This is a genomic window from Pseudomonas sp. P8_229 (assembly GCF_034008635.1).
Lineage (GTDB): Bacteria > Pseudomonadota > Gammaproteobacteria > Pseudomonadales > Pseudomonadaceae > Aquipseudomonas.
This window is the reverse complement of record NZ_CP125378.1, coordinates 3,270,515-3,501,200: the sequence shown is the minus strand read 5'-3', so window position 1 is coordinate 3,501,200 and position 230,686 is coordinate 3,270,515. Positions and strand designations below refer to the sequence as shown.

The following is a 230,686-nucleotide window of genomic DNA, read 5'->3' as shown; positions in this document are numbered from 1 at the left end:
GGCTCCAGCTGCGGCTGCTGCTCCAAGTGCTTCAGCCGCTGCTGCTCCGGCTGCCGCTGCGCCTGCACCTGCTGCCGCTCCAGCCGCCGCACCGGCTGCTACGCCAGCGAAACCGGGCGCAAAAGTTCACGCCGGCCCAGCCGTGCGTCAACTGGCCCGTGAGTTCGGCGTCGAGCTGAACGCTGTCGGCGCCAGCGGCCCGCACGGTCGTATCTTGAAAGAAGACGTGCAGGTTTACGTCAAAGCGATGATGCAGAAGGCCAAGGAAGCACCGGCCGCTGCTGCTGGCGCAACCGGTGGCGCGGGCATCCCGCCGATTCCGGTCGTCGATTTCAGCCGTTTCGGCGAAATCGAAGAAGTGCCGATGACTCGCCTGATGCAAATCGGCGCGTCGAGCCTGCACCGCAGCTGGCTGAACATCCCGCACGTGACTCAGTTCGACTCGGCTGATATCACCGAGCTGGAAGCGTTCCGCGTGGCCCAGAAAGCCGTTGCAGAGAAGGCCGGCGTCAAGCTGACCATCCTGCCGCTGCTGCTCAAGTCGTGCGCACACATGCTCAAGGAGCTGCCGGACTTCAACAGTTCGCTGGCGCCAAGCGGCAAAGCGATTATCCGCAAGAAGTACGTCAACATCGGCTTCGCCGTCGACACTCCAGATGGCCTGCTGGTACCGGTCATCAAGAACGTCGACCAGAAGAGCCTGTTGCAACTGGCAGCCGAAGCCGCTGCGCTGGCTGCCAAAGCCCGCGACAAGAAGCTCACCGCTGACGACATGCAAGGCGCCTGCTTCACCATTTCCAGCCTCGGCCACATTGGCGGCACCGGCTTCACGCCGATCGTCAACGCGCCGGAAGTGGCGATCCTCGGTGTATCCAAGGCAACCATCCAGCCAGTCTGGGACGGCAAAGCCTTCCAGCCGAAACTGATGCTGCCGCTGTCGTTGTCCTACGATCACCGTGTGATCAACGGCGCCGCTGCCGCACGCTTCACCCAGCGTCTGGGCAGCCTGCTGGCGGACATCCGCACCATCCTGCTGTAATCCCAAGCGGCCCTCCGGCAACGGAGGGCCGCTTGTGTTTCACGTTTTCGAGCGCCACACGCTCGTACCTCAACCCCGTCAGTTTGACGGGGCTTTTTTTGCCTGAAACCAAAAGCAGCGCCCCTTCCTACACGTTCGGCTTACTTAAGCTACGAACGCAGTCCACTTCGCCTCGATATTTTTTGCCGGCAGGCAACTAACCTTCGGCCCTCTAGTTAAATAACAAATCCCCCATGTTATTAACAAAACATAAAACTTACTCGAATGGATTCGAATATGTTCAAACCGACTATTGGCCCGATCATCGGCCACACTACAACTAACCATGCACGAATATTTATGCGCGCAGACAATCAGGGCCCTGCGCGGGTATTTGCGGCGATCCGTTACCGGGCAGCAGGCACACAGCAGTGGTCAGCCAGTATTTTTGCCGAACTCGGTTCATTGCGCGACATGACGCAAGTGTTCGCGCTTAACAACCTGAGCAGCGACACCGAATACGAATACCAGACCGGCTGGTTCAGCCCGATGAATCCGGTGCATACCGTGAACAGTGTGGCCGAGCTGCCGCTACAGTGGCCCCGGGAAATCTACCGCCTGCGCACTCGCTCCAGCCAGGCCCTGCAGCCTCGGGCTTACATCGTCGGCTCTTGCCGCTATTTGCGCATGACCGCCGGCATCCCGACCCTGCCCCACCTCGGTGACCGGATCTTCGCTTCCATCAACCAGTTGATTGAAGGTGCGCAACCGCCGATCAGCGCCACGCTGATGACTGGCGATCAGATTTATGTCGACGACCTTAATCGGTTCGCACCCGATCGCGAATACAAGGAGATCCTCAGTAAGTACCGTGCGGCATTCTCGCAGCCCAATATTCAGCGATTGATGGCTGGTACCTCGACTTACATGATTCTTGATGATCACGAAATCGAAGATAACTGGCCGGCGAATGCCGAAAGATCAGACAACGAGTTATATTCCAACGCCATGGCGGCTTATGAGATTTATCAAGCCAGCCACAGTCCTGCGCATCAACTGACAACTAACGACACAGTGAACCGGGCAAAACTCGAGCACTACTGGTATCAATTCAACGACGGTGATGTTGAATGGTTCGTGACCGACAGTCGCACCCGGCGCAACTTGTCCGCCGCTGATCGCCGCGTACTCGATGTTGAGCAGGAGCAGGCGCTACTCACATGGCTGACCAACAGTGCGGCACGGGTCAAATTCGTCGTGACCAGCGTGATGTTCTACCCGGATCGCAAACGGCTGGGTGACGACGCCTGGCAAGCCTTCCCCGAACAGCGTCTGCGCCTGCTGGAAACCATCCGCACCCAACGGATCAGGAATGTCGTGTTTGTTTCCGGCGACGTGCACGGCTCGCTGACCGCGCGCCTGACCCACAGCGAAGACCCGGACTTCGAAGTCCACACCATCGTTTCCTCGCCGTTTTGCAACAGCAAGCTGCTGCCCTACGCCACGGCGTCGACGTTCATTCTCGATCAGCCGCTGGTGCGCACCGCAGCGGGCGACTATCAGCATGAGTTGACCAGCGCAGTGGTCAGCGAAGACAACTTCGCCCATCTGCTGGTCGACGCTGGAGCCATTCAGGTCAATTACCATGATCGTGATGGCAAACGCCTGCAATCGACCGAAATCACCCTGCGCTGAAGCTATGAAAAAATGCCGTTCCCGCGCACAAACCGCTCTGGAATGGTACTTCAGGAGTTCAATCGCATTACTTTGCAACGCGCGCTGGAGAAATGCCTTGGGCGGCCGACATATTCTTATAGCACTTGGCCTTCATCTCTCTTGTCAGTCGGTGCCGCAATGATGCAACCTTGCCGCAGGCAACAGTAAAGAGGGCGAGAGCCCGGCGCGTTCAGCATATTTCCAAGCGAGTTCCTTCATGAAGAGCCAACCCGATGCCGCCAGCCGTATGGCGGCCGAGGTAGTGACGCAGTTGCCTGTGCCCTCGCGGCTCGGCATGCTGCGTTTCGAGCGCTTGAATGAAGCCAGTTGGGCGATGCTGTTTCTCGATCCCAATTGCGAGCGCCAGTTCGGCCAGCCAGCCGTCGAACTCTGCGCGCTGGTCGGCTCGCCCTACGCCAGCCTGATGGAGCCCGAAGCGCGCTATCAACTGCACGACGCGATCCAGCAGCAACTGCGCGACAGCCCGCATTATCTGGTGCGCTACACCCTGCACACCGCCGCCGGTGCCTTGAGCATCCTCGAACTCGGTGAGGCCTACAAACAGCACAATCGGCATCTGTTACGCGGCTATCTGCTGGCCGTCGACAACGTGTTCGACGAAGCGCCGACGCTACCGTCCGTCGACCTCGAAACCCAGAATTCCCGCCTGCAGATCGCCCTGGAACTGAACCAGCGCGCCCAGCAGGAACAACTGCTGCACCTTGAGCGAGTGCGCGCCCAACAGGATCTGATCCTGCTGCTGGCCCGCCAGCGCTACAGCAGCCACAACTCGCTGCAGGAAGCCGCCGAGCTGATCACCCGCTGCGCCTGCGACATCTATGAAATCGATTGCGCCAGCCTGTGGAACCTCGAAGGTAATCTGCTGGTGCCGATTTCGGCGTATCACCGCGCGACCCAGGAATACCTACTGCCGGAGGTAATCGACATCAGCGGTTTCCCCGACTACATGGAAGCCCTGCATGGCAGCCGCGCCATCGACGCGCACAATGCGATGCGCGACCCGCGCACCCGCGAGATGGCCGAAGCCCTGCGCCCGCGCGACGTCAATGCGATGCTCGACGCCAGCATCCGCGTCGATGGCCAAGTGGTCGGCGTGCTGTGCCTGGAGCAGACCGGCGTTACCCGCGCCTGGCAGTCCGATGAAATCGCCTTTGCCGGTGAGCTGGCCGACCAGTTCGCGCAGGTCATCAACAACCATAACCGTCGCACCGCCACCAGCGCCCTGCACCTGTTCCAGCGCGCGGTAGAGCAAAGCGCCAACGCCTTTTTGCTGGTCAATTGCGACGGCGTGGTCGAGTACGTCAACCCGAGCTTCACCGCGATCACCCAGTACACCACCGAGGAAGTCCACGGCCAGCGCCTGTCCGAGTTGCCGGCGCTGGAGAATCTCAGCGAACTGCTGTTCGACGCCCCCTCGGCGCTGGCCAAGAGCAACAGCTGGCAGGGCGAATTCAAGAGCCGCCGCAAAAACCTCGAACCGTACTGGGGCCAGTTGTCGATCTCCAAGGTGTATGGCGACAACCGCGAGCTGACGCACTACATCGGCATCTACGAAGACATCACCCAGACCAAACTGGCGCAGCAGCGCATCGAGCGTCTGGCGTACACCGACAACCTGACCAACCTTGGCAACCGTCCTGCCTTTATCCGCAATCTGGACGAACGCTTTGCCCGCGATAGCGATACCCCGATCAGCCTGTTGCTGGTGGACATCGACAACTTCAAGCGGATCAACGACAGCCTCGGCCACCAGACCGGCGACAAACTGTTGATCAGCCTCGCTCGGCGTCTGCGTAATAGCCTGAGCCCGAGCGGTAGCCTGGCGCGTTTCGCCAGTAACGAATTTGCCGTGCTGCTGGACGACACTGATCTCGCCACCGGCCAGCAGATCGCCAATCAATTGCTGGCGACCCTCGACAAACCGATGTTCGTCGACAACCAGTTGATCAGCGTCACCGGCTCCGTAGGCCTGGCCTGCGCGCCGCTGCACGGGCGCGATCCGCAAACCCTGATGCGCAACGCCGGCCTTGCCCTGCACAAGGCCAAGGCCAACGGCAAACATCAGGTGCAAGTCTTCACCGAAGCGTTGAACGCCGAGGCCAGCTACAAACTGTTCGTCGAAAACAACCTGCGCCGCGCGCTGACGCAAAATGAGCTGGACGTGTTCTACCAGCCCAAGCTGTGCCTGCGCAGCGGTCGTCTGCTGGGGATGGAAGCGCTGCTGCGCTGGAACCATCCGGAGCGCGGGATGATCCGCCCGGATCAGTTCATCAGCGTTGCCGAAGAGACCGGCCTGATCATTCCGATCGGCAAGTGGATCGCGCGTCAGGCCTGCCGCATGAGCAAAGCCCTGACTGCCGCCGGCATGGGCAATTTGCAGGTGGCGATCAACCTGTCGCCGAAACAGTTCTCTGACCCGGATCTGGTGGCCTCGATCGCCAACATCCTCAAGGAAGAAGCGCTGCCAGCCAATCTGCTGGAGCTGGAACTGACCGAAGGCCTGCTGCTGGAAGCCACCGAAGACACGCACTTGCAGCTCGATCAGCTCAAGCGCCTCGGGCTGACACTGGCCATGGACGACTTCGGCACCGGGTACTCATCGCTGAGTTATCTGAAGAAATTCCCGATCGACATCATCAAGATCGATCGCAGCTTCATCCACGAAATCCCCGACAACCAGGACGACATGGAAATCACCTCGGCGGTGATCGCCATGGCGCACAACCTGAAACTCAAGGTTGTGGCCGAAGGCATCGAGACTGCCGAGCAACTGGCGTTTCTGCGTCGCCACCGCTGCGACGTCGGCCAGGGCTACCTGTTCGACCGGCCGATCCCCGGCGCCGAGCTGATCCAGGCACTCAAGCGCTACCCGCGCGGCCCGCTCTGCCTCTAAATCCCATCTGTCGAAGATCCCCTGTGGGAGCGAGCCTGCTCGCGAAGGTGATAAAACCGTCGAACATCATCGTCGCCTGACACACCGCTTTCGCGAGCAGGCTCGCTCCCACATTTGGATAGTGCGAAGTCGGGCATCATTGGGCACACTGGCGGTCTGACTTTTCACATCCAACCTGACTGAGAGGAACGATCATGGTTCTGCGCTCGGAAATTCTGGTGAACAAAAACGTGCTACCGACTAAAGACCAAGCTCTGCCCGGCCGCGAAACCGCGATGACCCTGCCTGAAAAGCATTTCGTCTTCGAAGAAACCCCGCTGCTCGGCCCGTTTTTCCAGGACGTCGACTTTGCGATTTTCGGTCTGGGCTGCTTCTGGGGCGCCGAGCGCCGCTTTTGGCAGCGTGAAGGTGTGGTCAGCACCGTGGTCGGCTACGCCGGCGGCTACACGCCGAACCCGACTTATGAAGAAGTCTGCTCGGGCCTGACCGGCCACGCCGAAGTGGTGCTGGTGGTGTATGACAAGGCCAAGGTCAGCTACGAAGAGCTGCTGGCGATGTTCTGGGAACTGCACAACCCGACGCAGGGGATGCGCCAGGGCAACGACATCGGCACCCAGTACCGCTCTGTGATCTACGCGACCTCGCCAGAGCAACTGGATGCGGCGCTGAAGAGCAAAGCGGTGTATCAGGCTGAACTGTCGAAGGCCGGTCTGGGCGAAATCAGCACCGATATCGAACAGGCGCCGACCGTGTACTTCGCCGAGGCGTATCACCAGCAGTATCTGGCGAAGAACCCTGAAGGCTATTGCGGGATTGGCGGCACCGGCGTTTGCATGCCACCGAGTCTGGCGGGTAACTGACCCCGTCGACGGATCGTTCCCACGCTCTGCGTGGGAATGCAGCCCGGGACGCTCCGCGTCCCAACAGCAGACGCAGAGCGTCCATTGAGGCATTCCCACGCAGAGCGTGGGGACGATCGCCCTACTGATCAACTCTCGGCAATCAACCAATCCATCTGCCACCCACCCTGGGTCTGCCCAAGCTTCTTCGACAACCACGGCAACAGCTCACGCAATTCTTCCTCCAGCCCCCACGGCGGATTGGCTATCGCCATGCCCGAACCGTTCAGGCTGTTCGGCGTGTCCAGCGGATGCACCAGCAACTCCACGCGCAGCAGTTTCGGCGCGCCAGTACCGGCCAGATCCTGATAGAAACGACGCAGCGCACGCTGGTCCTTCACCGGGTACCAGATCGCCGCCACTGTTTGGCGCATCCGGCTAATCGCTTCTTTCAACGACGCCGCACAACGCTGCATCTCATCGAGCTGTTCAAACGGCGGATCAATCAACATCACCGCACGCTTCTCCTGCACCGGCAGCATTGCCCGCGCCACATGCCAGCCCTCGCCCAGATGCACTTTCACCCGACGGTCACCGGCCATGTTGTCCTTGAGCAGCACGCCGTCTTCCGGGTGCTTCTCGTTGAGCATCACCCGGTCCTGCGGCCGGGTCAGACGCCGCGCCAGCTCCGGCGAGCCCGGGTAGTAACGCAACTGGCCATCCGGGTTCATCTGGTGCAGCACCTTCATGTAGTCGGCGGTCAGCGCTGGCAGATCCGGCTGATCCCACAAACGCGCGATGCCTTCCAGGTACTCGCCGGTACGGTTGGCCTGATCGCCCTGCAAGTCATACAGACCAATACCGGCGTGCGTGTCGAGATAGGCAAACGGCTGCTCCTTGCGCGACATCAGGGCGATGAGGCGGGTCAAGGTCAGGTGTTTGAACACATCGGCGTGATTGCCGGCATGGAAGGCGTGACGATAATTCATGGCTGCTCCTGCGAAGGGCGCAAAGTTTACCTTTTACCGGGCGGCAAGTCAGGGGTTCGCAGCCGAGCGGCCTCTTACACATCAAGAATCTGGCCCAATACCCGTGGCGAGGGGATTTATCCCCGATGGGCTGCGCAGCGGCCCCGATTCTGCCAACGTGGTGTGTCTGGTGCATCGCGATGACAGGTCATAGGGCCGCTTCGCTGCCCATCGGGGATAAACCCCCTCGCCACAGGTCATTTATCTCGCTTAACTGGCAGGTAACCTCGACAGGAAGTCAAACCCATGCGTCGCCCACTTATTTTCTCTCTGTCCCTGATCTGCTCAATGCACGCCCTTTCGGGTGAAAGTCACAGAGCGCAGGCTCGCCAAATGCTCAAAAACTACGGTTTGAGTCACTGCATCCTGAAGCCATTCAATGAAAATTCAGCGTTGGAAAAAGACATCGGCCTGTCCGCTGGCGCCTACTCGTTCATGGGCAAAGGCATGCACACCGTCCTGCAAAATGAAGACACGCTGCAGGTGCTGCACGATCCATATAAAGAAACCAGAAACTATGTGTATGCGGCCTATGAGCAGACACCGTCGATCAGCAAGCACTCGAAAAGCAATGTCGTTTTTTATGGCTGCCTGGAGGTCTACAACTCAGAGGCTTTCGACAGATTTATCAAGACTCAGGATCGCTACATCGCAGACTGACTGCCGCACCCTCAACGTCAAAAGATCGCAGCCTTCGGCAGCCCCTACAGATGATCCCGTGCAGGAGCTGCCGAAGGCTGCGATCTTTTGATCTTGCGGTATCAGGAAGGCGTGGCGCCCAAGCGTCGACCGATGACGTCTAGCAAATCACAGCCGTCGCGCAAGGGGATGGCGCAGAGTTTGGCGAAGTCGCTGAGGATGATGGAGTCGCACTCGATCGAACCGCGCATGCACAGGTTTTCCAGCACTTGGACAACGGTGCGGATGCGGTAGTTGGCGGCGTCCATCAGGACGCTGGAAGGGGCATGGGTGTCGACGAACAGCGTGGGCATGTCGTTGCAGTTGCCGGTCAATGCCATGTAGCGGTTGTCGGGATGGGGGATGTGTTTTACGTAGGGAGGATCGGGTTTGAGCGTCGTCATTTCAGTTGCACCTCAATAGGTTAAGAGGGGCTGCCAATGACCTTCCTACAGGTTTGGGTGGCAGCCGTACGCGAGAGTAGGAAACTGAGAAACCCACCAAACTCAGCTACGCCGAAGCGTTCCCGCGCACAGCCGCCGCAAAGATATCAGGGGCACGAATTAAGTCCCGCAATCAAACGACAGCGCTGATGCGCGGTGAATTTCTCAGGGTTCCTACACCCTGTCACCACTCTCGTAGCGACAACGAAAAGACTATCCCTGCAACCCATCGCCCACCAGTTCATGCAATCCGCCGCAACTCGAAGGAATCGTCCGAGACCTTCGCCCCGAAAACTCACTCTGACTCTGCCAGCAAATACGCCAACAACGCCGATAGCGACGATTCTTCCGACATGGAAACCTGAAAAAACTGCCTGACCTTGCAGCGCAACACCGACGCGGGAAATGCTTCAAACAACGCCGGATGCTCCTCGCTCAGCCACTGCACGACATTGCCGAGCCGCGTCTCTGCACTTCCTTGCGCCAGTGATTCGGGAACGCGCCACCAAGGAAACACCCGCCCCGACACCAGCGCCCTACCCCCGACCGTAACCGCCTGACCATTGATCAAGCCTCGTCCGATCACTGGGAACAATTGCGCCGTTTCCACCTGCCCGGATTGCAAAATGGGCAGCAAAAACCGCCCATCCCAAAAGCGGAAAAACACCGCTTTACCGTCCGGCATCAACACCTGCGTCAAACTGCGCAGGTGCTCGACCAGCACGTCCAGGTCCGCCGAAGACACCGCCAGCCAACCCCAATCGCGGGACTCAGTGGTCGCCACCCAATGCAGAAACTCACTGTCGACAGCGACAATTCCCACGAACGGCATCACCGCATCCCACTCGGCGTAGATCGTGTCCGCCCAAATCGGCCTCGGCGCCACCGGCCAGGCGTTGAACGGCTCGACATCACTGGCATTACTGAAAATCGCGAACAGTTGCTCCGAAGGTTTCAGCGGTTCAAGCGCCAACCACTCAGCAGGTGTAAGGCGCTCAGGCTGCACAAACACCGTCCTTGCAACGCTCACATTCTTCGCAGAATGGCGCATCACCTTTAAAGCTCATGATTTGTGCAGCGGTGAGCATGGCCGCCGGCGCTGCTGCGAGTTTTGCCGGCAGTCCCGGCACATTCGGCGCAGCGCTCATCGCCGCCATCGGCGCACCACCGACCTGAATCGGTACGCTGCTGAAAATCCCGCCGGGGCCGATGTTGATCCACTGCCCGCCCGCCTGAATCGTCGCGCTCGCGCCGCCGTCGATGACCACTTGTTGCCCGGCGCTGACGTGGAATTGTCCGCTGGCGCTGAGCGCCTGATTGCTCACCCGAATGTGCCGATCACCAACAACCGTCAAATGGTCGTCCCTCTTCACCTCGGCCTGACGCTGGCCGTGGGTGATACGCTGTTCGTCGGCCCTCAACTCATGCTTGGCGGTGCCAGTGACGACGATGCTGCGCTGGTTGTCGACCTGCACCTGTTGGTCATGCAGTACATGCTGGGTCCAGTTGCGCTGGGCGCGCAGGTAGATTTCCTCGGCGCCTTTTTTATCCTCGATGCGCAGTTCGTTGTAACCCCCGCCACCGGGGCTGCTCTGGCTGCGGAAGATGCTGCGGGTCTGCTCGGCCGGCAAGTCCAGCGGAATCGGAGTTGCCGCGTTCGGCAGACAACCCATGACCAACGGTTTGTCGGCATCGGCGTCGATGAACCCGACCAGCACCTCCATGCCGACCCGCGGGATCAGCACGCTGCCGTAATGGTCATGCGCCCAGCCCGTAGCGACGCGCAGCCAGCAACTGGAATGCTCGTTGAGTTCGCCGTCACGATCCCAGGCCAGTTGCACCTTGACCCGACCGTACTCGTCGCAGTGGATTTCCGCGTCTTTCGGCCCAGTGACCACTGCAGGTTGATAGCCGAGCATCCGTGGTTTTTCCGGGCCAAGGGCCGGGCGGAAGAACACGTCCCACGGCGTGGCGAGAAAGGTATTACGGTAGCCCTGGAATGTTTCCCCATCACTGGTCACCGACTCCTCCAGCACTTGCGGCTGTCGCCCACGGTGCTCGAGGGTGGTGAGCAGCCAAAGGTCATTCCAGTCCTGTCGCGGGTGCTCGCTCAGTTGCAGGAAATGTCCGCACACCAGCGAGGATTCGTCGCTAAGGCCCTCGGCCTGACGGTAATCGGCGACATGTCTTTCGAGTGCGCGCTGGGCCAGATGCTTGCCGGTTTCACGATCGTTGAATTGGCCAGGAAAGTGATAATCCTCCAGCACCGGCCGTTGCTCGCCGTCGATACGGCTCTCCAACTGCAGACGCGGCTTTTCAAAGTTGTAGTCGCGGCGAGTGACCACGCTGGTGCGGGTTTCCACCCGGACATTGAAGCGCTGGATCGCCGGCGCGCCGGCCGACATGCCGCTGCCCGGCAGGTACAGCGTTGGCGTAGCCAAACGCGGGAACACCGTCTGATCGTCGCCGAACACCAATACGTGGCCTTCGGAACTGTGTTGAAAGTGGTAGTGAATGCCGACCTCGGCACACAGGCGCTGGATGAACGCCAGATCGCTCTCGGCGTACTGCACGCAGTACTCACGCACCGGGTAGTCGCTGCCGAGACGAAACGCGAAGGCATCACGCAGGATCGCGTGATCCTTGAGGATCCGCGCAACGATTTGCGGAACCGTCTGATGCTGGAAAATCCGCTGATTGATGCGGTGACCAAGGTACGTCAGACGCGGCACCAGGCTCAGGTGATAGCGCGTCAGACGTTTCCCGGAATCCCCCTGCCCAACCTGATAAATCTGACCATGGACACCGGAACCGTCTGCATCAAGGCTCAGAAACGCCTGACGGTGCAGCAGGCTTTCGAGGTCCAGATCCGGCCGCTCACTGACCAGTTCCAGTTCGAAGCGATAGGGTTGGCTAATGGCTTCCTTGCCCGTGAACTCAAGGACCTTGAGGTCAAGTTGGGCGCCTTCGAGGGTCAACGTGAAACGCGGTTGATTGGCAGGCGCGAACATCCGATGTGTCTCTGCAGAATGAGGGCGGGCGATTCTGCATGAGGGGCAAGGGGGGTTGGGTGGGTGACGGAAAAATCAGATTTGCCCTACTTTTTTTGTCGAAAAAGCCTTCGAATATCGACGCATCCGACTACAGACAACCCTCTCAAACCCACCACCGAACAACTGTGGGAGCGGGCTTGCTCCGGGCGGCGTTCCGACGAAGGGGCCGTGTCAGCCGACATCGATTTCATTTGACCCACCGCATTCGCGAGCAAGCCCGCTCCCACAGGGGATCGATGCTGAGTCAGGGATATTGCAGGCATAAAAAACGGCCCGCCTCCTGTAGGAAACGGGCCGTTTTCTGGTGAGCCGAAGCTCAGTGCATCACTTGTTCAGGTGGAAATCTTTTTCCGCCGCTTCGAAGCGCTGCACCATGCCAGTGGTCGGCGAGCCGAGCTTGCTGACGATGTAGATCGCCAGGCTGGCGAAGATGAAGCCCGGGATGATTTCGTACAGCCCCATCACTTCCCAGTGTTTCCACGCCACAACGGTGATCGCACCGACGAGGATGCCGGCCAGTGCACCATCGCGAGTCATGCCTTTCCAGACAACCGAGATCAGCACCACCGGACCGAACGCAGCACCGAAACCGGCCCACGCGTAGCTGACCAGACCCAGTACATGGTTTTTCGGGTTGGCTGCCAGTGCAATGGCGATCAGCGCGACCACCAGCACCATGGCGCGACCGATCCAGACCAGTTCTTTCTGAGAAGCTGTCTTGCGGATGAACGCTTTGTAGAAGTCTTCAGTCAGGGCGCTCGAGCACACTAGCAACTGGCAGCTCAGGGTGCTCATCACCGCAGCCAGAATGGCCGACAGCAGAACACCGGCAACCCATGGGTTGAACAGCAGTTTTGCCAGTTCGATGAACACGCGCTCGTGGTTCTCAGTCACCGGGCCTGCAACGTCCGGGTGCGCCGAGAAGTAGGCAATACCGAAGAAGCCCACAGCCACAGTGCCGCCCAGGCACAGGATCATCCAGGTCATGGAGATGCGACGGGCATTGGCAATCGATTTCACCGAGTCCGCCGCCATGAAACGCGCCAGGATGTGCGGTTGACCGAAGTAGCCCAGACCCCAGCCCATCAGCGAAATGACGCCAATGAAAGTGGTGCCCTTGAGCATGTCAAAGTTGCTTGGGTCCTGTGCTTCGATCGCCAGGAACGTGGTGTCGACGCCGCCAGTGGCCAGCAGCACGATGATCGGCGTGAGGATCAGCGCGAAAATCATCAGCGTGGCTTGTACGGTGTCCGTCCAGCTCACCGCGAGGAAACCGCCGACGAAGGTGTAGGCAATCGTCGCCGCAGCACCGGCCCACAACGCCGTCTCGTAGGACATGCCGAAGGTGCTTTCGAACAGACGGGCACCGGCCACGATGCCAGATGCGCAATAGACCGTGAAAAACACCAGAATCACGATTGCCGAGATGATGCGCAGCAGGCCGCTTTTGTCTTCGAAACGGCTGGAGAAGTAGTCCGGCAGCGTCAGGGCATCGCCGTTGTGCTCGGTCTGCACGCGCAGACGGCCGGCGACGAACAGCCAGTTCAGGTAGGCGCCGACGATCAGGCCGATGGCGATCCAGCTTTCAGACAGGCCGGACATGTAGATGGCGCCCGGCAGGCCCATCAACAACCAGCCGCTCATGTCGGAAGCACCGGCGGACAGAGCCGTCACGACGCTGCCCAGGCTGCGGCCGCCAAGAATGTAGTCAGAGAGGTTGTTGGTGGAGCGATAGGCCATGAAGCCGATCAGCACCATTGCTGCGATGTAGATCACGAACGTGATCAGTGTTGGATTGCTTACGCTCATTAAGTTACGCCCTGGCTTTGTTTTTATGTAGCAGCGGTGATGAATCGCACACAAACGACGACGTTTTGCAGACGAATCGGAATCCCGCGCATTTAGGACTGATGTTTCCCCAGGAAAGCCACCAGCCGATGCACCGGACACTCCCGGTTGCACCTTGGGCGCGAATGCTATGCAACAAAGTAAAAAAGGTGCAACCAGTTTCTTGAGAATAAGTTGCACCTAGTCGGATATACCGATAAATACGCCGTTTTTGCTCCCTTTTAGCGCAGTCAAGCAGCTCTGCTAGAAGCAAAAGCACCAAGCAGGAGCGGCACTTCGGTACCAGAAAATAATTCCTGACGAAGCGTTTATTTTTCCGACAAAAAAGGGTTGCACCCGGTTGCACCTCTTTCAGCGCACGGCTAATCTTGCCGCCAGCTGATGCCACGCAACTGTGGCAACCATGAGGATAAAAATATGGCTACCACCACCCTTGGGGTCAAACTCGATGACCCGACCCGCGAGCGCCTGAAGGCTGCCGCGACCTCGATTGATCGCACACCGCACTGGCTGATCAAGCAGGCAATTTTCAATTACCTGGAAAAACTCGAGGGTGGTGCAACCCTGACCGAGCTGAACGGTTTGACCGCCAAGGACGCCGACGAGGCGGGCGAAGTCCACACCGATCACGCCCACCAGTGCTTCCTCGAATTCGCTGAAAGCATCCTGCCGCAGTCCGTTCTGCGCGCCTCGATCACCGCCGCTTACCGTCGCCCTGAGCCGGAAGTGGTGCCAATGCTGATCGAGCAGGCTCGCCTGCCAGCACCAATGGCTGAAGCCACCAACAAGCTCGCCGCTTCCATTGCGGAAAAACTGCGTAACCAGAAAAGTGCCGGCGGTCGTGCAGGCATTGTTCAGGGTCTGTTGCAGGAATTTTCCCTGTCGTCCCAGGAAGGCGTAGCACTGATGTGCCTGGCCGAAGCGCTACTGCGCATCCCGGACAAAGGCACTCGCGATGCACTGATCCGCGACAAGATCAGCACCGGCAACTGGCACCCGCATCTGGGCAACAGCCCGTCGCTGTTCGTCAACGCCGCCACTTGGGGTCTGCTGCTGACCGGCAAACTGGTGTCGACGCACAACGAAGCCGGCCTGACGTCGTCGCTGAGCCGCATCATCGGCAAGAGCGGCGAGCCGATGATCCGCAAGGGCGTCGACATGGCCATGCGCCTGATGGGCGAGCAGTTCGTCACCGGCGAAACCATCGCCGAAGCGCTGGCCAACGCGAGCAAGTTCGAAGCCAAGGGCTTCCGTTACTCCTACGACATGCTCGGTGAAGCCGCGCTGACCGAACACGACGCACAGAAGTACCTGGCGTCGTACGAACAAGCCATCCACTCGATCGGCAAAGCCTCCCATGGTCGTGGGATTTATGAAGGCCCGGGCATTTCCATCAAACTGTCGGCCCTGCACCCGCGTTACAGCCGTGCGCAGTACGAGCGCGTGATGGACGAGCTGTACCCGCGCCTGCTGTCGCTGACCCTGCTGGCCAAGCAATACGACATCGGCCTGAACATCGACGCTGAAGAAGCCGACCGTCTCGAACTGTCGCTGGATCTGCTCGAGCGCCTGTGCTTCGAACCGCAACTGACCGGCTGGAACGGCATCGGTTTCGTGATCCAGGCTTATCAGAAGCGTTGCCCGTACGTGATCGACTACGTAATCGACCTGGCGCGCCGCAGCCGTCATCGCCTGATGATCCGTCTGGTGAAAGGCGCGTACTGGGACAGCGAGATCAAGCGCGCTCAGGTCGAAGGTCTGGAAGGCTATCCGGTCTACACCCGCAAGGTGTACACCGACGTTTCCTACATCGCCTGCGCACGCAAACTGCTGTCGGTGCCAGAAGTCATCTACCCGCAGTTCGCCACGCACAATGCCCACACCCTGTCGGCCATCTACCACATCGCCGGTCAGAACTATTACCCGGGCCAGTACGAATTCCAGTGCCTGCACGGCATGGGCGAACCGCTCTACGAGCAGGTTGTAGGCAAAGTTTCCGAAGGCAAGCTGAACCGTCCGTGCCGCGTGTACGCACCGGTCGGCACCCACGAAACCCTGCTGGCGTACCTCGTGCGTCGTCTGCTGGAAAACGGCGCGAACACTTCATTCGTCAACCGCATCGCCGACCAGTCGATTTCGATTCAGGAACTGGTGGCCGATCCGGTGGCGCAGATCGAGCAGATGGCGACCGTGGAAGGTGGTTTCGGCCTGCCTCACCCGCGTATTCCACTGCCGCGTGACCTGTACGGCTCCGAGCGCGCCAACTCCGCTGGCATCGACATGGCCAACGAACATCGTCTGGCCTCGCTGTCCTGCGCCCTGCTCGCCACCGCACACAACAACTGGAAAGCCGCGCCGATGCTCGGTTGCGCCTCCAGCAACGAAGCGCCAGCGCCAGTCCTGAACCCGGCGGATCACCGTGATGTGGTCGGCCACGTGCAGGAAGCCACCGTCGAAGACGTCGACAACGCGATCCAGTGCGCCCTGAACGCCGCACCGATCTGGCAGGCGACCCCGCCCGCCGAACGTGCGGCGATTCTGGAACGTGCCGCTGACCTGATGGAAGGCGAGATTCAGCCGCTGATGGGCCTGTTGGCCCGTGAAGCCGGCAAGACCTTCGCCAACGCTATCGCCGAAGTCCGCGAAGCGGTCGATTTCCTGCGTTACTACGCGGTGCAGGCGCGCAACGATTTCAGTAACGACGCCCACCGCCCACTGGGTCCGGTGGTGTGCATCAGCCCGTGGAACTTCCCGCTGGCGATTTTCAGCGGCCAGGTCGCTGCGGCACTGGCTGCCGGTAACCCGGTACTGGCCAAACCGGCTGAGCAGACTCCGCTGGTCGCCGCACAAGCCGTACGTCTGTTGCTCGAAGCGGGTATTCCGCAAGGCGTGCTGCAACTGCTGCCGGGTCGCGGTGAAACCGTCGGCGCTGGTCTGGTCGGTGATGAGCGCGTCAAAGGCGTGATGTTCACCGGTTCCACCGAAGTCGCGCGTCTGCTGCAACGCAACATTGCTGGCCGTCTCGACAGCCAAGGTCGTCCGATTCCGCTGATCGCCGAAACCGGTGGCCAGAACGCAATGATCGTCGACTCCTCGGCATTGACCGAACAAGTGGTGATCGACGTGGTGTCCTCGGCCTTCGACAGCGCCGGTCAGCGTTGCTCGGCGCTGCGGGTACTGTGCCTGCAGGAAGATTCCGCTGATCGCGTCATCGAAATGCTCAAAGGTGCCATGGCCGAAAGCCGTCTCGGCAACCCGGAGCGCCTGTCCGTGGACATCGGCCCGGTGATCGACGCCGAAGCCAAGGCCGGTATCGACAAGCACATCCAGGGCATGCGCGATAAAGGTCGCAACGTCTACCAGGTGGCTATCGCCGATACCGAAGAAGTCAAACGCGGCACCTTCGTCATGCCGACCCTGATCGAGCTGGAAAGCTTCGACGAGCTGCAACGCGAGATCTTCGGCCCGGTGCTGCACGTGGTGCGCTACAAGCGCAAAGAGATCGATCAACTGATCGCTCAGATCAACGCTTCCGGTTACGGCCTGACGCTGGGCGTACACACGCGCATCGACGAGACCATCGCCAAGGTGATCGACAACGTCAATGCCGGTAACGTTTACGTCAACCGCAACATCGTCGGTGCTGTGGTCGGCGTGCAGCCGTTCGGCGGCGAAGGCCTGTCGGGCACTGGCCCGAAAGCCGGTGGTCCGCTGTATCTGTACCGCCTGCTGTCGACCCGTCCTGCTGACGCCATCGAACAATCCTTCACTCGCGGTGATGCCGTCGTCGCCCCGGACGTGCGTTTGCGCGATGCCATGAGCAAACCGCTGAACGCCTTCAAGGCCTGGGCTGAAAGCAACAAATACGCCGACCTGAGCACCCTGTGCGCGCAGTACGCCACCCAGTCGCAAAGCGGTATTACCCGTGTGCTGGCCGGCCCGACCGGCGAGAAGAACAGCTACGCGATCCTGCCGCGTGAGCACGTGCTGTGCCTGGCAGACGTCGAAGGCGACCTGCTGACCCAACTGGCAGCAGTGCTGGCTGTCGGCGGTTCGGCGGTATGGCCGGAGTCCGACATCAGCAAGGCATTGTTCGCACGTCTGCCGAAGGAGATTCAGGCGCGGATCAAGCTGATCTCCGACTGGAACAAGGACGAAGTGGTGTTCGATGCGGTTCTGCACCACGGTCATTCCGATCAACTGCGTGGTGTCTGCCAGCAGATTGCCAAGCGGGCCGGTGCGATTGTTGGCGTTCAGGGCTTGTCCCAGGGCGAGACCAACATTGCGCTGGAGCGCCTGGTGATCGAGCGCGCGTTGAGTGTTAACACTGCGGCGGCGGGTGGTAATGCGAGCTTGATGACCATCGGTTAAACCGCTGTAACTCCAGGCGACCGCAATGGTCGCCTGGGGTGCGATTCCCTGTAGGAGTGAGCCTGCTCGCGATAGCGGTCTGTCAGTTAAATAAATGTGTCTGATAGATCGCTATCGCGAGCAGGCTCACTCCTACAAAAGATCAAAAGATCAAAAGATCAAAAGATCGCAGCCTTCGGCAGCTCCTACAGAAGGCTGCGATCTTTTGCTTCTGTATCACGCCCATCAATCATCCTGTTCAGCCTTTATCAGCACGCCTAGACTCGGACCAACCCAAAATTTCAGGTAGGCCGCCATGTCCGAGACGCTGCTCAGTTCCCGCAATCTGGCTTTCGAGCTGTATGAAGTCCTCGATGCCGAGGGCCTGACCCGGCGCGAGCGGTTTGCCGAGCACAACCGCGAGACGTTCGATGCGGCCATTGGCACGGCGCGCAGCATCGCCGAGAAATACTTCGCCCCGCACAACCGCAAGGGCGACGAAAACGAGCCGCGCTACGAGAGCGGTCAGGCGATTCTGATTCCAGAAGTGAAACCGGCGGTAGACGCCTTCCTTGAGGCAGGATTTCTCAACGCCGCGAGAAGTTTCGAGGCCGGCGGCATGCAGTTGCCGACATTGCTGTCGCAAGCCTGCTTTGCGCACTTTCAGTCGGCGAACGCGGCAACCACTTCGTACCCGTTCCTGACCATGGGCGCAGCGAACCTGATCGAAAGCTTCGGCACTGACGAGCAGAAACAGCGCTTCCTGCAACCGATGATCGACGGTCGTTTCTTCGGCACCATGGCCCTGACCGAACCGCATGCCGGCTCTTCGCTGTCGGATATTCGTACCCGCGCGGAACCTGCGTCCGACGGCACTTATCGGCTCAAGGGCAACAAGATCTTCATTTCCGGCGGCGATCACCCACTGTCGGAAAACATCGTGCACATGGTGCTGGCCAAGCTGCCGGACGCGCCGCCGGGAGTGAAGGGTATTTCGCTGTTCATCGTGCCGAAATTCCTCGTCAACGATGACGGCAGCCTCGGCGCGCGCAACGATGTGCTGCTGGCCGGCCTGTTCCACAAGATGGGCTGGCGCGGCACCACCTCCACCGCGCTGAACTTCGGCGATAACGGCGAGTGTGTCGGCTATTTGGTGGGCAAACCACACCATGGCTTGAGCTACATGTTCCAGATGATGAACGAGGCGCGGATCGGCGTCGGCATGGGCGCAGTGATGCTCGGTTACGCCGGTTACCTGTACTCGCTGGAGTACGCCCGGGAACGCCCGCAGGGTCGCGTGCCGGACAGCAAGGACCCAAGCACCGCGCCGGTGGCGATCATTCAGCACGCAGATGTCAGACGCATGCTGTTGACGCAAAAATCCTACGTCGAAGGCGCGTTTGACCTCGGCCTGTACGCGGCGCGGCTGTTCGATGACACGACGACGCTGGAGACCGAAGCCGAGCGCAAACAGGCCCACGAGTTGCTGGATCTGCTGACGCCGATCGTCAAATCATGGCCCTCGGAGTTCTGCCTGAAGGCCAACGAACTGGCGATCCAGATCCTCGGCGGCCACGGTTACACCCGCGAATACCCGGTGGAGCAGTATTACCGCGACAACCGTCTGAATCCGATCCATGAAGGCACCCACGGCATCCAGTCGCTGGACTTGCTCGGACGCAAACTGGCGCAGAACGGCGGTGCCGGGCTCAAGCAACTGATCCGCCTGATCGCCAACACCGCCGAGCGCGCTACCGCGTACGAATCCCTGAGCGCACTGCGTGAGCCGCTGGAGAAACTGGTGGCACGCCTGCAAACAGTAACCATCGGTTTGCTGACCGATCTGGCGCAGGGCAAGGTCAACAGCAGCCTGGCGAATTCGGCGCTGTACCTGAAAGTGTTCGGGCACACAGTGATCGGCTGGCGCTGGCTGGAACAGGCAATTCGCGCCGAGGAAGGGCTGGCCAAGGGCAATGCGGCGGATGCCGACTTCTATAACGGCAAGTTGCAGGCGGCGCGGTATTTCCTGACATGGGAAGTGCCGGGTTGCCAGCATGAACTGGCGCTGTTGGAGGCGCGGGATGATACGTGCCTGGCGATGCAGGATACCTGGTTCTGAAAAGCTACCCTCACCCCAGCCCTCTCCCGGAGGGAGAGGGGGCCGACCGGGGGATGCTTGAATACTCCATCGACCTGAAAGAGGCTCACCGAATCCATAATCGACTGGCGTTTTCAGGTCGATGTATAGCAAAAGACACCTCGGTCAGTCCCCTCTCCCTCCGGGAGAGGGCTAGGGTGAGGGGCTTTTCTGGCTCAACACTCAACTCAACCTGAACCCACCCATCTGCCGCGCCAGATCATCCGCCAACTTCTGCAACATCTGACAATCCTCGCGACAGGCCCGAACCTCTCCCGCCGTCGCCCGTGCCAGATCGGAAATCCCCTGCACGTTACGGTTGATCTCCTCGGTCACCGCCGACTGCTCTTCAGTCGCCGTCGCCACCTGATGGTTCATGTCGCTGATACGTTCGACCTGCCCGGTAATCGCGGTCAGCGAAGCGCCGGTGCGCTGGCTTGACTCAACGCCCGTGCCGGTCGCGGCCTGACCGGTGCGCATCGATGACACCGCATTCTCGGCGCCCTGCTTGAGGCTGCCGATCATTTGCTGAATCTCGTCGGTGGATGCCTGCGTCCTGCGCGCCAAGGTGCGCACTTCATCGGCCACCACCGCAAAACCACGCCCCATGTCTCCGGCCCGCGCCGCTTCGATGGCGGCGTTGAGTGCGAGCAGGTTGGTCTGCTCGGACACCCCGCGAATCACCGCCAGCACCGAGTCAATCGACGCCACCTGATGCGCCAGCTCACCGACCGCGCCGGCCGCTAAGCCAATCTCGTCGGACATGCTTTCTATATGACGGATCGAGCCACCGACCACTTCCCGCGCCTGCAGCGCTTCGTCCCGCGCGGTTTGCGACGCGAGCGCAGCATTGCCGGCGTTCTGCGCGATCTCCTGTACGGTCAGGCCCATTTCATGCACCGCCGTGGCGACCATATCGGTCATTTCCTGCTGGCGGCCGGAGCGCTCGGCGGTGTTTTCCACCACCTTGGCCACTTGGCCGACAGCCGTGCGCAAGCGCTCGCTGGTGGTCAGCACTTCGCCGATCATCCCGCGCTGACTGTCGAGGAAACTGTTGAAGCCGCGAGCGAGGTCGCCCAGCTCATCGGCGCGACTGGAATCTAACCGATGGGTCAAATCTCCACCGCCGCTACCGATTGCTACCAGTGCGGCTGTTACCTGACGAATCGGCCGCACCAATCCCTGGGCCAACCACACCACCAGCGCCAGACACACCAATGCCACCGCCAGGCCAATACCGCCGCTCATCCACATGGCTTTACGGGCCTCGGCGTAGATCTGCGACTGCGGCACTTCGGCCACCAGAGTCCAGCCGAGATCACGCAGGGGCAGGCTGAAGGCAAGGAAGTCTTCGCCATCGCGTTGAAAGGAGCTGTTGGTGGCGACTTTCTGACCCAAGACGGCTTGTGCAGCAGGGGCACCGATCTGCTCGCTCAAGGTGCGTTTGCCGCTGAACTGCGCTTCAGGATGAACCTGGATCAAACCGTCGGAACGCACGAGATAGACCTTGCCGCGCTCGCCAAAGCTGAAGTTGTGGATCAGCTCCGACAGCTCTTTCATGCTCAAGCCAAGCCCGGCCACGCCGACCACTTTGCCCGCCTGCTCGACCTTCAGGTCGATGAACAACGCCAATTCTCCGGTGGCGCCGTCGTTGTCGATATTCAGGGTGCGCGGCTGATTGCTGTCGAGGAAGGAATAGAACCAGGCATCGGCCGGTTTGGTGCGACTGAGAGTCCGATCCAGGCCTTTTTCGGTGATGTAGTGATTGGACTCGGTGCCGATGATCAGCGCGGTGAAGGCTTTGTGTTCGGCGCGGATGCCTTCCAGATACTGCGCGAAGGCCGCCGTTTTGCCGCTGTCTTCACCCGAGGCCAGCCAGTCGCGCACCATGCTGTTGCTGGCGATGTCCTTGGCGGCGGTCAGTGGCTGAACGAGGATGCGTTCGATGTCATTGCGCGTCGCTTCAATGCTCGACGGCAGCGCTTGTTCGACCAGATAGCTCTGGGCGAGGCGGTTGACCACCAGGGTATATATGCCAACCACGATCAGGATGCTGACCAGCAGGGCGGTGCCCATGCTGAGAATCAGCTGCCATTGAATACTGCGTCGCCACAACTGCATGGAGCACCCCCAAAGAATAAGTGGCCGTAACAATGCAACAGCCGTGCCGATTGTATACAACCCAATCGACAATCTATTCTTTGGTTGTGCGCAACCCCATCAGCCCTGATTGATGGTCTTGGCGATGGTTTCGACCGTGGCGCTGACTTGCTCTTGGTAACGGTCGAGTTCTTCCTGGTGCAGCTTCTTCATTTCGATCTGCTGCGAGCACAGATTCATGGCTGCCAGCACCAGCAAGCGGTCACCGATCAGCGTCGGGTATTTGCGTTTGGTGTCGGCCAGTGCGGCCTTGAGCATCAGTGCGGCGTCCAGCAGGGTCTGTTCTTCCCCGGCCGGTGCCTTGATCGAATAGTCCTCCCCGAGAATGGAGATGACTTTTACCCCTGCGGTGCCGTGGTTCATGCGCTGACAGGACCTGCGTTGACGCGATCAACCAGTGCCTGGATGCGCGCTGCGGTGGCGCCGTGCTTTTCTTCCTGTTCCATCAGGCTCAGTTGCAGGCTTTCGTTTTCATCCTTGGCCTGGGCCAGTTCCGTGGACAGGGTCTGGTTGGTTTGCGTGAGGGTCTGGTTCTGTTGCACCAGGTCGCTGACGAGCTGTTCCAATTGGCTGAGGGATGCTTCCAACATTTTGATCTTCCAGGCGTTTTTCAAAGGGCGCGTACGATAAAGAAAAGTCACTGCGGATGCCAGGGTTAAACCGGCGCAAGGCCTTGATTTTCCTGGTGGCCGACCGTTCTCGCGAGTTTAAAAGACTGTGATCTGCCGATCTGGTTCCTGCACTTCGTCGCCCAAGGCCATCTGCAACAAATACGCACACAGGCTCAAGACTTTAGTCGCATGACCGATAAGTCATCCATACAGCAGTCTCAGCCCGCATGGATGCGGCCCTTATTGGTATCGCACCATGTCCCTTCGCAATATGAATATCGCCCCCCGGGCGTTCACCGGTTTTGCCTTGATCGGCGGCCTGATGTTGATCCTCGGCGTGTTCGCCCTGAATCAGATGAGCAAAATCCGCGGCGCTGCCGAGAACATCACCACCAACAGCGTGCCGAGCATCAAGAACCTCGACGAGTTCACGCAGCTGACCCTGCGCCTGCGGGTACTGTCGTACCGCTTGCTGGTCAACCGTGAAGCGGACGTGCAGCAAAAAACCGTCGAGTTGCTGGAGATGCGCAACCAGCAGATCCGTACGGCTCAAACGGCTTATGAGCCGCTGATCAGCAGCCCGCCGGAGCGTGCCGCCTACGATCAGTACGTGCAGTTGCTCGGCCAGTACCACCAGATCGAAGACCGGATGAAAAGCCTGTCGCGCAACAATCAGGTGGACGAGTTGCGTAACCTGCTCAACACCGAGTTGCTCGACAACTCCGAAGCGATGAACAGCGTGCTCAACCGCCTGATGCAGATCAATGGCGAGCAGATCAGCCGAACCAATCAAGAGGCCGCCGAACAGTATTCCTCGGCGTTCAATCTGGTGGTCACCTTGCTGGTCGTTGCCACTGGCCTGACGTTCCTGTTCGCCTGGCTGCTGACGATCAGCATCACCAAGCCGATTTCGAAGGCGCTGGATGCGGCAGAAACCATTGCCGAAGGCAACCTGACCCAGCCGATCCACGTTGACGGCACCGACGAAGCCGGGCGCCTGCTGGCCGCCATGACCAAAATGCAATCGAAGTTGCGCGACACCTTGCAGCGCATCTCCGGCTCCGCCACTCAGTTGGCTTCGGCTGCCGAAGAGCTGAACAGCGTCACCGACGAAAGTGCCCGTGGCCTGACCCAGCAGAACAACGAAATCGAACAGGCCGCCACTGCGGTTAACGAGATGACCAGCGCTGTGGAAGAAGTCGCGCGCAATGCAGTCAGCACTTCGGAAGCCTCGAAGAACGCCACCACTTCAGCGGGCGACGGCCGTGACCTGGTACAGGAAACTGTCAGCGCCATCGAACGCATGAGCACCGATGTGCAGAGCACTGCGACCCTGATCGGTGATCTGGCGAACGAATCCCGTGACATCGGCAAGGTGCTCGACGTGATTCGTGGCCTGGCCGATCAGACCAACCTGCTGGCGCTCAACGCGGCCATCGAAGCGGCCCGCGCCGGTGAAGCCGGGCGTGGTTTTGCCGTGGTGGCCGACGAGGTCCGTGCCTTGGCGCACCGCACCCAGCAGTCGACCAGCGAAATCGAACGGATGATCGGCAGCATTCAGAGCGGCACCGAACACGCCGTGGATTCGATGCGCAACAGCACCGAACGCGCCGAGTCGACGCTGAACATCGCCCGTGGCGCCGGTCTGTCGCTGGACACCATCAACACCGCGATCGTCGAAATCAACGAACGCAACCTGGTGATCGCCAGCGCGGCCGAAGAGCAGGCGCAAGTGGCCCGCGAAGTGGATCGCAACCTGGTGAACATCCGCGACCTGTCGGTGCAGTCGGCGACCGGCGCGAATCAGACCAGTGCGGCGAGCAACGAGCTGTCGCGCCTGGCGCTGGATCTGAACAATATGGTTGGGCGGTTCAGCCTTTGATCTAAAAGCAAGATCAAGAGCGCCCCCTCACCCCAACCCTCTCCCCCTAAAGGGGGCGAGGGGGAAAGGGAGCCGATCTTCGTGCTTTTCAAAACCTGAGTTCGGCTCAATATTTCAGGTCGATGTACCTCGCAAGAACTGCTCGGTCAGTCCCCTCTCCCTCCGGGAGAGGGCCAGGGTGAGGGTAGCAATCGCAAGCCGAACCCAAATCCCGAATACCCCACTGAAAAACCTTTTTGACAGCATCACATTTCAACAGGTTAGAATCGCTGGCACGCAGACTGCATGGTCAGTTTGTGCCCGTCTTTACGCTTCTGGAGTACTGCCTTTGAATGCGACGACCATCAACAGCCTGTTCTTGATCGGCGCGTTGCTGGTAGGTGCGAGTATTCTTGTCAGCTCACTTTCTTCCCGTCTCGGCATCCCCATTCTGGTAATCATTCTCGCGGTCGGCATGACCGCCGGGGTCGATGGCGGCGGGATCATTTTCGATAACTACCCGACGGCCTATCTGGTCGGCAACCTTGCACTGGCGGTGATCCTGCTCGACGGCGGTTTGCGCACCCGAGTCTCGAGTTTCCGCGTGGCCTTGTGGCCGGCGCTGTCACTGGCGACGGTCGGAGTGTTGATCACTACCGGGCTGACCGGCATGGCGGCGGCGTGGCTGTTCGACCTGAATCTGATTCAGGGCCTGCTGATCGGCGCCATCGTCGGCTCCACCGACGCCGCGGCGGTGTTCTCGCTGCTCGGCGGCAAAGGCCTCAACGAACGGGTGACCGCCAGCCTGGAAATCGAATCCGGCAGCAACGACCCGATGGCGGTGTTCCTCACCGTGACCCTGATCGACATGCTCGCCAGCGGCCAGACCGGCCTGCACTGGAGTCTGTTGACCCACTTGATCCGCGAGTTCGGCATCGGTGGCGTGATCGGCCTGGGTGGCGGCTGGCTGATGCTGCAACTGGTCAACCGGATCAACCTCGCCACCGGCCTGTACCCGATTCTGGTGATCGCCGGCGGCCTCGTGGTGTTCGCCCTCACCAACGCCCTGCACGGCAGCGGCTTCCTTGCGGTGTACCTGTGCGGTCTGGTGATCGGCAACCGCCCGGTGCGCAGCCGTCACGGCATTCTGCACATGCTCGACGGCATGGCGTGGCTGGCGCAGATCGGCATGTTCCTCGTGCTGGGGCTGCTGGTCACCCCGCATGATTTGCTGCCCATCGCCCTGCCCGCCCTCGGCCTGGCGCTGTGGATGATCCTGTTCGCGCGCCCGTTGTCGGTGCTGGTCAGCTTGCTGCCGTTCAAAGCGTTCCATGGCCGCGAGAAAGCGTTTATTTCCTGGGTCGGCCTGCGCGGTGCGGTGCCGATCATTCTGGCGGTGTTTCCCTTGATGGCCGGGCTGCCGAATGCGCAGCTGTACTTCAACCTCGCGTTCTTTATCGTATTGGTCTCGCTGCTGGTGCAGGGCACCAGCCTGCCGTGGGTCGCCAAACTGTTGAAGGTGACGGTACCACCAGAGCCGGCGCCGATCTCCCGTTCCGCGCTGGAAGTGCACATCACTAGCGAGTGGGAACTGTTCGTTTACAAGCTCGGCGCCGAGAAATGGTGCATCGGTTCACCCCTGCGCGAGCTGAAAATGCCCGAAGGCACACGCATCGCCGCGCTGTTTCGCGGTCAGCAACTGCTCCATCCGTCGGGTAGTACGGTGCTGGAAGTCGATGATTTGCTGTGTGTTATCGGCCACGAACACAACTTGCCAGCCCTCGGCAAACTGTTCAGCCAGGCGCCGCAACGCGGTCTGGATCTGCGCTTCTTCGGCGACTTCGTACTCGAAGGAGACGCCCAGCTTAAAGCGGTTGCAGCCCTTTACGGGTTGCCGGCCGAGGGTATTGATCCGGACATGACCCTGGGTGCATTCATTGCCCACAAGGTGGGTGGTGCACCCATCGTTGGCGACCAGGTGGAGTGGAACAACACCCACTGGACCGTCGCGGTCATGGACGGGAACAAGATCGGCAAAGTGGGCGTCAGATTCCCCGAAGGAAGTCGCCCGGGTCCTGGTCTCTTCCTCTAAACTGCGTCCACTCTCACTTGCTTGACCGGTCTCTATGCCTACCCTGCGCTCCTTCTTTTTCGCGGCCCTGCTGGGCCTGAGTCTTTCCGTCGGCCCGCTGTACGCCGCCGAACCGCCGTCCAGCGATGCCGTGCAGGCCAGCCTGGACAAACTCGCCGACAGCAAACTGCCGGATGCCGATAAAAAGACTCTGCAAACGGTTCTGCAAAGCACGCTCAATCAGCTCAACAACCGGCGTGATTACGACCAGAAGCTGATCGATCTCAAGCAGCAACTGGCCACCGCACCCCGGCAGACCATCGAGAACACCCGCGAACTGACACGCCTCAAGGCCACAGCCGTGGTGCCGGTGGCGCAGCGTTTCCCCAAAGAGCCGATCCAGCAATTGGAGCAGATCCTCACCGATCGCTCGACCCAGCAAAGCGATCTGCAAAAAGCCCTGGCCGATGCCAACAGCCTGATCATCACCGCCCAGACTCGCCCCGAGCGTGCGCAGGCGGAGATTTCCAGCAGCCAGACGCGCATCCAGCAGATCAACAACATCCTCAAGACCGGCAAGGACAGCGGCAAGACCCTGAGCGCCGAGCAGCGCGACCAGTTAAATGCCGAACTCGCAGCGCTGAACGCCTTGATTCCCTTGCGCCGCCAGGAGCTGGCGGGCAACAGCCAGTTGCAGGACCTGGGCAACAGTCAGCATGACCTGCTCTCGGAGAAGTCCGACCGCCTCGACCGCGAGATTCAGGAACTGCAGACCCTGATCAACCAGAAGCGACTGGCACAGTCCCAGGAAACCGTCACTCAGCAGTCGATCGAGGCGCAAAAGGCCGGCGGCAGCAGCCTGCTCGCCACCGAGAGCGCAGCCAACCTCAAGCTCTCCGACTACCTGCTCAAAAGCACCGACCGCCTCAACGAAGTCACCCAGCAAAACCTGCAGACCAAACAGCAACTCGACAGTCTGACCCAAAGCGACTCGGCTCTCGACGAGCAGATCAACGTGCTCAAGGGCAGCCTGCTGCTGTCGAAGATTCTCTATAAGCAGAAACAGGCACTGCCGCGTCTGAAGGTAGATCGCGATCTGGCGGACCAGATCGCCGACATTCGCCTGTATCAGTTCGAAGTCAGCCAGCAGCGCGAACTGCTGAGCAATCCGGCGACCTACGTCGACAACCTGCTCTCCACCCAGCCACCGGAGCAAGTCACCCCGCAACTGCGCAAGAGCCTGCTGGATCTGGCCAACACCCGCACCGACCTGCTGGAGCGTCTGAACCGCGAACTGAGCGCGATGCTCAACGAGTCGATCACCCTGCAACTCAACCAGAAACAACTGCTGAGCACCGCGCAAAGCCTGCGCGCCACCCTCGATGAGCAGATGTTCTGGATTCCCAGCAACAAGCCGCTGGACACGGAATGGATTCATGGCGTGCCAGAGCGCCTCAAACGCCAGGTCGACACCCTGCCGCTGGCCTCGAGCCTGAGCGAGCTGACCGACGGTCTGACCCAGCGTCCGCTGCTGTTCCTGCCTCTGGCGTTGCTGATCGGCGCGCTGCTGTGGCGACGCAAGGCGCTGTACGCGCGACTGAACAAGGTTCACCAGGACATCGGTCACTTCAAACGTGACAGCCAGTGGCACACGCCGCAGGCGATCCTGATCAACATTCTGCTGGCGATGCCGGTCGCCCTTGGCCTGGCGCTGTGCGGTCTGGCCTTGCAGATCGACGCCCGAGGACAGAACGCCAACATGGGCGCGGCGCTGCTGCAAATGGGTCAGGCGTGGCTGGTGTTCTACACCGCCTACCGGATCCTCTCGCCGGGCGGTGTGGCGGAATTGCACTTTCGCTGGGACAAGCCGCAGGTCGAGTTCCTTCAGGGTTGGATCCGTCGCCTCGGGCTGGTGGTGATGGCGCTGGTGACCGTGGTGGCCGTCGCCGAACTGCAACCGGCGGCGTTGGCCGACGACGTCATCGGAATGCCGGTGGTGCTGACCTGCTACGCCCTGATGGCGTGGCTGCTCAGCCGCCTGCTGATCAGCAGCCCGGCCCACGAAAACACCTCATTGTTCCGCAAGGCCGTGGGCGTGATGTTCACCCTGCTGCCGATCGCCTTGTTCGTCGCAGTGTGCTTCGGCTACTACTACACCGCGCTGAAACTCAGTGACCGGTTGATCAACACCCTGTACCTGCTGATGTTCTGGCTGGTGATCGAAGCCACCTTCGTCCGTGGCCTGGCGGTCGCCGCACGACGTCTGGCTTACCAGCGCGCCCTGGCCAAACGTCAGGCGGCCAGAGAGGCCGGCGACGGCGAGGCAGTGATCGAAGAGCCGACGCTGGACATTGAAAAGGTCAACGAACAGTCCCTGCGCCTGATCCGTCTGGCACTGCTCGGCGGCTTCATCGCCGCGCTGTACTGGGTCTGGGCCGACCTGATCTCGGTGTTCTCGTACCTCGACAACATCACCCTCTACGAATACACCAGCGGCACCGGCGCCAACATGAGCATGGTGCCGATCAGCATCGGCGACATGCTCGGCGCGCTGATCATCATCGGCATCACCTTCGCCCTGGCGCGCAACCTGCCGGGGCTGCTGGAAGTGTTCGTGCTGTCGAAACTCAACCTGGCCCAGGGCAGTGCGTACGCGACCACGACGTTGCTCTCCTACGTGATCGCCGGCGTCGGTTTCGTCTCCACCCTGTCGACCCTCGGCGTGAGCTGGGACAAGTTGCAATGGCTGGTGGCGGCGCTGTCGGTAGGCCTCGGTTTCGGTATGCAGGAGATTTTCGCGAACTTCATCTCCGGCATCATGATCCTGTTCGAACGCCCGGTGCGGATCGGCGACACCATCACCATCGGCAACCTCTCGGGCACGGTGAGCAAGATCCGCATCCGCGCCACGACCATCACCGACTTCGACCGCAAAGACATCATTGTCCCGAACAAGACGTTCATCACCGGACAACTGATCAACTGGTCGCTGACCGACACCATCACCCGGGTAACGCTGAAACTCGGCGTCGACTACGGTTCGGACCTGGATCTGGTGAAAGAACTACTGCTCAAGGCCGCCCGCGAGAACCCGCGCGTACTCAAGGAGCCCGAGCCGCACGTGTACTTTCTCAACTTCGGCGAAAGCACCCTCGATCACGAATTGCGCATGCACGTGCGTGACCTCGGCGACCGCAACCCGGTGATCGACGAAGTGAACCGCTTCATCAATCGCGAGTTCAAGAAGCAGCACATCAACATCTCGTTCCGCCAGATGGAGGTTTACCTGAAGAACCTCCACGGTCAGGAATACAAGTTGGTGCCGGTCGAGGACGACAGCAAAACCATCGTCCCGATCAGCGGCGAACAAAAACCGCTGCAAGAGCCGCCGCCAGCCAAACTCGACTAACCGGTCTAATCCCAGCAGAATGCTCGGACATTCTGCTGGAGCCGGCCCTTGAAAGCCCTCGACGAACTGACCTTCGACAATCGCTTCGCTCGCCTGGGCGATGCGTTCTCCGCCCACGTGCTGCCCGAGCCGATCGACAATCCGCGTCTGGTCGTCGCCAGCCCGGCAGCCCTGGCTTTGCTCGATCTCGACCCGGCAACCGCTGAGACCCAGGAATTCGCCGAGTTGTTCGGCGGCCACAAGTTGTGGGCCGATGCCGAGCCACGGGCGATGGTCTATTCCGGCCACCAGTTTGGCGGCTATACGCCGCAACTGGGCGATGGCCGAGGCTTGCTGCTCGGCGAGGTCTACAACAACGCCGGCGAGCACTGGGACCTGCACCTCAAGGGCGCCGGGCAGACGCCGTTTTCGCGCATGGGCGATGGCCGTGCGGTGCTGCGTTCGTCGATCCGCGAGTTCCTCGCCTCCGAAGCGCTGCACGCGCTGAACATTCCGTCTTCGCGAGCGGCCTGCGTGATCGGCTCCGACACCCCGGTGTGGCGCGAGAAGCAGGAACGCGCGGCGATGGTGCTGCGTCTGGCGCCGAGCCATATCCGCTTCGGCCACTTCGAGTATTTCTATTACACCAAGCGTCCCGAGCAGCAGAAGCAGCTCGGCGAGCACCTGCTGGCGATGCATTTTCCCGAGTGCCTGGAACAACCGGAACCGTATCTGGCGATGTTCCGCGAAGTCGTCGAACGCAATGCCGAGTTGATCGCCAAGTGGCAGGCCTACGGCTTCTGCCATGGGGTGATGAACACCGACAACATGTCGATCCTCGGCATCACTTTCGACTTCGGCCCGTTCGCCTTCCTCGACGATTTCGACGCCAACTTCATCTGCAACCACTCCGACGATCAGGGCCGCTACTCGTTCAGCAATCAAGTGCCGATCGGCCAGTGGAACCTTAGCGCCCTGGCCCAGGCCCTGACGCCGTTCATCAGCGTCGAAGCCCTGCGCGAAACCCTCGGCCTGTACCTGCCGCTGTTCCAGGCGCACTACCTGGACCTGATGCGCCGCCGCCTCGGTTTCACCACCGCCGAAGATGACGATCAATTGCTGCTGGAAAACCTGCTGCAACTGATGCAGAACAGCGGCGTGGATTACACGCTGTTCTTCCGTCGCCTGGGCGAAGAGTCAGCAGAACAAGCCGTTGCGCGACTGCGCGATGACTTCGTCGACATCAAAGGCTTCGATGCCTGGGGCGAGCGTTATGTGGCCCGGGTTGCACGCGATGGGGAGAGCGATCAGGAACAACGCCGCACGCGGATGCATGCGGTCAACCCGCTGTACATCCTGCGCAACTATTTGGCGCAAAAGGCTATCGACGCCGCCGAACAAGGCGACTACTCAGAGGTCCGCCGCCTGCATGCAGTACTGAGCAAACCGTTCGACGAGCAGCCGGGGATGGAAGGTTATGCCGAGCGGCCGCCGGAGTGGGGCAAGCATCTGGAGATCAGTTGTTCGTCTTGAGGCACAGGATTCAACCTTGATAAATGCCTCGTAGGACTCCAGATCAGTCGTACGAGTTATCTACGTTCACCGAGCCCATTATGACCAACCCACTCCTCATCCCCTGCCCCGCCTGCAACGGCCTCAACCGCATCCCCGCCGAACGCCTGGGTGATCAGCCGAAGTGCGGGCGCTGCAAATCCACTGTGCTGCTGAGCAAGCCATTCGAACTCAAGCAAGGCGACTACACCAGCCAGATCAAGGGTGATCTGGCGCTGTTGGTGGACGTGTGGGCGGACTGGTGCGGGCCGTGCAAGTCGTTCGCACCGGTGTTCGAACAGGCTGCTGCGCAGTTGGCGGGCAAGTGCCGACTGGCCAAGCTCGACAGCGAAGCCAATCAGCAGTTGTCGGCGCAGTTGGGGATTCGTTCGATTCCGAGCCTGATTCTGTTCAGAAATGGCCGCGAAGTGGCGCGCCAGAGCGGGGCGTTTCCGTTGCCGCAGTTGATGACGTGGCTGCGCAGCCAAGGTATCTAACACACCCCAAAACCCAAAGTGGGAGCGGGCTTGCTCACGAAGAGGGAGTGTCAGTCAGCCGATTTATCAACTGACAGAATGCCTTCGCGAGCAAGCCCGCTCCCACAGGGGGGCCAGGGTATCTGACACACCCGAACCCGCTAATGTAGGAGTGAGCCTGCTCGCGAAGAGGGAGTGTCACTCAGCCGATTTATCAACTGACAGAATGCCTTCGCGAGCAAGCCCGCTCCCACAGGGGAGCTATGCGTAATTCGAGGTATCAGGCGTCTTCGAGCAGATTGTGCAGTTCAACAAATTGCTGCGTCAGCTTGTGCCGTGGGTCGAGGTGGATCAGCGGCGTGCTGGCCTGGTGAGACTCACGCATGCGCACCGAACTGCTCAGATACACCGGCAGCACCGGCAAGCCCTCGGCAATCAATTCATCAAGCATCTGCTGCGGCAGGCTGGCCCGGGCCTGGAACTGGTTGACCACGATGCCTTCGACTTCCAGGCCTTCGTTGTGGTCTTCCTTCAACTCTTCGATCTCTGCCAGCAGCCCGTACAGCGCCTGCCGTGAGAAACTGTCGCAATCGAAGGGAATCAGTACACGATCAGCGGCAATCAATGCCGACACCGCATAGAAATTCAGCGCTGGCGGGGTATCGAGGTAGATTCGGTCGTAATCTTCGGCCAACTCGTCCAGCAACTTACGCAGCTTGTTGATCTTGTGCTTGGCCTCAAGCTTGGGCTGCAGATCGGCCAGTTCAGCAGTTGCGGTGATGATGTGCAGATTGTCGAACGGGGTTTCGTAGATATCGGCCTGATTTTTCTTCGAGAACGGCCCTGAAGACAGGGTCTGCTTGAAGAAATCGGCGATGCCCATCGGTATGTCATCCCCGGTGAGCCCCGTCAGATACTGAGTGGAGTTGGCCTGGGCATCGAGATCCACCAACAGCGTGCGATAGCCCTCGCTGGCGCTGACCGCCGCCAGATTGCAGGCAATGCTGGACTTGCCTACGCCACCTTTCTGATTGAACACCACGCGCCGCATGACAAAACCTCCGTGTATCAAAGAATGACCGAGTGTAGATGCGCGTGGCTTGGCTTCGCTACCTCCATGGACGCGGACTACAGAGTCAGGTGCAAATATCCCCATGGCGATGGAGCAAAAACGGCCATTGATCGTCGGGATGCCCGACAGACAAACCGCTGACGACCCGGATAATGGCCAAGTGACATTTTTTCCACGAACCATTCGGTACATTCAGCTGCGCAAAATGTAACCAGCATTTGCTACACACTCGTCGCACCGGGATAATGCGCGCCACCCGAACGTCAGGCGCCACGCCGCGTCCGGTAACGTCAGCACAGCCCGGCTGCGGCTTTGGCGACTCAACGCGTCAATACAAGCCCGCAGGGGCGGGATAAATGTCCGTGATCAACTTCAACATCGCCCAATGGCGCGCGTGGGCCCCCGGGCTCGACAGCGTGGACGCCTGGCAGGCCTGGAGCCGACAACCGGTCGTGCTCCAGAGCAGCGATGCCGCGCCCGATGTGTCGTTCCTGCCGGCCATGCAGCGCCGGCGCCTCAGCCGTCTGGCGCGGATGGCGTTCAGTGTCGGCTGGCCGCTGGCCGACGGACGGGAAAACCTGCCGCTGGTGTTTGTTTCACGGCACGGCGAAACCCCGCGCACCTTCGAGATCCTCAGCGATCTGGCCAAGGACGAACCGTTGTCTCCGACCCAGTTCAGCCTGTCGGTGCACAACGCAATCATCGGCCTGTGGTCGATCATGCGCGGCGAAACCAGCGAAATGACCGCCCTCGCGGCAGCTGGCGATGGTCTGGAACATGGCATGCTCGAAGCTGCGGCCCTGCTCGAGGAAGGCGCTCCGGCAGTGCTGCTGATCATCACCGAAGAGCAGCCGCCCCAGGCCTACTTGCAGTGGATCGACGACGTGCCTTTTCCCTATGCGCTCGGTTTGTTGATCACCCCCGGTACCGACTGGCGGCTGACCCTGAACAGCGGCACAGAAGCAGTGTCCAAAGCGCACTGGCCACACGCGCTGAATCTGTTGCAAACCCTGCTTGGCCAGCAAACCCATTGCCAACATGCCTGGAAAAATCGTGTATGGACCTGGCAACGCAACCCGTGACCGAGAAAAACCGCGACGCCTACTACTGGCGCCTGCTGGCCACTGCCGCAAGTTTCGCTCTGTTCGGGCTGGGCGGACTGTGTCTGCGTCTGCTGGTGTTTCCGTTGCTCGGCTGCCTGCCTGGGGATGCGCTGAAACATCGCCACCGCGCACGGCAGACCGTCAGTCGGTTGTTCTGGTTTTTTGTGCGGTTCATGGCCCGTACTGGCGTGCTGACCTACGACATTCAAGGCGCTGAACGCCTCGGCCGCCCGGGGCAGATGATCATCGCCAACCACCCGTCGCTGATCGATGTGGTGTTCCTGATCGGCCTGGTGCGCCAGGCCAATTGCGTGGTGAAGAAAAGTCTGTGGGAAAACCCCTTCACCCGTGGCCCACTGCGCAGCACAGAGTACATCAGCAATGACGGCAGCATGGACATGCTCGATGCCGCCGCGCAGTCCCTGCAAAACGGCCAGACCCTGATCATTTTTCCCGAGGGCACGCGCACCCAGCCAGGGCAGGCACCGGCCTTTCATCGGGGGGCCGCGGCGATTGCCCTGCGCGGTGCGAAAATCCTGACTCCGGTGGTTATCAAGGTCAGCCCGACCACCCTGACCAAGGCCGAACCCTGGTATCGGATCCCCAGCCGCCGCGTGCACTTCAGTTTTCGTGTCGGGGCCGATATAGACCCACAGACTTTCGCCACGCAGGGGCCGGCACCGCAGGCCTCGCGCAAGCTCAACGACTATTTGCACACCTACTTCATCAAGGAGCTCGCCGAAGATGAGCGATCTGCACCGTGAGATAAAACTGCTGATCATCGACGCCCTCGGCCTCGAAGACATCAGCGCCGACGATATCGGCGACGACTTGACGCTGTTCGGCGAAGGCCTGGGCCTGGATTCCGTCGACGCGCTGGAACTGGGTCTGGCGATCCAGAAAAAGTACGGCATCAAGATCGACGCCGACGCCAAAGACACCCGCAACCACTTCACCAACGTGGCGAGCCTTGCGGCGTTCGTTACGGCAAAACAGGCAGCTTGAGACCGGACCATGCAAACTCGTGACGATATTTTCAACACCCTGCGCGATGCCTTGGTCGAGCTGTTCGAACTGGATCCGGCGCGCATCAGTCTGGAGTCCAACCTGTATCAGGATCTGGAAATCGACAGCATCGACGCGGTCGATCTGATCGATCACATCAAACGCCAGACCGGCAAGAAAATCGCCGCCGAAGAATTCAAGTCGGTGCGCACCGTCGGTGACGTGGTCGAGGCGGTCTACCGTCTGGTTCAACCGGCCGCATGAGCCGATTGATCGGCCTCGGCCTGCTGCTGGCGGGCCTGCTGTACCCCTTTGCGGTGTATTTCGGCATGGAGCACTTCGCCCCGTGGCAGTTCGGGCTGCTGCTGGGCAGCCTGTGGCTGGCCCGCGCGCTGACGGGCGAGCGCAAGCCCGGCAGCCTGTGGATGGCCGGCGTGGCGATCGGGTTCTGCCTGTTGCTGGCACTGTTCGACAGCCCGCTGTTACTGCGCTGGTACCCGGTGCTGATCAGCGGCTTCATGTTGGTGCTGTTCAGCCTGAGCCTGAAATACGGCCCGCCGATGGTCGAGCGCCTGGCGCGGATCCGTGAGCCGCAACTGCCGCCCGAGGCGATCCGCTACACCCGCCAGGTCACCATGGCCTGGAGCGTGTTTTTCTTCTGCAACGGTTTGTGCGCCGCCCTCCTGACCCTGTGGGCGCCGCTGCATTGGTGGATGTTGTACACCGGCCTGATCTCCTATGGATTGATCGGCCTGATGTTTGCCATTGAATGGCTGATACGACAACGGGTAAGAGGCCGTAAATGAACTGGATAAAACTTGAGCACCTGTTGCTCAAGGCTGCGCCGGCGCGGGCAATCAGCCACGCACCGGCACTCGATCACGCGCAACTGTGCGAACAGGCGTTGAGCGTTGCCGCCGGTCTGCAAGCGCAGGGCGTGAAGCGCCTGGCTGTGCATCTGGAAGATGCCGCCGAACTGGCCATCGCTTTGCTGGGCGCATGGCGCGCTGGCGTCAGCGTTCTGCTGCCTGCGGATCTGCAGCCACAAACCCGCCAGCGCTGGTCCGCTGAAGTCGATCTGTGGCTGACGGATCAAGCCGGTGACACGCAACTGAACGACGTTCAGCAACCGCCACTGCCCGGCGCCGAACTGGATCTCGACCAGTGCCGTCTGAGCCTGTGCACGTCCGGCTCCAGCGGCGAGCCCAAGCGCATCGACAAATCCCTGCGCCAACTGGCCAACGAAGTCGAAGCGCTGGAGCAGTTGTGGGGCGCGGACCTCGGCGAGGCCTGCATCATCGGCAGCGTTGCCACCCAGCATATCTATGGCTTGCTGTTTCGCGTGCTGTGGCCTTTGTGCGCCGGGCGCCCGTTTGTGCGCAAACAGCTGGCGTTTCCCGAAGACTTGCAGCGTGCCAGCCGCGAGTATCCGGCCTTTGCCTGGGTCGCCAGCCCGGCGCTGCTCAAGCGTATGGGTGACAACCTCGACTGGCCGGCCCTCAGTGCCGTGCGCCGGGTGTTTTCCTCCGGCGGCGCGTTGCCGCTTGAAGCCGCGCACAGCCTGCAGCAACGTTTGCAGCAGTGGCCGACGGAAATCCTCGGCAGTTCGGAAACCGGTGGCATCGCCTGGCGTCAAGGTGCCAGCCTGTGGCAGCCATTCGCCGGGGTTGAGCTGAGCCAGGACAGCGACGGCGCGCTGCTGATCGCATCTCCCTATCTGCCGACCGGGCATGTCGAACACACCGCCGATGCCGCACGCATCGCCGCCGACGGCCGTTTCGAATTGCTGGGGCGGCTGGACCGCATCGTCAAGCTCGAAGAAAAGCGCATTTCCCTGCCGATGCTGGAGCAGGCGCTGGTCGCTCACGACTGGGTCGCCGAAGCACGGCTGGGCGTGGTTCAGGAAAACCGCGCGGTCCTTGGGGCACTGCTGGTGCTCAGCGAGGAAGGTCTGTTCGCCTTGCGCGAACAGGGCCGCCGCAACCTGACTGAAGCCCTGCGCAAACACTTGAGCGAGCATTGCGAAGCCCTGGCCTTGCCTCGGCGCTGGCGTCTGGTGCGGCAACTGCCGCTGAACAGCCAGGGCAAGCTGCCGCAGGCTGACATCGAAGCACTGCTGCTGGCGCCACGGCCTAAGGCCCCGGAAGTGCTGGAGAAGGTCGAAACCGATGGCGAGTGGAGCCTGCAACTGGCGGTGCCAGCGGATCTGGCCTATTTCAGCGGCCACTTTCCCAAGGCCCCGGTGCTGCCGGGTGTGGTGCAAGTCGAATGGGCGCTGAAACTTGGTCAGCAATTGCTGAACCTGCCCGGCAAATTTGCCGGCATGGAAGTGCTGAAATTCCAGCAACTGGTGCGCCCCGGCGATGAAATCCAGCTGCACCTGCGCTTCGACTCTGAGCGCGGCAAGCTGTATTTCGCTTATCGCAATGACACGGCGACGTGCTCAAGTGGCCGGATTCTTTTGGGTGTAGAGCATGATTGACCCTGGTGAGTGCTGCGCACTCAATCGCGAGCAGGCTCACTCCCACAGGAACCGCGATCTCATGTGGGAGCGAGCCTGCTCGCGAAGCAGTCACTGCAGTCTTCCTGTGGAGAATCGGTATGCATAACCCTTGCGCCGTGATTCCGGTCTACAACCACGAAACCGCGATCACTACCGTGGTCGATGCCCTGCTCACCCAAAACCTGCCGTGCATTCTGGTAGACGATGCCAGCACACCCTCCTGCGCGAAGGTGCTGGATGCGCTGGCCGAGCGCGATAACGTGCACTTGGTGCGCCTGACCCTCAATCAGGGCAAGGGCGGTGCGGTGATGACCGGCCTGCGTGAAGCGGCGCGCCTGGGGTTCAGCCATGCCTTGCAGGTCGACGCCGATGGCCAGCACGACTTGCACGACGTCGCCCGCTTCGTCGAAGAATCCCGCGCCCATCCGGACGCGTTGATCTGCGGTTATCCACTGTTCGACGACAGCGTGCCCAAGGGTCGTCTGTATGCGCGCTACCTGACCCACGTGATGGTCTGGATCAACACGCTGTCGCTGCAGATCCGCGATTCGATGTGCGGCTTTCGCGTGTATCCGCTGGCGCCGACCCTGGCGCTGATCGACTCGGCTCGGGTCGGCAAGCGCATGGATTTCGACTCGGACATTCTGGTGCGCCTGTCGTGGCGCAATCAGCCGATGCGCTGGCGGCAAACCAGCGTGCATTACCCGCTGGACGGCGTGTCGCACTTCCGTCTGTTCCATGACAACGCGCTGATTTCCAGCATGCACACCCGGTTGTTCTTCGGCATGCTGCTGCGCCTGCCGCTGATCCTCTGGCGCCGGTGGCGAACATGAGCGTCGAGACCGACAAGAAGCACTGGGCCGACCGCGAAGAACGCGGCAGTTTCCTGCTGATGAAATTCACCGCATTCGCCGCCAAGGTTCTTGGCCGGCGCCTGCTCAGTCCGTTGCTGTACGGCATCGTCCTGTATTTTTTCCTGTTCGGCCGCACTGCTCGGCGCAGTGCCTGGCAATACCAGCAACGTCTGGCCGACTGGAGCCAGCGCGTCGATCTGCGCCCAAGCCTCTGGCGGGTGTTCGCTCAATTCATGGCGTTCGCCGATTCGCTGCTCGACAAGCTCGACGTATGGAACGGCAAGATCCGCATCGAGCAGATCGAAATCATCGACCCGGCACTCCTGCGCAATCAGTTGCGTGGCAGTCGCGGGCAACTGCTGGTCGGCGCGCACCTGGGCAACCTTGAAGTCTGTCGAGCGCTGGCGGAGATCGGTGAAAAGGTCACCATGAACGTGCTGGTGCACACCAAGCATGCCGAGCAGTTCAACCGTCTGCTGGGCGAGGCCGGGGCGACCAATCTGCGCCTGATTCAGGTCAGCGAACTGGACCCGGTGATCATGTTGCAACTGCACGAACGCCTGGAACGCGGCGAGTGGCTGGCGATTGCCGGCGACCGCGTGCCACTGCACGGAGGGCGCAGCGTCACCGTCGACTTTCTCGGCCACCCGGCACCGTTCCCGCAGGGGCCGTGGCTGCTGGCCGGTTTGCTGAAATGCCCGGTCAATCTGCTGATGTGCCTGAAGCAACCGGACGGTCACTATCGCCTGACCCTCGAACCGTTCGCCGACAGCGTGGTGTGGACACGCCGCGAGCGCGAGCAGGTCATTCATCAGTGGGCCACCCGCTATGCGCAGCGTCTGAGTCACTATTGCCTCGAAGCCCCGCACCAATGGTTCAACTTTTACCCTTTCTGGAAGACCGATGACGACGCCAACCCATGAGCCGGTAACCTTCGGCGAACGCCCTTTGCGCATCGAAGACGTGCTGGCCCTGGCCAACCGTCAGGCGCCCGTGCAGTTGCAGAGCGACGCCGATTACCGCGAGCGCATCGCCAAGGGCGCGCGGTTTCTCGACTCGCTGCTGGACAAGGAAGGCGTGATCTATGGCGTGACCACCGGTTACGGCGACTCCTGCGTGGTCGCGGTGCCGCTGCATCACGTCGAGGCGCTGCCGCGTCATCTGTACACCTTCCACGGTTGCGGACTGGGCAAACTGCTCGACGCCCAGGCCACCCGCGCCGTGCTGGCCGCGCGTTTGCAGTCGCTGTGCCACGGCGTGTCCGGGGTGCGCATTGAACTGCTGGAGCGCCTGCACGCGTTCCTCGAACACGACATCCTGCCGCTGATCCCCGAAGAAGGCTCGGTCGGCGCCAGCGGCGATCTGACGCCGCTGTCCTACGTCGCCGCGACCCTGTCGGGCGAGCGCGAAGTGATGTTCCGCGGCGAACGCCGGCAAGCGGCCGACGTGCATCGCGAACTCGGCTGGACGCCGCTGGTGCTGCGCCCGAAAGAAGCGCTGGCCTTGATGAACGGCACGGCGGTAATGACCGGCCTCGCCTGCCTCGCCTACGCTCGGGCCGACTATCTGCTGCAACTGGCCACACGCATCACCGCGCTCAACGTGGTCGCGCTACAAGGCAATCCGGAACACTTCGACGAGCGCCTGTTCGCTGCCAAACCGCACCCGGGGCAGATGCAAGTCGCCGCGTGGCTGCGCAAGGATCTGGCGATCGACGCCCCGACCGCACCGCTGCATCGCCTACAGGATCGCTACTCGCTGCGTTGTGCCCCGCACGTGCTCGGTGTGCTGGCCGACAGCCTGAACTGGCTGCGCTCGTTCATCGAAACCGAACTCAACAGCGCCAATGACAACCCGATCATCGACGCCGAAGCCGAGCGCGTGCTGCACGGCGGACACTTCTACGGCGGCCACATCGCGTTCGCCATGGACAGCCTGAAAAACCTCGTGGCCAACGTCGCCGACCTGCTCGACCGGCAACTCGCGCTGCTGGTCGACGAGCGCTACAACCACGGTTTGCCGAGCAACCTGTCCGGTGCCCCGGCGGATCGCGCGATGATCAACCACGGCTTCAAGGCCGTGCAAATCGGCACCAGCGCCTGGACCGCCGAAGCGTTGAAAAACACCATGCCCGCCAGCGTGTTCTCACGCTCGACCGAATGCCACAACCAGGACAAGGTGAGCATGGGCACCATCGCCGCCCGCGATGCGATCCGCGTGCTGGAGCTGACCGAACAGGTTGCTGCCGCCACGTTGCTCGCGGCCAATCAGGGCGTCTGGTTGCGGGGTCGCGATGAAGACGCGCGTGCGCTGCCGCCTTCGCTGGCCGCCATGCACGAAGAGCTGGCCAAGGACTTCCCGCCAGTCATCGAAGACCGGGCACTGGAAGGCGAACTGCGCCTGTGCCTGCAACGTATCGCCGAGCAACACTGGAGGCTGCATGCGTAGCGCCGGAGTGCTGCACGCCGACACGGAAATCCTCGTGCCGTTCTTCGACGTCGACACAATGCATGTGGTCTGGCACGGGCACTACGTCAAATACCTGGAAGTCGCGCGTTGCGCGCTGCTCGACCAGATCGGCCACAACTACACGCAGATGTCCGAGTCCGGCTATGCGTGGCCGATCATCGACCTGCAACTGCGGTACGTGCGTAGCGCGGTGTTCGGCCAACGCTTGAACGTGCGCGCCAGTCTGGTGGAGTGGGAGAACCGGTTGAAGATCAATTATCTGATCACTGACCTGCAGAGCGGCGAACGCCTGACTCGCGCCAGCTCGGTGCAAGTGGCGGTCGAGATCAGCAGTCGCGAGATGCAACTGGCCTCACCCAAAGTGTTCACCGATGCGGTGGAAAGGATGCTGCGATGAACCTGTTCTGCAAATGCCTTGGCGCGATGGCGCTGCTCGCTGTATCCAGCCTGGCCAACGCCTTCGACCTGCAACAGCTGAGCGAACAACTGGCGAAACCGGACGTGATCCACGGCCAGTTCATCCAGGAAAAACACCTGCGTGCCCTGCCCCAGCCGCTGCTGAGCAAGGGCAGCTTCGTCCTGGCGAAAAATCACGGCCTGCTCTGGCTGCTCAAGACCCCGCTGCAACAGGACTACCGCATCACCGCCAACGGCATTGCCCGTCGTGACAGCACCGGCTGGCAGTTGCTGCCGAACAAGAGCGCCGGAGCCGAGCAGAACCGCTTGTTTCTTGCCGTGCTGCAAGGTGACAGCAGCGGCCTGCAACGGGATTTCGAACTGGCCCTGAGCGGCGATGCGCAACAATGGAAACTGACCCTGACCCCGCGTTCGGTGCTGCTCAAGCAAGTGTTCAACCGGATCAACATCGACGGCGGTGAGCTGGTGCAGACCATCGAACTGCTGGAAACCCAGGGCGACAGCACTGTGCTGCGCATGCAGGACAGCACGGCACAGCAGCCGTTGAGCGACACGGAGCAGCATGACTTTGCCGAGTGAACGCAGGCTGCCGTGGCTGTTCCTGATCCTGCTGCTGGCGGTCGTCGCGCTGGCCGGTTGGCAGTGGCGTGACGGTGCACCGCTGTCGGCCAACCTCATGGAACTGGTGCCCGGCACCAACCCTGATGCACTCGAACTGCGCGCCGAACAGCGCATGCAGGAACCGCTCAATCGGGAAATGCTGGTGCTGGTCGGCCATGCCGATCGTCAACAAGCCGTGGCCATGGCGCAAACCTTGGGCGAGCAATGGCAGGCCAGCGGCCTGTTCGAAAAGGTTCAGTGGAATCTGCAAGCCGACCTTCCGGCCCTGCGCACGCAATTGCTGCAAGGACGATTGGCGATGCTCTCGGCGGATGACCGGCAACTGCTGACCGAGCACCCTGACGCGTTTATTCAGCAACGGGTGCAGGCACTGTTCGACCCGTTCAACGGCTTCACTCTGGTGCCGAGCCAGGATGACTGGCTGGGCCTCACCGGACGCATCCAGAACAGCCAGCCGAAGCACGGCGCGGTGCAACTGGACATTGGCAGCGGCGCACTGGTCGCCGATGCCGACGGCAAAAGCTGGGTGCTGCTGCGCGCGCGCACCACCGGCAATGCCTTCGACATGAACCTGCCGCTGAAAGTCGCGGATTTGCTCCAGCACAGTCGCGAGCAGGCGGCGAAAGCCGACGTGCAACTGCTGGCCGCCAGCGGCCTGCTCTACGCCGCCAACGGTCAGCAACAAGCCACCCGCGAAATGACCTGGGTCGGCGGCGGTGCCACCCTCGGCATTCTGCTGTTGCTGCTGTTGGCGTTTCGCCGCTGGCGGGTATTGCTGGCGTTCGTGCCGGTGCTGGTGGGCATGCTGTTCGGCGCGGTGGCCTGTGTGGCGCTGTTCGGCCACATGCACGTGATGACGCTGGTGCTTGGTTCCAGCCTGATCGGCGTGGCGGTGGATTACCCACTGCACTATCTGTCGAAAAGCTGGAGCCTCAAGCCGTGGCGCAGTTGGCCGGCCTTGCGCCTGACGCTCTCCGGGCTGACCTTGAGCCTGATCACCAGCGCCATCGGTTATCTGGCGCTGGCCTGGACGCCCTTCCCGGCCCTGACGCAGATCGCGGTGTTCTCCGCCGCCGGCTTGCTCGGCGCCTACCTGTCGGCGGTGTGCCTGTTGCCGGCCCTGCTGAAAAACGTTGAGCTGCTTCCGGCGCAATGGCCGCTACGCCTGGCCGAACGCTTGGTGACGCTGCGCGAAACCCTGCTCGAACACGTGCGCACGCCGGTGCTGCTGGCGCTGTTGATCGCGTTCTGCGCCGGCGGTCTGGTGCAGTTGCAAAGCAAGAACGACATCCGCCAGTGGGTCGGTGCGCCACAACGTCTGACCGATGAAGCGCAGACCATCGCGCGCATCACCGGCTATCAGCCGACCAGCCAGTTCTTCCTGGTGCGCGGGGCCAATCAGCAGCAATTACTGGAGCGTCAGGCCGCGTTGAGCGAGCGCCTGCAACAACTGGTCAACCTCGAAAAACTGCAAGGCTATCTGGCCCTCGATCAACTGCTCAGCCCGCCGAGCCAGCAACAGCAGGTTCGCGAGGCACTGAGCAAACTGCCGCAATTCTGGCAGCCATTGCTCGACCTCGGTGTACCGCTCGCCGCGCTGCAAAGCGAACTGCAACAGTTGCAAAACCTGCCCGCCGAGGACATCGATGCCGCGCTGGCCGGCCCCTTGGGCGAGCCTTACCGCACGCTATGGCTCGGCCCGACCGCTGACGGCGTGGCGGCGATGACCAGCCTGCAAGGCCTGAACAATCCGTCGCTGCTGCGAGTGCAGGCGCTGGACCTGCCGGGGGTGATGCTGGTCGATCGGCTCGGCGAGTTGAACGCGGTGTTCGCCGCCACCCAGATCAGCGCCGCCGAACTGAAACTCGCCTCCTGCGTGTTGATCGTGCTGGTACTGATCGTGCCGTTCGGCTTCGGTGGCGCACTGCGCATCGTCGCCCTGCCGCTGCTGGCGGCACTGTGCAGCCTCGCCAGCCTCGGCTGGCTCGGCCAGCCGCTGACCCTGTTCAGCCTGTTCGGCCTGCTACTGGTGACGGCGATCAGCGTCGATTACGCGATCCTTATGCGCGAGCAGGTCGGCGGTGCCGCTGTCAGCCTGCTGGGCACCTTGCTGGCGGCGCTGACGACGTGGCTGTCATTCGGTCTGCTGGCGGTCTCCAGCACGCCGGCGGTGAGCAACTTCGGCCTGGCGGTGAGCCTCGGACTGGCCTTCAGCTTCATCCTCGCACCGTGGGCCGGACGTCACGCCCACAGCGCCACCGTCGCGGAACCGGCAGCGTGATGGTCGTCGGCTTCTGGCTGATGGCGCTGGCGTTGTTCGCCGTAGCGACCCGCGTCGGAAGGTATTTTGGCCTGATCCCGATCGTCAGCCAGTTGCTGCTGGCAAGCTTCGGCTTGCCGCTGCTGATGTACTTCTGGATCGAACCGGGCTGGCAACTCAGCGGCGCCGAACTGATTGCGCCGGGGTGGCTGAAAGACCTCTACAGCCTGAGCTTCGCGTTGTTGCTCGGGCACATCCTCAGCGATGTGATCGATCTGCGTCTCGACCGCCAGAGCGTGAAAATCGCCGTACCGAGTTTTGCCGTGCCGTTCGCCTGTGGTCTGGCAGCCGCCACCTGGCTGCTGCCGGCGCAACCGTGGCTGAACTCGCTGGCGATCGGCCTGGTGTTCGCGATCACGGCGATCCCGGTGCTGTACCTGTATTTGCGCCACATCGACTACCCGCACGCTGCCACCCGGCGTCTGGTGCAGACGGCGATCCTGATCGACCTGACCTGCTGGACGCTGTTCGGTCTCGCTCAGGGCAGTCTGCATTTGAGCAGCCTGTTGCTGCCGCTCGGGTTGGCCTGCGTGCCGGTGCTGCTGCATCTGTTGCGCGTGCGTCGCCCGCTGACCTACAGCCTCGGCTTCTTCGCGCTGCTGGTGCTCGCCGAGCACTACAAACTCAACGCATTGATTTTCGGCATCGGCTACCTGTTGTGCATGGCGCTGCTGAAGGTGCCGCTGGTGTTGCCATTGCCGGCGCGGTGGATGAGCCGCTTGCAGACGTGGATCGCGATCCCGCTGATCCTCACGTTCGGCATCGTGCAGATTGACGTGCACAGCGCCCTCGCCAGCCTTGGCACGGTGCAATGGATGGCGCTGCTGCTATTGCCGATTGCCAGTAAACTGCTCGGCAACTGGCTCGGCCTGGGCTGGGCCGGCACCTCGTTCGAAGGTGCCAGCCGCTGGCGCGAAAGCGTGCTGCTGAACATCCGCGGCCTGAGCGAAATCGTCTTTCTCAACCTGTTGCTGCAACAACAGCTGATCAGCCCGGCGCTGTACCTCGCGCTGATGCTGATGGGCCTGATCGCGACGTTGTTGCCGGCCCTGATCGGCCTGCATCGCACGCCTCTGAAACACACCGCCACCGCGCCCGGGAGCTCACGTGCCAATCGTTGAAATGGAATCCCGTCAGGTCGTGATCATCGGTGCCGGCCCGTCCGGCGCCATCGCCGCCGCACTGCTCACGCGCAAGGGCCACGACGTGCTGGTGATCGAGCGCCAGCACTTCCCTCGTTTTTCCATCGGCGAAAGCCTGCTGTGTCATTGCCTGGATTTCGTCGAAGAGGCCGGCATGCTCGACGCTGTCAACGCCGCCGGCTTCCAGCGCAAGACCGGTGCTGCATTCGCCTGGGGCGAGCGCTACAGCGCCTTCGACTTCGGCGACACCTTCACCGGTGGCAAGCCGACCACGTTCCAGGTGCAACGCGCCGATTTCGATAAGCTGCTGGCTGATCAGGCGGCGCTGCAAGGTGTCGAGATCCGTTATGGCGACGCCATCGTCCGCGTTGATTTCGAGCGGGCCAAACCGCAGCTCGACGTGCTGCGCGAAGACGGCAGCGAGTACCGCATCGAAGCAGATTTCGTGCTCGACGCCAGCGGTTACGGTCGCGTGTTGTCGCGCCTGCTCGATCTGGAAGCACCGTCGAACTTCCCGCTGCGCCAGGCGGTGTTCACCCACGTCGAAGATCACATCGACAACCCGGCCTTCGACCGCGAGAAAATCCTCGTCACCACCCATCCAGAGCACCGCGACATCTGGTTCTGGACCATCCCGTTCAGCAACGGTCGCTGCTCGGTGGGCGTAGTCGCCGCCGCCGAACACTTCAAGGGTCGCGACTGCGATCTGGATGCCTGCCTGCGCAGCTTCATCGCCGAGACTCCGAGCCTCGCCGGCGTGCTGAACAACGCCGTGTGGGACACCCCGGCGCGCACCCTCGGCGGTTATGCGGCCAACGTCAAAACCCTGCACGGTCAGGGCTTTGCCCTGCTTGGCAATGCGGCGGAATTTCTCGACCCGGTGTTCTCCTCCGGCGTGACCATCGCCATGCGCTCGGCGAGCATGGCCGCCGCCGTCCTGCACCGGCAGTTGCAGGGCGAAACCGTCGACTGGCAGCGCGAGTTCGCCGAGCCGCTCAAACGCGGGGTCGATACTTTCCGCTGCTACGTCGAGGGCTGGTACGCCGGCACCTTTCAGGACGTGATTTTTTATCAAGACAGCCAGGCGGACATTCGCCGGATGATCTGCTCGATCCTCGCCGGTTACGCCTGGGATGAACGCAACCCGTTCGTCAGCGAAGCGCGCCGCCGGTTGAAGATGATTTCCGAACTCTGTGCAAAGGACGCCCCATGAATTACTTGAGCGACAGCTACGTCGAGGAAACCCGCTTCGGTTTCTGGTTCCTGCGCAGCCACACCTGGCAGCACCATGTGCTGCGCGTGGCGATCAACGACCTGCGCGGGCTGTTCAGCGAGTCGCTGCCGGCCAATCCGGTGCTGCTGGATGCCGGTTGTGGCCAGGGCAAGTCGTTCCGGCATCTGCGCCAGACCTTCGCCCCACAGCGTTTGATTGGCGTCGATGCGGATCCACACAGCCTTGAGTTGAGTGCAGCGGAAGCGGCGCGCCAGGGTGTCGACGTCGAACTGATCGGCAGCGACTGCGCGACGCTCAACGTGGCGGACGCCAGTGTCGACCTGCTGTTCTGCCACCAGACCTTTCATCATCTGGTCGAACAGGAAAAGGCCCTCGCCGAGTTCTACCGTGTGCTCAAACCGGGCGGTTATCTGCTGTTCGCCGAGTCCACCGAGGCCTACATTGATACTTGGGTGATCCGCTGGCTGTTCCGCCATCCGATGCATGTGCAGAGGAGCGCCGCGCAGTACCTGGAGATGATTCGCCAGCAGGGCTTCGAGTTCACCCAGCGCAATGTCTCGTACCCGTATCTGTGGTGGAGCCGGTCGAAGGATTTCGGCTTGCTGGAGCGGTTTGGGTTGCGCCGGCCGAAGCCGTTTGGCGAGCGCGAGGAAACGTTGGTGAATGTCGTGGCGCGCAAGCCGCTTGAAGGTGTTCTTTGATGCCACACATAACCTGTAGGAGTGAGCCTGCTCGCGAAAGCGGTGGGTCAGCCGACATGTTTTTCGAATGTGTCACCGTCATCGCGAGCAGGCTCACTCCTACAAGGTTTGGGGCGTGGCTGATGTTGGTGATATTTGCCCTGCTCAGTGCCTGCGCCAGCCAGGCCCCGCTGCCCACGAGCAATCCGACGCTGCCGCTACCGCTGCAACTGCACATCGAACGCCAGCAAGCCGAGCAACGTCAGGACTGGCTGCTGGTGATCCAGCGTGAAGGCCAAGGCATCCGCTGGTCGATGATGGACCCGCTGGGCATCCCCCAGGCGCGTCAGCAACTGATCGACGGTCGCTGGCAGGCCGACGGGCTGCTGCCGCCGAACCCGGAAGCCCGGGAGCTGTTTGCCGCGCTGCTGTTCGCCCTGACCCCCACCGGCGAGCTGCTGCGCAACTATCCCGCCGCGCAGCAACACGGTGAGCAACGCTCGCTGCCGCCGCGCTGGGCGATCCGTTATACACAACCGTTGAGTTTCGAATTGAACCTGCCCCAAGGCCCGCACTATCGGGTTTCTCCCCTCGGTGAACCGACGCCATGACCGCCTACCTCAATGCCCTCGGCGTGATTTGCGCGCTGGGCCGCGACAAGCATCAAGTCGCGCACAACCTGTTTGCCGGTGACTGCTCGGGCATGCGCCTTGAGTCCGGCTGGGTCGCCGGGCGCGAGTTGCCCGTGGCGGCGGTGCTCGGTGAGCTGGCGGCGATTCCGGCCGAACTGGCCGACCAGAGCAGCCGCAACAATCAACTGCTGCTGGAAGCCGCGCTGCAGATTCGCGCTGACATCGGCCGGGCAATCGAGACGTATGGTCGCGAGCGCATCGGCGTGGTGCTCGGCACCAGCACCTCGGGCATCGACGAAGCCAGCCGTGGTCTGGCGCACTACCTTCGCGAGCAACAGTTCCCCGTCGAGTACGACTACCGGCAACAGGAACTCGGCGCACCGGCGAATTTTCTTGCCGACTGGCTACAGCTCAGCGGCCCGGCCTACGTGATCTCCACCGCCTGCACCTCCAGCGCCCGGGCGCTGATGAGCGCGCAGCGCCTGCTCGATCTGGGTCTGTGCGATGCCGTGCTGTGCGGCGGGGTCGACAGCCTGTGCAAGCTGACGCTCAACGGTTTCAGCGCACTGGAGGCGGTGTCCGATGAGCGCTGCAATCCGTTCTCGGCCAACCGCAACGGCATCAACATCGGCGAAGCGGCGGTGTTGTTCCTGATGAGCAAGCAGCGCGGCGAGGGTCCGGCCATCGCCCTGCTCGGCGCCGGGGCCAGCTGCGACGCGCACCACATTTCCGCCCCGGAGCCGAGCGGCCGCGGCGCCCTGCAAGCAATGCACAAAGCCTTGAGCCGCGCACAGCTGCAAGCTACGCAAATCAGTTACCTGAACCTGCACGGCACGGCGACCCAGCACAACGACGCGATGGAAAGCCTGGCGGTCGCCACGCTGTTCCCGGACGGTGTGGCCTGCTCGTCGACCAAGCCGATGACCGGTCACACCCTCGGCGCGGCAGGTGCGCTGGAAGCGGCGTTCTGCTGGCTGAGCCTGAGCGCCGACAATCCGCAGCAGGCCTTGCCGCCGCACGTCTGGGACGCACAGCCCGATCCCGACCTGCCAGCCCTGCACTGGGTGACCGCGAACGAACGCCTGTCGTCCATTGCACCGCGCTACCTGATGAGCAACTCGTTTGCCTTCGGGGGCAACAACGTCAGCCTGATTATCGGAGACGCCCCATGACCGACTGGCCGCTCGCCGAACTGCTGCCGCACGCTGGCGACATGATTCTGATCGATCGCATCCTCAGTTTCGACGATGAGCAGATCCATACCCGCCTCACGATCAAGCCCGACGGCTTGTTCAGCCTGCCCGATGGCAGCCTGCCGGCGTGGGTCGGCGTTGAGCTGATGGCGCAAAGCGTCGCCGCGTTCGCCGGTTGCCACGCGCGGCAGAAGGGCAACCCGGTGGAGCTGGGTTTCCTGCTCGGCACACGTAAATTCGAGTGCAACGTCGAGGCCTTCCCTGCCGGCTGCGAACTGACCATCCACGGCATCCGCTCGCTGGAAGACGACAACGGCATGGGCGTGTTCGAATGTCACATCCACGGGCCCGGCATCGAGGCCAGCGCCCGGTTGAATGTCTTTCGCCCGCCCCAGCCCAGCCAATATCTTGAACAAAACAAGGAGTCGAACGATGACTGAATCCGTACTGGTCACCGGCTCCAGCCGTGGCATCGGCCGCGCCATCGCCTTGCGCCTGGCGCAGGCCGGACATGACATCGTCCTGCATTGCCGCAGCGGCTTGACTGAAGCGCAAGCCGTTCAGGCCGAAATCGAAGCGCTGGGCCGCAACGCACGCATTCTGCAATTCGACGTCGCCGACCGCGAAACCTGCAAAACCATCCTCGAAGCCGACGTCGAAACCCACGGTGCCTATTACGGCGTGGTGCTCAACGCCGGACTGACCCGCGACGGTGCGTTTCCGGCGCTGAGCGATGACGATTGGGACGTGGTGCTGCGCACCAACCTCGACGGTTTCTACAACGTCCTGCACCCGGTGATGATGCCGATGATCCGTCGTCGCGCCGCTGGTCGGATCGTCTGTATCACCTCGGTGTCGGGGTTGATCGGCAACCGTGGCCAAGTCAACTACAGCGCCTCCAAGGCCGGCGTGATCGGCGCCGCGAAAGCGTTGGCGATCGAGCTGGGCAAGCGCAAAATCACGGTTAACTGCGTCGCACCGGGCCTGATCGACACGGCGATGCTGGATGAAAACGTGCCGGTGGAAGAACTGATGAAAATGATCCCCGCACAACGCATGGGCACCCCGGAAGAGGTGGCCAGTGCGGTGAATTTCCTGATGTCGGCGGAAGCCTCGTACATCACCCGCCAGGTCCTGGCGGTCAACGGAGGCCTGTGCTGATGAAGCGCGTCGTCGTCACCGGCATGGCCGGCATCACCTCGCTGGGCAGCGACTGGCAGACCATCGCCGGCAACTTCGCGGCCAACCGCAGCGGCATCCGCCGGATGGACGAGTGGGACCGCTTCAGCGAACTCAACACCCGTCTGGCCGGGCCGATCGATGACTTCGTCGTCCCGGCGCACTGGACCCGCAAGCAACTGCGCAGCATGGGCCGGGTCTCGCGGCTGGCCGTAGGTGCGGCAGAACAGGCACTGGCCGACGCCGGCCTGCTTGGCGACGCAATGATCAAGGACGGGCGCATGGGCGTGGCCTGCGGCTCATCCACCGGCAGCACCGACGAGATCAAGGCATTCGGCAACATGCTGCTCAATTCGGTGGCCGAGGGCCTCAACGCCAACTCCTACGTGCGAATGATGCCGCACACCACCGCCGCCAACATCAGCATCTTCTTCGGCCTCACCGGGCGTCTGATCCCGACGTCCAGCGCCTGCACCAGCGGCAGCCAGGGCATCGGTTATGCCTATGAGGCGATCAAGTTCGGACGGCTGCCGCTGATGCTCGCCGGCGGCGCCGAAGAGCTGTGCCCGACCGAAGCGATGGTCTTCGACGCGCTCTACGCCACCAGCCTGAAAAACGACGCGCCGCAAACCAGCCCACGCCCGTACGACAAGGGCCGCGACGGCCTGGTGATCGGCGAAGGCGGCGGCATGCTGGTGCTTGAAGAGCTGGAACACGCTCTGGCTCGCGGGGCGCGGATCCATGCGGAAATTGTCGGCTTCGGCAGCAACGCCGACGGCCAACACACCACCCGCCCCGAACAGATCACCATGCGCCGCGCCATGGAGCTGGCGCTGGAAGACGCCGGGCTCACGCCGGATGCAATCGGTTACGTAAATGGTCACGGCACCGCTACAGAACAGGGCGACATTGCCGAAACACTGGCAACCAGCAGCTTGTTCGGCGAACGTATGCCGATCAGCTCGCAGAAGAGTTTCCTCGGCCACACGCTCGGGGCCTGCGGCGCGCTGGAGTCGTGGTTCAGCATCGAAATGCTCAACCGTGACCTGTACGTGCACACGCTCAACCTCGACGAGGTCGATCCGCACTGCGGCAAACTCGATTACCTGCGCGGCGAATTCCGCCAGATGCATCACGAGTATGTGATGAACAACAATTTCGCTTTTGGTGGCGTCAACACCTCGTTGATTTTCCGCCGCTGGCACTGACCGCAATACGTTTGGAGTGAAGGGAATGACTCAGTTTCACCGCATCGCCGCCCTGCTGGCCCTGGCCTTGGTGCTCGGCGGTTGCACCAGCAAACCGGTTTACAACGCCAAGGAACAGTTCTCGCCCAACCTCGGTTTCACCCAGCAACAGATGAGCCGCGCCATTGTCACCGCGCTCAACGACCGCCAATGGGTCGTGCAATCGGTACGTCCGGGCATGATCAAGGCAGCGATCACCGTACGCGGCCGCCACCACGCCGAAGTCGACATTCCGTTCAGCCCGACCTCGTTCGAAATCGACTACCGCAGCAGCTATGGCCTGGACGCCAAGGACGGCAAGATCCACGGCAACTACAACCGCTGGGTCAACCGCCTGCGTGACAACGTGCTCAAGGAACTGTCGATCAACCCGGACATCGAGTTCGTCAACGACCTGGGCATCGTCAAGCAAGGCGCCGACGAGCCGACCTACCTGAGCTTTCGCGAAGGCGTCAAACGCGCCACCGACGCCGGCCTGCTGGACGGCAGCGTGAAGTTCTACCTGGCCGGCGAAACCCTGCCCAAACAGGTGCGCACACTCGACACCGTGAGCAGCAGCCGCAAAACCAACGGCGCAAATAAATCCGACGCCGACGCCTGCTTCTGGGCCCTGCAATCGGCCCTCGCTACCCTGCAGAACGCCGCGAAAAAAGCCGACGCCAACGCCGTGATCAACATCGCCAGCGTCGACCAGCGCGATTTGTACAAAGACACCGAAAAATTCCAGTGCCGTGCCGGGCTGGTGGTGTCGAGCGTGGCGTTGCGCGGGGATTTGGCGCACGTGGATTGATGGGATTGTAGAAACGACAAAGGGCGCCAATTGGCGCCCTTTCACAAACAGGTTGGCTTGTCATCGCCGATCACCTGTCTGGCTCTGCGATGGCTGGTCGCCCAGGATCCTCAGAGTCTCACAAGCCCCTTGCGGGAACGCTCGCAGTATTGCCCGAATCATCAATCAGGACAACGGCTGGCGTTTGGCCTCACTGCGCCACTTCTGTTGCCATTACAGCCCAAGCGCCCGCCTGACTGCGGCTTTAACGGCGCAGAACTCTTCTGTTTCAAGGTGTGAGATCAAATAGACGCGCCGTCCTTCACGATCTCTGCTTTTGATCCGGTCCAGTCGGGAAAGGCTGACAGTGGCCACCATATCGCACTTCGCCCAACAGATCGGGCTGGCGCCTTGAAGATGGCTGGAGAGTTCGAAATGGTGATCAAGTAAACAATCCGGTGCAGTGGTACTGAGCGGTACGACCGTCACCAACATACTGTTGGTTCTGTGTTTTCGTATCACGACAACGGGTCTGACCTTGACCATCTCAGGTACTTCATAACCTCTGAAGTCGCAGATCAGAACACTACCTTCCTTGGGCTGGTATCGAAGTGGCATCCATGGCACTCACTTAAAGAAATCGATTCTGCGCAAGAAAACAAACACTCGCTAAAACAGTTCGTAACCGCAAATGTGGTGAACACGGCTCCACAAGCTGAATACTCGCCACACAGCATCTACACTCGCTCATGCAGGCCATCAATACGCCTGTCAGAACGGCGAGCCCGGTCGGTCGAGCACTCGCGGTTCTCTTTCACAGTCAAGGAGATGACCATGCAAGTGAAAGCCCTGATCGCCGCTGCGTTTTTCGCGCTACTGCCCAGCGCCAGCCACGCCACCAACCTCATGTACATGCCCTTCGAAACTGTGCTGTCGGATGCGATTCGCGCCGGGCGGCTGGATGGCAGTGTGAAGTTCTATCTGCTCGGTAATGGGCCGCAGGGCACGCAGCAGTTGCTGCGCCGAGGGGTGGTCAGTGATTTGAAGACCAATGGTTTCAACAAGAGTGACCACAACTCCTGCGAGTGGGTGTTGCAGTCGAATCTGATCAAGTTGCAGGCCGATGCCAAACGGGTCGGGGCGAATGCGGTGGTCAATATCGTCAGTTATTACGACCAGCATGTACGCAAGGATTTGAACACCTATGAGTGCCGGGCGGGGATATTCGTGACGCGGGTGGCGTTGAAGGGGGATTTGGTGCGGTTGCCCTGAAATCTGTGATGTTTGGGCCGACGCCTTCGCGAGCAGGCTCGCTCCCACCTTGGAATGCGTTCCCCTGTGGGAGCGAGCCTGCTCGCGATTTGATTGCGCAGCAATCACGCCTTTGAAGGTTCAACCTTGCGCGTGAGCAGGTCGACAAACGCCTTGGCCATCGGCGATTTCTGATCCTTGCGCTGCACCAGCCACACCGCAGACACCGCTTCCGGATCGAGCAACGGGCGATAGACCACGCCGTCGATGCGCATCCGCTGATAAGACGCCGGCAGTACCGAAACTCCAAGCCCCGCTGCGACCAGACCGATGATGGTCATCGCCTCCCCCGCTTCTTGAGCGAAGTGCGGGCTGAACCCGGCATCGCGCGCCAGACTCAGCAATTGCGCATACAGCCCGCTGCCGTAACTGCGCGGAAAGAACACGAACGGCTCCAGTGCCAGCGCCGAGAGGAACAGCCCTTCTTCACTGCCTTGCGCCAACGGATGCTTGGAACCGAGTACCGCGACCAGCGGCTCACGCATCAACTCCACCACACTCAGCGAATCCGGCAGGCCCAGCGGGCGCATGATGCCGACCTCGATCGACTCGTCCACCAGGCCCTCGGCAACCTGCGTGCTACTCATCTCGCGAAGGTTCAGGTGCACGGCCGGGAAACGCTGGCGAAAGGCAAAGATCGCCTGGGGAATGGTCGAGTTGAACGGTGCCGACGAGGTGAAGCCGATCTTCAGTTCACCCAGCTCACCGAGTTGCGCACGCCGGGCGACATCTGCCGCTTTGTCGACTTGCGCCAGCACCAGCCGCGCCTCTTCGAGAAACAATCGGCCAGCCTCGCTCAGTTCGACCCGACGATTAGTTCTTTCAAATAACCGCGCGCCGACCTCTTGCTCCAGCGCCTGAATCTGCTGGCTCAGCGGTGGCTGGGAGATCCCCAGCACCTGTGCGGCGCGGCCGAAATGCAGTTCTTCGGCGACGGCGATGAAGTAGCGCAGATGACGCAATTCCATGGACACCCCATTAGGTCGTTAAAGCTATCAAACAGGTCGAACAATATATTGGATAGAAACATTAGCCAGCTATATGATTTTTTCATTGCCTGCCTGGCCGTGCCCTCCGAGGTCTGATGTGAAAACCGCCGCCGCCCCTCTTGCCCATGAAGTTCCGCCTGCCGCGGCGGACGATGTCGTTGCCGAGCTGCAAGAGATCTACATCGAAAAAGGCACGCCGATGTTCATGCGCACGGTGCTGGCGCTGTTCAGCGGCGGATTCGCGACGTTTGCCCTGCTCTACTGCGTGCAGCCGATGATGCCGCTGTTGTCCCATGAGTACGGAATCAACGCGGCGCAGAGCAGCCTGATCCTCTCGGTGGCCACCGGCATGCTCGCTATCGGCCTGTTGATCACCGGGCCGATTTCCGACCGCATCGGACGCAAACCGGTGATGGTCGCGGCGCTGTTCGCCGCAGCGCTGTGCACCATCGCCAGTTCGATGATGCCGAGCTGGCAAGGTGTGCTGATCATGCGTGCGCTGATCGGGCTGTCGCTGAGCGGCCTGGCGGCAGTGGCGATGACCTACCTGAGCGAAGAGATCCACCCGCAGCACATCGGTCTGGCGATGGGGCTTTATATCGGCGGCAACGCCATTGGCGGGATGAGTGGGCGGTTGATCACCGGCGTGCTGATCGACTTCGTCAGCTGGCACACGGCGATGCTGGTGATCGGCGGTCTGGCGCTGATTGCGGCAGCGGTGTTCTGCAAGATCCTTCCCGAGTCGCGCAACTTCCGCTCGCGCTCGCTGCACCCGCGCAGCCTGCTCGACGGCTTCACCATGCACTTTCGCGATGCCGGTCTGCCGCTGTTGTTTCTCGAAGCGTTCGTGCTGATGGGCGCGTTCGTTACGCTGTTCAACTACATCGGTTATCGCCTGCTCGCCGCGCCGTACAACCTTGATCAGGTGTTCGTCGGGTTGCTCTCGGTGGTGTACCTGTCAGGTATCTACAGTTCGGCGAAGATCGGTTCGCTGGCGGACAAGCTGGGGCGACGCAAAGTATTGTGGGCGACCATTGCGCTGATGTTTGCCGGCCTTGCCTTGACGATGTTTACGCCGCTGTTGCTGGTGATCGTCGGCATGCTGATCTTCACTTTTGGCTTCTTCGCTGCGCACTCGGTGGCGAGTAGCTGGATTGGCCGGCGGGCGACCAAGGCCAAGGGGCAGGCGTCGTCGTTGTACCTGTTCAGTTATTACGCCGGCTCCAGCATTGCCGGGACGGCGGGTGGGGTGTTCTGGCATTTGGGCGGGTGGAACGGGATTGGCTTGTTTATTGGTGCACTGTTGTTGGTGGCGCTGCTGGTTGCGTTGAAGCTGGCGAAGTTGCCGCCGCTGGGCGGTGTAAAAGCCTGACAAGAATCCCATGTAGGAGTGAGCCTGCTCGCGATAGCGGTGTATCAGCCAACATATTAGGCGACTGACTCACCGCTATCGCGAGCAGGCTCACTCCTACAATTTATCCGCGTCCGACTTTGGATCATCGAAACAAAAACGCCCGGCATATGCCGGGCGTTTTTTATCGGGCGAAGATCACTCGTGATACTGCGCCGACAACTCATGCACCGCACGCAGGAACGCACCGGCGTGCTCCGGATCAACCTCAGGGGTGATGCCGTGACCCAGGTTGAACACATGCCCGCTGCCCTTGCCGTAGCTGGCCAGAATACGGCCCACCTCAGTGCGGATCGCTTCCGGTTTGGCGTAGAGCACGGTCGGGTCCATGTTGCCTTGCAGGGCAACCTTGTCACCAACACGGGCGCGGGCGTTGCCGATGTCGCAGGTCCAGTCCAGGCCCAGTGCGTCGGCGCCAGCCTCGGCGATGCTTTCCAGCCACAGGCCGCCGTTTTTGGTGAACAGGATCACCGGCACCTTGCGACCGTCGTGCTCGCGGATCAGGCCGCTGACGATTTTCTTCATGTAGGCCAGGGAGAATTCCTGGTACGCCGCGGCCGACAGGTTGCCGCCCCAGGTATCGAAGATCTGCACCGCTTGTGCGCCGGCCTGGATCTGACCGTTGAGGTACGAGGTCACCGACTGCGCCAGTTTATCCAGCAGCAGGTGCATGGCTTGCGGGTTGTCGTAGAGCATCGCCTTGGTTTTGCGGAAGTCTTTCGACGAGCCGCCTTCGACCATGTAAGTCGCCAGGGTCCACGGGCTGCCAGAGAAGCCGATCAGCGGCACGCGGCCGTTCAGCTCGCGGCGGATGGTGCTGACCGCGTCCATCACGTAACCGAGATCCTTGTGCGGATCAGGGATCGGCAAGGCTTCGATATCCGCCAGAGTGCTGACGACTTTCTTGAAGCGCGGACCTTCACCGGTCTCGAAGTACAAACCCTGGCCCATGGCATCGGGGATGGTGAGGATGTCGGAAAACAGGATCGCCGCATCCAGTTGCGGAAAGCGGTCGAGCGGTTGCAACGTGACTTCGCAGGCGAACTCCGGATTCATGCACAGGCTCATGAAATCACCGGCGTGGGCACGGCTGGCGCGGTACTCCGGCAGGTAGCGGCCGGCCTGGCGCATCATCCACACAGGGGTGACGTCAACGGGTTGCTTGAGCAGGGCGCGGAGGAAACGGTCGTTCTTCAGGGCAGTCATGTCGGCATCCGGAAAAAAAGTGCGGGCATTTTCTCAGAGCGCGACGCAAAAGGCACGGATGCAGGTCAGCCTTTTGTCTATCGGGTCAATTTATTGCGCAATGATCGTTCCCACGCTCTGCGTGGTAACGCCTCCTGTGACGCTCTGCGTCAAGCTTTTTGGGACGCAGAGCGTCCCCGGCTGCATTCCCACGCAGAGCGTGGGAACGATCAATGCGCTATCAGCAACACCGAGAAACAACTGTGGGAGCGAGCCTGCTCGCGAAGAGGTCGGCACATCCAACATTTAAGTTGGCTGACAGACCGCTTTCGCGAGCAGGCTCGCTCCCACAGATTTATTGCGTTTGGCTCAGGAGCCGGGATCAGACGCCCAGGTAATCGAGGATCCCTTCGGCGGCATTGCGGCCTTCGAAGATCGCCGTCACCACCAGGTCGGAACCGCGCACCATATCGCCACCGGCGAAGATTTTCGGGTTGCTGGTCTGGTGCTTGTACTGACCTTGCTCAGGCGCGACGACGCGGCCCTGGCTGTCGGTCTGAATTTCGAACTGTTCGAACCACGGCGCCGGGCTCGGGCGGAAACCGAAAGCGATGACCACGGCGTCGGCCGGGATAATCTCTTCGGAACCCGGGATCGGCTCAGGGCTGCGACGGCCACGGGCGTCCGGTTCGCCGAGACGGGTCTCGACCACTTTGACGCCTTCAACCTTGTCTTCACCGACGATCGCGATCGGCTGGCGGTTATAGAGAAATTTCACGCCTTCTTCCTTGGCGTTCTTCACCTCTTTGCGCGAGCCGGGCATGTTCGCTTCGTCACGACGATAAGCGCAGGTCACCGACTTGGCGCCCTGGCGAATCGAGGTGCGGTTGCAGTCCATCGCGGTGTCACCACCGCCGAGTACCACGACCTTCTTGCCTTTCATGTCGACGAAATCTTCCGGCGACTTTTCAAAGCCCAGGTTACGGTTGACGTTGGCGATCAGGAAGTCCAACGCGTCGTAGACGCCCGGCAGATCCTCACCGGCAAAACCACCCTTCATGTAGGTGTAGGTGCCCATGCCCATGAACACCGCATCGTATTCGGCGAGCAGTTGTTCCATGGTCACGTCTTTGCCGACCTCGGTATTGAGGCGGAACTCGATGCCCATGCCGGTGAAGACTTCGCGACGATTGCTCAGCACGGTCTTTTCCAGCTTGAACTCGGGGATACCGAACGTCAGCAGACCGCCGATTTCCGGGTTCTTGTCGAACACCACCGGGGTCACGCCGCCGCGTACCAGCACGTCGGCACAGCCCAGACCCGCCGGGCCCGCACCGATGATCGCGACACGCTTGCCGGTTGGCTTGACCTTGGACATGTCCGGGCGCCAGCCCATGGCAAACGCGGTGTCAGTGATGTACTTCTCGACCGAACCGATGGTCACGGCGCCGAAACCGTCGTTGAGGGTGCAGGCACCCTCGCACAGACGATCCTGGGGACAAACCCTGCCGCAGACTTCCGGCAGGGTGTTGGTCTGGTGCGACAGTTCGGCGGCCTGGAGGATGTTGCCCTCGGCCACCAGCTTCAGCCAGTTCGGAATGAAGTTGTGCACCGGGCACTTCCATTCGCAATACGGGTTGCCGCAACCCAGGCAGCGGTGGGCCTGATCGGCCGACTGCTGGGGTTTGAACGGTTCGTAGATTTCGACGAACTCTTTCTTGCGTTGACGCAACAGTTTCTTCTTCGGATCTTTGCGCCCGACATCGATGAATTGAAAGTCGTTACTGAGACGTTCGGCCATCTTCAAAACCTCTTACACGACAGCTCCAAGCTACAAGCTTCAAGCTGCAAGAAAATCACATTAGTCCGTTACAGCGCGCACTGGCTTCAGCTTGCCGCTTGAAGCCAGTGGCTTGCAGCTGCGCCGTTATTGCGGACTCGCACGAGTACTGGAGAGCAGAGATTTCAGACTCGCCGCCTTCGGTTTGACCAGCCAGAAACGGCGCAGGTAGTCATCGAGGTTTTCGGCGAGTTCACGACCCCACTCGCTGTCGGTTTCCGCGACGTACTCGTTCAGCACGTTTTGCAGGTGGCTGCGATAGGCTTCCATCGCCTCGCCGCTGATCCGCTGGATTTCCACCAGTTCGTGGTTGACCCGGTCAACGAAGGTGTTGTCCTGATCGAGCACATAGGCGAAACCACCGGTCATGCCAGAGCCGAAGTTGTAACCGGTCTTGCCCAGAACGCAGACGAAACCACCGGTCATGTACTCGCAGCAGTGATCGCCAGTGCCTTCCACAACCGTGTGGGCACCGGAGTTACGCACGGCGAAACGCTCACCTGCAGTGCCGGCGGCGAACAGCTTGCCGCCCGTGGCGCCGTACAGGCAGGTGTTGCCGATGATGGCGCTTTCCTGAGTCTTATAAACGCTGCCTTTCGGCGGCACGATGGTCAGCTTGCCACCGGTCATGCCTTTGCCGACGTAGTCGTTGGCGTCGCCTTCCAGGTACAGGTTCAGACCGCCGGCGTTCCACACGCCGAAGCTCTGACCGGCAGTGCCCTTGAAGCGGAAGGTGATCGGCGCTTTCGCCATCCCCTGGTTGCCGTGCTTGCGGGCGATTTCGCCGGAGATCCGCGCGCCGATCGAACGGTCGCAGTTGCAGATGTCCAGATCGAACTCGGCGCCGCTCATGTCGTTGATCGCCGGCGAAGCCATCTCGACCATTTTCTCGGCCAGCAGGCCTTGGTCGAACGGCGGGTTGCGCTCAACGCCGCAGAACTGTGGCTTGTCCGCCGGAATGTGATCGCTACCCAGCAGCGGGGTCAGATCCAGGTGGTGTTGCTTGGCGGTCTGGCCCTCGAGGATTTCCAGCAGATCGGTGCGACCGATCAGTTCTTCGAGGGAGCGCACGCCGAGTTTGGCCAGCCACTCACGGGTTTCTTCGGCGACGTAGGTGAAGAAATTCACCACCATGTCGACGGTACCGATGTAGTGATCCTTGCGCAGCTTCTCGTTCTGCGTCGCAACGCCGGTGGCGCAGTTGTTCAGGTGGCAGATACGCAGGTATTTGCAGCCCAGCGCGATCATCGGCGCGGTACCGAAGCCGAAGCTTTCAGCGCCGAGGATTGCAGCCTTGATCACGTCGAGGCCGGTTTTCAGGCCGCCGTCGGTCTGCACCCGGACTTTGCCGCGCAGGTCGTTGCCGCGCAGGGTCTGGTGGGTTTCGGCGAGGCCGAGTTCCCACGGTGCGCCCGCGTATTTGATCGAAGTCAGCGGCGAAGCACCGGTGCCACCGTCGTAGCCGGAGATGGTGATCAAGTCCGCGTAGGCCTTGGCTACACCGGCGGCGATGGTGCCGACGCCTGCTTCAGCCACCAGCTTCACCGAAACCAGTGCCTTCGGGTTGACCTGCTTCAGGTCGAAAATCAGCTGCGACAAGTCTTCGATCGAATAGATGTCGTGGTGCGGCGGTGGCGAAATCAGGGTCACGCCCGGTACTGCGTAACGCAACTTGGCGATCAGCCCGTTCACTTTACCGCCCGGCAGTTGTCCGCCCTCGCCCGGCTTGGCGCCCTGGGCGACCTTGATCTGCAGCACTTCGGCGTTGACCAGGTATTCCGGGGTTACGCCGAAGCGGCCAGTCGCAACCTGCTTGATTTTCGAGCTCTTGATGGTGCCGTAACGCGCCGGATCTTCACCACCTTCACCGGAGTTGGAACGCGCACCGAGGCGGTTCATGGCTTCGGCCAGGGCTTCGTGAGCTTCCGGCGACAAGGCGCCCAGCGAGATACCGGCGGAGTCGAAGCGCTTGAGCACCGATTCCAGCGGTTCGATTTCACTGATGTCCAGCGGTGTGTCGAGAGTCTTGACCTTGAACAGGTCGCGGATCATCGACACCGGACGGTTGTCCACCAGCGAGGTGTATTCCTTGAACTTGGCGTAGTCGCCCTGCTGCACGGCGGCTTGCAGGGTGTTGACCACGTCCGGGTTGTAGGCGTGATATTCGCCACCGTGGACGAACTTCAGCAAACCGCCCTGCTGGATCGGCTTGCGCGGACTCCAGGCTTCGGTGGCGAGTGCTTTCTGCTCGGCTTCGATGTCGACGAAGCGCGCGCCCTTGATTCGGCTCGGCACGCCACGGAAGCTCAGCTCGCAGACTTCTTCGGACAGGCCGATGGCTTCGAACAACTGCGCACCGCGATAGGAGGCGATGGTCGAGATGCCCATCTTCGACAGGATCTTCAGCAGGCCTTTGGTGATGCCTTTACGGTAGTTCTTGAACACCTCATAGAGGTCGCCCAGCACTTCACCGGTACGGATCAGGTCACCCAGCACTTCGTAGGCCAGGAACGGATAGACCGCCGAGGCGCCGAAACCGATCAGCACCGCGAAGTGATGCGGATCGCGTGCGGTCGCGGTTTCCACGAGGATGTTGGAATCGCAGCGCAGGCCTTTTTCGGTCAGGCGGTGGTGCACTGCACCGGTCGCCAGGGATGCGTGGATCGGCAGTTTGCCCGGCGCGATATGGCGGTCGCTGAGGACGATCTGGGTACGACCGGCACGCACGGCTTCTTCAGCCTGATCGGCGACGTTGCGGATCGCCGCTTCGAGGCCGACGCTTTCGTCGTAGTTGAGGTCGATGATCTGCCGCTCGAAACCCGGGCGGTCGAGGTTCATCAGCGAGCGCCACTTGGCCGGGGAAATGACCGGCGAGCTGAGGATCACGCGCGAGGCGTGTTCCGGCGACTCCTGGAAAATGTTGCGCTCGGCACCGAGGCAGATTTCCAGCGACATCACGATTGCCTCACGCAGCGGGTCGATCGGCGGGTTGGTGACCTGCGCGAATTGCTGGCGGAAATAATCGTAAGGCGTGCGTACACGCTGCGACAGCACGGCCATCGGCGTGTCATCGCCCATCGAACCGACGGCTTCGTAGCCCTGTTCGCCGAGCGGACGCAGCACCTGATCACGCTCTTCGAACGTGACCTGATACATCTTCATGTATTGCTTGAGCTGATCGACGTCGTAGAACGCCGAACCGTGGTCGTTGTCTTCCATGGTCGCCTGAATGCGCAGGGCATTCTTGCGCAGCCATTGCTTGTACGGATGACGGGACTTCAGACGGTTGTCGATCGCGTCGGTGTCGAGGATCTGCCCGGTTTCGGTGTCCACGGCGAGGATCTGGCCCGGACCGACACGGCCCTTGGCGATCACGTCTTGCGGCTGGTAGTTCCAGACGCCGATTTCCGAAGCAACGGTAATGAAACCGTTGGTGGTGGTGACCCAGCGCGCCGGACGCAGACCGTTACGGTCAAGCAGGCACACCGCGTAACGACCGTCGGTCATGACCACGCCGGCCGGGCCATCCCACGGTTCCATGTGCATCGAGTTGTACTCGTAGAACGCACGCAGATCCGGGTCCATGGTTTCGACGTTCTGCCACGCAGGCGGAATAATCATCCGCACACCACGGAACAGGTCGATGCCGCCGGTGACCATCAGTTCAAGCATGTTGTCCATGCTCGATGAGTCAGAACCGACACGGTTGACCAGCGGGCCGAGTTCTTCCAGATCCATCAGATCGTTGGTGAACTTGGTCCGACGGGCCTGTGCCCAGTTACGGTTGCCGGTGATGGTGTTGATCTCGCCGTTGTGGGCGAGGAAGCGGAATGGCTGAGCCAGCGGCCATTTCGGCAGGGTGTTGGTGGAAAAGCGCTGGTGAAATACGCAGATCGCGGTTTGCAGGCGCTGATCACCGAGGTCCGGATAGAACGCGGCCAGGTCGGCCGGCATCATCAGGCCTTTATAGATGATGGTCTTGTGCGAAAAGCTGCAGATGTAGTGGTCGGTATCGGCGGCGTTGGCCACCGACGAGCGACGACGGGCGCTGAACAGCTTGACCGCCATGTCCTGATCGCTCAGGCCTTCACCGCCGATGTACACCTGCTCGATCTGCGGCAGGCGCTCAAGGGCCAGGCGGCCGAGGACGCTGGTGTCGATCGGCACTTTGCGCCAGCCGATCAGTTGCAGGCCTTCAGCGAGGATCTCGCGGTTCATGTTCTCGCGAGCGGCTTCGGCCTTGGCCGGATCCTGGTTGAAGAAGACCATGCCCACGGCATATTGCTTGGGCAGCTCGACGCTGAAGGTTTCCTGGGCAATGGCACGCAGGAAGGCATCGGGTTTTTGAATCAGCAGACCGCAACCGTCACCGGTCTTGCCGTCGGCATTAATCCCACCGCGGTGGGTCATGCAGGTCAGGGCCTCAATGGCCGTTTGCAAAAGGGTATGACTGGGCTCGCCCTGCATATGGGCTATCAGGCCGAAACCGCAGTTATCCTTGAATTCATCTGGTTGGTACAGACCTGCTTTCATAGACACTTTCTCACCAGGCTGCCTCTTTTCGAGGCAAATTTCTTTTCAATTCAACCACTTGCATTCCGCGCCGAACGTACGCCGGCTTAGCGGGGCAAAAGGGTGGTCATTGTACACAGCGACACAGACGCTCACAAATTTGACGACGAAATGTCGCAAATCCATGTCGCATTTGTGAAAGGTTTAAAGCGATCTGCTGTGCTAGTCAAAACTTTTTTAATTCTGACTGCAACGACTCAAAGACTACTGTGACGCAGACACCACAAGGCACGCGACCTGGAAGGAAGCGCGCACGTGTAGAAATTTTGAGGTGCTTGGAGAGGCGGCCTGGGTAAGGCCGCCGAATCTTCAGCGAGTTGTTGCCAGTTCCTGTTGGACGCTGGCGACAGTGCGAGGCCAAGGTTTACCAGCCTGAACCTTCGCTGGCAAGGCCTTGATGGCAGAAACGGCTGCATCACGATTGGCGAAGTTGCCGTAGGTGATCACGTAGAGAGGTTTGCCGTTGAGGACTTTCTTGAAATAACGGTACTCGCCGCCCTGCTCCTTGACGAAATTCTGTGCGGCGGCTTCGGAGCTGGTGCCGAGGATCTGCACCACGTAGTTACTGGTCGGCTGACCGGCGTACCAGCTGCCACCGGCGGCTTTGGCGACGGTAACCGGTTTCTCGGCCGGTTTGGCTGCTACAGCGGGTTTGGCCGGCGCAGGAGCAGGTTTTGCCGCTGGAGCCGGAGCGGGTTTGGCCGTAGCGATCTGAGTCGGCGCTGGAGTCGGCTTGGCTGCTGGCACCGGAACCGGGGTCGGTGCCGGACCGGCCGGAACACCTGCCGGCGGTGCGGAGGTGGTGACGGTCGGCGGCGTAGCGCTGGAGCCTTCAAGCGGCACGCCGTCGTCACCTTCGGTGATGCCACCAGCGGCTTCAGCCAACGGGCCACGCATGACCGGCTGCGAGTTGCCGACCAACGGCAGCGGCATTGGCTGGGTATTGCCGGCGAACTCGACGTTCGGCGCGCCACCCTTGGCGCCCTGACCCAACGGCAGTTGTGCCTGTTCGTTGGCGGGTGCGCCGGTGGTTGGTGCCTTGTTGCGACCCGGCATCAGCCAGGCAGCGGCGACCGCGACCACAACGACAGCGGAAATCGCCAATACGTGTTTCTTCGGCATGTTGAACCCCATACTTGGACGCTTCACCGCAGAGCGGCTGGCAATCATGACTTCGATCAGTGCATCGCGAGCAACCTGGTTGATGTTGCCAGGCCAACCCTCGGCGCTTTCGTGAATATCAGAGATCTGATCCGCGGTGAAAAGTTCGACACCCCGGCCCGCACCTTCGAGCCGCTGGTCGAGGTATTCGCGGGTTTCCTCTTCGGTATACGGCTGCAATTCGATGACGTGGAAGCGCTCTTCCTCGAGATGCAGAGCCTCCAGCTGAGCGATCAGCGACGACTCACCGAACAGGAACACGTGCGGACGACCTTCCGGTGCACCGGCGCCCAGCGCCATCAGCGCTTCTAACGCAGATTCATCAAGTTGCTCGGCGTCGTCCACCAGCAGATAGACTTCCTGACCCGTGAGAGCAAGCTGTACCACTTGCGCCAGAATCGCACCGACCTCGGCCTGCGCCACGTTCAGCGCCTGGGCGACCTGCCGCAGGATGCCGGCGGCATCGCCTGCACCACGGGCCGACACTACAACGCTCTGCACCGATTGCTTGTTGGTACTGGCCACCAGTGCCTGGCGCAACAGGGTCTTGCCGCTGCCTTGCGGGCCGGTGACCACCAGCAGCAACTGGCTGTAACGCGCCAGGTGGTGCAGTTGACCCAGCACCGGCTTGCGCTGGGCCGGGAAGAATTTGAAGCCCGGCACCCGCGGCGCGAACGGGTCGTGACTTAACTGGAAATGGCCGAGGAACGCCTCGTCGGCATGCAAACTAGTCATCGGAATCTTATTAACCTTTAAGCTGAGCCAGAGCGCGGTAATCCGCTCCCAGCGTGGCCTGTAGAACCTCTTTCGGATAATCGGCGGTCACCACCGCTTCGCCCATCCGGCGCAGCAGCACCAGGCGCAGACGACCGTCGATCACTTTTTTATCAACTGCCATATGTTCGAGAAAATCGGCTTCGGTCATTTCTTCCGGCGGAATCACCGGCAGACCGGCACGCTGGAACAGACGAATGCCGCGATCACGTTCCTGCTCGCTGATCCAGCCCAGGCGCGCGGACATCTCCAGCGCCATCACGGTGCCAGCAGCGACCGCCTCACCATGCAACCAGACACCATAGCCCATGTGGGTCTCGATGGCGTGGCCGAAGGTGTGGCCGAGGTTGAGCGTGGCGCGTACGCCAGTTTCCTTCTCATCGGCGCCGACCACGGCAGCCTTGGCTGCGCAGGAGCGCTCGATGGCGTAAGTCAGGACTTTCTGGTCCAGCGCACGCAGGGCGTCGACATTGTCTTCGAGCCAGGTCAGGAACGGTTCATCGCAGATCAGCCCGTACTTGATGACTTCCGCCAGGCCTGCCGACAGTTCACGCGCCGGCAGGGTTTTCAGGGACGCGGTATCGATCAGCACCACGTTCGGCTGGTAGAACGCGCCGACCATGTTCTTGCCCAGCGGATGGTTGATGCCGGTCTTGCCGCCCACCGACGAGTCGACCTGAGACAGCAGCGTGGTAGGAATCTGGATGAAATCGACGCCGCGCTGGTAGCAGGCGGCGGCGAAACCGGCCATGTCACCGATGACCCCGCCACCGAGGGCGATGATCGTGGTGCGGCGGTCATGACGGGCGGTCAGCAGGCCGTCGAAGATCAGTTGCAGGGTTTCCCAGTTCTTGAAGGCTTCGCCGTCCGGCAGCACCACGGAAATCACCGAGAACGATGCAAGGCTTTGGGTCAGACGTTCGAGATAGAGCGGCGCAACGGTCTCGTTGGAGATGATTGCTACTTGCCGCCCATGGATATGCGGCGCCAGCAACTCGGGCTGATCCAACAAACCTTCGCCAATATGAATCGGGTAGCTGCGCTCGCCTAAATCGACCTTGAGTGTCTGCATGTGTCCCCACAGTGAAGATGGAAGCAGGCGTCCTGCCTTGAATTATTGGATGTCCGCGACCTTTAGCTGATGTGACGCCGCTCGCACGCCATCCGCCACAACCTCGACGGAGGTGGCAGGACGCCGAGGATAACGCATTTACGGCGGCGCTTTAACGGGGTGGAAGCTGTGCCAGACGGTCGAGAATGTCGAGCACCACCATGCGCGGCGGCCGTTCGTCGGTTTCCACCACCAGATCGGCGATCTCCCGATAGAGCGGATCGCGAATCTCGAGCAAGTCACGCAGAGTCTTCGCCGGATCGGCGGTGCGCAGCAAAGGACGGTTGCGATCACGCGACGTACGGCCGACCTGCTGCTCGACGGAGGCGTGCAGATACACCACCCGCCCGCCTTCGTGCAGGGCCTTGCGGTTGGCGTCGCGCATCACCGCACCGCCGCCGGTCGCCAGCACCACGCCGTCGAACGCGCACAGCTCGGCGATCATCGCCTGCTCACGGTCACGAAAGCCGGGCTCGCCTTCCTTGTCGAAGATCCACGGGATATTGGCGCCCGTGCGCAGTTCAATTTCCTTGTCGGAATCTTTGAACGGCAGGCGCAGCTCTTTGGCCAGCAACCGGCCGATGGTGCTTTTTCCAGCGCCCATCGGTCCTACAAGAATCAAATTTCGCACAGAATCAACGACTCACAGCAATCGCCTGGTTATTCATGATACGCGGAGTGAGAAATACCAGCAGCTCGGATTTTTTCTCCGAAACCACATCACGCCGGAAAAGGCGGCCAAGATACGGCACATCGCCAAGAAATGGCACCTTATCTACGACCTTGCTTTGAGTATTTGAGAAAACACCGCCAATCACGATGGTCTCGCCGTCGTTCACCAGCACTTTGGCGTTGACCTCGTTCTTCTTGATCGGCGGCACATCCTGCACCTTGTTCAGGTAGTCCGGCTCGTCCTTGGTGACCTTGACCTCCATGATAATGCGGTTGTCGGGGGTGATCTGCGGCGTCACTTCCAGCGACAGCGACGCCTCCTTGAATGACACCGAAGTCGCGCCGCTGGAACTGGCTTCCTGATACGGAATCTCGGTGCCCTTGAGGATCTTCGCGGTCTCCTTGTCGGAGGTGACCACTTTGGGTTGGGAGACGATTTCGCCGTTGCCGGTTTTCTCCATCGCCGTCAGCTCAAGATCGAGCAGCACGTTGTCGGTGATGAAGGCGATGCCGATCCCAGAGGTATTACCGACCGTGCCCATGTCGACAAATGGCGAGTTGGTGCTGGTGCTGCCCGGCGTGCCAATGGTTGTCGAGGAGCCGTTACTGACCCCGGACGTGTTCCAGTTGCCTTTGTTCTGGATCGAACCGCCCCAGCGCACGCCCAGGCTCTTGTCGTAATCGACGTTGGCTTCGACGATTCGCGCCTCGATCATCACCTGGCGCACTGGAATATCCAGCTGCGCCACGATCCGTCGCAGCTCGTCGAGGCGATCCTGGGTCTGGTAGGCAATGATGTTGTTGGTCCGCTCATCGACGGTGATCGAGCCGCGCTCGTCGATTTTCGCTTCGGCGCTGGTCACCGACTGGAACAGTTTGGCGATGTCCGCCGCCTTGGCGTAGTTCACTTGCAGCAGCTCGCGGCGCAGCGGAGCCAGTTCGGCGATCTGTTTCTGCGACTCCAGTTCCTGACGCTCACGGGCAGCGATTTCGTCAGCCGGCGCCACCAGCAACACGTTGCCGATCTTGCGTTTATCCAGCCCCTTGGTTTTCAGCACCAGGTCCAGAGCCTGATCCCACGGTACGTTTTGCAGGCGCAAGGTGATGCCGCCCTGCACCGTGTCGCTGGCCACCAGATTGAGGTTGGTGAAGTCGGCGATCAGTTGCAGCACCGAGCGTACGTCGATGTCCTGGAAATTCAGCGAGAGTTTTTCGCCACTGTAGGCCTGGCGTTCAGCATTGCGCTTTTGCAGGTCATCGACCGTCATCGGGCGAATACTGACAGTCAGCTTGTTGTCGGTCTGGTAGGTCGAATAGTCGAAAGTGCCGCTGGGCTCGATGGTAATGATCGCGCGATCGCCGGTCGCGGCGCTGTTGACGAACTGCACCGGGGTGGCGAAATCCTTGACGTCGAGGCGCACCCGCAGTCGGTCGGGCAACTGGGTGCGGGCAAAGCTGAGGATGATCTTGCCGTCATGCTCCTGGATGTCCGGGGCGATGGCAGGGTCCGACAAGTCGATAACTACGTTGCCCTCCCCGGCGGTGCCGCGCTGGAAGTCGACGCCACGAATGGCTTTGGCGACAGGCGCGTAAACCTTCGCCGGAGCTGCGGCTGGCCGTGGCGCAACAGCGGCCGGACGTGGTGCAGCAGGCTTGGCGCCCTGCCCGACCACCACGAACAGATTGTTGCCCTCGACCCGGAAAGTGTAAGGGCTAAGCTGCGTCAGGTTGATGATCAATCGCGTGCGATCATTGGCCTCGACCACCGTGGCGCTGCGTGCGTTGCCGCTGCCCAGATCGCGGGTCTTGCTCGTCAGCTGACTGGCGACACCCGGCAGATCCAGCGCGATTCGTGCCGGCGACTCGGTGGTGTAGCCCTTGGGCTGTGGGGGCGGGCCGTCGAAGGACAGCTTCAGCTCGACGCGGTCGCCGGGCAATGCCGCCACATCCAGCGTCTTCAGGCTGGCCGCCAGAACCATCGGTGAAAGCAGCGCTATCCATAGCGAAAAACCGAGGGTGGAGAAAATCCTGTTCATTGTTCGACTTCCACTATGAGTGCTCTTTCAAAGGAATGGTGCGCGGACGTTCCAGCCAGGCGCCTTCGCCGTCGGGCACGATCTCGACCACATCGACCTGAGTGGCGCTGATGGCGACGATGCGCCCGTCGTTGCGCCCCAGGTAGTCGCCGACTTTCAACCGATGCACCCCGCCCGCCCCACGCAACAGGGCAAAGGAGCCGGAGGCATTGGAGATCGTGCCGACCATTTCAAACTGCTCGATGTTGAAACCTTCGAGGTATTGCTTGACCCGGTTCGGGTCGGGTTTGACGTTACGCGCGCCGCGCTGCTGACCAGCCAGATCGACCCGCACCTGACGCGAAAACGGGCTGCGCAGGTTGGCCGCGCTGTAGGTGAACGTGGGGTAGGAATGGAAAGTTGGCGTCGGCTCGATCCGCCCCGCCGGTCGCAGACGCACCTCGTTCATGTAAGCGTCGAGGTCGCTGAACTCATCATTGCTGCCGCAACCGCTCAGCCCCACCAGCACCATAGACAGGGCGAAATAACGCATCGGGGTCATTTTTCCAGCCCCTTGTCGTTATAGCGGTAAGTCTTGGCGAGGATGCTCATGCGCAGCTTCGTGCCGCCGTCCGGGTTGGCGGGGGCCAGCTCGAAATCGTGCAAGGTGACGATCCGTGGCAACCCCGCGACGCCACTGACGAAGGTCGCAAGATCGTGATAGGCCCCGGTGACGGTGATCTGGATCGGCAATTCGATGTAGAACGGCTGGGTCACTTCCGGCAGCAGCTTGATCTCTTCGAATTCGAGGCCGCTGCCCAATCCGGTACGGGTGATGTCCTCCAGCAAACCGGGGACTTCAGTGTCGCTGGGCAATTGCCGCAGGAGCACGCCGAAGGAGTTCTCCATCTCCTTCATCTGCTGGGTGTACAGCTCCAGATTGGCGGCCATGTGCGCCTTGCTGGCGAATTGTTCCTTCAAGGTGTCTTCTTCCTGACGCTTGGCTTCAAGCTGGTTTTCCATGTCGCTGATGAAAAAGTTATAGCCAAGTGCCAACACCAGCACCGCCAGCAACGCCCCGGCGATGGTTTTCACTGCGGCCGGCCAGGAACCGATGTTGCTGGTGTCCAGATCGTTGAAGTCGATGTTGCGCAAACCCTGCAGCCATTCGGACGGTTTCATTTTTCGCCCTCCACGGCTGCTGGCTGAGTCTGACGGACGGTCAACTGAAAGACGTTGGCCTGATCCACCTGACCGGCGGTCGTCGCTTTCACCTCGTTGAGGCTCGGTGCGTCAAACCAGTCGGAGGCATCCAGGTTGCGCATCAACTCCGAAACCCGATTGTTGGACTCGGCCGCACCACTGATGGTCAGGGTCTTGCCCACCAGCTTCACACTGGTGAAATACACGCCGTCCGGCAGGGTGCGCGCCAGTTGATCGAAGATTCGCCCGCTGATCTGCCGGTTGCCCTGCAGGTCCTGGATGATGCGCATGCGTTCGACCAACTGTTGGCGCCGAGCCTTGAGTTCGCTGATCTGCTTGATCCGCTCGTCGACCACGGCAATCTGTTTGCCGACGTAGGCATTGCGCGCTGCCTGCCGCTCAATGGCGGTATTGAATATCTGATTGGCGATGAACACCGCGCCCACCGAACCGACGAACACCCCGATCAGGATCAGCAGGAAGCGTTTGCGCCGTTCTTCGCGGCGCTCCTCACGCCAGGGGAGAAGGTTGATCCGCGCCATCAGTCGAAACTCCTGAGCGCGAGCCCGCAGGCGATCATCAAGGCCGGCGCATCACTGGCCAGGGCCCCCGCGTTGACCTTGCTGCTCAAGGCCATATTGGAAAACGGATTGGCGACTTGAGTCGGAGTGCCCAGCCGTTGCTCGATCAGGCGATCCAACCCTGGCACCGACGCCGTGCCACCGGCCAAAAGGATGTGATCGACGGCGTTGTACTGCCCGGAGGCAAAGAAAAACTGCAATGAACGCGACACCTGCTGCACCAGCGCATCACGGAACGGCTGCAAGACTTCGCTGACATAGTCGTCGGGCAGGCCACCCTGCTTTTTCGCCAGTCCGGCCTGCTCGACGGTCAGGCCATAGCGACGCTGGATCTCTTCGGTCAGTTGCCGACCACCGAACAGTTGCTCGCGGGTATAGATGATGCGGCCGTTGTGCAGCACGCTGAGGGTGGTCATGGTCGCGCCGATGTCCACCACCGCGACCGTCAGGCGCTCCTGCGAGGCCGCCAACTGGGTGGCTAGCAGACCGAATGAGCGCTCCAGTGCGTAGGCCTCGACATCGACCACCCGCGCAGTCAGCCCCGCCAGCGCCAGCGCCGCTTCGCGGACTTCGACGTTTTCCTTGCGGCAGGCGGCGAGCAACACGTTGACCCGTTCCGGGTTGCGCGGCGACACACCCTGAACTTCGAAATCGATGGCGACTTCGTCCAGCGGGTAGGGAATGTACTGGTCGGCTTCGATCTTCAGCTGGTTTTCCAGCTCGTCGTCGGTCAGCCCGGCGTCCATTTCGATGACCTTGGTGATCACCGCAGAACCGGCCACTGCCACCGCCACGCTCCTGAGCCCGGTGCGCGCCTTGACCAGCACCCGGGACAAGGTGTGACCCACACCTTCGAGTTCGGCGATGTTCTTTTCGACCACGGCATTGGGCGGCAGCGGTTCCACCGCATAGGCCTCGACCCGATAGCGCTCGCCCTGGCGGCTCAGCTCCAACAGCTTCACCGACGTGGAGCTGATGTCGATCCCCAGTAACATATTGGTCTTTTTATTGAAGAGTCCCAGCACTACCAATTCCCTATGACTTTCCGTGAGTTACGGACTCTGTAATACGCATTGCGTTCCTTCACCCCGTCTTGACAGAAGCGCAAATGACGCCCCCAGCAGAAAAGTGCTTATAATGCCCAGCGTTTTTTTCCGCTTTTTACTGCCGGCCCAGGCTGTTCTGTGTGTTACCGGAACCCTGTCGCCAAATTCATTCTTTGCCCTGGATGTCCAAAAGCCTTGATTCGTCTGCTGAAATTTTTCGGTTGGTCCATCGTCGCCGTTTTCTGCGGACTGCTTTTAGGTCTCAGCGGCGCGTTTCTTTACCTTAGTCCGGGTTTGCCGTCTGTGGAGGCGCTGAGAAGCATTCAGTTGCAGATTCCGCTGCGGGTCTACAGCAGCGACAACAAGTTGATCGCAGAATTTGGCGAAATGCGCCGTACTCCGATCCGTTTCGCCGACATTCCGCCCAATTTCATTAATGCGTTACTAAGTGCTGAAGACGACAATTTCGCCAACCACTATGGCGTCGATCCGAGCAGCCTGATGCGTGCCGCAACCCAACTGGTCAAAAGCGGACACATTCAGTCCGGCGGCAGCACCATCACCATGCAGGTGGCGAAGAACTTCTTCCTGACCAGCGAGCGCAGCTTCTCGCGCAAAACCACGGAAATCCTCCTGGCCCTGCAGATCGAACGGCAGTTGACCAAGGACGAGATCCTCGAGCTGTACGTGAACAAGATCTATCTGGGCAACCGTGCCTACGGCATTGAGGCGGCGGCGCAGGTGTATTACGGCAAGTCGATCCGCGACATCAGCCTGGCGCAGATGGCGATGATCGCCGGCCTGCCGAAAGCCCCGTCGCGCTTCAACCCGCTGGCCAACCCGGCACGCAGCAAGGAACGTCGCGACTGGATCCTCGGCCGCATGTACAAGCTCGGGAAGATTTCCGAGGCTGACTACACCGCTGCGATCAACGAGCCGCTGAACGCCAGCTACCACGTACCGACCCCGGAAGTGAACGCGCCGTACATTGCTGAAATGGCCCGCGCCGAAATGGTCGGCCGCTACGGCAGCGACGCCTATACCGAAGGTTTCCGCGTCACCACCACGGTGCCGAGCAACTTGCAGGAAATGGCCAACACCGCCCTGCACGAAGGCTTGATGACCTACGACCAGCGTCATGGCTACCGCGGCCCCGAGTCGCGCCTGCCGGGCAAGACCCACGAGGCATGGGCGACCGAGCTGACCAAGCAGCGCACTATCAGCAGCCTGGAGCCGGCCATCGTCACTCAGGTCGACAAGAATGGCTTGCAGGTGCTGACCCGTACCGGCGAAGAGCACGTTGCCTGGGACACCATGAAATGGGCGCGCCCGTTCCTCAATACCAACAGCATGGGCGCCGCACCGCGTCAGCCGTCGGATGTGGCACAGGTCGGCGACCTGATTCGCGTACAGCGTCAGCCGAACAACTCGCTGAAGTTCAGCCAGATCCCGCAGGCGCAAGGCGCGCTGGTATCGCTGGATCCGCAGAACGGCGCGATTCGCTCGCTGGTCGGCGGCTTCGCATTCGAGCAGAGCAATTACAACCGCGCCCTGCAGGCCAAACGTCAGCCAGGTTCGAGCTTCAAGCCGTTCGTCTACAGCGCTGCGCTGGACAGCGGCTACACCGCCGCAACCCTGGTCAACGATGCCCCGATCGTGTTCGTCGACGAGTACCTGGACAAAGTCTGGCGGCCGAAGAACGACACCAACACCTTCCTCGGTCCGATCCGTCTGCGCGAAGCGCTTTACAAGTCGCGTAACCTGGTGTCGATCCGCCTGCTGCAGGCGATGGGCGTGGGCAAGACCATCGACTACATCACCCGCTTCGGCTTCAACAAGCAGGATCTGCCGCCGAACCTGTCGCTGGCCCTGGGCACCGCGACTCTGACCCCGATGGAAATCGCCACCGGCTGGAGTGCTTTTGCCAACGGCGGCTTCAAGATCACCCCGTACATCATCGACAAGATCGAAAGCCGTAACGGCGACACGCTGTTCGTCGCCAACCCGCCGACCGTGCCACAGGGCAGCTCGGCCACAGATGGCCTTGCCGCGCCGGCGTCTCAGCCGATCACCGTCAACGCCGCGCCAGTACCGGGTGAAGCCCCGGGCGCTGCCGCCGCGCCACAGGCACCGGCCGTGGCCGAGCGGATTGTCGATGGCCGCACCACGTACATCCTCAACAGCATGCTGCAGGACGTGATCAAGCTCGGCACCGGTCGCCGCGCACTGGCCATGGGCCGCAGCGACATCGCAGGCAAGACCGGTACCACCAACGAATCGAAGGATGCGTGGTTCTCCGGTTACAACGCCGATTACGTGACCACCGTGTGGACCGGTTTCGACCAGCCGGAAAGTCTCGGTCGCCGCGAGTTCGGTGGCACCGTGGCACTGCCGATCTGGATGAACTACATGTCGGCTGCGCTGAAGGACAAGCCGCCGCACGTGCAGCCTGAGCCGGAAGGCATCCTCAGCCTGCGGGTGGATCCGGCCAGCGGTCGCGCGGCAACGCCAAGCACACCGGGCGCGTACTTTGAGCTGTTCAAGTCTGAAGACACCCCGCCGTCGGTGAATGAGCTGGGCAATGGCACTGCGCCAGGTAGCCCGCTGCCAGCGGATGAGCAGGCGCCGATCGACCTGTTCTGATCCACTGCCACTGAAAAGCCCCGCCTTCGAGAGAAGTGCGGGGCTTTTTATTGCCTATCGGTTTTGTATGGCCTGGGCCGGCCTCTTCGCGAGCAAGCCCGCTCCCACAGGGTTTTGCAGTATTCACACACTTCATGTACACCCCCAGATTCCTGTGGGAGCGGGCTTGCTCGCGAAGGGGCACTGAAGAACACCACAAATCACACAGGCACAAAAAAGCCCCGACTCTCACGAGCCGGGGCTTTCAGTTGAAGCGCTACAACAACTTAGCCGTTGAACACGTCATCCACGCTTTTCAGCGGGTAGTTCTTCGGATACGGCAGGGTTGCCACACCCGTCTCGATCGCGGCCTTGGCCACAGCGTCGGAGATCAGGGTGATCAGGCGCTTGTCCATTGGCTTCGGAATGATGTACTCACGACCGAATTCCAGCGGCGCACCGCCGTAAGCATCGCACACGTCCTGAGGCACTGGCAGTTTGGCCAGTTCACGCAGGGCGTTGGCCGCAGCCACTTTCATCTCTTCGTTGATGCGCTTGGCGCGAACGTCCAGGGCACCGCGGAAGATGAACGGGAAGCCCAGTACGTTGTTGACCTGGTTCGGGTAGTCGGAACGACCGGTGGCCATGATCACGTCGTTGCGGGTGGCGTGCGCCAGCTCCGGGGAGATTTCCGGATCCGGGTTCGAGCAGGCGAAGACGATCGGGTTGGCCGCCATCGACAGCAGGCCTTCCGCGCTCAGCAGGTTCGGGCCCGACAGGCCGACGAACACGTCAGCGCCTTTCAGAGCATCAGCCAGGGTGCGCTTGTCGGTCGCGTGAGCGAACACGGCTTTGTACTGGTTCAAGTCGTCACGGCCGGAGTGAATCACGCCGGTACGGTCAACCATGAAGATGTTTTCGATCTTCGCGCCCATGCTCACCAGCAACTTCATGCAGGAGATGGCCGCAGCGCCGGCACCGAGGCAGACAATCTTGGCTTCCGGCAGGGTTTTGCCGGCGATTTCCAGGGCGTTGATCATGCCCGCAGCGGTCACGATCGCGGTGCCGTGCTGGTCATCGTGGAATACCGGAATGTCGCACTGCTCGATCAGAGCGCGTTCGATCTCAAAGCACTCAGGTGCCTTGATATCTTCCAGGTTGATGCCACCGAAAGTGATGGAGATACGTTTTACGGTGTCGATGAAGGCTTGCGGGCTTTCGGAGTCGACTTCGATGTCGAACACGTCGATGCCGGCGAAGCGCTTGAACAGCACACCTTTACCTTCCATCACTGGCTTGGAAGCCAATGGGCCGAGGTTACCCAGACCGAGAATCGCGGTGCCATCGGAAATGACTGCAACCAGGTTGCCCTTGCCGGTGTATTTGTAGGCCAGTTCAGGATCGCGGGCGATCTCACGCACTGGTTCAGCTACGCCGGGGCTGTAGGCCAGCGACAGGTCGCGGGCGGTAGCAGTGGCCTTGGTGAGCTCGACACTCAGCTTCCCTGGACGAGGATTGGCATGATATTCGAGAGCGGCAGTTTTCAGATCAGACATTTTGGCATTCCGCTTTTTACTGTTGGACAGACTGGTCAGCGAGGATACGCGCCTCGCAAAGTCCCCACAAGACTGAGCAGTCACCCCTGTCAAGCGCCCTGTCCTACGACTTTGGGCCAAGAGCCACGGCGCACAAGGGCTTGACTGTTCACAATCGATAGAAAAAATGTCTACAATTTTCTTTAGCGCAGCACTTGCAACATCGAAGGATCGGTCAGCGACAGCAGCCAACGTGACTGACCGGATTGCAGTCCACCGCGCCGCGAACGATCGACGATCCAGCCACGAGCCTCGATCTGCTTGCCTTTCAGCGCCTGCAAACGGGCATTGTCGAATTGTCCGACCAGATTGGGTGCAACGCGCAGTACAAGCAAGCCCTGCAACTCGATCCAGATTCCGCCGCGATTGCGCTGAACCTTGCTCACACGCCCACTGATCACGGCGAAACCCGAGCGCTGGATCTGCTCCACTTTCAGTACAGGTGACTGCCGCCAGAGGCCCAGCCCGGCCTTTCGCGCACTGCGTTCGGCGGCTTGCTGACAGGCAACAAGATCGACATTCGGCGCGACTGCGACCTGGAAACCGAGGCCATCGGCGAGCATTTTCGCTTCGAGATTGGCGCCACTGGCGCTGTAAATATACGCAAGCGTACGGCCGTAATGGTCTTTGGCTTGCTTGCCGGGCAGCAAACCGACGCGTCCGCCGCTGGCATCCACCAGCGCTTGCAGGCGTTTGCGTGCCGCCACCGCAAAGGGTTCGTCGCTGCGGCCCTGCTTGCCCAGTTCAGGTGTGTTGAGGCCGATCATCCGTACGCTGCGCCCATCGCTCAGGCGCAGCGTGTCGCCATCGACTACGCGCTGCACGGCAACGCTGGTCAGTCCCGCAGGTGCCGGGCAAAAGGCCTGTGCACCGGACAGCCAAATCGCAGACACAAAAAAGGCGCCCGCAAGGGACGCCTTTTTCATCAGTCTGGAGAAGTCGAAACGACCTTCCAAAATGATCAGCCTCAGGCTTTTTTGCCAACGCCGAAAGTAGCGAAACGGTCTGCGAACTTCTGCACGCGGCCGCCGGTGTCCAGAGTCTTCTGCTTACCGGTGTAGAACGGGTGGCATTCGTTGCAAACGTCGATCGCCAGGGCTTTGCCGAAGGTCGAACGAGTTTCAAACTTGTTACCGCACGAGCAGGTAACAGCGATTTCTGGGTAATTCGGGTGGATATCGGCTTTCATGGTGTATTCCTCAGGCTAGCGTGCCGCCACCCAACACTATTGTTGAATACCGCACGTAATTAGGCCGCGGATTCTACCAGACAATGTCAATCGCGCAAGCTGTCCCTGAGACCGACCGTCTGCTAGGCTCCCGGCCCATTGCGCTGTCCCTGTGGGAGCGAGCCTGCTCGCGAAGACGATCTATCAACCAGCATATCAGCCGCCTGACACACCGCTTTCGCAAGCCGGCTCGCTCCCACAAGTTATGTACGCAGTCCTTTTAATCGCCTGTTGATCGAGACCCCCCGCGTGCCCGACGCCATTCTGCGCCTCGCCCTGCCTTCGCCCCTGCGCCGCCTGTTCGACTATCGAGCGCCGGTCGGGGTGCTGCGTGCCCAGTTGCAGCCAGGCATGCGCCTGCGGGTGCCATTCGGTCGACGCGAGATGATCGGGATTCTGGTCGAGGTCACGGACACCAGCGAAGTGCCGGCGGAGAAACTCAAACCGGCGCTGGCCCTGCTCGATACCGAGCCGCCGCTGCCGCCAGCACTGTTCAAGCTGTGCCTGTGGACATCGCAGTATTACCAGCACAGCCTCGGCGACACATTGAGCTGGGCACTGCCGGTGCTACTGCGTCAGGGCGAACTGGCCGAGGCCCGTCAGGAACGTTTCTGGTCGATTACACCCGGGGCCAGCCTGGATGATCCGCGCATCGCCCGCGCCCCACGGCAACGTGAAGCGCTGGCGACGCTCGCGCAACACCCGCACGGCGTCGCCCATCAGTTGTTGAGCAAACTGATGCTGAGCAAAGACAGCCTCGACCTGTTGCTGGCCAAGAATCTGGTACAAGTGGAGATCCGGCGGCACGCCCCCGGCGTGCGCCATGAGCACTGGCTGGCGCAACCGGAGTTGCCGCTGAACAGCGAGCAACGCGCCGCATACGAGGCGATCCGCGCCGGCTTTGACAGTTACCACGCCTTTCTCTTGGCCGGGGTCACCGGCAGTGGCAAGACTGAAGTCTATTTGCAGTTGATTCGCGAAACCCTTGAAGCCGGCAAGCAGGCGCTGGTGCTGATCCCGGAGATCAACCTCGGCCCGCAGACCCTGGCGCGCTTCGAGCAGCGCTTCAACGCCCGCATCGCCTTGCTGCACTCAGCGGTCAACGACCGCGAGCGCCTCGACGCCTGGCTCGCCGCCCGTGACGGCGAGGCCGACATTATTATCGGCACCCGCTCGGCGCTGTTCACGCCGATGAAGAACCCGGGGCTGATCATCGTCGACGAAGAGCACGACGGCTCCTATAAACAGCAGGAAGGCCTGCGCTACCACGCCCGCGATCTGGCGCTGGTGCGCGCACGCCAGGAAAACATCCCGATCGTCCTCGGCTCCGCCACGCCGTCGCTGGAAAGCCTGCACAACGCCTACACCGGTCGCTACGGCCTGCTGCGCATCAACGAACGCGCCGGCGGTGCCAAGCAACCACGCTTCTTGCGTCTGGATGTGAAAAGCCGTCCGCTGGACAGCGGCATTTCCGGGCCGATGCAGCAAGCCATCGGCCAGACCCTCGCGGCCGGCCAGCAGGTGCTGGTGTTCCTCAACCGGCGCGGCTTTGCGCCGACGTTGCTGTGCCACGATTGCGGCTGGATGTCCGAGTGCTCGCGCTGCGATGCGCGGATGACCGTGCACCAGCGCTATGGCGAGCTGCGCTGCCACCATTGTGGCTACGTCGAACGCGTGCCGCGCCAGTGCCCCAAGTGCAACAAGGTCGATCTGCGCCCGGTGGGTGCCGGCACCGAGCGCGCCGAGGAACGGCTGGCGATTCTGTTCCCGGATTACCCGGTGCTGCGCGTCGACCGCGACAGCACTTCGCGCAAGGACGCGATGAATCAGTTGTTCGCGACGATTCAGAAGGGCAAGCCGTGCATTCTGGTCGGCACACAGATGTTGGCCAAGGGGCACCACTTCCCCCGGGTCACACTGGTGTCGATTCTCGATGCCGACGGCGGGCTGTTCTCCGGCGACTTCCGCGCCAGCGAGCGCATGGCGCAATTGATTGTGCAGGTGGCCGGGCGCGCAGGCCGGGCGGAAGAGCCGGGCAAGGTGATCATTCAGACGCATCTGGCCGACCATCCTTTATTGGTGCAATTGACCGAGCAGGGTTACTTCGCCTTTGCCGAGCAGGCTTTGAGTGAGCGCCGCGCTGCGGGTTTGCCACCGTTTTCACATCTGGCGTTGTTGCGCGCCGAAGCGCACAAGCCGGGGCAGGCCGAAGGCTTTCTCGATGAAGCCTGCAGCGCGGCCGAGCGCTTGCTCACTGAGCAGAAGCTGACCGGCATCGAATTGCTCGGGCCGGTGCCGGCGCCAATGGAGCGCCGCGCCGGACGCTATCGTGCACAGCTGTTGGTGCAAGCGACGGCGCGGGCGCCGCTGCATCGGCTGCTCGCCAGTTGGTTGCTGGAGCTGGAACAGATGCCGAGCGGGCGGGCGGTGCGCTGGTCGCTGGATGTTGATCCCGTGGATTTGTATTGATCTGAACATCGCCTTCGCGAGCAGGCTCGCTCCCACGAGGGATTGATGCCAGACACATAATGTATGAACACCGCAGATCCAACGTGGGAGCGAGCCTGCTCGCGAAAGCGCGCTATTTGTCACCACACATCCACATCCTGCCTGCTAAGGTTGGCAAGCCCGTCTTCGCAACGGATAATGCCCAGTTTTTCCACCCGCGCATCGATGCGCCGCCGCGCTTGCGGTCGAAAGAGAAGACCATGAAAGACACCATTCGCCAGCTGATCCAACAAGCCCTCACCCAACTCGTCAACGAAGGTGTGTTGCCTGAAGGCCTGTCGCCGGCGATTCAGGTGGAGAACGCCCGTGACAAGACCCACGGCGACTTCGCCAGCAACATCGCCATGATGCTGGCCAAGCCTGCGGGCATGAAACCGCGCGATCTGGCGGAGAAAATCATCGCCGCGCTGCCGGCCGACGAAAACGTCACCAAGGCCGAAATCGCCGGCCCAGGCTTCATCAATTTCTTCCAGAACACCCAGGCCCTGGCCTCGCGTCTCGACGCGGCGCTTGCCGACGCCAACGTGGGCGTGCGCAAGGCCGGCCCGGCGCAACGCACCGTGGTTGACCTGTCGGCGCCGAACCTGGCCAAAGAGATGCACGTCGGCCACTTGCGCTCGACCATCATCGGCGACGGCGTGGCTCGCGTGCTTGAATTCCTCGGCGACCAAGTGATCCGCCAGAACCACGTGGGCGACTGGGGCACCCAGTTCGGCATGTTGATGGCGTATCTGCAGGAAAACCCGATCACCAGCGACGAGCTGTCTGATCTGGAAAACTTCTACCGCGCCGCCAAGCAGCGTTTCGACGAGTCCGAAGAGTTCGCCGACCGCGCCCGTGGCCTGGTGGTCAAGCTGCAGGCCGGTGATGCCGAGTGCCTGGCGCTGTGGACCAAGTTCAAGGACATCTCGCTGTCGCACTGCCAGAAGATCTACGAACTGCTCAACGTCAAACTGACCATGGCCGACGTGATGGGCGAAAGCGCCTATAACGACGACCTGATCAACGTGGTCAACGACCTGAAGGCCGCTGGCATGCTGGTCGAAAGCAACGGCGCGCAGTGCGTGTTCCTCGACGAGTTCAAGAACGCCGACGGCGACCCGCTGGCGGTGATCATCGTCAAGGCTGACGGCGGCTACCTGTACGCCACCACTGACCTGGCCGCCGTGCGCTATCGCAGTGGCAAGCTCAAGGCTGATCGTGCGCTGTACTTCGTCGACCAGCGTCAGGCCCTGCACTTCCAGCAAGTGTTCGCCGTGGCACGCAAGGCCGGTTTCGTGACCCATCCGATGGAGATGGAGCACATGGGCTTCGGCACCATGAACGGCGCCGATGGCCGTCCGTTCAAGACCCGTGACGGCGGCACCGTGAAGCTGATCGACCTGCTGACCGAAGCGCAGGAACGTGCCTACAACCTGGTGAAAGAAAAGAACCCGGAGCTGGCTGAAGACGAACTGCGCAACATCGCCAAAGTCGTCGGCATCGGCGCGGTGAAATACGCCGACCTGTCGAAGCACCGCACCAGCGACTACAGCTTCAACTTCGACCTGATGCTGAATTTCGAAGGCAACAGCGCGCCGTACCTGCTATTCGCCTACACCCGTGTCGCTGGCGTATTCCGCAAACTCGGCAAGGACTTCAGCGAAGTCGATGGCCAGATCGTCCTCGAAGCCGCGCACGAGCAAGAGCTGGCGGCGAAGCTGGCGCAGTTCGGCGAAGTGCTGAACAGCGTCGCGGAAAAAGGCACCCCGCACATTCTCTGCACCTACCTGTATGACGTCGCCGGTCTGTTCTCCAGCTTCTATGAGAACTGCCCGATCCTCGCCGCCGAAACGCCGGCCCAGATGCAGAGCCGTCTGCGTCTGGCCGCGCTGACCGGTCGCACTCTCAAGCAAGGCCTGGAACTGTTGGGCCTGGAAACTCTGGAGCGCATGTAAGTTGGCTGCCAAGAAAAAACCTGCACCCAAGCGTGGCGCCAGCCGTTACCAAGCTCCTGCAAAGCAACCGATCCCGGGTTGGCTGTGGATGGCCATCGGCCTGACGGTCGGTGCGTTCATCGTGTTCCTGATGAAACTGGAGCCGGGCAAGGGCAGCGACACGGTCAAACGCGAGAAAGTCGAGCAAGCGCAACAGCAGAAAGCGTCGAAGATCGCCGAGGCCAACAAGACCCCGCCGAGCCCGACGCAACCGGTGAAGCCGAAGTACGACTTCTACACCCTGCTGCCGGAATCGGAAGTGATCGTGCCGCCGGATGCGGTGCCGGAGAAGACTCTGCCGACGCCACAAGTGCCGAACATCCCGACGACTCCGGTGACCCCGGCGGAAGCGGCGAAGATCGACACCGCGCGCGCTCAGGCAGCCCTGGCCGGGATCACCCCGCCGCCAGCGCCACCGGTGAGCAAGGCCGCACCTGTGACCAAGTTCTTCCTCCAGGCCGGCTCGTTCCGCAAAGAGGCGGATGCGGACAAGGTTCGGGCGCAGATCATTCTGCTCGGCCAGGCCGTTTCGGTTGAGTCGGGCACGGTGAAGGACGAAACCTGGTACCGCGTATTGGTCGGCCCGTTCAGCAACCGCGAACAACTGACCACCGCGCAGAAACAACTGGCGGGCAGCGGCTTCAGCAATTTGTTGTTACAACAACGCCAGAGCCGCTGAAGCTCGGCCGATCGTTCCCACGCTTTGCGTGGGAACGCCTCAAGGGACGCTCTGCGGCCCAGCAGTGAAGGGACGCGGAGCGTCCCGGGCTGCATTCCCACGCAGAGCGTGGGAACGATCAAAATACAAGACACCGCTCGTCCCATCTCCTGCGCTACGGTTGAAATCCTCTCCAGCACCCCCATATGAATGGGCATAAGGCACTTTCGCCCCGCTGTGTGGAGACTCTTCCCTTGACCACCATCGTTTCAGTCCGCCGCCACGGCAAAGTCGTCATGGGCGGCGACGGCCAGGTTTCTCTGGGCAACACCGTCATGAAAGGCAACGCGAAGAAAGTTCGCCGTCTGTACCACGGCCAGGTCATCGCCGGTTTCGCCGGTGCCACCGCCGACGCCTTTACGCTCTTCGAACGTTTCGAAGGCCAGCTCGAGAAACATCAGGGCCACCTGATCCGCGCCGCTGTCGAACTCGCCAAAGAATGGCGCACCGACCGCTCCCTCAGCCGCCTTGAAGCCATGCTCGCGGTCGCCAACAAGGACGCCTCGCTGATCATCACCGGCAACGGTGACGTGGTCGAACCCGAAAACGGCCTGATCGCCATGGGTTCCGGTGGCGGTTACGCCCAGGCTGCAGCCAGCGCACTGCTGAAAAAGACCGACCTGTCGGCCCGTGAAATCGTCGAAACCGCTCTCGGTATCGCCGCCGACATCTGTGTATTCACCAACCACACTCAGACCATTGAGGAGCAGGATCTCGCTGAAGAAGCCTGAGTCGGCCTTGTGCCACGGCTTGTTTCTGCTTGAGGACCGTCAATTATTATGTCCATGACTCCCCGCGAAATCGTCCACGAACTCAACCGCCACATCATCGGCCAGGACGATGCCAAGCGCGCCGTCGCGATTGCCTTGCGCAACCGCTGGCGCCGCATGCAGCTGCCTGAAGAGCTGCGTGTTGAAGTGACCCCGAAGAACATCCTGATGATCGGCCCGACCGGTGTCGGTAAAACCGAAATTGCCCGTCGCTTGGCGAAACTGGCCAACGCGCCGTTCATCAAGGTCGAGGCGACCAAGTTCACCGAAGTCGGCTACGTTGGCCGTGACGTCGAATCGATCATCCGTGATCTGGCCGACGCCGCGATCAAGATGCTGCGCGAGCAGGAAATGACCCGCGTGCGTCACCGCGCCGAAGACGCCGCCGAGGATCGCATCCTCGACGCGCTGCTGCCACCGGCGCGCATGGGCTTCAGCAATGAAGAAACCCCGAGCACCGATTCCAACACCCGCCAACTGTTCCGCAAGCGCCTGCGCGAAGGTCAGTTGGACGACAAGGAAATCGAGATCGAAGTCGCTGAAGTGTCCGGCATCGAAATCGCCACGCCGCCAGGCATGGAAGAGATGACCAGCCAGTTGCAGAACCTGTTCGCCAACATGGGCAAGGGCAAGAAAAAGGCCCGCAAGCTCAAGGTCAAGGAAGCGCTGAAGCTGGTGCGCGACGAAGAGGCTGGCCGCCTGGTCAACGAAGAAGAGTTGAAGGCCAAGGCGCTGGAAGCGGTCGAGCAGCACGGCATCGTGTTCATCGACGAGATCGACAAGGTCGCCAAACGCGGCAATGTCGGCGGTGCCGATGTGTCCCGCGAAGGCGTACAGCGCGACCTGCTGCCGCTGATCGAAGGCTGCACCGTCAACACCAAGCTGGGCATGGTCAAGACCGACCACATCCTGTTCATCGCCTCCGGTGCGTTCCACCTGAGCAAGCCGAGCGATCTGGTGCCGGAACTGCAGGGCCGTCTGCCGATCCGCGTCGAACTCAAGGCGCTGAGCCCGGAAGACTTCGAACGCATCCTCAGCGAACCGCACGCCTCGCTCACCGAGCAATACTGCGCGCTGCTGAAAACCGAAGGCCTGAACATCCAGTTCCAGCCCGAAGGCATCAAGCGTCTGGCGGAGATAGCCTGGCAGGTCAACGAGAAGACCGAGAACATCGGTGCCCGTCGCCTGCACACGCTGCTTGAGCGTCTGCTGGAAGAGGTGTCGTTCAGTGCCGGCGACCTGGCCAGCACCCACGATGAGAAGCCGATTCTGATCGACGCCGAATACGTCAACAGCCACCTGGGCGAATTGGCGCAGAACGAAGACCTGTCCCGTTATATCCTGTAGGTCACCTTCTGTGTGGGCGGGCTTTTGTGGTGAGGAGATTTATCCCCGATGGGCAGCGAAGCGGCCCCAAAACCAGCTGACGCGGTAGTTCTGAGACACCGCGTGTGATGATTTTGCGACTGCTGCGCAGCCGATCGGGGATAAATTTCCTCGCCACAAGGGTCCGCTGACACAGGGCCTCTTTTCAGACGGATGACTGGCCCCATGACCAACACGATCCCCACCGACATCAAACTGCACAAAGCCTCGAAAACCCTGACGCTCACCTACGCATCCGGCGAGGAATACACCCTGCCCGCCGAATTCCTGCGCGTGCATTCCCCCTCCGCCGAGGTCCAGGGCCACGGCAAACCGATCCTGCAATTCGGCAAGCTCAACGTCGGCCTGAGCAAGCTGGAACCGGCCGGTCACTACGCACTGAAACTGACCTTCGACGACGGTCACGACAGCGGCTTGTTCACCTGGGAATACCTCTACGAGCTGGGGCGACGTTATGACGCACTCTGGGCCGACTATCTGGCCGAGCTCAAAGCCGCCGGAAAAACCCGCGATCCGGACGAGTCGATCGTCAAGCTGATGCTCTAGTCCGAGACTCTTGCTCTTTAGAGGGCATTTTCTAAATTCATCTGTTTGAATGCTCTGCTGTGTGGCCGAGGATCGGCCTGCTTGCGAAAAAAATTAAACTCGGGTAACCAATGGAGCTGGCAAGTTCCCTGCAGTGCTATACGACTGTAAAGCAGCTATGCAGAATTAACGGTCACCCGAGCAGTAGTACCTGGCATTGGCTGTGGAACTGCACAGCAGAAAACCGGGTACTCGTCTCAGGACAATGGAGCGTCGTAGATGAGTAACAAGAATAACGATGACCTGAAGTACCAAGCCTCGGAAAACACCCTGGGGCTTAATCCCGTCGTTGGGCTGCGCGGAAAGGATCTGCTGGCCTCTGCTCGAATGGTGCTGTCCCAGGCCATCAAACAACCGATCCATAGCGTCAAACACGTGACCCATTTCGGTCTCGAACTGAAGAACGTGCTGTTCGGCAAATCCGAACTGCAACCGGCCAGCGATGACCGTCGCTTCGCCGATCCGGCCTGGAGCCAGAACCCGCTCTATAAACGTTATCTGCAAACCTACCTGGCGTGGCGCAAGGAGCTCCATTCCTGGATCGATGACAGCAGCCTGTCACCCAAAGACATCGCCCGCGGCCACTTCGTGATCAACCTGATGACCGAAGCCATGGCCCCGACCAACACGGCGGCCAACCCCGCGGCGGTCAAACGCTTCTTCGAGACCGGCGGCAAAAGCCTGCTCGACGGTCTCTCGCATCTGGCCAAGGATCTGGTGCACAACGGCGGCATGCCGAGCCAGGTCAACATGGGCGCATTCGAGGTCGGCAAGAGCCTGGGCGTGACCGAAGGCGCAGTGGTGTTTCGCAACGACGTGCTGGAGCTGATCCAGTACAAGCCGATCACCGAGCAGGTCCACGAGCGACCGTTGCTCGTCGTGCCGCCACAGATCAACAAGTTCTACGTATTCGATTTGAGCCCGGACAAGAGCCTGGCGCGTTTCTGCCTGCGCCATAACGTGCAGACCTTCATCGTCAGCTGGCGCAACCCGACCAAGGCCCAGCGCGAATGGGGCCTGTCGACCTACATCGATGCGCTCAAGGAAGCGGTCGACGTGGTCACGGCAATCACCGGCAGCAAAGACGTGAACATGCTGGGCGCCTGCTCCGGCGGTATCACCTGCACCGCCCTGCTCGGCCACTACGCCGCGCTCGGCGAGAAGAAGGTCAACGCCCTGACCCTGCTGGTCAGCGTGCTCGACACCACCCTGGACAGCGACGTCGCCCTGTTCGTCGACGAGCAGACCCTGGAGACCGCCAAGCGCCACTCGTATCAGGCCGGCGTGCTCGAAGGCAAGGACATGGCCAAGGTCTTCGCGTGGATGCGCCCCAACGATCTGATCTGGAACTACTGGGTCAACAACTACCTGCTCGGCAACGAGCCGCCGGTGTTCGACATCCTGTTCTGGAACAATGACACCACACGGTTGCCGGCCGCGTTCCACGGCGACCTGATCGAGATGTTCAAAAATAATCCACTGATCCGCCCCAATGCACTGGAAGTGTGCGGCACGCCGATCGACCTCAAGCAGGTCACGGCCGACATCTTCTCGCTGGCCGGCACCAACGACCACATCACCCCGTGGAAGTCCTGCTACAAGTCGGCGCAGCTGTTTGGCGGCAAGGTAGAGTTCGTGCTGTCGAGCAGCGGGCATATCCAGAGCATTCTGAACCCGCCGGGCAACCCGAAATCGCGTTACATGACCAGCGAAGGCATGGCCGCCAATGCCGACGAATGGCAAGAGAACTCGGCCAAACACACCGATTCCTGGTGGCTGTACTGGCAGGCGTGGCAGGCCGAGCGCTCGGGCGATCTGAGAAAGGCCCCACTGAAACTGGGCAACAAGGCGTATCCGGCGGGCGAGGCTTCGCCGGGCACTTACGTTCACGAGCGGTAACTGACACCACCCGCCTCCCCAAATTGTGGGATGAACTTGTGGTGAGGGGATTTATCCCCGATGGGCAGCGAAGCGGCTCCAAAACTAGCTGACGCGGTATTTCTGAAAAACCGCGTGTGATGATTTTGCGACTGCTGCGCAGCCGATCGGGGATAAATCCCCTCGCCACAGAGTTCACGCCCACAGAGGGGATCGGGGGTACTTGAAATCCACAGGGCCTGAAGCATGCCGCAACCGTTCATTTTCCGTACCGTCGATCTGGATGGGCAGACCATCCGCACCGCGGTACGCCCCGGCAAGCCTCACTTGACGCCCTTGCTGATATTCAACGGCATTGGCGCCAACCTGGAGCTGGTGTTTCCGTTTGTCGCGGCGCTGGACCCGGATCTGGAAGTGATCGCCTTCGACGTGCCCGGTGTCGGCGGCTCGTCGACGCCGAGCCGGCCGTATCGCTTTCCCGGGCTGGCGAAGCTGACCTCGCGGATGCTCGATTACCTCGACTACGGTCAGGTCAACGTCATCGGCGTGTCCTGGGGTGGAGCGCTGGCGCAGCAGTTCGCCCACGACTACCCCGAACGCTGCAAGAAACTGGTGCTGGCGGCGACTGCAGCCGGTGCCTTCATGGTACCGGGCAAGCCGAAAGTGCTGTGGATGATGGCCAGTCCCCGGCGCTACATCCAGCCATCGCACGTGATCCGTATCGCGCCGCTGATCTACGGCGGCTCGTTCCGCCGCGACCCGACGCTGGCTGCCAGCCATGCGGCCAAGGTGCGTTCGGCGGGCAAGCTCGGTTACTACTGGCAACTGTTCGCAGGCCTCGGCTGGACCAGCATTCACTGGCTGCACAAGATTCATCAGCCGACGCTGGTGCTGGCCGGCGACGACGATCCACTGATCCCGCTGATCAACATGCGCATGCTCGCCTGGCGGATTCCCAACGCCCAGCTGCACATCATCGACGACGGTCATCTGTTCCTGATCACCCGCGCCGAAGCGGTGGCGCCGATCATCATGAAATTCCTTGAGGAGGAACGACAGCGCGCCGTGATGCACCCGCATCCGACACCTCTGGGCGGATAAACCGCAGCGGCAGGCTTTATGCAGGGCTTTATCAGTGCGTGGCAGGACGCCGCGCAGGCAGCAACCCGTAACAGCGACTATGGTGTTCTGGTTCGGTGAGTTTGTTTTTGACCTGAAGACGAAGGAGTGTTGAGTCATGCGCGACAAACCTGCGACGGGCGTAGTGCCCAGTCCCGCCGTGTTCATCAATGCACAAAGTGCAATGACCGGCCTGCGTGGCCGCGACCTGATCTCGACGCTGCGCAGCGTCGCTGCCCACGGCCTGCGCAACCCCCTGCACAGTGCCAGGCACGCCTTGAAACTCGGCGGCCAGCTCGGTCGCGTGTTGCTCGGTGAGACCCTGCACCCGACCAACCCGCAAGATACGCGGTTCACCGACCCGGCATGGAGCCTCAACCCGTTCTACCGGCGCAGCCTGCAGGCCTATCTGGCCTGGCAGAAACAGGTCAAGAGCTGGATCGACGAAAGCAGCATGAGCGAGGACGACCGCGCCCGCGCGCACTTCGCGTTCACGCTGCTCAACGACGCCGTCGCGCCCTCCAACACCCTGCTCAATCCGCTGGCGATCAAGGAGCTGTTCAACTCCGGCGGCCACAGCCTGGTGCGCGGCCTGAGCCATCTGTTCGATGATCTGCTGCACAACGACGGCCTGCCGCGCCAGGTCACCAAACAGGCATTCGAAGTCGGCAAGACCGTCGCCACCACCACCGGCGCCGTGGTGTTTCGCAACGAAATGCTCGAGTTGATCCAGTACAAGCCGATGAGCGAGAAACAGTACGCCAAGCCGCTGCTGGTGGTGCCGCCGCAAATCAACAAGTACTACATTTTCGACCTCAGCCCGCATAACAGCTTCGTCCAGTACGCGCTGAAAAACGGCTTGCAGACCTTCATGATCAGTTGGCGCAACCCGGACGTGCGCCATCGCGAATGGGGTCTGTCGACCTATGTCGAGGCGGTGGAAGAAGCGATGAACGTCTGCCGGGCAATCACCGGCGCCCGCGACGTCAACCTGATGGGCGCCTGCGCCGGTGGCCTGACCATCGCCGCGCTGCAAGGACATCTGCAAGCCAAACGCCAGCTGCGACGGATCTCCAGTGCGACCTATCTGGTCAGCCTGCTCGACAGCCAGATCGAAACCCCGACCACCCTGTTCGCCGACGAACAGACCATCGAAGCGGCCAAGCGCCGCTCCTATCAGAAAGGCGTGCTGGACGGTCGCGACATGGCCAAAGTGTTCGCCTGGATGCGGCCCAACGATTTGATCTGGAGCTACTTCGTCAACAACTACCTGTTGGGCAAAGAGCCGCCGGCGTTCGACATCCTCTACTGGAACAATGACAACACGCGCCTGCCCGCCGCATTCCATGGCGACCTGCTGGACTTCTTCAAGCACAACCCGCTGACCCACCCGGGCGGCCTGGAAGTCTGCGGTACGCCGATCGACCTGCAGAAAGTCACCGTCGACAGCTTCAGCGTGGCCGGCATGAACGACCACATCACGCCGTGGGACGCGGTGTATCGCTCAACACTGTTGCTCGGTGGCGAGCGGCGCTTCGTCCTGTCCAGCAGCGGTCACGTGCAAAGCATCCTCAACCCACCCAGCAACCCCAAAGCCAGTTATGTCGAAAACGGCAAGCTGAGCAGCGACCCGCGCGCCTGGTACTACGACGCCAAACGCGTCGACGGCAGTTGGTGGCCACAGTGGCTGGAATGGATTCAGCAACGCTCCGGCGCCCAGCGCGAGACTTTGATGACCCTCGGCAACCCGAACTATCCACCGATGGAGGCGGCACCCGGCACCTACGTGCATGTGCGCTGACGCTTAACCGAACTTTTCTAAGAAGACTGGATGAAAACCCGCGACCGGATTCTCGAATGTGCCCTGCAACTGTTCAACGAAAAGGGTGAACCCAACGTTTCCACCATGGAAGTTGCCAATGAAATGGGGATCAGCCCCGGCAACCTCTACTACCACTTTCACGGCAAGGAGCCGTTGATTCTCGGCCTGTTCGAGCGCTTCCAGAATGAACTGGCGCCACTGCTCGACCCACCGTCGGATGTCGAGCTGGCGCCGGAGGATTACTGGCTGTTTCTGCATTTGATCGTCGAACGCCTGGCGCAGTACCGTTTTCTGTTCCAGGACCTGTCGAACCTCGCCGGGCGCCTGCCGAAACTGGCGAAAGGTATTCGTAACCTGCTCAACGCCCTGAAGCGCACGCTGGCGTCATTGCTGGCGCGCTTGAAAGCCTCGGGGCAGTTGGTCAGCGACACTCAGGCGCTGGGTCAATTGGTCGAGCAGATCACCATGACCCTGCTGTTCTCGCTGGACTATCAGCGGATTCTTGATCGTGAAGGGGAAGTTCGATTAGTCGTCTACCAGATCATGATGTTGGTCGCGCCGCATTTGCTGCCGCCGGTGAAAGTGGCGACTGAGCGGATGGCCCTGCAGTACCTTGAAGATCACGACTGAAATCAAAAGCCCCTCACCCTAGCCCTCTCCCAGAGGGAGAGGGGACTGATTGGGGGATGCTGATGAGCTACACCGACCTGAACGGGTTTTGTTGAATCCATAATCGACTCGATCGTTCAGGTCGACGTACGACGCAAGACACCTCGGTCGGCCCCCTCTCCCTCGGGGAGTGTATGGGGTGAGGGTAAGCTTTAAAAACGGCACAAACAAAAACGCCCGACCTTCACAGGCCGGGCGTTTTGTTTTGCCCTGATAAATCAGGACTGACTGGTTGGCGTCGACGGGGTCGATGCAACAGTCGGGGTAGCCACCGGAGTCGGCGCAGCGGCCGAATTCGACGCGCTGACCGCAGCTGCCGGGGTAGCTGGCTTGGCTGCAGCCGCTACTGCCGGTTTCGGCGCAGCGGCTTTCGGTGCGGCCGGTTTTTTCACTGCCGGTTTTTTCGCCGCAGCCGGTTTGGCGGCAGGCTTGGCAGCCGGTTTGGCGGCAGCGGTTTTCGCTGCTGGCTTGGCGGCTGGTTTCGCAGCAGCTTTGGCGGCTACCGGTTTTGCTGCAGCTTTTGCTGCTGGCTTGGCGGCGGCGGTTTTAGCGGCAGGTTTTGCCGCTGCGGTTTTGGCAGCAGGCTTGGCCGCTGCTTTCGCAGCAGGTTTGGCAGGCGCTTTAGCCAGTGGCTTGGCAGCCGTTTTAGCCGCAGGCTTGGCTGCAGCCGTCTTGGCTGCCGGTTTGGCCGCAGCGGTTTTCGCCGCTACAGGCTGGGTTTTCAGACCGGTGAGTTTCTCGATCTGCTTGGTCAGGGTTTCAACCTTGCTGTGCAGCGCTTTGACTTCATTGCGGCTTGGCACACCCAGGCGCGAAATCGCGCTGTTCAGGCGCTTGTCGAAAGCCCCTTCCAGCTCGTCCCACTTGCCCAGTGCGCGATCTTTCACGCCGCTGATGCGCGACTTGGCCGAAGAAGCGGAATCCTTGGCGGCATCGACTTTCTTGCCGACTGCAGACTTGGTGAGCTTCTCGGCTTTCTCGCCGTCTTTGACCAGTGTCTCGAAGAGCTTGCTGCCGTCAGTGTCGATCTTCGAGTACACGCCTAAACCAGCCAGCCAGATTTTGCGGGAGTAGTCTTCGACTTTCCCAATCCACGAGCTGCCTTCTTTATCGGTGTTCTTTTTACCAGCCATCCCGTTCTCCTTAAGATTTACGCGCGACGCGTTCGAGCAATGCCGTCAGCTCATCGAGCTTAGCAGAGAGTGTCTCAACGTCATGTTTAGACGGAATGCCGATACGATTCAAGGCGCTTGCTACACGGGAGTCAAACGCCTTCTCGACCTTGTCGAGCTGAACTTCGACGCGACCTTTGAACGAGCTGACTTCGCTCTTGGCTTCATCGATCTCGGCATTGGCCGCTTCGAGTTTTTCGGTGACGGCTTTTTTGCCTTTCTTTTCAACAGTTTGACCAGCCTTGATCAACTCCTGAAAGTACTCGCTGCCCTCTTGGCCGACCTTGGCGTAGGCACCCAGGCCTGCCAGCCAGATCTTGCGGGCATAGGATTTGACGTCGCTCAGAGCAGAAGTCGACGCATCGATTTTTTTCTTCAGAATTACTTTGGCCATGGTGCACCTCACGCGCAGAAGGTTTGAGGAACTGCCCGCAGATGTGTCGGGCTCAGGCACAAAGTAGGGAGAAAAATTAGAAACGGCACCCTAACAACTGACATGAACCTCAGGCCGTACACAAAACAAATGTAGGAGTGAGCCTGCTCGCGATAGCGGTGTATCAGTCAAAAATAATGTCGACTGAAAGACCGCTATCGCGAGCAGGCTCACTCCTACAGGCGCATCGCATTTCAGGCTGAAATCAGACCAGCGCTTTGTCGAGGGCCTTCTCGATCTCGGCTTTGATCATGCCGCTCATGGCCGACATCATCAGGCCCAGCTCGACGTCGACGCGGATCGAATCGTCGGCCACATGCACTGCGCCTTTCACGCCCGAACGCTTGAGGTTGAGCGTGTCGCCCGACCATTGCGGCTCCAGGCCATATTGATCGGAGAGTTTTTGCGCCAGCTTGTCGGCCTTCTCGCGGGCGGCTTCCTTACCCAGGTTGTGCGCACGCTCAACACTGATTTTGGCCATTGAATGACTCCTGCTTTTTGAATGGGGCTATGAATACGTGTCGGTAAATCTTGACCACTACTGCGGCAAATCGTCCCGAAGGTTGCCCATCTTACCTTTAGCCATTCCAAGACAAAGCATGGCTTGGGGATTAGAATGTCGCGCATTCTCTTTTGGTGACAGCGATATGACTGATCAGCGCAAAGGCAGCGATGCCGAACCCACCACACACTTCGGCTTCAAAAACGTTCCGGAAAGCCAGAAAGCGGAAAAAGTCGCTGAGGTTTTCCACTCGGTAGCCGCGAAGTACGACCTGATGAACGACCTTCTGTCGGGCGGCATGCACCGTCTGTGGAAGCGTTTTGCGATCGAACTGTCGGGCGTTCGCAGCGGTAACCGCGTGCTGGACATCGCCGGCGGTACCGGTGACCTGACCAAAAAATTCTCGCACCTGGTCGGCCCTACCGGTCAGGTCGTACTGGCCGACATCAACGAATCGATGCTCAAGGTCGGTCGTGACCGCCTGCTGGATCTGGGTGTATCGGGCAACGTCGAATTCGTTCAGGCGGACGCCGAAAAGCTGCCGTTCCCGGACAACCACTTCGACTGCGTGACCATCGCCTTCGGCCTGCGCAACGTGACGCATAAAGAAGACGCCCTGCGCTCGATGCTGCGCGTGCTCAAGCCTGGTGGTCGCCTGCTGGTGCTGGAGTTCTCCAAGCCGACCAACGCGCTGATGTCCAAGGCTTACGACGCTTACTCGTTCGCTTTCATGCCGCTGATGGGCAAACTGATCACCAACGACTCGGAAAGCTATCGCTACCTGGCCGAATCGATCCGCATGCACCCGAATCAGGAAACCCTGAAGTCGATGATGGTCGACGCCGGTTTCGACCGCGTGACCTACCACAACATGACCGCAGGCATTGTCGCCCTGCACCGTGGTATCAAGCCCTGATGTTGCTCACCGGGCTGCTCGCCAGCGTCGAACTCGGTCTGAACCGGGTGCTGCGTCTCGACAGCACGGTGCTGCCGCGACTGGCGCATCTGACCGGCAAGGTGATTGCCGTCGATTGCCGCAGCCCGGCGCTGCAACTGTTCATCCTGCCGAGCGATGAAGGTCTGATGCTGGCCTCACACTGGGAAACCGGTGTCGACTGCACCCTGCGTGCACCCGCGTCGAGCCTGGTGAAACTGGCCGTGAGCAAAGACAAGACCGCGGTGCTGCACGGCCCGGAAGTCGAACTTGATGGCGACAGCGGTGTGCTGCTGGAGCTGGCCGGTGTGCTGCAGGACCTGAAGCTGGACTGGGAGTACGAACTCTCGCGCTGGCTGGGTCCGGTCGCCACGCAACTGGTCGGCGGTCATCTGCGCAGCCGCGCACGCTGGTATCAACAAGGATTTGCCAGCCTCAACCAGAACCTCGCCGAATACCTCGCCGAAGAATCGCGCACCCTCGTCGGGCAGCGCGAAGCCGAAGCGCGGTTCAGCGAACTGGACCGGATCAAACTTGATCTGGAACGTCTCGAGGCGCGTTTCGAGCGCCTTTCCCGATCCCTCGACCCAAGCGATAACGCATGAAGCTGCTTGCCGTCCGCCGTCTGTTGCGCATCCAGCGCGTCGTGATCCGCTACCGCCTCGATGACCTGCTGTTCGATCTGCCGCTGCCCTGGTTTCTCCTGGCGCTGCGCTATGTGCTGCCGTGGCGCTGGTTCCCGCGCAAGCCGCTGGACCTGAGCCGTGGCGCGCGTCTGCGTCTGGCGTTGCAGGACCTGGGGCCGATCTTCATCAAGTTCGGGCAGATTCTCTCGACCCGCCGCGACCTGCTGCCGGAAGATATCGCCGATGAGCTGATGCTGCTGCAGGACCGCGTGCCGCCGTTCGATTCGCAGCTGTCGATCAAGCTGATCGAAGAACAGCTGGGCAAGAAGATCAGCGAAGTGTTCAGCCGCTTTGACGTCGAACCGCTGGCCTCGGCCTCGGTGGCGCAGGTGCATGCCGCGCAGCTGAAAACCGGCGAAGAAGTGGTGGTCAAGGTGATCCGCCCGGGTTTGAAGCCGATCATCGCGCAGGATCTCGCGTGGCTGTTCATCCTCGCCCGCGCCGCCGAAAAAGTCTCCGCCGACGCACGCCTGCTGCACCCGGTGGACGTGGTGCAGGACTACGAAAAAACCATCTACGACGAACTCGACCTGTTGCGCGAGGCGGCCAACGCCAGCCAGCTCAAGCGCAACTTCGAAGGCTCGCCGCTGCTCTACGTGCCGCAAGTCTATTGGGACTGGTGCCGACCGAAAGTGCTGGTGATGGAGCGCATCTACGGGATTCAGGTGACGGATCTGGCGACCCTCGCCGACCAGCGCACCGACATGAAGATGCTCGCCGAGCGCGGCGTGGAGATTTTCTTCACCCAGGTGTTCCGCGACAGCTTTTTCCACGCCGACATGCACCCGGGCAACATCTTCGTCAGCACCGTCAACCCGTGGAGCCCGCAGTACATTGCGATCGACTGCGGCATCGTCGGCAGCCTGACCCCGGAAGACCAGGACTATCTGGCGCGCAACCTGTTCGCCTTCTTCAAGCGCGACTATCGTCGCGTGGCGCAATTGCACATCGATTCGGGCTGGGTACCGGCGGAAACCAAACTCAACGAATTCGAAGCGGCGATCCGTACTGTGTGCGAGCCGATCTTCGAAAAACCGTTAAAAGATATTTCTTTTGGCCAGGTGCTGATGCGCCTGTTCCAGACTGCGCGGCGCTTCAACATGGAAGTGCAGCCGCAGCTGGTGCTGCTGCAAAAGACCCTGCTGAACATCGAAGGCCTCGGCCGTCAGCTGTACCCGGATCTGGATCTGTGGAACACCGCGCAGCCGTTCCTCGAACGCTGGATGCGCGAGCGCGTCAGCCCGAAAGCCTTGATCGGCAACGTGCAGAGCCAGTTCGAACAGCTGCCGCACCTGGCCAACATGGCCCGCGATCTGCTCGAACGCATGTCCCAGCCGCACGCCAACGACCCACCGCCACCGTGGCACAAACGCAAGGACGACTGGTTCCTGCGTCTGCTCGGCAGTGCGCATCTGGCGGGCGGCACCATCCTCGCTGCCGGTGGCCCGCTGAACGAACTGGGGCATTGGCCGGCCGGCATCATGGTGGCAGTCGGCTTGTATCTGGTCGTTCGCCGATAGCCAGTTTGCTGATCGGCTGGCACACTGTTTCAACGCCTGAACCCGACTATTGAAGTACGGGTTCGCTGTCGGAGTCGAAGATGAAAAACTGGCTGGACGAGATCAAGTGGGACGCTGATGGCCTGGTGCCGGCGATTGCCCAGGATCACAAGACCGGACGCGTGCTGATGATGGCCTGGATGAACCGCGAAGCCCTTGAGCTGACCGCGGCAGAAAACCGTGCCATCTACTGGTCACGTTCTCGTGGCAAGCTGTGGCGCAAGGGCGAAGAGTCCGGCCATGTGCAGACCCTGCATGAAATGCGTCTGGACTGTGATGCCGACGTGATCATCCTGATGGTTGAACAGATCGGCGACATCGCTTGCCATACCGGCCGTCAAAGCTGCTTTTACCGTGTCTTCGAAAACGGCGACTGGAAGACAGTCGACCCGGTTCTGAAAGACCCGCACGCAATCTACTCCGCAGGACACAAACATGAGTGACACCCTGACTCGTCTGGCCCAGGTGCTCGAAGAGCGCAAAGGCGCAGCGGCCGACAGCTCATATGTAGCTAGTCTGTATCACAAGGGCCTGAACAAGATTCTGGAGAAAGTCGGCGAAGAGTCGGTCGAAACCATTATTGCCGCCAAGGACGCCGCCATCAGCGGTGACTGCAGCGATGTGATCTACGAAACCGCCGACCTGTGGTTCCACAGCATGGTCATGCTCGCCCAACTGGGGCAGCATCCGCAGGCCGTGCTGGATGAACTGGATCGTCGCTTCGGCCTGTCCGGACACGTCGAGAAAGCCTCGCGTCCGTCCGCCTGAACAATTTTTAGAGAGGAACAGCAACATGGGCATTTTTGACTGGAAACACTGGATCGTCATTCTGGTAGTCGTGGTGCTGGTGTTCGGCACCAAAAAGCTGAAAAACCTCGGCACCGACGTCGGTGAGTCGATCAAGGGCTTTCGCAAAGCCATGAACGACGACGAGAAAGCGGCCGCCGATCCGACCGTAACGCCTGCGCAACCGGTACCACCGGTACAGCCGCAAGCCACCGCTCAGGCCAACCCGCCGCACACCATCGACGTGCAGGCGCAGAAAGTCGAAGAGCCGATCCGCAAAGACGTGTGAGCACTGACTAATGTTTGGTATCAGCTTCTCTGAACTGCTGCTCGTCGGCCTCGTTGCCCTGCTGGTGCTGGGCCCCGAGCGTCTGCCGGGCGCTGCGCGCACCGCCGGCCTGTGGGTCGGGCGGCTGAAGCGCAGCTTCAACGCGATCAAACAGGAAGTTGAGCGTGAAATCGGTGCCGACGAGATCCGTCGGCAACTGCACAACGAGCACATTCTGTCGCTGGAGCAGGAGGCGCGGAAGATTTTCACGCCGGTTCAGCAGGAGCCGACGCCGGTCGAGCACGTGGGCGAGCAGACGATTCATGCGCCGACCACGCCCGCGGCTCCGGTTTCCGTTGTAGTGCCGACAGAAGCGGCGCCTGCGGTTACAGAAAACTCCGTTGAACACGTAGCTGCACCCGCCGCGCCGACAACACCGGCCCCTCACGACCCTACATTGCCGCCGCGAGCCCCATGAGCGATCTTCCCGAAAACGACCAGCACATGCCGCTGGTATCGCACCTCACCGAGTTGCGCACCCGCCTGCTGCGTTGCGTCGCGGCGGTGTTCATCATCTTCGCCGGGTTGTTCGCCTTCACCCAGCAGATCTACACCTTCGTCTCGACGCCGCTGCGCCACTATCTGCCGGCCGGCGCGACGATGATCGCTACCGACGTGTCGTCGCCGTTCCTGACGCCGTTGAAGCTGACGATGATGGTCTCGCTGTTCCTCGCGATCCCTGTGATCCTGCATCAGATCTGGGGCTTCATCGCACCGGGCCTGTACAAACATGAGAAGCGCATCGCGGTGCCGCTGCTGGTGTCCAGCATCCTGCTGTTCTACACCGGCATGGCGTTCGCCTATTACTTCGTGTTCCCGCTGATCTTCAAGTTCTTCGCCGCCGCCACCCCGGCCGGCGTGGAAATGATGACCGACATCACCAGTTACCTCGACTTCGTGATGACCCTGTTCTTCGCCTTTGGCGTCGCGTTCGAGATCCCGGTGGCCGTGGTGCTGCTGGTGTGGATCGGCGTGGTCGACGTCAAATACCTGAAGAAGATCCGCCCGTACGTGATCATCGGCTGCTTCGTGGTCGGCATGATCCTCACCCCGCCGGACATCTTCTCGCAGACCCTGCTGGCCGTGCCGATGTGGATGCTGTTTGAAATCGGCATTCTGTTCGGTGGCCTGATCAGCAAGCGCGAACGTCCGGACGAGAACCCGGCCGACGATCACAACGACCAGCCGCCAGCGACCCAGGCATGAACCTGCTGTTGCTCGAAGAGGCCGACTTCATCGCGGCCGACCGTGTCGTGCTGCGTGATCGACGCCTGACCCACATGCAGGAAGTGCATCGCTCCGAAGTCGGTGACAGCCTGCGGGTCGGGCGCATCAACGGCTTGATGGGTTCGGCCGAGCTACTGCGCCTTGAGGCTGGCGAAGCCGAATTGCGCGTCAGCCTCGATCAGCCACCGCCGGCCAAGCTGCCGCTGACCCTGGTGTTGGCACTGCCGCGCCCGAAGATGCTGCGACGGGTGTTCCAGACCGTGGCGACCATGGGCGTGTCGAAAGTGATTCTGGTCAACAGCTACCGGGTCGAGAAGAGTTTCTGGCAGACGCCGTTCCTGGAGCCGGAAGCGATTCGCGAGAATCTGATCCTCGGCCTCGAACAGGCCCGCGATACCGTGCTGCCGGAAATCATCATCGAGAAGCGCTTCAAGCCGTTCGTCGAAGATCGCCTGCCGGCGATTAGCGAAGGCACTCTCGGCCTCGTCGGCCATCCCGGCAATTACCCGCCGTGCCCACGGGCATTAAGCGAACCGGTAACGCTGGCGATCGGCCCCGAAGGTGGCTGGATCCCCTACGAAATCGATCTGCTGGGCAAGTCCGGCCTGCAACCGGTGCAACTGGGCGAGCGCATCCTGCGTGTCGAAACCGCCGTCACCGCCCTGCTCGCCCGCCTGTTCTAACCCGGCAAATCGGGTTACAGATTGCCATCATCCAGCCGATACAGTCCCCATAAGTCCAATTAGTGGTCCGAGGGGAGTCGTCGCATGTACCGTTGGTTAGCCGAGAATCTTGGGAACGTCAGCGTCAAACGCAAGCTGGGGATCGGTTTCGGCCTGGTGCTGTTGCTCACCCTGCTGATCACCTTCACCGGCTGGACCGGCATGGGTGGCATTATCAGCCGCGGCGACAAGCTGGGTTTTATCTCCAGCCTCAACGAACTGACCAAAGACCTGCGCCTGGCGCGCCTGGACTATGAAATGCGTCGCGGCGAGCAAGGCCCGGGCGCGGTCAACGACCTGCTGGGCAAACTCGACAGCGGCCTGCAAACCGCACGCGGCCTGATCGAACAACCGTCCGACGCCGCCAAGGTCGACCAACAGCTGGCCGCCGTCGCCGAATACAAACGCGCCTTCGCCGACATGGTGCAGGCCGGGGCCAACCGCGAAGACGCCCGCAGCAAACTCGGCGCCACCGCCGACAACGCCGTGGCCAAGGTCGCCGAGGTGGAGAAATCCATGCTCCAGGGCGACAGCGTTGCGCAGTTCAATGCGGTGATCGACCTGAGCAAACTGATCCAGCAAGCGCGCTTCCAGGTGCGCGGCTACACCTACAGCGGCAAGACCGAAGCTGAGCAACCTGCGCTCGACGCCATCGACAATGCCCTGAAAAACCTTGAAACCCTGCCGGCCAAACTGCCCGAGCAGCACATCGCCAACCTGCAGCAGGCCACCGACTCGCTCAAGGCTTATCGCGCGGCAGTCAGCCAGTTCCGCGACTCGCAGGTTGCCAGTGCCAAGGCCCTGGCGCGCATGTCGACCCAGGGCGATATCCTGCTCGACGTCAGCAAGCAACTCACCGAATCGCAGACCGTGGTGCGTGACACCGACGCCGCCAGCGCCAAGAACCAGTTGATCATCGCCACCCTGCTGGCCGTGGCCTTCGGTTTGCTGGCCGCCTGGGCGATCACCCGGCAGATCATCATTCCGCTGAACCAGACCCTGAAAGTCGCCGAGCGCGTTGCCGCTGGTGACCTGACCCACAACCTGGTCTCGCAGCGCCGCGACGAACTCGGCCAGTTGCAGCGCTCGATGCAGAGCATGACCCAAGGCCTGCGCGACCTGATCGGCGGCATCAGCGACGGCGTCACCCAGATCGCCAGCGCGGCTGAGGAATTGTCGGCCGTCACCGAGCAGACCAGCGCCGGGGTCAATAATCAGAAAATCGAGACCGACCAGGTCGCCACCGCCATGAACGAAATGGCCGCCACTGTGCAGGAAGTTGCGCGTAACGCCGAGGAGGCTTCCGAAGCTGCCGTCGCCGCTGACCAACAAGCCCGTGAAGGCGACAAAGTTGTCGGCGAAGCGATCGCGCAGATCGAGCGTCTGGCGCTTGAAGTCGGCCACTCCACCGAGGCCATGGGTGAGCTCAAGCGCGAAAGCGACAAGATCGGCAGCGTGCTCGACGTGATCAAGTCCGTGGCCCAACAAACCAACCTGCTGGCGCTTAACGCGGCGATCGAAGCGGCCCGTGCCGGTGAGGCCGGACGTGGTTTCGCAGTGGTCGCCGACGAAGTGCGCAGCCTCGCCCAGCGCACGCAGAAGTCCACTGAAGAGATCGAAGAGCTGATCGTCGGCCTGCAGAACGGCACTCAGCAAGTGGCAACGATCATGGACAACAGCCGCAGCCTGACCGACAGCAGCGTCGAACTGACGCGCCGCGCCGGTGGCTCACTGGAAAGCATCACCCGCACCGTGTCGGCGATTCAGGCGATGAACCAGCAGATCGCCGCAGCGGCCGAGCAGCAGAGTGCCGTGGCCGAGGAGATCAACCGTAGCGTGCTGAATGTGCGGGATGTATCGGATCAGACGTCGGCAGCGAGTGAAGAGACTGCTGCGTCGAGTGTTGAGCTGGCGCGATTGGGGACGCATCTGCAGATGCTGGTGGGTCGCTTCAAGGTCTAGCCCAACGATCATTCCCACGCTCTGCGTGGGAATGCATCCTGCGACGCTCCGCGTCGCGCATACAAAGGGACGCGGAGCGTCCCGGGCGGCATTCCCACGCGGAGCGTGGGAACGATCAGCGACTATAAGACTTGACGCAGGAAGGCCTGCGCGCGCGGATCCTTCGGTGCATCGAAGAACTCCGCCGGCGAGGCATCTTCCAGCAGTTTACCGTGATCGAAGAACAGCACCCGATCCGCCACTTCCCGAGCGAAGCCCATTTCGTGGGTGACACAGACCATGGTCATGCCTTCCACGGCCAGGTTCTTCATCACATCCAGCACTTCACCGACCATTTCCGGGTCGAGGGCCGACGTCGGCTCGTCGAACAGCATCACTTTCGGATCCATCGCCAGCGCCCGGGCAATCGCCACGCGCTGTTGCTGTCCGCCGGACAGGCGTGACGGATATTCCCGAGCCTTCTGCGCAATACCGACCTTTTCCAGCAACGCCAAGGCCTTGGCCTCGCTTTCCTTCTTCCCGCGCTTGCGCACGACTTTCTGCGCCAGGCATAGGTTTTCCAGCACGGTCATGTGCGGGAACAGGTTGAAATGCTGGAACACCATGCCGACTTCGCGGCGGTAGGCGTTGACGTCGGTTTTCGGGTCGGCCAGTTGCAGGCCGTCGATGCTCACCGAGCCCGAGTCGAACGCTTCCAGGCCATTGAGGCAACGCAGGAAGGTCGATTTGCCCGAACCGGACGGGCCGATCACCACCAGCACTTCGCCCTTGGCGACTGAAGTGGTGACGTTATCCACAGCCCGCACTACCTGACCACGGGTGTCGAAGACTTTTACCAGATCGCGGACTTCAATCACTTTGCGCGAGCCTCCGCTCAAGCCGGCTGGCGATTTTCGACAGCGGCAGGTTGATCAACAGGTACAGGCCGGCGACGCAGAACAGGATTTCGAACGGCGAGAATGAAGTGGTGATGACTTCCCGACCGCTTTTAAGCAGCTCGGTAATTGCAATCACCGACACCAACGAGGTGTCCTTGACCAGGCTGATGAACTGCCCGGCCAGCGGCGGCAGCACGCGTTTGAACGCTTGCGGCAGCACCACGTGACGCATCGACTGGCCAGCGCTCAGACCAAGCGAGCGCGCCGCTTCGTTCTGCCCACGGGCGATCGACTGCACGCCGGAACGGATGATCTCGGCCACGTAAGCGCCCGTGAACAGCGACAGCGCGGCGATCCCGGCGAACTCACGGGACAGGTTCATCACCGTGCCGATGAAGAAGTAGAAAATGAAGATCTGCACCAGCAGCGGTGTGCCGCGCACCAGTTCGACGTAGATGCTCGACAGGTCGCGCAGGGTCGGGTTGCTCGACAGACGGCACAACCCGGTGACCAGACCGATCAGCAACCCGAGCACGCCAGACACCGCCGACAGCCACAGCGTGGTCCACAGCCCCCACATCAGCGGCCCTGCCGCCCAATGCCGGGTTACGCCCACGACGTCGCCTTCGGCCACATCGTCGCCTTGGGCGAATTGCAGGCTGTTCTCGTCGACGGTCAGGTGCTGCTCGTCACCCGCATCATTGCGCAGGGTGACTTGCGCGCTGCTGCCCTTGCGCACCAGTTCGGTGACGGTGGAAATGTCGGTTGCACGCTGGGTTTCTTCGGCCTGATAGGCGAAGTACTGCGGCACACGATTCCAGCGCCATTCGTAGGACATCAGCGACGTGGCGTAATACAACGCGCCCGCCAGGCCGACCAGCACCAGCACGGTGAGGACGTGCCAGGGCCATTGGACTTTTTTCTGTTTCATTGCAGGTTCTCGGATGATCGTTCCCACGCTCTGCGTGGGAATGCCGCTCGGGACGCTCTGCGTCCCTGCCTGTTCGTGACGCGGAGCGTCACAGGATGCGTTCCCACGCGGAGCGTGGGAACGATCAGCGGATGCGCGTTATTCCATGTCCTTGAGCCACTCGGTGCTCTTGAACCACTTGTCATGGATGCGATCGTAGGTGCCGTCTTCGTGGATCTGGTGCAGGAAGTTGTTGATGAAGTTGATGCTGTCGTAGTCACCCTTCTTCAGGCCGAAGGCCAGCGGCTCGTAGGTGAACGGCTTGTCGAGGAACACCAGTTTGCCGGCGCCGACCTTGTTCACCGCGACCACGTTGTACGGCGCGTCGTAGATGAAGGCGTCAGCCTTGCCGTTGACCACGTCGAGCACGGCTTCCTGCTCGTTGTCGTAGCCGTGGTACTTGGCTTTGGCGATCAGTTTCTTGGCCACCATTTCGCCAGTGGTGCCGAGCTTGGAGGTGATGCGGTAGTCGGCGGTGTTCAGGTCTTTATAGGACTTGATGGTGCCTTCCAGATCCTTGCGGATCAGCAGGGTCTGGCCGACGACGATGAACGGCTCGCTGAAATTCAGGCGCAGGTTGCGCTCCTGGGTCAGGGTCATGCCGCTGCCGATCATGTCGAACTTGTCGGTCATCAAGGCCGGGATGATCCCGTCGTAGCCGGTGGAGACCAGCTCCAGCTTGACGCCCATGGCCTTGGACATGGCTTTGAGGATGTCGACTTCGAAGCCGATGATCTCGCCGCGCTTGTTGGTCATTTCGAACGGCATGTAGGTCGGATCCATACCGACTTTCAACGTGCCGCGCTTGACCGCGTCATCGATTGCACCGGCGTGCGCCGCATTGACTGCAACCAGTGCCGTGACGCCGACCAGCAGCATCGACAGATACTTCTTCATCTTCAAGTCCCCAAAACCATTGCATGTGCGGCGCGAAAACCAGCAGTGACGGGCAAAAATACCCGGGTGCGCCAATTCGGGGACGGATGCTAACGCACTCGTTCTTTTGCACAAGGGTTATGGACGATTTGTTTAACAATAAAAAAAGCCCCGCTGATTGGCGGGGCTTCTTTTTTAGGCCGGCTGAGCCTGCACGCTCACCGGTCGCAGCGGCAGTAACGGCGCATGCGGATCGGCTTTCACCGAAGCGCGCCAGGCGTCCAGCCAGTCGCTGTGACCTTCGGCCCACACTTGCTCGTGCAGACGCGCCAGTGCCACCGGATCGCTCAGCAGTTGCAGGCGATCATGGTTGCTCAGCGCCGCCGGGCCAACCTTCAGGGCGTGACGTACACGTTCCTGACGCAGCCACTCGATCGGCTCGGCCTGACCGTGACGGGCCGTCGCCAGCGAGCACGCCAGAGCGTTCTGCTGCGGATCGACCACGGCGCGAATGAAGCCGTCGTTCAGCGCGTGCCAACGGTTCTCGTGGGTGTACTGGTCGGTCGCCAGCAGTGCCTGCGGCGGATTGTATTCCTCAGGGATGAGGAACAGGCTCTCGTCACGGGACTTGAGGCCCAGACCGACACGGCTGGAAATCACCGACACAGGGATCGACAGCATCAGCGAACCGACGATCGGCACCAGCCACCACAGGAAGCTTGGGTTCAGCCAGATCACCAGCAGCGCCCAGAAGAAGCCCAGCAGGGTCTGCGGACCGTGGCGCTTGACCGCCTCGCTCCATGGCGTGGAGTCGTCGTCACGCTGCGGCGAGTTCCAGGTCGCAGCCCAGCCGAGGAACGCGGCGAGGACGAAACGGGTGTGGAAAATCATCCGCACCGGCGCCAGCAGCATGGAGAACAGCATCTCCAGCAGCATCGACAGAGTCACCTTGAACTTGCCACCGAACTCTTTCGCACCCTTGGCCCAGATCAGGATGATGCTCAAAAGCTTAGGCAGGAACAGCAGTACGACGGTCGTCGAGAACAGCGCGATCGCCTTGTCCGGGTGCCATTGCGGCCACAGCGGATAGAGCTGACGCGGTTCAAGGAAGTACTGCGGTTCCATCAGCGTGTTCACCGCCAGCAGCGCGGTCGACAACACCAGGAAGAAGAACCACAACGGCGCCGACAGGTACGACATCACGCCCGTCAGGAACACCGCACGGTGTACCGGGTGCATGCCTTTTACCAGGAACAGGCGGAAGTTCATCAGGTTGCCGTGGCACCAGCGACGGTCACGCTTGAGTTCGTCGAGCAGATTCGGTGGCAGTTCTTCGTAGCTGCCCGGCAAGTCGTACGCAATCCACACGCCCCAACCGGCACGGCGCATCAGCGCGGCTTCAACGAAGTCGTGAGACAGGATCGCCCCGGAGAACGCCCCCTTGCCCGGCAACGGCGCCAGGGCGCAGTGGTCGATGAACGGCTTCATGCGGATGATCGCGTTGTGACCCCAGTAGTGGGATTCACCCAACTGCCAGAAGTGCAGACCGGCGGTGAACAGCGGGCCGTACACGCGGGTGGCGAACTGCTGCATGCGCGCATACAGGGTGTCCATGCCCGACGCACGCGGCGCGGTCTGGATGATCCCTGCGTCCGGCGTGGCTTCCATCAGGCGCACCAGACTGGTCAGGCACTCGCCGCTCATCACCGAGTCGGCGTCGAGCACGACCATGTACTTGTAGTCACCGCCCCAACGACGGCAGAAGTCGTCGAGGTTGCCGCTCTTGCGTTTCACACGACGGCGACGGCGGCGATAGAAGATCTTGCCGAAGCCCTTGGCTTCGCGGCAGACGTCCAGCCAGGCCTGCTGCTCGGCAACGCAGATATCGGTGTCGTTACTGTCGCTGAGGACGAAGAAGTCGAAGCGATCCAGGTCACCGGTCGCTGCAACCGATTCGAACGTAGCGCGCAGACCGGCGAATACCCGAGGCACGTCTTCGTTGCAGATCGGCATCACCAGTGCGGTGCGCGCGTCTTTGGGAATCGGCTCGTTGCCGGCGCTTTTGCCGGAAATACGGTATTTGTCGTGGCCGGTGAGCAACTCGAGGAAGCCCATCAGCGCCGTCCAGAAACCGGCCGAGACCCAGCAGAACAGAATCCCGAACAGGATCAGGATGCTGGTTTGCAGCGCATACGGCAGCACTTGCGTGGCGGTTTGCAGCAGCGGCTGGTGCAGCACTTCGTCCAGATCGACGAACGACCAGCCCTGGTACGGCATGATGCCTTTCATGTACCAGCCGGCAACGATGGTCTGACCGAGCATCAGCAGCAACAGAATGTAGCGACGGATCGAACCGACGGTGCGCCAGCGCGCAGCCGGCAACACGTTCTCGTCCTTAGGCGGCTGTGGCGGGTTGGTGCGACCGGTCAGACGGCGCCAGCCACGCACCAGAATATTGGTGCGCCAGGGTTCCGGCACGACTTTGGTCCGACGGATTGGCGGCGTCGCCTTCATGGCGACCCGGCCGCTGGCGTCGAGCACCAGCATTTCAGCCTCTTCCAGCTCTTCGGCAGTGCTCAGGACCAGGCGCTTGCCCACCGAAGCCTGGGCGGCTTCGGCAGGGGCGTCGAACGTCGGCGACGACAGGCGCTGGTGCAGTTCGCTGAAGGACTGGCAGCCCGCGAGTTCCGCGCGCTGCTCGTCGGTCATCGGCAGATGCGCCAGATACTCGGACAGAGTCTCTGGCTGTACTTGAGAGTTACTCATCGGCAGGCAACTGATAGCTCCAGGTCTCGGTCAGGACTTCTTCAGTCGGTGCCGATTCCGGTGTGACTGGGGCCGCGTTCGCAGCCGCTGGCTGCTTGGCGTCTTTGTTGGCCTTGTCCTTGGCATCTGCAGCGGGCTTGGCGTCGGCCTGTTTGGCTTCGGCGGCCTTGGCTTCCTTGTCTTCCTTCTCTTGTTGCTTGGCGGCGACCTTGTCAGCCTTGGCCACCGACGAATTCGACGCCGGTACCGAGGACTTGGCCAGATCAGCGGTTACCACCGGCTGAACCAGAGCGGCACGCATCTCGGTCGCTTTGCTCGCGTCCTTGATCTTCATCCGCAGGGTCAGGCGCCAGCCTTTGGTTTCCGGGTTGTAGCGCACGCTGTTCTCTACCAGCTCGGCGTTATCGCCAACGCTGACCTGACTGCGCACGTCGGCATCCGGAGCCAGGGCTGCCAGCGATGGACCTTCGAAGTCGACCAGGTAAGCGACGCTGCCATCTGGCTGACGGATCAGGTTCGATTGCTTGACGTCACCGGTCGAACGCAGGGTCTGCTTGACCCAGGCGCTGTCCGGGGCGTGAATCGACGACTCATCCATGGTCCAGTGCATGCGGTAGGCGAAGTCCAGTGGCTTACCCGGCTCCGGCATGGTTTCCGGACTCCAGAACGCAACGATGTTGTCGTTGGTTTCGTCGGCGGTTGGAATCTCTACCAGATCAACGGTGCCCTTGCCCCACTCGCCCTTCGGCTCGATCCAGGCGCTTGGGCGCTTGTCGTAGCGATCATCGAGGTCTTCGTAGTGGCTGAAGTCGCGGCCACGTTGCAGCAGACCGAAACCACGCGGGTTCTCGACGCTGAAGTTGCTCACGGCCAGGTGTTTCGGGTTGTTCAGCGGGCGCCAGATCCACTCGCCGTTGCCGGCATGGATCGACAGCCCGCTGGAGTCGTGCAGTTCACGACGGTAATTGAGGACTTTCGACGGCTGGTTGGCGCCGAACAGGAACATGCTCGTCAACGGCGCGATGCCCAGTTTGCCGACCTTGTCACGCAGGAACATCTGCGCCTTGACGTCGACAATGGTGTCGCTGCCCGGACGCAGTATCAGGCGGTAGGCACCGGTGGCACGCGGCGAATCGAGCAAGGCGAAGATCACCAGATGCTTGTCGCCCGGCTTCGGCTGTTGAATCCAGAACTCGCGGAAACGCGGGAACTCTTCGCCCGACGGCAGCGCGGTATCAATCGCCAGACCACGCGCCGAGAGGCCGTAGGTGTGGCCCTTGCCGACAACGCGGAAGTAACTCGCGCCGAGCATGGTCATGATTTCGTCTTGCTTGTCGGCCTTGTTGATCGGGTACAGCACACGGAAACCGGCGTAGCCCAGTTGTTCAGTGGCCTTCGGATCGAACTTCAGGTCGCCGAAATCGAAACGAGTCGGATCGTATTTGATCTCTTCGACGGTGTTCGCTGTGATTTCGTTGATTTTCACCGGCGTATCGAAGTGCATGCCCTGGTGATAGAAGGACAGCTTGAACGGGGTCTTCTGATCGGCCCACTCAGCCTTTTCGGTGAGGAAGCGGATTTTCTGATAATCCGCGAATTTCATGTCGCGGAATTCGTTCGGCAGGTTGCTGCGCGGGGCTTCGAATTTCTGCCCGGCCAGCTCTTTAGCCTTGGCCGATACATCGTCAAGATTGAACGCCCAAAGCTGACCGGCGCTGAGCAGGCACAGGAGCGCCGAACCCGCTACCAGGGCACTTCGCATGCGTTTGGCAGACATTTTTGCTGCATTACAGGGACTAACAATCACGAGCAACCCTCGCCGAAAACAGATCAAAAAACCAACGGCCAGCAAGCCGTCTGTGTGGCCATTTTCGTCAGCTTATTTCGGTTCCAGAGAGCCAGATACTGCGTTGCCGCTCCTCGCCATAGCGGGCTATGACTCGTCGCGGCGCCTTGTCTCTGGCTCCCTGGCCCTCGAAATAATGCTGACAAAAATGGCCGTACAGACCGCTCATGCCAGGTTGGCGAGCATTGTTCCGACTCCACTGGGGCAAAATGATTCCCCAATCGGATCCAGACAAGTCTCTACCTAAGTCAAAAATGGACCAACGAACGCTGATCCCCATAGCGCGCGATTATCTAGTAGCCCGCGTGACAACGCATCAGGGGTAACAAAGTATTTATCGCGAAAAGCGCCTGTTTTCAGTCGAAAAGCCCTTGAAAAGATGTTTCAAGCGCTTTCATGTCTGTAACAGGAAGGTTACCGGGCCATCGTTGACCAGGTGCACCTGCATATCCGCGCCGAATCTACCTGATGCCACAGTGCCATGCATCTGTTTCGCTTTGCTTAATAGATAGTCGAACAATTCCTCGCCCAATGCCGGAGGGGCCGCGCTCGAGAAACTCGGGCGCAACCCGCTCTTGGTGTCGGCAGCCAGGGTGAACTGAGAGACCAGCAGCAACCCGCCGCCCACATCCGCCAGGGACAGATTCATCTTGCCCTCAGCGTCACTGAATACCCGATAGTTAAGCAGCTTATGCAGAAGTTTGTCGGCGCTGGTACGGGTATCGTCGGGTTCGACGGCTACCAGCACCAGTAAACCCTGATCTACTGCACCAACGATTTCTCCCGCGACTTCGACTCGTGCACCGCGCACGCGTTGTAGAAGCCCCTTCATGCTTCTTCGGGCGGCAGGTCGAGCAGGCGGCGGGCCATGTTGCTCGCAGCACGCACCAGCGCATCGGTGATACCCGGTTCGGACGCAGCGTGACCGGCGTCGCGAATCACCTGCAGCTCGCTGTTCGGCCAGGCCTGATGCAATTCCCAGGCGTTGTCCAGCGGGCAGATCACGTCGTAGCGACCATGGATGATCACCCCCGGTAGATGGGCAATCTTGCCCATGTCGCGAATCAGCTGGTTCGGCTCAAGGAATGCGTTGTTGGTGAAGTAGTGGCATTCGATCCGCGCAATCGACAGCGCGCGCTGCGGTTCGGAGAAACGGTCGACCACCAGCGGGTTCGGGCGCAGGGTCGCGGTGCGTCCTTCCCATGTCGACCAGGCCTTGGCCGCGTGCATCTGGGCGATCTGGTCGTTGCCGACCAGGCGCTTGTGGAAGGCGCTGAGCAGATCGTCGCGCTCGTCCAGCGGGATCGGCGCGATGTAGTCCTGCCAGTAATCAGGAAACAGACGGCTGGCACCGGCCTGATAGAACCACTCGATTTCCTGCGGACGGCAGAGAAAGATCCCGCGCAGGATCAGACCGTGTACGCGCTCCGGGTGGGTTTGCGCATAGGCCAGCGCCAGGGTCGAGCCCCACGAACCGCCGAACAGCACCCATTTGTCGATGCCCAGGTGCTTGCGGATACGCTCAAGGTCGGCGACCAGATCCCAGGTGGTGTTGTTTTCCAGACTGGCATGCGGCGTGGAGCGTCCGCAGCCGCGCTGGTCGAAGGTGACAATGCGATACAGGTTCGGATCGAAATAGCGACGGCTCTGGGCGTCGCAACCGGCGCCGGGACCACCGTGGATGAACACCACCGGCAAGCCTTCCGGCGAACCGCTTTCGTCGACGTACAGCGTGTGGGTGTCATCGACAGCCAGATCGTGCCGGGCATGGGGTTTGATCTGCGGAAACAAAGTCTGCATTGCGCGCTCCGTAAGGGGTCGAGGTCATCCCTGGGGGGACTTCTATTATTCTGCCGTCCGGCATCATAAACCCGATTTACGTCAATGAGCATGCTCCGGGACCTGATCGTTCCCACGCTCTGCGTGGGAACGATCAAGATCGCAGCCTTCGGCAGCTCCTACAGGGGTGAGTCAGCCGCGGTAGTGTTTTTCGCCCCAGGCCAGATAGCCCTGCAGCAATTCCTTGAGCACCACCCGCGTCGGCTCAGCCAGATCGGGGCGATAGCGGAACGGTTCGAACTCTTCCATGTAGGTGCACTGGCCCAGCTCCAGTTGCACGGCGTGGATGTTCTCGGCCGGGTTGCCGTAATGGCGGGTGATGTGGCCGCCCTTGAAGCGTCCGTTGAGCACGTGGCTGTAATTGCCGTGGCGCGCGCAGATGGCTTCCAGTTGCGTCGCCAGCTGCGGATCGCAACTGGCGCCGTTGAAGGTGCCGAGGTTGAAGTCCGGCAGTTTGCCGTCGAACAGGTGCGGGATGATCGAGCGGATCGAGTGCGCGTCGAACAGCAGCGCGTAGCCGAACTCGGCCTTCAGTCGCGCCAGCTCTTGCTGCAGGGTGCGGTGGTACGGTGTCCAGATCTGCTCCAGATAAGTCGCACGCTCCGCTGTCGATGGCTCGTGCCCTTCGCGAAACAGAGGAATGCCATCGAACAGCGTCGCCGGGTACAGACCGGTGGTGGCGCCGACATACAACGGCTTGTCATCGGACGGACGGTTCAGGTCGATGACGAACCGCGAGTACTCGGCGGCCAACGTGCTGGCGCCCAGTTCATCGGCAAAATCGTAGAGCTGCGGAATGTGCCAGTCGGTGTCCGGCAGGCTTTTCGCATCCGCGATCAGCCCGGCTTCGACCGCTGGGGTCAGGCGCACGCCGGCATGCGGCATGCTGATCAGCAGCGGCACGCGACCTTGTTTGAAATTCAGAACCTTATCCACAACCGCTCTCCTACAGACTTGATTCAACGCCGTGACGCACGACGCGTTTGTCCAGATCACCACCGAGCCAATAGGCCAGATCCGCCGGACGATCGATGTGCCAGGCGACGAAATCCGCGACCTTGCCGACTTCCAGCGAGCCATGGGTGTCGGCCATGCCCAGCGCTTGCGCGGCATGAAGGGTCGCACCGGCCAAGGCTTCTTCCGGGGTCATGCGGAAACAGGTGCAGGCCATGTTCAGCATCAGGCGCAACGACAGCGCCGGCGAGGTGCCGGGGTTGAGGTCGCTGGCGATGGCGATTTTCACCTTGTGTTTGCGCAAGGCGTCCATCGGCGGCAACTGGGTTTCGCGCAGGAAGTAGAACGCGCCCGGCAACAGCACCGCGACGGTGTCGGATTTGGCCATGGCGATGGCGTCGTCTTCGTCCATGAACTCCAGATGATCGGCGGACAGCGCCTTGTATCGCGCCGCAAGGCTGGAGCCATGCAGCGAAGACAGTTGCTCGGCGTGCAGCTTCACCGGCAGGCCGAGTTTCTGTGCGGTGATGAACACCCGCTCGACCTGCTCCGGCGAGAACGCCAGGTATTCACAGAACGCATCCACGGCATCGACCAGCCCTTCGGCGGCCAGCGCCGGAAGCATCTCGGCGCAGATGTGATCGATGTAAGCGTCAGCACGATCCTTGTATTCCGGCGGCAACGCGTGGGCCGCCAGACAGGTGCTGCGCACGCTGATCGGCAGCTCCTTGGCGAGGCGACGGATGACCCGCAGGATCTTGCGTTCGCTGGCCAGATCGAGACCGTAGCCGGACTTCATCTCGACCGTGGTCACGCCATCGCGCATCAGGCTTTTCAGACGCTTGGCGGCGCTGGCGAATAGCTCGTCTTCGCTCGCTTCACGAGTGGCGCGCACGGTGCTGGCAATGCCGCCGCCCTGCGCCGCGATCTCGGCGTAGCTGACGCCTTGCAGACGTTTCTCGAATTCGCCGCTGCGGTTGCCGCCGAACACCGTGTGGGTGTGGCAGTCGATCAGGCCGGGGGTGACCCACGCGCCTTGCAGGTCGTTGACTGCCGGGTATTCGCCGGAGGGCAATTGATTGCGCGGGCCGATCCACTCGATGTACGCGCCGGACGTCACGATGGCCGCATCTTCAATGATCGAGTAGACGCCCTGCGCCATGGTTGCGACGTGGCAGTGTTGCCAGAGGGTTTTCATCCCAAGTCCTCGTCTAGTGATCGTTCCCATGCTCTGCGTGGGAATGCCTCAAGGGACGCTCTGCGTCCAGTGACGCGGAGCGTCACGGGCTGCATTCCCACGCAGAGCGTGGGAACGATCAGTGGGTGGGTTACAAACTAGGCAAAAGTTTCGCTGGAACCAGTTCGGTCAGACACCGCGAAGCCAGCAGCTCGGTCGCCACATTGATGTCCGGCGCAAAGAAGCGGTCCTTCTCGTAGAACGGCACTTCCTTGCGCAGAATCGCCCGCGCCTGTTCCAGCTTGGTCGAAGTCTTCAGACCGTTGCGCAGGTCCAGGCCCTGCACCGCCGCCAGCCATTCCACGGCGAGAATCCCGCGGGTGTTCTCGGCCATTTCCCACAGACGCTTGCCGGCAGCCGGGGCCATCGACACGTGGTCTTCCTGGTTGGCCGAGGTCGGCAGGCTGTCGACCGAATGCGGATGGGCCAGCGCCTTGTTCTCGCTGGCCAGTGCTGCGGCGGTCACCTGAGCAATCATGAAGCCGGAGTTGACCCCGCCATTGGCCACCAGGAACGGCGGCAGTTGCGACATGTGCTTGTCCATCATCAGCGAGATGCGGCGTTCGCTCAGCGAGCCGATTTCAGCGATGGCCAAGGCCATGTTGTCAGCGGCCATGGCCACCGGTTCAGCATGGAAGTTGCCGCCGGAAATCACATCGCCTTCAGCAGCGAACACCAACGGGTTGTCGGAGACGGCGTTGGCTTCGATGACCAGCACGTCGGCGGCCTGACGGAACTGGGTCAGGCAGGCGCCCATGACTTGCGGCTGGCAGCGCAGCGAGTACGGGTCCTGGACCTTTTCGCAGTTCTGGTGCGAATCGGAGACTTCGCTGCGCTCGCCGAGCAGATCGCGATAAGCCGCAGCGGCGTCGATCTGGCCTTTCTGGCCACGGGCGGCGTGGATGCGCGCGTCGAACGGCGAGCGCGAACCCAAAACGGCTTCAACGGTCAGGCCGCCCAGCGCCAGCGCACCGGCGAACAGGTCTTCACCTTCAAACAAGCCACGCAGGGCAAACGCGGTGGACACCTGAGTACCGTTGAGCAACGCCAGACCTTCTTTAGCCGCCAAAGTCAGCGGGGTCAGACCGGCGACTTTCAGCGCTTCGGTGGCTTCCATCCACTCGCCCTTGTAGCGCGCCTTGCCTTCGCCCAGCAGCACCAGCGACATGTGCGCCAGGGGCGCCAGATCGCCCGAGGCACCCACCGAGCCTTTCAGCGGAATGTGCGGATAGACCTCGGCGTTGATCAGCGCGATCAGCGCATCGATCACCACGCGGCGAATACCGGAGAAACCACGGCTGAGGCTGTTGACCTTGAGCACCATGATCAGGCGCACCAGCTCATCACTGATCGGCTGGCCGACGCCGGCGGCGTGGGACAGCACCAACGAACGCTGCAGGTTTTCCAGGTCTTCGCTGGCGATGCGGGTCGAGGCCAGCAGGCCGAAACCGGTGTTGATGCCGTAGGCGGTGCGATTCTCGGCGAGGATCTGCTCGACGCAAGCGACGCTGGCTTCGATCTGTGCGGCAGCGCTGTTGTCGAGGGTCAGCTTGACCGGGTGCTGATAAACGTCACGCAGTTGCGCCAGGCTCAGTTGGCCGGGAATCAGGTTCAGCGCAGTCATTAAAATGCTCCTGTTTAGGCATTGTTATTAACTACCAGTCGCTCCGGAGCATTCCGTTATCCGTCGCTTCTCGTCTTGTGGACGATCCGCGCCTTGGCACGCTGGTATGGGTATTGTCAGTGCAGATTCGGTAACACGTTGTGCAGCGAATTCGAGTCTTTCAAAACACTCGCGGCGGCGGCGATATCCGGCGCCAGCCAGCGATCCTGATCGTAGGCCGGGACGGTTTCGCGCAGCAGTCGCCACGCCCGGTCAGTGCCTGCGCCAAAGCGCTGCTCCTTGAGGAATTCAAAGGCCTGCGCCGCCAGCAGGTACTCGATGGCGAGGATCTGCGTGCAGTTTTCCAGGGCACGGTGCAGCTTCAGCGCGGCGCTGGTGCCCATGCTCAGGTGATCTTCCTGCAGGCCCGAGGTGACGTAGTTGTCGAGCACCGCCGGTTGCGCCAGCTGGCGGTTTTCCGCGCACAGTGAGGCGGCGACGTATTGCACGATCATCATCCCGGAGTTCACCCCCGGGTTGGCCACCAGAAACGCCGGCAGACCGCTGACGTGCGGATTCACCAGACGATCGAGACGACGCTCGGCGATCGAGCCGATTTCGGCCATGGCAATCGCCAGCACGTCCGCTGCCATCGCCACGGATTGGCCGTGCGGGTTGGCTTGCGACATCACCCGGAAACTCTCCGGCGTACCCAGCAGCAGCGGGTTGTCGGTGCAGCCGTTGAGTTCGGCTTCGACCTGCTTGATCGCGTGATCCAGTTGATCGCGCGCAGCACCATGCACCTGCGGGATCGAACGAATGCTCAGCGCATCCTGAGTGCGAATGCCTTTGCTCGCCGCGATCACTTCACTGCCATCGAGCAACGCGCGCAGATTGACACCGACCTGCTGCATGCCCGGGTGCGGCTTGAGCGCGATGATTTCGGCATCGAATGCGGCGATCTGACCGCGCTGGGCTTCGAAGCTCATGGCGCCGATCACATCGGCCCACTGCACCAGCCGCGTCGCATCGGCAATCGCCAGGCAGCTGAGGCCGGTCATGCACGGCGTGCCGTTGACCAGGCACAAGCCGTCCTTCGCGCCGAGTTGCACCGGTTGCAGGCCCTCTTCGACCAGCGCCTGTTGCGCCGAGGTGATTTGCCCGCGATAGCTGACATTGCCCACGCCCAGCAGCGCGATGCCGATGTGCGCCATGTGGGTCAGGTAACCCACCGAACCTTGCGACGGAACCTGCGGGGTAATGCCGCGATTGAGCAGTGCCAGCAGCCCTTCGACCACGCGGCGATGAATGCCGGATTTGCCGTGGCTGTAGTTGTGGACGGCGGCGCAGATGATCGCGCGGGTTTGCTCATCGGGCAACACCGGGCCGACACCGCAGGCGTGGCTGAGCAAGGTATTGCGCGACAGCTGGCTGAGCTGTTCGTCCTTGAGCGAGACGTTGGACAAGCCACCCAGACCGGTGTTGACGCCATAGGCACGCTCGCCGCTTTCGACGATACGCTGGACGATGCCTTGCGCGTTTTCGATGCGCGCCCAGGTCTCGCTCGACAACTCCAGAGGTGCGCCGTGACGGGCGACGGCGACCACGTCCTGCCAACGCAGGGGGCTGCCGGTGATAATGATTTTTTCAGCCTGGGACATCTAAAAAACCTCATGAACAAGATCGTTCCCACGCTCTGCGTGGGAATGCCGCCTGGGACGCTCCGCGTCCCGACTTCTGCTCTGTGCAAGGTGACGCGGAGCGTCACGGGATGCATTCCCACGCAGAGCGTGGGAACGAGCGTCAAACCACCGCCGCCCGCCGCTGCACGAACCGGTCGACATATTCATCCGCCGGCGAATGCAGGATCTCGCGCGGTGTACCGACCTGAATCAGGCGGCCATCCTTGAGGATCGCAATGCGGTTGCCGATACGCACCGCCTCGTCGAGGTCGTGAGTGATGAATACGATGGTCTTGTGCAAAGTCTTTTGCAGCTCCAGCAACTGGTCCTGCATCTCGGCGCGGATCAGCGGGTCGAGTGCACTGAACGCTTCGTCCATCAGGATGATGTCGGTGTCTGCCGCCAGTGCACGGGCCAGGCCGACACGCTGACGCATGCCACCGGAAAGCTGATGCGGGTATTTGTTTTCGTAGCCCTTGAGGCCCACGGTGTTGATCCAGTGCAACGCACGTTCGGCGCACATCTGCTTGCTCTCGCCGCGCACTTTCAGGCCGTAGGCGACGTTCTCCTGCACGGTTTTGTGCGGCAGCAGGCCGAAGCTCTGGAACACCATGCTGATCTTGTGCCGGCGAAATTCGCGCAGGGCGTCCATGTCGTATTGCAGGATGTCCACACCGTCGACCAGGATTGCGCCGCTGGTCGGGTCGATCAGGCGATTGAAGTGACGCACAAGGGTCGACTTGCCGGAACCGGACAGGCCCATGATCACGAAGATCTCACCGGTGCCAATGCTCAGCGACAGGTCGTTGACCCCGACCACGCAACCGGTTTCGTTCAGCACCTGATCCTTGGTCTTGCCCTGGCCAACCATCGCCAGTGCGTCCTTGGCGCGGTTGCCGAAAATCTTGAAGACGTTTTTGACTTCGATCTTGCTCACGGTTGCGTTGCTCATTTGCTCACCTCATGCCGTGGCCGACCGTACGCCTGAGTAATGCGGTCGATGACCACTGCGAGAATCACGATCGCCAGACCGGCTTCGAGGCCGCGCCCGACGTTGAGGGTCTGAATCCCCACCAGCACATCTTCACCCAGGCCTCGGGCGCCGATCATCGAGGCGATCACCACCATCGACAGGGCCATCATGGTGGTCTGGTTGATCCCGGCCATGATGCTCGGCAGGGCCAGCGGCAGTTGCACGCCGAACAGTTGCTGCCAGCGGTTGGCACCGAAGGCGTTGATCGCTTCCATGACTTCGCCGTCAACCTGACGAATGCCCAGGTCGGTCAGGCGGATCAGCGGCGGTGCGGCGTAGATCACCGTGGCAAAAATCGCCGGGACCTTGCCCAGGCCGAACAGCATCAGCACCGGAATCAGGTACACGAAGCTGGGCATGGTCTGCATGATGTCGAGCAGCGGCATCAGCACCGAACGCAGGCGATTGCTGCGCGCCGAGAGAATCCCCAGCGGAATGCCGATCAACACCGAAATGATCGTCGCGACCATCATCAGCGCCAGGGTCTGCATGAGTTTGTCCCACAGGCCAACAGCGCCAACGAGGAACAGCAGACCAACGATGACGGCAGTGGTCACGACTTTGCGCGTGGCGTGCCAGGCGACTACACCGACGATCGCCAGCATCAACCACCACGGCGCTGCACGCAGCAGGCCTTCGAGGTTGACGATGGCCCATAGCAGGGTGTCCGAGATGTGGCGGAACACATCACCGTAGTTGGTGACCAGCGAATCGACCCAACCGTTGACCCAGTCGGCGATGGAAAAGGTAAAGCTTTCGGGAAACATAAGAGACTCTCAATCAAGGGGTTGCGATCAAGCGTCCGGCTGCCGTTGCCGACAGCCGGAGAAGCTCAACCTACAAGGCCGCGTCGATTTTCCTGGCTGCGTCGTCGCTCACCCATGCGTGCCAGACTTCAGGATGTTCCTTGAGGAAGATTTTCGCCAGTTTTGGCGACTCGATACGTTCCTTCGCCATGCGTCCCAGGTTCTGGTTCAGCAGGTCGATCGGCAGGTTGACCTTTTCCAGCACGGCCACCAGCTCCGGGGCTTGCTCGTGGAAGGTCTTGGAAAGGCCGACCTTGATGCTCACGGTCTTGTCGACGCCCGGTTTCTCTTCGAGTTTGACCGCGTCGATCTGGCCCATCAGTGGGGTTGGCGACCAGTAGTAGAACAGGATCGGCTCGCCACGCTTGTAGCTCGACAGAACCGCCGCATCCAGCGCCGGGCCGGTGCCCGGACGGAAGTTGGTGTAGGTGTTTTCCAGGCCGTAGCTTTTCAGCATTTCGCTGTTGTCCAGCTCACAGGTCCAGCCGGCCGGGCAGTTGTAGAAACGGCCTTTGGACGGCTCTTCAGCGTCCTTGAAAATGGCTGCGTATTTGCCCAGATCGGCAATGTTTTTCAGGTCCGGGGCTTTCGGTTCAAGCTTGCGCTTGGCATCGCCTTCGATCACGTAGCGCGGAACGTACCAGCCTTCGACAGCGCCGACGATCGGCGCGCCGATACCGACGACCTTGCCGGCCTTCTCGGCCTTGTTCCAGACCTCGCTGCGGCCGACCCATTCTTCGGCGAACACTTGAATATCGTTGCTGCTCAGGGCGTTCTCCATGGTGATGGAGTTGCCCGGCAGGCTGTCGGTCTTACAGTCGTAACCTTTCTCCAGCACCACTTGCAGCACGTCGGTCAGCAGCATGGCGCTTTCCCAGTTCAGACCGGCGAATTTCACCGGTTTGCCGGACTCGCACCAACCGGCCGCCTGGGTGGCGCCGGCACTGGCCAACAGGCCCATGGACAGCAGTGTGGTCAGCAGGGTCTTGTTCGATTTCATTGTTGCGACGCTCCTAATCATGAATTGGCTTACGGCAGTCAAGAGGCATCCAGCCCTGTCCACGTCCAATCAGGCCTGCGCCGCAGCGCGCCCGGCCCCACTTTTTTCAGGTTGTACAACGCTGCTCTGCTCGACCGGCAGAATCAGTTGATCAGGCACCGAGCCGTGCCATTTTTTCGCGCACACGTAATACAGAACAGCAGGCATCACCAGACCGATGATCCAGGAGATGTCCACATCACCGAGGGCGGCCACCAGCGGGCCGGTGTAGAACTTGGTGGAGATGAACGGCAGCTGCACCAGCACACCGAACACATAGACGCTGATTCCGAGCAGGTTCCAGCGGCCATAGCGACCGTTCGGATCGGCCAGCGCCGGTACGTCATAGCGCTCGCGGGTGATGCAGTAGTAATCCACCAGGTTGATCGCGCTCCATGGCGTGAAGAACGCCAGCAGGAACAGGATGAAGGACTTGAACGCACCGAGGAACGAGTGCTGGCCGAGCAACGCGATCAGGGTCGCCGCACTGACGATCACCAGCACGAACACCAGACGCTGCAGGCGCGACACCGTCAGGTGCCCACGAAAACCGCTGATGATGGTGGCGATGCACATGAAGCTGCCGTAGGAGTTCAGCGTCGAGATGGTCACCTTGCCGAAGGCGATGCTGAAGTACAGCAGCGCAGCGGTGGCACCGGTGCCGCCCAGCCCTACGATGTAAGCCACTTCATGCCCGGCGAACTGACCGTTGGCCGAAGCCGCCGCGAACACGCCAAGGACCATCGCCACCTGAGCACCGATAACCGAACCTGCGCCAGCGGCAAAGAAGGTTTTCACCGAAGAAATCTTGCTCGGCAGGTAGCGCGAATAGTCCGCCACATACGGGCCGAACGCGATCTGCCAGGATGCCGCGAGCGACACGGCCAGCAGGAAGCTGCTCCAGCTGAAGTGTCGGATCTGCAACAGCGCGCCCACATCAACCTGGCTCAGCAGACGGCTGAACAGATAAACGAAGGCAATCACACCGATCACACTGGCGATTCGGCCGATCCAGTGGATCACCCGATAACCGAGCACCGTGACCACCACAATGACACTGGCAAACAGCAGGATGCCGACGGTGTCGCTGACGCCGAACAACTGACCCAGCGCCTGGCCGGACAATACGGTGCCGGTGGCGGTGAAGCCCAGGTACATCAGGCACACCAGCACGATCGGAATCGCCGCACCATATACGCCAAACTGCACCCGGCTGGAGATCATCTGCGGCAGGCCGAGCTTCGGCCCTTGCGCCGCATGCAGCGCCATCACGCCACCGCCCAGCAGTTGACCGATCAACAGACCGATCAACGACCAGAACACATCACCGCCCAGCACCACGGCCAACGCCCCGGTGACAATCGCGGTGATTTGCAGGTTCGCACCCATCCACAGGGTGAACTGGCTAAACAGACGACCGTGTCTTTCCGCTTCCGGGATGTAGTCGATCGAACGCCTTTCGATCAACGGTTTGTTGCCTGCACGATCGGGAGTTACAGCCATGATTCAACCTCTGTGGATTGTTATTCGAGTTCACTGAGCGTTTTTGTGGCTGCTTTGGGTGGGAGCGGGCTTGCTCGCGAAGGGGTCGGCACATTCGAAACATGTGCTGACTGATCCAACGCATTCGTGAGCAAGCCCACTCCCACCCAAAGCATTCCCCACAGTTTTTGCGTTTATTTACCGGTAATCATTGGCAGGTTCAGGCCCTGCTCCTTGGCGCAGTCGATGGCGATCTGGTAACCGGCATCGGCGTGGCGCATGACGCCGGTAGCCGGGTCGTTGTGCAGTACGCGAGCAATGCGCTCGGCCGCTTCGTCAGTACCGTCGCAGACAATCACCATGCCCGAGTGTTGCGAGAAGCCCATGCCCACGCCACCGCCGTGGTGCAGCGAGACCCAGGTCGCGCCGCTCGCGGTGTTCAGCAGAGCGTTGAGCAGTGGCCAGTCGGACACAGCGTCGGAACCGTCCTGCATCGATTCGGTTTCACGGTTGGGGCTGGCGACCGAGCCGGAGTCGAGGTGGTCGCGACCGATCACGATCGGTGCCGACAACTCGCCACTACGCACCATTTCGTTGAACGCCAGACCGAGCTTGGCGCGCAGGCCCAGACCGACCCAGCAGATACGCGCCGGCAGACCCTGGAAGCTGATGCGCTCGCGGGCCATGTCCAGCCAGTTGTGCAGGTGCGCGTCGTCCGGGATCAGCTCTTTGACTTTGGCGTCGGTCTTGTAGATGTCTTGCGGGTCACCCGACAACGCCGCCCAGCGGAACGGGCCGATGCCACGGCAGAACAGTGGCCGGATGTAGGCCGGTACGAAGCCCGGGAAGTCGAAGGCGTTTTCCACGCCTTCTTCCTGGGCCATCTGACGGATGTTGTTGCCGTAGTCGAAGGTCGGAATGCCTTGTTTCTGGAACGCCAGCATGGCGTTGACGTGCACCGCCATCGACTGCTTGGCGGCTTTGATCACGGCGGCCGGTTCGGTCTTGGCGCGGGCGCGGTACTCGTCCCAGGTCCAGCCGGCTGGCAGGTAGCCGTTGAGTGGGTCGTGGGCGCTGGTCTGGTCGGTGACCATGTCCGGGCGCACGCCACGCTTGACCAGTTCCGGGAGGATTTCTGCGGCGTTACCCAGCAGGGCGATGGAGATTGCCTTGCCTTCTTTCGTGTATTTGGCGATGCGTGCCAGGGCGTCGTCGAGGTCTTTGGCTTGCTCATCGACGTAGCGACTTTTCAGGCGGAAATCGATGCTCACCTGTTGGCATTCGATGTTCAGCGAGCAAGCGCCAGCCAGGGTGGCGGCCAGTGGCTGAGCACCGCCCATGCCGCCGAGGCCGGCAGTCAGCACCCACTTACCAGTGAGGTTGTCGTTGTAGTGTTGGCGACCGGCTTCGACGAAGGTTTCGTAGGTGCCCTGAACGATGCCCTGGCTGCCGATGTAGATCCAGCTGCCAGCGGTCATCTGGCCGTACATGGCCAGGCCTTTGGCGTCGAGTTCGTTGAAATGTTCCCAGCTCGCCCAGTGCGGGACGAGGTTGGAGTTGGCGATCAGTACGCGCGGGGCGTTGCTGTGGGTCTTGAACACGCCGACCGGCTTGCCGGATTGCACCAGCAGGGTCTCGTCGTCATTCAGGTTGGTCAGGCTCTCGACGATCTTGTCGTAGCATTCCCAGTTACGCGCGGCGCGACCGATACCACCGTAGACCACCAACTCTTTCGGGTTCTCGGCGACTTCCGGGTCGAGGTTGTTCATCAGCATGCGCAGCGGCGCTTCGGTCAGCCAGCTCTTGGCGGTCAGCTTGTTGCCGCGTGCAGCGCGGATCTCGACGTCACGATACTTCGTAGGTTTCTGGGTATTGTCAGTCACGAAAAAGACTCCTCAGCGATCAATTCAAACCAACCCTGGCGGTGGGCAAGCGGCTTGTGCGCCTCTTGGCGCGACAAGCGAATCAGTGGACGCCGCGGGAGTCTCAAGTGACCCATACGCATACGTCTTTACTTGTACATACAAGCATATGCAATCGAGCGGCCAACTTGTTGGAGAGCGGTTCAGGAAAATCGCGGACAGGGCTGAAGACCGCCTGACACAAGGGTTCTGGCGTTGATGAAAAATTTAGCGGGATGTTTGGAGGAAGTGCACAGCGGCTACGAAAGCGTGGTTTTGCGCCACGCTGGGGCGTTCGGTAACAAGTTGGTGCGCAGAGGGAAACAGGAGAGGGATAGCTTTTGTGGTGAGGGGATTTATCCCCTCACCACAGGGTTTTGTTCAGTTCTGGAGGAGTTCGATCACGCAGCAAGCGGCATTGGTGGAGACTTCGACCAATTCGCTGTTACCGTCCAGTTGCACACAGTCATGTCGACCGAGCTGTGCCGTGCTGTCACCGACCTGCACTTGCAGCAACTCACTGACACTGAACACCAACACCGTCCCCGCCGAACTGAAAAACCGCTGCTCTCCCTCCAGCCACTGCAACCGCGCGCGGTAACGCTGCGGCGCGTAAATCAGGTTGAAATCGCGGATTGCCCCGCCGAGCAAGGTGCAGGACACCTGGCTCTCGCCGCTGAACGCAAACGGGTCCAGAGGTAACAGCGGGCGCGTGTCATCACCGTCAACACACAGGGTCATGCCATCACCCTGCAGTACCGTGATCACCCGCTGGTAACCGGCAAAGGTCGAAAAACCGCCCGACTCGGCAATGTCGGCAATCGACAGACGCCAGCCGAAACCCTCAAGGCCGGCGCCCGCGTCACGGGTGATTTCTTCGGTGCTGCCACCGCCGTTTTTCCACGGCATGCGTGGGTAGCCTTCGGCGCGTAAAACCTTCAAACCATTCATTTATGAAAGCGTCCTTCCAGACGATGACGAGAACCCGGATGAATCAAACGTGCCGCCGTCACCGGCTGACGTCCCGACCAGGTACGACGGCGGATCAACAGGCACGGTTCGCCTTTTTCGATCTGCAGCAACTTGCACTCGGACGGCTCGGCGAGGATCGCTTCGACCACGTGCTCGCCTTCGGTCAGCGGTGCCACCTGGTTGAGATAGGCATAAGGGGTTTGCAGGGTGAAGTCCTGCTTGAGGTACTCCGGGGCGACCAGAGCATTGACGAAACGGTCTTCGATTTGCACCGGAATGTCGTTTTCGTAATGCACGATCAGCGAGTGGAACACCTTCTGCCCTTCACGCATGTCCAGCGCCAGTGCACGCTCGGAACCGGCGGCCTCTTCTTCGAGGGTGATCACCTGACAGGTGTGGCGATGGCCACGAGAGGCGATTTCGTCGGCGATGTTGTGCACTTCGAACAGCGCGGACTGGCTTTTCGGTTCAGCGACGAACGTACCGACGCCTTGCATGCGCACCAGCAGGCCGTCGGCGGTCATCTCACGCAGGGCCCGATTGATGGTCATACGGCTGAAACCGAGTTGATTGACCAGTTCGCTTTCCGACGGCACGCGGTAGTGCGGCGGCCAGTTACCGCTGTCGATCTGCTGGGTGATCATCTGTTTGACGCGAGCGTACAAGGGCGCCGGACTGTCGCCCATGTTCGCGGCCAACGGGGAGACTGGAGGCGGAGTCGGCACGGTTGATCCCTGTTCTTTGGATGGAGGTTGCTAGCTTGCCGGAGTTTACCGGGCAGGCAAACGTCTGTATATGTATATACAAATAACACACGATGGGGTGCTGAACCATGTCCGCCTTCTTTGCCGAACGCGCGCTGCTGCCTAACGGATGGGCCAACAATGTACGTCTGGAGGTCAGCGCCGATGGCGTATTGACCCAAATCCTGGCCGATTCCACCGCAGACGGCGCCGAACGGCTGAGCGGTCCGCTACTGCCGGGCATGCCGAACCTGCACTCCCACGCGTTCCAACGCGCGATGGCGGGCCTGGCCGAAGTGGCCGGCAACCCCAATGACAGTTTCTGGACCTGGCGCGACCTGATGTACCGGCTCGTAGGGAAAATCAGCCCGGAGCAACTCGGGGTAATCGCCCGTCAGCTGTACATCGAAATGCTCAAGGCCGGATACACCTCGGTCGCTGAATTTCACTACGTGCATCACGACCACAACGGCCAGCCTTACGCCGACCCGGCTGAACTGGCGTTGCGCATCAGCCAGGCCGCAAGTGACAGCGGCATCGGTCTGACCCTGCTGCCGGTGCTCTACAGCCACTCGGGTTTCGGCGGGCAGACGCCGAACGACGGCCAGCGCCGCTTCATCAACAGCACCGAAAACTACCTGAAGCTGCAATCGCGCCTGCAACCACTGCTGGCGCAGCAAAAGGCGCAATCGCTAGGGCTGTGCTTCCACTCGTTGCGCGCAGTCACCCCGCAACAGATCAGCGAAGTGCTGGCAGCCAGTGACAAGCAGTGCCCGGTGCACATTCACATCGCCGAACAGCAAAAGGAAGTCGATGACTGCCTGAGCTGGAGCGGTCGTCGTCCGTTGCAATGGCTCTATGAAAACACCGAGGTCGATCAGCGCTGGTGTCTGGTCCACGCCACCCACGCCAACCCGGAAGAAGTCACGCTGATGGCCAAGAGTCGCGCCATTGCCGGCCTGTGCCTGACGACTGAAGCCAACCTTGGCGACGGGATTTTCCCGGCGGTGGATTTCCTCGCGCAGGGCGGACGCATGGGCATCGGTTCCGACAGCCATGTGTCGCTCAGCGTGGTCGAGGAACTGCGTTGGCTGGAATACGGTCAGCGTCTGCGCGATCAGCGGCGCAATCGCCTGTATGGCGCAGATCAGCCAATGGTCGGGCGCACGCTGTATGACGCGGCGCTGGAGGGCGGTGCCCAGGCACTGGGGCAACCAATTGGCGCGCTGGAAGTCGGCAAGCGTGCGGACTGGATCGTGCTCGATGGCAATGACCCGTATCTGGCGACGGCCAGTGGTGACGGGATTTTGAATCGCTGGTTGTTTGCCGGTGGTGATCGTCAGGTGCGCGACGTGCTGGTCAACGGCCAGTGGATAGTGCGTGACGGGCGCCATGCTGGCGAAGAGGACAGTGCGCGGGCATTCACCCAGGTTCTACGCGACCTTCTGGGCTGACAGCTGATCGTTCCCACGCTCTGCGTGGGAATGCAGCCCGGGACGCTCTGCGTCCCACAAGCGGACGCGGAGCGTCCATTGAGACACTCCCACGCGGAGCGTGGGAGCGATCATTGGTTTTGTGGTGTTCTTTAGTTTGAAGTCTTGGCCATCTGCCGATCCGACGCCCGCCAGATCAGTCGCGTGGTGTCATAACCTTGCTGACGAGCCTTGCTCAGCAGCTCTTCACGCACCACACCGTTGACGGTCGGCGTGCGTGACAGCAACCACATGTACTTGCGGCTCGGGTCGCCGACGATGGCGGTCTTGTAGTCATCGCTGACGTACAACACCCAGTATTCGCCTTTCGCCACACCCGGAATCAGGCGCGAGAACCAGGTATCGAACTCGACCCACAACTTGTCGGTCTTGCCCGGCACCTGTGGATAAGCCGTGCCCTTGACCTCTTCCCATTGCCAGTCCGCAGTCAGGCAGCGATTGAGTACATCGACGTTGCCATCGGGCTTGAGCGAGTAATGCGCTTCGGATTGCGCGCAATCGCGCTGGAAGTACATCGGCAGGCGCGCCAGTTCGTACCAGGTGCCCTGGTAACGCTTGAGGTTGACGCTGTGGACTGTCTTGGGCGCCAGCGGATCTTCACCGTGTGTGGCGCAGCCGGCCAGTACCAGGCCGGCAAAAAAGACAAACAATAACCGCTTCATTATTTTTCTCCCGCGGGCGCGTAGCCCCGGTTTACTTCAGGCCTTGGCCGGAAAACATCAACACTTTGTCACCGGCATACTGCACGCTGATAAAGCTTTTCTGGTCGCCCCAAGTGCAACTGGACATGCCGAGCGCACCCGAGCAGTCGGTGGGTTTGCCGAGCAGCGTCTCAACTTCGGCCTTGGCCATGCCGGCCGAAAGCCTGGAATAGTTTTCCTGATTGACCTTGCTGCACGCGGCCAACAGCACGCAAAAAGTCAGAAGGGCGATAGATCGCAGCGACATGAAGTAACTCCTGGAGCGGAAGGGGGATGGCATGGCGCCAACCAGAAGCTTAGAAGAGAAAACCCCTGTCTGGTTCCCCACGCCGATGGCTATTTATTGCTCCGCTCGTCTGGCATTTAGCGCCCAATCAGCGACTTTTTGCAGCGATTGAGCATTTCGTCGCATTTCCCGAAAACCGCCTAATCTTTGGCGCGACGCAGTCGAAATAAGAGCAGCGCAAAGCCCCCGAGTGTGGCAAATTGCCGCCACTTCTTGACCAGCCCCTTCGCGGTAGTTCATTCGATGACCAGAAACATGAAATTCAGCCACAAGATCTTGTTGGCTGCCGCCCTCGTGGTGGCCGTTGCGTTCGCCTGTTTCATTTTCTTCAACGACTATCGACAACGCGAAGCCCTGAGCAGCAGCACCGAAGCGTCGATGCAGGAACTGGGCAGCCTGACCACCAGCAACATCCAGACCTGGCTGGAGAGTCGCATCCAGTTGCTGCAATCGCTGTCACAGCAAGTCGCCGCCGACGGCAGCGCACCCGCCAGCCTGAAACGCATCATCGACCTGCCCGCCTACACCGGCAATTTCCAGCTCAGCTACTTCGGCGGTACCGACGGCGTGATGTTCTCCGTGCCCGCCGGCAACCGCGCGCCGGACTACGACCCGCGTGCCCGTGGCTGGTACAAGGCAGCCAACAGCACCCAGCAGACCATCGTCACCGAACCCTACATCGCCGCCTCGTCGGGCAAACTGGTGATCACTGTCGCCACCCCGGTACAGCGTCAGGGCCAGATGATCGGTGTGGCCGGTGCGGACATCGACCTGACCAGCGTCAGCGCAATCATCAACTCGCTGAACTTCGGTGGCCATGGCCACGCGTTCATTGTCAGCAGCGAAGGCAAGATCCTGATTCACCCGGACAGCAAACTGGTGCTCAAGACCCTCGCCGAGGCCTATCCGAACGGCGCACCGAAAGTCAGCCCGGGCCTGAAAGAAGTCGAATTCGACGGCAAGACCCAACTGGTCTCGTTCACCCACATCAACGGCGTGCCTTCGGCCGACTGGTATGTGGCGCTGGTGCTGGACAAGGACACCGCGTTTTCGATGCTCAGCGAATTCCGCACCTCGGCGCTGATCGCCATGGTGATTGCCGTAGTGATCATCATCGCCCTGCTCGGCATACTGATCCGCGTGTTGATGCAACCACTGCTGACCATGGGCCGCGCCATGCACGACATCGCCGAAGGTGAAGGCGATCTGACCAAGCGTCTGGTGATTCACGGTAACGACGAGTTCGGCGCACTGGGCACTTCGTTCAACCGTTTCGTCGAGCGTATCCACACTTCGATTCGCGAAGTGTCCTCGGCCACCGGCCAGGTCAATGAAGTTGCCCTGCGCGTGGTCGCGGCCTCGAACTCGTCGATGTACAACTCCGACCAGCAGTCCAGCCGCACCAACAGCGTGGCCGCCGCAATCAACCAGCTCGGCGCCGCCGCCCAGGAAATCGCGCAGAACGCCGCCCTCGCCTCGCAACACTCCAGCGATGCGCGCAGCCTGGCGGTCGACGGTCAGCAGGTGGTGGATAAAACCATTCAGGCCATGCAGCAACTGTCGGCGAAGATCAGCGACTCCTGCGGCAACATCGAAACGCTGAACAGCAACACGGTGAACATCGGCCAGATTCTGGAAGTGATCACCAGCATCTCGCAGCAGACCAACCTGCTGGCGCTCAACGCCGCGATCGAGGCAGCCCGCGCCGGTGAGGCCGGTCGTGGTTTCGCCGTGGTCGCTGACGAAGTGCGCAACCTCGCACATCGCACCCAGGATTCGGCGCAGCAAGTGCAGAAGATGATCGAAGAACTGCAGGTCGGCGCACGACAGGCGGTGAGCATCATGACCGAGAGCCAGCGCGAGAGCGAAAGCAGCGTCGGTATCGCCAACCAGGCCGGCGAACGTCTGGGCAGCGTGACCCAGCGCATCGGCGAGATCGACGGGATGAACCAGTCGGTGGCCACCGCGACTGAAGAGCAGACCGCCGTGGTCGAGTCGATCAACGTTGATATCAACGAGATCAACACGCTGAACCAGGAAGGCGTGGAGAACCTGCAGGCGACCTTGCGCGCGTGCTCGGATCTGGAGCAGCAGGCGGCACGGTTGAAGCAGTTGGTGGGCAGTTTCAGGATTTAAGGCGCGGCCACTGGCCTCTTCGCGAGCAAGCCCGCTCCCACAGGGATCTTCGGTGTTAACACAATGTGTGTTCCACCATAAGGCACTGTGGGAGCGGGCTTGCTCGCGAAGACGGCAGCAGCCTTAACGCAAGTTTAGAATCGGGAACCTGGCCCGGCGAGGAACTCAAGTTCTTCCGCCGTCGACTCCCGCCCCAACACCGCATTGCGATGCGGAAACCGTCCAAACCGCGCAATCACTTTCTGGTGCCGCTCGGCATAGTCCAGGTTGTCAGCGAACACCGCCCGCTCACTTTCCGGCTGTTCAGCCACCAGATCGATAAACCGCGAAACGGCTTCGTTCTGCACCGCGAGGTTTTCGCAGTGTTCGAACACCAGATAAATGAATACCCGCTGAATCGGCTTCAGTTGCCGGTCGAAGTCCGCAGCAATGCCTTGCACGACGAGTTTTTGCGCGCGCAGATCACCGGAAAAGGCTTTGGGAGAGTCGCGAAAGATCATTCGCGGCAGTTGATCGAGCAGCAACACCACGGCCAGCCAACCTTCGGGACGTTGCGCCCACTCGGTCAATTCGCCGGCGAGGGCCTGATCGACAAAGACCCCGAAACGCTCACGCGCTTCGAGGTCTTGGCTGTCTCGCTTGCCGAACCACAACGTGCCCTTGTCAGCCGATACCTCGTCGGGTGATTCGGCGTGTCCGAACCACCAATCGAGCAACGGCTGCCAGGGCGCGTTCATGGTTTATTCCTTGTGGTAGGCCGTAGCGCGGGCGACTTCTTCTTTCGAGCCGAGGAACACCGCTACGCGCTGGTGCAGGCCTTCGGGCTGAATATCGAGGATCCGCTGGTGACCGTCGGTGGACGCGCCGCCCGCTTGTTCCACCAGGAACGACATCGGGTTGGCTTCGTACATCAGACGCAGTTTGCCCGGCTTCGACGGCTCGCGGCTGTCACGTGGGTACATGAACAGGCCACCACGGGTCAGGATGCGGTGTACGTCGGCCACCATCGCCGCAACCCAACGCATGTTGTAGTTCTTTTTCAGCGGACCTTCTTCGCCGGCCAGCAGTTCGCTGACGTAGCGTTGTACCGGGGCTTCCCAGTGGCGCTGGTTGGACATGTTGATCGCGAATTCCTGGGTCGATTCAGGAATGGTGATGTCTTCGTGGGTCAGGACGAAGCTGCCCATTTCGCGGTCCAGGGTGAAGCCTTTGACGCCGTCACCGAGCGTCAGCACCAGCATGGTCTGCGGGCCGTAGATCGCATAACCGGCAGCGACTTGCTGGGTGCCTGGCTGCAGGAAGGCTTTTTCGTTCAGCGGCTCGTTCTGGCTCAGGTATTCGTTCGGGCAACGCAGTACCGAGAAGATGGTGCCGACCGGGGCGTTGATGTCGATGTTCGACGAGCCGTCCAGTGGGTCGAATACCAGCAGGTACGCGCCTTTCGGGTATTTGCCCGGAATCTGGTAGGCATTGTCCATTTCTTCGGACGCCATGCCGGCCAGGTGACCGCCCCATTCGTTGGCTTCGAGCAGGATTTCGTTCGACAGGACGTCGAGCTTCTTCTGCACTTCGCCTTGGACGTTTTCAGTGCCCATGCTGCCCAGAACACCACCCAGGGCGCCTTTGGACACGGCGTGGCTGATCTCTTTGCAGGCACGCGCCACCACTTCGATCAGGAAGCGCAGATCGGCAGGAGTGTTATTGCTGCGGGTCTGCTCAATCAAATAGCGACTCAGGGTAACGCGGGACATGGACGGCTCCGGTGGAATGGGGGGCTAAAAACCCGCGCAGTTTACAGGGAGTCTGAAAACGTAGCGAGCGATGACGCCCGGTAACGTGCATTGGGGCGCAATTGCTTGTATCAGACGTGATCGGGTCGAGAGAGTTCAGGCGCCGCCATCAGCGTAGTTCGAATCGGGACGGGCGGTGCATGTCGCACTGTGCCCGGTCAGAATTTTTTGTTGCCTGACCGGGCGCCTTCGCGAGCGAGCCCGCTCCCACAGGGGATCTCGATTGAACACAAACCTTATGCCCACTGAAGATCTCCTGTGGGAGCGGGCTTGCTCGCGAATGGCGCGCAGCGCCAGCCATTCTCAGGAGTTGGTAGGCGGCTTGCGCAACAGGCTCGCCGCCATCGCCCCGAGGAACACCACGCTCACCAACAACACCGCCCACAAACCGATTTTCTTCCAATGGGTCTCGGCCACGGCCGCCGTGGTTGCTGGTGAGGTCTGCGTGGCAAGCACTTCGCCCTGCACCGTTGCCTTACCCAGCGTCGCGAGTTTCTCCGGTTTGAAATCCGGAATCAGCGTGGTCAGCGGCAGGTTCGCCGTTTTCACAGTCGGATTGCCCAGCACCAGGCTGTAAGGCCCTTCGCCGCGTGCGAGAAAGATCACCTGCGTCGCCCGCACCGCGTATTTCAGGCTCGGTGCCTGCTCGCCCAGACCGCCGCCGCGCTCATCCACGCTCAGTTTCAACTGCTGTACGGTCTGCCCGTACAGCTGCAATTCGTTCTGCACCACGTCCTGACCGTTCTGCGTCAGGCGATACAGTAAACCGTTGCTCAGCGTCTGCCATGGCAGGCTGCTCTCGCGCCGGCCTGCGAGGGTAACCGGGGCCAGGCTGTTCGGTTGCTTGAGATCAACCTGCACCCGTTCGACGTTCAGCCCCATCGGCAACTGCCAGGTGTACTCGCCGGCCTTGGTGCTGCTGCCGGCCAGCGCTTGCGACCAGACCAACGGCAGCGGCACGTTGCGCGGATCGCTGCTTTTCAGTTGCGCCGAGGTCAGGCTCGGCGCCGACGTCGGCGCATCCCACAGCAGACGCAGATACCGCGCCGATTGCCCCGACAGCGCCACTTCGTGCTGTTCGATACGCTCATCGGAAAAGGTCAGCCGCGCAACCTGCCCCTCACCCCACGCCTGCCAATGCTGCAAATCATCACTGGCTTCGATGCTGAAGCGCTGGAAGCCGTCCCGCTCGCTGGTCCAGTCCAGGATCAACTGCTGCAACGGCGCCTTGATCGCACTGGCATCGAGCAGCCAGCCACGCAGCACTTCCTCGCCAGCCTCCAGTTGGCTGGACGGCTGCACTTCCACCAGCGTGCCGGTGGTGGTCGATTGCACGCGCACGTTCGGCGCGCGTTCGCTGGCATCGGCGGTGTTGTACAGAGGGAACCACTTCACTTCATGCAACTGACCGTCGTCACGGGTCTGCGCCGATTCACGGGCCAGGGCGTAGGCTTGCGGTTCGCCCGCGGCGTTGAACACCCGCAGGTCGCTCAGATCGGTCTGGCGTGCCTGCAATTGCGCGCTCAACGGCAGTTCGAGGCGATACCAGGGGCCGTTGCCACTCACCGCCAGCGGCACCTGTGTGGCGAAGTCCGCCGGTTTTTCCTGGGCGCCGGCAGCCATCACCACGCCCAGCGCCAACCACCCCAGATTCAGCATGCGACTCAAGATGAAACTCCTTCGGTGTCCGGAACGGGCTTGTCCGCCGCCGGTTCGGCTTCGACGCGCTTGGGCGGCAGCGGGGCAAAGTAGCCCACCACCAGCAGCAGCACGCCGACACCGATAAACGAGACGATCCGCGCGAGGCCGCCACGGTTGCTCAATTCGACAAAAACCAGTTTCGCCACCACCAGCGCAATCAACGCCGCGCCGATCAGCCATACCTCACGTCGATGACGCAGATGCCCGCCGATCATCAGGCCCAGCGCCATCAACGTCCAGACGATGGACAACCCGGCCTGCACCAGCATCGATTCGAGCAACAGGTCCAGCTCGAACGGGATCCCCGCCCAATGGTGCGCAGCCCGGGTCACCAGCGCGGTGCAGAAAGCGAACAGCGAGACCCCGGCGACCAGTTGCGTGGCGTACTCGGCGTAATCCTTGCGCAACGCAAACTGCGTCACGGCATGACGCGACCACACATAAACCCCGAACAGGGCGAACAGCAGGCCCAATTCCAGCGGGTTGATCAGCGGCACGTACGGCAGCGGTTCGGCGTTGCCGTCGCTGACGCCGTTGGCCAGCCAGAACCACGCCAACATCAGTAGCGCCAACGGCGCAGCGGCGTACAAACGATATTCGCGAGGGAACGCTGCCACCGGCCACGGCCAGTTGCGCGGAGCCGCCGCCAGCAACAGATACAGGCTCGGCAGGATCGCCCAGCCCAGCCAGCGCCAGGCGTTGTATTGCTCGGACAACAGCAGCAGGCCGTAACGCAACTCCAGCGCCAACACGCCGATCAGCAGCCAGCAGCCGAGCACCTGTGCGGTGCTCAAGGCACGTGCCGGCAGCATCGGCGCCAGACGTCGCAAGCTGAAGAAGTGCACGACGAACACCAGTGCCCACGCCAGCCAGCCGACATTCGCCGCCGGGTGATAACGCGCATGCCACGCCGCCAGCAGCACCAGGCCCGCTGCCGGAATCAGCAAGGTGCACAGCAGACCCAGCGCCGGCCATTTCAGACGCAACGACAACAGCGTCCACAACGCCACGCTCAGCGCGGCAACCAGCAGCAACAACGTGGCTTGCAGATTCAGCGGCGCAAAACGCAACACCTCGCTGACCCACGCCAGCGCCCACCATCCGGCGCCCCATACCAGCAGCACTTCAGACAAGCGCTGCAAACTCAGCGCATCGAATGCCGAGGCGTGATTGCCCAGTTGCAGGCGCCAGGCACCGATCATCGCCGCCAGCCCCAACACCAGCGGCGTCCAGAATCCGCCATGGGCCAGCGGTCGCAGACCTTCGCTGGACAACGGCCCGAGCAACTCGGGACCGGCCAGCAAAAACGCCGCGCCGCCGATCAACTGCAACAACAAGCCGAAGACAAAACTCACGCGCTGCTTGAGGTACAGGCTCAGCCAGATGATCAACAACCCGCTGGCCGCCCACACTGCGCTCGCGGTTTGCCACGGCAACACGAACAGCACCGCCAGATTGATCAGCACCAAGCCTGCCAACAGCACCACCGACAAACCACGCAGCAGACGCACATCGCCGCGCACCATTTCGTCACGCGCCGCCAGCAGCATGCCCGCGATCAACGCCAGGCCAATCAACGACGCGCTGAGCAACCCGCTCCAGCCGGCGCTGAACACTGCTGCCGAATCTTCACCCGCGCCTTGCAGGCGAAGCAGGAACAACGCACCACCAAGCAGTTGCACGGCGAACGCGGTGAACAGGAATGTGCGTGATTGCAGGCGCAGACCGGCGAACAACGTCACCAATCCGGCCAGCGCCCAACTGATCGCCGTGGCCTGAACAAAGAAGAACAGCGGCGCCAACAGGTACAGGAAGGTCAGGCCCAAAGCCGCCAGCACCGGAAGGCCCTGGCGCTCCCACGGTGAAGCCTGTTCTGGCGCGGCCTTGCGCAGTTGATAGAAACTGAACAGCAACGCGATGCCGAGCATCAGCGCGCCCAAGGGTGCACCGTCGAGCAGGCTGCTCTCGCCGACGCGCAACTGACTGAGGAATGCCAGCGCCGACCCCAGTTGCAGCAGCAAGGCGAACGCCCGGGCGAACGGCCGCTGCTGGCGCAAGCCGAGCCAGAAAATTCCTGCGCCCTCCACCGCCCACGCCGCCGAAGTCCAGCGCGCATCGAGGCCGAGCGGGATCGCCAGACTGGCGAAGATCACCCCCAGCGCCAGACAGGTTTCACCCAGCAACAACGCGCGACCGCCCATCAATACCCGGGCCAGGCCCATGTAGATCACGCCCAGTGCCAGTGCGCTGAACGCGGCGGCGAATTCCAGATGCTGCACCAGCGCAAACTGCAGACCGAAACCCACGATCGGCGGGCCGAACAGCATCGTGCCGTCGACGTAATCGCCCTTGCGGGCCGACCAGTGCAGCAGCGCCTCACGGTCGCCGTCCGCCGGCGCATCGGGCATGTCGAGCAACTTGCGCCGCGCGAACAGCAGGCCGATCGCCAGATACATCAGGAAGAACAGAATCAGGAACGGCTCGGTACTCCACAGCAGCTCTGGCGCATAGGAACGCAGCCCCCAGGCGAAACCGATGCCGAAAGTGCCGACGAAACCGATCAGGTTGAGCAGGCGCCAGGCCTTGAACCAGGCGATGGCGAGAATGCCGGCGTTGAGCAGCGCGAAATAGCTGAACAGCGCGACATGGTTGCCGGCGCCGGTCGAGGTCAGGATTGGCGCGGCGAAACCGCCCAATGCCGCAGCGGCGGCCAGCCCCAGCGCATCCTGGGTGATGGCGAGAATCGCCGAGAACACCGTCACGGCCACCAACAGCCCCAGCGCGGCGGACGGGTCGAGCAACGGGTGCAGGCGCATCGCCGCAAACACCGTCAGGTACAGCACCGCGATCCCGGTGCCCTGCAAGATCAGCGCATAACTGCTGTTGCGTCGACGCAACCACCAGCCCAGCGCCAGCAGGGCCAACGCCGCAGCCGCGACACCGGCATAACGCAATTCGATCGGCACCACCATGCCTTCGGTGGCGTAGCGCAACAGGAAGGCCAGACCGAAGAACAGCAGCACCACGCCGACCCGCAGCACCGTGTTACCGCCGAACAGCCAGTTGCGCGCAGCGCTGATGCCGCGCTCGATGAGGTTCGGGCCACGGGGTTGTGCCGGTTGTGCGGGCTCGTCAGTGATGGCGTCCAGATGCCAGACATCGGCCGGTAGCGGCTGGCTGGTTTCGCTGGCGACGGCGGAGATCGGTTCGAGTTCGTCTGGCAGCTCCCAGACCAATTCAGGGTCCGGGGCATCTTCGGCGATGTCGAGGGGCTCGACGACCGGCTCGCTGAGCGGTTCCGCGCTTGCTGCTGGCACCGCGTGAGAGGGGGAACCCTCCAGCAGATACAGGCGCTGCGCGACGCCTTGCAAGGCCACCTTCGTCTGCTCAAGTTGGCGCTGTTGCTCCGCCGCCTGCGAGCCAAGCCGGGCGATGCGCAGCGTTTGCCCGATCGCCAGTCCGAGCAGTGCACCCAGTAGCGCGGTGCTGAACGACTCATCGAGCAGCCAGCCGAGCAGCAGCCCGATCAACATGAACATCCATTGCATGGTCGATATCCCTAAGCAGCCCCAAGGCGGGGCAAATCCGGCAATTCAGTCAGTCTAGGCATAAACCTTGTAGGAGTGAGCCTGCTCGCGATAGCGGTATGTCAGTCCATTAATTATGTTGTGACAGTCCGCTATCGCGAGCAGGCTCACTCCTACAGAGATACACGTTCAGACTGAACGATCCGGTAACCGCCGCTCAGTATATCGATCCGGCCCAACAAACGTTGGGCCTTACGCACATTTGTTGCAGAAAATTACTCCAGTGCCTTCCAGATATCGGTGGCGTACTCGCGAATGGTCCGGTCAGAGGAGAACCAGCCCATCCGCGCCGTGTTGAGCACCGCTGAACGCCACCAGTTATTGGCGTCGTGCCAGTGCGCATCGACGCGCTTCTGTGCTTCCCAGTAAGAGTCAAAGTCGGCGCAAACCAGGAAACGGTCGTAATCCACCAGCGAATCGATCAGCCCGGTGTAGCGCGATGTATCGTCCGGCGAGAACACGCCACTGCGAATCGCTTGCAGCACATCGTTCAGACGATGAGACGCGGCGATGTCCGGCGCGGCGCTGAACTCGTGGTTCTGCTTGCGTGCTTCGACCTGCTGCGCGCTGAGACCAAAGATGAACATGTGCTCGGCACCGATGCGTTCGCACATTTCCACGTTGGCGCCGTCGAGGGTGCCGATGGTCAGTGCACCGTTGAGGCCGAACTTCATGTTGCTGGTGCCCGAGGCCTCGAAACCGGCAGTGGAAATCTGCTCGGACAAGTCCGCCGCCGGAATGATGCTTTCGGCCAGGCTGACGTTGTAGTTGGGCAAAAACACCACTTTCAGCAAACCACGCACGGTCGGGTCGTTGTTCACTACTCGGGCGATGTCGTTGGTCAGCTTGATGATCAGCTTGGCCTGGTGATAACTGGCCGCCGCCTTGCCGGCGAAGATCTTCACCCGAGGCACCCAGTCGACTTCCGGCTCGGCGCGAATCGCCTGATACAGCGCCACGGTGTGCATCAGGTTGAGCAACTGACGCTTGTATTCGTGGATCCGTTTGACCTGCACATCGAACATCGCCGCCGGATTGACCGCGATCCCCAGGCGCTCGTGAATCAGATAGGCCAAGGCCTTTTTGCTGTGCAGCCGCTGCTCGGCGAAGGCTTTGCGGAACGCGGGTTTCTCGGCGAACGGTTCGAGATCGAGCAACCGTTCTTCGGGGTTGTCGAGCAAGTCCGGTCCCAGCGCATCGACCAGCATCGAGGTCAATTCAGAGTTCGCCTGATACAGCCAGCGGCGGAAGGTGATGCCGTTGGTTTTGTTGTTGATCCGCTCCGGGTAGAGCTTGTGCAGTTCGGCAAATACAGTCTTGCGCATCAGCTGCGTGTGCAGCCCGGACACGCCGTTGACGCTGTGCGAGCCGAGGAATGCGAGGTTGCCCATGCGCACGCGGCGCCCATTGTCTTCTTCGATCAGCGACACCGCGCGCAGCACGTCGAAATCGTGAATGCCCTTGGCCCGCAGCGAATCGATGTGCTGGGCGTTGATCAGGTAGATGATCTGCATGTGCCGCGGCAGCATGCGCTCCATCAGGCCGACCGGCCAGGTTTCCAGCGCTTCGGGCAGCAGCGTGTGGTTGGTGTACGACAGTGTGTCGACGGTGACTTGCCACGCCGCATCCCAGGCCACGTCGTAGACATCGACCAGTTGGCGCATCAGTTCGGCGACGGCAATCGAGGGGTGGGTATCGTTGAGCTGAATCGCGGCGTGATCGCCCAGGGTCAGCACCGAGGTGTGCATGTTGCGATGGCGGCGCAGCAAATCCTGCAGGGAGGCGGCGACGAAGAAATACTCCTGACGCAGGCGCAATTCCTGCCCGGCTTCAGTGCTGTCTGCCGGGTAAAGCACGCGGGAAATACTTTCGGCGCGGGCCACTTCAGCCACGGCCCCCAGGTGGTCACCGGCGTTGAAGCGCTCCAGGTGCAGATCTTCCATGGCTCGGGCACGCCACAGGCGCAAGGTATTGACGCTCGCCCCGCGCCAGCCAACCACCGGCGTGTCATAGGCAATCGCCCGGACGGTTTCCGCTGGTGACCAGACCTGCCTGGATTTGCCGCTGGCATCGGTGACGGTTTCGACACTGCCGCCGAAACCGATGGTGTAAACGACTTCCGGCCGCTCGAATTCCCAAGGGTTGCCGAAATCCAGCCAGTGTTCGGTCTGTTCCTGCTGCCAGCCATCGACGATGGCCTGGCGGAACAGCCCGTGTTCATAACGAATGCCGTAGCCGTGACCGGCGATGCCGAGGGTCGACATGCTTTCCATGAAGCACGCCGCCAGACGCCCGAGGCCACCGTTGCCCAGTGCCGCATCCGGCTCCAATAAGCGGATGCGCTCCAGATCGACGCCCAGCTCCGTCAGCGCTTCACGGGCGACATCGAGCAGACCGAGGTTGCTCAGGCTGTCGTAAAGCAAGCGGCCGATGAGAAATTCCAGCGAGAGGTAATACACCCGCTTCTGGCCTTTGCGGTAGATCTGCCGGGTGTGGTCCATCCAGTGTTCGACCATGTGATCACGCGCCGCCAGGGCGATGGCCTCGAACCAGTCATGGTCGAAGGCGTGATCCGGGTCTTTGCCCACCGCGTAGGTGAGCTTGGTCAGGACGGCGTCGCGGAATGCGGCCACCTCTGCTTCGCGAACTAGTGGTTCTTGAGTCATCGATAGGACCTCGAGCGAGCGGGGAATTGTCTGAGCCTAGACGGTCTGACCGACGGTAGAGGCGCTGGTTCGGCAGTTTTTCCGAAGACGGTGAGATAGCCCGGCATTACCTTGGCGAGTGCGCTAATGAATGCAGGGGCCGTGCCGTACTGCCGGCCAGTTGAGCGACATTTGCAAAAATCTGGCGAAAGGTTGTTCAAAAATCCACCAGTCCCGGTATGATCGCGCGCCCTGATGCACACACGCCTGGTAACTCCCGATGATGAAGCCCAACCTGATTGCCGCCGCCGAGATTGACCGTCTCGATACGTGGGCCAAATATTCGGCCCCGATGTGCGGTTCCTGCATGTCGAGCTGCTGCACGCTGCCGGTCGAGGTCAAGATCAAGGACCTGGTACGCATCGGCGTGGTCGACGAGTTCGAGCTGGGCGACCCACCGAAGAACATCGCCAAGCGCCTGCAAAAGGAAGGGCTGGTCGAGCGCTTCAACCAGAAGTCAGGGATCTTCACTCTGCAGCGCATGAGCAACAATGATTGCTACTACCTGGATCGTAAGAGCCGCCTGTGCACCATTTATGACAAGCGCCCGGACACCTGCCGCAATCACCCCAAGATCGGGCCGCGCCCAGGGTATTGCGCGTACAAGCCGAAAGAAGTCGAGCGTGTGCAGAATTTCCGGGCAATCGAGAAGTTTTGATCTGCCTTGAGACTCTCGGCGGCTGATCGGCCTCTTCGCGAGCAAGCCCGCTCCCACAGTAGATTCTCGGTGAACACAAATCTTGTGTACGCCATCGAACTCCTGTGGGAGCGGGCTTGCTCGCGAAGAGGCCAGCACAAACACCGCACAAACCTCAGTTAAACCCCAGACAAACAAAAACGCCCCCGGTCTCGCGACCGGGGGCGTTTTTTCAAGCTCGGGCTAAATTACGCCTTGGCTTTCTTGGCAGCGCGGGTACGCTCGCTTTCGTCCAGGATCTTCTTGCGAAGACGGATGGACTTAGGAGTCACTTCGCACAGCTCGTCTTCCTGGATGTATTCCAGAGCCTGTTCCAGGGTGAAGCGAACAGGTGGGACCAGAGCGATGGTTTCGTCTTTACCCGAAGCACGCATGTTGTCGAGCTTCTTGCCTTTGGTTGGGTTCACACCCAGGTCGTTGTCGCGGCTGTTCTGACCAACGATTTGACCGTTGTAGATCTCCTGGCCGTGTTCTACGAACAGCTTGCCACGAGCCTGCAGGGTTTCCAGCGAGTAGGTCAGAGCCTTGCCGGTTTCAACCGAAACCAGAACGCCGTTCTGACGGCCGGACATGTGGCCCGACTTGACGGTGTCGTAACGATCGAAGATCGAGGTCAGGATGCCAGCACCGTTGGTCAGGGTCAGGAACTGGTTACGGAAACCGATCAGACCGCGAGCAGGGATGTTGTATTCCAGACGAACACGGCCCTTGCCATCCGGCACCATGTTGCTCAGGTCGCCTTTGCGCAGACCCATCTCTTCCATGACCTTGCCCTGTGCTTCTTCAGGGATGTCGATGGTGACGTTTTCAAACGGTTCTTGCTTGACGCCGTCAACTTCACGAATGATCACTTCAGGACGGCCCAGGGCCAGTTCGAAGCCTTCGCGACGCATGGTTTCGATCAGTACCGAGAGGTGCAGCTCACCACGGCCGGAAACCTTGAACTTGTCAGCGGTATCGCCTTCTTCAACGCGCAGTGCAACGTTGTACAGCAGCTCTTTGTCCAGACGGTCCTTGATGTTACGGGACGTCACGAACTTGCCTTCTTTACCGCAGAATGGCGAGTCGTTTACCTGGAAGGTCATCGAAACGGTTGGCTCGTCAACGGTCAGAGGCTTCATCGCCTCGACGGTGTCCGGGTGGCACAGGGTGTCGGAGATGAACAGCGAGTCCATACCGCTGATGCAAACGATATCGCCTGCTGCAGCTTCTTCAACGTCAACGCGGTGCAGACCGTGGTGACCCATCAGTTTCAGGATACGGCCGTTGCGACGCTTGCCGTCGGCACCGATAGCCACAACCGGGGTGTTCGGCTTGACGCGGCCACGAGCGATACGGCCAACGCCGATAACACCCAGGAAGCTGTTGTAGTCCAGAGCGGAGATCTGCATCTGGAACGCGCCGTCACGGTCAACAGCCGGAGGCGGAACGTGGTCGACTACCGCTTGGTACAGCGGGGTCATGTCTTCAGCCATGGCGGTGTGATCCAGACCGGCGATGCCGTTCAGGGCCGAGGCGTAAACAACCTGGAAGTCCAGTTGTTCTTCGGTCGCACCGAGGTTGTCGAACAGGTCGAAGATCTGGTCCAGAACCCAGTCCGGACGCGCGCCTGGACGGTCAACCTTGTTGATCACCACGATTGGACGCAGGCCGGCTTCGAAAGCCTTCTTGGTCACGAAACGGGTTTGCGGCATAGGGCCGTCTTGAGCGTCAACCAGCAGCAGAACGGAGTCAACCATCGACATTACGCGTTCAACTTCGCCGCCGAAGTCGGCGTGGCCCGGGGTGTCCACGATGTTGATGTGGTAGCCGTTCCAGTTGATGGCGGTGTTTTTCGCCAGAATGGTAATACCGCGCTCTTTTTCCTGGTCGTTGGAGTCCATCACGCGCTCGTCGTTGAGCTCGTTGCGCTCCAGGGTGCCGGATTGACGCAGGAGTTTGTCTACCAGGGTGGTCTTACCATGGTCAACGTGGGCAATGATGGCGATGTTACGTAGATTTTCGATCACTTGTGTATCTCGATCAGAGGATTCGGTTTGCTGACAAGTCTTGGCAGCGATTAACAGTAGTGTCCGGCATGGCCGTTACAGCTTGACGGCGGTGTCGGGGGGCCGGTGACGCAGGCCACAGGCAAACAGCCCCGGGCACTTAGCTCGGTCGATAAACGCGCACATTGGCATGCCCCTCACTGAGCAAATGGTGAGCATGCAGGCGACTCATCACGCCTTTGTCGCAATACAGCAGGTACTGGCGAGTCGGATCCAGCTCCTTGAAACGAGCGTTCACTGCGTAGAACGGCATCGTCTGTACTTCTATGCCGGCGAGTTCCAGCGGGTCATCCTCGGCCGCATCCGGGTGACGGATGTCGATGACGATCTGACCAGCCAGCGCTTCGCCGACTTCTTCGATCTGCAAGTCCTGGCCCAATTCGTCAATCACTCGATCGATCGGCACCAGTTTGGCGTTTTCGAGCGCACGCTCGAGGACCGCCATGTCGAATTCTTTCTCTTCGTGCTCAACGCGGTAGCGTTTGGCGGCGGTCTTCGGATTAACCGAAATGACCCCGCAGTATTCCGGCATGTGCCGGGCGAAATCGGCGGTGCCGATCTCGTTGGCCGTGTCGATGATGTCCTGTTTGTGCGCGACGATCAGCGGGCGCAGGACCAACTTGTCGGTCACGCAGTCGATCACCGACAGGTTCGGCAAGGTCTGGCTCGACACCTGGGAGATCGCTTCGCCGGTCACCAGTGCATCGATGTGCAGGCGGTCGGCAATGGCGGAGGACGCGCGCAACATCATACGCTTCAATACGACGCCCATATGACTGTTATCGACTTTGCCGAGAATTTCGCCCAACACTTCTTCGAACGGAACACTGACAAATAGCACGCGTTGCGAGCTGCCGTACTTCTTCCAGATGAAATGCGCGACTTCCATCACGCCCAATTCATGGGCACGACCGCCCAGATTGAAGAAGCAGAAATGCGCCATCAGGCCGCGGCGCATGATCTGGTAGGCGGCAACCGTCGAGTCAAAGCCGCCGGACATCAATACCAGCGTCTGCTCCAGGGCGCCGAGCGGGTAACCGCCGATGCCGTTGTGCTGGCCGTGGATGACAAACAACCGTTGGTCGCGAACTTCGATGCGAACTTCGATTTCCGGCGCTTTGAGGTCGATACCGGCCGCCCCGCACTCGCGACGCAGCTTGCTGCCGACGTATTTTTCAACGTCCATCGAGCTGAACGGATGCTTGCCCGCACGCTTGCAGCGCACCGAGAAAATCTTCCCGGCCAGCTCATCGCCGTAGTGCTGTTTGCACTTCTCGGTGATGTCGTCGAAGTCGCCCAGCGGGTACTCGTCGATCTGCAGAAAATGCGCAATGCCCGGCGTGCAGATCAGGCGTTCGCCCATCTCTTTCAAGGCTTTGGGGTCGGTAACGCGGGTTTCCAGCTCGAGATTGTCCCACACACCGTTCACCACCACGGCCGGGTCCAGATCGCGGAGCACAGCGCGGATGTTCTTGGCCAACTGGCGGATGAAACGCATCCGGACAGGGCGGCTTTTGATGGTGATCTCGGGGAAGACTTTTACGATTAGTTTCATGAAAACAGCGCGCGCAGGGCCAGCCGAAAAAGGGGGGCGCGGATTATAGCGGAAATTGCTCAAGGTTTAACCAGTTAATATGCAGAAGGTTTCGCATGCACCAAAACGGGTCATTTTCAGATTTGCACGCTACATTAAGGGGCGAGATTTTCCCCTTTATTGCGCTTTGCACCGCTGCCAGCGTGAATTTGGGGCAAAAAACCCATGGTGGGGCACTGGCATGCAATTTGCTCCCTTGTGAGGCAGGTTGCCTTGGCAGAGTATCTGCGCCGGCATCACCCATATTAAGGGCATCCACTACCAAGCCCTAAGCCACCCGGAGGACACTATGTCGAAGTCGGTTCAACTCATCAAAGATCATGACGTCAAGTGGATTGATCTGCGCTTCACGGACACCAAAGGCACTCAGCACCACGTGACCATGCCGGCTCGCGATGCGCTGGAAGACGACTTCTTCGAAGTCGGCAAGATGTTCGACGGTTCCTCCATCGCTGGCTGGAAAGGCATCGAAGCCTCCGACATGATCCTGCTGCCGGACGACGATACTGCCGTTCTCGACCCGTTCACCGAAGACGCGACCCTGATTCTGGTCTGCGACATCATCGAACCGTCGACCATGCAAGGTTACGATCGCGACCCGCGCGCCATCGCTCACCGTGCCGAGGAATACCTGAAGACCACCGGTATCGGTGACACCGTCTTCGCCGGTCCAGAACCAGAATTCTTCATCTTCGACGAAGTGAAGTTCAAGTCGGATATCTCCGGCTCGATGTTCAAGATCTACTCCGAACAAGGTTCGTGGATGTCCGACCAGGACATCGAAGGCGGCAACAAAGGCCACCGCCCTGGTATCAAAGGCGGCTACTTCCCGGTTCCGCCGTTCGACCACGACCACGAAATCCGTACTGCCATGTGCAACGCACTGGAAGAAATGGGCCAGACCGTTGAAGTTCACCACCACGAAGTGGCGACTGCCGGTCAGAACGAAATTGGTGTCAAGTTCAACACCCTGGTGAAGAAAGCTGACGAAGTTCAGACTCTGAAATACGTTGTACACAACGTTGCCGACGCTTACGGCCGCACCGCGACCTTCATGCCGAAGCCACTGTACGGCGACAACGGCTCGGGCATGCACGTGCACATGTCCATCGCCAAAGACGGCAAGAACACCTTCGCTGGCGAAGGCTATGCCGGCCTGTCCGAAACCGCCCTGTACTTCATCGGCGGTATCATCAAGCACGGTAAGGCGCTGAACGGCTTCACCAACCCGGCCACCAACTCCTACAAGCGTCTGGTGCCAGGTTTCGAAGCTCCGGTCATGCTGGCCTACTCGGCTCGCAACCGTTCCGCCTCGATCCGTATTCCTTACGTCAACAGCCCACGCGGCCGTCGTATCGAAGCACGTTTCCCGGATCCGGCTGCCAACCCGTACCTGGCTTTCGCAGCACTGCTGATGGCCGGCCTGGACGGTATCCAGAACAAGATCCACCCAGGCGATGCCGCTGACAAAAACCTGTACGACCTGCCGCCTGAAGAGGCGAAAGAGATCCCACAAGTTTGCGGCAGCCTGAAAGAAGCCCTGGAAGAGCTGGACAAGGGCCGTGCGTTCCTGACCAAGGGCGGCGTGTTCTCCGACGACTTCATCGACGCTTACATCGCGCTGAAATCCGAAGAAGAAATCAAGGTTCGCACCTTCGTACACCCACTGGAATATGAGCTGTACTACAGCTGCTGATCCGGTAGCGCTGCGGCACGCGGCGTGACAAAAAGAGGCCTCCTTCGGGAGGCCTTTTTTGTGCGCGCTCATCCATGGATAATCCGCCGCCTCTGCGCCCGTTACCGGCGCCTTGACGAAGGGATTCGCATGAAGTGGTTATGGGCGCTGCCCCTGATAGCCGGCCTCGCCAGCCAGACTCTGAACGCAGCCGAGTTTTATGAAAACAAGCCGCTGGCTCATCCACTGATTCAGGGAATGCAGGAGAGCTCGGCCACCCTGGCATTTATCAAAGAAGCCAGCGGTGTGAAAGGTTACTACTGCGTTTGCAACACGCCCGAGGCAAACCCGCAACTGCTGGATGACTTCGGCCAGGCTTCGATCGAATCGGTATTTCTCATGTCACTCGACAGCGAGGATCCGACCCGCTTCGTGCTGTTCCGGCAAAACGATCGCTACAAGGTCTACGCCTACAAATACGACGCCTACGATCACCTCTACAGCCGTGTCACGCGCCTGCAGCCGGCGCTGGATCGCATCACCGAAGGCCAGAAACGCCTCGATGCACCGACCATCAAGAAAGCCCTGAGCCGAATCACACCGCTCAACTATCGCCTTTACTATGAAGAGTCCGGCGTGCCCGAGTTCGACCAGCTCGATTTAAGCCAAGGCGATCTGGTGAGCTATTACGGCCAGTACTACGACCCGCTGAGCGACCCAACGCCAGAGGACGAACCGTATTTTTTCAAGAAGACCTATCAGGAAAAAGACGGACGCTTTCTCACCGTTACCTTCTGGCGCTGGCTCGACGCCACACTCGTCGAAGGTAACCGCACGCTGTACAACTATCGGGTCAGACGTATCGCCTGGGAAACCGAACCGGCGAAATTCACTGGCGGTGAAGATGGCCAGTCGGTGTCTTATGATTCTGAATCGATCTCAGCCCAAGGTGCCTACAAACAGGGCGTGCGTATCGGTCCGTGGTCTACCGCCAAAGACGAGAAATATTCTGAGTCCGGTCATTTCGCAGACGGTAAACGGGAGGGGCAATGGAGCCTTTACCAGGACGGGCAAACGCTGGACGGCGAGTACCACAATGATTTGCGCGAGGGCCATTGGCAGCTTTCCAACTACGACGAAATGGAATGGGTCGCCACCGGATTCCAGACCTATGCCCATGGCCAACTCAACGGCCCGAGCGAACTGACCATCGCCGGCGTTACCGAGCGCGGCAGTTATATCGACGACAAGCGCCAAGGCCTGTGGACAACCAAAACAGGTACCGGCAACTACACCGACGACCTGCAAAGCGGCCCATGGACACTCAAGGCCGAGAACGGCCACATCCAGACCGTGAGCTTCGTCGCCGGAAAAAAGGAAGGCGAGCTGCGCGATACCGACGCCAATGGCGTTTTGACCTACATCGAGCATTACAAGGCTGGCGTCCTGTCCGGCGTGCGTGAGAGCCTGTTTGAGTCGGGCGCTTCACGATAAAAATCCGGGGATGGTTTGTGTGAGCGGATGTTATCCCGGTTGGGCTTACCGCCGCCCCTGGCCTATGCTGCAAGCCAATCTCATTGTTGATCGGTCGAATCCATGGGTCGTGGTTTTCTATTCCTGCTACTGGTGATTGCCCTGCCCGCCGCCGCGCAGATCTACAAGTACACCGACGCCAACGGCAACACGGTCTACAGCGATCATTCGCCGGACGGTGTGCAGGCGCAGCCGCTGGAACTGCCGCCGCTCAACAGCGTCGAGCCACAGGCACCGAGCGCGCCGGCGCCCTCCAGTACGGACAGTCGCCCAGCGTCACGCAGCGCTTATGAAGTGCTGGAACTGACCGGCCTGCCCAGCGCAGAAGCCCTGCGCGCCAACAACGGCACCTTTACCGTCACCGTGCTGATCAAACCGCGCCTGCAACCGCCGCAGCAATTAAGGCTGGTCCTGGACGACGCGCCTTACGGCCAGCCGAGCAACGTGCCGATCCTGCAACTGGTGAATGTCGATCGCGGCGAGCATCGGCTGGCGGTACAGGTGATCGACGGCGAAACGATCATCCAGCAGAGCCCGACGGTGGTGTTCACCGTGCAGCGGGTGCACAAGCCATGAGGGTTTTCTGGCTGATCCTGTGCCTGCTGGCCCTGCCCGTTTCAGCGGAGGTCTTCACCTATGTCGATGCGCAGGGCAATCGCGTCTACACCGACCAGCCACGCGGCAATGCCAAGCGCGTCCCCATCGCGACCAGCAATCGCATGTCGGCCAACCCCACGACCGCAACGCCGATCCGTGCTGTACAAAAATCCCCGGAACAGCCGCTGTTCCACTACGACATGTTGCGCATTCTGATCCCCGAACCGGACGCGACCATCCGCAGCAGCGCCGGCGAGCTGATCGTCAGCGTCACCAGCGAACCAGGCCTGCAACACGGTCATCGCTATCGTCTGCTGCTGGACGGTGAGGCCACTGGCGAACCGGGTCTGAGCCCGGTGTTCCCGCTGAGCAACATCGACCGGGGCAGTCACAACCTGTCGGTGGAAATCCTCGACGAGCAGGGCCGCACCGTCGAACGCACTGCCAACCAGCCGTTCCACATGCTGCGCATCTCGCTTGCGCAGAAACGCCAGGTCAAACCCTGCGTCAGCGAAGACTATGGCGTGCGCCCGGAATGTCCGCTGAAGGACAAACCGCCCGAGCCGAGAAATCCCTTCCTGCGTTTCTTCTAACGCCGTTCAGCTTTGCGCACTATATTGGTGCAACAAGTTGCACCGTACCCACATTCCAACCCATTTTGGTTCGAAAGTACCCGCCAAGCCTGACATGACGCCACGCAAACGAGCGTCAAACGCCTGTTTCAGGGGTTGAGCGCTTCTTTTCGGAGCCTTGGTTTGGTTTTTGCATTTTCCTCGCATCAGCGCTTAGTTCTCGCGCACGCCTTGCTCCAAAAGGGGTCCAGATGACCATAAGCGACGCAATCCACCGTTTGCTGCTCGACAACCTGACCACCGCCACCATCCTGCTCGACGCCGAGTTGCGCCTTGAGTACATGAATCCGGCGGCCGAGATGCTGCTGGCCATCAGCGGTCAGCGCAGCCATGGGCAGTTCATCAGCGAGCTGTTTACCGAATCCACCGAGGCGCTCAACTCGCTGCGCCAAGCGGTCGAACAGGCGCACCCGTTCACCAAGCGCGAAGCGATGCTCACCGCCCTCACCGGCCAGACCCTGACCGTGGACTACGCGGTGACGCCGATCCTCAGCAATGGCGCGACCATGCTTCTGCTGGAAGTGCACCCGCGTGATCGCCTGCTGCGGATCACCAAGGAAGAGGCGCAATTGTCCAAGCAGGAAACCAGCAAGATGCTGGTGCGCGGCCTCGCCCACGAGATCAAGAACCCTTTGGGCGGCATCCGTGGCGCCGCGCAATTGCTGGCCCGCGAACTGCCGGAAGACAGCCTGCGCGACTACACCAACGTGATCATCGAAGAGGCCGACCGCCTGCGCAATCTGGTCGACCGCATGCTCGGCTCGAACAAGTTGCCGTCGCTGGCCCTGTGCAACGTCCACGAAGTACTCGAGCGCGTCTGCCAACTGGTCGAAGCGGAAAGTCAGGGCTGCATCACTCTGGTGCGCGATTACGACCCGAGCATTCCCGACGTATTGATCGACCGCGAGCAAATGATTCAGGCCGTACTGAACATCGTGCGCAATGCGATGCAGGCGATCAGCAGCCAGAACGAGCTGCGGCTGGGCCGCATCAGCCTGCGCAGCCGGACCATGCGCCAGTTCACCATTGGCCACGTCCGCCATCGCCTGGTGACCAAGATCGAGATTATCGACAACGGTCCCGGGATCCCGGCGGAACTCCAGGAAACCATCTTCTTTCCCATGGTCAGCGGCCGCCCGGACGGTACCGGGCTGGGCCTGGCCATCACCCAGAACATCATCAGCCAGCACCAGGGCCTGATCGAGTGTGACAGCCACCCCGGCCACACCACGTTCTCGATCTTTCTGCCACTGGAACAAGGAGCCACATCGACATGAGCCGTAGTGAAACCGTGTGGATCGTCGATGACGACCGTTCTATCCGTTGGGTTCTGGAAAAAGCCTTGCAGCAGGAAGGCATGACCACGCAGAGCTTCGACAGCGCCGATGGCGTGATGAGTCGTCTGGCCCGTCAGCAACCTGATGTGATCATTTCCGATATCCGCATGCCGGGCGCCAGTGGCCTGGACCTGCTGGCGCGGATTCGCGAGCAGCACCCACGGTTGCCGGTCATCATCATGACCGCTCACTCCGACCTGGACAGCGCAGTCGCCTCGTACCAGGGCGGTGCGTTCGAGTATTTGCCGAAGCCGTTCGACGTTGATGAGGCGGTGTCGCTGGTCAAACGCGCCAATCAGCATGCGCAGGAACAGCAAGGCCTGGAAGTGGTGCCGGCACTGACCCGCACCCCGGAAATCATCGGCGAAGCGCCGGCGATGCAGGAAGTGTTTCGCGCCATCGGCCGCTTGAGCCACTCCAACATCACCGTGCTGATCAACGGCGAATCCGGTACCGGTAAAGAGCTGGTGGCCCACGCCCTGCACCGTCACAGCCCGCGCGCGGCCTCGCCGTTCATTGCACTGAACATGGCGGCGATTCCCAAGGACCTGATGGAATCCGAGCTGTTCGGCCACGAGAAAGGCGCGTTTACCGGCGCGGCCAACCTGCGCCGTGGTCGTTTCGAACAGGCTGACGGCGGCACACTGTTCCTCGACGAAATCGGCGACATGCCGGCGGATACGCAAACCCGTTTGCTGCGGGTGCTGGCCGACGGCGAGTTCTATCGCGTTGGCGGGCACGTGCCGGTCAAGGTCGACGTGCGGATCATCGCCGCGACCCACCAGAATCTGGAAACCCTGGTGCACGCCGGGAAATTCCGTGAGGACTTGTTCCATCGCCTCAACGTGATCCGCATCCATATCCCGCGCCTGTCGGACCGTCGCGAAGACATCCCGACTCTGGCCAAGCACTTCCTCAGCCGCGCCGCGCAAGAACTGGCGGTGGAGCCGAAGCTGCTGAAAAGCGAGACCGAGGAATACCTGAAGAACCTGCCATGGCCGGGCAACGTACGGCAGTTGGAGAACACTTGCCGCTGGATCACCGTGATGGCCTCCGGACGCGAAGTGCACATCAGCGACCTGCCGCCCGAATTGCTGAGCCTGCCACAAGATTCCGCGCCGGTAACCAACTGGGAGCAGGCGCTGCGCCAGTGGGCCGATCAGGCGTTGGCCCGTGGCCAGTCGAGTCTGCTCGACAGCGCGGTGCCGGCGTTTGAGCGGATCATGATCGAGACTGCCTTGAAGCACACGGCCGGACGTCGGCGTGATGCGGCGGTGTTGTTGGGTTGGGGGCGCAACACCCTGACGCGCAAGATCAAGGAATTGGGGATGAAGGTCGATGGCGGGGATGATGATGAAGGGGATGAGGGCTAAACAGCCTATAGGCCTGTGGTGAAACACAAATTACGTAAACACCAAAGATCCAATGTGGGAGCGGGCTTGCTCGCGAAAGCGCTGTGTCATTGCACGGGATGGTGACTGACATGACGCCTTCGCGAGCAAGCCCGCTCCCACAGTTAGCCCTCTGCGCACCACAGCAATGCACTTTGAACCGCAATAGAGCATAACCTTCAGTTCAGATCGCCAGTAAAAATCACCGATAAACAATAACCCCAGAAACACGAAAGCCCCGGATAACGGGGCTTTCGTGTTTCTGATCAACTTTTTTGTTTCACCAAATAAAAACCTGGCACGCCCCCTGCAATACCTCTCACAGGTGATTCGATTCACCACCCGTTTCGGGGACCTTGGTACAGGCAGGCCGGGGATTCCCCTCTTTACACCGGGCGCACACCGCAATGCGATGCGCCCACCCTTTTGGGATCCTTGGTACAGGCAGGCCGGGGGTTCCCTCTTTACACCGGACCGACGCTCTCAGCGAAGTCCACCCCGTTTTGGGAACCCTGGTACAGGCAGGCCGGGGATTCCCGCTTTTATTGCTCTCGGAGATGGATCTCAAGCCGCCAGCGGTCATCGACCTTACTGGCGGCCCAGTCACCCTGCAGCGGCCGCGCCGCCAGCACCGTCAGCAACAGCCCGCCGTCACTCACCCGCGTTCGCCAGTTCACGTCCTTGCCGTTGAGCTTGAGCTGGCCTTTCTGCGAGCGGCCTTCAGCCTGGAATAACAGCGCCACTGTGCCGTCGATGATTTCACCGTGAAGCTTCGGTTCGTTGTTGAACCAGACCACCAGGCCGTCGTCCGTCACTTCGACCTGCTGCAGCACGCTCGGATCCGGCGTGGTCAGGCGACCGATCATCAAACCGATCATCAGACCGACAATCGCCAGCGAACCGATCACCCGCGGGAATAGTTTCGAACGCGGGTCGGCTTGCGGCGTAGAATGCGCGTCATCTTTACCTTCGGAGCCGTGCATGTTTCACGTCATCCTTTTTCAACCAGAAATTCCGCCGAATACCGGCAACGTTATCAGGCTGTGCGCCAACAGCGGCTGCCACCTGCATTTGATCGAACCGCTGGGTTTCGAGATGGACGACAAGCGCTTGCGCCGGGCCGGTCTCGACTACCACGAATATGCCACGCTGCAACGTCATGCCGACCTCGCCAGTTGCCTGGAAAGCCTGGGCAACCCACGGTTATTCGCCTTTACCACCAAGGGTTCGCGGCCGTTTCACGATGCCGCGTTCGTCCCGGGCGATGCGTTCATTTTCGGCCCGGAAAGCCGTGGCTTGCCGCCGGAAGTACTCGACGCCCTGCCCGCTGAACAGCGCCTGCGCCTGCCCATGCGTGAAGGCTGCCGCAGCCTGAACCTGTCCAACACCGTGGCCGTCGCTGTATACGAAGCCTGGCGCCAGAACGACTTCAAATAACTACACACCTGATCGTTCCCACGCTCTGCGTGGGAATGCAGCCCGTGACGCTCCGCGTCACTGGACGCGGAGCGTCCCCAGAGGCATTCCCACGCGGAGCGTGGGAACGATCAGCCAAGAAAAAAGCGCCTGTTACGGCGCTTTTTTCGTTGTAGCCAGGACCGTTTATTGAACGGTTGGCGTTTCGCCGCTTTCCTGCATGCGCTGCAGCTCTTGCGCGTACAGGGCGTCGAAGTTCACCGGAGCCAGCATCAGGGCCGGGAACGAACCGCGGGTCACCAGGCTGTCCAGGGTTTCGCGAGCGTACGGGAACAGGATGTTCGGGCAGAACGCACCCAGAGTGTGGCTCATCGAAGCCGCGTCCAGGTTCTTGATCAGGAAGATACCGGCCTGCTGCACTTCAGCGATGAAGGCGACTTCGTCGCCGTTTTTCACGGTAACGGACAGGGTCAGCACGACTTCGTAGAAATCGCCTTCCAGCTCTTTCTGACGGGTGTTCAGATCCAGACCGACGGTCGGGTCCCACTGCTGGCGGAAGATCGCCGGGCTTTTCGGGGCTTCGAAGGACAGATCGCGTACGTAGATGCGCTGCAAGGAGAATTGCGGTGCGGTTTCTTCTTCGCTGGCTGCAGTGTTCTGTTGGTCAGTCATCTCAGATCCTTTCTGATCTTGGGTCTTTTAGGGATTGCTGTACGTGGGTGCAGCCGTTCAGGCCTTGAGCAGCGCGTCGAGCTTGCCGGCGCGCTCCAGGGCATACAAATCATCACAACCGCCGATGTGCTTGCTGCCGATCCAGATCTGCGGCACGGACGTGCGCCCGGCTTTCTGGGTCATTTCGGCGCGCACCTGCGGCTTGCCATCGACCTTGATCTCTTCGAAGGCCACACCTTTGTTCTCGAGCAGGTACTTGGCTCGCGAGCAGTAAGGGCAGTAATCGCTGGAGTAGACGATGACTTCGCTCATATCACTTCACCAGCGGCAGGTTGTCGCCTTTCCAGCTGGAGATCCCGCCGGACAGCTTGGCGGCGGTGAAGCCGGATTTCATCAGTTCGCGGGCGTGGGTGCCGGCGGTCTGGCCCAGGGCGTCGACCAGAATGATGGTCTTGGCCTTGTGCTTTTCCAGCTCGCCGATTCGTGCAGCCAGCTTGTCCTGGGGAATGTTCACCGCGCCAACGATATGGCCAGCAGCGAAATCCTTGGCCGGACGGATGTCCACCACCACGCCTGCTTCTTTGTTGACCAGAGCGGTCAGCTCGCCGGTGCTCAGGCTTTTACCGCCGCCCTGCATCGTGTGGGCAAGCAACAGGGCCAGCAGTACGACGAAGATACCGACAAGAATGTAGTGGTTAGTGGCAAATTCAATCAGGTGAGCAACCATCGAAGGAGGTTCCAGGGCGTTAAAATGTCGGCCAGTATACACAGCAGCCATGGTGGGCCAAACCCCGTCCGGCGGTGACGCCGCAGGAACTTCGCATTAAACTGCCACTCCCTTTTCCATCGCCCTCTTCTTTATTAGCCACGAGTGGATTCCATGACTACCACGCCTAAACCTTTGGTCCTGATGATTCTCGACGGCTTCGGTCACAGTGACAGCCACGAATCCAATGCCGTGTATGCGGCGAACAAGCCGGTACTCGATCGCCTGTGGGCCAGCGTGCCGAACGGTTTGATCTCGGGCAGCGGTATGGACGTCGGCCTGCCGGACGGCCAGATGGGCAACTCCGAAGTCGGCCACATGAACCTCGGCGCCGGTCGCGTGGTGTATCAGGACTTTACCCGCGTGACCAAAGCGATCCGCGACGGCGAGTTCTTCGAGAACCCGACCATCTGCGCTGCGGTGGATAAAGCCGTGGCTGCCGGTAAAGCCGTGCACTTCATGGGCCTGCTGTCGGATGGCGGCGTGCACAGCCACCAGGATCACCTGATCGCCATGGCCGAACTGGCCTTCAAGCGCGGTGCCGAGAAAATCTACCTGCACGCCTTCCTCGACGGCCGCGACACGCCACCGAAAAGCGCCACGTCGTCGATCGAACTGCTCGACGCGACTTTCCAGGCACTCGGCAAGGGCCGCATCGCCAGCATCGTCGGTCGCTATTACGCGATGGACCGTGACAACCGCTGGGACCGCGTATCCCAGGCCTACAACCTGATCGTCGACGGCAACGCCGAATTCAACGCCGCCACCGCCCAGGAGGGTCTCGACGCAGCCTACGCCCGTGGCGAGAGCGACGAATTCGTCAAGGCCACCACCATCGGCGAGCCGGTCAAGGTTGAAGACGGCGACGCCGTGGTGTTCATGAACTTCCGCGCCGACCGTGCCCGCGAGCTGACCCGCGTATTCGTCGAAGACGATTTCAAGGAGTTCGAGCGCGCGCGCCAGCCAAAACTGGCCGGTTTCGTCATGCTGACCCAATACGCCGCCAGCATCCCTGCGCCATCGGCCTTCGCCGCCGGCAGCCTGGAAAACGTGCTCGGCGACTACCTGGCGAAGAACGGCAAGACCCAGCTGCGTATCGCGGAAACCGAAAAATACGCGCACGTGACCTTCTTCTTCTCCGGTGGTCGTGAAGAACCGTTCCCGGGCGAAGAGCGCATCCTGATCCCGTCGCCGAAAGTCGCCACCTACGACCTGCAACCGGAAATGAGCGCGCCAGAAGTCACCGACCGTATCGTCGACGCCATCGAGCACCAGCGTTACGACGTGATCGTGGTCAACTACGCCAACGGCGACATGGTCGGCCACAGCGGCGTGTTCGACGCTGCAGTGAAAGCCGTGGAATGCCTGGACACCTGCGTCGGCCGCATCGTCGAGGCACTGGAAAAAGTCGGCGGCGAAGCGCTGATCACCGCCGACCACGGCAACGTCGAGCAGATGTCCGACGCCTCCACCGGCCAGGCGCACACCGCTCACACCACGGAGCCGGTACCGTTCATTTATGTCGGCAAGCGTGACCTCAAGGTTCGCGAAGGCGGCGTACTGGCGGACGTGGCACCGACCATGCTGATGCTGCTGGGCCTGGAAAAACCGGCGGAAATGACTGGCACGTCGATTCTGGTCTAACCCCGAATCGCCAAAACACCGCAAACCCCTGTGGGAGCGGGCTTGCTCGCGAATGCGGTGGGTCAGTCAACATCAACGTTGCTGACGCACCGCATTCGCGAGCAAGCCCGCTCCCACATTGGTTTTGCGCTATTTTTAATACCGAATCCGCTCCAGTTATCACACAAGCCCAATTGGGCGTTTTTTTTGCAGCGTCGGGCGGGCATACTAGGCCGTCCCTTACCCTGGTGCCGCCCGCCTCTATGCTCCGCGTCCTGATCGCCCTCGCTCTGACCTGCCTGCTCCAACCGGCCTTCGCTGACGAGCGCGCGCAAACCCAACAGCAGTTGGATGCCACGCGTCAGGATATTGCCGAGCTGAAAAAGCTGCTGAACAAGGTTCAGGAAGAAAAATCCGGCGTACAGAAAGAGCTCAAGGGCACTGAAACCGAGATGGGCAAGCTCGAAAAGCAGATCGATGCGCTGCAAAAAGAGCTGAAGAAAAGCGAATCCGAACTGCAGCGACTCGATACGGAGAAAAAAAAACTCCAGAGCGCACGCACTGAACAGCAGCGACTGATCGCCATCCAGGCCCGTGCGGCCTATCAGAACGGCCGTCAGGAATACCTCAAGCTGTTGCTCAACCAGCAGAATCCCGAGAAATTCGCCCGCACCCTCACCTATTACGACTACCTGAGCCAGGCCCGCCTGGAGCAGTTGAAGAACTTCAACGAAACCCTGCGCCAACTGGCCAATGTCGAACAAGACATCGCCGCCCAGCAAGCGCAATTGCTGGTCCAGAAAAGCAGCCTCGACACTCAACGCGATGAACTCGACAAAGTTCGCAAGGAACGCCAGCAGGTCCTCGCCAAGCTCAACGACGATGTAAAGGCGCGCGATCAGAAACTCGCCGCCCGCGAGCAGGATCAGGCAGACCTGTCTAAAGTCCTTAAAACCATTGAAGAAACCCTGGCCCGCCAGGCCCGTGAGGCAGAAGAAGCGCGGCAGAAAGCGCTGATCGCCCAGCAGGAAGCGGAAAAAAAGCGTTTGCGTGAGGCGCAGGCTGATAACAGCGACGCCCCACGAAAACCGGTCAAATCAACCCCAGGCGCGCAGGTTTCCAGCAGCGGCGAGACCTTCGGTGGCCCTTTTGCTGCAACCCGGGGAAAACTTCCGTGGCCGGTTGATGGTCGACTGCTGGCACGCTTCGGCGAAAGCCGTGGCGACGATGCGCGCACCAAATGGGACGGCGTGATGATCAGCGCCGCCGCCGGCAGCCAGGTGCATGCCGTACACGGCGGGCGCGTGGTGTTCGCCGACTGGTTGCGCGGTGCCGGGCTGCTGGTGATCCTCGATCACGGCAATGGGTATCTGAGTCTTTACGGTCACAACCAGACGCTGCTCAAGTCGGCCGGTGACGTGGTAAAAGCCGGTGAGTCGATTTCCACTGTAGGTAACAGTGGCGGTCAGGACACGCCTGCGCTGTATTTCGCAATTCGTCAGCAGGGTCACCCGAGTGATCCGGCGCAATGGTGTCACGCGCAAGGATAAGCGCGTCGCCTAATTCAGGAGTTCGTTCGACATGCTGCATTTGTCCCGCCTTACCTCGCTGGCCCTGACGATCGCCCTGGTGATCGGCGCGCCTCTGGCGTTCGCTGCTCAACCGGCCCCGGCCGTCGCTCCGGCAGGCACTGCCGCGACCGCCAAGGCACCGTTGCCGCTGGAAGAGCTGCGCACCTTCGCCGAGGTGATGGATCGGATCAAGGCTGCCTATGTCGAGCCGGTGGACGACAAGACCCTGCTGGAAAACGCAATCAAGGGCATGCTCAGCAACCTCGATCCGCACTCCGCCTATCTCGGCCCCGAAGACTTCACCGAGCTGCAGGAAAGCACCAGCGGTGAATTCGGCGGCCTGGGCATCGAAGTCGGTTCTGAAGACGGCTTCATCAAAGTCGTGTCGCCAATCGACGACACGCCTGCGTCGAAGGCCGGTATCCAGGCCGGTGACTTCATCGTCAAGATCAACGGCCAGCCGACTCGCGGCCAGACCATGACCGAAGCCGTGGACAAGATGCGCGGCAAGATCGGTCAGAAGATCACTCTGACCCTGGTCCGTGACGGCGGCACACCATTCGACGTGACCCTGGCCCGCGCCGTGATTCAAGTGAAGAGCGTCAAGGCACAGCTGCTGGAATCGGGCTACGGCTACATACGCATCACCCAGTTCCAGGTCAAGACCGGCGAAGAAGTTTCCAAGGCCCTGGCCAAGCTGCGCAAGGACAACGGCAAGAAACTCAACGGCATCATCCTCGACCTGCGCAACAACCCGGGCGGGGTGCTGCAGGCGGCGGTGGAAGTGGTCGACCACTTCATCAAGAAAGGCCTGATCGTCTACACCAAAGGCCGGATCGCCAACTCCGAGCTGCGCTTCTCTGCCACCGGCAAGGACGAAAGCGAAGCGGTGCCAATGGTGGTGCTGATCAACGGTGGCAGCGCCTCTGCCTCGGAAATCGTCGCCGGCGCCCTGCAGGATCAGAAACGCGCCGTGGTCATGGGCACCACCAGTTTCGGCAAAGGCTCGGTGCAGACCGTGCTGCCGCTGAATAACGACCGCGCACTGAAGATCACCACGGCGCTGTACTTCACGCCGAACGGCCGCTCGATCCAGGCCCAGGGCATCGTCCCGGACATCGAAGTGCGCAAGGCCAAGATCACCAACGAGGCGGACGGCGACTACTTCAAGGAAGCGGACCTGCAAGGTCACCTGGGCAACGGCAACGGCGGCGCGGACAAGCCGACCGGTTCCGGCGCCAAGGCCAAGGCTATGCCGCAGGATGACGATTACCAGTTGGCCCAGGCCCTGAGCCTGCTCAAAGGCCTGAGCATCACTTCCGGCCGTTGAGGATGTCTTTGCGTTTTCTCTTCGTCCTGCTGTGCTGTCTGGCGGGTGCTGCTCACGCAGAGCCCGCCAGAACCACTCCGCAAAAAGCCTACCTGACACTGATCATCGACGACCTGGGGCAGAACCTGCCCCGGGATCGCCGCGTGCTGGCCCTGCCCGGCCCGGTGACCACGGCGATCATGCCCGACACCCCGCACGCCACTGAATTCGCCCGCGAAGCTCACCGCGCCGGCAAGATCGTGATCCTGCACATGCCCATGGACCCGGCCACCGGCCCATACGCCTGGCACCCCGACCTGCCCCTCGAAGAGCTGGAAAAGCGCCTCGATGCAGCCTTCAAAATGGTCCCCTACACCGCCGGCATCAATAACCACATGGGCAGCCGCATGACCGCGCAACCGGTGGCGATGGCGTGGCTGATGGGCGAGTTGCAGCGCCGTCACAAGTTCTTCGTCGACAGCCGCACCAGTGCGCAAACCGTCGCCGCACAGCAGGCCCAGAAGATCGATCTGGCGAGTGTCTCGCGGGACGTGTTTCTCGATGACGAGCGCACTGAAGCGGCGATCTACACCCAGTTGCAGACGGCGATCAACCTGGCGCGCAAGCAGGGTTCAGCGGTGATGATCGGCCACCCGTATCCGCAGACGCTGGCAGTGCTGGAGCGCGAACTGCCGAAGCTGAAGGCTCAAGGCATCGAGTGGATCGACATCAAGCAGATGATTAGCGTACGTAGCAATCGCGCCATGGCCGGCCATGGCAAAGACGGTGTTTATCGGTAATACCGTGTCACGACATTGAATACATAGTTACCGCCAGAGGCCTGGCGCACATCCGGATAGTAAGACCTGCAACGGGTCGCGACTCCCTTGAGTCGCCGTTCATTATCAGGACTGACTATGACTATTCATGACGAAGCCGCAACACCAACCAGGCATATGGAACCCATCAGGCACGACAACCTGCTGATCAACTTCACCACGGAGTTTCACCGAATCTGGGACAGCGCCGGCTCGCGGGCGAAACCCGCTGCCTTCTGGCGCCCGACCCCGGCGCCGGATGCGTTGCCGGGCTATTTTCCGCTAGGTGATGTGATCGCTGCCGGATTCGACAACCTCAATAACGCCAGCGCCGTGGCTGTCGTGGTTTGCGAGGCGCAGGTAGCCAGCACAGACCCCGCCAAGGGCAAGGCATTAAGCCGACCGGATGACTTCGAGTTGATCTGGAAAGATTCAGGCTCAGGATCGAAAAAAGACGGGGCCATTTGGCGACCCATTCCCCCGGAGGGCTATGTAGCCTTGGGTTGCGTCTGCTCCAATGATCACGATAAACCGTCGCTCAATGCTGTTCGCTGCGTCCGTGCCGATCTGGTGACCGCCTCGAAAGTCAACGAACTGATCTGGAGCGACAAGGGCAGCGGCGCAAAACAAAGTGTCAGCGTTTGGAGCATCGCTCCTCCAGTGGCTGCGCCTGGGGAAACTCACCTTGCACCCGGTATCGCGATAAGTGACAACGGCTACGCCAGACCCGAGAGTTTCTCAGCCTATTCATTACGCATGCCGATTGCGCTGAAGATGAACGCCCGCCCAGTCGCGCCAACACTGAACGGACGCATACCACCGAGCGAACTGGACACGTCCACCCATACCGCCAAACTGCCGTGGTTCACCATCAAAGACCCGTTGCTCACGCCTCTGGAACAACTGCGTTCATCGCCCTTTTATCTTCTGCAAAGAACTGACCGGTATCTGCTTGTCGGTCATGAACATAATCCAGAGTCAGCGAACAGGACATTCAGGTGGACGGCGCCACGCGTCCAGGGTCCTGCCAGCCTCTTGATTTTCGCCAGAGCGACTTCGGTAAAGTTTGAAGGTCAATGGCAATCCAGCATGCCAACGGCGATGGCATTCTCGGCGCACCTTGAAGATGATTTCACTCAGAGCAAGCCCCACTCCACCGAGTGGTTCAATTCGATACCCATGGAGATCATCGCATTCGCGCCAAAAAACAGAACGGTGGCGGTTTATCTGATTCAAAGTGACTACAGGCTGCTGCGCGCAGACGGTACACCAGTAACAGATAGCTTCAGCTACACCGATGGCAACAGCCTGCACATCACTGAGTACACGCCCGAGGAACCTGAGACTATCACCCCGTCGCTACAGACAATGGCAGCGCCAGTTACCCCGCCCATCACTGAAACAGCCAAGCCAGTCTCCGCTGTACAACCTGAGCCGCCGATAGCAACCGTTACAGATAGCGAGACATAATCTCGTCGACGACACCGTCTTTGCGCATCTGATCCAGCGCTGCCTGCAGCTTGGCGACGACGGTGTCAGCTACGTCTTTGTTCAGCGCCAGGTACAGTTCGGCGCTGTTGAAGCGCAATACGGTCTTGAGTCCAGTGACTCCATCCTGCCGCGCCAGATAACGCCCGGCAGGATCCCCGGTGGCCCACAGATCGATCTGGCCGTTGACCAGTTTTTTCGCATTGTCCTGATCACGCAGGACAACCAGCGGCTGCAAGCCTTGCCTGGTCAACGTTTCGGCAATCGCATCGCCCTTGTAGGCACCGATCTTGTATTTGCGCGCATCGTTGAGGGTTTCGAGGGTGATTTTGCTGTCGGCTCTTGCCAACATGATCCAGTCGTCGGGACCGATCGGGCCGACCCATTTGAATAGATTCTCGCGATCCGGCAGACGCGCCATCACGAAAGCGCCATAACCGGGGTTTTCCAACGCCAGTTTGTAGACCCGCTCCCAAGGGAAGCGCAGTGTCAGGCTGTAGGTGAGCCCGGCACGCTTGAACATCTCGCGCACGATGTCGGTGGCGATACCATTGATGTTCTCGCCCTTGGCGAAGTTCTTGCCGTCTTTCGCCATGTTGTAGGGCGGGAAGTTTTCGGTGAGAAGCACCAGATCGGTGTCAGGACTGTTTTCCGCCCGCGCCGTATTGAGCAACAACACAGAAGCACTGGCGAGAACAAGAAGCAGGCGTTTGATCATGTCGGGCTACCGGAATCCATGGCGTGCCCAAGAGTGCCTTGGGTACGCCATACTGTCCACTGGCCTGTACGGATTAGCGCATCACGATGCCGCGTTTGGCCATATACGCTTTCGCTTCCTGCACGGTGTATTCACCGAAGTGGAAAATACTCGCGGCGAGCACCGCACTGGCGTGCCCTTCGAGGATGCCGTCAGCCAGGTGCTGCAGGTTGCCGACTCCGCCCGAAGCAATTACCGGAATGCCCAGCGCATCGCTGATGGCACGGGTTACACCGAGGTCAAAGCCGTTTTTCATGCCGTCCTGATCCATGCTGGTCAGCAGGATCTCGCCGGCCCCCAGGCCTTCCATCTTCTTCGCCCACTCGACGGCGTCGAGACCGGTCGGCTTGCGCCCGCCGTGAGTGAAGATTTCCCAGCGCGGGGTTTCACCCAGACCGGACACCTTCTTCGCGTCAATGGCGACGACGATGCATTGCGAGCCGAAATGCTGTGCGGCTTCGCCAACGAATTCCGGGTTGAAAACGGCAGCGGTGTTGATCGACACCTTGTCCGCACCGGCATTGAGCAGGTTGCGGATATCCTGCACGGTGCGCACGCCACCGCCAACGGTCAGCGGAATGAACACCTGGCTGGCCATGCGCTCGACGGTATGCAGCGTGGTGTCGCGGCCATCGACGCTGGCGGTGATGTCGAGGAAGGTAATCTCGTCGGCACCCTGCTCGTCATAGCGACGGGCGATTTCCACCGGGTCACCGGCGTCGCGGATATTCTCGAACTTCACACCCTTGACGACCCGGCCGTTGTCCACGTCCAGGCAAGGGATGATGCGTTTGGCCAGCGCCATGGTCAGTCCTCAGCCTTTGTACGAATCGCAGAAAGCTTGCGCTTCGGCGACGTCGAGGGTGCCTTCATAAATCGCCCGGCCGGTGATGGCGCCGATGATGCCTGGCGCCTTGGCGTCGAGCAGCGACTTGATGTCACCCAGGTTGTGGATACCGCCGGAAGCGATCACCGGGATCTTGGTAGCAGCAGCCAGCGCAGCGGTGAACGGCACATTGCAGCCCTGCATCATGCCGTCTTTGGCGATGTCGGTATAAACGATCGAGGACACGCCATCGGCTTCAAACTGCTTGGCCAGATCGATGACCTGCACGCTGCTGATTTCAGCCCAGCCATCGGTGGCGACGAAACCGTCTTTGGCATCCAGACCAACGATGATCTTGCCCGGGAACGCACGGCAGGCCTCAGCGACGAACGCCGGATCTTTTACGGCTTTGGTGCCGATGATCACGTAGCTCACGCCGGCCTTGACGTAGTGCTCGATGGTTTCCAGCGAACGAATGCCGCCGCCGATCTGGATCGGCAGGGTCGGGTAGCGCTTGGCGATCGCGGTGACCACTTCGCCGTTGACCGGCTGGCCTTCGAAAGCGCCGTTCAGGTCGACCAGATGCAGACGACGGCAACCGCCCTCCACCCACTTGGCAGCCATGCTCACCGGGTCATCGGAGAACACTGTGGAATCTTCCATGCGGCCCTGGCGCAGACGTACGCAGGCACCGTCTTTGAGATCGATAGCGGGAATAATCAGCATCTGGCAAACCTTCAAATTTGAATGTTCAGCTTGGCTCGGAAATCAGTTTTTCTCGAGCGCCCACAGGTCGCTTTCGATGCTTTCAAACCGCTCTTTGAGGTGGGTCTGCACATCGAAAATCGCCCTGTTGTAATAGTGCGGAGCAATTTCACGGGTAAACAGCTCAAGAATTTCCGCCGCTTCGAACGAACCCAGGTCCAGTTCGAATCGGTCTTCCATGAACCGCTGGATCTTGCGATTGGCCTCGCTTTCCTGTTCAGGAGTGAGGGTCAGGATCGGCGGTTTGGACTTCTTGGCAGCCATTTACCAGCGACCGTCCCACGCCGCGAAGTTCTGCAGCAATTGCAGGCCATGGGTGTGGCTCTTCTCCGGGTGGAACTGCACGGCAAAACGCGAGCCATCGGCCAGCGCCGCAGCGAAATCGACGCCGTAGTGACCGCCACCCACCACCTGCCGCGCGTTGGCAGCGGCGATGTAGTAGCTGTGCACAAAGTAGAAACGCGCCATGTCCGGAATGTCATGCCACAGCGGGTGGCTGACCTTCTGCTGCACTTCGTTCCAGCCCATGTGCGGGACTTTCAGGTGCTCGCCGTCTTCATGCAGGTCTTTGCCGAAGAACTTCACCGCGCCCGGGAACAGGCCGATGCAGTCGACGCCGTCGTTCTCTTCGCTGGTGTCGAGCAAGGCTTGCATGCCGACACAGATGCCGAGGAATGGGCGATCCTGACTGACTTCACGCACCAGAGAATCGAAACCGAGGCGACGGATCTCCGCCATGCAGTCGCGAATTGCGCCAACACCTGGGAATACCACGCGGTCGGCTTCGCGGATCACGTCAGCGTCGCTGGTGATCAGCACCTTGCCGGCACCGACGTGCTCGAGGGCCTTGGCCACCGAGTGCAGGTTGCCCATGCCGTAGTCGATAACTGCAACCGTCTGCATTACAGAACGCCTTTGGTCGATGGCATTTGCCCGGCCATGCGCTCATCCAGCTCGACGGCCATGCGCAGCGCGCGGCCGAAAGCCTTGAACACGGTTTCGATCTGGTGGTGGGTGTTGGTGCCACGCAGGTTGTCGATGTGCAGGCTGACCAGCGCGTGGTTGACGAAGCCCTGGAAGAATTCCTGGAACAGGTCGACGTCGAAGCCGCCGACGGTGGCGCGGGTGTACGGCACGTGCATCTGCAGGCCAGGACGACCGGAGAAATCGATCACCACGCGCGATAGCGCTTCATCAAGCGGCACGTAGGCGTGACCATAGCGACGGATGCCTTTTTTATCGCCGATGGCTTTGGCAAACGCCTGACCGAGGGTGATACCGACGTCTTCCACCGTATGGTGGTCGTCGATATGCAGATCGCCCTTGCATTCGATATCCAGGTCGATCAACCCGTGACGGGCGATCTGATCCAGCATGTGCTCAAGAAAAGGAACACCGATATCGAATCGGGCCTTTCCGGTGCCATCAAGGTTGATCGAGGCTTTGATCTGGGTTTCCAGAGTGTCGCGCTCGACAGACGCCTTACGTTCGGCCATCACCAGCTCCGCAAAATCATTGGGCGAAAAAGGCAGCCATTATAGGCACGCGGGGCCGAAACAGAAACACGAGACGTGATATGCCTGACGGACAGAAGCCCCGGCTGTCGCGGGTAGACATGTCCATACAAGCCATTACAGGTACCCCAAAAACAACTGTAGGAGTGAGCCTGCTCGCGATGGGGCCCTCACATTCAACATTTCTGTCGACTGTCAGACCGCTATCGCGAGCAGGCTCACTCCTACAGGGTTACAGCGTTTTTACTTAGTGAAACAGTACCGCCGTCTTCTGCAGGGTCACCCACACACCCCACGCCAACGGAATACCTACAACCAGCCATGCAGCGATTGCCAGCGGCTTGGTGCCCGGTGCGGCTTTCCACTCCAGAACCGTGCTGGCGTCGGCACCTTTGTCGTGGCCCAGCGCCTGCTCGGCAGCCAGTTCGGCGTCGGTCATGAAGTACTTGTCGTCCACCGGACGTACCAGCAGGTTGCACAGGAAGCCCAGCACCAACAGGCCGGCGAGGATGTACAGAGTGATGTCGTAAGCAGCCGCGCGTTCAACGCCGATGCTCAGCTGATATTCACGCAGGTAGTTGACCAGCACCGGACCGAGCACACCGGCCGCAGCCCAGGCGGTCAGCAGGCGACCATGGATCGCGCCGACCATTTGCGTACCGAACAGATCGGCCAGATACGCCGGAACGGTCGCGAAACCACCGCCGTACATCGACAGGATGATGCAGAACGCCGCCACGAACAGCGCAACGTTGCCCAGATGACCCATGTTCGGGATCAGTGCGTACAGAGCAAAACCGAGGGCGAAGAACACGAAGTAGGTGTTTTTGCGACCCAGATAGTCCGAGAACGAAGCCCAGAAGAACCGGCCACCGATGTTGAACAGGCTCAGCAGACCGGTGAAACCGGCAGCAATCGCGGCAATCGAAGCCAGCTGCCCGGCGTCCAGTTGACCGAACGGCACGTCAACGCCCAGCAGTTTGCCGCCGAACACTTCCTGCAGCAGTGGCGAAGCCATGCCGAGGATGCCGATACCGGCAGACACGTTCAGGCACAGCACCAGCCACACCAGACGGAATTGCGGGGTTTTCCACGCCACATTCACGTGCACGTGACGGTGGGTGATCATCGAGTTCGACGCTTTTTTCGCCGGAGCGGTCCAGCCTTCAGGCTTCCAGCCGGTTGGCGGCACACGGTAGGACAACGCCCCACCGATCATGAACACGAAGTAAATCGCGGCCATCACCAGGAAGCTCTGCCACACGCCGACGCTGGTTGGCGAAGCGAAGTGGCCCATCAGCGCTGCGGCCAGCGGTGCACCGACCATCGCGCCGCCACCGAAGCCCATGATCGCCATGCCAGTGGCCATGCCGCGCTTGTCCGGGAACCACTTGATCAGGGTCGACACCGGCGAGATATAGCCCAGCCCCAGACCGATACCACCGATCACCCCGGAGCCGATCCACATCAGCCAGATCTGGTGGGTATAGATACCCAGCGCCGAGATCAGCAGACCGCCGCACCAGCACAGTGCCGACACAACGCCAGCCTTGCGTGGCCCGGCATGTTCCAGCCAGCCGCCCCAGATTGCTGCGGAGCAGCCGAGGAAGATGAAGAACAGGGTGTAGATCCAGCCGAGCATCGAGATCGGCCAGTCGCATTGCGACGAAAATACTTGTGCGATGAAGCTCATGTCCGGTGCGCAAGCCACCGGAGCGGTAACGCCCAGCGCCTTGGACAGCGGCAACCAGAACACCGAGAAGCCATAGGCCATGCCGATGCACAGGTGAATGGCCAGAGCGGCCGGTGGAACCAGCCAGCGGTTGAAACCGGGCTTGGCGATGATGCGTTCCTTGGACAGGAACGCGGGCTGGTCGACTTGCAGGCCGCCCGCCGTGATGCTCGTGCTCATTGTGTATCCCCCAATTATTAGTATGGTTCGCCAGCCACTGTTCACCCTCGGCCTTGATGCACGCAGGCATGACCGTTTTTTAGGTGAAGCTCCTTGAAGGCGCGACGTTACGTCGCAGAAGGACGGACGAACTGGCGAAGGTTACCATTTGCACGTGACAGAAAAACCAAACTGATATCACCTTTTTCGTGTCATCTGATCTCGTTCTTCTTAGGAAAAAGCCATGCCGATCGTTGTCCAAGCGCTGAACGATGCCAATTACCAGGATCAACAGGATCTGCAGAAAATCTATCGTGACGCCCCGCAATGGCTGTTCACGCCGTATTCCGGGGACACCCAGTTGATCGAAAGCAGCCTGGCTGACGGGTCTTTGATTGCAGGACGTTTCAATGATCGCCTGCTCGGTGCGGCTCGCCTGACAAGGCATGACACCGTTTGGTATTTGTCCCATTTATGTGTGCGAAAAGTTACCCGGCGCCGTGGCGTGGCCGAGCGGTTGGTGAACCAAGCGCAGAAAATGGCGTCGCAAGCGGGTGCGCAACTGCATCTGCTGGCCCCTGCCGGACACCTTGAAGCGCAGGCGCTGGCCGCCAAACTGCAAGTGCCGCTGGAAGTAATCGCTACATGACTGCGCCCCGAACCGGGCGGATGCAGCGCTATACTCCCCGGCTAAATTACGAATTCGACTAATTACAAGGACTCGCCCATGAAAGCGTTCGGCAAAATCCTGGGTCTGGTACTTCTCGGGCTGTTGCTGATCATTGTGGCGGCGGGCTTCGCCCTGACCCACCTCTTTGATCCCAACGACTACAAAGACGAGATCCGCCAGATAGCCCGCGACAAGGCCCACATCGAGCTGACGCTCAATGGCGATATCGGCTGGAGCCTGTTCCCCTGGCTCGGCCTGGAACTGCACGAGGCCAGCATCGCCACCCTGATCAATCCGACCGAACCGTATGCCGATCTGCAGATGCTCGGCCTGTCCGTACGCGTATTGCCGCTGTTGCGCCGTGAAGTGCAGATGAGCGACGTGCGTGTCGAAGGCTTGAACCTGCGCCTGAAACGCGACAAGAACGGCCACGGCAACTGGGAAGACATCGGCAAGCTGCCGCCTCCTGCCACACCTGCCGGCAGCCCGCCGCCTGCCAGCGCTCCTGTTGCAGAGGCCAGCGCCCAACCGGAAAAACCGCCGCAGCCGATCCGCCTCGACATTGACAGCCTGACCGTCAACAACGCCCGCGTTGAATACAACGACGAGCAGACCGGCAAGCAATACAGCGCCGAAAGCATCCAGCTGAGCACCGGCGCGGTACACGATTCGACCAATATTCCGCTGAAAGCCACGGCGTTCCTCAGCACCAATCAGCCTGTGCTGCGAGTGCGCACCGAGCTCAGCGGCGAGCTGCGCATCGAGCGCGCCCTGCAACGCTACAAGTTCGAAGACATGAAACTGTCCGGCGAACTGACTGGCGATCCGCTGCAAGGCAAGGCCATGACCTTCTCCGCTCAGGGCCAGATATTGCTGGACAAAGCCGCGAACGTCGCCGAATGGACCGGGATCAAGATCTCCGCCAACCAGTTGCGCGCCTTGGGTGAGCTGAAGGTCAACGACCTCGACAAGACCCCACAGATCACGGGCGGGATCTCGATCGCCCAGTTCGATATGGCGAAATTCGTCGACAGCATCGGCCAGACCCTGCCGGCCATGGCCGAAGGCAGCCTGAGCAAGGTCGAACTGGTCAGCCGCGTGGCCGCCACGCCGACCAGCATCGCCCTCGACAACATCAACCTGAAACTCGACGACAGCAGCTTCAGCGGACGCATTGCCGTGGAAGATTTCGCCAAACAGTCGCTGCGGGCGATCCTCAAGGCCGACACCTTCGACGTCGACCGCTACCTGCCGCCGAAATCGGACAAGGCCAAAAACGCCACGCAAGTGCGTCAGGCTGAAGTCGCCAGTACCGAAGCGGATGCAATGGCCGGCGCTGGCTCCACGCCGCTGCCGGACAAGCCGAGTAAAAGCGCCTGGAGCACCGAGCGCCTGCTGCCGGTCGAGCGCCTGGCCAAACTCGACGTCGACGCCGACCTGAGCTTCGGCCAACTGACCCTCGACAAGCTGCCGATCCAGAACGCCGCGCTCAAGGCCTCCGGCCAGGGCGGCCTGCTGACCCTGGAGAACCTGCGCGGCGGCCTGTACAACGGCGACTTCGAAGCCAAGGGCACCCTCGACGTACGCCCGAGTGCGCCAGTGCTGAACCTGCAGACCCGGATCAACCGCGTGCCGGTCGAGAAAATCCTCGAAAGCCAGGGCAAGAACCCACCGGTCAAAGGCCTGGTCACCCTGACCAGCAACGTCACCGGCAGCGGCAACAGCCAGCAGGCGCTGATCGAAACCCTCAACGGCAATGCCAGTTTCGTGATCAACAACGGCGTGCTGCTCAACGCCAACCTTGAACAGCAACTGTGCAAAGGCATCGCCACCCTCAACCGCAAAACCCTCAGCGGCGAACCACGGGGCAAGGACACGCCGTTCCAGGAACTCAAGGGCAATCTGACCTTCCGTAATGGCGTGGCCAGCAACCCGGACCTGAAAGTGCGCATCCCCGGCATGACCGTCAACGCTGACGGCGACATCGACCTGCGGGTACTGGGCATGGATTACCGCGTCGGCATCGTCGTTGAAGGCGACACCAGCGCCATGCCGGACCCGGCCTGCCAGGTCGGCGAGAAATTCGTCGGCATCGAATGGCCGCTACGCTGCCGTGGCCCGCTGGAACTGGGCGCCAAGGCCTGCCGCGTGGACAACGAACGCCTGGGTCAGGTCGCGACCAAAATGGCCGGTGACAAACTCAGCGAAAAGATCGACGAAAAGCTGGGCGACAAAGTCAGCCCTGAACTGAAAAACGCATTGAAGGGGCTGTTCAAGCGATGAGAGCGGAGCAGTTTTCCACGGCGGTGCTGGAATGGTTCGACCGCCACGGCCGCCACGATTTGCCTTGGCAGCAAGGCATCAACCCGTATCGGGTGTGGGTCTCGGAGATCATGTTGCAGCAGACCCAGGTCAGCACCGTGCTCAATTACTTCGACCGCTTCATGGCCGCGCTGCCCACGGTGCAAGCGCTGGCCGAAGCGCCGGAGGACGAAGTGCTGCACCTGTGGACCGGGCTGGGTTACTACACCCGCGCGCGCAATCTGCAGAAGACCGCGAAGATCGTCGTCAGCCAGTACGGCGGTGAATTTCCACGTGATGTGGAAAAACTCACCGACCTGCCGGGTATCGGCCTGTCCACCGCCGGGGCTATCGCCAGCATCAGCATGGGCCTGCGCGCGCCGATCCTCGATGGCAACGTAAAACGCGTTCTGGCGCGCTTTACTGCGCAAGAGGGTTACCCGGGCGAGCCCAAGGTCGCCAAGCAACTGTGGGCCAACGCAGAGCGTTTCACGCCGCACGATCGGGTCAACGCCTACACCCAGGCGATGATGGACCTCGGCGCCACGCTGTGCACACGCAGCAAACCGAGCTGCCTGCTGTGTCCATTGGAAAAGGGCTGCGAGGCGCACATGCTTGGCCTGGAGACTCGTTACCCGATCCCCAAGCCGCGCAAGGCGATCCCACAAAAACGCACGCTGATGCCGATGCTGGCCAATGGCGACGGCGCGATTCTGCTTTATCGCCGTCCATCCAGCGGCCTGTGGGGCGGCTTGTGGAGCCTGCCGGAGCTCGATGAGCTCGACGACCTGCAACATCTCGCCGATCAGCACTCGCTGACGATGGGCGAGCAGCAGGCGCTGCCAAGCCTCGTCCACACCTTCAGCCATTTCCAGCTGTCCATCGAACCCTGGCTGGTTCAGGTACAGGAGGCCGCCCATCACGTGGCCGAGGCCGACTGGCTCTGGTATAACCTCGCCACCCCGCCGCGCCTGGGCCTTGCTGCCCCGGTCAAAACCTTGCTCGAACGCGCGGCCGCCGTATTGAACGCAGGAGAGTCGTCATGACCCGCACCATCATGTGCCGTAAGTACAAAGAAGAATTGCCCGCGCTGGAACGCGCTCCTTTCCCGGGCGCAAAAGGTCAGGATATTTTTGACCACGTCTCGGCCAAGGCCTGGGCTGACTGGCAAAAGCACCAAACCCTGCTGATCAACGAAAAGCGTCTGAACATGATGAACGCCGAAGATCGCAAATATCTTCAGGGCGAAATGGACAAGTACTTCTCCGGCGAGGATTACGCCAAGGCCGAAGGCTACGTTCCGCCTGCGGAGTAAACACGCAAAATCGGGGGTCGGATCGTAAGCGACGGAATTAATTTAAGAAATTTTAAAAAAGTCGTTGACGTAAATCCGAAAAACCCTTTTAATGCGCCCCGTTGCCCAGATAGCTCAGTCGGTAGAGCAGGGGATTGAAAATCCCCGTGTCGGCGGTTCGATTCCGTCTCTGGGCACCAAATACCGAAAACCCTGAATCGCAAGATTCAGGGTTTTTTTATGCCTGCGATTTGATGGCGGCTCACTCCAGCCCTTTTGCGCTGTCGGAAAAAACGCAAATCCGTCCCGGGCATCACGAGTTTAATTGCGCTCTGCGTTTTCAACGTCGACGGGTTTCAGCCAACGGCGATCCGCGCTACTTTGGCCGCACCTTATGGAAGAGGGTCATCCACTCGATGAACCAGAAAAGAACCCGCGTGCCCCTGCCCCATCCGCCGCCCTATCGCCAGAGTCGAGTAGCGTTCTGGCTGACGGTGCTCGTCGGCGTACTGATCGCCTTCCTCATCTGTGCGTCGATTTACCTGATCATCCACAGCTTGATCAGCGGCTCCATCACCACATGGAATCGGTCAGGTCCACGTCATACCTACACCCTGGCACTACAACCCCGAATGTATTGGTTCGAGATCGTGTCGCAGTGCATCGGCACCGTATTTCTGGTGACCATCGCCTGGTTCGGATTATGGATTTACCGAATGGCGCACGAGCCGACCGACAAACCGAAGGCCAAGCGCACGCGGCGATAAATCAAGGTTGCCCTCAGAGGGTGTTGACGTAATCGACCGGCAGCAAGACCGTGTCGAGCGCAGCGTCTACCGGCAGGGAGACGACGGTAATCAGCGGGCAAACAATCATCATGTAACAGATGACCGCGGACGGCATGCCGTCTCCCCCTCTCACGCCAAGCAAGTGCAAGTTGCCGTCGACGCCTTTGTAGTACGGCTCTGCAGAATCACCGTTCATGCGCCCCATCATCGTTCCACAACCGGCCAACAGCAAAGCCAGGCTCATCGCTGAGCCAATACGCATAATCCCTTTCAAACCAGCACTTCCTTCGCCACAAAACACAAGGCGCGGGATTGTACCCGCGCCCTTGCTTTACGACTGCATCAATCAGCAGCCACTTCAACTCCAGTGAAACACCAGATTGCGCGCCGTGCCGCTGCCGACGTCAGTCACGTCCCGCCGCTCCTGGCCATTGAGCGTGGCTCGCACGATGTATTTGCCTGGCGGTAATTGCACATACACCAGCGGCCCTGCCTGATTGAGCGTGAGCACGGGTTGCCCCGAAGCTTTTTCAATCGTCACGTCGACGTTGGCGGCGTACTCGTTCTGCATGCCGACCGAGTAGGTCATGTGCAGGTTGTAGCCGGGGGTTTGCTGGATGGCTTTTGACTCGTCCAGGCCAATCCCGCCGGACAGGTAGTTGATGCCGTTTTGCTGTTGTTGCTGGACTTGCACACCGGCACTGTCGACCGGTTCCAGGTTGGCGGCCTGCGACATGACAGGCAACAGCAGCCAACCGACAACGGCGAACGGCAGCATGAATGAACGAATGTTTTTCATGATGGCGACTCCCGGGTTCAGAGAAACCCAATCGTTACCCTTTTTTAGATTTGGCTCCGCGCAGCTTGTTTTAGATTGATTGGAACTTGGCGCGTGTACGAAATGGACTACAGACCATCGCTCGTAACAACGTCTTTGTCGGCAACGTCCTGCAACACCCATCCCGTCTTCCTGCTGCATTCACCGGCTCGCCCGACATCGCCGGCCGGCGACTCTTGGCATGCTTTGCGTCTGTTTCCAATGATGCGGAAGACTCGATGAGCCAGGTAAAACCGACTGACGCGCAAGACCCGAAAATCGATTCATTGCTGGGGGAGTTGGGCGAACTGATTCGTCAGGCGCGGCAAAAAGTGCTGCGTGCGGTTGATACGATTCAAGTGCAGACCTGTTGGCAGATCGGCCGGCATATTGTCGAGTTCGAGCAGCAAGGCGCCCAGCGTGCGGGGTATGGCAAGCAGCTGCTGGCCTTGTTGGCGAAGGATTTGACGGCGCAGTTCGGGAAGGGGTTTGATGATCGAAATCTGCGGTATATGCGGAGTTTTTATCAGTTGTTTCCAATTTGGAACGCAGTGCGTTCCGAATTGAGCTGGACCCACTATCGACGGCTTTTGGGTGTCACCAGTGACAAGGCTCGCCGTTGGTACATGGAAGAGTCTGCCAATCTGAACTGGTCCAGCCGCGCCCTTGATCGCCAGATCAATACGCTCTACTACGAGCGACTGCTGATGAGTCGAGACAAAGCCGATCTGATCGAAGAAGCCAGCACCAACATTGCAGCCATGAAACCCCATCCGCGTGAGTTCATTCGCGATCCCGTCATGCTCGAATTTCTTGGGCTGCCTTCGGCAGGCAAGGTCAGGGAGAGTCGCCTTGAACAGGCCCTCATCGACCATCTGCAGGGATTTCTCCTGGAACTGGGTAAAGGCTTTTCCTTTGTGGCTCGGCAACAACGCATCAGTACCGATGGTGACGATCTGTACATCGATCTGGTGTTCTACAACTACCTGCTCAAATGCTTCGTGATCATTGACCTCAAGCGCGGCAAGCTCAGCGCCCGCGATGTCGGGCAAATGGACATGTACGTGCGCATGTACGACGAACTCAAGCGCAGTGAGGGCGACAAGCCGACAGTCGGGATCATTCTGAGTGCAGAGAGCAACGACTCGGTCGCGCGTTACTCGATGCTCAAGGGCAATGAGCAACTGTTTGCCAGCAGTTACAAGACGATACTGCCGAGTGAGGAAGAACTGCGCGCCGAACTCAATCGGGAACAGGCCTTGATCGAAGAACGCCTGAGCCTTCAATCCCCGGAATAGAAACTGCGGATTGTTCCCGGATGGCGCGAAGACTATTGTTGACAGCTCCTCGAAAAGGTCGAAAGCGATGAGCTGTCAGGATGCGCCAGCAACGCAAGACATGCAGTCAAAGTCACCGGTTGTGACTGAGAAACACGGTGAAGCCTTCAAGGAAGTCGCCGCCGATGGCTTTGTGCTCGGCGGTTTCACCTGGCGGCACGCCCTGCTCGATGCCCAGCGCCCGGTGGTCATCATCAACGCCGCCACCTCGGTACGCTGCCGACATTACTCGCGCTTCGCCGATTATCTGTTCGCCAACGGTTTCGACGTGATCACCTACGACTACCGGGGCATCGGTGAATCACGACCTGACTCAATGAAAGGACTGAAGGCTTCGTGGACCGATTGGGGCGCGCTGGATTTCGAAGCGATGCTCAAACGCGCTCAACGGGAATTCCCCGGCCAGCCAATCGACGTGGTCGGCCACAGTTTCGGCGGTTGCGCGGCCGGGCTTGGTGAGTCCGGGCAGGTCATTCGTCGGCTGGTGACGGTCGGTGCGCAGTTCGCCTACTGGCGCGACTATGCGCCGGAACAGCGCTGGCGCATGTTCGGCAAATGGCATTTGCTGATGCCACTGCTGACGCGCTTCTGTGGCTACTTTCCCGGCAAGCGACTCGGCTGGCTGGAGGACACGCCAGTCGGCGTTGTACGCGACTGGAGCACGCCTACAGCGCGTTATGAGCGACGCCCGAGCGGTCGAGCGCTAATGGCAAAAAGCGCTCGACTGCCTTTCGGCAACGTCCGCGCGCGCACTCTGGCAATCAGTATCAGCGACGACCCCTACGGCACAATCCCGGCCATCGAGCGCCTGCTCGACTACTTCAGTCATGCACGCAAAACCCACCTGCGCATCGAGCCGCAAGACATCGGCGAACAACACGTCGGACATTTCGCCTTTTTTCGCAGCGCATACCAAGCCACACTATGGCCCATCGCTCTGACCTGGCTGCAAACCGGCGAGCTGGCCCCCGACTCACCCGGGCGGACAGTGCCGCGCAGCTGAGCCCTTTCCACGCACGACGGAACACACCATGGCCTCCGCCAACAAGCAGCAAAAACGCGCCGCCCGGGCCAAGACCAAGGCCAAGCAGAACCGCACCAAGCGCGCCGAAGCGCCGGTCGAGCTGGACCCGAACGATGACCGCATCGATTTCGAGTCGGTGGACCTGACCGAACTGTTCAAGAAAATGATCGACGCCGAGAAGATCAGCCAGCAAGCCCTGTGCATGGCATTCCTCGAAGACCCGCTGCTGGAACTGGTGTTCGAGCAGGAAGGCGAAGAAGGCGCGATGGATTTCATCCTCGCCGCGCTGATCGAGTACCGCCAGTGGTCGCAAGAAACCGATGAAGCCGGCGCGCTGGCCTGGATCGAATCCCCGGCCTTCCAGGCCGACTATGTGGCCGCGTCCGACGCGATCGCCGCACAAACCCAACAGAAGAACTGAGCTCCCATGGCATCCCTGAACAAGCAACAGAAACGCGCCAAACGCGCCAAGGCCAAAGCCAAGCAAATCCGTATGGTCGGCCGTAAGCCGCTGGATCAGGACGAAGATCTCGGCCATCTCGCCGAACCGATCCCGGAATACACCCTGGCGATGTTCAGCAAAATGCGCGACGCCGAAGCCATTAGCCGCAACGAAATGCTGCTGACCCTGCTGCGCGAACTGGCGTTCGTCATCGTTGACCATCCAGAGCTGCTGGACATGGAAAACGCCGACAACGAAGGAATGGCCGCCACCCACCTGGCCGCCGACATGTTGATCGACTACCGCATGTGGGCCGAAGGCGTAACGATCGAAGAGGCCCAGGCCTGGCTGAGCGAGCCACAGTTCATCACCGATTTCGGGGTTGCGCTGGACGCTTATGGCAAGTCGGTAGAAGACGGCGAGCCCAAGGCCGAGTAATTTTTTGCGCTTCAGGCTCACGTATGGTCAAGAAAAGGACGTCAGATGAAGACAGCAGATTCACGCGAGGACGGGCAAATCCCGAAAACAGAAGACTCAGCAGCAATCCCTACAAACGAACCTGTTAAATCTCTTAAGCAACTAACTTGGGATGAATGGTTCGACGGGGAGAAATGCAGCTCAGACTTCATGCTCTCGCGAGAGCAAAACTGATTCGGATCTGAAGCGCAGAATATTTCGCCACCGGTAGCACAAACAAAAACGGCCGCTAGTCATCACTGACAGCGGCCGTTTTGCATTACGCGTTACGGATCAGTTCAACACCACCGCGCCACGTTTTTCCAGCTTGCGACGGCGTGCCACCAACAAACCGGCAGCCACCACCAGCAGACTCAGCAAACCAGTCGCGAGGATCTCCACGCGATGCGCTTCCTGGAACAGCATGATGGTCAGCGCCGCGACGATGAAGATAATCACCGCGTAGGTCAGGCCCGGGAACAGCCACATGCTGAAGACGATTTTCTCGCCGCGGGCCATGCGCTGTTTGCGCATGCGCAGTTGCGAGAACGCGATCACAAGGTACACCAGCAGCGCGATGGCGCCGGAGCTGGCCAGCAGGAACTCGAACACCGCAGCCGGCGCCACGTAGTTGGCGAAGGTGCAGAGGAACGCCGCGCCGGTGGACAGCATTACCGCCCAGTATGGCGTGCCGCTTTTGTTGGTGCGGGTCGACATGGCTGGCGCGTCACCGCGCTTTCCGAGGGAGAACAGCATGCGCGACGAGGTGTACAGCGCCGAGTTCAGGCAGCTGGTCACCGCAACCAGCACAACGATGTCGACGATCATTTTCGCGTTCGGGATGCCCATGCGCTCCAGCACGGTCTGGTAAGAACCGAGGTTGGCCAGGGTCGGATCGTTCCACGGCACCAGGGCCACGACGATGAAGATCGACACAAGGTAGAACAGACCGATCCGCCAGATAACGGAGTTGGTGGCCTTGGAGATCTGCTTGCCCGGGTTCTTCGATTCCGCGGCCGCGATGGTCACGATTTCAGTACCCATGAACGAGAACATGGTGGTCAGGATCGCGCCCAGCACTGCACCCATGCCATTTGGCAGAAAGCCGCCGGAGTCGAACAGGTGCGAAACGCCGCTGACCTGGCTGTTCGGCAGGAAGCCGAAGATCGCCGCCAGACCGAGGATGATGAAACCGATGATCGCCAGCACTTTGATCAGGGCAAACCAGAATTCGAATTCACCGTAGTTTTTCACGCTGAACAGGTTGGTCACGGTGAGCAGCATGGTGATGATCAGAGCAAACGCCCAGATGCCCACACCAGGGAACCACGCGTGCAAGATGGTCGCGGCGGCGTTGGCCTCCAGCGGAATCACCAATACCCAGAACCACCAGTACAGCCAGCCGATGGTGAAACCGGCCCAGTGCCCGATGGCACGGTCGGCGTAAGTCGAGAACGAGCCGGTGTCGGGCGAAGCGACAGCCATCTCACCGAGCATGCGCATCACCAGCACCACCAGGGTACCGGCGGCGGCGTAAGCCAGCAGCACGGCAGGACCGGCAGCAGCAATAGCGTGGCCGGAGCCAACGAACAGACCGGCGCCGATAACACCGGCGATCGACAACATGGTCACATGACGCGGTTTGAGCCCCTGTTCGAGGCCATTGGAGCTTGGGGTACTGCTCATCGGAACTACCTTTGCGAGGAAAGCGATTGCGTCCGTCCCGTCTGGTTTTCCTTCTCGTAAAAAGAAACCAACGGGGCGTTCCAGATTCTGCACGCAATAAATGCGCCAAAATGTTTCAAACTCTTCTGGGCTGCGGTTTTGCGCGGAACCGGACAGTCATCGCAAGTCCTTGAGATTAATGGCTATTCGCCAGAACGTTACCCTGCGACTCACTTTTCAAGACGAATCAGTGCACCAGAAACACACTCAAAAAGTGTGTGATGCACAATAAAAGGGCGATTCAGGAACGTTCGGCCGGATAGCGCTTCCAACACCCCGCCAAAGCTGGCAACATCGCGCCTTTTTTTACGCGACGCCCACGGGTTTGCACGATCAAACACCCGTTCGGTTGTTGATGGGGCGACAGTCTGCTGTGCCGATGCGACAACCTGCCACACGCCATCCGCTTACCGCTCGTAGCGCTGTTGGCTGCCATTGAAACGCTATGCTAGCTTGGCCGCCTCGCCAGGAAGGCCAGCCAACAGCAGGAGCGCAACATATATGAGGAACGCACATGGCTGAGGCCACGCCCGCGCTTGAAATCCGCAACTTGCACAAACGCTACGGACAGCTTGAGGTGCTCAAAGGCATCTCGCTGACCGCCCGCGACGGCGATGTGATCTCGATCCTCGGTTCCTCCGGTTCCGGCAAGTCCACGTTCCTGCGTTGCATCAACCTGTTGGAAAACCCGCATCAGGGCCAGATTCTGGTGGCCGGTGAAGAACTCAAGCTCAAGGCCGCCAAGAATGGCGAACTGGTTGCCGCCGACGGCAAACAGATCAACCGCCTGCGCTCCGAGATTGGTTTTGTGTTTCAAAACTTTAATCTGTGGCCGCACATGAGCATCCTCGACAACATCATCGAGGCCCCGCGCCGGGTGCTTGGTCAGAGCAAGGCTGAAGCCATCGAAGTCGCCGAAGCGCTGCTGGCCAAGGTCGGCATCGCCGACAAGCGCCACGCCTACCCGGCGCAATTGTCCGGTGGTCAGCAACAACGCGCGGCGATTGCCCGCACGCTGGCGATGCAACCGAAGGTGATCCTGTTCGACGAACCCACCTCGGCCCTTGACCCGGAAATGGTTCAGGAAGTACTTAGTGTCATCCGCGCATTGGCCGAAGAAGGCCGCACCATGCTGCTCGTGACCCACGAAATGGGCTTCGCCCGTCAGGTCTCCAGCGAAGTGGTGTTCCTTCATCAGGGCCTTATAGAAGAGCAAGGATCGCCTCAGCAGGTGTTCGAAAACCCGCTTTCGGCGCGCTGCAAACAATTCATGTCCAGCAACCGCTAACGGAGCAACATGCATGCAGAATTTCAAGAAGGTCTTCCTGGCCGCTGCCGTCACCCTCGCGTTCAGCGCTGGTGCCATGGCCGAGACCCTGAAGATGGGTATCGAAGCGGCTTACCCGCCGTTCAATAACAAAGACGCCAGCGGCAACGTAGTCGGCTTCGACAAAGACATCGGCGACGCGCTGTGCGCGAAGATGAAAGTCGAGTGCACCGTGGTCACTTCGGACTGGGACGGCATCATCCCTGCACTAAACGCCAAGAAGTTCGACTTCTTGGTGTCTTCGCTGTCGATCACCGAGGAGCGCAAGGGCGCGGTGGACTTCACCGACCCGTACTACTCGAACAAGCTGCAGTTCATCGCACCGAAAGATAAAGAGTTCAAAACCGACAAGGATTCGCTCAAGGGCAAGATCATCGGCACCCAGCGCGCAACGCTCGCCGGCACCTGGCTTGAGGACACTTACGGTAGCGATATCGAAGTAAAACTCTACGACACCCAGGAAAACGCCTACCTGGACCTGACCTCCGGTCGCGTCGACGCCATCCTCGCCGACAAGTACGCCAACTATGACTGGCTGAAAAGCGACGCTGGCAAGAACTACGAGTTCAAGGGCGACCCGGTCGTGGAAAGCGACAAGATCGGCATCGCTGTACGTAAAGGCGATCCGCTGCGTGAGAAGCTGAACGCCGCACTGAAGGAAATCGTCGCCGACGGTACCTACAAGAAGATCAACGACAAGTACTTCCCGTTCAGCATCTATTGATCCTGACCTGTGGGACCGGCGCCGTGACTCAACGGCGCCGGCTCCTGACTTTGCCTGCCGCAATTTGAACAGAAACCCATGATTATCGACCTCTACGGATTCGGCCCGGCCCTCGCCGCCGGCGCGCTGATGACCGTCAAACTGGCGCTTACGGCCCTGTGCCTGGGACTGATACTCGGTCTGCTCGGCGCCTTGGCCAAGACTTCCCCGTACAAGCCGCTGCAATGGCTTGGCGGCACTTATTCGACCCTGGTGCGTGGCGTCCCGGAATTGCTCTGGGTGCTGTTGATCTACTTCGGTACGGTCAACCTGATGCGCAGCCTCGGTGAGTTCTTCGGTAACCCCGACTTGCAACTCAGCGCTTTTGCCGCCGGCGTCATTGCGCTGGGTCTGTGCTTCGGCGCCTATGCCACAGAAGTGTTCCGAGGCGCGATCCTCGCCATTCCCAAGGGCCACCGCGAAGCCGGTGTGGCGCTGGGCCTGTCGAAATGGCGGATCTTCACCAGGCTGATCATGCCGCAGATGTGGCGCATCGCCCTGCCGGGCCTGGGCAATCTGTTCATGATCCTGATGAAAGACACCGCGCTGGTGTCGGTGATCGGCCTGGAAGAAATCATGCGTCACGCGCAGATCGGCGTGACCGTCTCGAAACAGCCGTTCACCTTCTATCTGGTGGCGGCGGTCATGTACCTTGGCCTGACCGTACTGGCGATGACCGGCATGCACTTCCTGGAAAAACGCGCCGCTCGCGGCTTTGCGAGGAGCGCTTCATGAATTGGGCTGATTTTAAATGGGACATCATCATCAAGTGGCTGCCGAAACTGGCGCAGGGCGCGACCCTGACCCTGGAGCTGGTAGCCATTGCAGTGATTGCCGGCCTGCTGCTGGCAATTCCCCTGGGCATCGCCCGCTCTTCGAAGCTGTGGTACGTGCGCGCTTTGCCCTACGCCTACATCTTCTTTTTCCGTGGCACGCCGCTGCTGGTGCAACTGTTCCTCGTCTACTACGGCCTGGCGCAGTTCGACGCGGTTCGTAACAGCGCGATGTGGCCGTACCTGCGCGATCCGTTCTGGTGTACCACCGCGACCATGACCCTGCACACCGCGGCGTACATCGCCGAGATCCTGCGCGGCGCGATCCAGGCGATTCCGCCCGGCGAGATCGAAGCGGCACGGGCGCTGGGCATGTCCAAACCCAAGGCGATGTTCTACATCATGCTGCCGCGTGCGGCGCGCATCGGCCTGCCGGCCTACAGCAACGAAGTGATCCTGATGCTCAAGGCCAGCGCGCTCGCGAGCACCGTGACCCTGCTGGAACTCACCGGCATGGCCCGCACGATCATCGCCCGCACCTACCTGCCGGTGGAAATATTCTTCGCCGCCGGCGTGTTCTATCTGCTGATGTCCTACGTGCTGGTGCGCGGCTTCAAGCTGCTGGAGCGCTGGTTGCGCGTCGATGCCTGCCAAGGGCGTTGATCCTTCCTGTGTGCTGACGGGCGAGGACCTACTCGCCCGCTTCACCGCGCTGGATGCTTTTTTGCTTGAGCATCAGGCGCTGTGGAAACCTCGTCCGTTCACTCATCTCTCGCTACCGTGGGAAACCGCCTACCCCGAGTTGTCTTCGTGGCTACGCGGGCGATCGCTGGAAGATGCAGAGCGGGCGCATAACCATCCTGCCGATCTCGTCGATGCGCCAGAGCCGTTCGCTGCATTGGCGGCGTTGTCGACCGAGCTGAGCGCGGTCGGAGAGTTGCCAGGGCATGCGCTGGAAACCGCAGGCCATCGATTGAATGTCGATGTGCCGGGACGCAAGTGGCAACAGATTGAAGCGTTCGCTAGTCGCTTGTCCTTTACAGCATCACCGACACACTGGCTGGATTGGTGTTCCGGCAAGGGTCATTTGGGCCGACGTCTGTTGAGTGCGGGACAACAACTGACTTGTGTCGAATACGATCCGGCGTTGGTCGCCAGCGGTCAGGCATTAAGTCAGCGTCACCATTTGCACGCCTTGCATGTAGAGCAGGATGTTCTGGCAGCAGACGCAGCAACCGTATTGAGCGCTCAACACACCCCCGTCGCCCTGCACGCCTGCGGCGACCTGCATGTGCGCCTGATGCAACTGGCGAGCGCAGCCGGATGTCAGCGAATGGCCATCGCCCCGTGCTGCTACAACCGGATCAATCGCAATGAGTACCAGGCATTGTCCTCCGTCGGTTTGCGATCCTCCCTACAGCTCTCGCTCGAAGATCTGGCGCTGCCAATGAGCGAAACCGTCACCGCCGGTGCACGCATCCGACGTCAGCGCGACACCTCCATGGCCCGTCGTCTGGCCTTCGACCTGCTGCAGCGACAAGTGCGCGGCGTAGACGAATACCTGCCAACTCCATCCCTGCCCAGCGCCTGGCTGGACAAACCTTTCGCCGATTACTGCCACGACCTGGCAGCGCTGAAAGAGTTATCCACAATCGGCACGCCAGATTGGCAGGCGATGGAAACCGCCGGATGGCAGCGGTTGGCCGAAGTTCGCAACCTGGAATTACTGCGCGGACTGTTCCGACGACCGCTGGAGCTTTGGCTGAACCTTGATCGAGCCATTTTTCTCAGCGAACAGGGATACGTCGTACGCCTCGGCACCTTCTGCGACACCCCGCTGACCCCGCGTAATTTTCTGCTGCTGGCCGAACGCAGTTAAAACCTTTACAGGCTGTGGATAACTCTGTTGATGGTTTTCCCGTGGATCCAATATCCACGGCCATTGCACGGTAAAAACATCATTGGTCATTTTTTGTTCATATAGATAAAAAACCTGTAAAACAGGGCGTTGCGCACAAAATGAGAACGTGTCCACAAAATCCCCTGCAACGCCGCCGTAGCGCCGATCCGTTGTGCATAAGCTTCCAATCAAAAGGACATAAACGGGTGAAATGGGTGCTTGAACGGTGCAAAAATTCTGTCCTCACACTCAGGCTGAATTGGCCGCCAGGAAGCCCGGTTTTGCGGCTGAAAACCCAGAGAGACAGCCCATGCCACGCCCGATCCAGCGCCTGCATAAAAATAGTCTGAATTCAGGGGTTTACAGAACCAACCCAATCGCTATAATCGTCGCCCACACGCCGGTATAGCTCAGTTGGTAGAGCAACTGACTTGTAATCAGTAGGTCCCGGGTTCGACTCCTGGTGCCGGCACCATATAGAACAACGACTTAGGCTCACCTTGCGGTGAGCCTTTTTCGTTTTAAGCCTCTGAAAGACAAAATTTTCCCCGTTTGTTCCCCGTTTCTCAAAAAGCCTAGGGCTCACAACTCGTCAGAATCCTCAACGACACCATCTGAAGTCGAGTTACCTTGAGCACGAGCACCACCCCGGATCGAGGTAGTGGTCAATCGCTGTGTGGATTCGCAGGTACCGTGATTACCGGTCAGAAGGCTGGAGCGGAAAAGTATTTAAGACTTCAATATTGCGGAGCGAGAACGGATCAACCGTATGCTCGTGCTCTCCGAGATGAATGCTGTCCGCATTTGGACCTGCGAGTATTGAGGACTGATCTGCAATAACCGTGAGCAGGATTCCGCCATCGCCATGATACGCATTCAGGCCTCTTCCAAACATTTCGGCTTTATCAACGCGGGGCGTCCAACAGAAACCGACTCTGCCAGCTTCATAGCGTTCTGAGTTTTCTCCTCTGTAAAGCCGAATTGTCTCCCCTCGGTATTTGGGTAGCAGCGCACCCAGCATCATTGCAAGAGTCTTGTCGTCACCGACCTGATCCCGAATCCGCCGGCCCAGCTCAATCCACACTGAATGGAATTGATTTTTTGCTTCATCTGAAACCATGACGCCATCCAATAGCCTGGTGATGAAATAGCTCCACTCCCCTTTTCTTTCGCCTATGTCGAAAATAAGCTTCCTGGTAGCTTCGTGATCCGAGCGAAGTATTGCTTCCACCAAGTCACGGGTATTTGTGCGACTAACCATCTGAGCAAGCCTTCTTTGGTTGTCGGGCGGATAGAGGTTGCCACCGCCAGCTTTTTGAATTTTCGACCTGACCTCCCAGTTCGGTAGGTCAGGTGCTGGAAAACTACCGGAATTCAGGTGATTCGAGCGGGCAGCCTAGAGCATTTTCCTGATGACTCGCCTTTGAACAGTTTCCCGCGAAAGGACGCGCCGGGCACCCGTGGTGAGCTGGTTGAGCACTTGCTCCTCGAATGCCGCCGCCATTGCGCTGGCCTTCCTGATAATCTGCAGCGCCAGCTCCGGCGGGAACATCACCTTGTCTGCGGGTAGACAATTACAGTCGATAACGGAAAATTCTCTGTCCTCAAATGTTTGCTTAGCCGGAACCGCTCCCCGTGCCGTCGATATTGGTTCCTACGGTTGTTTCTGTCTTAACACGTAAGGCGCGAGTTTTTCTGCCATTAGTCGGCAAAATTTTTTGTACTGGGCGTCGGTAATCAGTTCGCCCTCATTTGCACCGCAGTTTTCAAATGCAAACTTAACAGCTTCAGATAAAACCCGATCCCTTTCTCTGGCTTCTGACATTGCTAACGCAACAGGTATCACTGCTTCAAAGCACTGTTGCATTTTGACGGGGTCATATTTCTCGTAATCATACGTTGCATAAACATCCTCCAAGCTCAACGGCATACGGATATTTAAGGTCAGCTCGACACCTGTAACTGGATTTATCGCATAGCTCTTGGATATTTTACTTCCAACGTAATTTTCAGAGAGACACACAATCATTCGCTGTATGCCAAAGTATTCCACATAACCCAGAAGCAGTCCTGAGTCGGGATCACCTTGGATGGCCACGCAGTGCAAGGGAGTATTAAGTGGACGATTTTCTACTAAATCTTGTTCATTATAATAGCCGAAACAAGGGTTACCATCGCGGCGAAGGTACTCGATAGCTTGCTCGCAAGAGGTCGACGCAACGCCTGCGCTGTGAGCCAAGCACAGTGTCGATTTAACTATCGATTTTCCCGAGTTTGGGCCACCAAACGCGAGGTCAAATTTCAGCATCCCGGAAAGATATTCCTCGGTGGGTATTAGATCGGAAATCAGTTGATCTATATTTATGGTCGGATGTTTACTTTTCACGCCTTTTAATATTGATTTTGCTTCTTTGATGTCACGAGCAATTATTCTAATACTCGTTTTTCCGTCAACTGTCACTTCTTCAAAGCTCACTTTGGCTGGTGACATCCCGCCCTCGCTATGAAGTGTTAGAGACCTCCCTTCTGTTGTCTCAAATGTCTGTGAGGGAGGGCTCCCTCTCTCTCTTTGAATAAAAAACATTAGACACAAAGGATTCAACTGCTTGCTGAGTTCTGTATCCCACTCTTCGCCTGTAGTGCTATTACATTTTTGGCACAAAAAGCCTTTGATTTTTCTTCGGCCACCGATGCTATTGGGGATGATGTGTTCTCTGGAGTCATTCTCAGTAGTTAACTTAATCTCGCATAAACTGCACAAATCCATCTACGACTCTCCACCTTCGATGATCTCACAACCAAGTGTAGCCGCCAGTTGCATTCCAGTTCGGTGTAGGTCTGGTCGGGGTGGGCATTTTTCCTTGACGAGCATCAAGCGCCAGCACATTGCCTTTCACGCTGGCGGCGTATTGCTTGGGCTGCGGCCAATTTGAAAGAGACCTGTCGGCGAAAATTCGTCAAGGGACTGTCTAGTATTGCTTGGCGCGCTAAGGATTTAACGACCCGGTGTTTGCCACTCCATCCCGCAGGCCTAGACCTGACGATTGATCGAGCAGTTACCTTGACGACCATCTCTAGAGTTATTGACGTGGCTGGTACCGGTCAAGCTGCGTGAATGCCCGCGAAACCATGAACTGCGTGGCTTTCAGCGTTCCAACTAGAGGTGGTGCGGGAGAAATCCGTCAAGCCCTGTCAAAAATTCCGTCAAGGCTCCGTCAAGGGTGGTCAAGGATTTAGGTTTGCTTTTCCAGGTGTATTCATGACTCGCCAGCCTCACAAATCACCGTCGTGGGCGTTCCCATTTTCTGGACGTGGTCGCTATCCAGTCTGCTGCCCGACCTGCTCCTGACCGCGCCGACAGTGGCTCCCGGACGGAGTCGGCCAACCTTACCGCCGCTTAAACAGTCCAGAGCCTGTCCAGAATTCGTTTGGGGTCTGTTATGGGTATGAGACGGCAAAGTCCCACTCTTTGACGGCACGCACGCGGATTAAGCTCAGACGGTTGTCATGCGCGGGGTTCGTCTCATGCCTGTCTCACATTCCGTCAAAGCGTGGTCAAAGTGCCGCAGACCTTCATGGTACGAACTACAGAACCGTGCCGTGGCTACTATGGTCGCTCCGAGCTATTTGGAAGATCCGATTACTCTGCTTCTGATTCTCGACTTTGCGGCGGGAGGAACGTTTCGGGATGGGCGATCAGATACTGTTCAAACCGTTTTGCATTCCTGTATTCGTTGTATCCGGTTGCAAATAAAGCACTACCGCAGGTAAACGTAAAGACGAGACTAATCCCTATGAAAAATCCGTAAGGCGGCCCCGCTTTCAACATGACTGCGATGCCCAAGGTAGCTCCAATAACCATGAAAATCATAGCTGCGAGCATTCCGACCCAAGCGCCAATTACGTCTGAGCCCCGGATTCTGATAAAAGGCGTGGGGTTCTCTGGAGTAATGACCAAGTATTTGGCGACTTGTCGAATCTGCTTCCTATCCCAAAGCCCCAACTGGGAGAGCCTCAGTAACGCAGCTGCCTTCAGGGAGCTGGCACGAATACCCGAAGCGATGTGAAACCCTTCAAGCTGGATTGCATCATCGAGATACGTAGTAAAGGGGCTCTCCACTACCCGATCGCTGCGTAGTTCTTTCAAACGCTTGTATCGCTTATGTACGAAGTGGTTATCGTAAAATTCCAGCGCCTTTACCAAGGCTGTGATCAGAATTACGACGATTCCTGCAAGTGCCGTAACGATTGCAGAACTGCTATTGGAAAAGCTTTGAATTTGCTCAAGCATCATTGTCACTATTTTAGATAGCGGAAAAGGTCATATTGCCTTCATCTCCGCTACCATTCTACTTCGATCAGGGAGCTATCTGTATTGGCTATAGAGCAGAGGCGTTCTATGAAAAGGCAGGTACTTGGCGACCATGATTTTTTGAAGGCTGGGGGGCTGGGGGGGCTGGGGGGCTGATTAAATCCGCTCTTTGGGGCGGCAAGCCTCAGTGCGAACTCTCTGCTGGATTCGAGAGAACGTAGCGTCGGCGCCGTGAATGCCCGGAATTACCTTTACGTGGTTTGCGTCTGCCGGCGGCAAAGTGTCCTGGCGACGTGATACGGGATTTCCCCGCATCTAATGCGTGAGCCCACCCGCAGGGGCCGCCGTGGGTTCTCAGGAGGCACGCTCGTCGAATCGTGTCTTATGCCTGTCTTACATTCGCCAGCGATCCGGTAAAGGCCGGGTAAAAGTAAGCAGGACATAAGGGGTTACCCGCTTGGGACCTTCAGGGAGATCAGTAGCACGGATACTTCGTAGGCGATGGCGAGTACAAACTTCTTACCTCTCCCCACTGGGGGGGCATTGTGCCATATGCGTTTTTTATTCTAGATATGAGTCAGGATTCAGCTTCGTTAATGGGAGTGGACTTACTAAGAGCGGTTTTTGTTTACGTCCGAAATTTTATCGTAGATTCGGGCTCTAGCCTTGACGCTTTTGTTCGTCTCTCCAGGGAATGCTCCTGTAGATCCCATCTTGATTAGATCGTTAGGCTCTGGTGCTCGATAGCCATTCTCGTCGCAATGTCCGAGCAGCCAGTGATAGTTCGTGGCTATCAGAGTTTTCCATTGCTCTGTTATGTACTCAGCGTCAGTGGAGGATGTGCTGATCAACGAAAGGGCAGTAAGCCTCCGCTTGATGTCATCAATGTATAAAGGCAGTGTTTCAGCATACCGCAAGGAAATATAGTCACTCAGTGAGGCTACGTATAAAAGAACGTAGGGGAGTCTGCTGTACAGAAATGACCACTGCCCTTCTATTTCGTCTCTCCCTGAAAATATAAAGTTCACGTTGTGTGGCTCTGTTCTTAATGCATGATGTTCTGTGAATAAGTGCATCGCCTTATTGCATATTCCGTCAAAACTATCGCGCTCCAATTTGTCATACCTAAGCTTTGCTAAATATTCGGCATCAAATTTATCCTGCTCGCCGATTATCTCTAGTACCTTTTGAATGCGCTTGGTATGCCCCGGCACGCCACCAGCATTTTGCGGGCGTAATTTTAGCGGATCTATAGAAAGCTTCTCGGCAAAGTCCTCTTTGTTTGCAATTACCGATTCGAGTAGATAAAGGCTTTCTTGCAAGGGCTTCCTCAGTAGCATGTAGGAAATAGCAAGCTTGCCTTTGCGGGAAGTCTCTAACGCCTCAAAAATACAGTGCAACATATCGGATAAAACAGCAGGAAAAACCATGCTCACTAGTACATCTACCTTATCTTCCAATCGGCCGCTACTTTTGAACCATTCAAAGATGTCATCTGCCTCCTCAAAGGAAACCTTATCTTCGTGATTTTGAAATTTAATATTTTTTACGAACAGCCCAGCCTCCATACCAGATACAAGTAATTGAGCAATGACATCATGTGCTGCAAAACATAGCTCAAATGCAGCATGGAATTTTTCAGGTAGGTGGGTGCTAGGTGCTTTGAGCCGTGGGTGCATAGTCTTCATTCCTTCGATCCTATGGGCAGCATACAGCTTGCAACTGTGACCAATACGAGGTCGGAGGTAAACGAAATTCGTAATGAGGTAGGTTGGTTTTTGATTACCTTGTGGCACGTCCTGATTGTAGATTTTGCCCTGTTTATGAGTCGACTTTCAGTGGGAGCCACTACAAAAACCTGGCAACCACAGTGGAAACCAGCGACTGGCAACCGCTCGCACTAGTAACTTTCCGTGGTGATCGAGGGTGGTGACCGCTGGCTTGGTTCGCGCCAGCTTCGCGTAAAAGGGTGCGAACCAAAAGTGCGAACCTCGGTGCGAACTTGGTGCTTGCACGCATCGACGGGTACGTTGCAATCTTGCGTACCTGGCTGCGTACCAACGCCAAACAGATCGCTTTCACAGGACAATCGCGCACTCCAGGTGCGTGAAGACACTGCGTGAACGGCTGCGTGAAACCGTGCTCGGGGAGGCTCGCGCATTGACCAGGTGCGCGACGAACTGCGCGAAACACGCCGGCCGGAACTGGGCGCCAGCCTACCGTGGGGTGTTTCGGCAAGGGGGATATGGCGCGTCGGTGACCAGGAGAAACGGTCACCATTGGTGGTCACCGCATATGGTCACCTCTCGGCGCAGAAGTGATAACTGAATTGTGGCGTCGACGATATCGAAGGCAGCCATATCAGAGGCGGGCTATGATTTACACATCATTGAAGCCTTTTGAATATCGATCTTTCGCCACATCATCAAATGCTTCAAAGGCCGTTCGATTCGTCCTGCTTTGCCGCTGTAAAATTATCAATGCGGCGTGTTCGAGTACTGACTTATTCGAGGTTTCGCCCGAACCATGAAAGAGACTTCTTATAGGGTAAAAAAATCGAGTCGTAAATATCAGAATACTCAACGACTATTTCCGTCTCCGACAGTGCTAATCGGGCATGGTCTCTCGAGATGTTGAAGGACGTTTCACCCTGACTTGCAGTCAACTCAATGAGAACGATCTCCTTCCCGGGCAAAAGGGCTCGTCCGTCAATTACTCCCGAAAAATTTGTCCAGTGCCTGCCGCCGATGTCAGGCATGCATTCGATTAATGACTTACACGATCGCCCATGAAAGGTCGCACTGAAAGCCCGGATTAGCAGTGGACCAGACCCATGATTTCGTAGCTTCACTTGTAAGGAGTTTTCGTAGTCAGTAACTGTCACCTCCGGAATGGGTTTAACGGTCAGCGTATTATGACGCTGTTGCTGTTCTGCCGACTTCGCTGAAACTCGCACTGCATAGATTGAAACCAATACCGCAATGATGGCCGCCAATGCACTTGCAGTCGCAGACACGGCGGAAGCGATATTTTGATTTTTTTCCAAAAACTCGAATAGATTTGCAAGTGTGTCCATGAAATTTCATCTCCTTGTTCAAATTGCAATACGGGGATTGATCTACGGCTCATAAGCCAAAATTCATAGCGTTACGGCTCTTTCTTTTGACATCCATTTGGTTCCAGTTAAGCGCCTTTGAACCCTGGTAACCCCTGAGCTGCTCGCCACCCTTTGACGGTTTCCAAAATGCCCTTCGGCGAGTCGTCCTCGCCGTTCTCTGGGTAGTAAATCCAGTCAGAGGCGGCAGCGTTACCAGTTACTTCGATGAAGTTTTCCAGCAACTCGTCCTGATAGTCTTCGGTGCCAGCGGCGCTGCAGATTTCTTTGATCAGTGCGAGAAATTCGCTCTCCGTGTATTCGGAAAGGCTGCTTTTGAGTGCGATCATTTCGGGCTCCGGTGGGTATCAATATGGTGTTTGGGTGTCATGGCGCTGAGGTTGTCGACGTCGTAAACCTCGCCACCCTCAGAAACAGGAATCCCGTGGTGAAGCTCAAAGGATCGGCGCTTGCCCACGGTATCAATAGCCCGGGCGCGAGGCGCCATACCTTCAAGCATTCGGGCTTTATTGCTGTCGTTGAATTGAATGGCGAGCTCCGAATCGCTCCCGACCGCTATCCAGAATGCCTTTCTGAAAGCATCGAAGCTGCTGAAGCTCTTTCCCCTTAGCTGATCTGCGATTCGCGTCGGCACGGGCGACCCTAGACCGACGCTGGCGCCGGCGAGCCAGATGCCTGTCACATCTGTTCCCTGCCCAGTAACGGTGCCAGGGTTGAGACGAACATTCATCACAATGTACAGCGGCTGTACACCGGAATCAGCCGGGAATACGAGGATGAAATCTTTGTATTGGTCCGGGTAGATCGGGCTGACAATGATGCTGTCAGCCTGTTCGGTCGGCGGATAAATCCAAATCTGTGGAGCTTGAGGGGCACTCTCTAACGGCGGGATACCGGCGGTGCTCGAGGGGTCAACCGCCGGCGTCCATATGAGGGTTACACCGTCGCCGAAGTCTGCTACTTGCTGAGATCCCTGCTGGACGAATTGCACGACAGGGATCATTTCCCAGTCACTGCGCTTCTGAGTGTTGTACCCGTACCCCTTTAGGGTTCCGTCCGCCTGCTCCTCAACATGGAGGCGGACGCGAGTTCGGGCCTTCTCCAGCGACTGAAGCTGTTCTTCGGTGTAGAGAGAACTGTCACCAAGGTTCGACGGCCACAATAGAGCGACTATCCCCGCCAGTGTACCAGCGGCCACGCCGGCGGTGAGAAAGCCGGTACCACCAGCAGCCCCCGTTGCAGCAGAGCCGGTTGCAACACCCGCGCCCCCAGCAACTCCAGCCGTACACAGCCCGCCACAAGAGGCAGCCGCGGCGCCAGCACCACCCAAAAGGAGAGTTCCCAGGGCTGCGGGTAAGGCACTCCCGCTAATTTTTTCTAGCTGGATATTTCCCGCGGCATCAGTCTTGCGACCGCCGAGGAGGGAGAACTCTCCGTAGTTGGCCAAGCTCTCGACCGGGATAAATCCGGCAGGCTTTTTGTGATCGATCACACCATCTGCAAGATCGCAGCTTTTGGCGAAGACACAGCCTTTGCTTGCAGGTTTCGTTTCGTTCTTCGTCGGGAGGTCTTTGTATTCAGCCCAGCGCTGGGCGTGAATATCGACGGGCTCGGTGCCGCTGTTGCGGTAACCCTTCGGTGGGTTGGGGACGTATCCACTCATTCCTTGATTCCTGGAATCTTTTCATCCTGAAAACCAACTCGCCGGGTGGCGCATGGCATTTTCGAGCACGGAGAATAACCGCTCGGAACACGGTGTCGAGTGGTGGCGCATCGCCAGATCTACGATGCGATCTGAACATTTCAGCGAGTGTTTTTAGGCTCTAAGGCTCATCGACAGGCTTTGTATCTATGACGATCACATTCGTCGATTGTTGTAGGAGCTTTTGAACCTCGGCAGGCGAGCAACCTTTCGCATGGATCGACAGACCGGTTCCTGTATGAATGATTACTTCTCGGCTTTTTCTTGCCTCAATCCACGTAACAACAACCTTCGCTATAGCATTCCAAGGCATTGCGTCTGATAGGGCAGTGATTGCCTCCACCAGTCCCGAACCTTGAGGGTTTGTGGAAAACATATGGATGGGGCCGTGCGAAATTTCGGCTTCATCCAACGCAGCAAGGAATGTCCCCTTGCTATGTTTGAAAAGTGTTAGGCGAACCGATACATGTGTCTCTTTATTCATGCTGAACTCGTTGGTAGGCGTAAAAGCAACAGCGATATCTGTTGTAATAATTAACAGATCAGGATCTTAAGACGGGTATGTGGCATATACCTTTGTGGCGACGTAGAGGAAGAATGAAATCAGCATCGTACGATTTCGCAACACGTACATCGTTTTGGTTCTGCCGGCCACCTTATCAACCGCTTGTCGCGCTATGTGACGCATTGAGAGGTCGTTCAATTCCCCCATTTCGATCATGTGCAAATAGCTTGAATTGGCATTCATGGTTGAGATTGTCGCCTCAATCCGGAGGAAACCGAATACCGCGCTCAGTCCCATGATGAGGAGAGTTGCCAGGTACATCGTGGAGACATTTGTGCCAATGGGGCCGAAGGGCATAGTCTGCGCAAGGTAGGCGCAGGCTGCCATGGAGGCACCGAGGACGAATCGATCAAAGTTCGCAGTTTCAGAGCTCGCGCTCTGGTGTAGCTGAACGCTTCGTTCAGTCATTTTCAACTTCCTTGATTGGTTACCACTTAGAAAACGGTGCGCGACGAGTATGACGCCAATTACTTCGCCCCAAGGCTCGCGTCAGCCGGCGAATTGTTCAGAGGCACGCTTTGGTCGATCGCAAGGCGCTTTCTTTGCCTGAACCGAAGTCGAGGTACGCGCGTTGGTAAAATTTTACCGAGCTGCCCGAGGCGGTTTTTTTGATGCTCAGGATCTCATTGGTGTTCATGTCGTTACCGCTGATGATCCGATAGCCCGTTTCTGTTTCGGACATAGTGGCGTCTGGTCGATACTCCTGCCATTGAGGGAAGACACATAGAGCGTAGTTCTTAGGTGTCTTACTCGAGGATGCTGATAGCGCCGGCCCCTTTTCAACGAGGTCGCTTGGTGAGTAGCATCCAGCCAAAATAAGGGTCGAAGTGGCGAGAGCTGCGGCTTCAAGAAAGCGCATGGTGGCGTCATCCGTAACTGATAAAGCCGTGACGCTAACATGCGCTCGCTCAAAGCCCAATAACCTCGTTACGCCTTGTCTTCAGCGTAGATCGAAGCCGAGATGATCATCCCACCCCATCGACGATGTCCGATGCAAATCGGGACCGGGTTACCGCTCGCCGTAGTGTTCTTGGCGCTGCCGAAGGCGTAGGACGGAGAGTTCTCTGGCCCGGCGCTTTGCTTTAGTCCAGCAGCCTGTGGGCTGAGCATCTGGATAACACCGCCGGCAGCTGTGCCAATCCCCGCACCCATGACCGCAGTCGCCGCAGCGCCAGCGGTCATGAACGACGCTATGACGATAAGCGCAACTCCGATCACTGTCTGCAGAACGCCGGCGCGCTTGCTACCAGCTATTACAGGAACAATTCGAATCTCCTGCGCCCCACCCAGCTTCAAGTCGCGCTCGCCAATATTTCTCCGATTACGGAAAACGGCGAACTCCAAGCCTTTGCTCTTGGCGTTAGCCAGGTACTTCACAAAGCCAGGGTGATTTACGTCGACGGCCTTCACAGCTTCGCGAACGTCCCCCGTGGAGAGCTCGTACAGGTGTTCCCGACCAAAGAGTTTCCCAGCGCTACCTCCGAGCAGGATCAAAGTTTTTTTGCCGAAATTGGTGGTCATTGCCATGTCTTACTCCTGTGCGCCTTGGGCGCTGTGTTTGGGGATTTCCATTCCGAGCTGGCCGGCAAGGATCATGCGGGCCGCCATTGCGTCGTTTCGAATGGCGATCTCTCGGTTCACGTCGGGATTCCAGGCCGAACAGTGAGTCGATTTATAAGCCCGGGCTCCCTGGTATTCGATGCGCATCAATTCGGCAGAGATCCTGGCCTCTTCCTCGGTGAAGAAAGGCCCCTCAATCTCCACCCGCTGGCCGTCTCGCACATGCGAGACCGTCCAGACGATGTACCCGCCGATCGTGCCGGGGTCAGTGGTGAAATCTGTGTCCTTGCACGCTTCGGTGAAGCGTATGTGATGTGACATGTTTTTCCTCCTTCAACGCCTTGGCGCCATTGATGGGCTGATGCCCGATGGTGTTGCTCTGTGTGTCGCGACACGTTTTGCGAATTACGAAAACGGGTCGCGTACCGATAGGGTCATTTGCCGACGAGGCGCAGATCGGGCGGTAACCTCGGGCCGAATGGCGCACCAGGTGCGAACGGGTCGGGCAGCAGGTGCTCGGGGCATTCCCTGATGAAGTTCGCGGTCGCGAGTCGGCAGGCGTTGAACAGCGGCGCGTCGTTCCATTCCTGGCCGCGGCGGGCGGCGCTATCCTCGAGCGCGTAGGCGAACACCAGATCGGCCAGGCTGGCCAAGCCCTCCTTGCGCGCTGTCTCGCGCTCCACGGTGTTGATCGCCAGCAGGTCGCACAGCCGATCGAAGCCAAGTCCGTTGGCCAGCCCCTCGGTATCCAGCACCAGCGAGCGCCCGAACCCGGCGAGCACCGTGCGGAGGTCTTCCGACTCCACGCGACGGTGGTCGGCGGCCCGCTGCTCGAGCTCGGCGATAGTGCTGGCGGTGAATGGCAGGTATTGGCGCAACTTGCCGGCCTTGTGGCGTATGGCCCGGCGCTCGTCGCGGATGGAATCAAGCCGCGCACCGAAGGCGCGGCAGATACGCCGGGTGGTGATCAGACTGGTGCTCATGCTGGCGCCGGGTTTCCCGGCGATGTCGACCAGGGCAATGACGAGGCTAGTGCTCATTAGGCTTTCTCCATGGGCGTTGAGTCGTAAGCAGTGCGCAGGTCCACGCCAGCCGAGCAGTGGCGGCCGGTAGGCGCGTAGCAGGAACGGCAAACCATGATGTGGTTGAGATACTGGTCGCGGGCCTGTCGCCACTCGGGTGTGGCCGTGGCGGCACTGGCATGGGCGCCGGTAACGAACTGGGCAGCAGGCTCGACGCGGCTGGCCAGCACCAGGCGTGGGCGAGGGCGACTCACCACTTTTGGTGATTCGGTCCCAGCGATGGCCGGCGGCATGTGATCGAGCAGGGCAGACAGGAGGCTCATAACGCCGCCTCGCCCTGATTACTCGTAATCCAATGTTCCTCTGATTTCAAAAACACCGGCAACAGCGGCAACAATGGCAACAGCCCCGTAAACCGTGGGCTCCAGGTGTTGCCGATGCTTCCAAATTGTTGCCACCGGATTTTTACCGGCAACAGTGATAACCAAGCTGAGGGGTTGAGCCGGTCTCTTATGTTGAAAATGAGGTGTGTGTTGCCAGTTGTTGCCACTCTTTTTATAGGGTGGCAACGGCTGCAAGCCACGTCCCACAAGGCCGTTGCCGGTGTTGCCACTGTTGCCAGTGATTCTAGGTTCCTGTGTATTTGGGCAATGCTGATTGGCCTGAGTGGAGGCGTCATACACCACCCCCTTCGCGGTCCATTGCCTCGGGATCGACCACGTACAGGCGTGCCTGACCACCGCCGGGGAGCCGGTAGTTTTTGGTTTTGCGTTCGTTGTCGCGGCGTGCGAGGACGTTCGCGCCCTCCAGCGCTTTGATGATGCGAGACAGGCCGTAGCCGTGGGCGGCCTCGATCAGTGCCGGCTTGTTGAACAGGTACAGGCGGTTATTGCCCGTCAGCTCCCAATAGCCGGCGCGGTTGAATACCTTGGTGTCAGGCGTCACGTCATCGACATTGGAGAAGCGGCTACTGCCATGGCGATCGATGAAGTCGAGAATACCGGCGAGGATCTGCCGGTCTTCAGCATTCCCGCTGCCCACCCGGCTCAGCCACTCGCCATAGAGCAAGCGGCAATCGGCGAGGGCGGTGCCCGGTTTCCATGGCAGTAGGCCGTAGGCGATGGCCATCTCGCCCGCCAGCGCGATCACCCCGAAACGGTCAGCCACTCGGCCGGCCTGAGCGTTGTCTTCGACGAAGCTGGCGCGCACGCGGGCGAAGTCTTCGAGTAGCCCGGCCTGGTCGTCGCTGGCGAGCAGCTTCTCGACGAACGCTGGTCCGAGGTGGCCGTGGTGGGCGCCGACCGCCACGGTGAGCTGGCGGTGAAAGTCCGCGCCCTCCAGGCCGTGCAACTCATCAAAAGCCCGATGCGTGCGGGTGCCGGCGTTCACGTCGACCATGCGCAACTCGGCGCCAGCATGGGCAGCATTGCCGGATATGGCGGCGTGCTCGGAGAGTGAGCGCTCGCCGCTGGAAAGGGTTAACAGGCGCCAGCTCAATTTGGCCCGACCCTCACGCTCCCGGGTCATGGTGCCTTTGCCCTGGCCGTTGGCGAGGGAGTAGGCCATTTCCTGTACCCGTTTCGGGTCGGCGCGCTTGATCTCATCCAGCGGCAGAATGGTGTCGTTTCGGCTCGACGCCTCGATCTCAAGGCCACCCTTGGTCATGTCCCAGCTGGCGGCGAAGACGCCCGGGTCACCCCACACCGACGAGCCGATCAACTGCGCCAGCGACTTGCCACTGGAGCTGTCGCCCACCAGGTGAACACCACCGCCCAGCACGCCGACCAAACTCAGCAAAGGGCCGGCCAGCGAACAGCCGATCGCCAGTGTCAGCACCGGGTTGCCGGCGCACTTTGCGGCCACTTCCGTTTGCCATCGCGCCAGCTCGCCGCGGCGGCTGAAAAGAACTTGCGCCTTGTTGCTAGCCTGGTATCGCACTCTGTCGCTGCCGATCGTCCGCCCGGGCAACACGAACGCGCCCGATTCATGCCAACCCGGCCTGCTGGTGGTGGCGAACACTTCTGCAGGATGCTGGTCGAGCAGGTACTCCATGAACGTGCCGCGTTTCTTGAGGGCGATAATGGCGCCCATGCCGAACAATGCACGCCGGGCGTCCTCGCCGCTGCCGCCGAACACTTCCATGGCGATGATCCATTCCTTGATACCGCTCTCTGTGACCAGGCGCAGCAAACGGCCTTCGCTGCCATCGTCACTGTTGGTTGTGCGAGCTACGACGGTGACGGGGCTGGAGATCCACTCATCATTGATAGGCCGGTCGCCGGTATCGCCCTCAGCGTCATCTTGATCGGCGGCGCTGCGTTTGAAGCTGTGCCAGTAAACGCCGGGGCGCAGCTTGCGGCCTTTCTCATTGATCACCCAATGCTCATACACCGCCCAGCAGGGGCGATCTGGAGCTATGGTCGCGGCGTCCGGCCGAAGGTTGATCACGTTGGTGTCAGGCTTGGACATGGGCGAGCTTCCAGTTGGCGAGGTCGTTGAAGTCGGTGAGGTCATCGGGGGCGCCTTCCGGCCACTCAGGAAAAGCCACTTGACCACCCACGGCTGCCGCCGCTGCGTTTGCCGCTGCGCGCCCCGGGTTGCCATCGGTGAGCCGGTCGTCGTCGCCGGCGATTACGATTGGCTGGTCCGGGTAGCGAGCACGAAGGGCCGTCGCCGCTGGGAGCAAGTTACCCGCGTTCATAGCCGCAGCAACGACATAGCCGCCGTGCTGGTGGAGGCTGGCGGCCGTCGCCCACCCTTCGCAGATGCAAAGCACAGAATCTGGCTCGATGATGCCCAACGGCGAATAGGTGCCCTTGATCCGGCCGCCGAACAGGAAGCGCTTTTCGCCGTCCGGAGCAATTCGTTGCAGGTTGACCAACTGACCGTCCAGGTACAGCGGAACGAGTAGTTCAGCCCCACGCTGGCGCAAGCCGTAGGAGCGAACGCCCTTCGCCACCAGATACGAATGATCTGGTGATGCGCGGCGCGCGTTGCGCCACCAGTGATTGGCCTTTGCCGCCGCTCGCTCATGGCGTTGGCGCTGGTCGGCCTCTCGCTGGCGCCTGGCCAGCTCAACACGTTCGCGGACCTGGGCCGATTCGCGAGCGTCCACCGGTTCGCGACTGCACCAGGTACTGGCGCCTCCGGCCTTCCAACTGCCGAACGCTCCGGACGCGATGCCATCCAGATACAGCACGTACCAGCCGTTGAGTGAGCCGGGCTTGTCCTCCGGTACACGGAACCGGTGGATAGTGCCGTCGGCTACGGGAAGCCAGTCGAGCTGGCCATAGACAGCCTGAAGCGCATCACGGAAAAGAATCGCTGCGTCAGTCATGCGGCCCCCTTCGGCGGGGTAAACCGCTTGGCCAAGTTTTCCAGTTTCTGCGTCAGCCGCTCCAGCTCATCGCAGTGGCGGCCCTGGTCGCCTTCCGAGATTCGCAGTTCCAGAAAGCCGACCAGCGTTTCCACCAGCAGTACATAGCTGGCGCTGTCGATATGAGCGCCAGCAGCGGGTGGGCCGCCACTGCTCTTGCGCTTGATTGGGGTCACATCACCCATGGCTGACCTCCCGGCGATCAGCGCCAGCAAAGGCCCGGCAAACTTGGCCGTTGTTCACACCGTGCCAGCGGGTGATGTCGTCGATTGAGTCAACCAGACAGGCCGTCACCTGAGCATCAGCATTACGCATAACTACGCGTCCGCACTCTGCGTCGGCCTCGGTCAAAAATGGCCCCAGCAGTGCCTTGGGCACCTTCGGGTGAGTGACGTAAAACAGTTCGGTGGCTTTCTTCAGGCAAGCCGATCCCGTCGACGCTGATGCGCCATTTTGAATTTTCATGTTTTAAATCTCTTCGAAGTCTTTCGGCTCGAACCGCGCTGCGCCGCCGCGAATCACGCGCAAACCAAGTACCGCAGCACGTGCCACGCGATCTATAAATCCGATTTCAAGATTGGTGGTGCGCCCGCCCATTCCGGCAATCGCAAACTGAATAGCGTTGAACGCTTCGGTTTCATCGTGGGTGGCCAGCTCGAATACTTCGCCTTCGAAGAACTCGATACCCTTCTGCCAGTCGGCCGCTACGCCGGGATTGTTCCGAGGCCAGTTGATCAGTCGTCCTTCAGGATCGCGCTTCGTGAAGCTCAGGTGCTCCCGTGATCGGATTGAGGCACTCATTTGGCCACCTCCACAGCATCCAGCGCCTTCTGCATCTGCTCGACTTCGCTGTCGACATAGTTCGCCCAGTCAAATCCGAGGAAGCTGCCCAGGCTGGCCAGCTCTTCGATATCGTGCGATTTACCGTGCTTCAGGTCCTTCGTGATCGCGTTGAACAACACGCGCATATTACTGATGCGTTCGTGTGTGGCACGCAGTAGCTCAAGGGCCTCGTCGGCGATGCGAGCGATTGGCTGGCTCATTGCACGCCCCCTGATGTTTCCAGTGTGCGGACGATGGCCATGTGGGCGTTGTAGCGGGCTAGACGAAAGGACAGGGACGAGTTTGCGCGGAGAGCGCTCAGGGCCATGTAGCGGTGAGCGAATGCGCGGACTTTGGACGGAATTAGGGCGTGTTTCATGGGTGTAGCTCCGTTTACTTCACTGGAGCCACTCCTATCTGCCGCCAAGCAGGGAAGGGTGGCGAGTTGCACAGGATTGGCGGACCGGGGTAAACGGAACCCGGCGCACCCGTGGGTGCTCCTGCACAACCCGCCATAACACGAGAATGCGGGCGCAAAAAAAGCGCCTGCAATCGTAATGGGGGCGCTGTTGCGCCGTTTACTGTTCGACCCGCCAAGGTCGGTCGCTGAATTTGCAGCGACGGACAAACCATACCGACGGGCGCGACTGCTGGCAAGAAAAGTTATCGACTGTTCATCCCCAATAATGAGCAAGGCGTTCATGGGCGCAAGTCCTCCACGTCGATCGGCAGCTTCAGCTGTTCTCTCAGATGGGCGACGTGGGCGTACACGCCTGGTTTGTCATAGCGCCAGTTCGCCAGCCTGCGACCACTGATGCTGGCTTCGTTCTTGCGGGCTAACAGCGTCCGGGAGGCGTACCCATATCGGGCTTCACGAAAAGCCACGATGAGGCTCGCTTTTAGTTCCACGACGCGGTCCGTGTTGCGGGACAGCGACAGCAGGAAGAATGCTTGATCCTCATTGAGGAGGGCGAACCTAACATCTCCACCGCCATGCCGGCCCACCGGTCTTGCCTCCGTTTGAAACGCCAGCAAGCCGAACTCTTTGAACTTAATCAGGTAGCGCTCGATCAGCGCGATGGAGTTCTTGTGTTTGTTGTCCAACTGGTCGGCCAGCACGCGGCTGTCGACGCGAAGTTCACCCTGATACGCAGCGAGGATAATGCGGGGATTTCCCGTACTACCCTCTCCCGTCGTTTTGAAGATCTTCGCCGTCATGACGCCACCTTCTGCACCGGGCCAGCGCTCAGGTAATAGGTTGCAACCTTCTGGTGATCGCGACCGTGGTCATCTTTCAGCGTACTCAGGTGGGTAACGATGCCATGCCCCTGCGCACGCAACTCAGCAATGCGCGCTCCCGGTCGCAGAATGTTCAATAGAGCGATGGCTTGGAAGGTATTGATCGAGCCATGCTGGCTCAGATACGCCAAGAGGCGCATGCGCTGGGCGCTACCACTGGTGTTGTTATTGGTTTGCGCTGAGCAACTCATCTCGGAAGGAAGGATTTTTTCCATGTCAGGCCACCCCATCGTTAGCGTTAACTTCGGCAACGACGAATTGAGAGCGGCAAACGAGAAAACGATTGGGCACCAATGCGTTTAAGGGTACAGAAAGGGATACAGCCGCTTTTTCCAGCCAAAGCGAACCCGTCCCCGCGCCAGCGCAGAGTTGATTGGTCATCATGGGTTAAGCCTCCTGACTGAGCAGAAAGGATTCCACAGACTCGGGTTCCCAACGGACGGAGCGGCCGAAGCGGATGGGGGCTGGAAAGCCGGGAGTCTTGGACCAGCGCCACCAGGTAGCGCGGCTGACTTGGTATTTGGCGCAGAGCTGCGCGGCAGTAGCGCGCGTGCCGGGGATGGGCAGGTTTGGTACATCGGTAATGCGGGTGGCGGTTTGTGCCATTTGCGGTAACTCCAATCATTGATGGAATACCGAGGAGATCGAGTCGTACTGAGCCCACCAGATCCCTGCAACAGAATCAGAGTGCGCGCCGTCGGAAAATACGCCACTGGCTAATACACCAGTATTGCGTATTACCATTATCGGTAATACAGTCCGCCCGTGTACGAATAGGCACATGTGCCTATTCGTACATCCAGAAGCCGTCTCAAATGCTTCTCCCCTCGGGGTTGTGTGCTGGCCTAGCTGGTATGCAGAGGACGCTCCAACGTCCTTTCCCGAATGAGCCCCTGGTCTTCGACCACCAGGGGCTTTTCTTTGTCTGCGATTCCAGCTGTCAGCGATCCCAACAGCAAACGTCAACCAGTTGTTTCATATGGTCAAAGCACGTTGCTGGGTTATGCAGCTGATTCTAAAGCGCACTGAATAAAAAAACCAAGAAGATTATTTACGATCTCCTGTACGCAATAGTTATCCCCGGACATTTTCAGAGCCTTACTTACTGTCCCAGACGGTCTCACCTGTACCCACACATACCCACACACACCTTGGAACCCCCACCTCCCCACCTGCAAGCCGTTCGTCGGAATACAGCGAAACGCCCTAGGGCCGCGGGTTTCAGAGGGACTAAGGAGGGACTGATGAGGCCCTCAATAGTCCCTAGCACGAATCATGCGCCTTTCGTAGCTGAGAATTTTTATACATGGTTTCGCTAATGTTTAAACAGGCGCGACACGTTTTGAGAATTACGAAAACGTGTCGCGACCTTGATAGATGGTGACACTGAAGTGCGCGGCCTGGACTTCCACTCAAAGTGGAAACTTACACTTAAAGTGTACTTATCTCTGTTATGAACAGTTTCCCTGTTTATTTGCGCTTATTTGCTGTTATTCCCACTTATACGCAGTTTCTGCGCCTTTTAAGCCAGAGTTGTGGAACGGAAAATCGCTGCAACCCGCGTATTCTGGGGAATGGGCGGAGGACTGATGGTGGTGTCCTATAGCTTCACAGGCGCGGATTCGGACGTTGAGCTGCCGCTTTTGACGATGGCTTAGGCTGCTGATCCCGCCTAAAAGGCCTTCAGCCGTCGAGCCATCAGGACATTGAGTTGGATTTCTTTTTCCGACGCGAGATCGAAAGTACATTCCCAACGCCCTGGGATTCTCCTAACGCTTTAGCTAATGCTTGGTCGAAGAGCTCGATAGCTCGACGCTTCTCTGGCAGCGCCGCTTCAGGATTGTTTCGATAGTGCCGAGATACAACACCTGTCTGGCCATGAGCCTGAAGGAGATCCGACAACCGATCGTCAACACCGTGCTTTTGCATAAGCTGTGTGCAGGTCCGGCGCAGGTCTCTGGGAGAGAATGCAGGGATCTTCACACCATCGATTAGGGAATGCTTGGAATCAAGCCAGTCTGCTACGGCATGAGTAGGACTACTAATTACGAAGGGCTGTTTACCATGTGTCGTCCAAGGCCATGGATGGTCACCATTGATTTCCCGCACTTGGCGCATGATGGTAATGGCCCGGTCAGATAGCGGAACCAGGTGCGGCCGACTCATGGTCTGACCTCCTCTTCCCTTGCGGTGGATTAATAGCACCGTACCGGCGTCCAGATCATAGTCAGCCCAAGTGGTTTCGATCAGATTCTTGATACGCTGGCCGCCAGTCGAAATGACAAATTTAAATAGCAGCCCCATAACCGGACCGATACCGGCCGTACTCTCAACCGTATCCCAAAATCGCTTCAGCTCAGTGTCAGACAATGAACGTTCGACAGGAGCCGAGACTTTATCGACCTTTACCATTGCTGCAGGGTTGATTTCGAGGCTATAAATTTTCGCATTGGAGCGGCCGACCACGCTCTCCGCCGTGAGCCCATGATTGAATGCCGCAACCAAGAACGAACGCATACGATCCGCCTGCACTTTGGAGCCACGCTCCCAAATCGGATTGAGGATGGTGAGGATATGATCAGCCCTAATATCCCGAGCCTTCATCCTCATCACCTCCGGGTGAGGCTCCTGCATGTTGGTCTTGAGAAGACGCTCTAACTCCTTCACGACGCCTGGTGTTGCCTTGATCCGACGCGACTCAATGTAGTCTTGAAACAGATCGTGAAAACTTCCGCGGGACGCCTCAATTTCCGCCAGGCGTAGACGCTCCAGCCGGTCCGCTTCCTCTAATGCAGCTGCAGCTTCTCGACTAACCGCGGCCGCGGCCTGCTGTTCAGATATGCTCTCCAAGTACTTCGCTATACCACCCGCAACTGCGACCTCAACTGAAATGCGCATCGCCTGCGCGCGAATGCCATCCAAGCTTTGCTCGTCTGTACCCACACGCGGCTTCTTCGCCAGCGTCCCGAGAGGCAGACGCTTGTCGCTATCAGAGGTGCGTTCACGGTAGTAGGCCTGAATCGCTCCGGAAGCTTTACGCTCGAGCAGCAAAGTCCCCTTTCCGCGAGAGCCGACCGGCTCCGACTGACGAGTCTTTACCGCATAGGCTTCCATCTCGGTCATTCGCGTACGCTTAGCCATTCTTTCCCCGTTTTCCCCATCCGTTCCCCGTTTCTCATGCAAAGGTACGCTAACAGGTGAAACATAGAAAGACACCAAATTGGCTACAGACCACGTAAACACTAGACAGAGCAAAACTTGTGATATTCGATGAAGCGGTACGAAGCCTCAGAGCAAACGGCTTGTAATCAGTAGTTCCCGGGTTCGACTCCTGGTGCCGCACCATACAAAACAAAGCCCCTGCAGAAATGCAGGGGCTTTGTTGTTTCTGGAACGTCCACATGACGTCCACATTGGCTTTCACGGCCGGAGAATCAAAAATCGTCGTTAATCTGGATGGCTCATCAGCGAGGCTCTTGTTTCTGCCGGTGCAGAGCGAGGCACTTCCGTGACACGTGCAGCCTGTCCGGCCTTCATTTGACGTACAGAGCCCAGCAAGTCCTTCTGGAATTGCTCCAGTTCATTGAGCATCGCTGACTTTCATCCTTCAGTTGCTTAAGAACGGCTGCACAGGTTGTCGAAAATGACACGTATGCCGCCTCGCGCTTCAAACCTGACTAATCTCAAACACAAACGAAATCCTTCTCTGACTCGCACTCCACACATAACGCAAATGCTTGCCCTGCTTCGGAATCGACACCGCCGGCGGGCGGAACGCGGCAACACATTCATGACCCGGCAGGCGGACGCTGTTGTAGAGCAGTCCCCACGATTCAGACTCGCGCAGCTGTCGGGCAAACGCCTGTGACGGGCCATAAGCTTCCGGATCGGGTTGATGCAAATGTGCAAAACCATCACGAACATCGTGCAGCGGTTTAACCACGCGATTGACGTAAGTCCGCATGGTCAGCTCAAGATCCGCTTCGTGGGTGGCCGCGAGGAAACGTTCCTGGTGATAGCAAGTTTCGGCGATGGCCGCGGCCTGGCTGCTGGCGGCGTAGTAGACGCCGAAGGTGCCATCGGTGAAGCGGCTGCTTTTGCCGATGTGGGTAAACGCCGCCATCACCGGGGTGGAACCGGGGCCAGAGAGACGGTCTTCAGGGCGCACGCGGGCGAGGACGCCGGCCTGCTCGATCAGGCGATCATTGGTCAGCGCTTCCAGGGCGTAGGCGATTTCCAGGTCTTCGGGGTCGAGCACGTCTTCGAACAGCGCAATCGGCGGGAAGCTGCTGTTGACGATCCGGTAGGCCTTGGGCCATTGCGGCTCGGCCAGCGACGGGGCCCTCAACCGCGCACCCCGTCGAGGTAGCGGCGCACGTCGGCAATGTCGACCACCCTCCCCGCCAGCATGTAATCCAGCGCCGTTCGGCCATTGAATGGTGCAGCCGTGTTTGGACTGCTGACCCACGTGTAGGCGCGCTCGCGGCTGTTGCTGAAGATGATGCTCAACGCCTTGTGAATACCCATCAGGTACGAGATGCGCTCCAGGGTGTCATGCGGCAGGCGAATGTTCGGCGGCAGGTGTTTGTACTTGTAGAACGTGGTGTTGCCGACGCCACCCAGCAGCGTGCGCTGCTGCTCGGCGTTGCAGCCCCAGCGCTCCATGAGGTTGAAGAAGAACTTCAACGCAACGCGCCCGGCTTCCGGGACGTCGAGTTGTTCACGCGGGGTGGGCGCTGGGGATGAGGTAGGCACGGCCGCCTCCATTGCTGAGTGACATGCTTTCAAGCCTAGTACAGATACGGATGTTTGTTATCTATTAATCCGCAAATGAATCAATTCCTTTCTCAGATAAGGTCCCGGAAAAAGCCACGAATTGTTATTCCAAGTCAGCATTTTTTGACCTTCATCACCCCCACGTCATCAAAAATCCCGATCCTGTGTCAGCTTCCAGCCATCGGCAGGGGCATCAATTCGCTACTAAACCCGCGACAACTATGCTCAGGTGCTGGAATATACCCGGCATATGACGCCGGATCGGCAGTCTCGTAAACAACAATACCCAGCCCACTTCAGAGGGCATTACCCATGGATAGCAGAACCTTACGCAACCTGATGCGCATCGTGCAGACCGGCTCGTTGTCGGCCGCAGCCGAGCATTCGTGCCTGACTGTGCAGGCCCTGGCCGCGCAGTTGAACAAGGTCGAAGAGCAGTTCGGTTTCCGCTTGTTTCGTCGTTCCAACAAAGGTCTGACGCTTACGCCGCAAGGCACGGAGCTCACGCCCTACATGGACAAAGTGCTGATTGCCACGCGACAGATGGAAGAAAAGGTCGAGGCGCTCAAGGTGCCGGGCCAGCGCACATTGAAGGTCGCGTTGAACAACACGTTGTCGTCTGACTTCAACCGGCGAATGATCGGACGCCTGATCGAGGTGTTTCCCGATTACCAGATGGAATTCAGCTACGCCGAGTCGATGGAAAACCTCAGCAAGCTGAAGAATGAAGACTTTGACCTTGCGGTGCTGATCGGCCCGCAGCGTCCGGGCTTGCCGAGTATCGTCCTGCCGGATGTGCAGGTGCAGGTGGTCGGTGCCCATTGCGGGCAGGAAAACGATCCGCTGACGTTGCTGGGCAACAAGTTTCAGGTGCGTCCCGCGGAAGATTGTCCGTATTCCCACAGCTTCCTGCGTTTTCTCGACGCCGGCCTGGGCAATCACGAGAACGGTCAGCGCATGGTCTATTCCTGCAGCGAAACCCTGACGCTGTCGTTGATCACCCAGATGGACGCGGTCGGCATGGTTTCCCGCGAGGCCGCGCAGAAGAACGGCCTGACGATTTTCCCCGGTTTCGAGGACTTCCTCGAAGTGCGCCTGGCGGTGAACAACCCGAACCTGTCAGGCAAGGCCTTGAACGACGTGGTCGATCTGCCGCTACATGAACGAGCCGAGCGCAATGTACGCAGCCGTCCCAACCGCCACACTGAGAAAGAGGTTTTTGCTGAAGTACGCACATAACAACGTCGGAATGGCTGCATAAAATTCCGGGCGGTCGAGCTGTAGGTGCTGATCCTTGATCAACAAGGGAGTCAGGCTGATCGCAGCGACGATCGCCACCGGCAGGTATTCCAGCGCCCGCGCAACGAATGGCGGCCAGTGCTCGGTGTTGACTTGCAATGGCAGCGCGCGTGGCAGGAAGGTCACGGCCATCATCAGCGCGACTACCAGGATCAGGAACGTTTGGTCAGGCATACACCCACTCCGCAGCCCACAAACGTGGCGATGAATACGTTGAACGGCGAAGTGCCGACCAGGCTCAGCACGCCCATGCAGGCGACGGCAGCCGCTGCGGCGATGAGTTTGTTGCGGGTGTTGCACAGCGACACCAGCACATAGAGCATCATCGCGGTCAGTGCGTAGTCGAGCTGATATTTGATCAGGTGCGAAGCGTATTGCGCACACACCGCGCCCAGCAATCCGCCCAGCACCCAGGAGGTGTGGCAGAACAGGTTGAAGCCGATCAGGTAACGGATATTGACCGGCGCGCCGGTGCCGAGTTTGACGCTGTGAAACGCAAAGGACTCATCGGTCAGGCCACCAGCGTAAGCCCAGCGCTCCATGCGGCTCAGCCCCAGTGCACGCAGGGCCTTGGCCATGTAAACCGACATCAGCATGTGCCGCGCATTGATCAGGAACGTGGTCAGCACGATGGTGGTCAGCGAAGCACCGCTGGAGATCAGCGCCAGCGCGGCGAATTGCGAAGCGCCGGCGTAGACGAACAAGCACATCGCCACCGGCAGCCACATCGGCAGCCCGGCGTTGACCGCCATCAGCCCGAACACGAATGACACCGTGAAATAACCGGCCACCACCGGGCTGGCTTCGGCAAACGTGCGCGATGGCTGATGGGCAGCCATCAGCGGCGCATTGCCGGACGTTTCATTCATAGATCCCTCTCAAATGTCCGCTCGCCGTGGGGTTCGCAAAAACCCTGGGCAGTCCAGAATCGCTTGCCCGCGAGGTTAGCATCGTCGACGAACAGAAACATCCGTAATACACCGACCCGTTTCATGTCGGACGACGCCGCTTCCACCAGCCGCTGGCCGACGCCCTGGCTGCGGTAGCGCCGGCTGACCGCGAGGTGGTTGATGGTGCCGCGACTGCCGAGCATGCCGCCAAGTACGGCACCGACGATTTCGCCTTCCACGTCGAAGGCCAGATAGGCCGTGGTGGTTTTCTGGATCAATACACCGCGCAGGCATTTGGCGTCCTGCCACTCGCAGAACGACACTTCGTCGAACTGGCGGAAGAAACGCTCCATGCGCTGCGCGTCCTTGGCGGTGGCGCGTCGCAGCACCACCGGCGTCGAGCACTCGACGCCATCGATTGGGGTGATCTGATTAGCGAACAATGTCGAAAGCGGTCCCGGGCCGCGAGAAGGAAATCGCCAGAATCTGCCGGTAGGCCATGGCATGGGTGTGGGTGTTGCGCGCCGGGGTCACGTAGTGGCGCATGTCGCGGTCAAGGAAGTAGGTGGTATCGAGGATTTCCTTGTAGGTGGTCGACGCCAGTTGATGCTCGTGCACATCGTACAAACGGCTTTCCGCACCTTCGACGTTGTTGCGCCCCCAGAAGTGCACACCGCTGAACGGATAGCCGTCGCAGTGAATCCCTTCCGGAGTGATTTCCAATTGTTTGCCGGGTTTGATCTCGATGCGAATCTGATGGATCTGGCACTGCCAGATTTCATCGTGCAGCTCTTCCGGCAGCACGCTTTTGTACACTTCAAAATCGGTGTCGATCAGGCTGCGCATCACCGGCGAAGTGATCACTTCATCGGAGAAGTCCTGAAAGTGCCGCACAACGCCGCCCACGTAGGCGTTGTTCTCTTTCGACTGCACGTACGCGCGATGCTCGAGTTGCGTCAGTTCACGGGTTTTCGGGTTGTACTCAAAGTCGCTGTAACGACGGTAACGCATGCCGGCTTCGGCCTGACCGTAGTAACTGTCTGGCTCCATGTTTTCCCAACTTTTGGTCAGTCTGACGAAGTCGGCAAAATGACCGTAGAGATTGAAGTCACCACCCTGGACGTTGACATACTTGTCCCGCCGTAGCGATTCGCCCACTTCTCTGTTCAAAACGATCATTACCAAATTCTCCGCTGCGTTGAGCGGCCTAATCTATTAGGTGGAGAATTTGCGTCCATGAGAAAGAATTTCAGGCATTTAAAGCCCTGCTTGAAACGGTACTTGAAGGTGCTTGAAAACAACCTTTAAGTGACAAAAACACCGGTTTTTTACGGTTTTTGCGTAAAAAGCGTCGAAAAAAAACCCCGAGCGAGTCGGGGTTTTCTCAGGTGTCTAGACCTGAACGATCATCAGAAGATGTTGATCGGGTAGTCCACGAACACACGCAGTTCGTTGCCGCTGCTGTTGTAGTCGGCGGATTTCTGCGACACACGCAGGATCGAGCTGCGCAGTTTCACGCTCAGGTCTTTGGCCGGGCCACTTTGCACGACGTATTTGACCTGGTTGAAGATTTCACGCTCGGTGCCACCGGTGGTGGTTGCGGTGGTGATATTGTCGCCACGCACGTAAGCGACGTTGTAGCTCAGACCCGGTACGCCGAATGCGCCGAAGTCCAGGCCGTAACCCAACTGCCAGCTGCGCTCGTCTTCAGCGTTGAAGTCCGACCAGTAGGAGTTGGCCAGGTAGATAGTGTTGCCACCGTCACCAACGCGACCTTGATCCTTCTGATAGCCACCGTAGGCGTAGCCCAGGTTGCTGTCGCCGGTGGAGCGCTGATGCGCCACGGTGAACGAGTGCGGGCCGGTGACGAAAGTCGCTGCCAGGCTCCAGATCTTGTTGTCGTCACCGGTAGCGCCGCTCTGACGAACATAGGAGTCGTCGAGCTTGGTGCGATAGCCGTTGAAGTCCAGGGTCAGGGACTGATCCTTGTCGATCGGGAATACGTAGTTGGCGTTCACGTATTGCTTCTTCAACACGTCTTCAACGTCGGAAGCGTACAGCGCCGCCTTGAACTGTTCGGTGAACTGGTAGCTACCGCCCAATACGTTGATTGCCTTCAGACCACCGCTGTCACGGCCTTCAGCGCTCTTGCGCGATTCGGCAGTGAACCGACCGGCGTCCAGTTGCAGGCCTTTGATCTCTTTGGAAGTGATCAAGGTACCGGTGTAGCTTTCCGGCAGCAGACGCGAGTTGTCGTAGTTCAGCACCGGCAGGGCCGGCATCTGGTCACCGTAGGTCAGCACGGTGTTGGACAGGCGGAATTTGACCGCCGCGCCACCCTTGGACAGGTCGTTGGCCGGGTGGCCGCTGTCGCCCTTCTTGAAGAAGTCGATACCTTGTGCGCCGCTGCGATCTTCGCTGCGCTCCAGGTTCAACGCGTACAGACCGAATGCATCCACACCCACACCGATGGTGCCTTGGGTGAAGCCGGACGAGAACGTACCGATGGCGGCTTGGCCCCACTCGGATTTGTCTTTGTTGCCGTCTTTGTAATCACGATTGATGTAGGCATTGCGCAGCAGCACTTTGAGGCTGCTGTCTTCTACAAAACCCTTGGATTCGGCCTGGCCGTCAGCCATGGCCTGTGTGGCACTCAACATCCCCAGTGCGATCAGACTGATACGCTTGTTCAACATTTTGTTTTCCTTATTACGGGTTGAAACGCGCTGTGTCGAACGGCTGAAACGGCGCTAATGCACTCTTTTTTCACCCCGAAACAAAAAGACCCGCCCACGACAAAACCGTGGCGGGCCTTTTTATTATTTTGAGTCATGGCGGTTAGCCACAGGCGTTGGGCCGAATCGTAGCCGCGCCCTCAATAATGTGTCAATTTCAAGAATCGTCTTTAAATAGGTAAAAATCGTCTAAGAATCGTAAATTTTGCGATAGCCCATTGCTCGGAAATGCGCTTAGCCAGTGAATCCAGCGCGATTACGCGCAGCCGGCGAGACCACATTGCGCGGGGGATTGAGCCGCCCCATCAGCCACAATCGCTTGCCCCAACCAGTCGGCGAAGGCCTGCGGTTTACCCAGCCAAGGGCTGATATCGATCAACGTGAATTGCCCGTCCTGCTCCAGCGCCAATGTCGGGAAGCCCTGCCCGCCCAACCGTGCCAGCAGGGCGCGACTGGCTTTTACATGCGCTTGGGTATCAACGGATTTAAACGCAACCGCGAAAGCCTCCCGTGCGTAATCCATCTGACTCGCGATTTCGAACAGCACAAACTCATCGGCAATCCGCCGCCCTTCCACGTAATGCGCCGTTTGCAAACGCCCGAGCATCTCCAGGCCGCGGCCGTCGATGGCCTCTGCCGCCATCACCGCAGCGATGGGTGGGGTGGAGTCGAAAATCGCCGAGTGATCGCGCAGCAGACCTTCGAAATACGCCTCGCCAAATGACTGACCGGTGTATTCGGCAATGCGCCGATCATGGGGCATGACGTAATTGCGCAATTGCGGTGAGACTTGCTGGCGGTTCGGGCCACTCATCATTCCGCCCGCATGAGCCACCACCGGCAGCACTTGCTGCGCAGCTTGCACCAGCGGTTTGGCGCCGTAGCACCAGCCACACAACGGGTCATAGATGTAGTGAAGGATCATGGGAGAACTCCAGCAGAAAAGTGGGAAAAGTCGATGCCGGCAGACTATTCCTTCACGCATGGGCGAAAAACGCCGGAATGGCTTTCAGACTGTTTCGTGAATCGGTCGAATGGACCAAACGGTCAGGCCGTATCTAAATCGACATAAATTGAAACAATCTGACAGGGGAACTTCTCAGGAATAAATTACAGGAGCAAATGCAAAGCATTACCATTCGCGCATTTGAATTCTTCTACCCTTTCGGATGCGCTTTTCAATGCCTGCCCCGTTCCGCCTCACGCCTGTCACCCTTGGATTGTCTGTCGTTCTGTCCAGCGGTTTTGCTTACTCTGCCACCGAGCTGCCCGCTACCGCGATCCGCGCCGAAGAACAAGCCGAGGACCCGCGCGTCAAGATCAGCAACACCGCCACCCGCACCTCAACGCCAGTGCGCTATGTGCCGCAAGCGATCGATTCGATCAAGACGTCGAACGTCGCCAACTACGGCACCCATGACATCGGCGACGCCTTGAGCGGCATTCCCAACGTCAGCAGCAGCGCCGACACTCGTTTCGACAGCCTGCGTATCCGTGGCTTCGATGCCAGCAACGACTTTTATCTGGACGGTGTTCGCGACGACAGCCAATACAAGCGCGACTTGCATAATATCGAGCGGGTCGAAGTGCTCAAGGGCCCGGCAGCAGTCCTTTATGGACGTGGCAGTCAGGGCGGGATCGTCAACCGCGTGAGCAAGATGCCCGAGTCTGGCCGTCGCTCGACCATCGAAGCCCAGGGTGGCAGCGAAGACCTGCGTAGCCTTTATGCCGATCTCAGCACCGACCCGAGCGAGAACCTCAGCTTGCGCCTGAACATGGGCAACATGGATGAAAACAGCTTCCGCGACGGCGTCAGTGGCAACCGCCAGTTGTTCGCGCCGTCAATGAGCTGGCAACTGACACCGGACCTGAACTGGCTGGTGCAATACGAATACAGCCGCTACAACCGCACGCCGGATCGTGGCATTCCGGGGGTGAATGGCCGCCCGGCAGACGTCGGTCGCGACACCACCTACGGCAACGATCACGATTTCATCGACGACAAGGCGCAGTCCCTGCGTTCGAAGCTCACCTACGAGATCAACGACAACTGGCAATTGCGCCAGACCTTGGGCGTGTTCAAGCTCGACAGCGACTTCGACAACACTTACCTCACCGACTTCGACCCGAAAACCAACAAAGTCGCGCGCCAGCACTGGCAACAGGACCTGACCACCCGCAACGTCTATAACAACATTGAGCTGGAAGGCGGATTCGACACGTTTGGTCTGGAGCATCGCCTGTTGACCGGCGTCGAGATCGGCAGCCAGCGTCGCGATCCGACGTTGTACAACGCCGCGACCGGCAAGACTCCGGGCGCGCAGCCGGTGCCGTCGCTTGACCTGTTCAACCCCAACCGCGAGCTGCGCCACACGGGCAGCATGCAGGTGTTCAGCGACAGCCACACCGAAGTCGAAAGCCGCGCGGTCTACGTGCAGGACCAACTGCGCCTGAACGATCAATGGCAACTGCTGGCCGGCCTGCGCTACGACACCTTCGATATCGAGTCGACCAACCAGCTCAAGAACATTTCCGAAGATCGCGACAGCCACAGCACCAGCCCGCGCTTCGGGATTGTCTGGACGCCGCTGCAGAATCATTCGTTCTACGCCTCGTGGTCCAAAACCTTCTCGCCGGTGGGCGGTGGCCTGATCGGCATCACCCCGGGCGCCGCCGGCAATAGCAACGACTTGAGTCCCGAACTGACCAAACAGAAAGAAATCGGGGTGAAAAGCGACTGGCTCGACGATCGCCTGAGTACCACGCTGGCGGTCTATGACCTGGAGCTCTACAACCGCCGCACCACTGATCCCAATGACCCGACCCTGACCGTCATGACCGGTCTGCAGCGTTCACGCGGCATCGAGTTGACCGCGACCGGCAAACTCGTCGGCAATTGGTACATGCGCGGTGGCGTCGGCGTGCAGGACACGACCATCGAGAAAGACAACAACGGCCTGGAAGGCAAGCGCGTCAACAACGTGGCCAAACACAACGGGAGCCTGTTCCTGACCTGGAAACCGGAAATGGGCTGGTACGGCGAAACCGGCCTGACCCTGGTCGGCCAGCGTTATGCCGACAACGCCAATACCACCGTGTTGCCGGGCTATGGGCGCTGGGACGCACTGGTCGGCTACCGCTTCAAGGACTGGGACTTGCGCGCGGCGCTGAACAACATCACTGACCGTGAGTACTACGCCTCGGCCACCAGCAAAAATCAGATCCAGCCAGGTGCACCGCGCAGCGTGGTGATGACCGGCACCTATTCCTTCTGATTCAACCCAATACCTGTAGGAGTGAGCCTGCTCGCGATGACTATTTAACATTCAACAGATTCGTTGGCTGTTACTCCGCCATCGCGAGCAGGCTCACTCCTACAGTGGTTTTGTTTTGTGCATAAAAAAAGCGCCGCCATCCCGGCAGCGCTTTTACCAATCCTTGTTGTTTTTCTTATCCTTCCATCACAGCCCATAACGCTTCCAGTTCGGCCTCGCTGAACAGGCCAGCGGGGTAGCGCTCGATCATCATCCGGCGCGGATCAGGTTCCCTGATCTGACGCGTTCCGTTGGATTTCAAAAAGTGCGCGACAATCTGGCGCGATTCGCCGTTTACGGCCATGGGATGCAAAGTCCGCTCGCTGACTACGTTCACTTCGGCGTTCATTTCAGCGCTCTCTCCCCGTTCGTGAGCGGCTACGTTATCCAAGGTTTATGACAGAACTGTTGAAGTTCCTCCCTCTCCCTAGTGCGCTTTGTCCGATACAAGAGCTATGCCAAGGTTTGCGATTTGTCGACAAGCGGATACAAAGAAGCCCGCGGTCCAACAGGGCCGCGGGCTTCTTTACATCAATAGCGAGCTAATTTTTGCCTGACCGATTTATGAATCAACTCAAGCTGTTACGTCTCAACTCACTCTTTGTGCGGGGCAGGCTGCTGTTGGGTAAGGCAGTGGATATTGCCGCCGCCCAGTAACAGTTCACGGCCCGGCACCATCACCACTTCGTGCTGCGGGAACAGCTTCTGCAGGATTTCCCGCGCAGGAGCATCCATCGGATCGTCGAAGCTCGGCGCGATGATGCCGCCGTTGACGATCAGGAAGTTCACGTAGGAGCCGGCAAGACGCACGGACGGGTTGCGCTCCTGCGTACCGTCGACTGGATCGACACCGGCGCACTCTTCTTCGGTCGCGTACAGCGGCCCCGGAATCGGCATCTTGTGCACCGTGAACGGGCGGCCCTTGGCATCGGTGCTGCTTTGCAGCACTTTCATCGCGGCCTGGCAGCGCGGGTAGTTCGGATCCTGTGGATCGTCGGTCCACGCCAGCAGCACTTCACCCGGACGCACGTAGCAGCAGAAGTTATCCACATGGCCGTCGGTTTCGTCGTTGAACAGGCCATCCGGCAGCCAGATGATCTTATCCACCGACAGGTTGGCGCGAAGCACCGCTTCAATCTCTTCGCGGCCCAGGTGCGGGTTGCGATTGTGGTTGAGCAGGCACTCTTCGGTGGTGATCAGCGTGCCTTCGCCGTCGACGTGAATCGAACCGCCTTCAAGCACAAAACCTTCAGTGCGATAGCGCGGGCTGCGCTCGATTTCGAGGATCTTGCCACCGACCTGCGAATCACGGTTCCACGGCGCGTACAGCCCGCCTTCAAAACCACCCCAGGAGTTGAAGTCCCAGTTCACACCGCGCACTTCGCCGCTGTTGTTGATGACGAACGTCGGGCCGGTATCACGCACCCAGGCGTCATCGCTGGACATCTCGACCACGCGGATATTCGGTACGTCGAGGCGCGCACGGGCGTTTTCGTACTGGCCGGCCGACACGGCAACGGTCACTGGTTCGAAACGGGCGATGGCCTTGGCCACTGCAACATGCGCAGCCTGCGCCGGCTTGCCACCCAGGCGCCAGTTGTCCGGACGCTCAGGCCAGATCATCCAGGTCTGGGTCTGCGGCGCCCACTCGGCCGGCATGTAGAAGCCATCGTCACGCGGGGTACTGTTCAAAGTGGTCATCGGGATCTGAACTTCAGGGAACCGTCGAGGGTTTTCAAAGCAATGGCGACTTTATAACCGATAAATATCGTATTTTAAATGCTTGAATACGCAGAAAGACTAAAAAACTCATATTAATCCCGATACAAATCGAATTAACACTTAATTCCTGTGGGAGCGGGCTTGCTCGCGAAGGCGGCACAGCAGTCGATATCACTTTTGAATGAAAAATCGTATTCGCGAGCAAGCCCGCTCCCACAAAAAGCAGCGTTTACAGGCCCTCTTCGAGCACGCGATCGAGCATGTCGACAAAGAAGTCCACACTGCGGCGCGACGTGACCATCGGCGGTTTGATCTTGAGAATATTCAGGTCATCGCCGGTCGGCTGCATGAAGATCCCCAGCTCACGCAGGCGATCGCACAACAGAGTGGTCTCCTCGGTCGCCGGCTCCAGCGTCTCGCGATTGCGGATCAGCTCCACCCCCAGATAGAAGCCGGAGCCATGCACCGCGCCCACCAGCGGATGTTTATCGATCAATGCTTCAAGACGCGCCTTGAAGTGACCGCCGACCACTTGCGCGTTTTCCCAGAGCTTCTCTTCTTCCATCACATCCAGTACCGCCATGCCGATCTGGCAACTCACCGGGCTGCCGCCAGCCGATGAGAAGAAATAGCCTTCAGCCTCCAGCGCTTCGGCGATTTCCCGGCGCGTAATCACCGCGCCGAGCGGCTGGCCGTTGCCCATGCCCTTGGCCATGGTGATGATGTCCGGCACCACGCCCTGCTCTTCGAAGCCCCAGAAAAAGTGGCCCATACGCCCATAACCGACCTGGACTTCGTCGGCGATGCATACCCCACCCTGTGCACGCACCAGCGCATAAACCTGTTTCAGATAAGTTGGCGGCAGCGAGATACCGCCGGCGTTGCCATACACTGGTTCGCAGATGAAACCGGCCAGTTGGCGTTCTTGTGCAGCGATATGCGCCAGTTGCGCTTCGACGCTGCGCACATAGTCCGGTGCAGAATCGAGACCGCGGAACTCACCGCGATAGATATTCGGCGCGGTCACCGGGTGCACCCAGTCCGGACGGCTTTCCAGCGCTCGCGGGTTGTCGGCAACCGACGTCGACACCGCATCGGCACCGACCGTCCAGCCGTGATAAGCCTCCAGCACGCTGAGCATGTCGCGCCCGCCGCTGTAGGCCCACGCCAGACGGATCGCCAAGTCGTTGGCCTCGCTGCCACTGTTGACCAGAAACACTCGGTCCATGCCTTCCGGCGCCAGCTTCAGCAAGCGCTCGGAGAACTCCGCCACCGCTGCATAGTTGAAGCGCGAATTGGTGTTGAGCAGCGACCACTGCCGCGCCGCCACTTGGGCCATGCGCGGATGGCCATGGCCAAGCACCGCGACGTTGTTGAGCATGTCGAGGTAGGAGCGGCCCTGCATGTCGATCAGGTGATTGCGCCAGCCGCGTTCGATGCGCGGCGGGTCGACGTAATAGTGTTTTTGCGTGCGGGCGAAACTGGCGTCGCGCCGCTCGAGCAAGGTTTTCGCGTCCAGCTCCGGCTCGGCATCGCAGGCCAGACCCAGCAACGCCGCCGGCGATGGGCACAACGCCTGCCACGCAGCCGCGCGCGAAGGGCTGCAGAACAACGGCGCATCCAGCGCTGCCACACGGCTCAACTGCACCTTCAACGGCCCACCGACCGAACCCAGCACCTGACCTTTGACCAGCGCCGCGCCGCTGTGCAGCGAGGCGTTCACGCCCCACAGGCGCACGCTCAACTGCGGACCGTCGAGTTGCAGTACGCCTTCCGTCGCGTGATGCAGAACACCGGCAAACGGCGCCTCCACGGCCGAACCTTGCGGCACGCGCAACTCAACGTGCAGCGGGAAGGTGTCCGGCTCGACCGCACTGTCCGCTCGCGTCTGCGACAAGCGATATTGCCCATAACGACTCGCCGCCAGGCCATGCGCGGCGGCAGCTTCCGTCAGCAGCCGCTGATCAATGCCGTCCTGCTCCCAGTTGCCCGCCTCGAAATGCGGACTGAGGACACCCAGGTCGATCAACGCGAATTCGCGCCCGACCAGCTCTGGCAACAACGGCGCAAAACCTTCACTGCCGATGGCCGGCAGAGGCTGGCCGACCGACGTGAGGATCGCCGCCTCCATCAACGCCAGCGGCACCGAAGTCGCCACGTGGAAAATCTCCCACTCGTGGCCAAGATTGTCGCGGCTGTAAGTGTTGCCCGGATCGATGCTGACCTGCTGCTCGCCACTGAGCACCAGCACCGCCGCCCGCGCCACGATCAGCGGCCACAGTGCCTGCAACTCTTCATGATGCAGCGGATTGACCGCGTGATAGGCCTGCACCGCCGGCAGAATCACGAACGGATCACCGCCGGCATGGTGCAGCAGCGCCGCGCACGTCACCGACAAATCGGTGATCCGCCAGGTGCGCACCAGATCACCGAAATCGATCACGCCCTGCAATTGCCAGTGGCGCCGGGCGTCCCGTTGCCAGACGGCGTTATCGTCGGTGATGTCCATGTGAATCGCCTGCACCGGCAGCTTGTCCTGCAACGGCTGCAGGCGGCGCTCGGCCTGTTCGGCGGCATCAGCGATCAATGTGCGCTGGCGCTCGTCCTGAATCACCGGCAGCAGATGGTTGATCAGCGCACTGGCATGGCGTGCATCCCACTGCAGGGTGCGCTCAAGACCCGGGTGGTCGAAACCGGCCAGCGCCAGGTCCATCTCGCCACACAGCTGACCAAAACCGGCCACCACGCCGTGGCCCAGGTGCTCAAGATGGGTCAGCGGCTGGCCTTCGATGTAGTCCAGCAGCCGCACGTGCACCGGCTCGCCATTGGCCTGCAGAGACAACAGATCTGCGCCGTTTTTGGCCGGGATAACCTTGGGCACATGCACCGACGAGTGCTCAGCGAGGTACTTGAGACCCGCATGCTGGGCCTGCAGCTCTACCAGCGCGTAATCGCCACGGCAGATTTTCAGGACAAAGCGCCCACGCTCACTGTCGACCCGGTAATTGAGGTCCTGCTGACTGCCCAGCGCCTGTAACGTGCCGCTGAGCCCGTAATGCTCCGCCAGCCACTGCCGGGCCTGCGCCTCAGAGACCTGTGGGCTGGGCAAACTGGCGCGATGAATCAACGTGGCGAGCGGCATGAAACGACCCCTGAAATTTTATTAGGCGCCTATATCGCCATTGCTGCGGAGGATGCGCAACCCCCGATCGCGGTTATTCAGGCGCTCGCATCCGCCGACGCTTTGCGCAAGAATGTCGGCCATTCACATCTATCTGGAAAAACCTCATGAATGTAATCACCACCGATCTGCCCGGTGTTCTGATCATCGAACCCAAGGTATTTGGTGACGAGCGCGGCTTCTTCTACGAGAGTTTCAATGCCAAGGCGTTCCAGGAGGCAACCGGTCTGGACACCCAATTCGTCCAGGACAACCATTCGCGCTCGCAAAAAGGTGTGTTGCGCGGCCTGCATTACCAACTGCAGAACACCCAGGGCAAACTGGTCCGGGTAACCGCAGGTGAAGTGCTTGATGTGGCCGTGGACATCCGTCGCAGCTCGCCGCACTTTGGCAAATGGGTTGCCGTCCGCCTGTCGGCTGAAAACCACCGTCAACTGTGGGTTCCGGAAGGTTTCGCGCATGGTTTCGTGGTGCTGAGCGAGTTCGCAGAATTCCTCTACAAGACCACCAACTACTACGATCCATCGTCCGAGCGCAGCATTCGCTGGGACGATCCCGCTTTGGGCATCGACTGGCAACTGGACGAAGCGCCGAAGCTGTCGGCCAAGGATCAGGCCGGTGCGCTGCTCAAGGACGCTGACGTCTTCGCCTGAGCCTAGGCATAATGCGCCTGTTCACTCAGGCGCATCCGGCTCATGAAACCATCTCTTCCCCGCAGGCCCCGCTGGCGCAGCCTCGCTCTGCTGGCCCTGTGCCTGGCGCCGCTGCTGTGGCCGCTGGAACATCTGGCCGAGCGCTATTACCGCAGTGAACTGGCCGGGCAAAACCGCCAGACCCTCGACCTCTATGTCGCCAACCTGTTGGGCACCCTGCACCGCTATGAAGTGTTGCCGCAGATTCTCGGCGATCTGCCGGCCCTGCGCGCCGTGCTCGGGGCACCGGACGACGGCGTCACCCAAGGCAACGCCAATCGCCTGCTGAAAAACATCGCCGCACAGACCGGCGCCGAAGTCATGTACCTGATGGACACCAGTGGCCAGACTCTGGCGGCGTCGAACTGGGACAAACATGACAGTTTCGTCGGACGCAATTTCGCTTTCCGTCCGTATTTCAGCGAAGCCATGGCCGGGCGTCTAGGGCGTTTCTTCGGCCTTGGCACTACTTCGGCCAAACGCGGTTATTTCTTCGCCGCCGCAGTGCGCAACGGCGAAAAAATCATCGGCGTGCTGGTGATCAAGGTCGATCTCGACCACACCGAAAGCCTGTGGGGCAAGACCCCGGAACAACTGCTGGTGACCGACCACAACGGCGTGGTCATCCTCACCTCACGCCCGGAATGGCGCTTTCGTTCGACCCGAATTTTGAGCGATACCGAGCGCTCGGCGATCACCGCCATCCTGCCCTATCCGACCCGCGAACCGCGCCCGCTGAACCTCAGCGACAGCGCCTGGCTGATCCAAACCGTCGACATCGCCGAAACCGGCTGGAGCGTCAGCATCCTTGCCCCACGCACGCTGATCGACCGCCCGGTGCGAACCGTGGTGGCGATCGGTGGCGCCACACTGTTGGTGGTGATGCTGTTGCTCGGATTGATGATGCAGCGCCGCCGGCATTATCTGGAGCGCATCGCGTTCGAAGCCAAGGCCCGTCGCGAACTGGAAGGTCGAGTGGCGGAGCGAACCAGCGATCTGGAAGGCCTCAACCGCCGTCTCAAGCAGGAAGTACTGGAGCGTGAACAGGCCCAGCAGGAGCTGGTACGCGCCCAGGACGATCTGGTCCAGGCCGGCAAACTGTCGGCGCTGGGTACCATGTCGGCAAGCATCAGCCACGAACTCAACCAGCCGCTGGCGGCGATCCGCAGCTACGCCGAAAACGCCGAAGTGCTGCTCGATCATCAGCGCACCGACGATGCTCGCGGCAACCTCAAACTGATCAGCGAACTGACCGGGCGCATGGCCTCGATCATCGCCCACCTGCGCGCCTTCGCCCGCCGCGACCGCCACGCCCCGGAAAGCGTCGCCCTGCAACCGGCGCTGGACGATGCGCTGGCGTTGCTGGCCAAACGGCGCCGCAGCATGGAGGTCGAGCTGATCCGCGACCTGCCCGCCGCCACCCTGTGGGTCGAAGCAGGGGAAACCCGTCTGCGCCAGGTGCTCGGCAACCTGCTGGCCAACGCTCTCGATGCCCTCACCGAAAAAGGCCCGCCGCGCAAACTGTGGCTGAGTGCCGAATCCACTGCCGAAGGCGTCAATCTGTACATTCGCGACAACGGCCCGGGGTTCTGCATGGAAGCCCTTGGCCGCGCCAGCGAGCCCTTCTACACCACCAAGACCCGCACGCAGGGGCTTGGGCTGGGGCTGGCGATCTGTGAAACCCTGATGCGCGCCTTCGGTGGTGAACTGTCGTTCGCCAACCACAAGCAAGGTGGCGCCTTGATCACCCTGCGGCTGCGCGCCGGCGCGCCCGGGGTCAGCCTGCAACCGTCCGAGGATCGAAGTGCATGACCATCGACAATCGCATTCAGGTGGTGTTGATCGACGACGATCCGCACCTGCGTCAGGCCCTCGGCCAGACCCTGGACCTGGCCGGCCTGAAAATCCTCCCGTTGTCCGAAGCCAAAGGCCTCGCCGCACAACTGGAGCGTGACTGGCCTGGTGTGGTGGTCAGCGACATCCGCATGCCGGGCATGGACGGTCTGGAGTTGTTGAGCGAACTGCACGCTCAGGATCCCGAGCTGCCGGTGCTACTGATCACCGGCCACGGCGACGTGCCGCTGGCGGTGCAGGCGATGCGTGCCGGCGCCTATGACTTTCTGGAAAAACCGTTCGCCAGCGATGCGCTGCTCGACAGCGTGCGCCGCGCCCTGGCCCTGCGCCGCCTGGTGCTGGACAACCGCAGCCTGCGTCTGGCCCTGAGCGACCGCAACGAATTGAGTGCCCGACTGGTCGGCCATTCGGCGCCGATGTTGCGCCTGCGCGAGCAGATCGGCGCGCTGGCCGCGACCAAGGCTGACGTGTTGATCCTCGGTGAAACCGGCGCCGGCAAAGAAGTCGTGGCCCGTGCGCTGCACGACTTGTCGAGCCGACGCAACGGCCCGTTCGTGGCGATCAACGCCGGAGCGCTGGCCGAGTCGGTGGTCGAAAGCGAACTGTTCGGGCATGAGCCAGGCGCCTTCACCGGCGCGCAGAAACGCCGGATCGGCAAGTTCGAGTTCGCCAATGGCGGCACGCTGTTTCTCGACGAAATCGAAAGCATGAGCATGGACGTGCAGGTAAAACTACTGCGCATGCTGCAAGAGCGTGTGGTCGAACGCCTCGGCGGCAATCAGTTGATCCCGCTGGACATCCGCGTCATCGCCGCGACCAAGGAAGACCTGCGCCAGGCTGCCGATCAGGGGCGCTTTCGTGCCGACTTGTATTACCGCCTGAACGTCGCGCCGCTGCGCATTCCGCCATTGCGCGAACGCGGCGAAGACGCACTGGTGCTGTTCCAGCATTACGCCGATGAAGCCAGCGCCCGCCATGGCTTGCCGCCGCATGAACTGCAACCGGCGCAACGCGCCCTGCTGCTGCGCCACACCTGGCCGGGCAACGTGCGCGAACTGCAGAACGCTGCCGAGCGTTTCGCTCTCGGCCTGGAACTGGCGCTGGATAACAGCGGCGTCGAGGGCGGCGGCACTGTTGCGGAGGTCATCAGCGGAGGCCTGAGCGAGCAAGTGGAAAACTTCGAGAAATCGTTGATCGCCGCTGAGCTGGCGCGCGCCCACAGCTCGGTACGCAGCCTCGCCGAAGCCCTGGGGATTCCGCGCAAGACCCTGCACGACAAGCTGCGCAAGCACGGGTTGAATTTCGCCGACAGTGGCGCCCATGGAGACGAAACCGAATGAACCGCGACAGCCGCTATCTGGAATCCGTGCTGCATCACGATATTCCGCTGACCCGCGAGATGGGCCTCAAGGTACTCGACTGGCGTGAGCAACAGCTGAGCCTGCACTTGCCGCTGGAGCCGAACGTCAATCACAAGAGCACCATGTTCGGCGGCAGCCTCTACTGTGGTGCGGTGCTGGCAGGTTGGGGCTGGCTGCATTTGCGCCTCAAGGATGAAGGCGTCGAAGACGGGCACATCGTGATTCAGGAAGGGCAGATCAGCTATCCGCTGCCGGTGACCGGCGACGCCACGGCGATTTGCCCGGCACCCGAAGCGGCGGTGTGGAAGAAATTTCTGGCGATGTATCGGCGTTACGGACGGGCACGGTTGACGCTCAATACACGGATCATCAATGCCGGTAGTGATGAGGATGCGGTGACCTTCAGCGGGCAGTACGTTCTGCACCGCTGAGTCTTCAGTGATGCACCAATCACTTGTGGCGAGGGGATTTATCCCCGATCGGCTGCGCAGCAGTCGCAATTCATGTCGTACGTAGATTGGGACCGCTACGCGGTCCATCGGGGATAAGTCCCCTCACTACAATGCTGTATGCAGGACTCAGGAGCGGGCCAGTTCCAGTAGCCTTGCGCGCCACGCCGCTTTCGCCGGCAGCGCCAGAAAGAATTCATTGAGCAGCGATTCCCGCGCTGGATAACAAAACGCTTCGCCCTGCAGATCCAATACCTCGCCGCCAGCACCTTCGAGCACGCCCTGCGCCGCAGCGGTGTCCCATTGCGAAGTCGGCGCCAGTCTTGGGTAACAATCCGCGGCACCTTCGGCCAACAGACAAAACTTCAGCGAACTGCCGATGTTTGCCAGTTGCAACTCGCCCAGGCTGGCGCTCAAACCGGCGAGCAGGCGCTCCTGCTCCGGACTCGAGTGCCGACGGCTCGCCACCACGGTGAACGCTTCATCGGGGGCGAGCACATCCCGCACTTGAATCGCGATCGGCGTTGCGTCCTTGTCGCCGCGCCACGCGCCAAGACCGGCACCGCCCACATAAAACCGGCCACTGGTCGGCATCGATACCACACCAAACACTACCCGACCGTTTTCGATCAGGGCGATGTTGACGGTGAATTCTTCACTGCCACTGATGAATTCCTTGGTGCCATCCAGCGGATCCACCAACCACCAGCGCTGCCACCCGGCACGCACACTCTGCGGGATGTCGGCGTCTTCTTCGGAAAGAATCGGAATGCTGGAATCCAGCACGGTGAGTCCGGCCACGATCACATGGTGCGCAGCCAGGTCTGCCGCTGTCACCGGGGAATCATCGGACTTCGCGGTGACTTCAACACCGGCGCGCCAAAACGGCAGGATCGCCTCGCCAGCTCGCAATGCCAGCTCAATCACCGGCGCCATCAACGGGTGGGGAAAACTCATCGACGTCTCACTCATGCCTGAAAGAACCCGCGTTGCGTCAGCAGATCACGGGCCAGATACAGTGCCGCCAAGGCACGACCTTCGGTAAATTGCGGATTTTGCGCCAGCGCCACCAGTTCACGCAGGTTGACCTTGTCGACCCGCATCGGCTCGGGCTCGTCGCCCTCCAGGCGCTCTTCGTAGAGATCGGTGGCCAGCACCACCTGAATCTTCTGGCTCATGTAACCGGGCGACAGCGACAGCTCGGTCAGGTGCTCCAGTTGGCGGGCGCCAAAACCGGCCTCTTCCTTGAGCTCGCGCTCGGCCGCTGCCAGCACATCCTCACCCGGCTCGATCAAGCCTTTGGGCAGGGACAGTTCGTATTCGTCAGTGCCGCCGCAATATTCCTCGACCAGCACCGCGTGTTCGCTGTCGAGCATCGCCACGATCATCACCGCGCCATAGCCCGCACCTTTGCCGACCAGACGCTCGTAGGTGCGCTCCACGCCATTGGAAAAACGCAGCTTCAGTTCTTCGACGCAAAACAGGCGACTGGTGGCGACGATCTCGCGGGCGAGTACAGTGGGTTTCTGGCGCATGCAAAGCTCCTTGGCGTGAACGCGCTACTATAACGCGGCTTTCCCGATTGTTTGTGTCGGATATCTTTCTACCGCTCGAGACGTTGCCATGCCTTCTTTACCCTGGTCTGACATCGATACCGTCCTGCTGGACATGGACGGTACGTTGCTGGATCTGCACTTCGACAACCATTTCTGGCTGGAACACCTGCCCCAGCGCTACGCCGAACTGCACGGTGTCAGCCGGGCCATGGCCGACATGGAGTTGCAGCCGCTGTTCGAGCGCCATGCCGGTCAGCTGCAGTGGTATTGCCTGGACTTCTGGAGCACCGAACTGAAACTCTCGGTGCGTGAACTGAAACTGGAAACCGCGCACCTGATCGCGCTGCGTCCGGATGCCGACACGTTTCTGCAAACGATCAAACAGGCTGGCAAACGGGTGATCATGATCACCAACGCACACCGCGATTCACTGTCGCTGAAACTGGAGCGGGTTGAACTGGCGCCGTATTTCGAACGGCTGATCAGCTCCCACGATTACGGTTTCCCCAAGGAGAATCCACAGTTCTGGGATGCCTTGCAGGCAGACATCGACTTTGATCCGGCGCGCAGCCTGTTTATCGATGACACCCTGCCGATCCTGCGCAGTGCGCGAAGTTTTGGTGTGGCGCATCTACTGGCGGTCAAAGAGCCGGACAGCCGCAAAGGGCCGAAGGACACCGCCGAGTTTGCGGCGGTCGAGGATTATCGCGAGTTGATCATCGGGCTTTGAGACCGGGTTGGCCCATTCCCGAGCAGGCTCGCTCCACATTGAAATGCAGTCCGATGTGGGGCGAGCCTGCTGGCGCTAGCGAACTTGAGGATTACTTCGGAATACGAAGCTTCTGCCCTGGATAAATCTTGTTCACATCCTTGAGCATCGGTTTGTTGGCCTCGAAGATCTTTTCGTACTGGTTGGCATTGCCATAAACCCGCAGCGAGATCGCACTAAGAGTGTCCCCGGCCTTAACTTCAACAAACTCGGCAGCCACCACCACCGGACCGGTCACCGTGATCTGGTCATCCACACTGCCAACACCGGCAATATTACCCACCGCCAGCAGAATCTTTTCCTTCTCCTCCTGGCTCGCTACGTCACCGGTAACCGTGACCTTGTCGCCGTCCACGGTCGCCTGAACATTCGGATTGCCCAACCCGACCTTGCTGATATGTTCCTTCAACTGCTCGCTGGCATTGGCGTTGCCCGGGGTCAACAGGTCGATCAGTTTTTCGCCGGCTTCTTTCACAAAGCTAAAAATACTCATAGCGCACACTCCTTGATTTGGGTTCCAGACGCCCAAGCCTAGACCACACCAAACAAAAGCGGTTCCAGACTGACCAATGACCCACCCGTCACCGGGGCCTGCCCCTTCGCAGCAGTGACAGCGCATCAATTGTTACAAGCTGTGCATGGAGGTCGGGAAAACGCACCGATCACCGGCGACTTCAACCGATCGCCCCCCACAGACCCTAGCCCTCCGGGCCTGATCAGGCGTCGTGAGGCCCCGCGTTCAGCGTTGGCCGAGGTCTGCATCGACAGCTTGATCGACGCCATCTATCAATAGATCGACAGTAGCGATTAGACGCGACAAGTTGCCGCGCCTAGTCTTAGCGTTGATCAATCCGTCGGTGATGCCATGAACGCCAAGCGCCCAGCCTGCGCGGCGCCTGCACTCGAAACGCCCGCGCCCGCCGCCAGCCAGACTTACAGCTACAGTGACCTGCCCCTTGTGGAATCGGCCAGCACCGCGCTCGCCGAGGAAGTTGCGTTGGCGATTGCCTACAACGGCATCAGCCAGGCCGTGATGCTGGTGACGCCAACGGATCTGGAAGACTTCATCGTCGGCTTCAGCCTCGGCAGCGGCATCATCGAGGATGCCAGCGACATCTATGACCTGCAACTGACCGGCGCAGGCTCCGCGCAATACGCGCAAGTGACCATCGCCAACCGCGCATTCTGGAACCTCAAGCAACAGCGTCGGCAACTCGCCGGCACCAGCGGCTGCGGATTGTGCGGCGTCGAGGCGGTGGAACAGGCGTTGCCCGACCTTAACGTGTTGCCCGGCGCACCGTTGCCGCCCGCCGCATGGCTCGACGGCCTGCGCCAGCGCATCGGCGCGTTCCAGCCACTCGGCCAGCACTGCGGCGCGGTACACGCGGCGGTGTTCATGAATGCCAGCGGTGAATTGCTGCTGGGTCGCGAAGACATCGGCCGGCACAACGCCCTCGACAAGCTGATCGGCGGCCTGATCCGCCAGAAGATATCCACAGACGGTGGCCTGGCGATCGTCACCAGCCGTTGCAGCCTCGAATTGATCCAGAAAGTCCTGCGCGCCGGCATCCAGACCCTGGTCAGCCTGTCCGCACCCACGGGCCTTGCCGTGCAATGGGCCCGTCGCCACAACCTCAATCTCATCCACCTGCCGCAGAAGAATGCGCCGCGGGTCTACAGCCCAGCGATGGAGAATCAAGCGTGAGCCAACATCATCAAGCCGACCAGAAACCCGTCCCGCGCTACAAACCCTACAAGGGTGCCGCCGGTGGCTGGGGTGCCCTGATCAGTGTGGCCCAGGCCTGGTTGACCAGCGACAACGCGCTGAAGAACCTGCGCATGATGCTCAAGACCAACCAGAACGGCGGCTTCGACTGCCCGGGCTGCGCGTGGGGCGATTCGCCGGAAAGCGGCATGGTCAAGTTCTGCGAGAACGGCGCCAAAGCGGTGAACTGGGAAGCGACCAAACGCCGGGTGGACGGCAAATTCTTCGCCAAACACAGCGTGACCGCGCTGCTGGAGCAGAGCGACTACTGGCTTGAATACCAGGGCCGCCTGACCGAACCGATGGTCTACGACGCCCAGACCGACCGCTACAAACCCATTGCCTGGGACGACGCCTTCGCCCTGATCGGCAAGCACCTGCAAGCCCTGTCGAGCCCGGATCAAGCCGAGTTCTACACCTCGGGCCGGGCCAGCAACGAAGCGGCGTACCTGTATCAGCTGTTCGTGCGCTCCTACGGCACCAACAATTTCCCCGACTGCTCGAACATGTGCCACGAGGCCAGCGGTGTGGCGTTGGCGCAGAGCGTTGGCGTCGGCAAAGGCACCGTGACCTTCGACGACTTCGAACACGCTGACGCGATTTTCGTCTGGGGCCAGAACCCCGGCACCAACCATCCACGGATGCTCGAACCGCTGCGTGAAGCGGTGAAACGCGGCGCGCAAGTGGTGTGCATCAACCCGTTGAAAGAGCGTGGACTGGAACGTTTCCAGCACCCGCAGCACCCGATCGAAATGCTCACCAACGGCGACAAGCCGACCAACACCGCGTACTTCCGTCCGGCACTGGGCGGCGACATGGCGCTGCTGCGCGGCATGGCCAAGTTCCTTCTGCAATGGGAGCGCGATGCGCAGAAGGCTGGCGCCCCGGCGGTGTTCGATCACGACTTCCTCAATGCCCACAGCGCCAACGTGCTGGAGTACCTCGGCGTGGTCGATGACACGCCGTGGGAGCAGATCGTCGAGCAATCCGGCCTGACGTTGGTGGAAATCGAGCAAGCCGCGCGCATGTATGCCAAGGGCAAGAACGTGATCATGTGCTGGGCGATGGGCATCACCCAGCATCGCCACTCGGTGCCGACCATCCAGGAAATCGCCAACCTGATGCTGCTGCGCGGCAACATCGGCAAACCCGGCGCCGGTCTGTGCCCGGTACGCGGCCACAGTAACGTGCAGGGCGACCGCACCATGGGCATCAACGAGCGCCCGCCGGTGGCCTTCCTCGACTCGCTGGAACGGCGCTTTCAGTTCAAGGTGCCACGTGAGAACGGGCACAATGTGGTCGAGGCGATTCACGCCATGGCCGAGGGCCGCGCCAAGGTCTTTATCGGTTTGGGTGGCAACTTCGCCCAGGCCACACCGGACAGCCCGCGCACCTTCGCGGCGCTGAGCAATTGCGACCTGACCGTGCAGATCAGCACCAAGCTCAACCGCAGCCATCTGGCCCACGGTAAAGACGCTTTGATTCTGCCGTGCCTGGGTCGTACCGACATCGACATCCAGACCGAAGGCCCGCAAGCGGTCACCGTGGAAGACTCCTTCAGCATGGTTCACGCCTCCAACGGCCAGTTGCAGCCGCTGTCGAACCAGATGCGCTCGGAACCGGCGATCATCGCCGGTATCGCCGCCGCCACGCTGGGCAGCAAACCGGTGGACTGGAACTGGCTGGTGGCCGACTACCGACGCATCCGCGACCTGATCGCCGACACCATTCCAGGCTTCAAGGACTTCAACGAGAAGGTCAAAAACCCAGGTGGTTTCTACCTCGGCAACTCGGCCGGCGCGCGCAAATGGAGTACCCCATCGGGCCGGGCCAATTTCCGCGCCAACATGCTGCCCAAGGATCTGGTGCACGAACGCACCCGCGCCACCGGGCAACTGCCGGATCTGATCCTGCAATCGATGCGTTCCCACGATCAGTACAACACCACGATCTATGGTCTCGACGACCGTTATCGCGGGGTCAAGGGCCAGCGCGATGTGCTGTTCGCCAACGAGGCCGACATCATTCGCCTGGGCTTCCGTCCGGGGCAGAAGGCCGACATCGTGTCGCTGTGGGACGATGGTCGTGAGCGTCGGGTGAAGGGCTTTACCTTGCTGGCGTTTGATATTCCGGCGGGGCAGGCAGCGGCCTATTACCCGGAAGTGAATCCGCTGGTGCCGCTGGAAAGCACCGGGGAAGGCAGCCATACGCCGACATCGAAGTTCATTGCGATCCGGCTCGAGGCAGCGAGTGAGACCGGGTTGATCATGGCCAAGTCCGCGTAAAGCGCTGTCAGCACCCTTGCTATCGCGAGCAGGCTCACTCCGACAGTTGAACTGTGTTCTATCTGTAGGAGTGAGCCTGCTCGCGATAGCGGTGGCTCATTCAACGCAATTCTTTGTACCCTGCACCTTTCAAGCGCCCACAAAAAAGGCCGCTTTTTTACAAAAGCGGCCTGTCCGAAGTAGCTAAAGACTGGCAAAAATCGCTTAAGTTCCGCAGTTAAAACAGCAACTTGCATAATTGTATACAGGTCGTGTTATTCGTCGGATTTCGATTGTCAGCCTTGTTACACAGCCTCAGGATCGCGCCGTCATCCCTTTGAGGCTCATCTATGAAGTTCTCCTCGATTCTCTTGTTGTCCCTTGGCCTGGTCAGTGGCTTCGCTTCTGCCGGAGGCACCGCCGAAGCAGGCGTGGGCGGCGCATTGGGCGGGGTTCTTGGCTCGGTCGTCGGTCAGTCTTTAGGCGGCAGCACAGGTTCAACCATTGGCGCAGCCCTGGGCGGCGCGGGTGGTAGCGCGGTGGGCGCCAACAAACACAGCCGTGGTGAAGCAGCCATTGGCGGTGCGTTGGGTGCAGCCGGCGGTAACGTGGTTGGCCGCAGCATGGGCGGCACCACCGGCAGCCTGATCGGCGCCGCAGCAGGTGGCGGCGCCGGTGGCGCGCTGGGCAACTACATGGGCAACCAGAGCAATGACGAAGGTCGTCATTACGATCGTGGCCGTGACGACCGTCGCTACTACCGCGACGAACATCGTGGTCGCGGCCATGCCTACGGCCATCGCAAGCATCACCGCTACTATCGCGACTAACGCGTTGCGTTAAGCGGGAAAGCAAAAATCGCAGCCCTGGGGCTGCGATTTTTTTTGCCCGGATTCAAACCACCAGGCGCTCCAACGCATCACGCAATCTACCTGGAATCGGTACCGGTTGATTGGTCGTCCGATCCACGAACACATGGACAAAACGTCCCGCTGCACACGCCTCGCTTTCACCGACCTTGAACACCGCCAGCTCGTATTGCACCGAACTGTTGCCCAGCTTGCCGACCCGCAGACCAATCTCGATCAGGTCCGGAAAAGCAATCGAGGCAAAATAGTCACAGGCCGAACTGACCACGAACCCCACCACCTCACCGTCATGAATATCCAGACCACCGACCTGGATCAGGTAGGTATTCACCGCTGTGTCGAAGAAGCTGTAATAGGTGACGTTATTCACATGCCCGTAGGCATCGTTGTCGTGCCAGCGCGTGGTGATGGGCTGGAAGTGCGGGTAGTCGGTGCGTTGGGGCATCGGGTTGGACATCGGCATTGATCCATGAAGTTTTGTGAGCAGTCTAAGGCTAAATCCGCGGCGTGGTCTTCGTCGGAACGCCGCCGGATCTTAACGATCGGCAAACCCCTTCCCTTGCACCGCCAGCTCGTCAATCAACCGCGCAGGTTTCCACTGATCGCCCTGCCGCGTCTCCAGCGCCAGCAAGCGCTGATGAATATCCGCCAGCCCCTGTTGATCTGCCCACGCCATTGGCCCGCCTTTGTCTGCCGGGAAGCCATAACCGTTCAGATACACCAGATCAATGTCATGCGCCGACTCGGCAATATCTTCCTGCAGAATCTTTGCGCCCTCGTTGACCAGCGCCAACAGGCAACGCTCGAGAATTTCCTCCGGACCGATCTCACGACGCTGGAAGCCCAACTCCTCACTGACCCGCAACACCAGCGCATCGACCTCAGGGTCATGCTCAGCCTGACGGCTGCCCGGTTCGTAATGGTAATAACCGTTACCGGACTTCTGGCCAAATCGGCCCAGCTCGCACAATCGGTTATCCACTTGAACCTCAGGCGCGTCCTGACCGATGCCGACCAGCTCACGGGCACGCCATTCGAGATCGATACCGACCACGTCGTACATGCGAAACGGCCCCATGGCAAAACCAAACCCCTGCAACGCCGCGTCCACCTGCTGTGGATAAGCGCCTTCGAGCAGCATCTTGCGTGCCTCCAGCACATACGGATGCAGCATGCGATTGCCGATAAAACCATGGCAGTTGCCCGACACCACACTGACTTTGCCCATGCGTTTGCCCAGTGTCAGCGCAGCCTCCAAAACCGCCGGTGAAGTCTGCGCACCGCGGACGATTTCCAGCAGTTTCATGATGTGCGCCGGGCTGAAGAAGTGCAGGCCCAGCACTTGCGCTGGACGCCGGGTAGCCGCGGCAATCGCATCGATATCCAGCGCCGACGTATTACTCGCCAACAATGCTTCAGGTTTGAGCAGGCCATCCAGTTCGCGAAAGATCTTCTGCTTGAGCTCAAGGTTTTCGTACACCGCTTCGATCACCAGATCGACATTACGGATCGCCGCGTAATCGGCCGCCGTGCTGATCCGTGCAATACGTGCATCCGCTTCGACCTGATCGATCCGGCCCTGCCGCACGTTGTGTGCATAAGTGTCCGCTACCGTGCCCAGCGCCTGCTCAAGCATCTGCGGATTGTTATCAACCCACTGCACAGCGATGCCGGCATTGGCCAGGCACATGACAATGCCACGGCCCATGGTGCCCGCGCCAATCACGGCAGCTTGCTGAATATCGAAGGATGTCTGGCTCATGTTGTTCTCTTGTTGGCGATCCGAAGACAGCCTTCACCATAGTCATGCACCGGGTGTTTTTGAAGTTTATTACCGTGATGAGCGACATTCAGCGCATGGATGCAGGCCGAGGGTCAGCGTTCATCCGGGCAAATGACTGTCAGCCCAGCTGCGGACTTCGGCGTACGGATACTCTTCCAACGCCGCATACCCGGAAATCGTCCGCGCCTTGAGCCTGGTGAACAGCGGCACACTGATCCCGCACAGAAACCGCGTCAGCCGCTCTGCCGTCGGCGCACTACCAGTGTGCTGTTCGTGTCTGTGGATAAAATCACCGCACAGCGATGCGAAATTCTTATCCACAAGCGCCGGCAATTCCGGTGGAGGCGGCAGACGCGCAATCTCCCCATGACACACCGAACAGTGCCCGCACTGCTCGGGCGCGTTGTGGTCGCCGAAGTACTCGGCCAGGC

206 protein-coding genes, 2 tRNA genes and 3 pseudogenes (2 of these 211 cut by a window edge) are annotated in these 230,686 nt (G+C 60.2%); 99 read left to right on the top strand and 112 right to left on the bottom strand.

The window, feature by feature from the left end:
- The 4 genes from aceF to msrA form a co-directional block, all read left to right on the top strand.
- Positions 1–1,039 carry the 3' portion of a dihydrolipoyllysine-residue acetyltransferase gene (gene aceF, locus QMK55_RS15845; RefSeq protein WP_102355568.1) on the top strand. It extends 926 nt beyond the left edge of the window, so only the last 1,039 of its 1,965 coding nucleotides appear in the window; its start codon lies off the left edge, out of view; the stop codon is at positions 1,037–1,039.
- Positions 1,040–1,315: 276 nt separating this feature from the next.
- A complete protein-coding gene (locus QMK55_RS15840) occupies positions 1,316–2,713 on the top strand; it encodes an alkaline phosphatase D family protein (protein ID WP_320329533.1) in 1,398 nt (465 codons plus the stop codon).
- A gap of 238 nt (positions 2,714–2,951) precedes the next feature.
- Positions 2,952–5,648 (top strand): putative bifunctional diguanylate cyclase/phosphodiesterase, encoded by a 2,697-nt coding sequence (locus tag QMK55_RS15835; RefSeq protein WP_102355570.1) that lies wholly within the window; start codon positions 2,952–2,954, stop codon positions 5,646–5,648.
- 194 nt (positions 5,649–5,842) lie between these two features.
- On the top strand, positions 5,843–6,508 hold the full coding sequence (gene msrA / locus QMK55_RS15830; protein ID WP_025110217.1) for a peptide-methionine (S)-S-oxide reductase MsrA: 666 nt from the start codon (positions 5,843–5,845) through the stop codon (positions 6,506–6,508).
- Positions 6,509–6,636: 128 nt separating this feature from the next.
- On the opposite strand, the gene QMK55_RS15825 is transcribed toward msrA, so the two are convergent.
- Positions 6,637–7,476, bottom strand: a complete 840-nt coding sequence (locus QMK55_RS15825; RefSeq protein WP_102355571.1) for a 23S rRNA (adenine(2030)-N(6))-methyltransferase RlmJ — start codon at positions 7,474–7,476, stop codon at positions 6,637–6,639.
- Between the two features lie 285 nt (positions 7,477–7,761).
- Here QMK55_RS15825 and QMK55_RS15820 point away from each other — a divergent pair, with 285 nt between their 5' ends.
- Positions 7,762–8,175: a hypothetical protein gene (locus QMK55_RS15820; RefSeq protein ID WP_102355572.1), complete on the top strand. Its 414-nt coding sequence runs from the start codon at positions 7,762–7,764 to the stop codon at positions 8,173–8,175.
- Between the two features lie 101 nt (positions 8,176–8,276).
- Here QMK55_RS15820 and QMK55_RS15815 read toward each other — a convergent pair whose 3' ends face one another.
- From QMK55_RS15815 to putP, 4 genes are all read right to left on the bottom strand, one after another.
- Entirely contained in the window at positions 8,277–8,597 is a 321-nt protein-coding gene (locus tag QMK55_RS15815; RefSeq protein ID WP_320329532.1) for a hypothetical protein, read from the bottom strand.
- Positions 8,598–8,931: 334 nt separating this feature from the next.
- The gene (locus tag QMK55_RS15810) at positions 8,932–9,642 is read right to left on the bottom strand and encodes a DUF4123 domain-containing protein (protein ID WP_102355574.1); all 711 of its coding nucleotides are present in this window, start codon (positions 9,640–9,642) and stop codon (positions 8,932–8,934) included.
- Positions 9,632–11,647 (bottom strand): type VI secretion system tip protein VgrG, encoded by a 2,016-nt coding sequence (locus QMK55_RS15805; protein WP_320329531.1) that lies wholly within the window; start codon positions 11,645–11,647, stop codon positions 9,632–9,634. The genes QMK55_RS15810 and QMK55_RS15805 overlap by 11 nt, the downstream gene beginning before the upstream one ends.
- 366 nt (positions 11,648–12,013) lie before the next feature.
- Positions 12,014–13,498: a sodium/proline symporter PutP gene (putP, locus tag QMK55_RS15800; RefSeq protein WP_102355576.1), complete on the bottom strand. Its 1,485-nt coding sequence runs from the start codon at positions 13,496–13,498 to the stop codon at positions 12,014–12,016.
- Positions 13,499–13,954: 456 nt separating this feature from the next.
- On the opposite strand from putP, the gene putA reads away from it, so the two are divergent.
- Positions 13,955–17,908: a trifunctional transcriptional regulator/proline dehydrogenase/L-glutamate gamma-semialdehyde dehydrogenase gene (gene putA / locus QMK55_RS15795; protein ID WP_320329530.1), complete on the top strand. Its 3,954-nt coding sequence runs from the start codon at positions 13,955–13,957 to the stop codon at positions 17,906–17,908.
- A 295-nt stretch (positions 17,909–18,203) separates the two neighbouring features.
- Positions 18,204–20,006, top strand: a complete 1,803-nt coding sequence (locus QMK55_RS15790; RefSeq protein WP_320329529.1) for an acyl-CoA dehydrogenase — start codon at positions 18,204–18,206, stop codon at positions 20,004–20,006.
- A gap of 201 nt (positions 20,007–20,207) precedes the next feature.
- On the opposite strand, the gene QMK55_RS15785 is transcribed toward QMK55_RS15790, so the two are convergent.
- The 3 genes from QMK55_RS15785 to QMK55_RS15775 all read right to left on the bottom strand — a co-directional run bounded on the left by QMK55_RS15785 (position 20,208) and on the right by QMK55_RS15775 (position 22,774).
- The gene (locus QMK55_RS15785) at positions 20,208–22,145 is read right to left on the bottom strand and encodes a methyl-accepting chemotaxis protein (RefSeq protein ID WP_102355579.1); all 1,938 of its coding nucleotides are present in this window, start codon (positions 22,143–22,145) and stop codon (positions 20,208–20,210) included.
- Between the two features lie 99 nt (positions 22,146–22,244).
- Positions 22,245–22,547: a cell division protein ZapA gene (locus tag QMK55_RS15780; protein ID WP_102355580.1), complete on the bottom strand. Its 303-nt coding sequence runs from the start codon at positions 22,545–22,547 to the stop codon at positions 22,245–22,247.
- Positions 22,544–22,774 carry a hypothetical protein gene (locus QMK55_RS15775; RefSeq protein ID WP_003220969.1) on the bottom strand — a complete coding sequence of 77 codons (231 nt, stop codon included), beginning with the start codon at positions 22,772–22,774 and terminating at the stop codon, positions 22,544–22,546. The genes QMK55_RS15780 and QMK55_RS15775 overlap by 4 nt, the downstream gene beginning before the upstream one ends.
- Before the next feature lie 277 nt (positions 22,775–23,051).
- Between QMK55_RS15775 and QMK55_RS15770 the strand changes: the two genes are divergently transcribed.
- From QMK55_RS15770 to trxC, 5 genes are all read left to right on the top strand, one after another.
- Positions 23,052–24,677: a methyl-accepting chemotaxis protein gene (locus QMK55_RS15770; RefSeq protein WP_320329528.1), complete on the top strand. Its 1,626-nt coding sequence runs from the start codon at positions 23,052–23,054 to the stop codon at positions 24,675–24,677.
- Positions 24,678–25,005: 328 nt separating this feature from the next.
- Entirely contained in the window at positions 25,006–26,748 is a 1,743-nt protein-coding gene (locus QMK55_RS15765) for a potassium/proton antiporter (protein WP_102355582.1), read from the top strand.
- A gap of 34 nt (positions 26,749–26,782) precedes the next feature.
- Positions 26,783–30,136 (top strand): mechanosensitive channel MscK, encoded by a 3,354-nt coding sequence (gene mscK / locus QMK55_RS15760; RefSeq protein WP_320329527.1) that lies wholly within the window; start codon positions 26,783–26,785, stop codon positions 30,134–30,136.
- A 48-nt stretch (positions 30,137–30,184) separates the two neighbouring features.
- The gene (gene selO, locus QMK55_RS15755) at positions 30,185–31,648 is read left to right on the top strand and encodes a protein adenylyltransferase SelO (RefSeq protein WP_320329526.1); all 1,464 of its coding nucleotides are present in this window, start codon (positions 30,185–30,187) and stop codon (positions 31,646–31,648) included.
- Positions 31,649–31,728: 80 nt separating this feature from the next.
- Positions 31,729–32,163, top strand: coding sequence for a thioredoxin TrxC (trxC, locus tag QMK55_RS15750; RefSeq protein ID WP_320329525.1), 435 nt, complete (start codon positions 31,729–31,731; stop codon positions 32,161–32,163).
- A 259-nt stretch (positions 32,164–32,422) separates the two neighbouring features.
- Here the strand turns inward: trxC and QMK55_RS15745 are convergent, their stop codons facing one another.
- Positions 32,423–33,193 (bottom strand): ParA family protein, encoded by a 771-nt coding sequence (locus QMK55_RS15745; protein ID WP_320329524.1) that lies wholly within the window; start codon positions 33,191–33,193, stop codon positions 32,423–32,425.
- A 377-nt stretch (positions 33,194–33,570) separates the two neighbouring features.
- Here QMK55_RS15745 and QMK55_RS15740 point away from each other — a divergent pair, with 377 nt between their 5' ends.
- From QMK55_RS15740 to QMK55_RS15640, 21 genes are all read left to right on the top strand, one after another.
- Positions 33,571–34,296: a beta-ketoacyl synthase chain length factor gene (locus QMK55_RS15740; RefSeq protein WP_102355588.1), complete on the top strand. Its 726-nt coding sequence runs from the start codon at positions 33,571–33,573 to the stop codon at positions 34,294–34,296.
- Positions 34,272–35,081 carry a lysophospholipid acyltransferase family protein gene (locus QMK55_RS15735; RefSeq protein WP_102355589.1) on the top strand — a complete coding sequence of 270 codons (810 nt, stop codon included), beginning with the start codon at positions 34,272–34,274 and terminating at the stop codon, positions 35,079–35,081. Before QMK55_RS15740 ends, QMK55_RS15735 begins: the two co-directional genes overlap by 25 nt.
- On the top strand, positions 35,062–35,322 hold the full coding sequence (locus QMK55_RS15730) for a phosphopantetheine-binding protein (protein ID WP_102355590.1): 261 nt from the start codon (positions 35,062–35,064) through the stop codon (positions 35,320–35,322). Before QMK55_RS15735 ends, QMK55_RS15730 begins: the two co-directional genes overlap by 20 nt.
- Positions 35,323–35,331: 9 nt before the next feature.
- Positions 35,332–35,586: an acyl carrier protein gene (locus QMK55_RS15725; RefSeq protein WP_003220947.1), complete on the top strand. Its 255-nt coding sequence runs from the start codon at positions 35,332–35,334 to the stop codon at positions 35,584–35,586.
- Positions 35,583–36,128: a hypothetical protein gene (locus QMK55_RS15720; protein WP_102355591.1), complete on the top strand. Its 546-nt coding sequence runs from the start codon at positions 35,583–35,585 to the stop codon at positions 36,126–36,128. Before QMK55_RS15725 ends, QMK55_RS15720 begins: the two co-directional genes overlap by 4 nt.
- The gene (locus QMK55_RS15715) at positions 36,125–37,804 is read left to right on the top strand and encodes an AMP-binding protein (protein WP_320329523.1); all 1,680 of its coding nucleotides are present in this window, start codon (positions 36,125–36,127) and stop codon (positions 37,802–37,804) included. Before QMK55_RS15720 ends, QMK55_RS15715 begins: the two co-directional genes overlap by 4 nt.
- A gap of 119 nt (positions 37,805–37,923) precedes the next feature.
- Positions 37,924–38,658: a glycosyltransferase family 2 protein gene (locus QMK55_RS15710; protein ID WP_320329522.1), complete on the top strand. Its 735-nt coding sequence runs from the start codon at positions 37,924–37,926 to the stop codon at positions 38,656–38,658.
- The gene (locus QMK55_RS15705; RefSeq protein ID WP_102355594.1) at positions 38,655–39,602 is read left to right on the top strand and encodes a glycosyl transferase; all 948 of its coding nucleotides are present in this window, start codon (positions 38,655–38,657) and stop codon (positions 39,600–39,602) included. Before QMK55_RS15710 ends, QMK55_RS15705 begins: the two co-directional genes overlap by 4 nt.
- Complete coding sequence (locus QMK55_RS15700; protein ID WP_102355595.1) at positions 39,583–41,127, top strand: HAL/PAL/TAL family ammonia-lyase; 1,545 nt, start codon at positions 39,583–39,585, stop codon at positions 41,125–41,127. Before QMK55_RS15705 ends, QMK55_RS15700 begins: the two co-directional genes overlap by 20 nt.
- Complete coding sequence (locus tag QMK55_RS15695; RefSeq protein ID WP_102355596.1) at positions 41,120–41,545, top strand: acyl-CoA thioesterase; 426 nt, start codon at positions 41,120–41,122, stop codon at positions 41,543–41,545. The genes QMK55_RS15700 and QMK55_RS15695 overlap by 8 nt, the downstream gene beginning before the upstream one ends.
- Entirely contained in the window at positions 41,542–42,144 is a 603-nt protein-coding gene (locus tag QMK55_RS15690; protein WP_102355597.1) for an outer membrane lipoprotein carrier protein LolA, read from the top strand. The genes QMK55_RS15695 and QMK55_RS15690 overlap by 4 nt, the downstream gene beginning before the upstream one ends.
- Positions 42,128–44,467 carry an MMPL family transporter gene (locus QMK55_RS15685; RefSeq protein ID WP_320329521.1) on the top strand — a complete coding sequence of 780 codons (2,340 nt, stop codon included), beginning with the start codon at positions 42,128–42,130 and terminating at the stop codon, positions 44,465–44,467. Before QMK55_RS15690 ends, QMK55_RS15685 begins: the two co-directional genes overlap by 17 nt.
- The gene (locus QMK55_RS15680) at positions 44,464–45,627 is read left to right on the top strand and encodes a sodium:proton antiporter (protein WP_320329520.1); all 1,164 of its coding nucleotides are present in this window, start codon (positions 44,464–44,466) and stop codon (positions 45,625–45,627) included. The genes QMK55_RS15685 and QMK55_RS15680 overlap by 4 nt, the downstream gene beginning before the upstream one ends.
- Positions 45,614–46,861 carry an NAD(P)/FAD-dependent oxidoreductase gene (locus QMK55_RS15675; RefSeq protein ID WP_102355600.1) on the top strand — a complete coding sequence of 416 codons (1,248 nt, stop codon included), beginning with the start codon at positions 45,614–45,616 and terminating at the stop codon, positions 46,859–46,861. The genes QMK55_RS15680 and QMK55_RS15675 overlap by 14 nt, the downstream gene beginning before the upstream one ends.
- On the top strand, positions 46,858–47,583 hold the full coding sequence (locus QMK55_RS15670; RefSeq protein ID WP_320329519.1) for a class I SAM-dependent methyltransferase: 726 nt from the start codon (positions 46,858–46,860) through the stop codon (positions 47,581–47,583). Before QMK55_RS15675 ends, QMK55_RS15670 begins: the two co-directional genes overlap by 4 nt.
- Positions 47,583–48,173: a hypothetical protein gene (locus tag QMK55_RS15665; protein ID WP_413787272.1), complete on the top strand. Its 591-nt coding sequence runs from the start codon at positions 47,583–47,585 to the stop codon at positions 48,171–48,173. The genes QMK55_RS15670 and QMK55_RS15665 overlap by 1 nt, the downstream gene beginning before the upstream one ends.
- Complete coding sequence (locus QMK55_RS15660) at positions 48,170–49,366, top strand: beta-ketoacyl-[acyl-carrier-protein] synthase family protein (protein ID WP_320329517.1); 1,197 nt, start codon at positions 48,170–48,172, stop codon at positions 49,364–49,366. Before QMK55_RS15665 ends, QMK55_RS15660 begins: the two co-directional genes overlap by 4 nt.
- On the top strand, positions 49,363–49,827 hold the full coding sequence (locus QMK55_RS15655) for a hotdog family protein (RefSeq protein WP_102355604.1): 465 nt from the start codon (positions 49,363–49,365) through the stop codon (positions 49,825–49,827). The genes QMK55_RS15660 and QMK55_RS15655 overlap by 4 nt, the downstream gene beginning before the upstream one ends.
- Positions 49,820–50,548: a 3-oxoacyl-ACP reductase FabG gene (fabG, locus tag QMK55_RS15650; RefSeq protein ID WP_102355605.1), complete on the top strand. Its 729-nt coding sequence runs from the start codon at positions 49,820–49,822 to the stop codon at positions 50,546–50,548. The genes QMK55_RS15655 and fabG overlap by 8 nt, the downstream gene beginning before the upstream one ends.
- Complete coding sequence (locus tag QMK55_RS15645; protein WP_320329516.1) at positions 50,548–51,774, top strand: beta-ketoacyl-ACP synthase; 1,227 nt, start codon at positions 50,548–50,550, stop codon at positions 51,772–51,774. Before fabG ends, QMK55_RS15645 begins: the two co-directional genes overlap by 1 nt.
- A 25-nt stretch (positions 51,775–51,799) precedes the next feature.
- Positions 51,800–52,603: a hypothetical protein gene (locus tag QMK55_RS15640; protein WP_102355607.1), complete on the top strand. Its 804-nt coding sequence runs from the start codon at positions 51,800–51,802 to the stop codon at positions 52,601–52,603.
- A gap of 213 nt (positions 52,604–52,816) precedes the next feature.
- Here the strand turns inward: QMK55_RS15640 and QMK55_RS15635 are convergent, their stop codons facing one another.
- Positions 52,817–53,200: a type II toxin-antitoxin system PemK/MazF family toxin gene (locus QMK55_RS15635; RefSeq protein WP_042704943.1), complete on the bottom strand. Its 384-nt coding sequence runs from the start codon at positions 53,198–53,200 to the stop codon at positions 52,817–52,819.
- A gap of 216 nt (positions 53,201–53,416) precedes the next feature.
- Between QMK55_RS15635 and QMK55_RS15630 the strand changes: the two genes are divergently transcribed.
- A complete protein-coding gene (locus tag QMK55_RS15630; protein WP_320329515.1) occupies positions 53,417–53,854 on the top strand; it encodes an excinuclease in 438 nt (145 codons plus the stop codon).
- A 104-nt stretch (positions 53,855–53,958) separates the two neighbouring features.
- Here the strand turns inward: QMK55_RS15630 and QMK55_RS15625 are convergent, their stop codons facing one another.
- Positions 53,959–54,861, bottom strand: coding sequence for a LysR family transcriptional regulator (locus QMK55_RS15625; RefSeq protein ID WP_099757784.1), 903 nt, complete (start codon positions 54,859–54,861; stop codon positions 53,959–53,961).
- Positions 54,862–54,979: 118 nt separating this feature from the next.
- Between QMK55_RS15625 and QMK55_RS15620 the strand changes: the two genes are divergently transcribed.
- A complete protein-coding gene (locus tag QMK55_RS15620; RefSeq protein ID WP_102355609.1) occupies positions 54,980–56,254 on the top strand; it encodes an MFS transporter in 1,275 nt (424 codons plus the stop codon).
- Positions 56,255–56,431: 177 nt separating this feature from the next.
- On the opposite strand, the gene hemE is transcribed toward QMK55_RS15620, so the two are convergent.
- The 11 genes from hemE to QMK55_RS15565 all read right to left on the bottom strand — a co-directional run bounded on the left by hemE (position 56,432) and on the right by QMK55_RS15565 (position 72,432).
- Positions 56,432–57,499, bottom strand: coding sequence for a uroporphyrinogen decarboxylase (gene hemE, locus QMK55_RS15615; RefSeq protein ID WP_102355610.1), 1,068 nt, complete (start codon positions 57,497–57,499; stop codon positions 56,432–56,434).
- Positions 57,500–57,860: 361 nt separating this feature from the next.
- Entirely contained in the window at positions 57,861–59,279 is a 1,419-nt protein-coding gene (locus QMK55_RS15610) for an FAD-dependent oxidoreductase (protein WP_039757038.1), read from the bottom strand.
- A gap of 126 nt (positions 59,280–59,405) precedes the next feature.
- Complete coding sequence (gene gltB, locus QMK55_RS15605; RefSeq protein WP_102355611.1) at positions 59,406–63,851, bottom strand: glutamate synthase large subunit; 4,446 nt, start codon at positions 63,849–63,851, stop codon at positions 59,406–59,408.
- 348 nt (positions 63,852–64,199) lie between these two features.
- Complete coding sequence (locus tag QMK55_RS15600) at positions 64,200–65,786, bottom strand: AAA family ATPase (protein ID WP_102355612.1); 1,587 nt, start codon at positions 65,784–65,786, stop codon at positions 64,200–64,202.
- Between the two features lie 10 nt (positions 65,787–65,796).
- Positions 65,797–66,897 carry a 3-dehydroquinate synthase gene (gene aroB / locus QMK55_RS15595; protein WP_102355613.1) on the bottom strand — a complete coding sequence of 367 codons (1,101 nt, stop codon included), beginning with the start codon at positions 66,895–66,897 and terminating at the stop codon, positions 65,797–65,799.
- A 151-nt stretch (positions 66,898–67,048) separates the two neighbouring features.
- The gene (aroK, locus tag QMK55_RS15590; RefSeq protein WP_024011270.1) at positions 67,049–67,567 is read right to left on the bottom strand and encodes a shikimate kinase AroK; all 519 of its coding nucleotides are present in this window, start codon (positions 67,565–67,567) and stop codon (positions 67,049–67,051) included.
- Positions 67,568–67,571: 4 nt separating this feature from the next.
- The gene (pilQ, locus tag QMK55_RS15585; protein WP_102355614.1) at positions 67,572–69,644 is read right to left on the bottom strand and encodes a type IV pilus secretin PilQ; all 2,073 of its coding nucleotides are present in this window, start codon (positions 69,642–69,644) and stop codon (positions 67,572–67,574) included.
- Between the two features lie 13 nt (positions 69,645–69,657).
- Positions 69,658–70,185: a pilus assembly protein PilP gene (locus tag QMK55_RS15580; RefSeq protein ID WP_320329514.1), complete on the bottom strand. Its 528-nt coding sequence runs from the start codon at positions 70,183–70,185 to the stop codon at positions 69,658–69,660.
- Complete coding sequence (pilO, locus tag QMK55_RS15575; RefSeq protein ID WP_102355616.1) at positions 70,182–70,805, bottom strand: type 4a pilus biogenesis protein PilO; 624 nt, start codon at positions 70,803–70,805, stop codon at positions 70,182–70,184. Before pilO ends, QMK55_RS15580 begins: the two co-directional genes overlap by 4 nt.
- Positions 70,802–71,368: a PilN domain-containing protein gene (locus QMK55_RS15570; protein WP_320329513.1), complete on the bottom strand. Its 567-nt coding sequence runs from the start codon at positions 71,366–71,368 to the stop codon at positions 70,802–70,804. The genes pilO and QMK55_RS15570 overlap by 4 nt, the downstream gene beginning before the upstream one ends.
- A complete protein-coding gene (locus QMK55_RS15565) occupies positions 71,368–72,432 on the bottom strand; it encodes a pilus assembly protein PilM (protein ID WP_320329512.1) in 1,065 nt (354 codons plus the stop codon). The genes QMK55_RS15570 and QMK55_RS15565 overlap by 1 nt, the downstream gene beginning before the upstream one ends.
- Before the next feature lie 219 nt (positions 72,433–72,651).
- On the opposite strand from QMK55_RS15565, the gene QMK55_RS15560 reads away from it, so the two are divergent.
- A complete protein-coding gene (locus QMK55_RS15560) occupies positions 72,652–75,096 on the top strand; it encodes a penicillin-binding protein 1A (protein WP_371859052.1) in 2,445 nt (814 codons plus the stop codon).
- A 266-nt stretch (positions 75,097–75,362) separates the two neighbouring features.
- Here the strand turns inward: QMK55_RS15560 and QMK55_RS15555 are convergent, their stop codons facing one another.
- From QMK55_RS15555 to rpmE, 3 genes are all read right to left on the bottom strand, one after another.
- A complete protein-coding gene (locus tag QMK55_RS15555; RefSeq protein WP_102355620.1) occupies positions 75,363–76,631 on the bottom strand; it encodes a malic enzyme-like NAD(P)-binding protein in 1,269 nt (422 codons plus the stop codon).
- A gap of 182 nt (positions 76,632–76,813) precedes the next feature.
- Complete coding sequence (locus QMK55_RS15550; protein WP_320330260.1) at positions 76,814–77,596, bottom strand: thermonuclease family protein; 783 nt, start codon at positions 77,594–77,596, stop codon at positions 76,814–76,816.
- A gap of 41 nt (positions 77,597–77,637) precedes the next feature.
- Complete coding sequence (gene rpmE / locus QMK55_RS15545; RefSeq protein WP_064585593.1) at positions 77,638–77,859, bottom strand: 50S ribosomal protein L31; 222 nt, start codon at positions 77,857–77,859, stop codon at positions 77,638–77,640.
- A gap of 288 nt (positions 77,860–78,147) precedes the next feature.
- On the opposite strand from rpmE, the gene QMK55_RS15540 reads away from it, so the two are divergent.
- The 10 genes from QMK55_RS15540 (at position 78,148) to QMK55_RS15495 (ending at position 91,290) form a co-directional block, all read left to right on the top strand.
- Positions 78,148–80,367 (top strand): primosomal protein N', encoded by a 2,220-nt coding sequence (locus QMK55_RS15540; protein WP_320329511.1) that lies wholly within the window; start codon positions 78,148–78,150, stop codon positions 80,365–80,367.
- A gap of 239 nt (positions 80,368–80,606) precedes the next feature.
- Positions 80,607–82,343: an arginine--tRNA ligase gene (argS, locus tag QMK55_RS15535; RefSeq protein WP_320329510.1), complete on the top strand. Its 1,737-nt coding sequence runs from the start codon at positions 80,607–80,609 to the stop codon at positions 82,341–82,343.
- 1 nt (position 82,344) lies between these two features.
- Positions 82,345–83,061 (top strand): SPOR domain-containing protein, encoded by a 717-nt coding sequence (locus QMK55_RS15530; RefSeq protein ID WP_127648626.1) that lies wholly within the window; start codon positions 82,345–82,347, stop codon positions 83,059–83,061.
- A 233-nt stretch (positions 83,062–83,294) separates the two neighbouring features.
- The gene (gene hslV, locus QMK55_RS15525; RefSeq protein WP_003220875.1) at positions 83,295–83,831 is read left to right on the top strand and encodes an ATP-dependent protease subunit HslV; all 537 of its coding nucleotides are present in this window, start codon (positions 83,295–83,297) and stop codon (positions 83,829–83,831) included.
- Between the two features lie 48 nt (positions 83,832–83,879).
- The gene (gene hslU / locus QMK55_RS15520; protein ID WP_320329509.1) at positions 83,880–85,217 is read left to right on the top strand and encodes an ATP-dependent protease ATPase subunit HslU; all 1,338 of its coding nucleotides are present in this window, start codon (positions 83,880–83,882) and stop codon (positions 85,215–85,217) included.
- A 204-nt stretch (positions 85,218–85,421) separates the two neighbouring features.
- Positions 85,422–85,802 (top strand): gamma-butyrobetaine hydroxylase-like domain-containing protein, encoded by a 381-nt coding sequence (locus QMK55_RS15515; RefSeq protein ID WP_102359149.1) that lies wholly within the window; start codon positions 85,422–85,424, stop codon positions 85,800–85,802.
- A 258-nt stretch (positions 85,803–86,060) separates the two neighbouring features.
- Positions 86,061–87,740 (top strand): class II poly(R)-hydroxyalkanoic acid synthase, encoded by a 1,680-nt coding sequence (gene phaC / locus QMK55_RS15510; RefSeq protein ID WP_320329508.1) that lies wholly within the window; start codon positions 86,061–86,063, stop codon positions 87,738–87,740.
- Between the two features lie 225 nt (positions 87,741–87,965).
- Positions 87,966–88,820, top strand: coding sequence for a poly(3-hydroxyalkanoate) depolymerase (phaZ, locus tag QMK55_RS15505; RefSeq protein ID WP_102359147.1), 855 nt, complete (start codon positions 87,966–87,968; stop codon positions 88,818–88,820).
- 136 nt (positions 88,821–88,956) lie between these two features.
- Positions 88,957–90,639 (top strand): class II poly(R)-hydroxyalkanoic acid synthase, encoded by a 1,683-nt coding sequence (phaC, locus tag QMK55_RS15500; protein WP_320329507.1) that lies wholly within the window; start codon positions 88,957–88,959, stop codon positions 90,637–90,639.
- A 30-nt stretch (positions 90,640–90,669) separates the two neighbouring features.
- Positions 90,670–91,290 (top strand): TetR/AcrR family transcriptional regulator, encoded by a 621-nt coding sequence (locus tag QMK55_RS15495; RefSeq protein ID WP_102359145.1) that lies wholly within the window; start codon positions 90,670–90,672, stop codon positions 91,288–91,290.
- Between the two features lie 257 nt (positions 91,291–91,547).
- On the opposite strand, the gene QMK55_RS15490 is transcribed toward QMK55_RS15495, so the two are convergent.
- The 3 genes from QMK55_RS15490 to QMK55_RS15480 form a co-directional block, all read right to left on the bottom strand.
- Positions 91,548–92,462 carry a phasin family protein gene (locus QMK55_RS15490; protein ID WP_320329506.1) on the bottom strand — a complete coding sequence of 305 codons (915 nt, stop codon included), beginning with the start codon at positions 92,460–92,462 and terminating at the stop codon, positions 91,548–91,550.
- A 10-nt stretch (positions 92,463–92,472) separates the two neighbouring features.
- On the bottom strand, positions 92,473–92,895 hold the full coding sequence (locus QMK55_RS15485; protein ID WP_025110281.1) for a phasin family protein: 423 nt from the start codon (positions 92,893–92,895) through the stop codon (positions 92,473–92,475).
- Between the two features lie 244 nt (positions 92,896–93,139).
- Complete coding sequence (locus QMK55_RS15480) at positions 93,140–93,415, bottom strand: polyhydroxyalkanoic acid system family protein (RefSeq protein ID WP_127648617.1); 276 nt, start codon at positions 93,413–93,415, stop codon at positions 93,140–93,142.
- A gap of 166 nt (positions 93,416–93,581) precedes the next feature.
- Between QMK55_RS15480 and ubiE the strand changes: the two genes are divergently transcribed.
- From ubiE to QMK55_RS28625, 11 genes and pseudogenes are all read left to right on the top strand, one after another.
- Positions 93,582–94,352, top strand: a complete 771-nt coding sequence (ubiE, locus tag QMK55_RS15475) for a bifunctional demethylmenaquinone methyltransferase/2-methoxy-6-polyprenyl-1,4-benzoquinol methylase UbiE (protein WP_003220857.1) — start codon at positions 93,582–93,584, stop codon at positions 94,350–94,352.
- Positions 94,352–94,975, top strand: a complete 624-nt coding sequence (locus tag QMK55_RS15470; RefSeq protein WP_320329505.1) for an SCP2 domain-containing protein — start codon at positions 94,352–94,354, stop codon at positions 94,973–94,975. The genes ubiE and QMK55_RS15470 overlap by 1 nt, the downstream gene beginning before the upstream one ends.
- Positions 94,972–96,576 (top strand): ubiquinone biosynthesis regulatory protein kinase UbiB, encoded by a 1,605-nt coding sequence (gene ubiB, locus QMK55_RS15465; RefSeq protein WP_102358797.1) that lies wholly within the window; start codon positions 94,972–94,974, stop codon positions 96,574–96,576. The genes QMK55_RS15470 and ubiB overlap by 4 nt, the downstream gene beginning before the upstream one ends.
- An 80-nt stretch (positions 96,577–96,656) precedes the next feature.
- Entirely contained in the window at positions 96,657–97,058 is a 402-nt protein-coding gene (gene hisI, locus QMK55_RS15460) for a phosphoribosyl-AMP cyclohydrolase (protein WP_007909357.1), read from the top strand.
- Positions 97,051–97,383, top strand: coding sequence for a phosphoribosyl-ATP diphosphatase (locus QMK55_RS15455; RefSeq protein ID WP_003220849.1), 333 nt, complete (start codon positions 97,051–97,053; stop codon positions 97,381–97,383). Before hisI ends, QMK55_RS15455 begins: the two co-directional genes overlap by 8 nt.
- Positions 97,384–97,408: 25 nt before the next feature.
- Positions 97,409–97,690, top strand: a complete 282-nt coding sequence (locus QMK55_RS15450; RefSeq protein ID WP_025110286.1) for a twin-arginine translocase TatA/TatE family subunit — start codon at positions 97,409–97,411, stop codon at positions 97,688–97,690.
- 10 nt (positions 97,691–97,700) lie between these two features.
- A complete protein-coding gene (gene tatB, locus QMK55_RS15445) occupies positions 97,701–98,147 on the top strand; it encodes a Sec-independent protein translocase protein TatB (RefSeq protein ID WP_320329504.1) in 447 nt (148 codons plus the stop codon).
- Positions 98,144–98,935 (top strand): twin-arginine translocase subunit TatC, encoded by a 792-nt coding sequence (tatC, locus tag QMK55_RS15440; protein WP_102358795.1) that lies wholly within the window; start codon positions 98,144–98,146, stop codon positions 98,933–98,935. Before tatB ends, tatC begins: the two co-directional genes overlap by 4 nt.
- Positions 98,932–99,639 carry a 16S rRNA (uracil(1498)-N(3))-methyltransferase gene (locus QMK55_RS15435; RefSeq protein WP_102358794.1) on the top strand — a complete coding sequence of 236 codons (708 nt, stop codon included), beginning with the start codon at positions 98,932–98,934 and terminating at the stop codon, positions 99,637–99,639. Before tatC ends, QMK55_RS15435 begins: the two co-directional genes overlap by 4 nt.
- Positions 99,640–99,723: 84 nt before the next feature.
- Positions 99,724–100,785 (top strand): annotated as a pseudogene (locus QMK55_RS28630) (methyl-accepting chemotaxis protein); the annotation flags it as partial.
- Positions 100,768–101,640, top strand: a complete 873-nt coding sequence (locus tag QMK55_RS28625; protein WP_371859106.1) for a methyl-accepting chemotaxis protein — start codon at positions 100,768–100,770, stop codon at positions 101,638–101,640. The pseudogene QMK55_RS28630 and the gene QMK55_RS28625, both read left to right, overlap by 18 nt.
- A 122-nt stretch (positions 101,641–101,762) precedes the next feature.
- Here the strand turns inward: QMK55_RS28625 and QMK55_RS15425 are convergent, their stop codons facing one another.
- From QMK55_RS15425 to hutC, 18 genes are all read right to left on the bottom strand, one after another.
- The gene (locus QMK55_RS15425; RefSeq protein ID WP_102358792.1) at positions 101,763–102,497 is read right to left on the bottom strand and encodes an amino acid ABC transporter ATP-binding protein; all 735 of its coding nucleotides are present in this window, start codon (positions 102,495–102,497) and stop codon (positions 101,763–101,765) included.
- Entirely contained in the window at positions 102,490–103,449 is a 960-nt protein-coding gene (locus QMK55_RS15420) for an amino acid ABC transporter permease (protein WP_102358791.1), read from the bottom strand. Before QMK55_RS15420 ends, QMK55_RS15425 begins: the two co-directional genes overlap by 8 nt.
- Positions 103,450–103,587: 138 nt before the next feature.
- Positions 103,588–104,385, bottom strand: a complete 798-nt coding sequence (locus QMK55_RS15415; protein ID WP_102358790.1) for a transporter substrate-binding domain-containing protein — start codon at positions 104,383–104,385, stop codon at positions 103,588–103,590.
- Positions 104,386–104,559: 174 nt separating this feature from the next.
- The gene (mdoH, locus tag QMK55_RS15410) at positions 104,560–107,130 is read right to left on the bottom strand and encodes a glucans biosynthesis glucosyltransferase MdoH (protein ID WP_320329503.1); all 2,571 of its coding nucleotides are present in this window, start codon (positions 107,128–107,130) and stop codon (positions 104,560–104,562) included.
- Positions 107,123–108,907, bottom strand: coding sequence for a glucan biosynthesis protein G (locus QMK55_RS15405; protein WP_320329502.1), 1,785 nt, complete (start codon positions 108,905–108,907; stop codon positions 107,123–107,125). Before QMK55_RS15405 ends, mdoH begins: the two co-directional genes overlap by 8 nt.
- Positions 108,908–109,370: 463 nt before the next feature.
- Complete coding sequence (dtd, locus tag QMK55_RS15400; protein WP_102358787.1) at positions 109,371–109,808, bottom strand: D-aminoacyl-tRNA deacylase; 438 nt, start codon at positions 109,806–109,808, stop codon at positions 109,371–109,373.
- Positions 109,805–110,776: a prolyl aminopeptidase gene (pip, locus tag QMK55_RS15395; protein ID WP_003220824.1), complete on the bottom strand. Its 972-nt coding sequence runs from the start codon at positions 110,774–110,776 to the stop codon at positions 109,805–109,807. Before pip ends, dtd begins: the two co-directional genes overlap by 4 nt.
- Positions 110,777–110,947: 171 nt before the next feature.
- Positions 110,948–111,751, bottom strand: coding sequence for an N-formylglutamate deformylase (gene hutG, locus QMK55_RS15390; protein WP_102358786.1), 804 nt, complete (start codon positions 111,749–111,751; stop codon positions 110,948–110,950).
- A gap of 10 nt (positions 111,752–111,761) precedes the next feature.
- Positions 111,762–112,967 carry an imidazolonepropionase gene (hutI, locus tag QMK55_RS15385; protein ID WP_102358785.1) on the bottom strand — a complete coding sequence of 402 codons (1,206 nt, stop codon included), beginning with the start codon at positions 112,965–112,967 and terminating at the stop codon, positions 111,762–111,764.
- A 130-nt stretch (positions 112,968–113,097) separates the two neighbouring features.
- A complete protein-coding gene (gene hutH, locus QMK55_RS15380) occupies positions 113,098–114,630 on the bottom strand; it encodes a histidine ammonia-lyase (RefSeq protein WP_320329501.1) in 1,533 nt (510 codons plus the stop codon).
- 116 nt (positions 114,631–114,746) lie between these two features.
- On the bottom strand, positions 114,747–116,270 hold the full coding sequence (hutH, locus tag QMK55_RS15375; RefSeq protein WP_320329500.1) for a histidine ammonia-lyase: 1,524 nt from the start codon (positions 116,268–116,270) through the stop codon (positions 114,747–114,749).
- A gap of 142 nt (positions 116,271–116,412) precedes the next feature.
- Positions 116,413–117,243, bottom strand: coding sequence for a quaternary amine ABC transporter ATP-binding protein (locus QMK55_RS15370; RefSeq protein WP_049827999.1), 831 nt, complete (start codon positions 117,241–117,243; stop codon positions 116,413–116,415).
- Positions 117,240–118,091, bottom strand: a complete 852-nt coding sequence (locus QMK55_RS15365) for an ABC transporter permease (RefSeq protein ID WP_007949591.1) — start codon at positions 118,089–118,091, stop codon at positions 117,240–117,242. The genes QMK55_RS15370 and QMK55_RS15365 overlap by 4 nt, the downstream gene beginning before the upstream one ends.
- 70 nt (positions 118,092–118,161) lie before the next feature.
- A complete protein-coding gene (locus tag QMK55_RS15360; protein WP_102355524.1) occupies positions 118,162–119,130 on the bottom strand; it encodes an ABC transporter substrate-binding protein in 969 nt (322 codons plus the stop codon).
- Between the two features lie 69 nt (positions 119,131–119,199).
- Complete coding sequence (locus QMK55_RS15355) at positions 119,200–120,672, bottom strand: purine-cytosine permease family protein (RefSeq protein ID WP_102355523.1); 1,473 nt, start codon at positions 120,670–120,672, stop codon at positions 119,200–119,202.
- A gap of 173 nt (positions 120,673–120,845) precedes the next feature.
- Positions 120,846–122,534: a urocanate hydratase gene (gene hutU, locus QMK55_RS15350; RefSeq protein ID WP_320329499.1), complete on the bottom strand. Its 1,689-nt coding sequence runs from the start codon at positions 122,532–122,534 to the stop codon at positions 120,846–120,848.
- 399 nt (positions 122,535–122,933) lie between these two features.
- Positions 122,934–123,503 carry a HutD family protein gene (locus QMK55_RS15345; RefSeq protein ID WP_102358541.1) on the bottom strand — a complete coding sequence of 190 codons (570 nt, stop codon included), beginning with the start codon at positions 123,501–123,503 and terminating at the stop codon, positions 122,934–122,936.
- Entirely contained in the window at positions 123,500–124,210 is a 711-nt protein-coding gene (hutC, locus tag QMK55_RS15340; protein ID WP_163013658.1) for a histidine utilization repressor, read from the bottom strand. Before hutC ends, QMK55_RS15345 begins: the two co-directional genes overlap by 4 nt.
- A 146-nt stretch (positions 124,211–124,356) precedes the next feature.
- Between hutC and QMK55_RS15335 the strand changes: the two genes are divergently transcribed.
- Positions 124,357–125,721 (top strand): formimidoylglutamate deiminase, encoded by a 1,365-nt coding sequence (locus QMK55_RS15335; protein WP_320329498.1) that lies wholly within the window; start codon positions 124,357–124,359, stop codon positions 125,719–125,721.
- A gap of 131 nt (positions 125,722–125,852) precedes the next feature.
- Here QMK55_RS15335 and QMK55_RS15330 read toward each other — a convergent pair whose 3' ends face one another.
- Together QMK55_RS15330 and QMK55_RS15325 are read right to left on the bottom strand one after the other, a co-directional pair.
- Positions 125,853–126,422 carry a lipocalin family protein gene (locus QMK55_RS15330; RefSeq protein WP_102358543.1) on the bottom strand — a complete coding sequence of 190 codons (570 nt, stop codon included), beginning with the start codon at positions 126,420–126,422 and terminating at the stop codon, positions 125,853–125,855.
- Positions 126,423–126,453: 31 nt separating this feature from the next.
- A complete protein-coding gene (locus QMK55_RS15325) occupies positions 126,454–126,708 on the bottom strand; it encodes a hypothetical protein (RefSeq protein ID WP_025110911.1) in 255 nt (84 codons plus the stop codon).
- Positions 126,709–126,990: 282 nt separating this feature from the next.
- On the opposite strand from QMK55_RS15325, the pseudogene QMK55_RS28620 reads away from it, so the two are divergent.
- Both QMK55_RS28620 and QMK55_RS28615 read left to right on the top strand, forming a co-directional pair.
- Positions 126,991–128,025: pseudogene (locus tag QMK55_RS28620) on the top strand (cache domain-containing protein); the annotation flags it as partial.
- 93 nt (positions 128,026–128,118) lie between these two features.
- Positions 128,119–128,883 (top strand): methyl-accepting chemotaxis protein, encoded by a 765-nt coding sequence (locus QMK55_RS28615; RefSeq protein WP_371748298.1) that lies wholly within the window; start codon positions 128,119–128,121, stop codon positions 128,881–128,883.
- 134 nt (positions 128,884–129,017) lie between these two features.
- Here the strand turns inward: QMK55_RS28615 and QMK55_RS15315 are convergent, their stop codons facing one another.
- The 5 genes from QMK55_RS15315 to QMK55_RS15295 all read right to left on the bottom strand — a co-directional run bounded on the left by QMK55_RS15315 (position 129,018) and on the right by QMK55_RS15295 (position 138,627).
- Entirely contained in the window at positions 129,018–129,620 is a 603-nt protein-coding gene (locus QMK55_RS15315; protein WP_320329496.1) for a DUF924 family protein, read from the bottom strand.
- Positions 129,621–129,623: 3 nt separating this feature from the next.
- The gene (locus tag QMK55_RS15310) at positions 129,624–130,634 is read right to left on the bottom strand and encodes a class 1 fructose-bisphosphatase (RefSeq protein ID WP_025110914.1); all 1,011 of its coding nucleotides are present in this window, start codon (positions 130,632–130,634) and stop codon (positions 129,624–129,626) included.
- Positions 130,635–130,976: 342 nt separating this feature from the next.
- Positions 130,977–132,341 (bottom strand): DUF3999 domain-containing protein, encoded by a 1,365-nt coding sequence (locus QMK55_RS15305; protein WP_320329495.1) that lies wholly within the window; start codon positions 132,339–132,341, stop codon positions 130,977–130,979.
- The gene (locus tag QMK55_RS15300) at positions 132,338–135,922 is read right to left on the bottom strand and encodes a DUF2339 domain-containing protein (RefSeq protein WP_320329494.1); all 3,585 of its coding nucleotides are present in this window, start codon (positions 135,920–135,922) and stop codon (positions 132,338–132,340) included. Before QMK55_RS15300 ends, QMK55_RS15305 begins: the two co-directional genes overlap by 4 nt.
- Before the next feature lie 254 nt (positions 135,923–136,176).
- Entirely contained in the window at positions 136,177–138,627 is a 2,451-nt protein-coding gene (locus tag QMK55_RS15295; RefSeq protein ID WP_320329493.1) for a glycogen/starch/alpha-glucan phosphorylase, read from the bottom strand.
- 259 nt (positions 138,628–138,886) lie between these two features.
- On the opposite strand from QMK55_RS15295, the gene QMK55_RS15290 reads away from it, so the two are divergent.
- On the top strand, positions 138,887–139,324 hold the full coding sequence (locus QMK55_RS15290; protein ID WP_025110918.1) for a YkgJ family cysteine cluster protein: 438 nt from the start codon (positions 138,887–138,889) through the stop codon (positions 139,322–139,324).
- Positions 139,325–139,551: 227 nt separating this feature from the next.
- Here QMK55_RS15290 and typA read toward each other — a convergent pair whose 3' ends face one another.
- Together typA and thiI are read right to left on the bottom strand one after the other, a co-directional pair.
- On the bottom strand, positions 139,552–141,372 hold the full coding sequence (gene typA, locus QMK55_RS15285) for a translational GTPase TypA (protein WP_102358549.1): 1,821 nt from the start codon (positions 141,370–141,372) through the stop codon (positions 139,552–139,554).
- 139 nt (positions 141,373–141,511) lie between these two features.
- Positions 141,512–142,966: a tRNA uracil 4-sulfurtransferase ThiI gene (gene thiI, locus QMK55_RS15280; protein ID WP_102358550.1), complete on the bottom strand. Its 1,455-nt coding sequence runs from the start codon at positions 142,964–142,966 to the stop codon at positions 141,512–141,514.
- A gap of 328 nt (positions 142,967–143,294) precedes the next feature.
- Between thiI and glnA the strand changes: the two genes are divergently transcribed.
- The 6 genes from glnA (at position 143,295) to ntrC (ending at position 150,152) form a co-directional block, all read left to right on the top strand.
- Positions 143,295–144,701, top strand: coding sequence for a glutamate--ammonia ligase (gene glnA / locus QMK55_RS15275; protein WP_003220788.1), 1,407 nt, complete (start codon positions 143,295–143,297; stop codon positions 144,699–144,701).
- Between the two features lie 129 nt (positions 144,702–144,830).
- Positions 144,831–146,174, top strand: a complete 1,344-nt coding sequence (locus QMK55_RS15270; RefSeq protein ID WP_320329492.1) for a hypothetical protein — start codon at positions 144,831–144,833, stop codon at positions 146,172–146,174.
- Positions 146,175–146,276: 102 nt separating this feature from the next.
- Positions 146,277–146,789 carry a DUF4124 domain-containing protein gene (locus QMK55_RS15265; RefSeq protein WP_320329491.1) on the top strand — a complete coding sequence of 171 codons (513 nt, stop codon included), beginning with the start codon at positions 146,277–146,279 and terminating at the stop codon, positions 146,787–146,789.
- Entirely contained in the window at positions 146,786–147,403 is a 618-nt protein-coding gene (locus QMK55_RS15260) for a DUF4124 domain-containing protein (RefSeq protein WP_102358553.1), read from the top strand. Before QMK55_RS15265 ends, QMK55_RS15260 begins: the two co-directional genes overlap by 4 nt.
- Positions 147,404–147,633: 230 nt before the next feature.
- A complete protein-coding gene (glnL, locus tag QMK55_RS15255; protein WP_102358554.1) occupies positions 147,634–148,719 on the top strand; it encodes a nitrogen regulation protein NR(II) in 1,086 nt (361 codons plus the stop codon).
- A complete protein-coding gene (ntrC, locus tag QMK55_RS15250) occupies positions 148,716–150,152 on the top strand; it encodes a nitrogen regulation protein NR(I) (protein WP_007961729.1) in 1,437 nt (478 codons plus the stop codon). Before glnL ends, ntrC begins: the two co-directional genes overlap by 4 nt.
- A gap of 560 nt (positions 150,153–150,712) precedes the next feature.
- Here ntrC and QMK55_RS15245 read toward each other — a convergent pair.
- Entirely contained in the window at positions 150,713–151,153 is a 441-nt protein-coding gene (locus tag QMK55_RS15245; RefSeq protein ID WP_102358555.1) for a hypothetical protein, read from the bottom strand.
- On the opposite strand from QMK55_RS15245, the gene QMK55_RS15240 reads away from it, so the two are divergent.
- Positions 151,152–151,607: a tRNA (cytidine(34)-2'-O)-methyltransferase gene (locus QMK55_RS15240; protein WP_003220777.1), complete on the top strand. Its 456-nt coding sequence runs from the start codon at positions 151,152–151,154 to the stop codon at positions 151,605–151,607. The two genes, QMK55_RS15245 and QMK55_RS15240, sit on opposite strands and share 2 nt — an antisense overlap.
- A gap of 165 nt (positions 151,608–151,772) precedes the next feature.
- On the opposite strand, the gene secB is transcribed toward QMK55_RS15240, so the two are convergent.
- Genes secB through QMK55_RS15225 form a run of 3 tightly spaced genes read right to left on the bottom strand, consistent with a single transcriptional unit; the run spans position 151,773 to position 152,985 of the window.
- Positions 151,773–152,258 carry a protein-export chaperone SecB gene (gene secB, locus QMK55_RS15235; protein WP_008080562.1) on the bottom strand — a complete coding sequence of 162 codons (486 nt, stop codon included), beginning with the start codon at positions 152,256–152,258 and terminating at the stop codon, positions 151,773–151,775.
- A gap of 57 nt (positions 152,259–152,315) precedes the next feature.
- Entirely contained in the window at positions 152,316–152,570 is a 255-nt protein-coding gene (gene grxC / locus QMK55_RS15230; RefSeq protein WP_102354618.1) for a glutaredoxin 3, read from the bottom strand.
- Position 152,571: 1 nt separating this feature from the next.
- A complete protein-coding gene (locus tag QMK55_RS15225; protein WP_102354619.1) occupies positions 152,572–152,985 on the bottom strand; it encodes a rhodanese-like domain-containing protein in 414 nt (137 codons plus the stop codon).
- Between the two features lie 153 nt (positions 152,986–153,138).
- On the opposite strand from QMK55_RS15225, the gene gpmI reads away from it, so the two are divergent.
- The 5 genes from gpmI to QMK55_RS15200 all read left to right on the top strand — a co-directional run bounded on the left by gpmI (position 153,139) and on the right by QMK55_RS15200 (position 159,815).
- Complete coding sequence (gene gpmI / locus QMK55_RS15220; protein WP_320329490.1) at positions 153,139–154,668, top strand: 2,3-bisphosphoglycerate-independent phosphoglycerate mutase; 1,530 nt, start codon at positions 153,139–153,141, stop codon at positions 154,666–154,668.
- 242 nt (positions 154,669–154,910) lie between these two features.
- Complete coding sequence (locus QMK55_RS15215; RefSeq protein ID WP_320329489.1) at positions 154,911–156,197, top strand: murein hydrolase activator EnvC; 1,287 nt, start codon at positions 154,911–154,913, stop codon at positions 156,195–156,197.
- Positions 156,198–156,228: 31 nt separating this feature from the next.
- On the top strand, positions 156,229–157,548 hold the full coding sequence (locus QMK55_RS15210; RefSeq protein ID WP_041071409.1) for a S41 family peptidase: 1,320 nt from the start codon (positions 156,229–156,231) through the stop codon (positions 157,546–157,548).
- Positions 157,549–157,550: 2 nt separating this feature from the next.
- The gene (locus QMK55_RS15205; RefSeq protein WP_320329488.1) at positions 157,551–158,327 is read left to right on the top strand and encodes a divergent polysaccharide deacetylase family protein; all 777 of its coding nucleotides are present in this window, start codon (positions 157,551–157,553) and stop codon (positions 158,325–158,327) included.
- 117 nt (positions 158,328–158,444) lie between these two features.
- A complete protein-coding gene (locus QMK55_RS15200; RefSeq protein WP_320329487.1) occupies positions 158,445–159,815 on the top strand; it encodes a Vps62-related protein in 1,371 nt (456 codons plus the stop codon).
- Here QMK55_RS15200 and QMK55_RS15195 read toward each other — a convergent pair.
- From QMK55_RS15195 to QMK55_RS15165, 7 genes are all read right to left on the bottom strand, one after another.
- Positions 159,796–160,551 (bottom strand): substrate-binding periplasmic protein, encoded by a 756-nt coding sequence (locus QMK55_RS15195; protein WP_102354624.1) that lies wholly within the window; start codon positions 160,549–160,551, stop codon positions 159,796–159,798. The genes QMK55_RS15200 and QMK55_RS15195 overlap by 20 nt on opposite strands.
- A gap of 73 nt (positions 160,552–160,624) precedes the next feature.
- Positions 160,625–161,395 (bottom strand): imidazole glycerol phosphate synthase subunit HisF, encoded by a 771-nt coding sequence (gene hisF, locus QMK55_RS15190; protein WP_320329486.1) that lies wholly within the window; start codon positions 161,393–161,395, stop codon positions 160,625–160,627.
- A gap of 9 nt (positions 161,396–161,404) precedes the next feature.
- A complete protein-coding gene (gene hisA, locus QMK55_RS15185) occupies positions 161,405–162,142 on the bottom strand; it encodes a 1-(5-phosphoribosyl)-5-[(5-phosphoribosylamino)methylideneamino]imidazole-4-carboxamide isomerase (protein WP_320329485.1) in 738 nt (245 codons plus the stop codon).
- A gap of 42 nt (positions 162,143–162,184) precedes the next feature.
- On the bottom strand, positions 162,185–162,445 hold the full coding sequence (locus tag QMK55_RS15180; RefSeq protein ID WP_007952545.1) for a DUF2164 domain-containing protein: 261 nt from the start codon (positions 162,443–162,445) through the stop codon (positions 162,185–162,187).
- Positions 162,446–163,084 carry an imidazole glycerol phosphate synthase subunit HisH gene (gene hisH / locus QMK55_RS15175; RefSeq protein WP_102354627.1) on the bottom strand — a complete coding sequence of 213 codons (639 nt, stop codon included), beginning with the start codon at positions 163,082–163,084 and terminating at the stop codon, positions 162,446–162,448.
- Positions 163,084–163,677: an imidazoleglycerol-phosphate dehydratase HisB gene (gene hisB, locus QMK55_RS15170; RefSeq protein ID WP_007909204.1), complete on the bottom strand. Its 594-nt coding sequence runs from the start codon at positions 163,675–163,677 to the stop codon at positions 163,084–163,086. Before hisB ends, hisH begins: the two co-directional genes overlap by 1 nt.
- A gap of 265 nt (positions 163,678–163,942) precedes the next feature.
- Positions 163,943–165,607 carry an OFA family MFS transporter gene (locus tag QMK55_RS15165; RefSeq protein ID WP_102354628.1) on the bottom strand — a complete coding sequence of 555 codons (1,665 nt, stop codon included), beginning with the start codon at positions 165,605–165,607 and terminating at the stop codon, positions 163,943–163,945.
- 223 nt (positions 165,608–165,830) lie between these two features.
- On the opposite strand from QMK55_RS15165, the gene QMK55_RS15160 reads away from it, so the two are divergent.
- The 6 genes from QMK55_RS15160 to QMK55_RS15135 all read left to right on the top strand — a co-directional run bounded on the left by QMK55_RS15160 (position 165,831) and on the right by QMK55_RS15135 (position 170,618).
- Positions 165,831–166,235 (top strand): acetyl-CoA sensor PanZ family protein, encoded by a 405-nt coding sequence (locus QMK55_RS15160; RefSeq protein WP_102354629.1) that lies wholly within the window; start codon positions 165,831–165,833, stop codon positions 166,233–166,235.
- A 78-nt stretch (positions 166,236–166,313) separates the two neighbouring features.
- Entirely contained in the window at positions 166,314–168,539 is a 2,226-nt protein-coding gene (locus tag QMK55_RS15155) for an AsmA family protein (RefSeq protein WP_320329484.1), read from the top strand.
- Positions 168,536–169,603 carry an A/G-specific adenine glycosylase gene (gene mutY / locus QMK55_RS15150; RefSeq protein ID WP_102354631.1) on the top strand — a complete coding sequence of 356 codons (1,068 nt, stop codon included), beginning with the start codon at positions 168,536–168,538 and terminating at the stop codon, positions 169,601–169,603. Before QMK55_RS15155 ends, mutY begins: the two co-directional genes overlap by 4 nt.
- Positions 169,600–169,872 (top strand): oxidative damage protection protein, encoded by a 273-nt coding sequence (locus tag QMK55_RS15145; protein WP_003220737.1) that lies wholly within the window; start codon positions 169,600–169,602, stop codon positions 169,870–169,872. The genes mutY and QMK55_RS15145 overlap by 4 nt, the downstream gene beginning before the upstream one ends.
- A gap of 103 nt (positions 169,873–169,975) precedes the next feature.
- Positions 169,976–170,051: transfer RNA gene (locus tag QMK55_RS15140), tRNA-Phe, on the top strand.
- Positions 170,019–170,618, top strand: a complete 600-nt coding sequence (locus tag QMK55_RS15135; protein ID WP_320329483.1) for a hypothetical protein — start codon at positions 170,019–170,021, stop codon at positions 170,616–170,618. The genes QMK55_RS15140 and QMK55_RS15135 overlap by 33 nt, the downstream gene beginning before the upstream one ends.
- A gap of 13 nt (positions 170,619–170,631) precedes the next feature.
- Here QMK55_RS15135 and QMK55_RS15130 read toward each other — a convergent pair whose 3' ends face one another.
- Positions 170,632–170,913: a YceK/YidQ family lipoprotein gene (locus QMK55_RS15130; RefSeq protein ID WP_102354633.1), complete on the bottom strand. Its 282-nt coding sequence runs from the start codon at positions 170,911–170,913 to the stop codon at positions 170,632–170,634.
- A gap of 84 nt (positions 170,914–170,997) precedes the next feature.
- Positions 170,998–171,438 (bottom strand): hypothetical protein, encoded by a 441-nt coding sequence (locus QMK55_RS15125; RefSeq protein WP_102354634.1) that lies wholly within the window; start codon positions 171,436–171,438, stop codon positions 170,998–171,000.
- Positions 171,439–171,695: 257 nt separating this feature from the next.
- Here QMK55_RS15125 and QMK55_RS15120 point away from each other — a divergent pair, with 257 nt between their 5' ends.
- The 4 genes from QMK55_RS15120 to QMK55_RS15105 all read left to right on the top strand — a co-directional run bounded on the left by QMK55_RS15120 (position 171,696) and on the right by QMK55_RS15105 (position 174,697).
- Entirely contained in the window at positions 171,696–172,754 is a 1,059-nt protein-coding gene (locus tag QMK55_RS15120; RefSeq protein ID WP_320329482.1) for a PDDEXK nuclease domain-containing protein, read from the top strand.
- A gap of 67 nt (positions 172,755–172,821) precedes the next feature.
- Positions 172,822–173,796 carry an alpha/beta fold hydrolase gene (locus tag QMK55_RS15115; protein ID WP_320329481.1) on the top strand — a complete coding sequence of 325 codons (975 nt, stop codon included), beginning with the start codon at positions 172,822–172,824 and terminating at the stop codon, positions 173,794–173,796.
- A gap of 28 nt (positions 173,797–173,824) precedes the next feature.
- The gene (locus QMK55_RS15110; protein ID WP_320329480.1) at positions 173,825–174,238 is read left to right on the top strand and encodes a hypothetical protein; all 414 of its coding nucleotides are present in this window, start codon (positions 173,825–173,827) and stop codon (positions 174,236–174,238) included.
- Positions 174,239–174,244: 6 nt separating this feature from the next.
- Positions 174,245–174,697, top strand: coding sequence for a hypothetical protein (locus tag QMK55_RS15105; protein WP_102354638.1), 453 nt, complete (start codon positions 174,245–174,247; stop codon positions 174,695–174,697).
- 312 nt (positions 174,698–175,009) lie between these two features.
- On the opposite strand, the gene gabP is transcribed toward QMK55_RS15105, so the two are convergent.
- Positions 175,010–176,401, bottom strand: coding sequence for a GABA permease (gene gabP / locus QMK55_RS15100; protein WP_102354639.1), 1,392 nt, complete (start codon positions 176,399–176,401; stop codon positions 175,010–175,012).
- A gap of 553 nt (positions 176,402–176,954) precedes the next feature.
- Here gabP and QMK55_RS15095 point away from each other — a divergent pair.
- The 6 genes from QMK55_RS15095 to QMK55_RS15070 all read left to right on the top strand — a co-directional run bounded on the left by QMK55_RS15095 (position 176,955) and on the right by QMK55_RS15070 (position 181,678).
- Positions 176,955–177,728 (top strand): ABC transporter ATP-binding protein, encoded by a 774-nt coding sequence (locus tag QMK55_RS15095; RefSeq protein ID WP_007909167.1) that lies wholly within the window; start codon positions 176,955–176,957, stop codon positions 177,726–177,728.
- A gap of 13 nt (positions 177,729–177,741) precedes the next feature.
- Positions 177,742–178,491: an ABC transporter substrate-binding protein gene (locus QMK55_RS15090; RefSeq protein ID WP_102354640.1), complete on the top strand. Its 750-nt coding sequence runs from the start codon at positions 177,742–177,744 to the stop codon at positions 178,489–178,491.
- 78 nt (positions 178,492–178,569) lie between these two features.
- Positions 178,570–179,265 carry an ABC transporter permease gene (locus QMK55_RS15085; RefSeq protein ID WP_102354641.1) on the top strand — a complete coding sequence of 232 codons (696 nt, stop codon included), beginning with the start codon at positions 178,570–178,572 and terminating at the stop codon, positions 179,263–179,265.
- Positions 179,262–179,966, top strand: coding sequence for an ABC transporter permease (locus QMK55_RS15080; RefSeq protein WP_102354642.1), 705 nt, complete (start codon positions 179,262–179,264; stop codon positions 179,964–179,966). The genes QMK55_RS15085 and QMK55_RS15080 overlap by 4 nt, the downstream gene beginning before the upstream one ends.
- On the top strand, positions 179,947–181,182 hold the full coding sequence (locus QMK55_RS15075; RefSeq protein WP_320329479.1) for a methyltransferase: 1,236 nt from the start codon (positions 179,947–179,949) through the stop codon (positions 181,180–181,182). Before QMK55_RS15080 ends, QMK55_RS15075 begins: the two co-directional genes overlap by 20 nt.
- 420 nt (positions 181,183–181,602) lie before the next feature.
- Positions 181,603–181,678, top strand: a tRNA-Thr gene (locus QMK55_RS15070).
- A 222-nt stretch (positions 181,679–181,900) separates the two neighbouring features.
- Here QMK55_RS15070 and QMK55_RS15065 read toward each other — a convergent pair.
- From QMK55_RS15065 to QMK55_RS14930, 28 genes and pseudogenes are all read right to left on the bottom strand, one after another.
- Entirely contained in the window at positions 181,901–182,464 is a 564-nt protein-coding gene (locus QMK55_RS15065; protein WP_320329478.1) for a hypothetical protein, read from the bottom strand.
- Positions 182,465–182,857: 393 nt separating this feature from the next.
- A complete protein-coding gene (locus QMK55_RS15060) occupies positions 182,858–183,970 on the bottom strand; it encodes an HNH endonuclease (protein ID WP_320329477.1) in 1,113 nt (370 codons plus the stop codon).
- An 873-nt stretch (positions 183,971–184,843) separates the two neighbouring features.
- Complete coding sequence (locus tag QMK55_RS15055) at positions 184,844–185,494, bottom strand: hypothetical protein (RefSeq protein WP_320329476.1); 651 nt, start codon at positions 185,492–185,494, stop codon at positions 184,844–184,846.
- Positions 185,495–186,126: 632 nt separating this feature from the next.
- Positions 186,127–187,203: a hypothetical protein gene (locus tag QMK55_RS15050; protein WP_320329475.1), complete on the bottom strand. Its 1,077-nt coding sequence runs from the start codon at positions 187,201–187,203 to the stop codon at positions 186,127–186,129.
- 815 nt (positions 187,204–188,018) lie between these two features.
- Positions 188,019–188,591 carry a hypothetical protein gene (locus tag QMK55_RS15045; RefSeq protein WP_320329474.1) on the bottom strand — a complete coding sequence of 191 codons (573 nt, stop codon included), beginning with the start codon at positions 188,589–188,591 and terminating at the stop codon, positions 188,019–188,021.
- Positions 188,592–188,698: 107 nt separating this feature from the next.
- Positions 188,699–188,959, bottom strand: coding sequence for a bacteriocin immunity protein (locus tag QMK55_RS15040; RefSeq protein ID WP_320329473.1), 261 nt, complete (start codon positions 188,957–188,959; stop codon positions 188,699–188,701).
- On the bottom strand, positions 188,956–190,293 hold the full coding sequence (locus tag QMK55_RS15035) for an S-type pyocin domain-containing protein (RefSeq protein WP_320329472.1): 1,338 nt from the start codon (positions 190,291–190,293) through the stop codon (positions 188,956–188,958). Before QMK55_RS15035 ends, QMK55_RS15040 begins: the two co-directional genes overlap by 4 nt.
- Positions 190,294–190,453: 160 nt before the next feature.
- Entirely contained in the window at positions 190,454–190,816 is a 363-nt protein-coding gene (locus tag QMK55_RS15030) for a hypothetical protein (protein WP_320329471.1), read from the bottom strand.
- Between the two features lie 66 nt (positions 190,817–190,882).
- On the bottom strand, positions 190,883–191,305 hold the full coding sequence (locus tag QMK55_RS15025) for a hypothetical protein (protein ID WP_320329470.1): 423 nt from the start codon (positions 191,303–191,305) through the stop codon (positions 190,883–190,885).
- A gap of 97 nt (positions 191,306–191,402) precedes the next feature.
- On the bottom strand, positions 191,403–191,756 hold the full coding sequence (locus QMK55_RS15020) for a hypothetical protein (protein WP_320329469.1): 354 nt from the start codon (positions 191,754–191,756) through the stop codon (positions 191,403–191,405).
- Positions 191,757–191,824: 68 nt separating this feature from the next.
- The gene (locus tag QMK55_RS15015) at positions 191,825–192,424 is read right to left on the bottom strand and encodes a tail assembly protein (RefSeq protein ID WP_413787271.1); all 600 of its coding nucleotides are present in this window, start codon (positions 192,422–192,424) and stop codon (positions 191,825–191,827) included.
- 3 nt (positions 192,425–192,427) lie between these two features.
- Positions 192,428–192,778: a hypothetical protein gene (locus QMK55_RS15010; protein ID WP_320329468.1), complete on the bottom strand. Its 351-nt coding sequence runs from the start codon at positions 192,776–192,778 to the stop codon at positions 192,428–192,430.
- A gap of 113 nt (positions 192,779–192,891) precedes the next feature.
- On the bottom strand, positions 192,892–193,497 hold the full coding sequence (locus QMK55_RS15005; protein WP_320329467.1) for a hypothetical protein: 606 nt from the start codon (positions 193,495–193,497) through the stop codon (positions 192,892–192,894).
- Entirely contained in the window at positions 193,497–193,802 is a 306-nt protein-coding gene (locus tag QMK55_RS15000) for a hypothetical protein (RefSeq protein ID WP_320329466.1), read from the bottom strand. Before QMK55_RS15000 ends, QMK55_RS15005 begins: the two co-directional genes overlap by 1 nt.
- Before the next feature lie 18 nt (positions 193,803–193,820).
- Positions 193,821–194,162 carry a hypothetical protein gene (locus QMK55_RS14995; protein WP_320329465.1) on the bottom strand — a complete coding sequence of 114 codons (342 nt, stop codon included), beginning with the start codon at positions 194,160–194,162 and terminating at the stop codon, positions 193,821–193,823.
- Entirely contained in the window at positions 194,155–195,948 is a 1,794-nt protein-coding gene (locus QMK55_RS14990) for a DUF927 domain-containing protein (protein ID WP_320329464.1), read from the bottom strand. The genes QMK55_RS14995 and QMK55_RS14990 overlap by 8 nt, the downstream gene beginning before the upstream one ends.
- Positions 195,935–196,816, bottom strand: a complete 882-nt coding sequence (locus QMK55_RS14985; protein WP_320329463.1) for a toprim domain-containing protein — start codon at positions 196,814–196,816, stop codon at positions 195,935–195,937. Before QMK55_RS14985 ends, QMK55_RS14990 begins: the two co-directional genes overlap by 14 nt.
- Positions 196,813–197,040, bottom strand: a complete 228-nt coding sequence (locus QMK55_RS14980; RefSeq protein ID WP_320329462.1) for a hypothetical protein — start codon at positions 197,038–197,040, stop codon at positions 196,813–196,815. Before QMK55_RS14980 ends, QMK55_RS14985 begins: the two co-directional genes overlap by 4 nt.
- Complete coding sequence (locus QMK55_RS14975) at positions 197,033–197,320, bottom strand: hypothetical protein (protein ID WP_320329461.1); 288 nt, start codon at positions 197,318–197,320, stop codon at positions 197,033–197,035. The genes QMK55_RS14980 and QMK55_RS14975 overlap by 8 nt, the downstream gene beginning before the upstream one ends.
- Positions 197,321–197,323: 3 nt before the next feature.
- On the bottom strand, positions 197,324–197,656 hold the full coding sequence (locus QMK55_RS14970; RefSeq protein ID WP_320329460.1) for a hypothetical protein: 333 nt from the start codon (positions 197,654–197,656) through the stop codon (positions 197,324–197,326).
- Complete coding sequence (locus QMK55_RS14965; protein WP_320329459.1) at positions 197,653–197,898, bottom strand: hypothetical protein; 246 nt, start codon at positions 197,896–197,898, stop codon at positions 197,653–197,655. Before QMK55_RS14965 ends, QMK55_RS14970 begins: the two co-directional genes overlap by 4 nt.
- A gap of 478 nt (positions 197,899–198,376) precedes the next feature.
- A complete protein-coding gene (locus tag QMK55_RS14960) occupies positions 198,377–198,895 on the bottom strand; it encodes a Rha family transcriptional regulator (RefSeq protein WP_320329458.1) in 519 nt (172 codons plus the stop codon).
- Positions 198,892–199,191, bottom strand: a complete 300-nt coding sequence (locus QMK55_RS14955) for a helix-turn-helix domain-containing protein (protein WP_115988432.1) — start codon at positions 199,189–199,191, stop codon at positions 198,892–198,894. Before QMK55_RS14955 ends, QMK55_RS14960 begins: the two co-directional genes overlap by 4 nt.
- A gap of 1 nt (position 199,192) precedes the next feature.
- The gene (locus tag QMK55_RS14950; RefSeq protein ID WP_320329457.1) at positions 199,193–199,360 is read right to left on the bottom strand and encodes a hypothetical protein; all 168 of its coding nucleotides are present in this window, start codon (positions 199,358–199,360) and stop codon (positions 199,193–199,195) included.
- Between the two features lie 1,314 nt (positions 199,361–200,674).
- Complete coding sequence (locus tag QMK55_RS14945; RefSeq protein ID WP_320329456.1) at positions 200,675–202,099, bottom strand: tyrosine-type recombinase/integrase; 1,425 nt, start codon at positions 202,097–202,099, stop codon at positions 200,675–200,677.
- A 342-nt stretch (positions 202,100–202,441) separates the two neighbouring features.
- A pseudogene (locus QMK55_RS14940) lies at positions 202,442–202,567 on the bottom strand (transcriptional regulator); the annotation flags it as partial.
- Positions 202,568–202,643: 76 nt separating this feature from the next.
- Positions 202,644–203,324, bottom strand: a complete 681-nt coding sequence (locus QMK55_RS14935; RefSeq protein WP_320329455.1) for an RES family NAD+ phosphorylase — start codon at positions 203,322–203,324, stop codon at positions 202,644–202,646.
- The gene (locus tag QMK55_RS14930) at positions 203,321–203,731 is read right to left on the bottom strand and encodes an MbcA/ParS/Xre antitoxin family protein (protein WP_320329454.1); all 411 of its coding nucleotides are present in this window, start codon (positions 203,729–203,731) and stop codon (positions 203,321–203,323) included. Before QMK55_RS14930 ends, QMK55_RS14935 begins: the two co-directional genes overlap by 4 nt.
- A gap of 333 nt (positions 203,732–204,064) precedes the next feature.
- Between QMK55_RS14930 and QMK55_RS14925 the strand changes: the two genes are divergently transcribed.
- Entirely contained in the window at positions 204,065–204,991 is a 927-nt protein-coding gene (locus QMK55_RS14925; RefSeq protein WP_320329453.1) for a LysR family transcriptional regulator, read from the top strand.
- Here QMK55_RS14925 and QMK55_RS14920 read toward each other — a convergent pair.
- The 6 genes from QMK55_RS14920 to QMK55_RS14895 all read right to left on the bottom strand — a co-directional run bounded on the left by QMK55_RS14920 (position 204,908) and on the right by QMK55_RS14895 (position 209,601).
- Positions 204,908–205,225, bottom strand: a complete 318-nt coding sequence (locus QMK55_RS14920; protein WP_003220702.1) for an AzlD domain-containing protein — start codon at positions 205,223–205,225, stop codon at positions 204,908–204,910. The two genes, QMK55_RS14925 and QMK55_RS14920, sit on opposite strands and share 84 nt — an antisense overlap.
- Positions 205,204–205,920 carry an AzlC family ABC transporter permease gene (locus QMK55_RS14915; protein WP_102354648.1) on the bottom strand — a complete coding sequence of 239 codons (717 nt, stop codon included), beginning with the start codon at positions 205,918–205,920 and terminating at the stop codon, positions 205,204–205,206. The genes QMK55_RS14920 and QMK55_RS14915 overlap by 22 nt, the downstream gene beginning before the upstream one ends.
- Complete coding sequence (locus QMK55_RS14910; RefSeq protein WP_102354767.1) at positions 205,917–206,294, bottom strand: GNAT family N-acetyltransferase; 378 nt, start codon at positions 206,292–206,294, stop codon at positions 205,917–205,919. Before QMK55_RS14910 ends, QMK55_RS14915 begins: the two co-directional genes overlap by 4 nt.
- 79 nt (positions 206,295–206,373) lie before the next feature.
- Complete coding sequence (locus tag QMK55_RS14905) at positions 206,374–207,120, bottom strand: 2OG-Fe dioxygenase family protein (protein ID WP_102354649.1); 747 nt, start codon at positions 207,118–207,120, stop codon at positions 206,374–206,376.
- 230 nt (positions 207,121–207,350) lie between these two features.
- The gene (locus tag QMK55_RS14900) at positions 207,351–208,637 is read right to left on the bottom strand and encodes an OprD family porin (protein WP_102354650.1); all 1,287 of its coding nucleotides are present in this window, start codon (positions 208,635–208,637) and stop codon (positions 207,351–207,353) included.
- A gap of 295 nt (positions 208,638–208,932) precedes the next feature.
- Positions 208,933–209,601: a DsbA family protein gene (locus QMK55_RS14895; protein ID WP_320329452.1), complete on the bottom strand. Its 669-nt coding sequence runs from the start codon at positions 209,599–209,601 to the stop codon at positions 208,933–208,935.
- A 256-nt stretch (positions 209,602–209,857) separates the two neighbouring features.
- Between QMK55_RS14895 and QMK55_RS14890 the strand changes: the two genes are divergently transcribed.
- On the top strand, positions 209,858–211,951 hold the full coding sequence (locus tag QMK55_RS14890; RefSeq protein WP_320329451.1) for a TonB-dependent siderophore receptor: 2,094 nt from the start codon (positions 209,858–209,860) through the stop codon (positions 211,949–211,951).
- A gap of 175 nt (positions 211,952–212,126) precedes the next feature.
- Here QMK55_RS14890 and QMK55_RS14885 read toward each other — a convergent pair whose 3' ends face one another.
- The 3 genes from QMK55_RS14885 to QMK55_RS14875 all read right to left on the bottom strand — a co-directional run bounded on the left by QMK55_RS14885 (position 212,127) and on the right by QMK55_RS14875 (position 216,854).
- Entirely contained in the window at positions 212,127–212,339 is a 213-nt protein-coding gene (locus QMK55_RS14885) for a hypothetical protein (protein ID WP_320329450.1), read from the bottom strand.
- A 245-nt stretch (positions 212,340–212,584) separates the two neighbouring features.
- Positions 212,585–213,691, bottom strand: coding sequence for an agmatine deiminase (aguA, locus tag QMK55_RS14880; RefSeq protein WP_102354653.1), 1,107 nt, complete (start codon positions 213,689–213,691; stop codon positions 212,585–212,587).
- Between the two features lie 250 nt (positions 213,692–213,941).
- Positions 213,942–216,854, bottom strand: a complete 2,913-nt coding sequence (locus tag QMK55_RS14875; RefSeq protein ID WP_320329449.1) for an aminotransferase — start codon at positions 216,852–216,854, stop codon at positions 213,942–213,944.
- A gap of 146 nt (positions 216,855–217,000) precedes the next feature.
- Between QMK55_RS14875 and rfbC the strand changes: the two genes are divergently transcribed.
- From rfbC to QMK55_RS14855, 4 genes are read left to right on the top strand one after another with little or no spacing between them, the layout of a single operon-like run.
- The gene (gene rfbC / locus QMK55_RS14870) at positions 217,001–217,546 is read left to right on the top strand and encodes a dTDP-4-dehydrorhamnose 3,5-epimerase (RefSeq protein ID WP_007961846.1); all 546 of its coding nucleotides are present in this window, start codon (positions 217,001–217,003) and stop codon (positions 217,544–217,546) included.
- 42 nt (positions 217,547–217,588) lie between these two features.
- Positions 217,589–219,397, top strand: a complete 1,809-nt coding sequence (locus QMK55_RS14865; protein WP_102354656.1) for a sensor histidine kinase — start codon at positions 217,589–217,591, stop codon at positions 219,395–219,397.
- Entirely contained in the window at positions 219,394–220,779 is a 1,386-nt protein-coding gene (locus tag QMK55_RS14860) for a sigma-54 dependent transcriptional regulator (RefSeq protein WP_320329448.1), read from the top strand. The genes QMK55_RS14865 and QMK55_RS14860 overlap by 4 nt, the downstream gene beginning before the upstream one ends.
- Complete coding sequence (locus QMK55_RS14855; protein ID WP_320329447.1) at positions 220,776–221,231, top strand: YiiD C-terminal domain-containing protein; 456 nt, start codon at positions 220,776–220,778, stop codon at positions 221,229–221,231. The genes QMK55_RS14860 and QMK55_RS14855 overlap by 4 nt, the downstream gene beginning before the upstream one ends.
- Positions 221,232–221,378: 147 nt before the next feature.
- Here QMK55_RS14855 and cysQ read toward each other — a convergent pair whose 3' ends face one another.
- A complete protein-coding gene (gene cysQ / locus QMK55_RS14850; protein WP_102354659.1) occupies positions 221,379–222,206 on the bottom strand; it encodes a 3'(2'),5'-bisphosphate nucleotidase CysQ in 828 nt (275 codons plus the stop codon).
- Between the two features lie 11 nt (positions 222,207–222,217).
- The gene (gene nudE / locus QMK55_RS14845) at positions 222,218–222,784 is read right to left on the bottom strand and encodes an ADP compounds hydrolase NudE (protein ID WP_102354660.1); all 567 of its coding nucleotides are present in this window, start codon (positions 222,782–222,784) and stop codon (positions 222,218–222,220) included.
- Positions 222,785–222,872: 88 nt separating this feature from the next.
- Here nudE and yrfG point away from each other — a divergent pair, with 88 nt between their 5' ends.
- Positions 222,873–223,535, top strand: coding sequence for a GMP/IMP nucleotidase (yrfG, locus tag QMK55_RS14840; RefSeq protein WP_102354661.1), 663 nt, complete (start codon positions 222,873–222,875; stop codon positions 223,533–223,535).
- Positions 223,536–223,626: 91 nt separating this feature from the next.
- Here the strand turns inward: yrfG and lysM are convergent, their stop codons facing one another.
- Complete coding sequence (gene lysM, locus QMK55_RS14835) at positions 223,627–224,067, bottom strand: peptidoglycan-binding protein LysM (RefSeq protein ID WP_102354662.1); 441 nt, start codon at positions 224,065–224,067, stop codon at positions 223,627–223,629.
- Between the two features lie 372 nt (positions 224,068–224,439).
- Between lysM and fdhD the strand changes: the two genes are divergently transcribed.
- The 3 genes from fdhD (at position 224,440) to QMK55_RS14820 (ending at position 228,433) form a co-directional block, all read left to right on the top strand.
- Positions 224,440–225,279, top strand: coding sequence for a formate dehydrogenase accessory sulfurtransferase FdhD (gene fdhD / locus QMK55_RS14830; RefSeq protein ID WP_102354663.1), 840 nt, complete (start codon positions 224,440–224,442; stop codon positions 225,277–225,279).
- The gene (locus QMK55_RS14825) at positions 225,276–227,624 is read left to right on the top strand and encodes an FdhF/YdeP family oxidoreductase (RefSeq protein ID WP_320329446.1); all 2,349 of its coding nucleotides are present in this window, start codon (positions 225,276–225,278) and stop codon (positions 227,622–227,624) included. Before fdhD ends, QMK55_RS14825 begins: the two co-directional genes overlap by 4 nt.
- A 329-nt stretch (positions 227,625–227,953) precedes the next feature.
- On the top strand, positions 227,954–228,433 hold the full coding sequence (locus QMK55_RS14820; protein WP_102354665.1) for a glycine zipper domain-containing protein: 480 nt from the start codon (positions 227,954–227,956) through the stop codon (positions 228,431–228,433).
- A gap of 64 nt (positions 228,434–228,497) precedes the next feature.
- Here the strand turns inward: QMK55_RS14820 and QMK55_RS14815 are convergent, their stop codons facing one another.
- From QMK55_RS14815 to QMK55_RS14805, 3 genes are all read right to left on the bottom strand, one after another.
- On the bottom strand, positions 228,498–228,929 hold the full coding sequence (locus QMK55_RS14815) for a thioesterase family protein (RefSeq protein ID WP_320329445.1): 432 nt from the start codon (positions 228,927–228,929) through the stop codon (positions 228,498–228,500).
- Between the two features lie 78 nt (positions 228,930–229,007).
- Positions 229,008–230,234 carry a 3-hydroxyacyl-CoA dehydrogenase gene (locus QMK55_RS14810; RefSeq protein ID WP_102354667.1) on the bottom strand — a complete coding sequence of 409 codons (1,227 nt, stop codon included), beginning with the start codon at positions 230,232–230,234 and terminating at the stop codon, positions 229,008–229,010.
- Positions 230,235–230,354: 120 nt separating this feature from the next.
- Positions 230,355–230,686, bottom strand: the final stretch of a protein-coding gene (locus QMK55_RS14805; protein ID WP_102354668.1) for an ATP-dependent DNA helicase RecQ. Its footprint extends 1,603 nt past the window's final position; 332 of the gene's 1,935 nt are visible here — the last part of the coding sequence; the start codon falls outside the window, past its right edge; the stop codon is at positions 230,355–230,357.

Excerpts from the sequence above, each read along its gene's own strand:
- QMK55_RS15840 (WP_320329533.1), top strand. The coding sequence starts at position 1,316 with ATGTTCAAACCGACTATTGGCCCGATCATCGGCCACACTACAACTAAC.
- QMK55_RS15835 (WP_102355570.1), top strand. The coding sequence starts at position 2,952 with ATGAAGAGCCAACCCGATGCCGCCAGCCGTATGGCGGCCGAGGTAGTG.
- msrA (WP_025110217.1), top strand. The coding sequence starts at position 5,843 with ATGGTTCTGCGCTCGGAAATTCTGGTGAACAAAAACGTGCTACCGACT.
- QMK55_RS15825 (WP_102355571.1), bottom strand. The coding sequence starts at position 7,476 with ATGAATTATCGTCACGCCTTCCATGCCGGCAATCACGCCGATGTGTTC.
- QMK55_RS15820 (WP_102355572.1), top strand. The coding sequence starts at position 7,762 with ATGCGTCGCCCACTTATTTTCTCTCTGTCCCTGATCTGCTCAATGCAC.
- QMK55_RS15815 (WP_320329532.1), bottom strand. The coding sequence starts at position 8,597 with ATGACGACGCTCAAACCCGATCCTCCCTACGTAAAACACATCCCCCAT.
- QMK55_RS15805 (WP_320329531.1), bottom strand. The coding sequence starts at position 11,647 with ATGTTCGCGCCTGCCAATCAACCGCGTTTCACGTTGACCCTCGAAGGC.
- putP (WP_102355576.1), bottom strand. The coding sequence starts at position 13,498 with ATGAGCGTAAGCAATCCAACACTGATCACGTTCGTGATCTACATCGCA.
- putA (WP_320329530.1), top strand. The coding sequence starts at position 13,955 with ATGGCTACCACCACCCTTGGGGTCAAACTCGATGACCCGACCCGCGAG.
- QMK55_RS15790 (WP_320329529.1), top strand. The coding sequence starts at position 18,204 with ATGTCCGAGACGCTGCTCAGTTCCCGCAATCTGGCTTTCGAGCTGTAT.
- QMK55_RS15785 (WP_102355579.1), bottom strand. The coding sequence starts at position 22,145 with ATGCAGTTGTGGCGACGCAGTATTCAATGGCAGCTGATTCTCAGCATG.
- QMK55_RS15780 (WP_102355580.1), bottom strand. The coding sequence starts at position 22,547 with ATGAACCACGGCACCGCAGGGGTAAAAGTCATCTCCATTCTCGGGGAG.
- QMK55_RS15775 (WP_003220969.1), bottom strand. The coding sequence starts at position 22,774 with ATGTTGGAAGCATCCCTCAGCCAATTGGAACAGCTCGTCAGCGACCTG.
- QMK55_RS15770 (WP_320329528.1), top strand. The coding sequence starts at position 23,052 with ATGTCCCTTCGCAATATGAATATCGCCCCCCGGGCGTTCACCGGTTTT.
- mscK (WP_320329527.1), top strand. The coding sequence starts at position 26,783 with ATGCCTACCCTGCGCTCCTTCTTTTTCGCGGCCCTGCTGGGCCTGAGT.
- trxC (WP_320329525.1), top strand. The coding sequence starts at position 31,729 with ATGACCAACCCACTCCTCATCCCCTGCCCCGCCTGCAACGGCCTCAAC.
- QMK55_RS15745 (WP_320329524.1), bottom strand. The coding sequence starts at position 33,193 with ATGCGGCGCGTGGTGTTCAATCAGAAAGGTGGCGTAGGCAAGTCCAGC.
- QMK55_RS15740 (WP_102355588.1), top strand. The coding sequence starts at position 33,571 with ATGTCCGTGATCAACTTCAACATCGCCCAATGGCGCGCGTGGGCCCCC.
- QMK55_RS15735 (WP_102355589.1), top strand. The coding sequence starts at position 34,272 with ATGGACCTGGCAACGCAACCCGTGACCGAGAAAAACCGCGACGCCTAC.
- QMK55_RS15730 (WP_102355590.1), top strand. The coding sequence starts at position 35,062 with ATGAGCGATCTGCACCGTGAGATAAAACTGCTGATCATCGACGCCCTC.
- QMK55_RS15725 (WP_003220947.1), top strand. The coding sequence starts at position 35,332 with ATGCAAACTCGTGACGATATTTTCAACACCCTGCGCGATGCCTTGGTC.
- QMK55_RS15720 (WP_102355591.1), top strand. The coding sequence starts at position 35,583 with ATGAGCCGATTGATCGGCCTCGGCCTGCTGCTGGCGGGCCTGCTGTAC.
- QMK55_RS15715 (WP_320329523.1), top strand. The coding sequence starts at position 36,125 with ATGAACTGGATAAAACTTGAGCACCTGTTGCTCAAGGCTGCGCCGGCG.
- QMK55_RS15710 (WP_320329522.1), top strand. The coding sequence starts at position 37,924 with ATGCATAACCCTTGCGCCGTGATTCCGGTCTACAACCACGAAACCGCG.
- QMK55_RS15705 (WP_102355594.1), top strand. The coding sequence starts at position 38,655 with ATGAGCGTCGAGACCGACAAGAAGCACTGGGCCGACCGCGAAGAACGC.
- QMK55_RS15700 (WP_102355595.1), top strand. The coding sequence starts at position 39,583 with ATGACGACGCCAACCCATGAGCCGGTAACCTTCGGCGAACGCCCTTTG.
- QMK55_RS15695 (WP_102355596.1), top strand. The coding sequence starts at position 41,120 with ATGCGTAGCGCCGGAGTGCTGCACGCCGACACGGAAATCCTCGTGCCG.
- QMK55_RS15690 (WP_102355597.1), top strand. The coding sequence starts at position 41,542 with ATGAACCTGTTCTGCAAATGCCTTGGCGCGATGGCGCTGCTCGCTGTA.
- QMK55_RS15685 (WP_320329521.1), top strand. The coding sequence starts at position 42,128 with ATGACTTTGCCGAGTGAACGCAGGCTGCCGTGGCTGTTCCTGATCCTG.
- QMK55_RS15670 (WP_320329519.1), top strand. The coding sequence starts at position 46,858 with ATGAATTACTTGAGCGACAGCTACGTCGAGGAAACCCGCTTCGGTTTC.
- QMK55_RS15665 (WP_413787272.1), top strand. The coding sequence starts at position 47,583 with ATGCCACACATAACCTGTAGGAGTGAGCCTGCTCGCGAAAGCGGTGGG.
- QMK55_RS15660 (WP_320329517.1), top strand. The coding sequence starts at position 48,170 with ATGACCGCCTACCTCAATGCCCTCGGCGTGATTTGCGCGCTGGGCCGC.
- QMK55_RS15655 (WP_102355604.1), top strand. The coding sequence starts at position 49,363 with ATGACCGACTGGCCGCTCGCCGAACTGCTGCCGCACGCTGGCGACATG.
- fabG (WP_102355605.1), top strand. The coding sequence starts at position 49,820 with ATGACTGAATCCGTACTGGTCACCGGCTCCAGCCGTGGCATCGGCCGC.
- QMK55_RS15645 (WP_320329516.1), top strand. The coding sequence starts at position 50,548 with ATGAAGCGCGTCGTCGTCACCGGCATGGCCGGCATCACCTCGCTGGGC.
- QMK55_RS15640 (WP_102355607.1), top strand. The coding sequence starts at position 51,800 with ATGACTCAGTTTCACCGCATCGCCGCCCTGCTGGCCCTGGCCTTGGTG.
- QMK55_RS15635 (WP_042704943.1), bottom strand. The coding sequence starts at position 53,200 with ATGCCACTTCGATACCAGCCCAAGGAAGGTAGTGTTCTGATCTGCGAC.
- QMK55_RS15630 (WP_320329515.1), top strand. The coding sequence starts at position 53,417 with ATGCAAGTGAAAGCCCTGATCGCCGCTGCGTTTTTCGCGCTACTGCCC.
- QMK55_RS15625 (WP_099757784.1), bottom strand. The coding sequence starts at position 54,861 with ATGGAATTGCGTCATCTGCGCTACTTCATCGCCGTCGCCGAAGAACTG.
- hemE (WP_102355610.1), bottom strand. The coding sequence starts at position 57,499 with ATGACTGCCCTGAAGAACGACCGTTTCCTCCGCGCCCTGCTCAAGCAA.
- QMK55_RS15610 (WP_039757038.1), bottom strand. The coding sequence starts at position 59,279 with ATGGCCGAACGTCTCAGTAACGACTTTCAATTCATCGATGTCGGGCGC.
- gltB (WP_102355611.1), bottom strand. The coding sequence starts at position 63,851 with ATGAAAGCAGGTCTGTACCAACCAGATGAATTCAAGGATAACTGCGGT.
- QMK55_RS15600 (WP_102355612.1), bottom strand. The coding sequence starts at position 65,786 with ATGACTAGTTTGCATGCCGACGAGGCGTTCCTCGGCCATTTCCAGTTA.
- aroB (WP_102355613.1), bottom strand. The coding sequence starts at position 66,897 with ATGCAGACACTCAAGGTCGATTTAGGCGAGCGCAGCTACCCGATTCAT.
- pilQ (WP_102355614.1), bottom strand. The coding sequence starts at position 69,644 with ATGAACAGGATTTTCTCCACCCTCGGTTTTTCGCTATGGATAGCGCTG.
- QMK55_RS15580 (WP_320329514.1), bottom strand. The coding sequence starts at position 70,185 with ATGACCCCGATGCGTTATTTCGCCCTGTCTATGGTGCTGGTGGGGCTG.
- pilO (WP_102355616.1), bottom strand. The coding sequence starts at position 70,805 with ATGAAACCGTCCGAATGGCTGCAGGGTTTGCGCAACATCGACTTCAAC.
- QMK55_RS15570 (WP_320329513.1), bottom strand. The coding sequence starts at position 71,368 with ATGGCGCGGATCAACCTTCTCCCCTGGCGTGAGGAGCGCCGCGAAGAA.
- QMK55_RS15555 (WP_102355620.1), bottom strand. The coding sequence starts at position 76,631 with ATGTCTGATCTGAAAACTGCCGCTCTCGAATATCATGCCAATCCTCGT.
- QMK55_RS15550 (WP_320330260.1), bottom strand. The coding sequence starts at position 77,596 with ATGAAAAAGGCGTCCCTTGCGGGCGCCTTTTTTGTGTCTGCGATTTGG.
- rpmE (WP_064585593.1), bottom strand. The coding sequence starts at position 77,859 with ATGAAAGCCGATATCCACCCGAATTACCCAGAAATCGCTGTTACCTGC.
- argS (WP_320329510.1), top strand. The coding sequence starts at position 80,607 with ATGAAAGACACCATTCGCCAGCTGATCCAACAAGCCCTCACCCAACTC.
- hslU (WP_320329509.1), top strand. The coding sequence starts at position 83,880 with ATGTCCATGACTCCCCGCGAAATCGTCCACGAACTCAACCGCCACATC.
- QMK55_RS15515 (WP_102359149.1), top strand. The coding sequence starts at position 85,422 with ATGACCAACACGATCCCCACCGACATCAAACTGCACAAAGCCTCGAAA.
- phaC (WP_320329508.1), top strand. The coding sequence starts at position 86,061 with ATGAGTAACAAGAATAACGATGACCTGAAGTACCAAGCCTCGGAAAAC.
- phaZ (WP_102359147.1), top strand. The coding sequence starts at position 87,966 with ATGCCGCAACCGTTCATTTTCCGTACCGTCGATCTGGATGGGCAGACC.
- phaC (WP_320329507.1), top strand. The coding sequence starts at position 88,957 with ATGCGCGACAAACCTGCGACGGGCGTAGTGCCCAGTCCCGCCGTGTTC.
- QMK55_RS15495 (WP_102359145.1), top strand. The coding sequence starts at position 90,670 with ATGAAAACCCGCGACCGGATTCTCGAATGTGCCCTGCAACTGTTCAAC.
- QMK55_RS15490 (WP_320329506.1), bottom strand. The coding sequence starts at position 92,462 with ATGGCTGGTAAAAAGAACACCGATAAAGAAGGCAGCTCGTGGATTGGG.
- QMK55_RS15485 (WP_025110281.1), bottom strand. The coding sequence starts at position 92,895 with ATGGCCAAAGTAATTCTGAAGAAAAAAATCGATGCGTCGACTTCTGCT.
- QMK55_RS15480 (WP_127648617.1), bottom strand. The coding sequence starts at position 93,415 with ATGGCCAAAATCAGTGTTGAGCGTGCGCACAACCTGGGTAAGGAAGCC.
- ubiE (WP_003220857.1), top strand. The coding sequence starts at position 93,582 with ATGACTGATCAGCGCAAAGGCAGCGATGCCGAACCCACCACACACTTC.
- QMK55_RS15470 (WP_320329505.1), top strand. The coding sequence starts at position 94,352 with ATGTTGCTCACCGGGCTGCTCGCCAGCGTCGAACTCGGTCTGAACCGG.
- ubiB (WP_102358797.1), top strand. The coding sequence starts at position 94,972 with ATGAAGCTGCTTGCCGTCCGCCGTCTGTTGCGCATCCAGCGCGTCGTG.
- hisI (WP_007909357.1), top strand. The coding sequence starts at position 96,657 with ATGAAAAACTGGCTGGACGAGATCAAGTGGGACGCTGATGGCCTGGTG.
- QMK55_RS15455 (WP_003220849.1), top strand. The coding sequence starts at position 97,051 with ATGAGTGACACCCTGACTCGTCTGGCCCAGGTGCTCGAAGAGCGCAAA.
- QMK55_RS15450 (WP_025110286.1), top strand. The coding sequence starts at position 97,409 with ATGGGCATTTTTGACTGGAAACACTGGATCGTCATTCTGGTAGTCGTG.
- tatB (WP_320329504.1), top strand. The coding sequence starts at position 97,701 with ATGTTTGGTATCAGCTTCTCTGAACTGCTGCTCGTCGGCCTCGTTGCC.
- tatC (WP_102358795.1), top strand. The coding sequence starts at position 98,144 with ATGAGCGATCTTCCCGAAAACGACCAGCACATGCCGCTGGTATCGCAC.
- QMK55_RS15435 (WP_102358794.1), top strand. The coding sequence starts at position 98,932 with ATGAACCTGCTGTTGCTCGAAGAGGCCGACTTCATCGCGGCCGACCGT.
- QMK55_RS28625 (WP_371859106.1), top strand. The coding sequence starts at position 100,768 with ATGCAGAGCATGACCCAAGGCCTGCGCGACCTGATCGGCGGCATCAGC.
- QMK55_RS15420 (WP_102358791.1), bottom strand. The coding sequence starts at position 103,449 with ATGAAACAGAAAAAAGTCCAATGGCCCTGGCACGTCCTCACCGTGCTG.
- QMK55_RS15415 (WP_102358790.1), bottom strand. The coding sequence starts at position 104,385 with ATGAAGAAGTATCTGTCGATGCTGCTGGTCGGCGTCACGGCACTGGTT.
- mdoH (WP_320329503.1), bottom strand. The coding sequence starts at position 107,130 with ATGAGTAACTCTCAAGTACAGCCAGAGACTCTGTCCGAGTATCTGGCG.
- QMK55_RS15405 (WP_320329502.1), bottom strand. The coding sequence starts at position 108,907 with ATGTCTGCCAAACGCATGCGAAGTGCCCTGGTAGCGGGTTCGGCGCTC.
- dtd (WP_102358787.1), bottom strand. The coding sequence starts at position 109,808 with ATGAAGGGGCTTCTACAACGCGTGCGCGGTGCACGAGTCGAAGTCGCG.
- pip (WP_003220824.1), bottom strand. The coding sequence starts at position 110,776 with ATGCAGACTTTGTTTCCGCAGATCAAACCCCATGCCCGGCACGATCTG.
- hutI (WP_102358785.1), bottom strand. The coding sequence starts at position 112,967 with ATGAAAACCCTCTGGCAACACTGCCACGTCGCAACCATGGCGCAGGGC.
- hutH (WP_320329501.1), bottom strand. The coding sequence starts at position 114,630 with ATGACTGCGCTGAACCTGATTCCCGGCCAACTGAGCCTGGCGCAACTG.
- hutH (WP_320329500.1), bottom strand. The coding sequence starts at position 116,270 with ATGTCCCAGGCTGAAAAAATCATTATCACCGGCAGCCCCCTGCGTTGG.
- QMK55_RS15370 (WP_049827999.1), bottom strand. The coding sequence starts at position 117,243 with ATGAGCAACGCAACCGTGAGCAAGATCGAAGTCAAAAACGTCTTCAAG.
- QMK55_RS15365 (WP_007949591.1), bottom strand. The coding sequence starts at position 118,091 with ATGTTTCCCGAAAGCTTTACCTTTTCCATCGCCGACTGGGTCAACGGT.
- QMK55_RS15360 (WP_102355524.1), bottom strand. The coding sequence starts at position 119,130 with ATGAAATCGAACAAGACCCTGCTGACCACACTGCTGTCCATGGGCCTG.
- QMK55_RS15355 (WP_102355523.1), bottom strand. The coding sequence starts at position 120,672 with ATGGCTGTAACTCCCGATCGTGCAGGCAACAAACCGTTGATCGAAAGG.
- QMK55_RS15345 (WP_102358541.1), bottom strand. The coding sequence starts at position 123,503 with ATGAATGGTTTGAAGGTTTTACGCGCCGAAGGCTACCCACGCATGCCG.
- hutC (WP_163013658.1), bottom strand. The coding sequence starts at position 124,210 with ATGGGCGACAGTCCGGCGCCCTTGTACGCTCGCGTCAAACAGATGATC.
- QMK55_RS15335 (WP_320329498.1), top strand. The coding sequence starts at position 124,357 with ATGTCCGCCTTCTTTGCCGAACGCGCGCTGCTGCCTAACGGATGGGCC.
- QMK55_RS15330 (WP_102358543.1), bottom strand. The coding sequence starts at position 126,422 with ATGAAGCGGTTATTGTTTGTCTTTTTTGCCGGCCTGGTACTGGCCGGC.
- QMK55_RS15325 (WP_025110911.1), bottom strand. The coding sequence starts at position 126,708 with ATGTCGCTGCGATCTATCGCCCTTCTGACTTTTTGCGTGCTGTTGGCC.
- QMK55_RS28615 (WP_371748298.1), top strand. The coding sequence starts at position 128,119 with ATGTACAACTCCGACCAGCAGTCCAGCCGCACCAACAGCGTGGCCGCC.
- QMK55_RS15315 (WP_320329496.1), bottom strand. The coding sequence starts at position 129,620 with ATGAACGCGCCCTGGCAGCCGTTGCTCGATTGGTGGTTCGGACACGCC.
- QMK55_RS15310 (WP_025110914.1), bottom strand. The coding sequence starts at position 130,634 with ATGTCCCGCGTTACCCTGAGTCGCTATTTGATTGAGCAGACCCGCAGC.
- QMK55_RS15300 (WP_320329494.1), bottom strand. The coding sequence starts at position 135,922 with ATGCAATGGATGTTCATGTTGATCGGGCTGCTGCTCGGCTGGCTGCTC.
- QMK55_RS15295 (WP_320329493.1), bottom strand. The coding sequence starts at position 138,627 with ATGACTCAAGAACCACTAGTTCGCGAAGCAGAGGTGGCCGCATTCCGC.
- QMK55_RS15290 (WP_025110918.1), top strand. The coding sequence starts at position 138,887 with ATGATGAAGCCCAACCTGATTGCCGCCGCCGAGATTGACCGTCTCGAT.
- thiI (WP_102358550.1), bottom strand. The coding sequence starts at position 142,966 with ATGAAACTAATCGTAAAAGTCTTCCCCGAGATCACCATCAAAAGCCGC.
- glnA (WP_003220788.1), top strand. The coding sequence starts at position 143,295 with ATGTCGAAGTCGGTTCAACTCATCAAAGATCATGACGTCAAGTGGATT.
- QMK55_RS15270 (WP_320329492.1), top strand. The coding sequence starts at position 144,831 with ATGAAGTGGTTATGGGCGCTGCCCCTGATAGCCGGCCTCGCCAGCCAG.
- QMK55_RS15265 (WP_320329491.1), top strand. The coding sequence starts at position 146,277 with ATGGGTCGTGGTTTTCTATTCCTGCTACTGGTGATTGCCCTGCCCGCC.
- QMK55_RS15260 (WP_102358553.1), top strand. The coding sequence starts at position 146,786 with ATGAGGGTTTTCTGGCTGATCCTGTGCCTGCTGGCCCTGCCCGTTTCA.
- glnL (WP_102358554.1), top strand. The coding sequence starts at position 147,634 with ATGACCATAAGCGACGCAATCCACCGTTTGCTGCTCGACAACCTGACC.
- ntrC (WP_007961729.1), top strand. The coding sequence starts at position 148,716 with ATGAGCCGTAGTGAAACCGTGTGGATCGTCGATGACGACCGTTCTATC.
- QMK55_RS15240 (WP_003220777.1), top strand. The coding sequence starts at position 151,152 with ATGTTTCACGTCATCCTTTTTCAACCAGAAATTCCGCCGAATACCGGC.
- QMK55_RS15245 (WP_102358555.1), bottom strand. The coding sequence starts at position 151,153 with ATGCACGGCTCCGAAGGTAAAGATGACGCGCATTCTACGCCGCAAGCC.
- secB (WP_008080562.1), bottom strand. The coding sequence starts at position 152,258 with ATGACTGACCAACAGAACACTGCAGCCAGCGAAGAAGAAACCGCACCG.
- grxC (WP_102354618.1), bottom strand. The coding sequence starts at position 152,570 with ATGAGCGAAGTCATCGTCTACTCCAGCGATTACTGCCCTTACTGCTCG.
- QMK55_RS15225 (WP_102354619.1), bottom strand. The coding sequence starts at position 152,985 with ATGGTTGCTCACCTGATTGAATTTGCCACTAACCACTACATTCTTGTC.
- gpmI (WP_320329490.1), top strand. The coding sequence starts at position 153,139 with ATGACTACCACGCCTAAACCTTTGGTCCTGATGATTCTCGACGGCTTC.
- QMK55_RS15215 (WP_320329489.1), top strand. The coding sequence starts at position 154,911 with ATGCTCCGCGTCCTGATCGCCCTCGCTCTGACCTGCCTGCTCCAACCG.
- QMK55_RS15210 (WP_041071409.1), top strand. The coding sequence starts at position 156,229 with ATGCTGCATTTGTCCCGCCTTACCTCGCTGGCCCTGACGATCGCCCTG.
- QMK55_RS15205 (WP_320329488.1), top strand. The coding sequence starts at position 157,551 with ATGTCTTTGCGTTTTCTCTTCGTCCTGCTGTGCTGTCTGGCGGGTGCT.
- QMK55_RS15200 (WP_320329487.1), top strand. The coding sequence starts at position 158,445 with ATGACTATTCATGACGAAGCCGCAACACCAACCAGGCATATGGAACCC.
- QMK55_RS15195 (WP_102354624.1), bottom strand. The coding sequence starts at position 160,551 with ATGATCAAACGCCTGCTTCTTGTTCTCGCCAGTGCTTCTGTGTTGTTG.
- hisF (WP_320329486.1), bottom strand. The coding sequence starts at position 161,395 with ATGGCGCTGGCCAAACGCATCATCCCTTGCCTGGACGTGGACAACGGC.
- hisA (WP_320329485.1), bottom strand. The coding sequence starts at position 162,142 with ATGCTGATTATTCCCGCTATCGATCTCAAAGACGGTGCCTGCGTACGT.
- QMK55_RS15180 (WP_007952545.1), bottom strand. The coding sequence starts at position 162,445 with ATGGCTGCCAAGAAGTCCAAACCGCCGATCCTGACCCTCACTCCTGAA.
- hisH (WP_102354627.1), bottom strand. The coding sequence starts at position 163,084 with ATGCAGACGGTTGCAGTTATCGACTACGGCATGGGCAACCTGCACTCG.
- hisB (WP_007909204.1), bottom strand. The coding sequence starts at position 163,677 with ATGGCCGAACGTAAGGCGTCTGTCGAGCGCGACACTCTGGAAACCCAG.
- QMK55_RS15165 (WP_102354628.1), bottom strand. The coding sequence starts at position 165,607 with ATGAGCACGAGCATCACGGCGGGCGGCCTGCAAGTCGACCAGCCCGCG.
- QMK55_RS15160 (WP_102354629.1), top strand. The coding sequence starts at position 165,831 with ATGCCGATCGTTGTCCAAGCGCTGAACGATGCCAATTACCAGGATCAA.
- QMK55_RS15155 (WP_320329484.1), top strand. The coding sequence starts at position 166,314 with ATGAAAGCGTTCGGCAAAATCCTGGGTCTGGTACTTCTCGGGCTGTTG.
- mutY (WP_102354631.1), top strand. The coding sequence starts at position 168,536 with ATGAGAGCGGAGCAGTTTTCCACGGCGGTGCTGGAATGGTTCGACCGC.
- QMK55_RS15145 (WP_003220737.1), top strand. The coding sequence starts at position 169,600 with ATGACCCGCACCATCATGTGCCGTAAGTACAAAGAAGAATTGCCCGCG.
- QMK55_RS15125 (WP_102354634.1), bottom strand. The coding sequence starts at position 171,438 with ATGAAAAACATTCGTTCATTCATGCTGCCGTTCGCCGTTGTCGGTTGG.
- QMK55_RS15120 (WP_320329482.1), top strand. The coding sequence starts at position 171,696 with ATGAGCCAGGTAAAACCGACTGACGCGCAAGACCCGAAAATCGATTCA.
- QMK55_RS15115 (WP_320329481.1), top strand. The coding sequence starts at position 172,822 with ATGAGCTGTCAGGATGCGCCAGCAACGCAAGACATGCAGTCAAAGTCA.
- QMK55_RS15110 (WP_320329480.1), top strand. The coding sequence starts at position 173,825 with ATGGCCTCCGCCAACAAGCAGCAAAAACGCGCCGCCCGGGCCAAGACC.
- QMK55_RS15105 (WP_102354638.1), top strand. The coding sequence starts at position 174,245 with ATGGCATCCCTGAACAAGCAACAGAAACGCGCCAAACGCGCCAAGGCC.
- gabP (WP_102354639.1), bottom strand. The coding sequence starts at position 176,401 with ATGAGCAGTACCCCAAGCTCCAATGGCCTCGAACAGGGGCTCAAACCG.
- QMK55_RS15095 (WP_007909167.1), top strand. The coding sequence starts at position 176,955 with ATGGCTGAGGCCACGCCCGCGCTTGAAATCCGCAACTTGCACAAACGC.
- QMK55_RS15090 (WP_102354640.1), top strand. The coding sequence starts at position 177,742 with ATGCAGAATTTCAAGAAGGTCTTCCTGGCCGCTGCCGTCACCCTCGCG.
- QMK55_RS15085 (WP_102354641.1), top strand. The coding sequence starts at position 178,570 with ATGATTATCGACCTCTACGGATTCGGCCCGGCCCTCGCCGCCGGCGCG.
- QMK55_RS15080 (WP_102354642.1), top strand. The coding sequence starts at position 179,262 with ATGAATTGGGCTGATTTTAAATGGGACATCATCATCAAGTGGCTGCCG.
- QMK55_RS15075 (WP_320329479.1), top strand. The coding sequence starts at position 179,947 with ATGCCTGCCAAGGGCGTTGATCCTTCCTGTGTGCTGACGGGCGAGGAC.
- QMK55_RS15065 (WP_320329478.1), bottom strand. The coding sequence starts at position 182,464 with ATGGTTAGTCGCACAAATACCCGTGACTTGGTGGAAGCAATACTTCGC.
- QMK55_RS15060 (WP_320329477.1), bottom strand. The coding sequence starts at position 183,970 with ATGGATTTGTGCAGTTTATGCGAGATTAAGTTAACTACTGAGAATGAC.
- QMK55_RS15055 (WP_320329476.1), bottom strand. The coding sequence starts at position 185,494 with ATGCTTGAGCAAATTCAAAGCTTTTCCAATAGCAGTTCTGCAATCGTT.
- QMK55_RS15050 (WP_320329475.1), bottom strand. The coding sequence starts at position 187,203 with ATGAAGACTATGCACCCACGGCTCAAAGCACCTAGCACCCACCTACCT.
- QMK55_RS15045 (WP_320329474.1), bottom strand. The coding sequence starts at position 188,591 with ATGGACACACTTGCAAATCTATTCGAGTTTTTGGAAAAAAATCAAAAT.
- QMK55_RS15040 (WP_320329473.1), bottom strand. The coding sequence starts at position 188,959 with ATGATCGCACTCAAAAGCAGCCTTTCCGAATACACGGAGAGCGAATTT.
- QMK55_RS15035 (WP_320329472.1), bottom strand. The coding sequence starts at position 190,293 with ATGAGTGGATACGTCCCCAACCCACCGAAGGGTTACCGCAACAGCGGC.
- QMK55_RS15030 (WP_320329471.1), bottom strand. The coding sequence starts at position 190,816 with ATGAATAAAGAGACACATGTATCGGTTCGCCTAACACTTTTCAAACAT.
- QMK55_RS15025 (WP_320329470.1), bottom strand. The coding sequence starts at position 191,305 with ATGACTGAACGAAGCGTTCAGCTACACCAGAGCGCGAGCTCTGAAACT.
- QMK55_RS15020 (WP_320329469.1), bottom strand. The coding sequence starts at position 191,756 with ATGCGCTTTCTTGAAGCCGCAGCTCTCGCCACTTCGACCCTTATTTTG.
- QMK55_RS15015 (WP_413787271.1), bottom strand. The coding sequence starts at position 192,424 with ATGGCAATGACCACCAATTTCGGCAAAAAAACTTTGATCCTGCTCGGA.
- QMK55_RS15010 (WP_320329468.1), bottom strand. The coding sequence starts at position 192,778 with ATGTCACATCACATACGCTTCACCGAAGCGTGCAAGGACACAGATTTC.
- QMK55_RS15005 (WP_320329467.1), bottom strand. The coding sequence starts at position 193,497 with ATGAGCACTAGCCTCGTCATTGCCCTGGTCGACATCGCCGGGAAACCC.
- QMK55_RS15000 (WP_320329466.1), bottom strand. The coding sequence starts at position 193,802 with ATGAGCCTCCTGTCTGCCCTGCTCGATCACATGCCGCCGGCCATCGCT.
- QMK55_RS14990 (WP_320329464.1), bottom strand. The coding sequence starts at position 195,948 with ATGTCCAAGCCTGACACCAACGTGATCAACCTTCGGCCGGACGCCGCG.
- QMK55_RS14985 (WP_320329463.1), bottom strand. The coding sequence starts at position 196,816 with ATGACTGACGCAGCGATTCTTTTCCGTGATGCGCTTCAGGCTGTCTAT.
- QMK55_RS14980 (WP_320329462.1), bottom strand. The coding sequence starts at position 197,040 with ATGGGTGATGTGACCCCAATCAAGCGCAAGAGCAGTGGCGGCCCACCC.
- QMK55_RS14975 (WP_320329461.1), bottom strand. The coding sequence starts at position 197,320 with ATGAAAATTCAAAATGGCGCATCAGCGTCGACGGGATCGGCTTGCCTG.
- QMK55_RS14970 (WP_320329460.1), bottom strand. The coding sequence starts at position 197,656 with ATGAGTGCCTCAATCCGATCACGGGAGCACCTGAGCTTCACGAAGCGC.
- QMK55_RS14965 (WP_320329459.1), bottom strand. The coding sequence starts at position 197,898 with ATGAGCCAGCCAATCGCTCGCATCGCCGACGAGGCCCTTGAGCTACTG.
- QMK55_RS14960 (WP_320329458.1), bottom strand. The coding sequence starts at position 198,895 with ATGACGGCGAAGATCTTCAAAACGACGGGAGAGGGTAGTACGGGAAAT.
- QMK55_RS14955 (WP_115988432.1), bottom strand. The coding sequence starts at position 199,191 with ATGGAAAAAATCCTTCCTTCCGAGATGAGTTGCTCAGCGCAAACCAAT.
- QMK55_RS14950 (WP_320329457.1), bottom strand. The coding sequence starts at position 199,360 with ATGATGACCAATCAACTCTGCGCTGGCGCGGGGACGGGTTCGCTTTGG.
- QMK55_RS14945 (WP_320329456.1), bottom strand. The coding sequence starts at position 202,099 with ATGACCGAGATGGAAGCCTATGCGGTAAAGACTCGTCAGTCGGAGCCG.
- QMK55_RS14925 (WP_320329453.1), top strand. The coding sequence starts at position 204,065 with ATGGATAGCAGAACCTTACGCAACCTGATGCGCATCGTGCAGACCGGC.
- QMK55_RS14920 (WP_003220702.1), bottom strand. The coding sequence starts at position 205,225 with ATGCCTGACCAAACGTTCCTGATCCTGGTAGTCGCGCTGATGATGGCC.
- QMK55_RS14915 (WP_102354648.1), bottom strand. The coding sequence starts at position 205,920 with ATGAATGAAACGTCCGGCAATGCGCCGCTGATGGCTGCCCATCAGCCA.
- QMK55_RS14910 (WP_102354767.1), bottom strand. The coding sequence starts at position 206,294 with ATGGAGCGTTTCTTCCGCCAGTTCGACGAAGTGTCGTTCTGCGAGTGG.
- QMK55_RS14905 (WP_102354649.1), bottom strand. The coding sequence starts at position 207,120 with ATGATCGTTTTGAACAGAGAAGTGGGCGAATCGCTACGGCGGGACAAG.
- QMK55_RS14900 (WP_102354650.1), bottom strand. The coding sequence starts at position 208,637 with ATGTTGAACAAGCGTATCAGTCTGATCGCACTGGGGATGTTGAGTGCC.
- QMK55_RS14895 (WP_320329452.1), bottom strand. The coding sequence starts at position 209,601 with ATGATCCTTCACTACATCTATGACCCGTTGTGTGGCTGGTGCTACGGC.
- QMK55_RS14890 (WP_320329451.1), top strand. The coding sequence starts at position 209,858 with ATGCCTGCCCCGTTCCGCCTCACGCCTGTCACCCTTGGATTGTCTGTC.
- QMK55_RS14885 (WP_320329450.1), bottom strand. The coding sequence starts at position 212,339 with ATGAACGCCGAAGTGAACGTAGTCAGCGAGCGGACTTTGCATCCCATG.
- aguA (WP_102354653.1), bottom strand. The coding sequence starts at position 213,691 with ATGACCACTTTGAACAGTACCCCGCGTGACGATGGCTTCTACATGCCG.
- QMK55_RS14875 (WP_320329449.1), bottom strand. The coding sequence starts at position 216,854 with ATGCCGCTCGCCACGTTGATTCATCGCGCCAGTTTGCCCAGCCCACAG.
- rfbC (WP_007961846.1), top strand. The coding sequence starts at position 217,001 with ATGAATGTAATCACCACCGATCTGCCCGGTGTTCTGATCATCGAACCC.
- QMK55_RS14865 (WP_102354656.1), top strand. The coding sequence starts at position 217,589 with ATGAAACCATCTCTTCCCCGCAGGCCCCGCTGGCGCAGCCTCGCTCTG.
- QMK55_RS14860 (WP_320329448.1), top strand. The coding sequence starts at position 219,394 with ATGACCATCGACAATCGCATTCAGGTGGTGTTGATCGACGACGATCCG.
- QMK55_RS14855 (WP_320329447.1), top strand. The coding sequence starts at position 220,776 with ATGAACCGCGACAGCCGCTATCTGGAATCCGTGCTGCATCACGATATT.
- cysQ (WP_102354659.1), bottom strand. The coding sequence starts at position 222,206 with ATGAGTTTTCCCCACCCGTTGATGGCGCCGGTGATTGAGCTGGCATTG.
- nudE (WP_102354660.1), bottom strand. The coding sequence starts at position 222,784 with ATGCGCCAGAAACCCACTGTACTCGCCCGCGAGATCGTCGCCACCAGT.
- yrfG (WP_102354661.1), top strand. The coding sequence starts at position 222,873 with ATGCCTTCTTTACCCTGGTCTGACATCGATACCGTCCTGCTGGACATG.
- lysM (WP_102354662.1), bottom strand. The coding sequence starts at position 224,067 with ATGAGTATTTTTAGCTTTGTGAAAGAAGCCGGCGAAAAACTGATCGAC.
- fdhD (WP_102354663.1), top strand. The coding sequence starts at position 224,440 with ATGAACGCCAAGCGCCCAGCCTGCGCGGCGCCTGCACTCGAAACGCCC.
- QMK55_RS14820 (WP_102354665.1), top strand. The coding sequence starts at position 227,954 with ATGAAGTTCTCCTCGATTCTCTTGTTGTCCCTTGGCCTGGTCAGTGGC.
- QMK55_RS14815 (WP_320329445.1), bottom strand. The coding sequence starts at position 228,929 with ATGTCCAACCCGATGCCCCAACGCACCGACTACCCGCACTTCCAGCCC.
- QMK55_RS14810 (WP_102354667.1), bottom strand. The coding sequence starts at position 230,234 with ATGAGCCAGACATCCTTCGATATTCAGCAAGCTGCCGTGATTGGCGCG.